Origin of the sequence: Paenibacillus sp. GCM10027630 (genome assembly GCF_042676305.1) — a bacterium.
Taxonomy (GTDB): Bacteria; Bacillota; Bacilli; order Paenibacillales; family NBRC-103111; genus Paenibacillus_S.
Map to the genome: position 1 here is coordinate 1 of NZ_JBHTGY010000010.1, position 230,686 is coordinate 230,686.

The following is a 230,686-nucleotide window of genomic DNA, read 5'->3' on the forward strand; positions in this document are numbered from 1 at the left end:
GGCAATGAGCGGTACAGGCTGGACGTGTGATACAGACACGCTGACATGTACGCGCAGCGATGCGCTGGCAGCAGGTCAAAGCTACGATGCGATCACGTTGACGGTGAATGTCGCGGCAACTGCTGCAGCTTCGCTAACCAGCAGTGTAACGGTGGCTGGTGGTAATGATACGAACACCGGCAATAACACGGCAAGCGATCTGACAACGGTGGCGCTGGCTGCGGACTTGATTGTAGCCCAAAGCCAAAGCGGCGCCTTTGTACAAGTGCAGAAGGGAGCCACGTACACGATCACGGTTACCAACAATAAGGGAGCGGGAACGACGAGCGGTGCTGTGACCGTAACGGATATACTGCCGATGGGCTTAATAGCCACGGCGATGGACGGAATGGGCTGGACGTGTAATGCGGGCACCTTAACTTGTACACGCAGCGATGCGTTGGCGGCAGATCAGAGCTATCCGGCAATTACATTGACGGTAGACGTTGCATCGGATGCCCCAGCTACTTTGACAAACAAAGTAGAGGTATCTGGGGGTGGGGAGCTTAATGTTTCCAACAATATCGATACGGGTGTAAATAGCGTTTATCATCGTCCTGAGTTAATAGCATTAACTCTATCATCAGGTACGATCGCGTTAAGTTCGGCGTTTAGGCCAGAAACTTTCAATTATAATGCAAATGTTGGTAACTTGGTAGAATCTACGACCGTAACCGCTACGACATACGATGATAGTACTTCAAGACTTGAAATAACCTTGAATGGAAAGTCGTATGCATCAGGTGATTCGATTCCAATTCATGCAGGGCAGAATGAGATCTTATTGAAAGTCACATCGACGATAAACAATACAACGAGCCAAACATACACGATCAATGTAACACGAGCAAGCAGCAGCAACGCGGAATTAAGCGATTTGAGGCTATCAAGCGATAATGTTTCATCATTTATCTCAATATCGCCAATGTTTAGTCCAACTCAAGTGAATTATCAAGCGAGCGTGACGGACAGTGTGTATCAGGTATATGTTTATGCGACTCCGAATGATGCTTATAGCAGCATAACTGTGAGCGGAGCTACATACGGTGCTTCCTTAAGCGGTGGCATACCGGTAAGGCTGTCCCTAGACTCAGAAACTCTTATTACAATCGAGGTTACGGCGCAAGACAGGTCCAAAACAGAGACGTATACAATTAAGGTTCTAAGAGCGGCCATTATCGGGAGCGGAAACGGAAACGAAATTCGTGTTACTTTTAGTGATGCAATCCGCCCAGCAGGGATTAACCTAGAAAAATTCAAAGTTAATATTAACAATCAAACGGTCAGTGTCAGTCAGGCTGTGTATGATTACTCTGATAGATTAGGAAGAACAGTCGTTCTTAAGCTCGAACGGGAAATCCGTTACGGTGAATCTATTTCTCTTGAGATTGCAGATGGAGCTGTTAAGTACTTGAACAACACTGATAGCTCAAAAACCAGTGTACAGGTGACTAACAGCGTAATTCTATCTATGCAAATCCGACGTGAACTAGCTGCGTTGGATGCAGAGCATGACGGTATTGGTATTAATGAAATATTGAAGTGGATAAACAACAATAAGTATGATTTAACAGGCGATGGCAAGTTCGACTCAAAAGATGTGATGTTGCTGCTGCAGCAAATTGACCGAGTTAGACACTAATCATTGGTTTAGCTAGAAAATAAAAATCCCTTTTATGGCCCTGCAACGAGGATGAATCCTATAGGACAGACATAGATCAAGCTTGATCGTCTGTTTTAGGGGATAGTCTCAGCAGGGTCTCTTTGTACATTTGTGTTTATTAAATCGACTGTAATTAATGACATGATAAATTATCTGATTATTCAGAAAATTTATCAACGCTTATTGAAGCTTGCAACTTGGAAGCCTAATTCCCAATGAAAATGCTTATGGAGCTTCACTATTTCCACGCTCTGCAACAATGTTTAATCCGTGCAAAAAAGTCCAAACCCCATTTTTCCGCTATCAAAAAAGTGCGATTGCCGCTTGATGAACAATTGGTTAAGGTGAGGTCATAAACAGTCGTTATATCGAGGAGGCAGCACTATGAATTGGCAACAATTTGAAGATCCTTCAGCAGCATTCCGGCTCCAACCATTCTGGTTTTGGAATGGTGAAATGGAAGACGAGCAAATGAAAAGGCAAATCGAAGAGATGGCACATAAAGGAGTGGGAGGATTTTTTATTTGCCCGCGCCAAGGTTTGAAAATACCTTATTTATCGGAAGCCTGGTTTGAGAAAGTTCGTACGGCAGTCGAAATCGCCAAGCAGCATGAGCTGGAGGTTTGGCTGTATGATGAGTACCCGTATCCTAGCGGCATTGCCGGAGGAGAAGTCGTGTTGGAGCATCCGGAGGCCAAACACTATTCGTTAGTTCATAGGACGGAACGAGTGTCAGGGGGAACGAAGCTTACGTTGGAGCTTCCTTGGGCACGGATATTAAGTGCCAAGGCAGTACCGGTATCAGCATCGGGTAAGAAGCTTTGGGATCAGGCAATTGACGTGCGCCATACGATCGGGAATTATCAGGCGGACCCGATTTTCCAGAAATCCGGTCTTACTGCTTATAACCAGAAGCGCTTTTTTACGTATCGAACCATTTACACAATGATGTGGGATGTCCCGCCGGGCGAGTGGGAGGTCATTATATTCCTTGAAGAGGAGATTGAAGATTTTAAGTACTATGGAACCTTTGTTGATCCGTGTAACCATGAAGCTATGGAAACATTCATCCGTATGACCCATGACAAGTATGCCTATTATGTAGGAGAGTATTTTGGCAAGACGATTAAAGGGATGTTTACCGATGAAATCGGATTGTTGGGTGAGACGCCATGGTCGAAGCAGCTGCCTGATTATTTCAAGGAGCGGACCGGTCTCGATATGAAGGATAGTCTGGAGGCTCTCGTCTATCCCGACAGTCCGGATGCAGCCAAATTTCGCTATGAATATTATCAGTCCATCCATCTGCTTCTAAGGGAGAGTTACCATAAGCAAGTCTTTGATTGGTGTGAACGCTATGGGCTGCAGTATGTTACAGAGGTTCCGTCCGTAAGGATGACTACGCAGCTGCACAGCCATATGCCTGGAGGAGATTCAGCGCATGAGAAGCTTGGGAGGTCATTGGAATGGATTCTAAATAAATACACCGGGAAATTTCGAAATGGTCCGAAAATGGTTAGCTCCCTGGCGCGGCAGCTGGGACGTGAGCGCAACTTAATAGAGTGCTTTCACAGCGTAGGCTGGTCGATGACACTTCAGGATGCTAAATGGATGATTGATAATATGGCTGCGTTAGGGACTAACTTTTATAATTTCCATGCATTTTTTTATACAGTGGATGGTTTGGCGCAGCATGATGCGCCGCCATCACAATTTTTACAAAATCCTTATTGGGAGCATTTTCGTCAGCTCGGAGATTATACCGGCCGAATTAGCTGGTTCATGAGCCAAGGGAAAGCAGATATAAGAATCGCTGTGCTTGATCCGACTACAACGCTGTGGGCACATATGGGGAACCCATTTCAAAGCTTTAATATTGGTGCGGAGGGTGTGGATAAAGAGCGGCTGGAGCGGCTGAGGCAGGACTGGCGTGCGTTGGGCGTGCAATTGCTGCTGAATCGCAGAGATTTTGACCATCTAGATCCAGAGCTCTTAGCGGATGCGGATGTGTCAGATGGGACCATTAGTTTGGGCTATGCTAACTATGAAGTATTAATTATTCCACCTGTCACGAATCTGGAGGCGGGAGCTTGGCATAAGATCCAAGCATTCGCAAATAATGGCGGAATCGTTATAGCGCTGGGCCTTCTTCCGCATGATCAGATTGAGGATGAAAGTCCTACAGAGCAGGAAGCCGCAGCATTGTTCGGGGTTTCTGGGTCACCGCAAGAGAAATACTGGGGCCGCACAGAGGCAGCGCAGCTTTCGAATCAGGAATCGTGGACGAAAGGGGAGCATAATGCCTTCTTCATATCATGCGCGGGCAATCAACCGTTCACTCAGACGATGCAATCACTTCTCGCATTGTTGGATCATGTCTCTCCAGCAGCCGTTCGCCTGACTACGCAAGGAAAGGATCAGCCGTTTCTTATGCAGGTCCGTGAGTTGTCCAAGCACAGCGGAGCCGCGTTCATCACTAATCAGGAGGGAAGCTTCCAAGCAACAGAATTGCTCATTGATATGAATCAACTGGGATGGCTTGATACAGGAACAGTGGAGACTGCCGCGGACTTCGAATTCAGGCTGCTCGATTTGGAAACGGGCAAATCGCATCCGATTGCCGCTGAGCTTCATGATGGGGAGTGGAAGCTTTCATTGTCGTTCGAGCCATTTGAATCGCGTTTAGTAGAATGGACTGAAGCAGCAAATAGGCAGCCTACAGCTTCGAATAACCAGTTGCTTACATCTGCTGAACCAACCAAGCTATTAATTCCACTGGAAGGGCCATGGGAGGTAGAAGCTTTTGCCGACAATGAAATTCGATTCGATACATTTCGCTTAACAATGGGTACTGAGAGCGATAGCAATTCGTTGCCTGGCTATGTGGTGCAAGCCAAAACCTTTATCGATCAATGCGATGATTTGGCGAAGGAAAGGGAATTTCCCATCGCTTTCGGGTCCATGTTTGGTACGCCGCTCAAGCTGAGTATGGCATATCCAATCGCATGTTCTTACAGTGCAGTATTTCAAGTGGAACAAATGCCGCAGGCATGCCAGCTTTTTATGGACGAATCGGCGATTTCCGGTAACTGGACTCTGTTAATTAATGGCCATTCCATGACAAGGACGCAATTTACACATCATGAAATATACGATCATCAAAATATTGAATGTGATATTCTAGCTTATTTGCAGCAGGGGTTCAATGAGATTGTTGTGAACCTGCAGGTACAGCATGACTGGGATGGTATTGTCGATGCTCTATATATTAGAGGGCCGTTCGGAGTTGGCTTTGATCAAAACGGAAGCCCTTTAATGCTCGCTGCACCGTCAGAGATATCCGTATTGCCAGAAGCCTATTGCCCTGGATATCCGTATTATGCCGGCACGCTTGCTTATAAGCGGAAATTGGAATTCAGTGAAGTACCTTCCGGGACTGAGGTTGAGCTTAATATCGGCAGCTGGGAACAGCATGATACGGTTGAATTGTTTGTCAATGGGCAGAGCCTTGGGGTTCGGCCGTGGTCACCGTATACATGGAGCTGCCCTTCTTCGATATTGAGTCTCACTGGTAATGAGATAGAGCTTCGTGTAACCGGTACTTTAATCGGATTGCTGGAAGGTAAATATTTTAACTATAAGACGCATTCGCTCGAATCAGTGGCAAGCTTGCCCAAAAGCTCGTCCACAGGCTCGCCTCCGCGCTGAAATTGAATAAGGAGTTGGCTCTATGAATCAAATACACACAGAAAAGGTAGCACGGATTGCTGGACCATCTGCACAAACGAGATTATGGAAGGATTTCAAACGGGATAAATATTTATATTTGCTTGCGCTGCCCGGTTTGTTGTTTTTCCTGATTTTCAAATATGTACCGATGGCAGAAGTTGTTATTGCTTTCCAAAATTATTCGCCCATCGCGGGAATATGGAACAGTAAATGGGTTGGATTTATGCACTTTCAAAGGTTTTTTTCCAACCCGGACTTCATACTTCTGTTTCGGAACACAATGGGAATCAGCCTGTTGAATCTGGTTTTCTTTTTCCCGATGCCGATTCTTCTCTCCTTGATGCTTAACGAGGTGAAGAATGCCATTTATAAGCGGCTGATCCAGTCGGTTATTTACCTGCCGCATTTTTTATCATGGGTTATTATTGCAGGTCTGACGTTTCTGTTATTTGCAAAAGGAGAGGGCGTTGTCAATAAAGTGATAGAAGCCTTCGGCATGGAGCGCATTGGGTTCCTGACCAGTCCGAAGCTGTTTTGGATCATGGTGACAGTGCAATCGGCATGGAAGGAAGCAGGATGGGGCACCATCGTATTCTTGGCAGCTATGGCCGGCATTGATCCTCAACTGTATGAAGCAGCCAGAATGGATGGAGCGGGAAGGTTCCGCCAAATGTGGCACATCACGGTGCCTGCCATTCGCAGTGTTATTGTCATCTTGTTAATCCTGCGTCTGGGTCATATTATGGATGTCGGCTTCGAACAAATATTTCTGATGTATAATGGAGCGGTTTCCCAGGTTGCCGAAGTGTTCGATACGTATGTGTATCGGGTCGGTATACAGCAAGCGCAATTCAGCTATAGTACGGCTGTGGGGCTGTTTAAATCGGTTGTAGGCCTGGCATTGGTTGTACTGTCTAACAAGGTAGCAAAAAAATTCGGCGAAGAAGGCGTATTCTAAGGGGGTAATGGAATGAAGGAAAATATCGGAGACCGTATGATCAATGTCACGAATCTTATCTTGCTTGCCATTATTGCAGCCGTGGCCTTTTTCCCGCTATATTATGTAATTGTCGTTTCATTTACAGAGCCGTCTGAGTTTCTGCAAAAGCCGTTTGTGCTGTTTCCGCACGATTGGTCGATGGCTTCGTACAACTACATGCTGTCCTCCAAAGCGTTCATGCGCTCTCTTGGCAACAGCGGCTTTCTAGCAACCGTAGGTACGGCTTGCAGTCTTGTAGTTACCGCAGGACTGGCTTATGCATTGTCCCGGAAGCGTCTGAGAGGCCGTCGGTTGTTTATGTTTCTGATCACACTGACTATTTTATTCAGTCCCGGAATTATTCCGAATTATATGGTTGTCCGGCAGTTGAGCTTAATCAACAGCTTATGGTCCCTGATTATTCCGGCTTTGGCAAGCGGTTGGAACGTGATTCTGATGAAAAGCTTTTTTGACAGCATTCCAGTGGAGTTGGAGGAATCGGCAGCAATTGACGGGAGCAGCGATCTTTCAACCTGGTTTCGTATCATTCTGCCTTTGTCATTGCCTTCTATTGCCGCATTCGGACTTTTTTACGCGGTGGGCTATTGGAATCAGTATTTCACGGCGCTGCTCTATTTGAACGATGCGTCCAAATGGCCGATTCAAGTGCTGCTGCAAAATATGCTGCTGAGTGCCAACAACAGCGATTTGATGGTTTCCAGCACCGCTTCACAGGCTCCACCTTCAACCACGCTGCAAATGGCCGCAGTTATTGTGGCAACCGTACCGATTCTGCTCGTTTATCCGTTTCTGCAAAAGCATTTTGCCAAGGGAGGCATGGTCGGATCGGTTAAAGGATAATCTCATTAAAGGAGTTCACCGCACCACCGTTGAAGATAACAGGTACAACAATGTTTTTAGAAAGGTGCCCGTATGTCTCAAAATCCGAAATTGAATTGGCTGAAAGCAGGAATTAGGGGTCAAGGCTATAAGCGCAGCTTTTATCAAAAAATCTTGATGATGATTGTATTGATTGCTTGTATTCCTGGATTAATAACAGGAGTAGGCATCTATTGGCTTACTACCGGAAATATCGAAAGCGAGCTGCAAAGGCTGCACCAAAACCAAATCAAGCAGCGTGCTGAAAATGTCGATGATCAGCTTGCATTCTTGGAGCTAACTTTTTCCCATTGGTCCTTTGATCCTAAGTTTGACCAAAAGCTGAAGGATATTGATTTTGTATATAAATTTGAGCAGGTGCAGGAGTTATACCGTACGATGATCGTGATAGAGGGGTCGCATCCGCTTATTGAAAAGGCCGAGTTTTTTTTGAATAAACCAAGGCCCCTCATGATGAACAAGGAGAAGTATGTCTATTTAGAAAACAAGGAAGAAATCGAAACCTATAATTCTTACTTGAAGCAGAAAAAAACAATCTTTTGGACGAATGGCATTCCAAGCGTTGGAACAGAAAACGACAGCAAATCGAAGCTGATGCTCGTGACCAAGTTCCCTGGCGGGAGCTTGGAGCCGTTCGGAGTGCTAATTGCCTCCCTTGATGAGAGTAAATTAAGCAAGATGCTGAGAACACTTACCCCATACGATGAAGGTGCCTCCATTATGATGGCGGGCAATTGGGTTGTGACTGGAAACAGCAGACCTTCTGAGTTGGATGAAGCTTTGAGAATCGAGTACCAGAAGCGTGAGGGAAAAGAAAGCTCTTTTCTTTTTACCCATAATAAAACAACCTATTCGGTCTCCTCAGGCTCATTCACGCGTCTTGGCAACACGTGGACTTATTTGTCGGCGGCACCGCTTAATGCGATTACGTCTCCCGTGCGGTTTATATCCCAATTCATCATAATCATAAGCTTGGGCGGGCTCATATTAGCCTTCTTGTTCTCCTGGTTGGGGACTTACCGTTTATATACGCCGATCAAGCGGCTGCTTGAGTTGTTGTCAGGGGATAAAGAAAGCCCGTCCCGTCCTAGAAATAAAGATGAGTTTGATTTAATCGAAAACCATTGGTTAACGCTTGCCAGCGAAAGCCAGTCGCTCCGTAATATCCTTAACCAGCAAATGCCGCTAGTGAGGGAGGGGTACATGCTTCAGCTTGTCCAGGGCTACTTATTTTCCTATTCCGAACATGACATTCGCGAGCGTCTGCTTCATTTTGGAAAAGATACGGATGACAAATCCTTTGTTGCTATAATGCTGCAAATCAGAGGGCTTACCGAATTGGAAGGCCGCTTTTCTTCGGGAGATGAGGAGCTCGTTACCTTCGCAGTAGCCAATATAGTCGGGGAGCTTTCACAAAATCAGGGGCTGGAGTGCGAGATTGTGAACTTTCACGATTTGACGATAGGTGTTTGGCTGCTGCTGCCAACAGACGAATCTCCGAAACGGCTGCGTACCGAGCTTCATGATTATTGTCAGGAGCTCATTCAGGTCATTCATCGAACGCTGAAGGTACAGATCACAGCTTCAATTAGCAAACAGACGATGCAAATCAAGCAGATTCCTTATATGTTCGAAGAGGCGCGTCATGCGCTCAGCTATCGGGAGATGCTGGATGTCAGCCAGATTATTGATTTGGATAAGCTTAACAAATCCGATTCGCAGCGGAAATTCAGCTATCCGTTTACATTGGAGAAAGAAATCATTCATTCGATCCGGATGGGCTCTGAAGATGAGGCTGCCGCATTAATTGAGCAATTTTTAGCGGAAATATCGCAGGAAGGCTCCACCGAAATGATCGCCCGACAGGGGATGCTTCAGCTGCTCGGCAGTGTGTTGAACGCGATGGTGCAGTCGGGGATGAACCCGGTTCATATGTTCGAGGGAGCTAATTTATTCGACCATTTAAGTATGCAGAACGGACCGGATGAAATGCTCAAATGGTTCAAGCATAAAGTCGTGGGCACCTTCGTCCAAGAGTTGATCAGCAAGCAAGACTTTCATTTGAAGCAAATGGTGGAGCAGGTTATTCTCTATTTGAATGAACGGTATATGACTGATTTATCACTAGATTCTTGCGCTGAATATTTCGGGACGAGCCCTTATACGCTGAGCCGGGCTTTTAAACAAATATCAGGAATTAACTTTATAGACTATTTGACTAATATTCGTCTTGCTACGGCCAAACAGCTGCTTCGGGAGAGCGAGCTCAAAATTACGGAGGTTGCCGAAAGGGTAGGTTACCAGCAGAGCTATTTCAATCGCATTTTCAAAAAATACGAGGGTGTAACTCCAAGTCATTATAGAGAAATGATCCGGGAGCATTAAGCGGAAATTCGCTGTAAATGGGCTTTTTTACGCTCTCGACAGTGTTGCTTCAATTACTACTGGTTGTGCAATAAAGTCCAATCGCTCCAATTGGGTGTTTGCAAGAAAGTGCGATTGTCTGAAGATGCGAATTAGCATACGGTTAAGTTGCAACTAAGAAAGGCATTCAATTTTAGACATTACAAGGAGGAGTCACAGGATGATAAAGAAAAAGAAGATCGCGTTCAGCTTGGCGTCGGTCTTGATGTTAGGCGGTTTATTATCGGCATGTGGTGGAGGCTCGGATCAGGCGTCAAACGGAGGAACAGGAGCACAGGATGGTAAAGCGGAGGGGCCGCTTAATCTTAGCATTATGACCGTCTTATATTCTACAACTCCTGCCGCTGATGACAATCCAATTAAAAAGGCGATCGAAAAAGCAACCAACTCGAAGATGAATATTCAATGGGTGTCTGCGAACAGCTATCAGGACAAATTGAATGTAACCCTTGCTTCGGGTGATATTGCGGATTTAATCTATATTAATGATCCGTTCTCTTCCGTATTCCGTTCGATGGTGCAGCAGGGTGCTTTCTGGGATATTACGAATTACGTGAAGGACTACCCGAACCTATCCAGCAAGATCTCCAAAACAGCATGGGATTTGACAAAAATGGAGGATGGAAAGAACTACTCTATCCCACGTCCGCGACCATCGGAAGCTGACACTTTCTTTATTCTAAGGAAGGATTGGCTGGACGCAGTCGGCATGAAGCCTCCAACAACCACCGATGAATTGTATCAGGTATTGAAGGCGTTTGCAGAAAACGATCCGGATAAAAATGGCAAGAAGGATACCATTCCTTTTGCAGCTAACGTTGACCCTAACGATACGATTGCACCTATGGGTGCGCTTGCTCAGATTGAGAATTCATTTACTGGCGCTTATGGAAACTGGAAATTCATGGATGGCAAAATGGTGTTTACCGCATTTTTACCAGAGCAAAGACAAGCGATTGAATACATGACTAAGCTTGTCTCAGAGAAGCTGATTCCCGAGGACTTTGCGTCGATGAAGCTGACTCAGCTTAAAGAGTTGTTCAAGGCGGGTAAAGCAGGAATGATAGTGAATAAGGCAGGGACGTTGCATGATTACTATGCAGATGTGAAGAAAGTAACTCCTACATTTAAGGAAACCGACTTCTATCCGCTTACGTCCGTGAATAATTATAATCCGAAGGGACCGGGCTTCGCGGGTACTTTGGCTATCCCAAAAAGCGTTCCTGAAGCAAAAATGAAACGTATTTTGAAGCTGGTTGATACTTGGATGAATGAAGAAGTGTTCGATATCCAAACTTATGGAATGGAAGGTATCGATCATACTGTTAAAGACGGTGTGAAGGTTGTGGATTCAGCCAAGCTTGGCGAGCATAACGGCCCGGATTTCAACCAAATCGTATATGTTGCCGATCCTTATGCAAGCTCAACCAAGCTCTTCTTCACTAAGGAAGCGAATGAGCTGTTCAAAAAAGTTCAGGATGATCGGGCGAAGAACAGTGTAGCGGATATCAGTACCGGTCTGTATTCGCCGACAATGCAGCAGTTTTTACCGGAGTTTATGAAAAACCTGACAAATTTGAAAACCAAAATATTGCTTGGCGCTGCACCGATTTCGGCATGGGATGACTATATCAATAAGATGAAAACAGATCCGAATGTAGTCAAAATGAGCCAAGAGATGACCGATGCTTATAAAAAGCGGACGGGGAAGTAAGCAGCACTAAACTCCTAGCATCATAGAGCAGCATCTTTCAGCGCAATCTGGTTGAAGGATGCTGCTTTACTTTAATGGAGGGGAAATCTTATAAAGGAGCTGAACTGAATGAGAGAGCATCACAGCAGATCGATTGCCAACTTAGTCGAGGTTTTACAAAAAGACCCGAAGGTTCTCGCGCTTATAATCGCAGGCTCTATCGCCAAAGGAATCGAGAGGGAGGATTCAGATATTGATGTATATCTTGTCGTTACGGACGAGGAGTTTGCTGAAAGAGAGGCTCGAAATGATTTGTTCTACTTTAATAAAGAAGTATGCGACTACTCTGGAGGTTATATCGATGGCAAGGTTATTCCATACAGCTTCTTGGAAAAGGCGGTTATACGTGGAAGCGAACCGACTAGAGCTTCCTTTCTCGGGTCTTATGCGGCTTTTTCCAGAATAGAGGGGCTGGATGCACTACTTCAACAAATCCCTGTATATCCCGAGTCCAATCGTGAGAAGAACATGACTGACTTTTATGCGCAGGTGTCCTTGTATGGAAATTATTTTGCCAAAAAAGCGATCGAACAAAACAACCCTTATTTATTGAGCCATTCGGTCAGTAATATTGTTTTGTTCGCCGGAAGGATGATTCTTGCCTATAACAGAGTGCTGTTTCCGTGCCACAAATCCTTCATGCGAGTGGTGGAGAAGGCTGCTGATAAGCCGGATAATTTCGTTGCGTTAGCTAATGAACTTTTACAGCAGCCGACTTTGGAACGCATCACTGCTTTTGTTGAGCTTATAAGCGGGTATCAGGATTGGGGTGTATCCCGTCATCAAGCTGTCAGTATCTTTGTGACGAACAATGAATGGAATTGGTTGGAGACGGAGCCGCCGCTGCAGGACAGATAATTTTAAACGGCCGTACGGGAGGATTTACTCATTTAAAGTCGAATAGTTAGTTCATCCACAAAATGTACGCGTGTTCACAAAGAGATGAAAGGTGATAAGAATGTCTAACCCTATAAATCGTTTCCCTAATCCTGTACTTCCGGGAGACCATCCTGACCCTTCTGTGGTTCGGGTTGGCTCTGATTACTACGTCGTCACTTCTACGTTTCAGTACTTTCCTGGTGTGATGATACACCATTCATACGATTTGGTCCACTGGCAGCCGATCGGTCACGTCATTACCCGCCGCAGCCAGCTTGACCTGACCGGAGTACCCGACTCGCATGGCGTATTCGCTCCCGATATTTCTTATTATGATGGGAAGTTTTGGGTGGTTGTGCCATATTTTCATGGTCAGCCTCGTTGTACGAATGTGTTATATGTTGCTGACCGTCCGGAAGGTCCATACAGTGATGGCATTGTGCTGAATCATCATTTCATTGATCCATCGATCTTCAACGATGACGACGGCAGGCGCTACCTCGCTTTTGGCGGAGGTTGGCTACAAGAACTTGCCGGTGACGGCTCCCGACTGGTAGGTGAGCCGAAACAGGTGTGGTCTGGCACTGGGGGGAGCACGCCTGAGGCGCCTCATATTTTGAAGCACAGCGGCTGGTATTACTTGCTGTTGGCGGAGGGTGGCACGGCCTTCGGACATAAAGAAACGATAGCCCGCAGCCGTTCGGTGTGGGGGCCTTATGAACCGTGCCCGTTAAATCCGGTTTTAACTCAGCGGGATCCGAACAAACCGCTGCAAAAAGCCGGGCACGGCAAGCTGGTGGATGATCCGCATGGAAACTGGTGGATGCTCCACTTGGGCGGCCGCCCACTGACGCCGAACGGCAGTACGCCGCTGGGCCGTGAAACCTTCCTCGAGCCGGTCCACTGGACAGATGACGGCTGGCTGGAGGTAGGCGACAGTGGTGAACCGGCGGAGTGGATCGAGCTTCCCGCAGGAATGGAGCGGTTGCCTGGCCAGCACTCATACGCCGTGGAAGCCGTCAACGCCTTAGGTGAAACGGATCGGTTCACCGAGCCGCAGCTCTCCCCGGTCTGGGAATGGGTGCGGCATCCGCTGCAGGACAGCTTCAGGCTCATCGGGGAAGGGCTGGAAGTGGACTGCGTGCCTTACTCGCTGTACGTTCCAGGGGAGACGCTTCTGTTGACACGCCGCTGGGAGCATTTCGCCTTCGAAGCGGAGGTACGCCTCTCCTTCGAACCGCAAACGTTAGGCGAAGAAGCCGGATTGCTGCTGTACAGAGACATGGATGGAATGCTGCTGGTCAGCATCCGTAACGGAATAGGGCAAACGGCCGGACAAAAGCTCGATGTCAGCAGGCTGCATGAGAAGCAGGAGCATGACGGACTATATTTGCAAATAGATCGCTCGGAGAAGTGCTTCCGCAACCAGCTGTACCAGCAAAAGCTCGAGGTGACGGTTGGGACGGACATCTGGCTAAAGACAAGCCTGGATGCCATCAACAGGAGGTTTACGTTTACCTTCTCGACAGATGGCGTCAAGTATGAGCCGATTGACCTCACGGTGCAGGCGGACTTCCTGTATCCGGAAAATTTTGCGAGGTACAAGTGCTATACGGCGCCACGGGTTGGTCTGTTTGCTCTTGGGGTCATGTACCAGCCGCAAGGCAAAGCGTTATTCAAGCAATTTACATACCGGGGACAGACCGATTAAGTCGGGTGCCATCAAGACTGTACATTCCGGGAAAAGCAGGTAAGTGGGGGATACACTATGAAATTAATTCCGCAAAGCTTGAAGGTGTATAAACAAAAAAGTATTTTTGTGAAAATGTTGTTTCTGTTTAACATCTTCATTCTGGTCGCCATTCTTACATTCGGTTATGTTTCGTATACCCAATCCTCTTCCCTGCTCGTTGAAGAAGTCGTGAAATCGAATAATAAATATATCGAGCAGGCAAGGGATAATATCGATAAGACACTAACATCTATGGACAATTTATCCTTTCAGATATCTTTGCAATCCCAAGTCCGCAGAGCTCTTTATTTGTCGGAAACAACGTGGGATCTCGATCAATTGCTGTTTCTCGATATTATAAAGTATCTAAAAAGCGTACAACTATCCAACACTCTTATTTCCGATATTTGGATCCAGTTCTACCGGTATCCTATCGTTGTGAATCATGAATCCAAGTACAACAACGATTACTATTATCAAAATATTTACAAGACGGAGCCAAAAGCCAATTGGCATGATAGTAGTCAAAGTCATTACGGATTTACTCCAATTGGCAGATTTAATACATCTTCGTACGGTGTAAGCTCATCTGCCGTTACATTTGCGCGGACGGTTCCGCTAAGCGAAGTAAAACCGATGGGAGTTTTATATCTTAATATAAAAACCGATGATTTCTCCAACATGGTTCAAAGGGTCATCGATCCTTACCCAGCCTTCATTTATACAGTGGACGCCAAGGGAGAGGTGCTTTTTAACAGCAAAGTACGCAGCGACCAAGATGAGCTCATCAACTCCGTCAAAGAGACTATTACTGAGAAAGTGAAGAGGATAGAAGCTCAAGAGGGGTATTTGAAAGAAATGATAGACGGTAGATCCTACCAAATTGTGTTCACTTCATCCAATGTAAACAACTGGAAGTATATTAGCGTAGTTCCAACGGCCTTTATCACGGAAAAAGCAAGCAAAATCCGGGAATTCACGTTTGTGGTAGCGATGATTTGTCTCGCGGGCGGGTTGATTATGTCCTATTTTTTAACGAACCGGATTTACCGTCCGATCAATAAAATTGTAGGCTATATCAGCTTACTTGGGCGCAAGCATTCGGACGGACAAGATCATTTGAAAGAAGATGAACTGGGATTTATCGATCGCATTATTAATTATGTTTATTACGAGAACCAAAGCTTAAGGGATTCTTTTGAAAAAAATCTTCCTGCTCTTCGGCAAAAGTTTCTCTATGATCTCATTGAGGGCAGAGTCTCGTCAGCTAACATGCAAGAGCTTACTGAAGAAATCCAAATGGAATTCAACTACGATTCGTTCCAAATTATTGTGTTTGAAACCGTCGATTTTTCTTTGGAGGATAAGATAAGCCCGCGTTACCATGATATTTTGGAAATCATTGACGGGATGGTTGCTGAAGCGGACAACGCTCATGTGGTTGTGAAATCAATACGCAAGCGAAATGACAAAGTTATAACCTTATTGAACTTGAGTCACCACAGTCCGAAGCCTGAAATAATTTATGATTTTATCCAAAAAGTTACGTCCTATTTCGAGCGGGAGCATTCCCGGACATTTACAGTGGGCATAGGTAACATTTATAGATCGGCAGAGGAAGTGCCATTATCTTATGTTGAAGCATTATCGGCATTACAGTATAAGATTGTCAAGGGAGAAGGCAGCGTTATCTTTGTTGACGAAGTTGGCAAAATGTCCGAGCGCTCTTTGATTTACTCGATTGAAACAGAGAAGCATATTATCAATTGTGTAAAAACTGGAAATATGACAGCTTTGCAACATCACTTATTAGCATTATGGGGCGAAAATTTGAAAGAAGGCGATTTCACGCCGGAAATTATTACCAACTTGTTCCAAGCTCTTGTAGGCACTGCTATTCGGACCATTTATGAAGTCCAGTCCACTGCTGAGGAAATATTCGGGGATTCATTCGACCTGTACAAAGAAGTAAACCTCCATTCCCGCTTGCAGGATAAGAAGCAGTTCATTGAAAGGATATTCCGGAACATCAGTGAATGGATTCAACAAAAACAGCAAGGACAGCACACCAAACTGTTTAACCAAATCAAAGAGTATGTGGAAAATAATTACCATATTGACTTATCACTTACTATTTTGGGTGAAAACATCGGCCTGTCGCCTTCCTATTTGAGCAGTATTTTTAAAGAAATAACGGGAATGAATTTCGTTGATTATATTAATACAAGACGGGTAGAGCAAGCGAAACTCATGCTGCGGCAAACGAATGAAACGGTGGTCGAAATTTCGGATAAGGTTGGATTCACCAATTCCAATACGTTTATTCGTGTATTCAAACGGCATGAAGGGATCACACCGGGACAATTCAGGCAAATGCAAATGAAAGAAGACAGCTAGAGGAGTCTGTTCGACGATTAGAGATCCTCGTGAATAATTATTCATGTGGTGTATGTGAAACCTCCGTCTGGTGGCGCCTGCCGGGCGGTTTTTTGTGTTGGACAAGCCTTATCGAAAGAAAAGCCGATCCATCCAAAGAATTCAAGCTCGCAAAACTCGAAAAAAGATGATACTTCAAAAGAATGCTCGATATACGAAACAGATGTAAACGGATACATTAAGAAGGCGGGTTATCGACGCACTACCAAAACATGAAAGGAGAGTCAGATCCATTGTCTAAGGATACTGTGTTAGCCGCAAAGCCATCGACCGTCATGGGGGTTCAGAAATCAACAAGCAGACGGAATGCTTTGAAAAAAGCAATGCCGTACTATCTTATGTTTTTACTTCCGCTGCTTTATTATCTTATTTTCAGATATGTTCCTGTGATTATGGCCGTTGTCATTTCTTTGACGGATTACAATATTTACAAGGGAATTCTTGCGAGTGAATGGGCCGGGTTCAAGCATTTTATCGATTTCTTCAATTCGGTTTATTTTGGCAGATTGCTCCGGAACACACTGATGATTAATTTGTTGAATCTGGTTTTTGTATTTCCAGCACCGATCATCTTTGCACTCTTATTAAATGAAGTCCGCAATACGGTTATTAAACGTACGGTTCAGACTGTGAGCTATTTGCCCCACTTCGTATCGACCGTTATTGTGGCAAGTATGGCCGTAACCTTTCTTTCCCCGAGCATTGGGTTAATTAACAATGTTTTAGTGAAGTTCGGGATGGAACGCACGAATTTCTTGCTCGACCCGAACTATTTCTGGGGGATTTACACCTTCCTGGATCTGTGGAAAACAATCGGATGGTCGGCGATTCTGTATTTTGCCACTTTAACCGGCATTAATACGGAACTGTACGAAGCGGCCAGAGTTGACGGCGCAAACCGGTGGAAGCAAACCTGGCACATTACACTTCCCGGTATCGCCCCTACTATTATTATCCTGCTGTTGCTGAAAATCGGCGACATGCTTGAGGTCGGCTATGAACTGATAGTGCTCTTGTACAATCCGAACACCTATCTAACTGCAGATGTAATAGGAACTTATGTATACCGCAGAGGAATATTGGATGCTAATTACAGCTTTGCTTCCGCTGTCGGACTGTTTCAATCGGTAATGGGGCTCGTTCTGATCATAATAGCCAATAAACTAGCCAGAAAATACTCGGAAACGAGTCTTTGGTAGAAGGAGGTAAAGTACATGGCTTTCCAGCGCATGACGCTAGGAGGACTGGCGTTCGCAGTTATCAACACAATAGTTTTGGGCTTAGTCATGGTCATGACGTTGTACCCGTTTCTGTATGTCGTGTCCGCCTCATTGAGCGACCAGCTCTTTATCCAGCAAGGGAGAGTCGGGATCATCCCGATGGGCTTCCAATTGGAAGCCTACAGAAGGGTGCTTGAGTTTCCTATGCTTGGACGGTCATATTTGAATACCGTGATCTATACAGCGCTTGGTACAGCAATAAGCTTGGTATTAACCGTATTTGCAGCTTATCCATTGTCGAGAAGGGATTTGCCCGGACGTAAGCTCATGACCGGTATTGTGCTGCTTCCGATGCTATTTGGTGGAGGACTGATACCTACCTTTCTCGTAGTTAATGCCCTCGGCATGAGAGATTCGATATGGGCTATCGTCATTCCAGCGGCTATTACTTCCTTTTATGTATTTATCCAAAGGACCTTTTTTGAGCAAATTCCTCTGGAGGTGGAAGATGCCGCCAAAATTGACGGCTGTTCCATGGTTCAAACCTTAATCAAAATTATTTTGCCGCTGTCAGTTCCGTCTTTGGTGACGATTGGGTTATTTTATGCCGTTAATCAATGGAACAGCTTTTTCCCGGCGATGATTTATTTGAATGATGAGAATTTGTTTCCGGTGCAAATATTGCTGCGGGCTATCGTCATACAGAACCAGACCGATCAAGTTATGGTGGATGTGTTTGACGACAAAAACCTGATAAGCGAATCGATCAAGTATGCGACTCTGGTCGTAGCAACGCTGCCGATTCTCATGGTTTACCCCTTCATTCAGAAATATTTCGTCCAAGGGTCGATGATGGGGTCTATTAAAGGCTAAGAGCTTCGTGAAATTCCAGGGAAATCCAGGGAAAACAATCCCTTGATTGAATAAACCAAATAAAAAAGGAGGCGTCAACACGGTGAAATCACAATGGATGAAAGGTATGACAGGAGCAATAATAGTATCGGTTGCCTTAACCGGGTGCCAATCAGGCGGGAAAGAGCAGGCTGCAGGAACTCCTGAGGCAAAGGCCGGTGAACAGGGGAACAAGCAAGTGAGTGCCGATGGCAAGGTACTGGATAAGCAGATCGAGGTCAGCGTCTTTATGAGGCCGAGGCCCGAATCGGTTGAGTCCAATGAATTGCTTTGGATGAAGCCAATTTCTGAAAAAACAAATGTTAATTTCAAATGGCTGAAGGCACCCACCGACACTAACGATTACATTGAAAAGTTTAATTTGACGCTCGCGGGCGGAAGTCTGCCGGATCTTATGGAAGCTACGCCGGATTTACTGAATAAAGGCGGGGAGAACGGAGTATTTGAACCGTTGAACAAGCTGATCGACCAATACATGCCTAATTTCAAAAAAATAGTAGAGCAAAATCCTGCCATCTTGAAAGATATCAAATCGGATGATGGAAACATTTACTTTTTCCCGCAAATTTCAGCTGTCAAAACGATTAACCTGCAAATTTACCGTCAGGACTGGTTGGAGAAGCTCGGCTTGAAGGAGCCGAAGACAACTGAAGAGATTTATCAGGTGTTAAAAGCTTTTAAAGAAAAGGATCCGAACGGCAACGGCAAAAACGATGAAATTCCGTTCACCACACGAAACAAAATCAAAGGATTATTGCCGTTTGTCGAGCCGTTTGGCGTTTCGTTCGAAGAGGACTTTTATGTGGAGAACGGTCAGGTTAAATACACCTATACCGATCCAAGGTTAAAGGATGCACTTGCTTTTACAGCCAAGCTTTATAGCGAAGGTCTGATTGATAAAGAATATATAACGAATGATCAAAAGATATGGGAATCGAGATTTACGAATGAAGTATCCGGCGCCACCTTCGACTCGTTCCCGCGCGTTGATTATCTCGAGAAGCTGGTTGCTAAAGCCAATCCTAAGGTGAATATGACCGGATTAACACCACCGCAGGGGCCAACGGGCATTGCTCCCTACACCAAAAGCCAGCAGACCCTGATCAAGAACGGCTTTGGCATCAGCTCGAAATCGAAATTTAAGGTGGAGCTTGCTAAAGTGCATGATTGGTTCTACAGTCCGGAAGGGCAGCTTGCAATGAACTTCGGCAAGCTTGGCGAAACGTATACGATGGAAAATAACGAGCCCAAATATACGGACCTTGTCATGAAAGACAAGAACAACTCCCCATTAATCAAAATGTATGAGTTGGGACACCGCGAGTTTGCTTACGCTTGGGACATCCGCTACGAAAACGCGATGGTTCCGCCTAAATTAGCCAAAATCCGCGATTCCGTCACACCGTTTATTAAAGATAAATATCCGGTTACTCTTTCGTTCAAGCAGCCGGAGCGTGATGTTTTGAACTCCAAATTTACGGAGATTTCAACTTATAAGGACGAAATGATCAACAAGTTCATTATGGGCTCTGAGCCGCTTAGCAAGTTCGACGATTATGTGAAGCAAATTGATAAAATGAACATAGATGCTGTATTGAAAATTCAACAAGCTTCTTACGACAGATATTTAAAAAGATAATAAGAATGATGCACTGCATCAACACAAAAGGCTATCTTATATGCGGCTGCTACAGCCGCAAATGAGATAGCCTTGTTGTACTTAGCGCTCCTAGCCAAGCTAGGCACAACTAATTGATCAAAGTTCAATTGGGGTAAGAGTCAAACCGCCTCGCATCTTACATTAATTGTTTGAAAAGGGAATTTCTGCCGAACGTGCTCGTTTTTTAGAGCTAAGAACCTTTTGAATAGACTAGTATACGGTATAGTTGCCCTTGTACAAGTTAGAAGAACCATCTGATCTCGTGTTGCCTTTAACTTTAGCCGAGCCGCCTACGGCATTAACGATATATCCGACTCCGTCCAGATTGACGTTATTGTCTCTAAAGTCATTGTTGGTACCGGTTGGGTAGCTTGAACCATGGGTGCGATTCTGGAATGCATCGACCACATTGCTGTTGCCGTTACGGCTGCCGGTATTATTGTAAATTTTGGAGTTAACGCCTTTCACATCAATAAAGCTGTCCGCCGAGTTAGCACCGCTTATTCCCGTCCCGTTGAAGGAGCAATATTCCACCAGCGTTCCGTCTGCACCTTCTTTAATATCGATGTGCTCAGCTGTAATACCGGGCCCGAAAGTTGTATAACGAATTACGTTGCCTACCACCGTATGCTCATAAGCAGCGCTCTCATCTGATCCTACGTAAGCACCTTCGCCGTAACCGGCTTGATATTTTCCAGTATCATGAATGTTGGAGCTATCCAGTGTATTGTAGGAGCTTCCATCGCGGAAATGAACGCCTTCGTCACCGATATTGTAGATTTCCGCTTTGTAGATCAAGTTGTTATTCCCGTTGTCTATCATAATGCCCTTCTGTGCTCTTGTAACTTTAATGTCGCGAATTTCCCAGTAATCTCCGGTTAAATGAATGCCGTAAGACCCGTCATTTGTAGCGGGACCTTGCAATACCGGAGGATTGGCAGGATCACAGCCTTTAATCACGATGTGATTGCTGGAAGTGCCGCTTGCGCCGGAATAGAAGACTCCAGTTGGAACACCGCTTCCATCCACCTTAGGGTCGCCGCTTGTAGCCCGGACACCTGAATAAGTTCCAGGTGCTATCTTAATTATCGTTCCAGCGATTGCATTTTTCATCGCATCCTGAATGGCCGAAGCAGAGCTCAAAGCGTCCGTACATCCGGTCGTACCGCCAGATTGTGTGGTTGCGCTCGCGGTGTTGCTCGCTGCAGATTGGTTGCCTGCCGCATCTTTGGCTTTCACATAATAGCTGTAAGTGGTGGACGCACTCAAACCGGTATCGCTAGTGGAAGCTGCTGTTACCGATTTCAAGAAGCTGCCTCCGCGGTATACATCATATCCTGTTACTCCAACATTGTCTGTAGAAGCAGTCCAGCTCAAATTGATTTGGCTGCTTGAAGCTGCCGAAGCTCCCAGATTAGTTGGTACTGTCGGTGCTGTTGTATCTCCACCTCCCGTACCGGAGACAACAACCAGCTGCGGTTTATTGGAGGCATTCTCATTGCTATAGATTTCAGTATACTTTCCGGCGGTTTCCGATAAAACGAAGGAAGCAATACCGTCGCCGCTCGCTTGGGCTTGAACGTAGGCCGTTACATCAATTTCAACATATTGGAAGGCTGCTGTTAGGGGTGCGCTGTTGATAGCGCTGCCTGTTGCCGGCTTGGTGTTCCATGTGATTGCGCCTTGTGTCCAGCTGTCTGTCGTTTGAGAAGCAGTTAAGGTCGATGCTGCAGATGCTTTGGCAAATAATCGGAGCTTCGCGCTGGTTACACCCGAAAGACCGCTCAAACTGAATTTAAGAAACGCGAGCCGATCTGTTCCGCTTGAGCTTTTTACGAACATCGAAGTATCAGTACCGAAGTTTGTAGTTGCATTGCTTTGATACACATAGGAATCATCGGTAGGATTTAATGTGGAGGTGGCGCCAAATACTACACCCACATTCAGTATGGATACGAATAAAAGAATACTCATTAGCCAACCAGTTAATTGGATAGACCTATTCATGGCTTCAGCTCCTTAATAATGGACTTCCTGACGGGATTAACCGATTAATTCGTAACGACCAGCTGTGGCTTGTTGGACGCATTCTTACTAGTGTTGAGCGTGGAGCTTCCAGCCATTTACTAAAATCAAACATTCTAAGTCCTCCTTTAAATATTGGTTTCTTTCAAGTTCAGCATGGCTGAAGCAGGATGCAGGTAGGGCTTCACCGCCTTTCTTTCTATTAACATAATATGGGAATAGAGGAATCACCATACATCAAGCATATCAAAATGTAAGCGCTGCATATTTCAATTCATTGCTTGAAAATGATATTTTATTGTTGTTTTTTTGCTATAATATATAAAAACGCTTTCATTCTGGATTTCACCTTTTTGGAGGGATCGCATGAAGCTTAGCACGAACGTGAACTTAATTAAGGAGCCTTTTCACCTAAACTATCTCAAAACTAGCAATCAACACAGCTGGGAGGTCTTTCATGCCCACCAAAGCATGGAGTTTCTGTACGTGTATGAAGGCGAAGGCACTGCCTACATCCATGGTTACAAGTTTCCGATCGTGCCGGGAACGCTTCTGCTGTTCCAGCCCTTTCAGCTGCATCGTCTGGAGGTTAGTCAGCTTTTTATTCGGACCGTGTTTATGTTCGATCCTTTTCCGGTGGATTCGGTACTCGTTGCCTTTCCATCCCTTCACAAGTTTTTTACCATCCTATGGAAATCCGCGCTATCTCACCCGGTTTTGTATTTGTCACCCGCCCACAATGAGTTCCTAATTCTGTATGAAATGTTGAATCAAAGGTTGAAAAATGTCTCCACTGCCAAATGGAATGAGGAGTTTCTTTTGTTCGTTATTTCCATTCTGCAGCATCTTCGCCATTACGAGAAAAAGCTGGCCCCCATGAAGAAATCAGCTCTCGAGCCGAAATCCTCCTTAACGATCAAGCTTATTATAGAGTGGGTGGACGCGAATTTTAGAGATAAATTTATGCTGGAAAAGCTGTCGGAGGAGCTTCACTTGTCTACCTTTTATTTATCCCATACATTCAGCGAAAAGACCGGCAGCAGCTTGACGAAGTTTATAAGCTCCCGCAGACTGAGGGAGGCATGCCTTCTGCTGGAGACTACGTCCAAAAGCGTAAGCGTGATTGCAAGCGAGGCTGGATTCCAGAATGCATCTTATTTCTGCAGAGTATTTAAAGGAGCCTTGGGGGTAACCCCCAAGAGGTATCGAACCGAGGTATTGGGTGAAACGAAGCTGTGAGGAGAAGGTCGTTATTTCATTAAATTGTGATTTCAATAAAAATAGCTATCTTATATACGGGTCAATGCGACCGTGAATAAGATAGCTATTTATTTTGCTTATCTGGAGTTGGACATGAGTCAGCTGGTTGCTTCGCAAGTACTCTTACAAGCGGGTAGACAGTGAATCCCTGCCAGCTGATATGGAGCTCACCAAATGATACTGTCCCGAGGAAATGCTGAAGCGTGCACTGCCGTCTTCGAAGCTTGCAGCTTCAATTCCTTGAGCCTGAGCTTGAGTCATCTCTAAGGGCTTCCCATTGACCGTAATATGGTTTAAAGCCTGGGCGGGTATATAAATGTCACCTACACAGTTGGCAGGAAGCTCCACATCGAGAGTAAATTGATTATCATTGCCGCGCTTCCAGGATACTCGTACCTTTCCAACAGGAAGGATATGCTCGGCTGTTACAGCTTCCAAGTCGCCTGGCAATGCCGGTTGAATCGTTATTTTGTAGGTGTCGAGTGAAGGCTCATACACATAATCTATCCCGGCCAAATACCGGTAAAGCCACTCCTCCAAATGCCCCAGCATAAAATGGTTCTGCGATTTGCCGACAGTCGGACCATCCCAGGCTTCTGTCAAAGTGGTGGCTCCGTGAGCAATTTGATATCCGTAGCTTGGATAATCCGTTTGCCGCGCCATTTTATAAATGATATCAGAATGCCCGCTCTCAGCGAGAGCGAGAAGCACATAGCGATGCCCGACATCTCCGGCCGTCGTATGATACCCGTGCAGCTGGATATTGTTTATCAAGTGGGAGAGCACCTTTTCCCTATGAGGCTCATCCACCAGTCCTAATACTAATGGCATCGCATTCGAGGTCTGGCTGCCGGTAGCATATTGGCTTGTTTCCGGGTTGAAAAATGCTTCGTTAAACGCTAGCTTAATCTCATCGCGAAGCTTGGCATATCGCCGCGTTTCTTCCGTTTTACTCAAGAAGCTTGAAATTTGCGTAAACACATCAACCATGTGATAGTACATCGCGGTTTCAGTATGGGAGACAGGCGTGTTTTTAGCAAATCCGGGCCCATCATCGTTCACATCGTACCAGTCGCCAAGCCCGTTAGTAACAATAAGCTGCGCGGAGGTTGAGGTTACGTAATCAACATAAGCCCTCATTCCATCATAATGCTCGGTTAAAATGCGGGTGTTGCCATATAAGCGCAGCAAATTCCAGCCCGTAAGCACATAGGCGGCTCCCCACGAAACCGAGTCGCGGAAGCAGTGCCATGGCTCGGAAAATACGACATATTCCGGTGCTGTAGTCGGCACCATGCCATTAGGCAGCTGAGCATCCCGCATATCCTCCATAGTTTTGGTTAGCAGCGCTTCAATCTGATTATTGTAAGCAACCGAAGGGCCCATCAGATGGATTTGCTCCAGCCAACCGAGCTTTTCACGATGAGGGCAGTCCGTGAAGATGCTTTTCATATTGCTTAACACAGCCCAGTTAATGATTTCATGAGTGCGGTTCAATGTCATATCCGAGCTTACGAAGCTTCCGGTGCTTTTTGTGTCCGGATAAATCATTTGACCCTCAATTCTAACGAGAACAGGACTGTCCTCTACAGCATTCTCATTTGCTTTTGCAGGAATGGCTCCTTCTATTTGCACATAACGAAAGCCGGAATAGCTGAAGCGCGGAGACCAGATCTCCAGACCGCTGCCGCTTGTTATATAATTAAAACGGTAAGGGGAACCTGTCCATTTTTGATTCACATAGCCGTTTTCCTTCAATAATTCCCCAGGAGACAAGGTGATTTGCGCGCCTTTGGGGCCGATGACGGAAATTTCAACCCAACCGGAGAAATTTTGTCCGAAATCGGCGATATATATCCCGGGAGCGAGCTGGGTTATGCTTATTGGCTTGAGGGTTTGCATAATCTTTAAAGGGTGCAGTGATTGCGACTTTAATTGGCCGGCAGGAGACTCGGCGATAGCGGCTTGCTTCCAAGCGCTGCTCTCCAAGAAATCGGGCTGATCCCAGCCTATTGGCTCGCGGCAGGCATCATAATCCTCACCGCCGTAAATACATGCAAAGGTGATTGGCCCAGCTGCGGTACGCCAATCCTGGCTGCTGGCAATTGTGACAGTCGAACCGTCGGAATAAGTAACCTCCAATTGAACAAGACATCTCAGAGAGCCGAAGGAGCCCTTGAATTTCTTGTACCGTCCGCCCGTAACATTGAAAAATCCATTCCCAAGCATCACCCCAATGGCATTAGCGCCTTCCCTAATTTCATTGGTCACATCATAGGTGGAATACAGGCAGGTTTTATCATAATTCGTCCAGCCGGGATCCAGCACATAGTCTCCAACTTTGCCCCCATTCAGGCGGAGCTCATATTGTCCCAAGCCGCAGATGTAAGCTCTAGCTTTGACGACAGGCTTATCTAGCTCAAATTCATATCTGAATATCGGAAGCGCCTTATTAGATGGTTCTTCATCTGCTGCACCGATCCATTGAGCCGACCAATCCTTTTCCGTTAGCAATCCCATTTCCCAAAAAGCTACAGAGCTTTCGGTCATTTGGCCGGCTGAATCCCATACCTGCACCTGCCAATAATATCGTTTTCGAGAGCTTAACGCAGGGCCATCATATATAATATGCACATTCCTTCTGCTGATGACCTTGCCGCTATCCCACACATCGCCCAAACCGTGCTGGAGGCTTTCCTCCACATCAGACACCATAATCCTGTAGGCAGACTGGCTTTCCGAGCGAGCGGATGAAGCTTTGTAGCTCCAGCCAAGCGCAGGTCGTGTGACATCAATACCGATAGGGCATTGCTTACTTTCCACAAACAGTTCATCAACCCACATCTTCTTCAGAGCTCCTTTGTAACCGATAGGGCTGTAAAAATGTCTTGTGAAGCAGCCACACTGATCGTACGGAATTCTTTGCCATAATTAATAGTTCGGTCTCCATCCCTATAAAGTCTGCATGAGCAATAGAAGTGGTAGAGCACCCCGTTATGAGTGATGACGGATGGCTTGTGAGCAAAAATAGAATCGATGCTGCCTTCTTCCCCAACACAGACGATCGGATCAGGGTATTTTTCCCAGTTCAAAAGATCCTTGGACAGCGCAATTCCTTCTTGAGCCTGCTTGTAATTATAACCGAAGAAATACATGATCCATTCGTCATTATGCCGCAAAATACAAGGATCGCTAACAAAGCCGCTGTCCCATCGATCAGGTGAAACCTTCAGTACCGGGTTATGCTCATTTCGCTGCCATTGCATCAAATCGGTGGAGAACGCTACTCCCGTTTGCTCAATCCATCTGCCTTTATTTTTGTTTTTGGCGTTATAAAACAAATAAAAGCTGCCATCTGACTCAATGAGGCATTCCTTGTACAATCCGCCCTTCTCCCAATCGGCGCCTTCCTCTGGAGTTAGAATCGGCTCAGGTAACCGGTTCCATTCGAGCAGGCTTTCATCCTCTGTCCAGGCAATACCTATCTTTGCAGAGCCCTCTTCGTAGCCGAATTCGGGATAGGCGTGGTAGACCAGCCAGTATTTGTTGTTCCATTTCTTGAGGACGGGTGGAGCATCCAACCGATTTTCCTTCAAAATCCAGGTGCCGGCTATATTTTTGGAATCCCATCCGGAGCCTTCGTTCCGACGTAAAATGACGCTGAGATGCTCCCATTGCAGCAAATCGCTGCTTGTAGCTAATGCCGTTTGGTAACCCGTATCGTCAAAGCCTACATACATCATGTAAAATTGGTCGTTATGCTGGAATACAAACGGACAATCAACAGCGCGTTCATCAAAATGGCCCGGTATTCCTGATCCAACCAGAACCGGTTTACCTAATTTATATGGAGTTAAATAGGGTTCTATATTCATGAGGACAGCCCCTTACAATTTCGATTTTAAATAGATTACTACAATAGATGTGCAGGTTGTGGGGGCGATTGCATCTGAATTATGGGCTGATTGTACTCTGGCTTTTATAACGGAACCAAGCAGGATTAAATAAGTCGGATACACCTAATTCATGAGGGAATGAGTGGATTGACTACCCTTACGGGCTGGATTATTATGATGCAGCATGGTGGCGTTTTCACCAAAATGCCGCTCGATGATTTTATAAGCTATGTGTTTAAAAAGTCTGTTCTTAAGACCATTAAAGTATATAAGGAGAGATCACATGTTTAAACCATCCGGTATTATTCCAGCACTTATTACCCCTTTTGACGCCAAGCAAAATATAGACGAACCCGCCTTGAGGCAATTGGTTCGCAGGCAGATTGAGGCCAAGGTTCACGGATTATTTTGTTTGGGGACTAACGGAGAATTTTTTTCATTAACTGAGGATGAGAAGCTTCGTGTAGCGGAGATCGTAATTGAAGAAGCGAGAGGCAAGCTTCCTGTATATGTTGGGGCAGGCTGCATCACAACTCAAGAGACTGTGTCGCTTGCTGTGCGCTTGGAGCAGATGGGAGCGGACGCTTTATCGGTCATCACGCCCTACTTCTTAACATTCACTCAGCAGGAGCTTATCGCCCATTATCGTACGGTTGCAGAAGCAACAAGACTGCCGATTATTTTGTACAATATTCCAGCGCGCACGGGGAATTCCCTTCATCCAAAAACGGTGGAGGAGCTTAGCAAAGTTCCAAACATTGTCGGGATAAAAGATAGCAGCGGCAGCTTCGATACCATTTTGCAATTTATTGAGCTGGGCGGTCCCGATTTTGCTGTATTGGCAGGGGCCGATTCGCTTATTTTGGCTACGCTAATGGCCGGAGGTCATGGTGCTATTGCATCGACTGCCAACGTATTCCCTGAGATTGTCGGATCCATCTATGACCTGTGGAAGCAAGGCGAGCTTGAACAAGCGGAGCTGTCTCAGCGTAAATTAAGAGCACTGCGCAACTCATTCGCACTAGGCACATTGCCAAGCGTGTTGAAGGAGGTCATGAACGAGATGGGGCTCCCGGCAGGGGAATCGAGATTGCCCGTTCAGCCGCTGGCTGCGTCAGCGAAAGCTGAAGTGCGAAGCATGGTAGAGCGCTATAAGGAGGAGGGAGTGGTGAAATGATGCCATTCAAGCCTAAGGATAGAATCGTATTTATCGGGGACAGCATTACAGACAAAGGGAGAAAGAAGGATCCCCTGAAGCTGGGCAATGGCTACGTTAGAATGCTGCACGACTATTTATCGGTGGAATTGCCGAAGCATTCGCTGAAAATAATTAATGAAGGTGTCTCGGGGAACCGTGTCATTGATCTGGAGAAAAGATGGCGGATGGATGTGCTGGACCATCATCCCCAATGGATCTCAATATCCATAGGCATCAATGATGTATGGCGTCAACTGGATTCGCCTGAGGCAGATCAGGTCTACCCTGAGCGATTCGAGGCGGTTTATCGAAAGCTGCTGGAGCAAACGAAGCAATTGCCTGATTGCCGATTGATTCTTATGCAGCCGACGGTCATTAAAGAGTACACGGATTCAACGGGAAACAGCTTGTTAAAGCCGTATGTTACTATTGTTAACCGGTTGGCTGATGAATTCAATGCTGTTCTGGTACCGACACATCAAGCATTTATTGAGTTCATTGAGTGTGAAACAGGGAAGGATCTAACAACCGACGGCGTGCATATGACAACCTTGGGGGATTCCCTGATGGCGGCGGCTTGGATTAAAGCGCTAAGCCATGTTAACCAGCAGTAGATGCTAACGTTAGCGGCCTAGAGCTTGAGCGTCTTACTTAAAGGCTTCCTCCAGCTCATTGGTTAGACTAGATGCTGTTGAAGCGAATTTTTCTTCGTCAATAACTGTTTGGCGAGATCAGCTTGTACACGATTAATGGTTTTGATTTCTTCGTTCAGCTTATTTATTCGCGTCATTTTGCTGCTTAAATCGCTGTGAGATTGACTTAATTTCATATCTCTTTGCAATTGATTAATTTTCGATTGAGCCTTATCTTTTTTGTTCTTCTCGTTCATGCTTTTGCTTTCTATTTCAGCAATTTCTCGTTGTAATCGATTGACAATTGCCTTGGTGAAATTAATGGACATTCAACACACCCCATAATCATTTAGTGTAGCTAAGATACCATTCTACTTGAAAAAATAAGGTTAAGCGAGCAGCGGAAGAAGATTTGTCAATTCCGGCTTTAATTTGGGTTTGAAAAAAGCAAGGACTTTATGCTATCATAAACCATATATTGCGATGAAGAGAAAAAAAGTATGAAGGCTCTTATGTCCAGAGAGCAGAGGAAACGCTGAAACCTTTGCCATAATCCCTTTGTATGATGTCGTCTCTGAGCTTTTGATCGAAAGCCGAACCCAGCAGGGGTTAGATGAGTAGACTCAAACGGAATGGCACACGTTATCGTGCTGTAGGTAAGGGAAACCTTACCTCATGAGGCTGGAATCGCAAGATTTCAGTAAATCAGGGTGGTACCACGAAAATTTACCCCTTTCGTCCCTAAGGTCAGGCAGTTTTTCTGTCGCCTTGGGATGGAAGGGGTTTGTTGTTTTTTTAAATGTAAAAGCGATGAAGAGAATAAAATACGAAGGCTCTTATGTCCAGAGAGCAGAGGAAACGCTGAAACCTTTGCCATAATCCCTGTGTATGATGTCGTCTCGGAGCTTTTGATCGAAAGCCGAACCCAGCAGGGGCTAGATGAGTAGACTCAAACGGAATGGCACACGTTATCGTGCTGCAGGTAAGGGAAACCTTACCTCATGAGGCTGGAATCGCAAGATTTCAGTAAATCAGGGTGGTACCACGAAAATTTACCCCTTTCGTCCCTAAGGCTAGGCAGTTTTTCTGTCGCCTTGGGATGGAAGGGGTTTGTTGTTATTTAAAAAATGTAAAAGCGATGAAGAGAATAAAATACGAAGGCTCTTATGTCCAGAGAGCAGAGGAAACGCTGAAACCTTTGCCATAATCCCTTTGTATGATGTCGTCTCTGAGCTTTTGATCGAAAACCGAAACCCAGCAGGGGCTAGATGAGTAGACTCAAACGGAATGGCACACGTTATCGTGCTGCAGGTAAGGGAAACCTTACCTCATGAGGCTGGAATCGCAAGGTTTCAGTAAATCAGGGTGGTACCACGAAAATTTACCCCTTTCGTCCCTATAGGCTCGACAGCTGCTTTCTGTCGCCTTGGGATGACAGGGGTTATTTTATATTTAAGGAGGCATTCAAATGGAAAAAGTATGTATGTCCACAAACGACTCTCAGTCACATTCTCGGGATTTAATAACTGGATCGGAGGTCCTTTTACGCGGTTTGCTAATGGAAGGTGTTGAATGTGTATTCGGGTATCCGGGAGGAAATGTCCTTTACATCTATGATGCAATGGTCGGTAATCCAAACTTTAAACACATTTTGACCCGACACGAGCAAGGGGCTATACACGCGGCAGACGGCTATGCACGCTCGACAGGAAAAGTAGGCGTGTGCATCGCCACCTCGGGTCCGGGGGCGACTAACTTGGTGACCGGAATTGCAACAGCGTATATAGATTCGGTACCTCTAGTAGTTATTACTGGCAATGTCCCAACAACGGTTATGGGTACGGATGCATTTCAGGAAGCGGATATCGTTAGTATTTCAATGCCAATAACGAAGCATAGCTACCTGGTGCGTGACGTAAATGACCTTCCGCGCATCATTCAGGAAGCCTTTCATATTGCAAACACTGGAAGGAAAGGTCCTGTATTGATCGACATCCCAAAGGATGTATCCAATCAGGAATTGCTTTTTCACCCACCCGGGCCTATAAATTTACGTGGTTACAATGAGATTGTAAGTCCTGTTCAGGCGGAGATAGATAAATTAATTCAAGCTATTGCAGAATCCGAAAGGCCGATCATTATTGCTGGGGGAGGGGTGGTGTATTCCAATGCATCAAATGAGCTGCTGGAGTTCGTGAATATAACGAAAATTCCTGTGACAACCACCTTGCTTGGATTGGGCGGTTTTCCAAGTGCTCACGACCTATGGTTGGGAATGCCGGGTCATCATGGTACCTATACGGCGAATAATGCAGTACAAAATGCCGATTTGATTATTTCTATTGGTTCAAGGTTTGACGACCGGGTCACGATGAAGGTGGATGGTTTTGCTCCTTATGCCAAGCAGATTGCCCATATCGATATTGATCCCGCTGAAATTGGCAAAAACATCAAAACGGATATCGCTTGTGTCGGCGATATTAAGGCTGTATTAAAATATGCCAATACGAAAGCTGTCCCCTCCCAATCAAGCAGTTGGATCCATGAGGTTCACGAAAATAAAGCAAAGTATCCGCTGCGTTACAAAGATTCCGATACGGAGCTCAAACCACAGTTTGTTCTGGAAATGATTAATGAGACAACTGAGGGGGATGCGATTATTACCACTGACGTAGGCCAGCACCAAATGTGGGTAGCCCAATTTTATAAATTTAAACATCCACGCTCCCTCATAACATCAGGAGGTCTTGGAACGATGGGATTCGGATTCCCGTCGGCAATAGGTGCTCAGACAGGAAATCCAAACCGGCTTGTCATTTCTGTGAATGGGGACGGGGGCATGCAGATGTGCGCACAAGAGATGGCTATTTGTGCCATTAACCGTATTCCTGTCAAAATTGTCGTAATCAACAATCAAGTGTTGGGTATGGTTAAGCAACAGCAGGAAATTATTCACGAAAAGCGATACAGCCACATCGATCTTGCCGGTAGCCCTGATTTCGTAAAACTGGCTGAAGCTTACGGAATTAAGGGATTGAGAGCAAGCACTAAAGAAGAAGCTTCCCGTATATGGCAAGAGGCTTTGGAGACAACGGGACCTGTACTTGTTGAGTTTATAGTGCCTGCAGAAGAAAATGTATATCCCATGGTTCTTAGTGGAACGACGTTAGACCAAATGATAATGGGGGAATTCGAATGATGATTAAGAAGCATACAATGGCTATCCTGGTTAATGATCAACCGGGGGTGCTGCAAAGAGTGTCCGGATTATTCGGTCGTCGTGGCTTCAATATCGATAGCATCACGGTTGGGGGCAGTGAAGAGGCTGGATTATCACGGATGATTATTGTAACTACGGGTGATGAACGAACTATTGAGCAGATAGAAAAACAGCTTAACAAGCTCATTGATGTGAATCAAGTACTTCACTTAAGTTCCGGGCCGATGGTGTCAAGAGAACTGGCCTTGATCAAAGTGAAGGCGGAGCCATCCGAACGTCCGGAAATTCTAGGAGTGGTTGATACCTTCCGAGCTTCTGTGGTTGATATTGGACCGAATAGCTTGATCATTCAGATGGTTGGAGAGCTTGGTAAAATACAAGCGATGATCGAGCTTTTGCACCCATACGAAATATTGGAGCTGAGCCGGACGGGTACAACTGCCATGATGCGGGACAGAAAATGAGTTATCGACCTCCTCATATATTGTTACTTTACCCATAAGTTTGCCGCTTTGGCAAGCTTATGCTTCCAAAACAAAGGAGTCCTTTATATTCAAGGACTCCTTCGTTTCTAACTTCAGAGGAGACCAAGCATCACGATATCATTAACTTGCAGATCAGCAAGTTCATTCGCTGATGGGGTGAGAACCGATGGGCTTTATTTGAACGCCATGCTCATCCACTATGTCAAACACACCAGCAAAAAGTTCGTTGGTCGACTTTAGTTAGACCAACTGAAGAGCGATGATGCCCCCGTTAGCACCCTTGTATTTCGAAGGGATAGAAGCGAGCATCTCTTCTACACTCTGACCCGGTTTGGTTTTGTACTCAACGGATAAGGTTATGGGTTTTTAATTTCATGATCTGCACGACAGGCTGACGATTCGGTGCCGACACACTTGAAAAGTCAGTCTTTTTATTGATTTACCTTGTTGAATTAACCGGCACGTTATCATAATCCCCAAATCGCATCTCGTCAAGAGATAATGTGAGAATAAGCGACATAGCGGGGGATACCCCCTTATGCTTTCTAAATAGGAACGAATTTCAGAGTATGCAGGGCAATATCGCTTTTTCCAAATTATCCGGTGTCACGTAAAATATTCTTCAGATCGATGAGGAATAAGGAAAGGAGATCTGCATGAACAGCGTGGACAAAATCAGATTTTTGCTCTTTTACGGCGAAGCGCCCGAGGCAACTTGTTACGGGTATATGGAGCTGAATCGGGATGGCAATATGATCGCGCTCTACAATAGTTGCGGTGAGGAGATCGACATGTTTAGCGGTCATGAATTTGTCAGGGTACGGGCGCTTGGCAAATTCGATGATGAAGACCGCGATAATTTTTACTCCTTGTTAGAAAGTGATGGTGTAGGATAACCTGCACGACAGACAGGTGAAGATTTGGTGTCAATTCACTACGTGGAACGCAATGAATATTCTCTGGAGGTAGAAGATGAACAAACGGGTTCAAGAGGCAAGGGGAAAGAAGAGAGGGCCGATGTTAGCCGCGCTACTCATAGGTGCATTTGTTGCGTTTCTTAGCGAAAATTTACTTGTTAATGCATTTCCTAGATTGATACGGGAATTCAACGTTGCTGCTTCGACCATTCAATGGTTATCGACGGGTTATATGCTCGTGATCGGCGTACTGGTGCCGGTGACCGCATTGCTGCAGCAATGGTTCACGACTCGCCAGATGTTTATGTCTGCGATGGCCTTATTTTTAGCCGGTACCTGCTTGTGTGCAGTATCCCCTGGATTCGAAATCTTGCTGATGAGCAGGGTTGTTCAGGCTTGCGGGACAGGATTGTTGATACCGTTGATGATGAATACGATTCTCGCCCTTTATCCTCTAGAGCGCCGGGGTGCGGCCATGGGTCTCATGGGTCTGGTCATTATGGTCGCCCCTATCATCGGGCCAGCTTTGTCGGGTCTGGTCATCGATACCTTACACTGGCGATGGCTATTCTATATGATGATTCCTGTCGCATTGTTTTCGATTATTTATGCATTCATGTACTTAAAGAATGTGACAGAACTAACCAAGCCAAGGGTCGATCTTTTATCCATTGCGATGTCAACCATCGGTTTCGGTAGCGTCATCTACGGCTTCAGCCGGGCAAATGTCTGGACTGAGCCTGAGGGTTACAGTTTGATTGCCATAGGCAGCCTCTTCTTGCTCTTGCTTGTATGGCGGCAGTTCAAGATCAGAGAGCCTTTGATTGATCTTTCCGTATTCCGGCATCCCACTTTTTCTTTGGTTGCGGCATTGGTAGTCATCCTGATGATGGTTCTATTCGCCACCACGACATTGCTGCCGATCTATATGCAGGATGTGATGCAGTTGACAGCATTCGCGACAGGTTTACTTCTGATGCCAGGCTGCATTTTAAACGCAATGATGATGCCTGTGACGGGAAAATTATTCGATAAATTCGGGCCGAGATTCGTCATAATGCCCGGACTGGTCATGTTCGCCCTATCGCTGTGGCTGTTTGCCGGTATCGACAGCGATACAACCCGAGGCTCCGTTCTGTTCAATCATGTCCTCTTATTCTTAGGCATATCGTTTGTCGTCATGCCGGCTCAGACAACGGGATTGAATCAACTTCCGTGTCATCTAGTCGCCCATGGCACAGCCATATACAATACGCTCCAACAGATTGCTGGGGGAATGGGCATCGCTTTGTTCGTTGGCGTCATGTCATCCGGAGCCAATCGTTATCTTCATCATTCGCTCGATGCCACTTCAATGCATGAGAAATCACAGAGCATCCTTACCGGTCTACAAACGGTTTTTTGGATTGAATTTATTCTCGCCATACTTGTTTTGGTGCTGGGTTGGTTTATAAAAAAGCCATCTGTGCATAGTGAGATTGATTCCTTAAATGCACAGAATGAGAGCTGACCCTATCAACCCAAAATAAACGGAATCCTATTCCTTCTCCGCGATAAGAACGAGGGATACAGCAGTTATTGGACCACAATTGAGAAGCATCCAAATCACCTCGGATTCTGGTTTATAAAACGCCAGTGCATTGGCAATATTGGAGGAAAGTAGACCGGCCAGTAAAACACCAGCAAACCAAAAATTCCCACTCAATAGAACAGATAACATTGTGAGGAAGTGCGGGATTGCACCGCATCCGATAAGTTGGCAAACTAATAAGTAAACAAAAACATATTTTTGTACAAAAAAACAAGAGTAAAGCAGATATAGCAAAGCAACCTCAAATTTTTCCTGACTCCCAAAAACCGGTACCCTTATTTATGATAAGGTTCAGCTTAACGATGCTATCGGCGAAAAATGCGAAAGGAACAGCTGCTGCGTGGTGATCTGCTTGTTTCGTTCGGGGGTATTTACAGCAACCTTATAATGGTAAAATATAGATAAGAAATATTGGAGGTGAAGTGTGTATGGCTGATTACAAAGATAATAAGAAGTTGAACTTTTTATTACGGCACCTAGACTATCATAACACCTACATAAAAACGTTCAATAATGAGGGAGAAAAAGGGAGGAGACTCCTCCGTATTATAGTTGATCGTCCCGACCGCGCTGCAGGGAATCCCCCTCCGCCGCTCAGGGTGCGAGTATCTTCCTCGGGAGGGCGATACCAATGAAGGATGCTGCAGAGGGTCAGCAGAAGCACGGGCAGCAAGAACATGTCGAGACACTGCCGCTGTTCTCCACCACGGATAAGAACGGACGGATGACTATGCTCCGGCCAGGACGTCGCGTCGGACGCGCGGCTCCGCTGATGCCGTGGCTGCTCACAGCCGCTGCACTGTGGGCGCTGACAGGCTCCATGCCGTTCGGCGCACTGCTCGGCATGGCGCCGACACCGACGATCAGCATGCTCCTCGGTCATCCGGTCACAGTGGGCGTCGCCGGTTTGCTGCTGTTCGTAGCGATCGGTACGACCGGCGGAGTGTACTCGCGAGCGGTCGAGCAGTTCGGACAGACCAGGGTTGCCGGCCTGTTCGCGGCGCTAGCGATAGCAGGAGGACTCACAGCAGTCGCGGGAGTCCTCCTGCTCTGGACGCTGACAAGCGATCCGTCGCGCCCCTTTGACCTCATGGCCATAGCCACATCGCCGACGATCCCGCCAGAGCTCGGAGCCGTCGTTGGAGCTAGCTTCGGCCTCTGGGCCGGCATCACGCTCCTGCGGTTGCCCGGCTCTATCGCCCACGCCCGGCGGCGTCAAGCGGACATCGAGCGACTCCGCGTGGAGGGTTCATCTTGCACCGGGACGTTGACCGCCGTGAACTTTACTAACAGCTGGCTCTTTAATTTCCCGATGTTCACGGTTGAGGTAAATTACATCGTCGCCGGTGCTCCTCGTGTCGTCTCAGCGCACATGCGCACCAGCGCCGACCGTGTTCCCGTCGTCGGGTCGCGAATGATCGTGCTGATCGACGACCGCGGAACCACCCACGTGGAGCTGGACCTGGCGAATGGAGCGGCATTCGAGCCGGACGTGGGGAAGTACGCCCCGTCGGACGGTTGATTTTGCGACTAGAACTAGTCTCCCTCTATTAGGGAGAGTAATGTGGTATCCAGCAACATAGTCCGACTTATTTTAGCCTTAAGATAATAACGGAGCTCGGGGTCACGACATTACAAGAAACATCCTTTCATCCCCTCCTGGAGATCAAGACTTTGTAGATGTTCTTTAATCAGCTTGGTCAGCCGTGGATTATCGTTTTTCAGTCCCCATTCTCCCAGCTTGTCCTTGTATGCCTGCCCAATTCTCATCCCTACATTAAAATTTTCGCCGTCACTTATGATAAGGTTCAACCCGCTGTCTGTAACGGCAAGTTTTGTCGGTGAAGGGAGGATTTCCACAATTTGTGACGAATACCTATAAATAGCTTTCACTATTCAATTGAGGTGCTTATAAATGATTGAGGAACGTGAAATTACTCAAGATGAAATTAATCAGCTACTAGCAAAAAAGGAAAACCATCGGCTTGATTTCAAAAGCATGGATATTTCCCCGAATAAATTACAAAATACTTTTGTAGCATTTGCAAATGCTGATGGTGGAGACCTTTATATTGGAATCGAAGATAATGCAGTTAAAGACCGACTAAAAGGTTTTAATGAACCTGAGCATGCAAATGATATTATTAAACATCTAATCATGGAAACAAACCCAACAGTTGAAGGAGTAGAAATAGAACTACTGAAATATAAAAAATACTATTTTGTTCATTTCATTATTCCCAAAAGTGAGAAAGTGCACTACACTGCATCCGGTGATTGCTATCAAAGAATAAACGCAGCTTCAACCAAAATAAAAGGTGACCAAGTGACTCAACTTGGCTATTCAAAAGGTTTTTATAAATTTGAGGAACAACGGTCGAAGCTTCTGAACTCGACGATATTCTTGACGCTCCTTTTCTAAATAACTATCTTGAGAGAATTGGTAGTAATCAGGAACCCATACGATTTCTTAGAAGAAATAGACTTACTATTGAGAAGGAAGCGAAAGTAAAGCCTACTGTAGCATGTGTACTTCTTTATGATGAAGAACCACAAGAAGTCCTACAATCTAAAGCAAGTGTTAAAATCATCCGGATGAAGACATTATCGAGTGATTATAAACGTGAACAACTGGCTAAAAATATTGTTTTATCTGGCCCCCTTGAAAAATTAGCTCGCACCGCCGAAGAAACAATATTTAAAATAATAGATGAGGAATCTACTAATATGGGTGGGATAAAATTAGATGTATCTTATCCGATCGAAGCAGTACACGAGATTCTCGTGAATGCATTCCTACATCGGGATTATAGCATTGCCGATGATATTCATATTACAATCTTTGATAACAGAATTGAAATTAAGTCACCTGGACGTCTTCCCGGCAATGTAACAAAAGAGAATATCTTGAACGCACACTTCGCCCGAAATCCAAATCTAGTTCGTATTATTAATAAACTGCCTGATCCCATGAATCATGATTTAGGAGAAGGGCTGAACACTGCTTATAATGCGATGCGAAAAGCCGGGCTAGTATCGCCTGAAATCGATGAAATTGATAATAATGTTATAGTTACTTTACACCATAGGAAATTAGCTTCGTACGAAGATCAAATCATTGATTATTTAAAAATAAACGAATGGATCACAAATAAAATTGCTCGCCAAATAACTGGTGAGGATTCAGAAAATAAGGTTAAAAAATCCTTGCAAAAACTACGTAAAGCTGGTCGCATTATACCTGAAGACCCAAAAGCCAATCGTTTTAAATTTAGATATAAATTAAAAAAATAATTAACAAATACTAACCCTTACTAGTCAGCCCCAATTTAAATTAGATTGGGGCTCTTTGAGTTCCCAAAAACTTGCCGTCACTTGGTATGGCCCCCCGCGCTTGATCTGAAACTAAACTGCCCTCAACACACGGTATTCATCGGTAAGAAACTACAGCTCCATTGGTCTTTCAATACAAAAAAGCTTACCCGACTAATGACAAGCTTTTGATTTTCGAATAATACTTGTGGCAAACATAGGGGTATTCTGTTTCGTTAACGATGATAATTTTAACTAAATACCTGTTATTTTTGGCAATTATATGGTTCAAGATTAGTGAAGATTATGGGTAAAGTCACTTATATGTTGCTATAATGAATGTAAAATAGGGTGATCAAGCATTGAGCTAATATAAATCTAGTGGGAAACCGGAGGGAGGGGAGGGGGAGTATGCTCCAAAGTCGGCGATTCAGATTCAGTATGCTATTTGTCATCCTGCTGGCATTAGTCTCCTTATTGGCAATGACTTTCATTGGCCCTTCCTCCGGTAAGATAGGCCCTCGAGCGAAGGAGGGCATGCTTGACTTGCGCGATTGGAGCTTGGACCGGGATGGGACGGTTCGGCTTAACGGTACATGGTCTTTCCAATGGGATCAGCTGCTGACAACTGCAGATATAAGCGTCGGGAATTCGCTAAATTCGGGTTCATACGCGGAAGTTCCCGGGGTATGGACGCGTTATGGAAAACCTGGTCAAGGCTATGCGACCTACAGGCTTAAGGTTCTAACGCAGGGGGAAACTGGCTCGCTCGGTTTGCAAATTCCAGCAATAGCACCAGCCTACAAAATTATTGTAGACGGTCGAGTCATTGCAGAGGCTGGGAAAGTAGCAGAGGAGAGTTCAGCTGTACAGCCTGTTTATTTCCCGCAAACTGTCATTTTCGATCCTCCCGCCGGAGAGTTTGATCTGCTCGTGCAGATCGCTAATAATCTCTATCCGCAAGGGGGCATCTGGTATAGTCTAGCTTTGGGTTCCGAGCGAAACATGCTGGACATGAAGGAGCGCAATTGGATTCTCGACATGGCGGTATTTGGCGGCTGTGCGCTGCTCGGCTTGTATCAAATTGCGGTTTATTTGCTGCGCCACGAGGAACGGTCGACTTTGTATTTCGGCATTTGCTGCCTATTGGGAGCAATCCGTCAATGGGTTGTGGGTGGTATCTACCTGGTCCATGTCTACCCTGCCGCAGAAATCAGGCTCATTATTCTGTTGGAGTATCTCACCTACTACGGCGGGGTTACAATGGCATTGTTGTTCGTGAGGCAGTTATATCCGAAGGATTTTAAAAGCAGCTTTATTAAGCCGCTAGTCTGGATTGGCAGTGGTTTTATAGGAACTGTACTGCTTCTACCAACCGAATTGTATACCAGCTTAATCGGGTATTTCAAAGTCGTTTCGTTGTTCAGTTTGGGTTACATTCTTTACGGATTTTCTGTGGCCTTATGGCGCGGAAGAAGCGGGGCGCTGCTTCAGCTGACCGGTTGGCTTGTATTCGTTACCACGGCCGTTCACGATATTCTATACAGTGATGGCCGAATTATTTGGATCGATATGCAGCTCGTATCCTACGGTTTTATTCTTCTTGTCTTTATTGAAGCGTTGGAGCTTGCCCGACGGTTCACCAATGCCTATCATACCATTGGAATAATGTCGGGCGAATTGATAGCCATGAATCGAATGAAAGACGAATTTCTAGCCAATACCTCGCATGAGCTGAAGACGCCGCTGCACGGTATTCTGAATCTTACCTTGGCTTTGTCCGAAGGAAAGGCAGGTTCGCTGAATGAAGTCCAGAAGGAGCAGCTGGAGGTTGTTACGTCGGTGGCCCGCCGCATGTCTAACTTGATCAACGATATTCTGGACTTGTCCCGTTTGAAGAACAGAGGCATTCAACTGCAATTGAAGCCTGTTGATATCCGCTCGCTCGTGTCAGCTCAGCAGGAGGTGTTCCGGCACTATATCGGGGAGAAGCCCGTGATGCTTCGGCTGGATTGGCCGGAAAAGTTACCATACGCGCTTGCAGACGAGAGCCGTTTGCTTCAGATTATGTATAACCTTATCGGCAACGCTATCAAATTTACACCTGAAGGCCAAGTCACTGTATCGGCTAAGGCAGAAGCGGGTATGCTGCATATTGCCGTTGCCGATACAGGTATTGGGATTTCAGCGGATAAACTGGACATAATCTTTCAAGCGTTCGAGCAAGCAGGTACTTCCGTAGCCAGGGAATATGGAGGAGCAGGGCTTGGACTTGGGATTACAAGGTACCTGGTTGAGCTTCATGGAGGACAAATCTCAGTTTCGTCGGAAGTTGGCAATGGTTCCGTCTTTACGTTTACGATTCCCATTAGTGATGGGAGAGGATGGAAGGGAGCTGAACTCCGGCAGACTGTAGCTGTGGACGTATCCACGGAAGTACGTCTTCCGACTGGTCTACAAGAAGCTGTCGCAGCATTTCCTCCTGCCGGTGGCGGCAAGCCAGGGCAAGCAATCCTGGCCATTGATGACGATCCGGTTAATCTGCGGGTGGTTAAAGCGGCATTGGCAGATGAGCCTTACGAGGTGCTCATTGCGGCTAGCGGCAAGGAAGCGCTGGACATGTTGGATAACGGTCGCAGCCGGATCGGGCTCGTCATACTGGATGTCATGATGCCTGGACTTTCGGGCTACGAGACTTGCAGATGTATTCGTGAAAAATATGCACTCTCCGAGCTGCCTGTACTGGTACGGCTGCACTCCAAGATGATCGCTCTGCTGCTGCTTATGAACAGGGAAGCGGACGCATATTCCTACCACGAGCTAGCGCTGGAACTGCTTGATCATGCGGATGTATCTTCGGATTTGAACTTCTCCCGCCTGTCCGCAAACCCGTACTCCATGTTTGAATGATATTAGTGCTTGGATAGACGATGTCTGACTTTTCCATTTATGGAGGGGTCGGGCTTTTTTTTGTATGCAAAATTATTATTGGCTTGCGACATGTCAGAAATATATAGGGACGTTTACATTATCTTAATCATGCAGCATCTTTGTTTTTACAATTGGTCGTTATACTAAACTAGTATTCTTGGAAGAGTAAACGGGAGGGACATCTATGTTTAGACTAAAAGCAGGATCAAGCAAAGCTTCATCATTATTGGGAAGATTGAATGTCATTTTTTACTTTTTGTTAATTTGCTGTGTAATAATGCTCTTTTCAAGCAGCCGGACGGTGCAGGCCCACGCATACAGCGCGAGCTACACGACTTTAAATTTTACAAAATCTCAAACGGAAATGATTTATGTAATCGATGAACTGTCGGTTATCGAGTTAACTGACGGCGATGCTAATAGAAACGGAATGCTGGAGGCTGAAGAATTTAACGCGGTAAAGAACCGGATTGAATCGGTAATTAAAGAGAACGTTACTTTAAAAATAAATGGTGAGCCTCAGACATGGTTGAAAGTGAATAATATAACGCTTAATCGTCAAGGGGAAGGAACACAGGTTACACTAAGTGTCGTCTATCCAGCTGTATCGGCTTCACAGGGGATATCTCTTACTGATCAATTATATGCAAACGACTTAAAAACCAATTACGTTAATCTGCTAACTATTAATTATGGAGCGCAGAAAAGTACTTCGGCCTTATCCGGTAAAAACCGATCTTGGTCCATGATGATGTCAGAAAGCGCGTATGCCGGGTTGTCTCAAGATAGCCTTAAGACACAGGTAAATACTAATGCTGAAACTGATCAGCAGGATGCGGCAGCGAATACAACCAATATGACCGCAGGCTGGCTATCGTTTTTTGAGCTTGGCATCAATCACATTTTGACAGGCTATGACCATTTATTATTTTTGCTAGCGCTGCTTATCGCCAGACAAAGCTTCAAGAAATTTGCAGGAATTATAACCGCCTTTACTGTAGCTCATAGTTTGACGTTGACATTATCCGTTGTAGGCTGGCTTAATGTGTCTCCCCAGTTTGTGGAGCCTGCGATTGCGTTCAGCATATGCTACGTCGCTGTCGAAAACATTTTCCGCAAAAACATTAATAACCGGTGGGTGCTGACATTCCTGTTCGGTTTGATTCACGGGATGGGCTTTGCCGATATTCTCAAGGAGATGGATATTCCTACCAACCAGCTGGCAGTCGATTTATTCAGCTTCAACATCGGGATCGAAGCCGTGCAGCTTTTGATAGTCGTAGTATGCTTACCTATACTTGCCCGTATCCAACATTGGAGGCATTCCCGGGGAGTTGTTATCGCATTATCCTCAGTTGCCTTTATTTTAGGCGGAATTTGGTTGGCTGAAAGAATAATAACATAGAAGAAGGCGAACACCTTGCGAAGCACAACAGCAAAGAATATACCTGTAAAATCGAACAGCAATCTGTTGGTAGTTATATGTTTAATTATTGTGTTGATGTTGTACCTGTTTTCAGCCAAAGATTTAGGGTTTGTACTAAGTAATCCCAAGCTGCAAGTGTTTAAAATGATGCTGATCAGTATTATTATCGAGGCCATGCCTTTTATTTTAATCGGAGTATTTGTTTCGGCTCTGCTTCAGGTATTTGTATCGGAACAAACCATCAGGAGATTGATTCCCAGAAACCCGTTTCTAGGGATTGTAACTGCAGGTATGCTGGGGATTATTTTTCCTATTTGTGAATGCGGCATGGTTCCTGCGATTCGTAATCTAATTAAAAAAGGGATGCCGCTATACGTTGCGTCCACCTTTATATTGGTAGGGCCGATTTTAAACCCCATCGTTTTTTTGTCGACCTTAACAGCTTTTCGCAATCAGCCGGTAGTTGCTTACAGCCGTATGGGGGTAGCAATTGTTGTAGCATTAGTCGTTGGCCTTATTATTTATCGGTTTGTAAATCCGAATCAATTGAAGGAAACGCTGCATAAGAATTCTGGACAAGACGGGGGAAATAGCAGCAGCGGGCATTCCGTGCATCAACATACCCATGAGATACACAGCCATTCGTCAGGTAATAAGCTTTTAGAGGTTATGAGCCATTCCATAAGCGAATTTTTTCAGATGGGCAAATATTTAGTATTCGGTTCCATATTAGTTGGGCTGCTGCAAATATTCATTTCACAAAATGGACTGGCATCAATGGGAAATAACGTGGCAAGCTCCAATTTAATAATGATGGGACTCGGGTTTATTTTATCGCTTTGTTCGACAGCGGACGCTTTCGTTGCGCAATCATTCCAGACGACATTTTCCAACAGCTCTCTGGTCGGATTTATGGTGTTCGGCCCCATGCTTAATTTGAAAAGCCTTCTTATGATGCTGGCGGTTTTTAGAACAAAATTCGTGGTCATACTCTTCGCTCTTGTATTTGTATTGGTTTTTGCAAGTACATTAGCGCTTCATTGGATGTTGAATTAAAGGCTTATAAGCCATACAAGGGAAGGTGAATTTGTGAACGTAAAAATCAGCTCTGCCAATGTTCATTATTTTTTAAGAGCGGCGATTTTGACAGGTTTTGCAGTTTATATCGCCTATTTATTAATTTCGGGTGATATTCTTCAGTTTATCGTTCCGCAGCTTGTCATTTATGTGAAATTAGCGGATGCGGCACTTTTTATTACTGCTGGTTTTCAATTTTATATTGCCTTCCTTTCTCTGAAACAGCAAGCTATCCCCTGTTCATGCGGTCACGATCATCAGGTGCCGGACGATTCTCAGGAGCTTGCTTTCGGGCATCATCATGCTCATGGAATGGATGGATCCTTATGGAAAAATGTTGTTATCTACGGGTTATTTATCATTCCGCTTGTGCTTGGGTCATGCTTGCCCAATAAAGCGACAGCCAGCTCCTTGGTCGATAAAAAGGGAATGAATTTAGGCGGCTATGCCGTTCGGACCATCCAAGCATCAGGAGAACTCGTTGAGCTGGGCGGTAATGAAGATCCTGCATTGAAGCAGTTATTTAAAGCTAATGTATACGATCGGGATTATGCCAGATTAGGCATGATGCTGTACAAGCAGCAATCGATTGAAATGAAGGATGAGTGGTTTATTGAAAAGCTCCATGCATTAAATTCCTTTGCTGACAACTTTCAGAATAAAGAGATTCTAATAAAAGGTTTTGTATATCGGGAAGCTGGATTACCTGGCAATCAATTTATTGTAGGCAGAATGGGCATGACTCATTGTATAGCCGATATATCCCCATATGGAATTATAGCGGAGTCGTCCGACTCGAATGCTCTAGCTAATGATTCATGGGTCACTATTACTGGAAAAATAGGAAAAACCGTATACAACGGACAGCCTGTAATAAAACTCATAGTCGAAAAAGTCCAACCCGCAGCTGAACCGAGTGTTCCTTACGTTTACCCCGACTGGAATTTTGCTTCAAAACTATAACGTTCGCGTAACGAATAAAGAGGTGTTTGCCATGCTGCTTAGCATCGGAAGCTTATTGATCGTTCTTCTTATCACCGGATATTTCATTGCTCGTATTCATCGTTACAAGGGATTGATTGCAGGCTCAGCCGGAAAGCTGAGTTCAATGGCGATGGTTGCCGTCTCCAGTGCTTTTCTTGGTATCCTGACTGTTCAAACGCTAGAATATCAGATCACCTTAAGTGTTGTTATTAGTGGTTTGTTTGCCCTTACGATTGGATTTCTTGCAGGTAAACCGTTCCATATGCTTGATGTGATCAACGGGATATTGTCAGGATTTTTGGGTACACTCATCGGCATTGTTCTTGGCAGTATGATATTCATATCAGGCAACGTCATTATTATTACTGATCTGGGATATATCGTTTGTATTTACTTGCTGTTAAGAGTATTTGATTACCAAATAAATAAGGGGCAGCTCAAGAAAGCTCCTCCTACGCCTGCTGTCAAACGATATCCCTATATTCAAACCATTCTTCTTGCTTCAGTAGTTTTCGTGATGGTTGGGGGCGTCCTATTGAATAAAAGCAAAATCGCAATGGGGCAAATAGGCCAAATACAAAGCCAAGTTACCTCAATGGACGAGGAAAACGATCTTCAAGTAGCGACAATCGATGTGACAGCTTCTGGTTTCAATCCTAAAAATATTGATTTTAAAGCAAATACAATGATCAAGGTCATTTTTAATGTAAGCTCAAACGCAGGTAACGGCTTTAAGCTGGTTTCTAAGGATTTAAAAATTGATGCGCCATTAAAGGAAGGAAAAAATTCATTTCTTCTGGATAATCCACAGCCTGGAAAATATGAATTTATGCTGGGTACAGGAGATTTCAAAGGAAGCTTTACCGTTACAAAAAAGAAGTAATTGAAAAGTGGTTTATTAAAGAAAACTTAACTTTGTGAAAACATTCTATTTACAAAAGGCTGTTATAGTTGTCAAGCAGTCATTGTCATTACTTTATAGAAAGGGAACAGCAGCAGAATTGACATCAGGACAGGCTTAGAAGTCTAGGGGGGAAATCGTGGCTTATATTCAATAGAACGAATGAAGTATACAAATAAGTTGTTGGACGTTGTTAACAGGGTTTGGATTCAAATGGATGGAATGATTGCATCCTTTTTTTTTTTTATGCTAACAGGAGGTGTGCGCAGAATGTTTGGTCTTATTAATAAAAATAAAAGATGGTATAGTCTTGCGTTGATTGTAATGATGTTGGTAACGATGATTTTACCGAATGCTGGAGTTCAAAAGGTATTTGCTGCTCCAGAGATTGTTGCGGGGTGGACCTTTTCAGCAGCAGCTACGAACCCTGTGGCAATCGCTGCGACCAGCGGAACCAATGCTAACTTAACGAATGCATTGTTTACGGTAAGCGGGGCGCGGGGAGTTAGTTACACGGCTTCGGACGCAACAGTTTACACTAGCGGCTGGCAAACAGTCGGAGGCTATTGGCAAGCGCAGCTCAGTACTAAGGGTTACTCCGAGCTAACTCTGACCTCCAAGCATTATGGCACTGGAACAGCTCCGAAGGATTTTAAAATTCAATACAGTACAGATGGTACTACATTCTATGATGTTCCTAACGGGTCGTATGTAAATACAGCTACGATTACAGCGGGTCCGGACAATCTTGCATTGCCTATTGAAGTGAATGATAAGCCCACTGTCTTTATTCGCTGGCTAAATTATACAACTAATCCTATTAGCAGCGGTACCGCAACTGGGAGTGGAGGCAACAGCAGAATCGCCGGCATCGTTATTAATGGCGTGAAATTGGGCCAAAGCCAAAGTGCTGCCCCTAATGCGAATAAAATCTCTTTTAATACGTTGACGAACGTTTCGAGCGTTAGTGGAGCTGTTTATGGCGGAGCTAATGTGAAGGTTTATCTTGCCGATAATTCCGTAGCAGGTACCGGAGCAGCAGACACAAACGGTGCTTTTAATATCACAATTAATAATCCCAATTCAGAGCGTAAAGTTTATATAACTTCTCTGGAGAGCGGGAAAACCGAAAGCAGTAAAGTATCTGTTGATTTTGGAGCGATTCCAAAAACGAATAATCCAGATGCAAGCAAAATTACTTTATTTGATGACTACACGACGCTAAAAGGTGCTGCGGGAGCCGTATATGGGCTTGCTGCTGTTAAAGTTTATTTACCGGACAATACGCTTGCAGGAACAACGAATGCACTGAGTGACGGTTCATTCAATTTGACGATCGGCAATACGGCTCACAGCACATCCGTATTAGTATCAGCGACGGCAAGCGGCAATGACGAAAGCGATAAAGTGACTGTATCCATTCAAAAAACATTGAAGCCGGATGCAAGCAAAATCGCATTTACAAAATCAACATCGGTGACTGGGTCCGCCGGAGCTGCTGCGAATAATGCCCAGATTAGCGTTTATTTCGATGACAATACAGTGGCCGGCACGACGGCTGCGACTGCGAACGGCTCGTTTAATCTAACCATTACGAACCCTGGAGGCAAAAATGCCGTATACGTAACCTCCAAGGAAACCGGTAAAATAGAAAGCGATAAAACAACGGTTAATGTATCCATTCCCGGCGCATCTTATTCCCCGGGAGACGTTGTAATAAGCCAGCTTTATGTTAATGGTGGCAATGGCGGCGCATTCTACAAAACGAAGTTTTTTGAGCTGTACAATACAACAAATCAGGATATTAATTTTAACAATGAATGGGCTCTCATTTATACCTCAGCAACTGGAACGAACTTTGGAGCAGGTAGTAAACTGAATGGTACGATCAAGGCTCATGGATATTTTCTTGTAGCAGGAAGTACGGGGGGAACAGGTGCAAATCTTCCCGTAACAGCGGATCTAACGACCACTATTAATCCGAGTGGTTCTACGGGAGGCATTTTTGCCCTTGCTAATTCTATTACCGGTTTAAGCAGCCAAGATGATTCCAAAGCGATTGATATTGTGGCTTTTGGTAATGGGACTAACACCAGCTTCGCCACGAAAACAGATCACTGGGGCACTCCATTTTTTAACACGGGCATCGGAGGCGGGACCCTGCTGCGTAGAACCAATACAGGCTCCGATCCAAGAATTGCGTTTGGTTTAGGCAACGGATGGTTTACGAAAGACCCGTCCAAGGATTTCGTAATGAATGCTCCTTCCAGCCCATCCCAGCCGGATGAAGTTATTATTCATAACTCTAAATTCATGACTTCACCGGATTCAACCTTAATTACCTTTACACAAGCTAGTGGGACCGCGTCCGTCTCAGGCGCAGCGAATGCCGTTCCGGCATCTGCTACAGTAAAAGTGTATTTGTATAATGGGGAAACCGTTTCATCCGTTCAACAAGCTACGGCAGCTGCCAACGGATCGTTCTCATTGAGTTTCTCTAATCCCGGCAACAATCAGTCGATTTATGTAACTCATACGGATTCGACTGAGCCGACCCCTGTTGAAAGCAAATATTCCCGAGTCAATGTAACGGGATATCCAAACGGGGTTACACCTATTGATCAATTACGCATCAATGATGTGAACGGCTTTCCATTAAATCTGGGCTATGCTGCGACCATTGAAGGAGTTGCGACTTCGAACAATAACGCACTTGGAGCCGAGAAGACCCATTTCTATATTCAAGACGCAACCGGCGGTATCAACATTATTGACGGTAAAGCTCCAGTGACCGCTATTCAGGCTGGCAACAAATTTAAAATTGACGGGCATGTTGTATTTACTGCCGGGACAACCCGATTTGTTCCGACAACAATTACTCATGTAGGTCCGGATCAAACTCCTGCTCCTCAATTAATCAGCTTGAATTCGATGAATAGCTATGCAACAGCAGAACCATTGGAAGGCAAGCTGGTCACGATCTCAGGAACAGTAACGAATATACCTTCATCCGGTCCGGATTATGACATTTCCATCACCGATGATGCAGGAAATTTATCCATTGTACGTATATTAGGGACTTCCGGCATTGATGTAAGTAATGGAGCAATTGAACAAGGAGGAACCTATGCCTTTACAGGTATCGTGGGTCAATCCAAAAACAGTTCTCCTTTTAAAAGTGGATATTATGTGCTTCCAAGGTCGGCTTCCGATGTAAAAGGGGAGCTGCAGTTCACACATACTCCGCTAGTCAAAGCTTATATCGGAATAGATGTTTCCTTTACTGCCGCTGCTAAAAATGCGGATTCCGTTACATTGTATTATAAAGGGACGGCAGACTCGACTTTTAACCCGATTATTATGAGCTCGGCAGACGGTAAGAGCTACAATGGTAAAATACCGCAAGCAAGTGTGCCAGCTGGTAAATTGTTATATTACATCGAAGCAAAGGGGAACGGAAAGACACTATCTTCCGGTGACTTTAACAATCCGATCAGCATTGATGTTGTAGAAGACAAAGACGGTCCTGCATATACGAATGCATCACCTGCAAATGGTGAAAGCGTTGATACAGGCCACCCTGTTATTTCTATAGCTTTAGATGATCCTAACGGGGTAAACACGTCATCAGTCAGCATAAAAATCGATGGCAATGATTTCACTTCAAAAGCGGCCATATCTGAAAAAGATATCAAGTTAGCTTTGACCTCAGACAATGATCTATCTGTAGGCGTTCATACAGTTGCTGTCTCAGCTAAAGATAAGCTTGGTAATTTATCCGCTTATTCCTGGAGCTTTGAAGTACTGCAAAGATTTATCGGAGGCAATCATTACAGGGGAACGACCCATAATCATACTAATATTTCGCATGATGCGGATGGTGCACCTGAAGACGCCTTAAAGGCAGCGGAGAAATATCAATATGACTGGTTTGCCTTTTCCGACCATTCCCATGACATTGATTCAAGTCTTGTAGGTAAAGATTCCGTAGATCATAACGGAATGAAAGAGCGTTCAGGCGGAGCGAATTGGCAGCTAACTAAAGATTTGGCCAATCGCTATACGAAAAACGGAAGCTTTGTAGTCTTTCCGGCATTTGAAATGACTTCAACAACATGGGGCCATTCCAATGTGTTTGGAACAAGTAATTTTATTGATCGCGTAGAAGAAGGCGGAACCTACCAGGATCTCAAAAATTATTACAGCTGGGTTTTGACATATGACAACATCGTTGCTCAATTCAATCATCCTGCGATGTCTGCAAATGCATTTGCAAACTTTATTCCCTACGATAAAAAAGTGGACAAGCTGTTCACAATGCTTGAAGTAGGTAATGGTTCAGGCAAATACTCGTATGCGAATGCTCAGGATAAGTTTTTTAATGCGCTTGACTTAGGCTGGCACGTTGCTCCTACTTACGGCGAGGACAACCATGATGCAACCTGGGGACAAACCAAAAATCGTACTGTGATTGTAGCTAATGACCTTAGTCAGGAATCCCTTCTTGATGCAATGAGAAAAATGCGTGTATACATGTCCGAAGATCCTAATTTCAAGCTGGATGTTTTGGCAAGCGGCTATTATATGGGTTCAACGGTGGATACCAAAACATTGGAGTTTAATATAACCGGCAGTGACCCTGTATTGGAAGCTTCCTCAGATCCCAAATACAGCTATCTGAAAACAACCTCCAATGATAATATCTCGAAGGTTGAGTTGATCACGAATGGTGGAAGAGTCGTAGACAGCTATATTCCAACCTCCGATTCTACATCGTTTAATTGGAAACCGAGCTTTACCGTTTTGGGCGGTCAGCAATGGTTTGTTGTTAGAGTTACACAAAAAGACGGAGATCGCATCTATTCTTCACCAATCTGGTCTCCAAACCAAGATCTAGCTGTACAAGTAAGCAATGTTGATGCAACCGAAGGAGCCATTATTGGTGGACTTCCTGCCGACTTAAAAGCAGGAATCAGTAATCAAGGAAGCATTAATGTAAGTAATCTAGTTGCTCATTTTTATTACGACAGCATCGATTCCCAGCATTTCATAGGAGATGCAACGATTGATTCGCTTCCGGCCAACACTTCTGGCTCAGCGAGTGTGAAGTGGTCAAATCCGGTCGTTGGAGACCATAAAGTTATTATCGTGCTTGAGGCCAAAGACGGGCATGATCTTGGGAACAATAAATTTGAACAGCAATTTACGATTAAAGCGCCACTAGGTAAAATCATACTAATCGACGCTACCCATCAAAATGAGAATACTACATTAGATGCCGGTTCGTATAAAGATAATTTGAAATTATTTACGGTTATGATGAGAAAGCAAGGGTATACAGTACTTGAAAATACGGCACCGATCACGGATCAAGTATTAAGCAACGTGAACGTATTGATGGTTACTCATCCTGCTTCTGCCTACACGACGAATGAAGTTTCAACAATTAATAAGTTTATCTCTAACGGCGGGTCGCTATTGCTGACTGAAAAAAGTAATTTTGGCGGCTCCAATCAAAATGCAAACAGTCTATTGTCTGGAATAGGCTCCAGTATTCAAGTAAATAATGACGGCGTATTTGATGAAACAAAGGAAGGAAACTTCTGGGGCACTCCTTTGACATCTAATTTCTCCGTGCGGCTGCATCCGACACCGGTAAATAACAATTTAACGGATTTTGTTCCAACGATTGAATATTACAGCGGAGCAAGCTTGGCCGGAACTGGCGGGGCAGGAAATAAAGTTGCACTTAAGGACAGCAGCTCCGTAACGGTTCTCGTAAGAGGGAACGAATCTACATTCCAGGATACGCCAAGTGTTAAGTCCGATGCGGTTCCTTACAATGTATTTACGGCTAATGGGAAAAACGGTCCGCCCCTGGATTCAATAACCGGTGGAACGGCAATACCATTAATCGCTTCAGAAACAATTGGGAATAGTCGGATAATCGTTACAGGGATGAATATTTTCAATGATAAACAAATGGATCAAACGTACAATCCGAAGGGGAACGATCCTTTTGCACTTAACGCAATCAATTGGCTAGCTCACCTTGAATCCAAGGTGCTCCCTATTGGCGAGGCTCGTACAAAGCCTGAGGGTACGGAAGCAATAATTCAAGGTAAAGTAACGACCACAGCGTTCTATGACGCCGTTTATGTTCAGGATGAAACTGGCGGTATCATGGCATTTAACGAAGTGCCGGCTGGAAGTCTTGAAGTTGGAGACAGCGTTCGGGTATACGGGCATATTAAAATATTCGAGAATAATACAGAGCTGGAGTTTGATAAGTTTGCAAACAGTATTGTTAAACTCAACACATCTCCTGGTGCTCCAATTGTCCCTAAAGCCGTCAGCACACTAGAGGCATATGCTGAAGCTAATCAGGGCCAATTAGTTAAAGTGACAGGTAAGGTCACAGAGATACCGGATGGTAACTCTTATATTATTAACGATGGTTCAGGAGCTGCCCTGGTTTATGCGGACGGATATATTATCAATCAAACCGGACCTATTCCGAAGCTCCAAAAGGGAGATACGCTTGAAGCGGTTGGTCTTACTGGTAAATATGCCGATGGCAAACGTGTTCGGGTGAGAGATACGAGGGAGCTAAAAGCATTATCGCTCGCTGGCCGAACAGCAGCAGAAGTAGCGGCAGAGATCACAGTTGTAGCTGCACCGGCGAAAGACGCGACAAGCATAACGCTGCCAAGCGTACCGACGGGCTATACAATTGCGATCCAAACATCGAGTCGTCCGGAAGTGATAGCAACGAATGGTACTATTGTGCCGCAATTGACAGAGACGAGCGTAAACCTCGTGTTTACAATCACGAGAACTTCGGACAACACGACAGCGGACACAGCCAGTCTTACAGTTATCGTACCGGCGAAAACACCAACTGCGCGAACAGCAGCAGAAGTAGCGGCAGAGATCACAGCTGTAGTAGCACCGGCGAAAGACGCGACAAGCATAACGCTGCCAAGCGTACCGGCGGGCTATACAATTGCGATCCAAACATCGAGCCATCCGGAAGTGATAGCAACGAATGGAACTATTGTGCCGCAAGGGACGGAGACGAGCGTAAACCTCGTGTTTACAATTACGAGAAGCTCGGACAACACAACAGCGGACACGGCCAGTCTTGCAGTGATCGTACCGGCGAAAACACCAACTGCGCGAACAGCAGCAGAAGTAGCGGCAGAGATCACAGCCGTAGCAGCACCGGCGAAAGACGCGACAAGCATAACGCTGCCAAGCGTACCGACGGGCTATACAATTGCAATCAAAACATCGAGCCATCCAGAAGTGATAGCAACGAATGGTACTATTGTGCCGCAATTGACAGAGACGAGCGTAAACCTCGTGTTTACAATCACGAGAATCTCGGATAACACAACAGCGGACACGGCCAGTCTTGCAGTTATCGTACCGGCGAAAACACCAACTGCGCGAACAGCAGCAGAGGTAGCGGCAGAGATCACAGCCGTAGCAGCACCGGCGAAAGACGCGACAAGCATAACGCTGCCAAGCGTACCGACGGGCTATACAATTGCGATCCAAACATCGAGCCATCCGGAAGTGATAGCAACGAATGGTACTATTGTGCCGCAAGTGACCGAAACGAGCGTAAACCTCGTGTTTACAATCACGAGAACCTCGGACAACACGACAGCGGACACAGCCAGTCTTGCAGTCATTGTACCGGCGACTACAAACGTTAACTTAAAGTCGCTGCAATTAAGCGGTGCAACGATTAATTTTTCAAAGGATAAATCGGAATATACGCTGAGTGTGGGAAATAACGTAAGCAGCGTAACCGTTACGGCAGCCGCAGACGATTCAACCGCAATCCTGGAAATTAACGGGTATAAGGCGAGCAGTAAAGAAATCAATCTGTCTGAAGGCTTAAACACAATTACGGTAAAAGTAACAGCAAAAGACGGAACAGCACGAAAAATGTACACCTTGCTGATTACAAGAGCGGTTTCTATAACAGTAACCAATACGCCAGTGCAAGTAACAACAGAGCCAGTAAGTTTAATCATTCCATCAGGGGTGACTAATGCCAAAGTACAAGTCACACCTACTACAGTAGGAGATACTAAACAAGCTACTATGCCTTTGGTGGAAGCGAAGGAAACAACTTCAATAGGCGAGGTTAGCGTCTCCCTGCCTTCCGGAGTAACTATTTCCGCTCCTGCCGCTTGGGATGGAACAATTAAGCTGCCAGAGGTTCTGTCAAACAATAGTGTTGCAGCAACCAACGGAATTGTAAGTGCGGTAATCGAGGTCGGTGTACCGGAGCTAACATTAACTTTTGACAAAGCTGTAAGGCTGTCAATACCTAACCAAGCAGGAAAATTAGCTGGATTTGTTAGAGACGGAGTCATCGCACCAATTACTAACACGCTAACAGCGGATACTCAAGAAGAGGCTGACAGTAAACTTTCGGCTGGTGGAGAGGCGAAAATCGATGTAGGCAACGACCTGGTAATTTGGACGAAGCATTTCACCAAATTTGTTAGTTATACCGAGTCTCAACCGACTTCAAGCAGCGGCTCACATCGTGGGGGAGCATCGGCTGCCAACACGGATATGATTTCTGCAGCTGTTGGCGGAACCATTATTAATAATGGTGTTAAGATCGTCATTCCGGCAGATGCAATCAATTCCGACATTAAAGTGACCGTAGAGAAAGTAACTAATACGGCCGACCTAGCTACAGATGCAACCCTCAAGCTGGTGAGTGATATCTTTGAAATTAAGAAGGACAAAGAGAATCCATTTACCAAAGCTATTTCGATCAGCTTGCCTTTCGATAAGACGAAGGTTGACACTGAAAAGTCAAAATTGTCAATTTATTGGTTCAATGAAACAGAACGGAAATGGACTTCATTGGATAGTCCGCAAGTGGATATCGTGAATGCTGTCATAACCGGTTCTGTAAATCATTTTACAAAATTCGCTGTTTTCTCAACTAACATTCAAGACGCTTCAACATCAACACCAACTATACCTGCTTCTTTGGATCTAACGGATATTAAAGGCCATTGGGCAGAGAATAGTATTCTTGAACTAATTAAGGCAGGCGCAATTGATGGATATCCTAACGGAACGTTCGGACCTGAAAGAAATATCACCCGTGCCGAATTTGCAGCAGCAATGGTAAAGGCTTTAGGCCTTAAGGAAAAGAGTGGGAAGATATTCGCGGATACCGCTAATCATTGGGCTAAAAAGTCAATTGAAACCGCCGCGGCCTATGAAATCATCTCGGGCTTTAGTGATAATTCTTTTGGACCAGATGATTTGATTACCCGTGAACAGATGGCTGCAATGGTTGTCCGCGCGGCTAAGCTGCCAATGATAACGAGCGGAACCAAATTTACAGACAGCTCGGACATTTCAGAGTGGGCCAAACTGGAAGTGGACGCTGCAGCAGCCAATGGTACTGTGAATGGGTACGCAAATGGAACATTCAAACCAAAAGCAAATGCAACACGCGCTGAAGCTGTAACCGTCATTTTAAAAGCAATAAAGAAATAAACAGATTTCATAAGTTGATAGCTGCCACAAAAGAATAGATTCAGACAATCTAAAAGTTCCACAAATTGTAAAAAAAGAACCTTAATCACCATTGTAAAACGGGGATTAAGGTTCTTTTTTTGGCTAAACAGGTCTGGGTTTTACATGGATGCTGTTTTGTTAGGGGTCATGTTTTGATCTTTGGCTTCACTGACATTCCTTAACACGTTAATGGTAAACAGGACTACAGCAATAGCGGTCAAAGTCCCACCCATCGCAACTACAGGCTCCGCGGCGTCCACTCCATTAAGAAGGAACACAAGCCCGATCATCATTATCGGCAATCCGATATTGTGCAGCCAGAAATGGATTTTCCCCAGTATGGAAGTGGCAGCCTTCGGGAATACATGGTACACAAATCCCGCTAATGCAAGTGAAACCCAGCCAACCAAATTGATATGGGCATGTACAGAAGCGAATTGAAATTGGTGCGTGATGGACATAAACATGCCAAAAAACACACCTACAACAAAATAAACAGAAGCAATTTTTATTAACTTCGCACCCATAAGACAACTCCTCTTCAAGTATTTAACAAAATTCGATCCAGATTAGAGAACCCCTCAGCCCTCTTAATTATGGGCAATAGCCTAGTGGAACCAAAAGAGTCTTAGCTCCTGCATTTTACATGACCAAGTAATGAACATCTATGACCGGGTCATCTTGGGTTGTGCTTATCCGCTTCAACAATTGAGTAAGGGCTCAATATCACCATTCGTTATTTCACTAAAAATGCAAGTGTCGCCTATAGAAAGGATAAATTCGACCTATAAACGATATGCAAACTTCCTTTAAACTTGTACCCATGAGTAGTGAAATGGATTTATAAAGGAGCATATTCGAATGACATTTGAGGTTGAGCCGACGGAAGGAAATAGTGAATGGTTTACTAATGACCGTTTCGGTTTGTTTATCCATTGGGGACTATATTCATTGGCTGCCAGACATGAATGGCTGCAGTCACGGGAGAAATTAAGCGGGGAGAAGTATAGCAGCAAATATTTCAACCGGTTTGATCCGGATTTATATGACCCTGAGCTGTGGGCGCAGCTAGCGGCCGATGCAGGCATGAAATATTTCGTGGTAACGACCAAACATCATGAAGGCTTTTGCTTGTGGGATAGCAAGCTTACCGATTACAAAGCGAGCAAGTCGCCTGCTGGGCGCGACGTTCTGAGACCGATGATTGATGCATTTAGAAGCAGGGATATGAAGGTCGGATTGTACTATTCCTTGATTGACTGGCATCATCCGCACTATACCGTTGATACCAAGCATCCGCTCCGTCTTGATCCGGAATTTATAGCTGCAAGCAAAGAACTGGATTTCTCAATTTATCGCGATTATTTATACGGTCAAACGAAAGAGCTAATGACGGAGTTTGGCAAAATAGACCTGATGTTTTATGATTTTTCATTCCCTTCGGAGAATGGATTGCCTGGTAAAGGCAAGGAGGATTGGGGCAGTGAAGAATTAATTCGTTTGATCCGTTCTAGGCAGCCGGGCATTTTACTGAATGATCGCCTCCAGGTAGGGGGAGATATAACAACGCCGGAGCAGTACATGCCTACCAAGTGGGTTCAGGTGAACGGCAAGCGCGTCGTATGGGAAACCTGTCATACCTTCAGCGGTTCATGGGGCTACCATCGAGAAGAGGAAACATGGAAAAGCGTGGACGTCTTAGTCAAAATGCTGATAGATGCTGTGAGCCGCGGGGGGAATCTGCTGTTGAACGTTGGTCCTACCGGTCGTGGTGAGTTTGATGAACGGGCCATAGACAGGTTAAAAGGGATAGGCGAATGGATGAAACGGCATAGCCGCTCGATTTATGGATGCACGCAGGCGCCTGATGCCTTGGAATGCCCTCAAGATTGCCGTTTGACGTATAATCCGCAAACAAATCGTATGTACGTGCATGTGTACAGCTGGCCATTCAAAAATATTCAGCTTCACGGCTTGGCGGGCAAGGTCGAATATGCCCAGTTGCTGAACGATGCTTCCGAAATCAGGTTCAAGCAAGGATTTGTGGCAAGTGGTATAGATAACGGAGCCTTCAAGGAAGGCAGGGATGAGAATACACTTGTTTTGTCTTTGCCTGTTAAGAAGCCGAATGTGACCGTTCCGGTAATTGAATTGTTTTTAAAATAAATGAACTTAAGAGTCTATGGGACGATAGATTTTCGTGAATATTTATTCATATGGTTATGGAGGGATAAGGGAATGGTACGGAAAGTTTACGGCCGCCTTTGAAATTAAGTTGTTACCGCAAGCTATATTATAGACAACTTAAATTTCCCGGGGTCCCCGCAAAGTATTCGGAATCCTCTCCAACGCATAATCTTCACTTTGTGGGGTAGAGTAGCGGTGGAGTAGCATCCCTTTTCTGTAATAACCAATATGATGGATAGATATTCACGAGCTTGCTTTCATCTGAATAGACTCCTAAATCTGGTCAGGAGGATTATGCAATTATGAAAAGCATTACACTTGCTTATGATCACAATCCCGCCCCGCGGGTGAATATGGGAATCCAGCTGCTCAAACAAGCACTGCAGGATTCTGGATACGATGTATTCGAAGAAGCGGTATCCTGGACATGGGATAGCTATCGGTCGATAGCTGGAAGAAAGCTGTTTGTCGGGAACCGCAGTGAATCTCAATTTCTTCAGCAATTGGAAGAACGTGATGTTCTGCTGTACCACACGGAAACCCCGGAGGGTGAAGGCTTCTATGCAGTCTCGTGCCCAGGAAATATGGTTGCTGTTTCCGGCGGTAACGACTCGGGGGTATTATACGGCTGTTTGGAACTTGCTGAGCGTATTCGCACTGCGGGGCTGCTGCCGGAGGATATCGCTTATGGGGATGCGCCACGATTTGCCCTGAGGGGGCCGGCAATTGGCCTGCAGAAAACAACAGTTGAGCCGCCGCGCCAAACCTATGAGTACCCGTTGACGCCTGGCCGATTTCCATGGTTTTATGATCGTGGCTTATGGCTGGATTTCCTTGATATGATGTTGGAGCAGCGCTGCAATATTTTTTATTTATGGACCGGTCATCCGTTCTCTTCTTTGGTTCGATTGGAGGATTATCCCGAAGCGCTCGAGGTTACGGAAGAGGAGTTTGCTCTGAATGTGGAGACCTTCCGCTGGTTGACGGAAGAGGCGGATAAACGCGGCATATGGGTTGTGCTCAAATTTTATAACATTCATATTCCTCTGCCGTTTGCGGAGAAACATGGCTTGAAGCTGCATCAACCTAAGCCGCTGCCATTAACCAGCGATTATTATAAGAAGTCCATTTCCGCATTTGTCCAATCGTTTCCGAACGTAGGGCTCATGGTGTGCCTTGGGGAAGCGCTGCAAGGGCAAATTTACGGCGTGGAATGGTTTAACGAAACGATTATAGCCGGTGTGCTCGAAGGGCTGAAGGATCTGAACGTTAAAGAGAAGCCGCCAATTATTTTACGCTCCCACGCCATTGAACCGCAAAAGGTTATCGAAGCGGCGCTGCCGCTTTATCCCAACTTATTTACGGAAGCCAAATATAACGGTGAATCACTGACGACCTACACGCCGCGGGGCAAATGGAAGGACATTCATAATCGCCTTGGCTCCATGAAAACTGTACATATCGTCAATGTGCACATCCTTGCTAACCTGGAGCCCTTTCGTTATGGGTCGCCATCCTTTATCCAGAAAAGCATGCAGGCTGCCAAATACCGGCTCAAAGCAAACGGGCTGCACCTGTACCCGCTCTTTTTCTGGGATTGGCCCTTTGCACCCGATAAAGTTGAGCCAAGACTGAGACAATTGGACCGTGACTGGATTTGGTTCGCCTCCTGGTTTCGATATGCCTGGAATCCCGATCGTGATCCGCAAGCAGAAAGACAATACTGGATTGGAGTACTGGGGCAAAGATACGGCAGTCTTGAGGCGGGCGAAGCTATACTTGATGCGTATGATGCCTCAGGGGAATGTGCACCTAAGCTGCTGCGCAGATTTGGCATTACGGAGGGCAACCGCCAGACGATGAGCCTGGGAATGACGATGAGTCAGCTGACGAACCCTGACCGTCATATGCCATGGGCGGATTTATGGGAATCGCAGGCGCCTCAGGGCGAACGTTTGGAGGACTATATAACAAGAGAGCTGGCGGGCGAAGCACATATCGGAGAAACACCGCCGGAAATTATAGCGGATGCAAAGCGTCATGCAGCGGATGCTGTACGGGCAATTGAACGTGCGCAATGTTCGGTAACAAGCAATCTGGACGAATTTCAGCGTTTGGCGAGCGATATGTATGCACTCCAGCATATGGTCGAGGTGTATGTGCAGAAGGTTCAGGCCGCTATGCTCATATTGACCTATAAGCATACGGTCCATGGGGAGTTTTTCAATGGGCTTGACTTGCTGGAGCAAGCAGCCATGCATTTGGAAACTGGCTTGGAAAGCTATCGGGAGCTGACCCGTATAACCGAGCAGACCTATCTGTTCGCTAATAGCATGCAGACCCCTCAACGAAAGGTTCCTGTTCGCAACGGTCTTGAATTCGGACATTGGAAGCAATGCTTGCCGATCTATGAAACGGAGCTAAACCAATTCAAGCTGCATCTGGAGGAATTGAAAGCAGGTACACTGCCGGAGGCACTCCAGAACTTGAAGGAACCAATTGTTCCTTACCGGGAAGTACATTTTAAGCTGCTGTCTGACGATGCAGAGCTGTTCCGTGTGGAGAAAGGGACTCATGTATTCACGGACGGAGACATTCATATCGTCAGCTGTGCGGAAGAACTGAATGGTTTGACGGGAATCCGCTTTGGACAAATGGAAGCAGGGTTGAAAGGGATCGCACTTGATATTGAGCTGGAGCAGCCTTCACAAGTACTGATTGGGTATTTCAATAATAAAGATCAGCAGTGGCTTCAAGCTCCAAGCCTGGAAGAAAATACGCATGCGGACGATATGGGCGGATACGCTCCGGTTCTGCGTAAGGGACTCCGCTTGTATGCTTATCCTTCTGTAAATGTGCACGCTTTTAATTATGAAGCGGGACGCCATACGTTAGACTTTGGCAGAGGAGCCTACTTGATTCTCGGCATAGTCCCTATAGATCAAGTTATGCGGCCGCGTGATGTGGAGCATAAGAACGATGGCGTCGATACTTTGGATTGGTTGTACGAATAGCGCAATAATCAGCAGCAAAGGTAAACGAGGAGGGGGAGTTTATGCCCGGCAAGAAACTGACACTTTGGTACAAACAGCCTGCTCGCAGCTGGTTTGAAGCTCTTCCTGTCGGCAACGGCCGGTTAGGGGGGATGGTGTATGGGGGAGCAGACCGTGAACGTATCGTTTTGAACGAAGATACACTCTGGTCGGGGGAACCCCGGGAAACCATTCGTTTCGATGCGGAACGTCATTTAGACTCTGCGCGCGAATTCATATTTTCGAGAAAGTATACGGAAGCGGAAGCCATCATTGAACAATACATGGAAGGACCTGATATTGAATCCTACATGCCGCTAGGCGATGTAGAGCTTATTTTCGATACGGCTGGCGAGATATCTGAATACCGAAGGGAACTGGATTTGGATGAAGGTATGGTGCGGGTGAGCTACCGTATGGATGGTGAGTTATGTACGAGAGAAATATTCGTCTCTGCAGTAGATCAAGTTATGGTCATACGTTTGAATAGCGAAAACAAGACCAGCTTTACCGCTATACTGCATAGTCCGCTGCAATATTCGGTTCGCCGTTTGTCAGGAAACTCTATAACACTTGGTGGCCGAGCGCCTGCTCATGTTCTTCCCAATACGGTGAAATCCTCGGAGCCTGTGCAATATGGGGATGGAACAGGAATGAGCTTTGAAATTCAATTGCAGGCATCGGCTAATCATGGCAAGGTAGAGGTCAACGGAGGACGTATAACGGTCAGCGGCAAGGGTGAGGTCACCTTGATCTTAAGCGCAGCAACTAGCTACAACGGGTTCGATAAAAATCCGGCCACATCGGGTAAAAATCCATCCGAGCTGTGCAGCACATGGCTTAGGGCAGCAAATCAGCAAGGATACGAACGGTTGAAGGAACGCCACAAGGACGATTATTCGGCTCTATTCGGTAGAGTCGAGCTTGAGTTGGGCGGTGAGGATAAGAGCAGTCTCCCTACGGATGAGCGAATCAAAGCTGTTCGAAACGGAGACAGTGATTATGGATTATCTGTATTATTTTTCCAGTATGCGAGATATTTACTCATTTCCAGCTCCCGCCCCGGTTCGCAGCCGGCGAATCTACAGGGGATATGGAACGACAAGATGCAGCCTCCATGGTGCAGCAGTTGGACGACCAACATTAATATCGAGATGAACTATTGGCCTGCGGAGGCGGGCAATCTTGCTGAATGCCACGAGCCGCTGTTTGAGCTGATCGAGGGATTAAGAATCACTGGGCGGAAGGTGGCGGCAGTCCATTATCGGTGCCGGGGCTGGACCGCGCATCACAATATCGACATATGGCGTACGGCAACGCCCGTTGGAGGCTCGCCCAGCTGGGCATTCTGGCCGATGGCGGGAGCATGGCTATGCCAGCATTTGTGGGAGCATTATGCTTTCAGCCAGGATGAAGCGTTTCTTAGGCGAGCGTTTCCAGCCATTAAGGAAGCTGCCCTTTTCTGCATCGACTGGCTCGTCGAGGGCCCGGATGGCCATCTAGTTACATGCCCGTCCACCTCGCCGGAAAATTTCTTTATCACACCGGATGGACAGTCTAGCAGCGTGACGAAAGCTTCGACAATGGATTTGTTGCTGATCAGGGATTTATTTACACACTGCATAGAAGCAGGTCAGCTTTTACAGCTGGACTCTGCATTAAGAGAGCAGCTCCAGAATGCTCTTCTGCGACTTCCCCCTTTGCGTATAGGCTCCTTCGGACAGCTGCAGGAATGGGATGAGGATTTTGAAGAGCAGGAACCGGGTCATCGTCACATCGGGCATTTGATCGCACTTCATCCGTTGGATCACGTAACATTGCACGGAGAGCCGGGGCTGGCGCAAGCATGCAGGTCAACGCTTGAACGGCGTTTAGCCCATGGGGGTGCGCATACAGGCTGGAGCTGCGCCTGGACCGTGAACTTCTGGGCAAGGCTGGGCGAGCCCGAGGAAGCAAGCCGCTTCCTGCATGCTTTGCTGGCAGGGCTTCATCCGAACATGATGAATGCTCACCGGCATCCGAAGGTAAAGCAGAATATTTTCCAAATAGATGGAAATTTTGGCGGGATGTCGGGCATGGTTGAGATGCTTTTGCAAAGCCATGCAGGCATAATTCGACTCTTGCCGGCGCTGCCTTCCGAGTGGAGCCATGGAGCTGTTAAGGGACTTAGAGCCCGTGGAGGCTTTGAGGTAGATATGGCTTGGGACAATGGGATGCTGTCACGAGCTTTCATTAGGTCGAATGCCGGCAAGATATGCAGTCTATGGTCAGAACAGCCTATACAAGTGCTGCTGGATGGGCATATTATTCTTCCGGCTGCGGAGGGACGGAGGTTTATTACATTTGAAACCCGTGCCGGACAATGTTTCGAAATCATCTCTTTACCGGAGTTCAAAGATTGCTATGAAGCTGAAGAGAGATTACGATTGCAGGCTTCATCACAAACGCAAGGAGAACATTAAGAATGAACTATATTCATGCTGTAAGTGAATTCATATTCGAGGAAGAGAGGCCGTTTCTCAGCTGTCATGCCTCCACATTGGAGCTTCTTCCAGGGGGAGAAGTTATTGCAGCGTGGTTCGGCGGGACGAAGGAGAAGGCTGGAGATGTTGCCATCTGGATTTCGCACAGAGGGAATGATGGATGGTCTAAGCCCATTAAGGTAGCCGATCAAGAGAATGTACCTCATTGGAATCCGGTTCTATTCAGGAGACCTGATGGCATCCTCTTCTTATATTACAAGGTTGGAAATGATATTGAGAATTGGGAAACGCTGGTCATTCAATCCGCGGACAACGGGCGTTCATGGACAGTCCCGGCACCGTTAGTGGAAGGGGATCGAGGCGGCAGAGGTCCCGTGAAAAATAAACCGATAGTTCTGCATAACGGAACCATCGCTGCTCCGGCCTCCCTGGAACCTGCGTGGGATGCGTTTGTTGACCTTTCATCGGATGGAGGAGCAACCTGGACCCGCAGTGAAACAGTTCCCATAGACCGCAGCAGCTTGAAGGGCTTAAAGGGCCAGGGGATTATTCAGCCGACCCTATGGGAATCGGAGCCAGGCATATTGCATATGCTCCTCCGGAGTACGGAAGGGTTCATTTACCGCAGCGATTCTGTAGATGGGGGGAAAAAATGGTGTTCAGCCTATCCCACTGAATTGCCTAATAATAATAGCGGTATTGACCTCGTGAAGCTGGGTGACGGGATGCTTGCTCTGGTCTATAACCCTACACAATTGGAGGAAGGGAAGCATAAGGGGCCGAGAACTCCTCTTGTGATCCGATTTTCTAATGACAACGGCTTTACCTGGGAAAATGAAATACTGCTGGATCAAGGCGAAAAGCAATATTCGTATCCGGCCATAATAGCGGATGGGGATGATTTATATATTACGTATACTTGGAAAAGGGAACGGATAGCCTTCCATAAACTAACCAAATGGTTTGGGTATGATCGCCCTATACAATGAGTTGATAAACACCCACAATTTTACAATGCAGTGTTGTATAATACGTCTGAAGGTTATATACACCACCATACGAAGCCGAGATGGAGGGTAAATCATGCTAGTTGATAGTCGATTAGATGATGAATTACGAGCGGGAAGAAAGATGCTGCGCACCAAGCCTGGAGCTTTTTTGCTCGGTTCTACAGGTGCTCGATTGTGGGCCGATTATCTGGACCCTGAGCCGGGTTTTTCCGGTCGGTTTGATTTTATACATAAAGTTAATATTCCACTCTTGTTTAAAATAACGGCCAATCTGGTGCGAAGCTTTGAACCGTGCAGGACCGAATGGTGTCCAAGTCACCTGCTCATGGAATATAAGGACAGGCGGGTATCTTTAGTTGAAAAGAAGTTCATCGCATGGAATGATTGCGCGGTTTCTTGCCAAACCTGGGTGAATCATAGCGATAAAGAGTTAGTGCTGACATTGGAAACGTATGAGGATTTATTCTCGGAGCGTAACGGAAATCAACTGCACGGCTGCTTTGAAATCGAACATTACAGCTTTGATGTTGAGGGTGTGGTCGCTGCTAGTGATCCTGCTTTATTTACGGGGATGCGGTTGCAGCCTGGTGAATCCAAACAGATTATTATATCTGCTGCGTATGGAATTAACGAACTGGATAGCCGGGAGCTGTTATCGGAACGGGCTTGCTCTTATGTTGAAAGCGGTTTAACTGTAGATCAAGTGCTGGAAGTCCAGCAAAATGAGTATCAAAGCTGGTTTGATAAAGCGCCTAAATTTGATAGCAGTGATCCTGTATTGAATAAAACATGGCTCTACCGCTGGTTTTTATTAAGGCATAATGCGGCAGATCCACAGTATGGATATTTGTCTCAGCCCCTTTTCTATGAAGGAAGATCTCATAAAAAAAGCAAGAAGCCCTTCAGCAAGGGAGGGTGGGAATTCAGCAAGCTGATTAATCTTTCCGTTCCGCTGCATATTATGGATGCCAGATGGCATCATGATCCGAAATTTTGCGAAGGCGCTCTGCACAATATGAAGGAAGCCCTTGGTGAGGATGGTATGTTCCGCTGCTTGACCGTGGATACCATTATGCATTCCTTCGCCAACTTCTCCTGCTGGGCAGCCTATCAGTTATATTTGGTGCATCGCAACGTTCAATTCGCAGCAGAATTACTTCCCTTTATGAAACAGAATGTTGCCGCATGGACTCAGGTTCACGGTAATGAATCCGATCACTTAATGATCGAGCATAAGCACACTCGGACGGGAAAGGAATATCAGCCTAGCTACTGGTACTTCCATGATTTCCCGAGAAATCCGAAGGATAAGCAAACCTATACCCATCTAAAAAGGGTTGATCGTGCTGTCTACCACTACTTGAACACATTGGCTATAGCCAAATTAGGTGAAGCTGCAGGGGATCCGGAAGCGGATACATACTATCAGCAGGCTGATCAAATAAAGCAGGATATTCTTGAAAAAATGTGGGATGAATCCTCACAATATTTTTACGATCTGCATTATCAAACCGATGAAAAAGCATTCGTTAAAAACATAGTCGGGATCTATCCAGGTTGGGCAGAGATTATAGATGATCGTTTTAATGGAATGATTGAGCATCTGTTGAATGAACAGGAATTCAATACGAAGAGCCCATTCCCATCGGTTTCTATAGATTGTCCGGCTTATTCCAAGGATGGAGGCTGGATGGGCCACTTTGTTAAAGGCCGTAATGGCTGCGTATGGGACGGCCCGACTTGGCCTTATACGAATTCGATTGCTCTTGATTCGCTTGCAAGGGAAAGCAAACGGAGAGATCACCAATTCGACAGCCAATTCGCTCATTTTTTACGGGAATATTCCTTCCTTCATTTTTTTAACAGAGATTTATCGCAGCCTGGTCTCGTAGAGCATTATAACAGTGAAACGGGAGAGCCCTTAAGTGATGAACAGGAATACAACCACTCTTATTATATAGATCTGATAATTTCCCATGTGGCTGGTTTGTCCATTGAGAAGGATTACATTGTTTTGGATCCGATCGATTTAGGGCTAGATTATTTTTGCTTGGATCGCATAAACGTGCAAGGTGCAGAGCTTCGAATCACTTACAGAAATCCCACCCAGTCAACTGATAACATCGGTTTGGAAGCAGGCTACTGCTTATATGTGCAGGGTAAGCTTGCTTATCAGAATGAAAAGTTATGCAGAACTGAAATACCTTGGGCGCAATTGCGTTCCAACTGACAATAATTTTGCTGGGTAAAGATCAGGAGGGGAACTAATGAGTCGTTTTAATGGAATCGTCTCGCAATCAGAGATGAATCCGAATATAAGGGAAGCATTTCTCCCTATACTTCATCCGAATGACAGTCATGCGGCTAATTTATTGGAGCTCGACAATGGAGATTTGTTGTGCGTCTGGTTTACGGGCAGCGGAGAGGGGAATCCCGACACGAATGTAGTAATGTCCCGATTGGCTGCCGGCTCGGAGCAATGGAGTATTCCAGTGCAGCTGTCTAATGATCCGGAACGATCGGAACAAAATCCGTTGTTATTCCAAGCAGCAGACGGCAAACTATGGTTGTTTCACACATCCAATGAGCCTCATAATCAGAAAACCTCGCGGGTTGTTGTCCGTATTTCTGAAGATCGCGGGTTGACTTGGGGGCCATCCGAGGTGCTGTTCGACGGAACGGGAATCTTTCTCAGACAGCCTCTGCTCGTGCTGGGAAACGGTCATTGGGTGCTTCCGGCGTACTATTGCAAACTGGATGGACATTACAGCGTTGTGCAAATCAGCGAGGACGAAGGCAAGTCGTGGAAGCAATACGAAGTACAGGATAGTATTCACAGGGTTCAAATGAGCGTTGTGGAACGGAGCGATGGTACGCTATTTGCGGTATTTCGCAGCCGGCAGGCCGATCGGGTCTATACAAGCGTTTCCGATGATAACGGTAAAACCTGGACCGTGCCTGTGAGAAGTGAATTGCCGAATAACAATTCCTCGATTCAGATGACCAAGCTTCACAATGGCCATTTGGCCTTGGTATATAACAATTCCTCTTTAGAAAGAGACCAGTTCCGCTGGGTTCAGCGGAAGGGCGAATTTCGCAAGAAAACGCTGCGTACGCCGCTCACGCTAGCTATTTCTGAAGATGAAGGACGTACTTGGCCTTATTACAGAAACGTTCAAATGGCAGATTTGGAATATAAGGATAGCGAGATCGGCTATTCGTACCCTTCCATTATTTCAACAAGTGATGGTAAGCTGCATATCGCCTTTTCGTATCTGCGCAAAGCAATCAAATATGTTTGCATTACGGAAGAAGGCTGGGTTAGGGAGTATTAAAAAGCAATTCGTCTAAGGGGGCTTTCAGGCTGCAAGGTTCTTGGATCCTGGCTCCCTCTTTGGCGAAGCACTAGAATTATAAGTGAGGTGATGGTCTTGCGTGACAGAATTAAACATTTAAGTGGTGAATTATTCTTTGATGAGAATATGAATATATTCTTAAATCGCGAATTGGAATCGTTTACAACAGCTCAGCATACTCATGATTTCATTGAAATCAATTATGTGGGTGAGGGCTGCGGATATCACTACATTGAAGATCAAGTGATTCCGATTAAACAGGGTGATCTGTTTGTGATTCCGATAGGAACATCACATGTTTATCGGCCGTCATCTCCCAAGCAGGATAAAACACTCGTTATATACAACTGCATCTTTCGTATGGAGCTTCTGGATGATTGGAAGCATCTGCTGCAGAAAGATTCTCACACCTATAATATCATTTATAATCCGGCCCAATGCTCGGAGCGATGGCTCCATTTTCAAGATAAACACGATACGTTTTCCGTAATGATCCTGAATATGTACAGTGAATACTTGAAGCGAAATGTCGGATTCGAAACCTTGTTGATAGCTATGGTTGTCCAAACCATGGTGCTGCTGCAGCGTTTTGAATTGAAGAATGAGGCGGAGCCTGCTGTTTTTAGTAAGCTCGATGAGGTTGTACATTATATCAAATATAATTACACGCAGAATATTACCGTCCAGCATGTAGCTGATTATTTTTACTTAAGCGCGAGTCACTTCCAACGTCTGTTTAAGAAGACAACCGGCCTGACCTTCACCCAGTATTTACAGAACGTACGGATTCAAAAATGCTGCGAGCTTTTAAAATCTACCGATATTCCTATTTATCAAATTGCTAATCAAGTAGGGTATTTGGATATGAAATTTTTTCATGCGCTGTTTCGTAAAAAGACGGGAATAACGCCTCGGCAATATCGGCAAAATTTTCAGGAGTTTGAAGATAAAGCCACTTCATTCTGATCTCAAGGAGCTGATCATCTGTATCGGACAGCTCTTTTTTGTTTGGTTGTACATTAAGGAGGTTGATAGGATGTGGTGTCCGGATGATTACTTAGACCATTTATATGATAGTTTAGATGAACATTACGCCCAAGCGCCTTCGATTCCCTGGAATGAAAGGAAAATCGGAGTGCGAACCAAGCTGCTGGAAAGCTTGGGGCCGTTCCCGGAGCAAGCAGTCGATTTGAGGCCAACTCTGCTCCACAGGATAGAGAGGGATACCTACATCGAGGAGCGCGTTGAATATTCAACAGTTGACAAGCTCCGGGTTCCGGCCTATGTGCTTATTCCTAAGCAGCTCAAGGGAAGGGCTCCGGCTGTACTTGCCTGGCATGGACATGGATACGGAAGCAGAGAAATTGCAGGCTTACAGCCGGATGGAACGATCGATGACGCACAGCCGGGGATCCATCAGCATTTTGCCGTACAGCTTGTGCAAAGAGGCATGATAGCTATCGCACCGGAAATCCTTGGCTTTGGCGACCGAAGAATGTTGGCAGATAGCGCCAAGGATCCGAGAAAATCAAGCTCATGCTCTTCATTATCCTCCAGACTTCTGCTATATGGCAGAACAGTGGCTGGGCTGCGACTTTTCGAAGCTGGAAGGGCACTGGACTATTTGGCGACTCGGGAGGATGTAGATACGGATCGTATAGGCAGCATGGGCTTTTCGGGAGGCGGATTACTGGCTTCTCTGGGCTCGGCGTTGGATGAGCGTATCCAGGCTGCTGTTATTTGTGCGTATACAAGCACTTTTAGAGGAAGCTTGCTTTCGATGAATCATTGCATTGATAATTATTTGCCGTCCATTCTACCGGAAGCTGATCTTCCGGAGCTAATCGGGCTTATCGCTCCAAGAGGGCTTTTTGTGGAGTCGGGTATCCATGACCCTCTATTCCCCATTCAATCTGTAAGGGAAGCTGTCCGCGTGCTTAATGAAATATATGAAGCTGAGGATGCTATTGAGCGGTTTGAAGTGGATCTTTTTCCGGGGAAACATGAGGTTTCAGGACGCAGGTCATACGATTGGTTAGCGAATAAGCTGAAAGTATGATTACCCTATAGAGTAAGTAAACATCACCTATAATCTATTATGTGCGGGGATGTATAATGAGACAAAGCCAAGCGAATTCGGATAAATAGCTAGTTCCGGAGGCAGTTTGCATCATTAGCGGCTTTTAAATGAAACCGTTCTCATGATGGATCAATATGTATTTAAATATGGAGGTGCCATAATGGGGCGCATTCTTTTGAATCACGTAGAAAAGCGTTACGGTAAAGAAAAGGGGTACGTTGTAAAGGATTTTCATCTTGAGATTTTTGATGGAGAGTTCCTCGTCATGGTAGGTCCATCCGGCTGTGGAAAATCGACTACACTTCGAATGATAGCAGGGCTGGAGGATATTACTTCGGGAGAGCTTTATATTGGAGATAAGCTGGTCAATCATTTGCCGCCTAAGGATCGGGATATCGCAATGGTGTTTCAGAACTATGCGTTATACCCGAACATGAGTGTCTATGAGAATATTGCGTTCGGCTTGAGGCTTCGTAAAATCCCTAAACATGAAATCGATCAGGCTGTCAAAAAAACTTCCCGCACATTGGAAATTGAGCCGTATCTCGAAAGAAAGCCGAAGCAGCTCTCCGGCGGTCAAAGGCAGCGTGTTGCCCTCGGTCGTGCTATTGTCCGGAACCCTTCCGTCTTCCTGATGGATGAGCCCTTATCCAATCTGGATGCGAAGCTGAGAGTGCAGATGAGGACAGAGATTATTAAGCTGCATAAGCAGCTTGGAGTAACTATGGTTTATGTGACGCATGATCAGGTTGAAGCCATGACAATGGGGCATCGCATCGTTGTTATGAAGGACGGCATCATTCAACAGGTGGATACGCCCCGGATGATTTATAACAATCCCAGAAATATGTTTGTCGCAGGCTTTATTGGTGCTCCTCCAATTAATTTATTGGAAGGAAAGCTGCTGGAAGGCTCAGGCGGGCTGCTGGAATTCCATACTAACCGTTATTACTTAACCATTCCAGAGAACCAGTCGAAGATTTTGACGGAGAAGAAAAAGATCAATCGAACTGTCGTGTTAGGCATACGCAGTGAGAACATTCATCTGGACCCAACCGTTTATCAGGAGAAGCGTCATACGCAAATAGAAGGAACTCAGAGGATAGGCGAATTGATGGGCGCGGACATGTATTTGTATATGGATATCGGGGCACCTAATTTATTTATTGTTCGGGCCCGCTCGGATCATCAGTTTGTTGATGATGAGAAGCTGACGCTTACCATCGATATGCACAAAGCGCTCTTTTTCGATAAAGACACAAAAGAGAATCTTTTGTATTAATTGTATAGCGGAGGGATGGAGTTGAAGGCGTTATTGCGAACTAGGGTATGGATGGCTTCCATACTGGCACTCGTCTTCGTACTTAGCCCCGCTTTTCCTGGTTTAGCGGCAGACAAAAGCAGTTCGTCGGATGCAAACACCAAGTCAGCGGGTACAGGTAACGAGGTGAATGTGTCCAAATCTTCGGATCCCTATTATGTTGAGGTAATGGAACAATGGAAGCAGCAGGGGGTTGTGTCTGCACATACAGGCAAGATTACAATTCCAGGCTCGAAGACTGCTGGAAGGTCGGCGGATGCGAATATTTCCACAGGGTCGTACAAAGGGAAAGACAATGTACTGATCTGGGGAGCTGTAAGAGATGAATGGATTGAATACGAGGTGGATGTCGCACAAGGCGGCTTATACAGCATTGAAATGTCGTATCATCCCTTTACGGGTACGAAAAGCAGGAAGCCAATCGCGCTTAATCTTTCTATCGATGGCACGAATGCTTTCCTGGAGTCCAAGTCTATAGAGCTGTACAGGCATTGGAAGGACATTTTCCCCATTCGCAAGGATGACAGAGGCGATGAAATTCGCCCGATGTCCGAGGATATATCGGGATGGCTGTCATGGGAGCTTCGGGATTTGTCAGGCGCCTACATAGATCCACTGCTATGGTATTTAACCCCGGGAAGGCATAAGCTCCGTTTGGCAGGAAGCGATCCGATGGCTATCGAATCGATCACGTTCAAAGCACCTGCTGTAACGGAGGATTATAAGACGGTAAGAAGCCGTCAGCCTTCAGGAGCCGCCCCTATTCAGGCAGAACCTATCACAATCGAAGCCGAGCAGGTGCAGTGGAAGAGTGATTCATCCATACAGCTGGCTTATGATAATGATATTGCTACGAAGCCGTATGAGCTTGGCAAAATTACTTATAACACGTTGGAAGGCGAGCGCTGGTCATCGGGCAACCAGGAGGTCAGCTGGAGCTTCGAGGCGCCGGAGAGCGGCTACTATAAAATTGCGATGCGGTCGCAGCAAGCGTTCACGTCTAATCGCTCCTCCTTTCGGACCATTATGATCAATGGAAAGGTCCCCTTTGCCGAACTGAAGCAGTACCGTTTTTTATATGCGACAGGCTGGAAAGGGATTACACTGGTTGACGATCAGAATAAGCCGTACGAGTTTTATTTGCAAAAGGGTACGAATACCCTGTCGATGCGAGTCACGCAGGCACCTATGAAACCGATTTCGTTGAAATTGGAAAACATAGTGGATGGACTGTTCAAGCTGTCAGGGGAATTGAAGACGATGACCGGCGGTGTGGATGATAAGAATAGGACCTGGAATCTTAATAAGGATCTCCCCGGTTTTACCGATAAGTTAAAAGCTGTCAGGGATAAGCTGGATTCAACCCGGGTAAGCCTTGAAGAAGTAAACGGGCGTCCGGATGCAGTTTCCCAAGGTATGGTAACGATTGGAAAGGATATCGAAAGCTTATTAAAGGATCCCGATGAAATTCCATATCAGGCTAGTCGGTTGTTTACACTTCAAGGCAAGGTGGCCGATTTGAACAAGCAGCTCAGCTTTCAGCCTCTTCAATTGGATCAAATTTATGTAGCGCCAATTGATAAAGCTTTTCCCAAGATGGAAGCAACGCTGTTCGAGAAATTCAAAGGCTCCATTGTAACCTTTTTCAACTCCTTCAAGTCCAAAGAAAGACTGAGCCAAATGGACGACAAGGTGCTTAATGTTTGGATGTACAGAGGGCGGGATTATGTCAATTTGCTGCAGAGCTTAACGGATGAGAGCTTCACCTCCCAAACTGGAATTAAGGTAAAAATTAATCTTTTGCCGGATGATAAGCTGCTCTTATTGATGAACGCTGCAGGTATTGCCCCGGACGTTGCATTGGGCTTACCGCAGGATCTGCCATTTGATTACGCGATCCGTAACGGCATTTATGATTTGAAGCAATTTTCTGATTTCGACACCTTTTTTAAACGCTTCGCTCCGGGCTCGTGGACTCCTTTCTACTATAATGGGGGTTATTACGGGGTACCGGAAACGCAATCGTATCAAGTCCTCTATTACCGTAAAGATATTTTGCAAAGCCTGGGTTTGCAGGTTCCCGATACCTGGGATGATTTATACCGGATGCTTCCTGTACTTCAGCAAAATGGGATGAACTTTTCTACTATTGAGCATAATGCGTTCTTCCAGCAAAATGGTGCGGACTATATAGTGAAGGACGGCTCGAAATCAGGGCTGGGCTCTGAAAAGGGATTTGACGCATTTAAAAAATGGACCGATTTGCAAAATAAATACGCCATTGACCAGCGGGTAGAAAACTTCTTCCAGCATTTCCGTGACGGGACTATTCCGATTGGTGTAGCTGATTTGAACACGTATCTCCAGCTGACAGTGGCAGCTCCTGAATTGAACGGCTGGTGGGGTGTGGCTCCTGTTCCAGGCGTTAAGCAGGAGGATGGGACGGTTGCGCGTTGGATTGGCGGAGGCATGCAATCTTCAGCTATTTTTAAACAAACCAAGAAAGCCAATGAGAGCTGGGAGTTTCTGAAATGGTGGACTTCCGCTGAAACACAGGAGCGGTACGGCACCGATTTGGAAACGCTCAATGGTTTGACGTTCCGTTGGAACACGGCCAATATCGAAGCATTTGTAAAGCTTCCATGGAAAAACGATGATTTAAAAGCCATCCTGGAGCAATGGAGATGGTTCAGAGAAATTCCGAATGTGCCGGGAAGCTACTATATGGAACGCGAAATACTCAATGCCTGGAATCGGACTGTAGTCGATGGTATGAATTACCGAACCTCGCTTGAGATGGCAATAACGGAAATTGACCGGGAAGTTAAAAGGAAAATGCAAGAATTCCGATTTGTCGATGGTGATGGCAATGTTGTCCGGTCGCTGAATCTGCCGACTATAACGAAGCCTTGGGAAGGGGTGGATAAGTATGTTAAACAATGAGGTGCACGCGCTTCGCAGAGCACATACTTCCACGAGTAAGTCAAGAAGTAAAGTAAGCGATTTTTTTCTGAAGCTTTGGGCTTTTCGCGCTTCCTATTTGTTTATAGCGCCTTTTATGATCTGTTTCATTGTATTTATATTGATTCCTGTTCTTTGCGCTATTGTTCTTAGCTTTATGTATTATAATGCGCTTGAAGCTCCTCGTTTTATTGGCTGGGATAATTTCCGTTATATGTTGTCCCAGGATTTGATACTCATTAAATACGCGCTTCCGAATACGATTTCCTTTGCGTTAATTATCGGTCCGGGTGGCTACATTTGCGCGTTTATGCTGGCTTGGCTCATCTCGATCCTGCCTGGCATTTACCGTAAATGGTTTACACTTGCTTTATACACCCCATCGCTGGCCGGGCTGGTTGCCATGAGTATTATTTGGACACCGCTGCTCTCCAGTGACAGGCTTGGTTATTTAAACAGCTTTTTGCTAAACCTTGGATTGATCAGCGAACCGGTATTATGGGCTACCAGCAAAGAGCATTTGATGAATTCGATGATTGTCGTCACGCTGTGGAAAAGTATGGGTATTGGTTTTCTTGCTATGCTCGCAGGTATTCTGAATGTCAATCCTGAGCTGTATGAAGCAGGAAGGCTGGATGGTATTCGGAGCCGGCTGGAGGAAATCTGGTATATTACTATCCCTTCAACAAAGCCGCAAATGCTGTTTGGCGCTGTTATGGCAATTGTCGGAGCGATCCAATCCAGTGGGATTGGGGCGGCGTTATCCGGAATGAATCCAACTCCGCAGTATGCGGGTCATATGATTGTAAGCCAGATTGACGACTATGGCTTTAAGCGGTTTGAGCTAGGGTATGCAACCGCGTTATCCGTCATCCTCCTGTTGATTGTTTTCTTTGCCAACAAGTTTGCCAATAAGCTGTTTGGCACTAAGGAGGGCGAATAAATGACTATGGCAGGGACGATTCGAAAGGTCACTCTGTGGCGGAAACGCTCAAGGTTAAGACGTTTAAGTACCTTTGAGAAGGTTTCGGCGGTGCTTCTTATTGCGCTCAGTATTTTTATGCTTCTGCCGATCGTTTATATTTTAAACCATGCATTCAAGCCGTATCAGGAGCTGTTCGTGTATCCGCCGAATATTTTTGTAAGGCATCCCTCCATTCAAAACTTTCTGGAACTGCTCGCTATTACAAAAGGTACGGCGATTCCGGTTACACGTTATATGTTCAACAGTATAGTTGTGACCGGGCTGGGTGTGTTCCTTATCACGATTGTTAGCGCGATGTGTGCTTACCCGATTTCGAAGCATAAATTTCCGGGGCATAAGCTTTTGTTCGCAACAATTCTTTTGACGCTGGTTTTTGTACCGGAAACCGTAGACATACCGCGTTATTTAGTCGTCAGTAAGCTGGGCATTATGAACACTTACTTCGGACATGTTTTACCCCTAGTCGCCGTACCGACTGGTGTGTTTCTTATGAAGCAATTTATCGATCAGCTTCCTGATGAATTACTGGATTCGGCTAAAATGGACGGTGCCAGGGAGCATACGCTGTTTCTAAGAATCGTAATTCCTATGATTATGCCGGCTATAGCAACCATCGCTATTATTGCTTTCCAGGGTGCATGGACGAATACGGAAACCTCCACCTTGTTTATGCAGGATGAGGAAATGAAGACGTTCCCGTTCTATATACATACTTTAACATCCGGTATGGCCAATAACGTAGCGCGTCAAGGTGCAGCAGCAGCTGCGGCAATGCTCCTGTTTCTGCCCAATATGATCATGTTCCTCATGTTTCAGAGCAAAGTTATAGCTACGATGGCGCATTCGGGAATCAAATAACGACAGCTTCGTTGTAAAGGAGTGAGAAGCGTAGCCGTGACTATGAAATACAACGGGCGCAAGGTGGAAAGATGGGGTAGGTTTGAGCTTGTTTTGAAGGGACCCTCTGAGGGGAATCCCTTCCAAGACACGCGGCTCACCGCCCATTTTCAATATAAGAACAGAATGGTCAAGGTGAACGGTTTTTACGATGGGGAGGGCATCTATCGGTTGAGATTTATGCCTGACCAGTTGGGAGCCTGGCGTTATACAACTGAGAGCAGCTGCCAGGAGATGGATGGTCATACAGGTGAATTCGTCTGTATAGAGCCGACTGCGGATAATCACGGTCCTGTGAGGGTCAAGGATGATTATGGATTCGCCTACGAAGACGGCAAGCCGTATATCCCATTCGGTACGACCTGCTATCATTGGACTCACAATGAAGATGAGAGTCTTGAGGAGCTGACCCTGAAGACGCTCAAGCAGGCCCCCTTCAACAAAATCAGAATGTGTTTGCTGCCCACTCATGATATGAATCCCCCGGCATTAGTATTTGCGGGAACCTGCCCGGAGGATGTGGACAAATCTAGATTTAATCCTTCCTTCTTCAGGCATTTGGAGAGAAGGCTGGATGATTTGATGCAGCTGGGCATTGAGGCGGACATCGTGCTGTTTCATCCTTATGACAAAGGCTATTGGGGTTTCGACAGCATGGACTTTGAGACGGATTGTTATTATCTGCAATATGTCATCGCGAGGCTTGGCTCCTATAGACATGTATGGTGGTCGCTTTCCAATGAATTCGATTTTAATAAATACAAAACAGTTGACGATTGGGACAGGCTGCTTCAATTTGTACAACGTATTGACCCTTACCAGCATCTTCGCTCCATACATAACGGAACCAAGATGTACAAATCTTCGTCGCTATACGATTTCTCAAAGCCATGGATCACTCATCAGAGCATCCAGCATTGGGATGCTGAGCTGACATCAAGCTGGCGGGAAACATGCCGGAAGCCTGTTGTGATAGATGAAATTTCCTATGAAGGTAATAGCTCCAGACGATGGGGCAATATTTCCGGCGAGGAGATGACACACCGTTTCTGGGAAGCTATGTCCCGAGGAGGAAGCGTAGGACACGGTGAATCCTTTATCGACCGTGAGACGCGGGCCTGGATATCTACCGGAGGCAGATTGTATGGAGAATGTATCGATAGAATTGCTTTTTTGCGTAAAATCATGGAAGAAGGTCCAGCGGACTGGATAAGGGCTAGTCAGGATGGAAGCTATTGGCTGTACTATTTCGGCCGTCATCAGCATGCCTATAAATATTTGGAGCTACCTGAAAATAGTTCGTATCGGATTGAGCTTATAGATACCTGGAACATGGCAATTACTCCTCTGGAAAATGTAACTGGCGGATTAATTAAGGTGCAGCTTCCGGGAAAACCTTATATGGCATTACGTATTGTGAAGGCATGAACATCAACATTTGCTCTAGAAGGAGGAGATGGAGCTGAACTTAACCAACAAGGTCGAACGTTGGGGCATCTACGAATTAATGCTGAATGCGGATGAATCCTGTGCGGAAAATTCTTTTTCCGACATCCAGCTTTCCGCCCAATTTGAACATCAGCTGCACACAGCTGAAGCGGAAGGCTTTTACGATGGAAATGGGCAGTTCTGCATCAGGTATATGCCAGGGCATGAAGGCGTTTGGAAATATAGAACATCAAGCAATCATTCGAAACTGGATGGACTCATAGGAGAATTTATATGTACAGAGGCTTCTCCTGATAATCATGGGCCTATTGAGATAAAAGATCATACACATTTTCAATATGTGGACGGGACACCTTACATTCCGATCGGTACGAACTGTTATAACTGGCATCAGCAAAGCGAACAGGTACAGGAGCTAACGCTTTGTTCACTTGGCAACTCCCCGTTCAATAAAGTCCGTATGAACGTTAGTCCAACGGCGGATTTACTTAATAGGACTTACTTCTCACATCTGGAAGAGAGAATACAGGAGCTCGCAGTCTTAGGTATTCAAGCTGAGCTTATGCTGTTTCATTCCGAGGATGGAGGAATGGAAGGTATCAATAGGCTTTCTCCCGAAGAGGAGGAGCGATACCTGCGTTATGTTATTGCACGGCTTGGGGCTTATCGCAATATTTGGTGGTCGTTCGTTAATGAGCCCGACGAGAATCAGCATAATGGGTCAAAAAAGGACTGGAACCGATTAGCCCGAATAATTAAAGAATACGATTATGGCTCTCATTTACTTACTATTCTTAGCCCGCATAGAGGCTATGACTTCGGAGCCCCGTGGATAACTCATGTAAGCATTAAACATACGGATGTAAGAGTTGCCTCGGACTATACTAAGCAATATGCCAAGCCTGTTATTGTCGAAGAATGCGGCTGCGAAGGAAATCTGGATACCCGCTTAGGCAGCTTGACTCCGGAGGAGCTTGTGTGCCGAATATGGGAGGGGCATCTGCGGGGCGGCTATGTGACCCATGGAGAAACCTATTTGGGGGATGATGAGCTGCTATGGCAATTGCATGGCGGCGAGCTTCGAGGACAAAGCGTCCAGCGGATTGAATTTATGCAGAGTATTCTGGAGGATGCTCCGCATCATATGACCTACAGCAGCGACAGGCTTGATGCCGCTACCCTGGAAGTTAGAGGGGAATACTATTTGCAGTATTTTGGCCCTCATCGGTTTGCATTTCGCGAATTTGCGTTACCGGAAGGAAAATATCAAGCAGATGTGATTGACACCTGGAACATGACGATTGCCCCTTTAACACAATTGTTGGAGGGACGGTTTCGAATCAATCTTCCAGGAAAGCTTTATCATGCGTTAAGAATTCGAAAGGTGTCAGGCTGCTCATAAAAAATAGCTGAATCAAGGGAGAGATCTTTCATGGAGCAAGTGCGTAAATCAATTGGAAGCTCAAAGTTATGGTACGAGAAGCCTGCGAGATCGTGGACGGAAGCTATGCCAATCGGTAATGGACGGTTGGGCGCGATGGTTTTCGGGAAAGTAAACACGGAAAGAATACAACTGAACGAAGATTCCGTATGGTATGGCGGACCTGTTGACGGGGACAATCCGGATGGAGCCAAATATTTTCAGGAAGTACGTCATTTGCTAATGAAGGGCAAGCAGATTGAAGCCGAAGAGCTGGCACAAATGGGTTTAATGTCGATACCTAAATCATTGCATCCGTATCAACCACTCGGTGAAATGCATTTATACCATGATGGCGAGAAAAAGATGATTTCCAACTATTACAGAGACTTGGACATTCAAGAGGGCATTGCCCATGTCAGCTACTGCCTTAACGATATTTTGCATGAAAGGGAAGTATTCAGCAGTGCGGTTGATCAGGTCATTGTAGTTCGCCTTACATGCGATCGTCCGGCGAAATTAAATATTCGATTAAATTTGAGCCGGAGGCCATTTGACGAAGGGACGAAGAAGATTTCATCAGATACAGTGGCCATGAGCGGGGAATGCGGTAAAAATGGCGTTACGTTCTGCACGGCGGTAAAGGCCGTTTCAGAGGGCGGTTCGGTCAGTGTTATCGGTGATTTTCTGACCATTCGTCAAGCGGAAGCGATCACTCTCTATCTTTCTGCGGCGACAACCTTCCGGCATTCGGATCCGCAAGCGGAATGTATCAGGCAGTTGAATTATGCTGCAAGCAAAGGGTATGAGCGGGTTAAGCAGGATCATGTGTCGGATCATCGGAGCAAGTTTCAACGAGTGAAGCTGGAATTGGCTAAAGATGATGGTGAAACCGCTTACCCGGCCACAGACGTTCGGCTTCAGCGCTTCAAGGATGGCGAGGCTGATCCAAAGCTGGTCGCTTTATATTTCCAGTATGGACGTTATCTGCTAATGGCAAGCTCACGTCCAGGTTCGAATCCCGCCAATTTGCAGGGGATCTGGAATGAGAGCTTCACCCCTCCGTGGGAATCCAAATATACGATCAACATTAATACCGAGATGAATTATTGGCACGCAGAAGTATGCAATTTGCCCGAATGCCATGAACCGCTATTTGATTTGATAGAGCGTATGAGGCCGAATGGCAGAAAAACGGCACAAAGGGTGTATGGGTGTGGAGGATTTGTCGCCCATCACAATACCGACATGTGGGGAGCGACCCAGATTGAAGGGAACTTTATGCCGGGATCGATATGGCCGATGGGGGCTGCCTGGTTGTCTTTGCACTTATGGGAGCATTACCGGTTTGGATTGGATGAAAAATTTCTGCGGGATAAAGCTTATCCTGTGATGAAGGAAGCGGCGGAATTTTTCTTGGACTACTTGTTCGAGGATAAGCAGGGGCGTCTTATTACAGGTCCATCCCCTTCTCCGGAAAATAAATTTATCGGCCCGGATGGCAGCGTGGGTTGTCTGAGCATTGGGGCTTCAATGGATACGCAAATCGTATACACGCTTATGCGGGCTTGCATGGATGCATCCGAGATTTTGTATAAGGATGAGCCTTTGCGTGAGAAATGGGAGCATGTTCTGAAGAAGCTGCCTAAACCACAAATCGGGAAGCACGGGCAGCTGCAGGAGTGGGTGGAGGATTGGGATGAGGTTCATCCGGGTCATCGCCACATTTCTCACTTGTTCGCCCTCCATCCGGGGGAAATCATTCATGTGCGCCACACTCCGGAATGGGCCGAGGCGGCCAAGCGGACGTTAGAGCGCAGGCTGGAGAATGGAGGCGGGCATACGGGCTGGAGCCGTGCCTGGATTATTAATTTCTTCGCGCGTCTGGAGGAAGGAGAGCATGCTTACGAGCATCTTCGATTGCTGCTGACGCTCTCAACACTGCCCAATTTATTTGACAATCATCCCCCGTTTCAGATTGATGGAAACTTCGGAGGAACAGCAGGTATTGCAGAGATGCTGCTCCAGTCGCACCGTGGAGAGCTCACCTTGCTTCCAGCTTTGCCAAGGGAATGGAAAACAGGCAAATTCAGCGGGTTTCGCGCCCGTGGAGGGTATGAGGTCGATATGGAGTGGGAGGAAGGACAACTGCTCCGTTGTGTCATCCGAGCTACCAAAACCCAGCTATGCCGTGTGTCTTGCAGGCAGCCTCAGCTCCCTCTCTATGTGGAGTCGGACGGGAAACAAGTCGAAACTTCAGCTGCCGGTTATTTGACCGAGTTTGAAGTTATTGAAGGCCATACCTATGTGCTTCAGGCTAACAAGGTATCACAAAGCGCAGATACAAAAATGGCTGAAACAATCTAAATAGTACACTGGAAGCAGCGAACAGGCCATCGGAAACGATGGCCTGTTCGCTGCTTCCGCAATGTGGTTCAATAATCCCTTAAAAAAGCATGAACAACCTATACATGATTTTTTGTGCTGGTGTAATCTAGAAATCAGAGAGGTGAGAATATGGAATTTATTAGACCTGAACATTATTTGCCGAGAAAACAGCACATCAGTGATGTGAACAAATATGGAATCGGTATGATTGGCTGCGGAAGCATAGCCAATACTGCACATCTACCTGCTTATACGAAATACGGATTAAAAATTGCTGCTTGCTGCGATGTTAGCGAGGAGGCGGCGCGTGCTACAGCGGAAAGATTCAATATTCCGTTTTGGACAACGGATGTTAATGAGCTGCTCGAGAGAGAGGATGTCGCGGTTATCGATTTGGCTATCCATCCCGAGCCAAGGCTGGAAGTACTCAAGCTGATCGGCAAAGCACCACGGCCGGTTTTATGCCAGAAGCCGCTCGCGCTTAGTCTGGATCACGCCAAGCTGCTAGGATCTGAGGCGAATCGGCTTGGCATTACGCTTGGAGTGAACCAGCAGGCCCGTTGGGCTCCTGCGCATAAAGCGCTAAAGCTGGTGCTGGAGCAGGATCTGATCGGCGACATCTACAGCATTCACCATGATATGCGTTCATTTCAGGATCAAGCGGGCCGATGGTGGACGAATATGAAAAACTTTAACATCGTGGATCACGGTATTCATTATGTGGACTTATGCCGTTACTTTAACCCTAATCCGCAGCAGGAATGGTCCAGGGTACATTGCACAACTGCCCAGCTGCCTCAGCAAAATGCGATAGATCCGCTGATCTACTCAGCGAACGTTGAGTTTGGCCCGAAGGGCGGGCGCAATCCATTGATGGCAAGCCTGCATTTCAATAATATTGCCAAAGCAAACCGCTCTCACAGCAACACCTGGTGGGTGGATGGCACAGAAGGAAGCGTGTGGTGCACACAGGATACACTGTATATGGCATTAAACAAGCATAAAAATGTCGTACATGAGATTCAGCTCAAGGGAAGCTGGTTTCCCGATGCATTCGCGGGCTCGATGCTGGCGTTCATTACTTCTATTGACCAAGGCACACTCCCGCCGGTTACGCCTGAAGATAACCTGCAAACCATAGCAATGACTGCAGCCATGGTCTCATCAAGTGAAGAAGGCTGCGTGGTGGAGAGAGCAGATGTGCTGAAAGGATGCGATAAGTAATGAATAAGCTTGGATTTATGAGCTACGTATATATGGGCTGGTCTGCTGAGGATATAGCCGAAAACGCTTGCAAGCACGGTCTGACGTATATGCAGTTGGATCCGAAGCAAAAGTTTCAGATCATGGATGATGAACCCTTTTCACCGGTTCGTATTGAGAAGCTTCGTACTATTTTCGAAAATAAGGGCATTTCTATTATAGGTTTATCCGGGTATACGAACCTGCTGAATCCCAATCTCGCTAAACGGGAAGATAAGCTTGCGCAGCTTGAGAAGATGATAGACCTATGTTCGGCTTACGGAACAAGGTATATCGCTACGGAAACGGGCAGCCTTCACCCGACCAATGCCTGGCGCGACTATGAAGGAAACCGCTCTCCTGAAGCATGGGAGCAGCTGCTCTCCATCGTTGACCGGTTGCGCAACCGTGCGGTAAAGAACGGAGCCGTTCTTCTGGTGGAAGGCTTCGCCCTCAATGTACTTGCAACTGTGGAGCAAGCGGCTAGTCTCATCGAGCAGCTTGGCAGCGAAGGCTTGGGAATCATCATGGACCCGTTCAATTACTTCACGCCAGAGGATCTAAGTAAGCAGGAAGAAGCCATGGCTCATGTTTTTAAGCATATAGGTCCATATAGTCCGATTGCGCATGCAAAGGATTCTCTATACAACGAGGAGGGCTTTACAACCCCGCGAGTGGGAGCAGGACAGGCCAATTGGGATGTATACGCAGCCTATCTTGCCAGCTGTATGCCGGAGGTGCCGTTAATTCTGGAGCATGCCAAGCCGGAGGAAATAACGGATTGTGTAGAGCTGATTCAGCAAGCGTTTGAGAACGCAAAGACAGGCAGGGAAGTGAAGGACAGTTATGGCGCATAAACCTAGATTAGGCATTCAGGGGCCAGTCGTTGCCTGGCAGGATTCATGGGCAGGGGATGCTTCAGACCTCGTAATGCGTACAGGAACAGGAAGTGTTTGTCCTTCCCAGGACCCGAAGCCTGAACCGGCTGCTTTTCTCAACATATTGAAGGAGCTAAACGCAGACTTTTACGTGCACCATGTGATTCCAGGACTCGAAGGGGATTCATCGGTATTGGAAGACGTTGCTCGTGCAGGATTGGATATTTGTCTGGGCAATGAATATGGCAATATAAACGGGCCTTGGGTGGAAGGAACGAACCGTTATGACGTGCCAGATGAAATGATCGTCGAGGCTGGACACATCGGACGCTGTATCGGTTTGTTGTACGACGAGCCCGAGCATTTGCAAATTAATGCCGGGCAATATCGCAAAGACGGATGGTTTCCCCATTGGGGGAGCACAGAAGGGCTTCGATTGGAAGCAGCGCGCAATAAGGTAGAGCAAGCGGTTCATTTACGCGTTGAACATGTTCGAAGCGTCTTAATGAAGGCTGAATTAAACAATGTGTCCATACCTTTGATTTCGGAGCAAGTGTTTCCGACCCAGTTCCATACTTTGGCCAAAGCAGGTATGGACCTGTGTCCGAAAATTATGAAGGAATCATTCCAATCGCTGCAGCTATCTACCGCATTGGGCGCAGCTAAGCAGTATGGAAGAGCGATGTGGGTATGCGCTGATTTGTGGGGACCCGATACCGGAGAATGGTTTACAAGGTTCCACGGATTTCCAGGTCACTCTCCGCAAGAATTTGAATCAGCCTTGAAGCTCGGTTATTTGATGGGGCCAACCCATTTGTTTACCGAAAATATCGATGTTCTTCTGAAGCATACGGGCAGCGGATTCGAAAAAACGGAATTCGGAGAGGTATGGAGACAGTTTACGGGCCAATTTGTACCCGAGCATCCATTGACCTGGGACCATTCACAGGCTGATCCGGACATTGTGATCATTCATTCGGACGACAGCAACTACGGGCAGAATGAAAGACTATTTGGCAGCTCGGAGCTGGTCGGTTCAGCCGCTTCACAAAGCGTTTTTCAAATTTGGCATCTTCTCAGTCGAGGAACGATACCTGCCCATGGCAGTTGCATGCATATACCGGGCTATAGCTTCCCAAGACATGAATTGAAGCGGGAAGTACCGCTTGAACAATTTCCTCTGGCAAACGGCTATCCTTGTAAGGATGAGAATCGAATACATCCTTTGTTTTATCCCGTTAATAATGTTCTCGTATATGACGAGCAAGTCAGTGCGGAACAACTGGGCCAGCCCAAATTAATTGTGGCGGGGGGATCCACTCTTTCATCAGATACGTTAGCGGCGGTCATTCAAAGAGCAAATGATGGAAGTGTAGTTGTAATCGCTGATTGGCTGCTGCCTGCAAGCCTTCCGAAGGAATGGCTATCGAGTGGAAAAAGGGGCCGTGGCCTGTGGATCGTGACTCATGACTTTTTGGAGGATCGGGTCAGGGAGGCTGTGGAGCCATTCTTGGGAAAAGACAGCTGCTGGATGCAGCGTTTCGGCACAACAGAAGTAAGAATGTCACCCAAGGACAGTCGAGGCTTCACCCTTGAGTTTGAACTTTATGGTACAGGAGGGCATTTAATTGGAGCAAACTAGGCATCAAGATCCGTTCGCGGAAATCGCGTTTCGTGAGCATCCGGGAAATAAAGACGAACTGCGAGAGATTCCTCCTGCAGCTTACGATAAACAATATTTTACTCCGGGATCGGAAAAAGCGGGTAATGCCGCACTGCTTCCATACGAGGCACAAATGGCCCTTTTTCACGAAGATCTGGCGCTGCTGCGTGAGAAATACCGCCCGTTCATGGCTAATTTAACGCCTGCTCCTGCTTTGAGCCGCAAGCGGCAGCATTGCAAGCAATTTCAATTCCGCTATCATTCCCAAGAGGATGCCAATTTTACACGTGTATTGGAAGGGGAGGGTGATTGGGAATCGGTAACCGTACCTGATTTTCGGGGACCAACGGGTGAGAATGGGAAATGGACCGGATTTTACCGGAACGAATTCACCTATGCCTCCATTCCAGATGGAAAGAGAGTATACCTCGTATTTAAAGGGGTCGATTACAAAGCTAGCGTATATTTAAATCGCAAGTGTATCGGCAGTCATGAAGGGTTCTTTGCTCCGTTTGAATTCGATGTTACTGATTTTTTACAGGAGAATAACACGCTTGTCATAGAAGTCAGCAATGATTACTCGATGATGGGGGTAGGCGGCACCAAGCTGGATGGGGATAAAATGTATGCGGCTACAGGTCCCGGCTGGGATGATCCCTACAGCGGCTGGAATCATTGCCCACCGGGAGCCGGCATCTATAACAGTGTCTATTTGGAAGAGCGGCAGCCCTTATTTATTCAGGATGTGTTCGTTCGGCCGAACATTGATGAAGACTTCGTAGAAGTATGGGTCGATGTGGTCAATACAACAAACCGGCTGCTGGAGAATTTCGAGCTCAATCTCGAAGTCATGCCGAGGAATTTTATTGGGCCAGGAATTCGACCCATGTCGTTCCATGTGTCCTATGCCGGACCGGGAGTCAATTATTATCGCTATAAGGTTGATTTTCCGGAGTTCAAGCTGTGGGAACCGGAAGCGCCTTTCTTATATGTGGCACGTGTAGGCGTAAATAATTTGTCAGAATGCCTGGATATTGTGGATCGCAATTTCGGTATGAGAAAGTTTCATATGGATGAGGAGAATACGCCAAAAGGTACGCTTTATCTCAATAATGAGCCGATTATTTTACGGGGCGCCAATGAGATGGGGCATTTGCAGCAATGTGTAATGAGGAATGACTTTGACCAGCTGATCGATGACATTTTGATAGCGAAGCTGGCTCACATGAATTTTTATCGGATTACTCAACGGCCTGTTCAAGAGGAGATATACGATTATTTCGATATGCTGGGCATGATGCATCAATGTGATCTGCCCACATTCGGATTCATCCGTCGCAATCAATTCATTGAAGGAATCAAGCAGGCTGGGGACATGGAGCGACTGATTCGCAGTCATCCATCCTCGGTAATTGTTTCTCTGATTAATGAACCGTCGCGAACGGAGAAACGGCGCAAGGGACACAGACATTTACACCGTAACGAGCTAGAAGCTTTTTTTGTCGCAGCGAGACAGGCGATTTTTGTCGAAAATCCAGATCGGGTAGTCAAAAATGCAGATGGGGATTACAATCCGCCGACACGCGAAGGGCTGCCTGATTTTCATTGCTATAACATGTGGTATACGAACAATGGCATATCGGTTGGAAAAATGTACAAAGGCTTTCTTCCTCCGATCAGGGAGGAGTGGAAGGCCGGTTGCGGTGAATACGGAACGGAAGGCTTGGACAACTACGAGCTGATGATAAGCCGCTATCCTGGGGAGTGGCTTCCGGACAATGAATCGGATGCATGGATGCCAAACCGCATCAACGGAGCGCAAACCTATGCTCACCATGGGGATTGGTACACCGAGCAGCAAACGATTCACAGCTGGATTGAAGCCAGTCAGAAGCATCAATGCTTGGCGACCAAGCTGATGACCGATGCTTGGCGCAGAAGGGCGGATCGGGTAGTTTCCACAGCTATTCATCTCCTGATTGATGCATGGCCCTCCGGCTGGATGAAGGCTCTCGTCGGGGCTGACCGGATACCGAAGCCAGCTTACTTTACCTATAAGCATTGTTTGGAGCCGGTTCGCATTCATTTAAGAGGGGACAGGTGGAAAGTATATGTCGGGGAAACGATGGAGATAGAAGCTTGGCTGCTGAATGATACGGCTAAGGAATATGAGAATTGCCGTGTTGTCGCCACGCTTCGTGATGATAATCGGGATTACGGCAATTTTGAAATTACCGGTTCGCTTTCGGCGGCAACCTCGCGGTATGCGGGGACGATCCGTTTCTCCGTACCTATGGTTCAGGATAGACAGAGCCTGCATGTGGATGCCTGCTTATTGAATGAAGCTGGAGAGGTTATAAGCACGGAACGATTTACTTTCGAAACATTTGTTAAGGCAAATAATGAGAAACCGGATAAAGTTATCTACATGGATGCGGAATCCGAGCTGCTTGGTTCGCTTCTGGAAGTGGACGGAGAGCCTTACGACGAATCAATGAAGCAGGCCGGGACGCTAGTTGTTTCATCCAGAGAATTATTTATTCGTCATCGAACCTCTACTCTTGAAAAGATACGCAACGGTGCTACCGCTTTATTTATTCTAAATCGTTTCGATTCGGAGCCGTGGGATATTGGGGAAACAACGGTTCAGACGTCCAAGCTGCGTGAGATTTACACGCTTGCTGTGGACACGGATAATCCGCTGCTAAGCTGGATGAAGCCGGATGATCTATCTTATTTATATCACTTGCCCAATGACCGAATAGAGGGCATTTCCAACTGCCATTTGCAAGGTAATGGAATCGAGCCAATTGCATTTGCCTATCACGCGAATGGTGAGCTGAACGGGAAGCGCAAGCTGCCTTTGGTAGGCTCGAAAAAGCTTGGAAAGGGTCGGATCTTCTTCTCCTGCCTGCCTCTATCAGGCAGATTGGGCTTTAATCCTACATTGGATCGTTTCTTGATCTCGATACTAGGGGAAAAAGGAGGCGACAATGAATGCACTTGTACGCCATTGCTAGCAGAACCAAGCAACAACGCGCTGAGTTAAAGGTTAGTGACGCGGGACTCCAACTGGCGCTACTCAGTGAAGGCAAGGAAACTCCCTATTATTCGGGGGTTTTGAATGATATGTTGGTTTATTCCTCCGGAAAGTCTTGGCGTTCCGATCTTGCGGGACTTCAGAATGTGCAAGTTTCTTCCCCGGATGATGGAGGGGTTAATAACGATACGAACCATACGAGTAACAGGATGATTCAAATCAGCGGAACTCTTGGAGCGCTGAGCTTCTCAATGGAGCTGTTATTCGATGAACAGGATGCGCTCAAATTGCATGTTGCTTGGACAAACACGACGGATCAGACCTTGCATGATGTCGCAGCTGGAATACAATTCAGCTTGCCTAAGCGGGAGAAGGAAATCATAACGATTCCCGGTGTGATTTATAATAACAATCCTTCCTCCGACCCGCAGCGTCTTGTTCCAAGGCTTGGCACAGGCGAGCATAAAGGGGTTATCGTCGAAGAGCATCGGCTCCCGATTCCTTGCGTGAATATAGAGTGGAAGGAGGCCGGTGAGTCCCGATATTTATCTTTGTTTTCGATACCTGCTTATGTGGAAGGTTTGGATGGAACCGTTCATTATGGTTCTCTCGGAGCGATTCAGGAGGATAACGGATCCGTACTTGCGGTTATGAGCGGAGTGTTGATGTTTAATGGCGACAAGGATATTTGCTATATGGGAAAAAGTAAATCAGAGCCGTATAGCGGCGGGTATTTAGACTTTATGCCCGGATTCACATTGGCAAAGGAATACACGCTGGACTGGGGGACGATTTCCACTCCGGGCAGAGGCTTCCGCGAAATCGTTCGCAAAGGATTGGACCTATTCCAACTGGAGGGCTCCAAGCCGCTTTCCCTGGAAGAAATCATTAAGCTCAAAACAAACGCGATGGATGACCGATGGAGGACGAATGAAGAGGGAGCAGCCGGATATGTAAAATTCAGCGATTCCAATTCATTCGGCAATGCGTCCAAGCGTCCGCTCCATTATATGTATGGATGGACGGGACAATGCTTGAAGCTGGCCTGGTGTGATGCCCGTCAAGGGTTTACTCAAGGGGAAGAGGAGAGAATTTCCCGCTGCAAGCAGGCTGTTGACTTCTATTTGGGGGCGAGCCGTACGGATCTTCCAGGTATACGACGGAGCTCTTACCGTATCGAAGATGGACAATGGGATGACTTCAGCTTGAATAAGCAGTCTGTCATTGCGAGCAGGGCTATCGGAGAGACGATAGCTGATTTAGCTGAAATTGTACTTTTATTCCGGGATCAGGGCAGAGATATTCCTGCCTCCTGGATCGAAGCCATTCGCGAGTCCGCCGATTTCTATGTGTCGGGCGTCTTGTCTTCTGGCATCTTTCCGGCAGCATGGCTAATGGACGGCACTCCGGCTGACGAGATGATTACTGCAGCGGGGGTTCCGTGCTTAATTGCTCTTGTTAAAGCTTACCGGGTGCTGGGAGATGAATTGTATTTGGCAGCGGCTGAAGCTGCGATGCAGCGTTACTATGAGCTGCATGCCGAGACGTTCGAACGGCCATTTGCCCGTTCTACGCTGGATGCCAAATGCGAGGATAAGGAAGCGGGGATGTATTTCTTCCTGGCGGCATATGAGCTGTTTATATTGACAAGTAAACAGCAGTATGGGGAATGGGCTGAGCTATCGGCAGACTGGCTGCTTACCTTTGTATATATGTGGAAGCCTGCTTATGATAAGGGCTCGAAGTTCGAGGAAGTCGATTTTAACGCTATAGGATGGCCCACGGTCAGTGTGCAGAACCATCATTTGGATGTGTTCTTCCCGACTTATGAGTTATGGAAGTTCGGCAGGTTAGCGGGCAAGCGGCAATATGAGCGTATAGGCCAACTATCATTCGATGCTATGGGGCAGGGAATATGCAGGGAGCCGGGCGATTGGAGCTTCACCGTTGTTGGTGAGCAGGGAGAAGGCTTCTTTCAAACCCGGTGGCATCACCGAGGGCATAGCAACAAGTGGAATCCGTCTTGGGTTATAGCCACTATTTTGCATAATGCCCTGCGCTTTCAGGAGGAAATAGAATGATGGATCAAGAGGGGGGGACAAACCACGTGAACAGCAGGACAATTCCGGATTGGGAAAATATAGAGGTATTAGGACGGCATACAGAGCCGCCGCATGCCGGATTTATTTCGTATGAGGATATGGAGACGGCTCTGGACAATGAAAGGGCAGCATCCCCTTTTTTCCAGTCGTTGAACGGCAATTGGAAATTTTGTTACGCGGATAGCCCTGATAAGGCTCCTGCGAATTTTTATGAAGCTTCTTATGCGGTAAACGACTGGAATACGATACCGGTTCCCGGCAATTGGCAGATGCACGGATATGGCCGCCCTCATTATTCCAGCAGCTATTATCCTTTTCCCATTGATCCGCCTTATGTACCTAATGATAATCCGGTAGGCTGCTATCGTAGAAGCTTTGGCCTGCCTCATTCCTGGGATAACCGCCAAGTGTTTCTTGTATTTGAAGGGGTCGACTCGGCTTTTCACGTTTGGATTAACGGGCAATTTGCAGGGTACGGACAGGGCAGTCATCTGCATTCTGAATTCAGAGTGACCTCGCTGCTGCAGCCTGGAGAGAATACGATTGCTGTTCAAGTATACCAATGGAGCGATGGAACCTATCTGGAGGATCAGGATAAATGGCGGTTAAGCGGCATATTTAAGGATGTTTATGTGAAAGCAACGCCGGATGTCCATATTCGGGATATTGCGGTACAAACACGGTTTAGCGAAGATCATCAGGATGCCGAGCTTGGGGTCAAGATTCATGTGCGAAACTATGCTGATTCTGCTCAAGCTCGGCCGCATCTAGTAAAGCTGATGTTACTGGATGATGAGCGGCAAACGGTTTATGAAAGCGCAGTCGGAAGGGGCATTCAGCTTAATTCCAATGAGGAACAGACGCTAAGTATGGATATTCCCGTTATGAATCCACGTCAATGGTCGGCCGAGGAGCCTAATTTATATGCGCTCGTTGTAAGCCTTGAGGATGAGCAAGGGAATGTGCTTGAGGTTGGAAGTGTGACGGTAGGCTTTCGGGATATCGCGATCCGGGATGGGCAGCTTTTTGTCAACGGAAAATCCGTTATCTTGAAGGGAGTTAACCGCAATGAGTTCCATCCGGAGCTCGGGTTTACGACACCTTACGAGTCGATGGTCGAGGATGTTCTTTTGATGAAGCAGCACAATATGAATACTGTACGCTTATCCCATTATCCGAATGATACACGTTGGCTCGATTTATGCGATCGGTATGGATTGTATGTTATTGATGAAGCGGATTTGGAAACCCACGGCTGCCATTTTATCGAAAATGAGAGCTATCTGGCTGAGCAGCCCGAGTGGAGGCAGGCATTCCTTGACCGTGCGGTTCGCATGGTGGAAAGGGATAAGAACCACCCATCCGTCATTATTTGGTCACTCGGAAATGAATCGGGCTATGGGCCTAATCATGATGCGATGGCTGAATGGGTGCGCAAGGCCGACCCAACTCGTCCGATCCATTATGAACGCGCTAAAGACGCACCGGTCGTTGATGTCGTCAGTTCGATGTATCCGTCCCTGGAAGCCTTGATCGAAGAAGGGGAGAAGGCTGATCCCCGGCCCTACCTGATGTGCGAATTCGGGCATGCTATGGGAAATTCCGTAGGCAATCTGAAGGATTACTGGGATGCTATTTATAAATATAAGCGGCTGCTGGGTGGTTTGATCTGGGAGTGGACGGATCACGGTATTGTGCAGAAGCTGGAGTCAGGCGAGGAATGGTATGCCTATGGAGGGGATTTCAACGATCATCCGAATAGCGGACATTTCTGCATAGATGGATTGCTGTTCCCGGACCGTACAGTTAAAGCTTCGATTATGGAGTTAAAAAAGGTCATTCAACCGGTCGTAATAGAGCTTAACGATATACAGTCCGGGGCTGTGACCATTTGTAACCGCTATGATTTCAGAACCTTGAAGCATTTGGAAGCTTCTTGGTCGCTTATATGCGATGGGGAGATTGTAGAGCAAGGGATACTGCCTGAGCTGGATGTGCCGGCTGGTGATCGTGCTGTTGTTACGATTCCTTGGACGAAGGAATTAGCCCGACTTCAAGGAGAGTGCTGGCTGCATATCCGTTTCACCTTACGTGAAGCGGTAAGCTGGGCTCCGCGAGGCTTTGAGATTGCTTGGGCCGACCTGCCGCTGGCTGTTGCGGAACGGAAGATTGCCGGGAGAGCTGTAAGTCTGGATTCTATGCCCAGGATCCAAACTGTTGAAACGAATACAGGGGTTCACCTTTACGGAAATGATTTCTCTATTAGCTTTGATAAAAGCAGAGGGGTTATGACCTCTTTCGATTATAACGGCGTACCGCTTTTGGCTAGTGGCCCTAAGGTTCAGCTGTGGCGGGCAACGATCGATAATGACAATCGCCAATCCAAGGAATGGAAGACGTTTGGTTATGACCGGCTGAATCATCGCATGCATCAATTTTCAGTCCATCCTTATCATCGTTCTGCTGTCCAAGTGCTGATCAAGTCAACAATTGGAGCAGCTGCCTTGGGGAATGCCTTTACAACCTGGATGACCTATACGGTTTATGGCTCCGGTGATGTTCTTATCACCACTCGTGTTGTACCGAGAGAGGGCTTGCCTCCGCTGCCTCGGCTGGGCTTGCAGATGACGATGCCTGGTGGATTCGATCAATTCTCATGGTTCGGGTTAGGGCCTCACGAATGTTACATCGACCGGAAAGAGAGCGGGCGGCTCGGGGTATACAGCGGTTCCGTGCAGGACCAATTCGTTCCGTATATTATGCCGCAGGAAAATGGCAATAAGACGGATACCCGTTGGGCATCTGTGACTAATAAGCTCGGAACAGGATTATTCATTGGCGGTATGCCAAGGCTGGATGTAGGTGTGAGCCATTATTCGACTGAAAATTTAACGAAAGCGAAGCATACGTACGATTTGCAGCGGCAGGCTGAAACCTTCATAAATATGGATTACGCCCAAGCTCCAATAGGAAATTATAGCTGTGGGGAAGCTCCACCACTTGATAAATATTTGTTGAATCCGCAAGATACTACGTTTTCACTGCGGTTGAAGCCATTCTCTACAAGGGATAATTCGCCTATGAAATTAAGCAGACAGCAGCTGGAGACAATTGCTGAGGCTTCGAATGTAAATGAGCCGGTGCTGAAGACTTCAATAAGGAAGCAGGAGGTAGGCATATGATCAGCCGTAAATTTCCAAAGATGATGTTCGGCGGCGATTATAATCCGGAGCAGTTTCCTAAGGACATTTGGAATGAAGACATGCGGCTGTTTCAGCTGGGTGGAATTGACATAGCTACTATTAATGTGTTCGCTTGGGCCTTGAATCAGCCGGATGAAGATACCTATAACTTCGAATGGCTCGATGAAGTGATGAACAAGCTTCAGGAGAATGGTGTACGCGTATGCATGGGCACCAGCACTGCAGCACATCCGGCATGGATGGCAAGGAAATATCCGGATGTACTAACCGTGACCTCGGACGGGAAGAGGAGGAAATTCGGACGGAGGCATAACTCCTGTCCGAACAGTCCTACCTTTCGCCACTATGGCGGATTAATGGCCAGAAAGCTTGCGGAGCGCTATAAGGATCATCCTGCTTTGCTGCTCTGGCACGTTAACAATGAGATAGGAAACCGCTGCTTTTGCGATAATTGCGAGAGAGCATTTCGGGATTGGCTAAGAAAGCGGTACGGCACGATAGAACAGCTGAACCAGGCTTGGTACACCAAGTTTTGGGGTCACACCTTCTATGACTGGGAAGAAATCGTTCTGCCAAGTGCGCTAACTGAAGGCTTATCTGGCGGCAACTCCGATCAGACCGCTTTTCAAGGAATTACGCTTGATTTCTTCCGGTTTAATTCCGACAGCTGGCTGGACAGCTATCTAATTGAATACAATGCGATAAAACAGATCATACCGGATGCAATCGTAACGACCAATTTTCAAGGCAATGGGACCTACAAGCCGCTTGATTATTTCAAATGGGCGCCTTACCTGGACATTGCGGCACTTGATATTTATATCGAGAATCATACCCCGGAAAGCTATATGGCCATGAGATATGATCTGATGCGCAGCTTGAAGAACGGAGCTCCTTTCATGCTGATGGAGCAAAGTCCAGGCGTTATTAACTGGAAAACGGTTAACCCTACGAAGCGCCCCGGTGTGATGAGGCTTAGAAGCTATCAAGCGATAGCCCGCGGTGCAGAATCGGTTATGTTCTTTCAGCTTCGTCGCTCGCTCGGCGCTTATGAGAAATTCCATGGAGCCGTTATCGACCATGCGGGTCACGAGCATACGCGAGTGTTCAGGGAATGCGCAGAGCTCGGCAAGGAGCTGCAGCAGCTAGGTGATCAAATGCTGGATTCGCGTGTAGCAAGCAAGGTTGGCATTTTGTTTGACTGGGACAATTGGTGGGCAGTCGAGCTCGGTGGAGGGCCTTCGGTTCATTTTAAATATTTGGATCAAATTCAAAGCTATTATGACGCCTTGTATGACAACCAGATCCAGGTCGATCTGATCCATGTGGATACGGACTTAAGCTCCTATGATTTGGTACTGGCGCCTTTCTTGTATATGACCAAGCCCGGACACGCCGAGAAGCTGGAACGTTACGTGGAGAGTGGCGGCACGTTCGTGACCGGTTTTTACAGCGGGATTGTAGATACGAACGATAAGGTTATTCCGGGCGGCTATCCAGGAGAGCTTCGCAGGCTTCTCGGGATCTGGGTGGAAGAGATCGATGCCATGTTTCCGAATCAGACGAACCAAATGATCATGCAGCAGCCATTAGGGCAATTACAGGAACAAGAATTCTGCGAATGCAGGCTGGCCTGCGAGGTTGTTCATCTGGAGGGAGCAGAAGCCGTAGCTGTATTTGGCAGCGATTATTACAGCGGGGCTCCTGCTTTGACACGCCACAGGTACGGTAAGGGGGAAGCTTGGTATGCAGCCACCGATCCCAGCGCTGAATTTAAACGGCATTGGCTGAAGGCGTTATGCAATCACGCAGGCATCTATCCGTTGATGAAGGCTCCAGCTGGAGTGGAGGTAACCCAACGTGAGAAAGATGGTGTTCGCTTCACCTTCTTGCTGAATCACAGCGATCAGGTTCAAACGCTACCTGTTGGCGAGCACAAGCAGTTGGAGCTTCTAAGCGGTGCTAACGTACAAGGCGAAATAGAGCTCCAGCCGAAGCAGGTCATGATTCTTAAGAAGTAAATATAAGAGAACCGGCAGATGTTGTCAGGCAGGTTCTCAGAAGGAGGCGATTGCTCATGAGCGGAAGCGAGCAGCTGCGCAGTAAATTCGAACAGCCATCGGTTGAATATAGGTCGGCTCCATTCTGGGCATGGAATGATGACCTGCAAGAGGAAGAGCTGGTGCGGCAAATCGAACAGATGAAGGAGCAGGGAATGGGCGGTTTTTTCATCCATTCCCGAGACGGTTTGGAAACCGATTACATGGGCCGAGAATGGATGGATTACGTTCGGACAGCTGTACAAACCGCTGAACGGCTTGGTATGCAGGCATGGCTGTATGATGAGGACCGCTGGCCGTCCGGCTTTGCAGGAGGGCTCGTGCAGGCTAGTGGCGGGGATGCCAATAGAGCCAAAGGGTTGACGATGGAGGTATGCCATCCAGGGGATTCGTGGAATATAGCGGATGCTGCTGCTTTGTTTAAGGCAATCATCGATGAGAGAAGTCTGATTCGCTGTGAACGTCTGCCAATTAACGAAGCCCCTAAGTTGGAAAAAGATGAAGTACTGCTCGTTTTTCGAGTGGAGGTGTCGGAATACAGCGAATGGTTTAACAACGAAGCACCGCCAGATAATTTGAATCCGGATACGGTGCGGACGTTTATCGATACCACCTATGAAGCCTACAAGCAAGAGGTTGGAGAGCAGTTTGGCACAACTATCCGTGGTGTGTTCACTGATGAACCGAGCATTCATGACCGTCATTGCAGGTTTACAGAAGGACGGGGCTGGATTCCATGGACATGGACATTCCCGTCGTTTTTCCAAGAAAGAAGGGGCTACGATCTTCTGGATATCGTCCCCTACATGTACTTCAATGGGGAGTACTCCTCACAAGCCCGCCATGATTACTGGAGGACGATCACGGAAAGATTCAGTGAAGCGTACTCCAAGCAGCTCGGCGATTGGTGCGATGACAACGGAATCGCTTTTACAGGCCATTACTTATGGGAAAACAATATGGGCACAGCTACCCGCGTATGTGGGGCTGTTATGCCCAATTATCGTTTTCAGCAGGTTCCCGGTATCGATATGCTGAATGAGCAAACAAATGAATATATCACGGTGAAGCAATGCACAAGCGTAGCGAATCAATACGGAAGAAAGTTCGTGCTTACGGAAACGTACGGCTGTACGGGCTGGGGCTTTACGTTCGAAGGGCAAAGATGGATTGGCGATTTCCAATATGTACTCGGAGTTAATATGAGATCGCAGCATCTAGCGCTCTACTCGATTAAAGGATGCCGGAAGCGGGATTACCCTCCTGTGTTCAGCTACAATACAAGCTGGTGGAAATACAATTATGTAGTTGAAGATTATTTTGCCAGACTATCGGCCGTCTTGACGGAGGGAACCCCGGTCCGGGATATTCTCGTGCTGCACCCCTCCTCCACAGCGTGGAGTATGGTCGGTACAGGACCTTATGGCTTTCCGGCCAGGGGCAAGGACAGGGATGTCTCGGCTACGAATACATTCGGACATGAATTCAACGCTTTTCTCGGCGAGCTGCTTAAGGGACATTACGATTATGATCTCGGCGATGAGACGATCATGGCGGAAACGGGAGCGATACAGGGAAGTAAGCTGGCTGTAAACCTCGTTGCATATAGTGTCGTAGTGATTCCGCCAATTAAGACGATGCTGCATAGCACCTATCGGCTGCTGCTCGATTTCCTGGATGCAGGAGGGAAAATAATCGCCGTTGGAGAGAGAGCATCCATGCTTGAAGGCAGGCCGACAGATCTGCTATCTCGGCTCTATGAGCATCCTAACCTTACACAAGCTCAAGACGCTCAAGAAACGATAGGGGCTTTGCTTCATATATCGCCTCGGAGAGTTAGTGTAACCCATGCCGGCTCTAAGGAGGAAGCTCCCGAGTTTCTATATATGCTTAGGGAGATGGACGATTGCCGTACGTTATTTGTCGTAAACAATGATCGTAAAGGCTCGCATCGGGTTCAAATAAAGATGGAAGGCAGCGGATGCCTGGAAGAGTGGGCAGCGCTGACTGGCAGTACGCAGCCAGTTGCAGCAGCCGTAAACGATGGTTATGTACACTTCGCTGCAGAATTTGGACCGGCAGAATCGAGATTATACATACTGGATAAGAATAAAGCTTCGATATGCGAGAACGATTCGATGACCGGATCAATCGAGATTATCGAAGGAATCGGTCCAAATACTGTTGAAGACTGCGAGTCCATGCTGGAGTTGGAAACGGTCAGCGGATTTACCCGCACTATGCCCAATGTGCTGACTCTTGACACCTGCTCTTATCGGCTTAATGAGCAGGACTGGTCTGAAGAAGTTGATGTGTGGCTGGCACAAAAAGAGATTCGAGATGTTCTGGGTATGAGACAGGTGTATGGAAACGGTCTTGAGCAGCGATACAAGTGGATTAACAAGCCGCATCCGGGGAATGGCGCTCCTGTGCAGCTGAAATTCTCTTTCCATATTGCTGCATTGCCACAGGAGCAGGTTCATCTGGTAGTGGAATCTGCAGAATACTATGAAATAACAATGAATGGTGCTGCTGTACTTAATCAACCGGATGGATGGTTTCTCGACCGGTCGTTCGATAAAATTCCGCTCCCTGGATTAATGGAAGGACGTAATGAACTGGTTTTATCCTGCAGCTACCATAATCGAATGGAAGTAGAGGATATATATATCATTGGTGACTTCGGGGTGGATCTCGACAGGAAGATTGTAGCGGAGCAAGAGACGCTGGAATTAGGCGATTGGTGTACGCAAGGTTATTTCCATTATTGCGGCAGCATGATTTACCATTTCAACCTGCCGGGGCAGAACGCAGCTGAAGCGAAAACTCGGACTTTACTGGAGCTTCAAGGCTATTCTGCGGTTATGGTGGAAGTCAAGGTTAACGGCCATCTGGCAGGGCATGTGCCTTGGAGGGCTGCTAATCTCCTTGATCTGGCAGAGCATCTTCAAGATGGAGAGAATCGGATAGATATCGAAGTGATGGGAAGCCCTCGTAATATGCTGGGTCCGTTCCATCATCGGTCCGGTGAGCCTTCAACAACAAGCTGGGCATCGTTCCGCAAAACGGGCAGCGATTACACACCGGAGTATCGATTGCTTCCATACGGATTGTTCGACCCAATCAAATTGTACCGATTGAATGTAGAAACGGAGGTTCGAGCATGAAAATAAGATACGGGTGGAAGCAGTTCCTTGCTTTGCTCATCTTGTGTACTGCACTGCTGCTGCCTGGAACTGTTGACGCTGCAGTTAAATATTCTACTTTTACCAAAGACAGCTATGGCAACCTGATTTGGCTTCAACCGGCTTATTATCCGATCGGTGTTATTGGTCAGGATTTATATGTACCGGATCCGGCTAAACCCCAAGTGAAAATGAAATCATCCATGAAAAATCCGAAGGATATATTCGTGGATAAGAACAATGAGATTTATATTGCCGATTCAGGTAATAACCGGATTGTCCATATGAATGAAAAAGGCAAGCTGCTTAGGTATATTACGTTACCGGAAAGCCCGCTTTCCAAGCCAGAAGGCGTCTTTGTGACCAAGGACGGAGATATTTATATTGCGGACACAGGCAACAAGCGAGTGCTCCAGTTGGATAAAAACGGCAAGCTGCTAAAGGAGTTTAAGCGGCCGGAGTCTCGATTTATCGCCGATACATTCGTTTTCGAGCCAGGCAAAGTGATGGTGGATGAGCGCGACTTCCTGTACATCGCGATCCGCGGCGGATACGAGGGATTGATGCTGCTTGACCCGAACGGCAAGTTTCAGGGCTTCTTCGGGGCTAACAAAACGGCGCTTTCTCCGCTGGATGCATTAAAACGAGGATTATACACGAAGGAAATGTATGCCAATGAAGTAGCAAAAAGACCGGAAACGATAAACAGTGTCGCCACGGATAAAAATGGTTATATTTACACGGTCACTGGCGGAACGGCCAAGATTGACCAACTAAAGAAGTTGAATATTAAGGGGGATAATCTGCTTCGCAGCTCCCAGAAATCATTCGGCGAATACCGTGCTATCGATGCTCAGCCGGGTCTTAGTAAAACCGGTGCAAGTATTCCTCAGCTGATCGATATAGCGGTTGACCAGAACGGTAATATGATCGTGGTGGACCAGCAGTTTAAATATATTAGCAATTATGATGCTTCAGGCAATCTTTTATATTTCTGGGGAGGTCCCTCAGCCGTAGGCTCCTCACAGGTTGGCTTGCTGAAAAGCCCGGTCGCCCTGGATGTGAACTCAAGGAATGAATTATTCGTTCTTGACGATCAGGAAAATATTGTCCAAGTATTCCGCTTATCGGAGTTTGGGCAAAAGGTGGATCAAGCGAATCAGCAAACCCTTGCCGGTTATTATGAGGCTGGGGAAAAGCCTTGGCAGGATGTACTTCGCATGAATGCGCAGTTCACGCCCGCTATTCTTGGTTTAGCCAAATCAGCTTTCAAAAAAGAGCAGTATGAGGACGCTAGAAGGTTGTTTAAAGAAGCGGGGGATCAGCAAGGCTATTCCAACGCCTATTGGCAAATCCGGATGCAATGGTTCCAAATGAATTTCTCCTGGATAGCGAGCATCCTTTTATTCGGAGGAATTTTATGGTTTGTGCTTGATAAGCTGACTAGCAAGAGCGCGTTTCGCAGTCGCCTGCGCAATCGGAATCAAAAGTCAAAAGCTCAGTTTATAGCTAATTTCCGGCATGCTATTTACACTTTGAAGCATCCGCTGGATGGGTTTGTGGCGGTACGCTATGAGGGTAAAGGAAGCTACCTTAGTGCCGTGCTCATTTTGCTTGCCGTATATGGAGCTTTATTGGTTAAGGATATCGTCACTAGTTTTTCTTTTAATGCAGCGACCTCCATCGATATTTACTCGATCTTCACGCAGTTTTTCATTGTATGGCTTGCCTGGATCATTTCCAACTACCTGGTGAGCTCGATCTATCGTGGTGAGGGACGGTTTAGAGATATTTTTATCGGCAGCGCTTATGCATTGGTTCCTTATATAGTCGTTGGCATTCCGTTAGCTGTTATTTCTAACTTCATGACGTTAAACGAGTCATCCATGTACAGCTTTGTGGCCAATGGAATGATGGTTTGGATTGGCTTGCTTATGTTCTGGAAAATTCAATGCATTCATAATTACAGCGTAGGCGAGACCGCATTGAACATTCTTCTTACCTTGTGCACGATGCTCGTCATCGGTGTACTAATCTTTGTTACGGCCGGTTTGACTAACGATTTGATATCCTTATTTTATGAAATGGGCCAGGAGTTGATTTTAAGATGATATGGATAAACAAGCTGAATAAACCTGTAACCTACGTTACCGTCTTACTCTTGGCCGTTGTCCTGCTATTCGTCACCCAAGCGAAGTTCGAATTCAAGGCGGATCAAAAGGAACGTACCTTCGCACCGGCACAGAATGATTCAGGAGCCGCGAAAGGCGTTCCAGCTCAGTTGCCTCAAGAGAGCGATTTTAAAAAAGTGGCGGAAAGCGATGCTCTCCGATTAAATATGGATGAGAAAACAGGACATTTTATTGTGGAAGATAAAAGGAATGGCAACGTGTACCGTTCGTACCCGAATCCGCAATATTGGAGCCAGGAAACGATTTCGGAGAATTGGAAGAAGCATTTGAGCTCACCGCTCATGGTTCAGTATGTAGATTTTTCGAAAACGATTCTGCAAGCGAAGGAAACGAACTTTGCCGCAGAAGGCGGGCGCGTGAAGGATGTTCAAATGATTCCCGGAGGATTCTCTCTAATCTATGAGCTGCCTGCATCCGGATTTACGATTCCCGTACAGGTTAAAGTAGAGAATAATTATGTTGAGACCAAAATCGTGCGCGAGGGCATTAAAGAATCCAACATGGGACTTATATGGGTGAGGCTGTTTCCATTCCTCGGGGCGGATTATTCTGCTGGGCAGGATGGGTATATGCTCATACCGGATGGGGCCGGGGCGTTGATACGGTTCAAAGAAAACCAGTTGAATGTGAACAAGCTGTATGATGAAAGCGTGTATGGACAGGATAATGCCTTCGGAGGCATGAACAACAACCGGAACCGCATTATGATGCCGGTATTCGGTATGAAGGCGGACTCCAAGGCTTTCGTGGCCGTGCTGGATAAAGGTGAGGAGTATGCTGAAATCGTCGCCTCTCCTTCAGGAGTCCTGAGCAACTATAACTGGGTCACCGCACAAATGAATTTCCGCGCGAGCTTTCTTCAGTTTACAAGCCGGAATTCTCCGGATGAATGGGGATTTGTCGCCTATAACAAGGATGAGCTGTTCGGCAGCGACCGTGTTGTGCGCTACTATCTTTTGGATAATAAGAAAGCGGATTATGTAGGAATGGCTCAAACTTATCGGGATTACTTAATGAGTGAGAAGGGGTTAAAGCAGCTGCCTGCTGCCGAGCCGAACCTGCCTATGCATGTTGATATTATTGGCGGAGATCAGGAGAAGGGGGTAGTAAGCGACCGCTATTTAAACTTAACGAACACAAGCGATGCCACGCAAATGATTACTTCTCTGGAGAACAAAGGGGTAAAAAATATGTCGCTCACTTATATGGGTTGGCAGGATGGCGGCTACAGCTCCTTTGGTAAGACATTGCCCGTTGATTCAAGCATCGGTGGAAACAGCGGGATGAAAGCGTTCATTGATCATGCGCATCGCTCGAAGTTCCGCGTCTATTTGGACACGGAGTATGCAGCGAACAACACAGGGGGCGGCGGCTTCGACGGGAAGTTTCATGCAATGACCAATTTGGCAGGACGCAATATAACCCTTGGCTTGCTGTACAACAATTCAAGGGTACCGATGGTTAGCGAGAAATTTAACGAAGCATCGGTGAAGAAGGATTTAAAGTTGTATAAAGAAATGGGTGTTGACGGACTGGCCGTTAACCGGACGGGACAGCGGTTGTTCAGCGACTATAACACGAGCTATGGCTCTCCTAGAAATGAAGCGAGAAATACGCAGGAACGAATATTGAAAAATATTAAGGAAGAGCTCGGCGGTGTACAAGGGAAAAGCTCTAATTTCTACGCTTTGCCTTATATTAATCACATTCAAACGATGATTTATGATCATTCCTATGATCTGTTCACGGATGAAGCAGTGCCGTTCGCCCAGATCGCAGCCCATGGCTTAATCACTTATTCCTCTGAATATGCGAACAATCGGCAGGAGGATGTGAAGGACTTTTTACGCGATATCGAATACGGCGCTGTTCCCTCGTTCATATTCACCAGGGCCGAAACCAAAGATTATGTGAATGCCTATGGAATTCGCTATTATAATACTTACTTTCCGAATTGGGTATCATTCGCGGCAGAACAGTATAAGCAATATAACGATGCGCTCGGCGATGTGCAAAGCCAATTCATCAGCAATCATAAAACGTTGGCGGATAATGTAAAGGAAACGACCTATGCCAATGGAAAGCGCATTGTAGTCAATTATAATCTGGAGCCGTACCGTGACGAGGGTCTGGATGTGCCTGCACAAAGCTTCATTGTTATCCAGGGAGGAGCGGCTAAATGATGAAAAGAAATATAAGGCTTCGTTCGTCCTTCTCCGAGTACCTCGAAGGAATGATTTTCATAGCGCCATGGTTTATTGGATTTCTCATATTCATGGCCTTCCCTATAGGCTATTCCTTGTTTATGAGCTTTCAGAAGGTAACCATTACGGCAACAAGAACGACGACTCAATATGTGGGATGGACTCATTACCAATATATCCTGTTTGAAAATGGAAGCATTTTGTACAATGATTTATTACCATTTCTAAGGCAGGCTTTGTTTATGATTCCGATTATCGTGCTTTTTGCATTGATGATTGCGATTATACTGAATCAAAATTTTGCTGGCCGTACCTTTTTTCGCGCCGTATTCTTTCTTCCCGTCATTCTTTCGACCGGTGAGGTTGTTAAGGAATTTTTGACACAGGGGGAAGGCGATCTCGGGTTTATGTCCAAATACAATGTTTCGGGGCTTATTAAGGCCAATCTCTCGGCGACTTGGTCCGGACCGTTGGTTGGGATTCTCGACTCCTTCGTATTGATCCTTTGGTATTCCGGGGTACAAATCTTAATCTTCCTCGGCGGAAGACAGACGATATCGAATTCAGCTTATGAGGCGGCGCGGATCGATGGTGCAGGACCGTGGGAAACCTTTTGGAAAATTACGCTTCCGGCCATGACTCCGTTTATTTTCCTGAACTTAATTTATACGGTAGTCGATCTGTTCACTTTTCCGACAAATCCTATTTTGCAAAGGGTCAGAGACAGCGAGTATGGACAGTACAGTGCGCTAATCTGGATCTATTTTCTCATTATCAGCTTCTTCCTGGCCATCATCTTCATTGTTTTCCATAGAGCTACCAGATCGCAAAGACAAACCAGCTAATAGGCAGAAGCATATGTTTGACAGGTTGGAAATAAGACATAACTTTTTGTAGGGGTGAAGCTATGATTGGTTTGAAATTGAAAGACAAGCAGGAGCTTTCGATCCTGCTCTGGCTCAAGAAGGCGAGATTTCTCATCTTAGGTCGCGAAGCGGATAAAGGTTTGCTGTTCAAATTGTTTATTTACTTGATTTTGCTTGATACCGCCTATATTTATTTGAAGCCAGTGCTGCATATGGTGACTACTATGGTCAAAAATTCCAGCGATTTGCTCGATCCATCCGTTAACTGGTTTCCGAGAGTTGTCTACTTCGGTAACCTCCAGGAGGCGTGGGAATGGCTGAAATATCCGAAGGCGCTAAGCCTAACCTTCATAATGGCCTTATCTGTCGCTACATTGCAGACTCTTTCCTGCGCTGTGACCGGCTATGCTTTTGCCAGGCTGAAAATTCCTTTCAAAGGACTGCTGTTCTTTTTCCTGCTGCTGACATTCATTGTCCCGATGCAGGTTACGATTTTGCCGAACATTATTTACGCACGGGAGCTGGGGCTGTTAAATACGATTTACCCGATCATTGTTCCGGCATTTTTTGGTCTCGGCTTGAAGGGAGCTCTGTTCGTTATTATTTATCGGCAATTTTTCTCCACACAGCCTAAGGAGCTTGAGGAGGCAGCCCGAATTGATGGGGCCAATGTGTTCAAAATCTTTTATAAAGTCATGATGCCGCTTGCTAAACCAGCTATTCTCGTGGTGTTCTTGTTCTCCTTCGTCTGGACCTGGAATGATTTCTATTTGCCAAGCATGTATTTGGCTGATATCGAAACCGCTCCATTGTCCATGGGGATCTCACGAATCGCTACGGCGTTGAGACAGCAGGCTGAGCAGTTCGGGCCGTCTGTCACGGACGAAGCAATTCGCATGGCGACAACATTTTTAATGATTATCCCGCCTATGCTGTTGTATACGTTCACGCAGCGCTGGTTCATTGAAGGTGTTGAAAGAACGGGCTTGGTGGAGTAGGAGAGTGTAAGGCGTTTGTCCGATGAATGATGAATTTGCTTTCATCGGTCAGATTCCTTGAATCGATGCAAAAAGAATGGAGGCTCCTTACAATGAGACGATTACTGGGTCTTATGGCGGTAATGGTGATGATAATATCCATCATGGGATGTTCGTCATCTACAAGTGGAAGCGTTGCTTCGGATGGATATTCGGAGGCCAACGCCAAGAAGGTTATGTTAATCAGAAAGAAAGAGGGCAGCGGAGATCCGTTTATTATCAGCCATTTGAAGAAGCTCGGCTACCAGGTTATGGATATTGTAGACAGCGACTTTACCGTTGAGAAAGCTAAAGGCTATGGGGTGATTTATGTGAGCGAGTCCGTCAACTCCTCCAAAATCGATCCTAAATTGAAGAGCTCTACCATACCCGTTGTGTATGCCAAAACGCAAGCAGCAAGCGATGCCGAGTTGGTGGGTGTTCAGAAATTCGGGCAGGATGATGGGGTGAAAACCGTTCGAATTATAGATAGCAAGCATCCGATTGCCGCCGGGTTAAAAGATACGGTTGCTCTCTATAAAGAAGATGGCCGAGTAGGTTACGGGCTTTATCCGGCTAAGGAAGCTTCGATCATCGCTCAAATTCCTGCAAGCGGCGACAATAAGAAGGCGGCTATTTTTGCCTATGAGAAGGGCGCCAAAAATATGTCCAACACTGCTGTGCCTGCACGCCAAGTATTTTTCTCCATGCCAAGCGGCGAAGAAATCAAGCTTACCGATAATGGCTGGAAGCTGTTCGATGCTGCAATTGAATGGGCTTCGCTTAGTGGTAAAAAGTAAGGAGTTAAACTAATTTTAGGAGGGATTATTTCAATGAAACGATTGCTGAGTTTGACAGTGACCGCAATGATGATTTTCACCCTTATGGCTTGCAGTACAGTGCCTGCGAATGTAGAAAAGCTTGCGAATCAACCGGCTTCGAATACTTCCAAAACCCAAAGCAATGGAAAAAAGGTTCTTTTCGTTGGAAAAGACAGTGGCGGAGACGCGCTTGTTATTAAGCGTTTAAAGGAGAAGCATGGCATGGAGGTTACCGTTATCGCCGATAAGGAGCTTAAAACGGAGAGCGCCAACGGTCATACTTTAATTTTTGTAAGTGAGTCTGTGAATTCCGGTAAAATAGGCGACAAATTTGTAAAAACACCGATACCTGTTATTTATGCGGAGCCTCAATCCACCAGTGATACAGGAATGACCGATGTTGATTCCTTTGGAGCTTTTGTTGGAGCTAATACAGTGAAGACCATTCAGATTAAGGACAGTCAACACCCGCTCGCAGCAGGGCTGTCAGGCGCTGTTGACGTATACAAGGAGAACGGGAAGATGGGCTTTGCCATCCCAGGCAAAGAAGCTATCGTCATAGCTACGGTGCCCAAAGAGGATCAGAAGGCGACTATTTTTGCCTATGAGAAGGGCGTTAAGAATGTAAAAGGCGATCCGGTTGCGGCCCGTGAGCTGTATTTCTATATGTTCAACGGAGAAGAAATCAATCAGAGCGATGATGGCTGGAAGCTGTTTGATGCAGCTGTTCAGTGGACCACCGGGAAAAATTAACTCTCGAAATAAGGAGAGGTGAGCGACATGGTTCGTATGGCAAGTTTTCTGCTTGCAGTTCTGCTGCTGATTTCCTTAACCGCATGTTCGTCAACAAATAGTGTACCGAATGAGAGCAGAAAAGCACTTTTTGTCGGCAGGGAAAATGGCGGAGATGGTATTGTTATCAAGCATATAAAAGCACTGGGATTCCAGGTTGATGTATCGTCGGACAAAGATCTGACAGCTGAGAAAGCTGTGGGTCACACCTTCGTATTCGTAAGCTCGACTGTGAACTCGAATAAAGTGGGCAATAAATTAAAAGCATCCCCGGTGCCTGTTATTTATGCGGAATCGCAAAACATGGGAGACCTGAATTTATCGGGCAAAGAAACAGATACGGATAATGGAGATTTTGCAGGAAAATCGATAGCGATAAAAGCCGCCAACCACCCTATCGCAGCGGGTTTACAGGGAAGCGTGGAGGTTTACCAGCAGGAGGGCAAGATTGGCTTCATCGTTCCCGGCAGCGAAGGGGTCATTGTTGCTTCTTCCCCGGATAATGAACAAAGGGCGGTGATTTGTGCTTTCGAAAAGGGAGCCAAAACTATGAATAACGAGCCGCTTCCCGCCCGTCAGGTGTACTTTTATATAGTTGGAGGCGAAGAGATTAACCAGACAGACAATGGCTGGAAGCTGTTCAGCTCTGCTGTTCAATGGGTGACTGGAGCTAAATAGCAACCTTTAAGGGAATCTGTTTTCAATAAAGGAAAGATGCAATTAACAACCTATAAAAGTGGAATAGTCCCCCAATGAATATAACCGAGGTTCGTATTAAAGTAGAACTATGATCTTGTAAGTTTGAATAACTAGCCTTGGACAATCAAATTTCACTTTTGTCATCAATTACAAGCGCTTACATACAAAGTGCTTTTGGGAGATGCAGAAGCTTGTATTGCGTATAGGTTGGTTAACTATTAAGGGAGGTTTCAAACCGAATATGAAAAAAATGGTCAAAACATCAATGGTGGTCGCATTGGCATGCTCCGTTATGGTAGGCTGTACGGCCGACCCTGTTGCAACGGACAAAAATCCAGATCCCGGTAAAACGACTAAAGCTCCGGATAATGAAATATTTATTTACACCTCTTACCCTGCTTTTTACGCTAAAGAAGAAAATTGGGAGAAGCAAGTCGGCCAGTATTTAAAAAAGAAGTTTCCGGATCTCACTATTAAGCATGTCCATTGGGATAAAGGAAGAGAATATAAGGATTTAATTGCAGCCGGTACGATTCCCGACATTATTATTGATAATGCCCGGATGAACTATGAAAGATATATTTTGAAAAATGATCTTCAATATGATATGACTGAGCTAATTAAAAAGTTTAATTTCGATACGAGTAAATTGAATCCTGCTGCGATGGCACAGATGAAAAATATGACGCCTGAAGGTAAAATTTATGGCTTGCCTTTCCAATTAAGCGATTTCGTGCTTTTTTATAACAAAGACATCTTTGATAAATTTGGCGTCGATTATCCGAAGGATGGCATGACCTATGATGAGATTTATGAACTGGCCAAGAAGTTGACTCGTGTGGAAGGCGAGAACACATATAAAGGTTATCAGCAGCATCCAGGTTTGTACATGACGTATAATCAGCTTTCATTGCCGCCACTCAGCCTGACGGAGGATAAAGCACAATTAAGCACAGACGGTTGGAAAAAAGAAGTGGATAACCTGAGACGCTTCTATGAAATTCCGGCCAATCAGTTTACTTCCGTTGATGATTTCCCTAAGGGAAAAATGGCGATGAGTGTGCATGTGTCCGAAAAAATTATTCAATGGTATGAGCAAAATAAAAACTTGAATTTCGATATCGCCGCAATGCCATCCTTCGCCGATGTTCCCAAGACGAAAGCCCAGCCTAACATGTACGCGGCGTACATTGCACAGCAATCGACCAAGAAGGATAAGGCGTTTCAGGTCATAGCTTATCTTCTATCGGAAGAGATGCAAATAAACTTCTCCAAGGAAGGCATCATCGGACCTTTAGAAAGCCAGAAGGTGCAAGAGGCGTTCGGTAAAAACTTGCCGCAAATGCAGGGTAAGCATACGGAATCGATTTTCTACAGTAAAAATGCAATGCCTCCGGCAGCTCGTGCTAATGGCCTGACCCATGTTGATGTACCTTTGCATAATGTATTTGCTCCATTAATTTTTGGAGAATCCAAAGATTCGGCAACGGCTCTAAGAATGATTGAGGAACAAACGAACAAAGGTATCTTAACGGAAAAAGCCGCTAAATCGAAATAAGATTTACTGTAAGAATGAATAAACAAACCTCCAGAAGCGCCATACAAGTGGTGCTGGAGGTTTGTTTTATCAGATTTTAGAATGAAATCGCTAGATGACAGGGGGAATTAGTTCGATGAAACGTTTGCTCATGCTGCTCTTTGCGGCTTTTATGGCAATATCCATCATTGGCTGCTCAGCAGCAACAGATAAGCCTGCTCCAAATGCAACTTCCAAGGCTCCTGAAGTGACAACGCCTCCGAAGCAAGCTGAGGCACCTAAGGCTGCGGAGCCGAAAGCACCAGCGGAAGCACCGAAGGCCGAGGATCCGAAGGCTCCGGCGGAAGCACCGAAGGCTGGGGAGACGAAGCCGGCCGAAGCGCCGAAGGCCGAGGAGACGAAAGCACCAGCGGAGGCGTCCAAAGCTCCGGCCGAAGCGCCTAAAGCAGCTGAGGCGAAAGCTCCGGCGGAAGCGCCGAAAGCCGCCGAACCGGCAGCCCCGGCTCCGGCGCCTGCTCCTGCATCTGCACCAAAGCAGGAGGAAATTTCCGCCAAAGGGAAAAAGGTTCTTCTTGTCGGCAGGGAGAAGGCTGGAGAGGATGTAGTTGTCTCAAATCGTTTGAAGGCGCTTGGTTTCACAGTTACCATTATGCCTGATAAGAACTTCACCGCTGATAAAACGAATGGTTATGATCTTATTTATATTAGTCAAACGTTGAACTCCAAGATGGTTAAGGATGGGGTCATGAAGGATGTAGCCATACCGACTGTGTATGTGAAAAATCACGGAATGTACTATCTCGGATTGTCGTCTATTGAAGAAAACGCCAATATTTTTAATGTCAAATCGATTGATATTGTAGACAGCAACCATAAGGTGGCTGGCGGTTTATCCGGTACTGTCGACATTTACAAAGAAACCGGTCCTAAAATGGGGATCGGTTATGGGCTGCCTGGCAAGGAAGCCAAAATCATTGCAACAGGTCCAGGGGATAAAAGCAAAGCAACCATCTACTATTACGACAAAGGCACGAAAGCGGATGATGGATATGCAGTAAAGGCGCGTATATCGTTTTTCTATTTGAATAATCAAATGGAAGAAAATACAACGGCTGATGGTTGGAAGCTGTTAGATAACCTGGTTCTATGGACTTTACAAAACGGCTAATTTCAACACGATAATAAGTGGAGGTTTGAAATGAGCTTACAATTAAGAAAATACGCTTTAGCCGCTTTTTCGCTCCTTTTGCTGGCGGGCTGCGAGCAGGGACTTGTGTCAAATCCTGTTGCTTCGGTCGAAAAGAAATCGGTTGATCCATCGCCTGAAAATGAAATATTCATATACACGGTCAACCCGCCTTTTTACGCAAAAGAGGAATATTTTGATAAGCAAATCGGTCAATTCATTCGTAAAAAGTTTCCGAATACGACCATCAAGCATGTTCACTGGGATAATCCCGGCAGGCAATATCAGGATTTGATCGCAGCAGGTACGATTCCCGATATTATCATCGACAACACTCGGATGAATGTACAGAGGTGGATCATCGATAATGATCTGCAGTATGACATTCGGGATTTGATCAAGAAGTACAACTTTGACACAAGCAAGCTGAATCCGGCTTTGATGGCGCAGATGGGAAATCTGACTAAGGAAGGGAAGATATATGGACTTCCTTTCAATAATAACGATTTCGTGCTCTTTTATAACAAGGATATTTTTGATAAATTTGGTGTCGAGTATCCGAAGGATGGCATGACGTATGATGAGGCCTATGAGAAGGCTAAGAAGCTGACTCGCGTAGAAGGTGAAATTACGTACAAGGGATACTCTCAAAACCCTGGTCACTATATGAACTATAACCAACTGTCGCTCTCACCGCTTAGCCAGACAGAAGATAAAGCAAGCATGAACAACCCGGAATGGAGGAAAGCCGTAGACAACTTAAGGCGTTTTTATGATATTCCTGCCAACCAATTCGATACGGTTGAAACCTTCGCTTCGAAAGGCAATATCGCGATGGCTGTTGCAACGGTTGACCATCTTGTATCTTTCCAGGAGCAGAATAAAAGCCTGAACTTCGATATTGTGCCGGTTCCTTCTTTCAGTGATGTGCCAGATACAAGATATCAACCTAATGTATATTCGATGTATATCACGAAGCAATCCAAGAAGAAGGATATGGCTTTTCAGGTAATGGCGGCGCTGCTTTCAGAGGAGCATCAGGTTGAGCTGGCTAAAGAAGGTGTAATTGTGCCGATGGAGTCGGGTGCGGTCGTGCAGGCATTCGGACAGAACCTTCCGCATATGAGAGGCAAAAATACGAAAGCCATCTTCCATGGCAAGACGGCTATGCCTCCTGCAGCCAGAGCCGACGGCTTGCTCTGGTATGACGTACCTATGCAAAATGTATTCGCACCGCTTATATTCAAAGAATCTAAGGATTCCGCAACAGCGCTGCGTATGATTGAGGAGCAATCGACCAAAGGAATAGAAACAAAGAAAGCTTCGATAGTTCAGCTTGATAAGGCTGCAAAAAAGTAAACGAACCAGCACTTATAAAATACTAAATTTAGGAAGGTGCATAGAATGAAAAAAATACTATCGTCCCTATTATGCTTTCTGCTGTTAACCCTGACTGTTCTTCCATTTGCTTTTGCAGCGACAACGACACCGGAAACTCCAGCGGTAAAAAGTGTAGCTGATTTTAAAGATTTGAAGGATCTCCCGCAAGATGAGAAAGCCAAATTCGATGAATTGATTCGTGGCGGCGTGTTTAGCGGATTGTCGGAGGATACATTTGGTTTGGATGCCAAAATGGATCGTGCCCAGTTTGCGAAGGTGGCGGCGATTATTTTTGCCTTGCCCCTGGATAAAACGCTGGCCAAAGCATCGTTTACAGATGTTAACACTGATCATTGGTCATTTGTTTATGTTGAAGCTCTTAAAAAAGCAGGGCTTACCAACGGATATGATTCCGAAGGAAAAACGTATAACCCGTCCGGAGTGGTTTCACGTCAAGAGCTTGCTGCCTTCCTTGTTCGGGGACTTGGGTTGGATGATGCTGCGAAAAAAGCTGCTCCGGCGACAGATGCTACGGTAGATGATTGGGCGAAGGGTTACGTGTCGCTTACACTCGATAAGAAAATTTTGACAAAACAGGATGATGGTACCTTTGGCGGTGTGGCGTCGGCTACGCGGAAAATGCTCGCTAATGCAAGTTATGAGGCGAAGAAAATTTTCGGTTCGGCGGGCAAGACAGATCCGGCAGCTCCTACGACTCCGGCTACGCCAGGGACGACAACACCGTCGACACCAGGAACGACGACTCCTGCGACGGGAACAACGCCAGCAACACCATCACCAACGACTCCGGCGAAAACGGACTCCCAGTGGCAAGTATCTGCTAAAGGGAAGAAGGTGCTTATTACTAGTGATCAAAAGAAAGCTAGCTCTCCTGAGTTAAGCGATGATGAAAAACCGGCAGTGGCCCGTTTGCAAGCATTGGGTTTCGAAGTTACTCGTATTTCTAGTACTAAAATCGATGCCAGCATTACTGCTGGATACGATCTCATCGTTATCGGAGCTTCAACCAACTCTAAGTATGTTAAGAAGAAGCTGAAAACAATCGATATACCGGTTCTATACATCAAATCAATTTCATTTGGAGATGCAGACTTTTCAACCGTTGCAGAAAAAACTGACATTCCTAAGCAAACCAAGGTGACAATACAAAAAAGTGATCATCCGATTGCTTCGGGATTTAAAGGAGATGTTGAAGTCTTTTTAGATCCAACATATGTTTCATTTGGCATTCCGAGCAGTGATGGTGTTATAGTTGCCTCAGCGTTTGGGGATCCAAGTAAAGGGGTTATCATTACTTATGAGAAAGGCACAAAGAATGTTTTAGGTGAAACGATAACGGCTCGTACTGCATTATATGGTGTGAGAACTATAACCGATATAAAAAATTCCGGCACAGATGAATTTTGGAAATTAATGGATTCGACAGCGATGTGGCTTATTCAAAAGCCAGGTAGCTAATCGATCGAGTATAAACAATAAAACATCCATCCTGATCAGCAGGATGGATGTTTTTATGCTGAGCATCCAACAATTACATAGTTTCTTTGTTAAGCAAGTTAATAATGAAGCAAACAACCTATAAAGTTGAAATAAAAGCCCTAAACGATAACAGCGTTTTCATAGTAGAGTTATTAATATAATGCATAGAGAACTCTGAGTATGCTTTCAAAATTAGTTTTGCAAAAGCAATGCTCATCTTAAGCTTACGAAGCAAGTTTTCCTTTTGGAAAACCGTTAGGAGTGTGAAACCTTTGACGAATCTGAATCAGCCGTCCCCTAACGAGCCTTTGGTAAGAGCAGTAGGGATTACAAGGGTGTTCGGACGAGGTACTGCTGCTGTACATGCGCTAAAAGGCGCTGACCTCTCCATCTCAACGAACCGGCTTGTGGCCCTAAAAGGGAGATCAGGCTCAGGAAAAACAACGCTGCTGAATATTCTGGGTGCACTGGATAAGCCTACTGAAGGCAAAGTTTTTTTCAATCGAGAGGAAATTAGCAATTATTCGGAAAAGAAGCGCAATGAATTGAGGCGTATACATATGGGTCTAATTTTTCAATCCTTTGCACTAGTCCCACTGATGACCGCATACGAGAATGTGGAATTTGGTTTGCGTATTGCTGGCGTTCAACCAATGCTTCATAAGGAATATGCGGAAAGAGCCTTGGATTTGGTGGGCTTGAAGTCAAGGATGAAGCATCATCCCTTCGAAATGTCAGGGGGCGAGCAGCAGCGGGTTGCCATTGCAAGGGCAATTGCCCATAAGCCTTCTTTAATATTGGCAGATGAGCCAACGGCTGAGCTCGATAGCAAGATGGGGATGCAAGTTATGAAAGTGTTCAAGGATCTCGTTCATCGTGAGGGTATGACCATTATGCTAACAACACATGATCCTGCGATTATGAGTGTAGTCGATCAGGTATACGCATTGGAGGATGGTCAAATTGTCGAGTAAGCTTTCGCGCAAGCTGTTGTTGCTAGCTGCAGTTGGTATCGTCACGGGTACTTTATCCGGCTGTTCCTTGCTGCCAGTTGAAGAAGAGGATCTGCAGCCGCCACTTGTTCAGCCAGTCAAGGAAACACTAAATGTTGTCGAAGCAAAACGTTCTACAATAGCCAAGCAAATTACAGGTGTGGCTACATTTGTTTCGGATAAAACGAACTACCTGTACTATAAGACGCCTGCTGGCAAGCTAATATCTATTGATGTCAAATTGGGAGATAAGGTTAAGGCTGGAGATGTAGTTGCATCAACAGAAACAAGTGAGCTGGAAACGAAAATTCGACTTCAGGAAATTGCTATAGAAAAGGTCAAAATTTCGTTTATGCAAGAAATAGCCGATAAGGGTGCGGAAGATCCAGCTGTACGCTTGAAAGTATTGGATATGGAAAGTGCTCAGCTCCAATTGAAAGCGCTACAAACACAAGTAGCCAATTCCAGACTCGTTGCCCAATCCGACGGCATTGTGACGTTCGTAGAACCTCTGAAGTCTGGAGAAGAGGTATCTGCTTATAAACAAATTGTAACCCTATCCGATCCCAGCCAAATAAAGCTGGTCTATACGGCCTCAAGCCAGAATGATCTGGCTGGGGTGGAAGTGAATATGGATGTCGCTGTGAAAATAAAGGATAAGATGTACAGTGGAAAGGTAGTTCAAACCCCAATTACCGCTGCTCCGAGCGACAATAAAACCATACAAGATAAAAACAACAAGTCATTAGTCATAGATGTTAAGGATGCGCCCCCTGATGCAACCATTGGATCTCAGGCGGATATTACTGTAGTTACGGAAAAACGGGACAATGTAGTTGTGATCCCAAGGGCAGGCTTGAGAAGTTATATGGGACGTGACTACGTGCAAGTGCTTGATGGGGAAAGCCGCAAGGAGATAGATGTGGAGAAAGGAATTGTTGCAGCAACTGAAGTTGAAATACGCAAGGGCATAAGTGACGGACAGAAAATAATTATGAACAACTAGGAGGCCTAGACATTGGCATTATTTATCATGATCCTGCGCAAGATGATCAATAATAAATGGCTGGAGCTTAGCCTTCTATTCGGTCTGGTCCTATCCGTTGCACTCACGAGCAGTATGCCTATTTACACAAACGCTATTTTACAGAGATTACTGGTGCAGGAGCTTCAAGCGCTGCAAACGAGCAGCAGTCAATATCCAGGTATTTATTGGTTATCCGTCAATTTAAATCCAGATGATAAAGAGAAAAAAACTAAAGTTAACGAAACCGATGAATTCTTGAAGAAGACGGGGAAGCGATTTGGAGTTCCGGTGCAATATTACGTTAGGGAAAGATCGACTCAAAGATACGGTCTTAGTCCTGCAGAGCCAGATAAAGTGGATATTAACAGACAGAGGTCTGCTGATATAACGGCTTTGGAAGACTTCGAGGAACACATCCGCCTCATTGATGGTCGTATGCCTGCTAAATCACCTGTTAATGGGATTTACGAAGCACTCGTAGTCCCCGAAGCCCTGACAGAACTAGGTATGGTCATTGATACTGTGTTCGTCATTCGAGACGAGATTAACAAGGAAACCATTCAAATTAAGCCGGTAGGCGTATTTGACCGCAGTGACTATACGGATGTTTATTGGTATAACATTCCAAGCAGCTATAAAAATAGCTTCCTCGTAGATTTTGCTTTGTTTGAAAAAGAGTTCATCAACGATGCCAAATTAAATGTTCAATCGAGCTATTGGTATCTGGCGCTGGACTATTCCAAGATGACTTTAATGACCATAAACTCTTTCATCTCTACCCACTTTATGGTTAATGAGCATATGGACGAACGCTATGAAAACCACAATTATAATGCTCCTGCCTTGCAAACGCTCGGTGCTTATTATGTAAAAGAAGCCAATCTGAAGATCATGCTCTGGTCGTTGAATGTACCTGTAGTATTGATGCTCGGCTTTTATTTGTATATGGTAGCTAATCTCATTACCGAACGTCAAAAGACAGAGATAGCAGTATTGCGAAGCAGAGGCGCAAGCCGAATGCAAATTATTTTAGGATATGTGGCAGAGGGTTTAGTGCTTGGAGTCATCGCTTTTTTTGTGGGGCCATACTTAGGGATGCATTTGACTAGCGTGTTGGGAGCCTCCAGTGGGTTCCTTGAATTTGTACAGAGGGCTAAGCTGGATGTTTCTCTGAATCAGGATGCTTTCCTGTATGCGCTGATTGCAGTTGCAAGTTCTCTGGTAATGACACTCATTCCTGTATTTCTTGCGACCAAGGTAACCATAATCGGGCATAAGCAGCAATCCGCCAGGCAGTCCAAAAGCTCATTTTGGCATAAGTATTTTATCGATGTTATTTTGGTCGGGATAGCTATGTACGGGCTGTATAACTATAAAACACGGATCAAAGATTTGCTATCGTTAGGTCTTAAATCTGGAGATTTACGAGTAGACCCGCTTTTATTTTTGATACCTGCTCTTTTTATTTTGGGCATGGGGCTGCTTGTGCTTCGTCTATATCCTTTGTTCATGAGATTGGTTTATAAAACGGGCAGACGGTGGTGGTCCCCTGCCCTGTATTTCACATTAATTCAAGTCAGTCGTTCTACTATCCAATACCAATTTATTATGGTGTTTCTAATTATTACTATTGCCACTGGATTATTCAGCGCTAGTGCTACGCGTACAATTAACAAGAATACAAGTGATAAAATCCGTTATTCGGCTGGGGCCGATATTACGATGCAAATTCGTTGGGAGAATGATGCTCCGCCCGCTATTTTAACGGGGCTGACTGGCGATGACGGTTTAGAAATTCAGGAGGAGCAAGCCGATAGTACAGAAGCCAAACATAAAACCCAATATACAGAGCCGTCTTTTCTCCCCTTTACTCAGCTGCCCGGGGTAGAGCATGCGGCCAAAGTTTTTATAAAAAAAGACGCTACCTTTAAAAAAGGCAAGACCGAAGATAAGGTTGAGCTGATGGGAATCGACACTAAGGAATTCGGGCAGACCGGATGGATGAGGCCTGGATTAATGGGACATCATTTTTTTGATTACTTAAATTTGATCGCATCTAATCCGTCGGCTGTTCTAATATCCAGATCGTTGGCCGATGAGTATAGCTTGAAATCAGGAGATACCATTACTGTAGGCTGGTCAGGTATTGAAGGTACCCGCTTTACTGTATTCGGTATTATTGATTACTGGCCGTCTTGGAATCCTAACCCGGGTACGGGTGACAAAGTGACGGTTACTTCAAAGCAGGGAACGACAACTAAAATTAATAAACCAAAATTAATTGTGGGCCACCTGCCGTATATCCAAAATAATATGGCGTTAGAACCTTATGAGGTATGGCTGAAGCTTAAACCGGATGCAAGCAGTCAGTTGGTATATAAGGCTGTCGCTGAACACGGCTATGATATTGAGGATTTAAGAGATGCCAAGCAAGAGCAGATCAAGGCGATAAAGGATCCCTTCCAGATGGCGATTAATGGTGTAATGACATTAGGTTTCCTTATATCCGTCTTTATATGTTTTTTTGGATTTCTGCTCTATTGGATTTTATCGCTCTCCGCTCGTACACTGCAGTTCGGTATCTTGCGTGCAATGGGGATTTCCTTCTTCCAGCTTCTTCTTATGCTGATAGGCGAGCAGGTTCTAATCTCCGGTGCAGCGATATTTATCGGAATTGGAACGGGCAGTATTACTAGCCAATTGTTTGTGCCCTTATTTGAAATGTCCTTCGACCCGAAAACACAGGTGCCGCCTTTTAAAGTGACTTTCGATGCCCGTGATCAAGAGCGGCTTTACTGGATTGTCACTATGATGATTTCGGTAGGTTTGGTAATTCTCGGCTATATCGTATCGCGTATCCGTATTCATCAGGCTGTCAAGCTCGGGGAGGATTAAGATGATCCATTGCGACAATTTGGTAAAGATTTATAAAATTGCCGACCTGGAGGTTGTTGCCCTTCAAGGCTTGGACCTGCATGTGGAGTCAGGCGAACTGATGGCTATTATAGGCAACAGCGGCAGCGGGAAGTCGACCCTACTTAATATGCTGGGCGGGCTGGATCGACCATCGGCCGGGAAATTATCCGTGGATGGCAAAGATTTACTAAATCTTTCGGAAAAAGAACTAGTGAAATACAAGCGTGAAACGGTCGGCTTCGTTTGGCAAAATAACGGCCGAAATTTAATTCCTTATTTGACGGCTTTAGAAAATGTTGAATTGCCAATCTTACTGAAAGGCCAGCGCAAGCGGGAACGAGCAATGGAGCTGCTGGAGGCTGTTGGCCTCAGTCATCGCCTCAAGAATCGTTTAAACCAGCTGTCAGGAGGTGAGCAGCAGCGTGTGGCCATAGCTATAGCACTGGCCAATCACCCTAAGCTTCTGCTTGCGGATGAGCCGACGGGTTCTGTTGATACGAAAATGGCCAATCAAATACTCGATCTGTTTCGCCAGCTGACAAAGAGCCTGGGGATAACTATCGTGATTGTAACGCATGATCCACTGCTGGCTAAGAAGGTAGATCGTGTGGTCGCTATCAGGGATGGGAAGACCTCGTCAGAAATATTGCGGCGGAAATCTTATGACCAAGAATTGCTTGAAATAAACACATTTGTTGAAGAGCAGGAAGAAGATTCTCATGTAGAATATGCCGTAATTGACCAAGCGGGCAGGCTGCAAATACCTGCCAACTATTTAGAGACGATTGGTATGAAGGATTCCAACAAAATCCAAGTTACGCTGGAGGATGGCAAAATTGTGCTGCTACCTCCTCCCGAGCTGAACACTAAGTAAAAGGAGACTATAAACAATGAATGAGACTAACACAAAACAAATTCCAGATACATTACTTTTAGAGGAACGAGCAGGGCATGTTCTCGATGCTATTATAGGAATGGCTGATGAGGATCATGGATATATTCCATTTTTCGGAGCCAATTTGATGGAGCAGCCTGCATACCTTACACATGGGGATTGGGATTATGGTTCCAGCCATGGCCGCTTAATCGATGCTTTGATATTGGCAAGACACATGACCGGTGAAGAAAAAGGCAGAGATATTGAGGCTAAATATCGGGAGAATTTTCTGGGCTTCTTTAAGGAGGACGGACTCAGCTATCGTTTGAAAAATCCAAAGGCACCCTGGGAGCCGACAGCCAATTTAATTGACCAGCGTGCAGTTATTTTAGCTCTTACCTCTTGGTACATGTCTACTGGAGATAGGAAAATCAAACATGTTGCGGACAAACACGTTGCTGCTTTAAAAAGGATCGCGATCAAAGAACGGGATGTATGGTACTACCCTGCATCTGAATACACAGTAAACGGTTGGCCGTCCGCTAATGCGGTTCAATTGAGGCTTGCACCGGATCCAGCTGCATTCAGCGGACGTTTGATTATGCCGCTATTGAAATATTATGAGCTGACTGGAAATTCAGATGCCTTTGAATTATGTCAATATTTCGCATCCATGATTGTCCATCGCAGTGGTGTATTTAACCCAGATGGCAGCTTTAATGATGCGCTTGCCTACCGAAGCGGACATTTTCATACAAGAATCGGAACCCTTGATGCACTAGCCCGTTATGCTATATTTACTAGGGATGCATCTATTACTCATTTTGTTAAAAAAAGCTATGACTGGGCCTTAACCTGGTGCACCTCGTTCGGCTGGACTCCTGGAGATATTCATGACCAAGCGTTCGAGCATGAGACGTGCTCTTTAGTCGATCTTATATCTACAGGAATCACATTGGCACAAAGTGGATACACCGAATACTGGAGTGTCGTTGAGAGATTTTTGCGCAACCACTTAACCGAGTCTCAATTGCTTAATCTGGACTGGGTTGTTGATTCAGACAGCAAGGACAAGGATGATGTCGGCCTGAAATCCTTCTTCAAGGTGGCTCAAAGGACTCGGGGGGCATTTGCGGGGTATTCGGCGCCTAACGACTTTTGCTGCGATGTCAACGGGGGCAGAGGACATACCAGCGATTTGCAAACCTGCTGCATTGGATCGGGTACGCGTGGACTATTTATGGGCTGGAGCAACACGATTACGGAAGAACATGGTACAATTAGTGTTAATTTTTTATTAAATCGTGGTTCCCGTTGGCTGGATGTTAGCAGTCACCTTCCTCATGAGGGACGAGTGGAGCTGGACATACATCAGAACCTTCCAAAACTGTTGATCCGCATTCCTGACTGGGCTGGGTATGCCAAAGTGTTGGTTAAACGCGAGCATGGGGGTACAGTCACTACACAGGCCGGAAGTGATCCAAGTATTTGGGTGAAGCAGCGTTTTCTCGTGCTGGGAGAAGCTCGGGAGGGCGAGAAAATCACCATAACATTCCCGCTTAGCCATCGTCAAACGGTCGAAAAAGCTATGGGAGAAGAATTTATCACGAAGTGGCGTGGAGATGATGTTATTCATTTAAGTCCCGAGGGAATTCATCATCCGTTTTACAATAACCGACAAATTTTTGATAAAGCTCCATTGAGGGATGGACAATATCGCAGGCTGGATAAAGAGTTTTATTGGTAAATAATAGGGAGGGCTGTCGTTTAAGCATTATGGGACGGCAGCTTTTCCTTACTAAGGTACACGAAAGGGGATTTGTGCCTATAAATCTGCAATAAATCCCCTATATTTTGTTCATCATTTCGTAATATTTTAGATATATAGAGGGAAGCTCTGAGGCAGAGGGGGATGTAGGGCTCAACCATAAATAAAGCAGAAGCGGGTCAGTAAGTAAGCAAAGTAAAAAGTAAGCGTTTTATTACTCTAATCCAAAGAAGGTGTCTCTAATGAAAAAATGTATCTCGATGTTTCTATCATTCGTTCTGCTATCAGCTGTAATGGTTCCATTTGCTCATGCCGAAGAAGTTAATGCGGACAAGCAGTTGGGAGCTCCAAGCACGGAAGCGGCTGCGGAGAAGAAGCAGGAGGCTGCACCAAGCACGAGCACAGATGAAGCAAATAATTCTACAGATAAGAAATCTGAGACAAGCAGTTCTGATGGAACAGCTGATAAGAAGTCTGAAACCCCAAGCCCTGAAGCTAAAGTGGTTAAGACATCAGAAGCTTATGATGATCTAAAAGCACTTCCTCCAGACTTGCAGGAAAAATTTAATTTCTTTATTAAAGCAGGGGCGCTTAGACCAGAGAAGGATGGCTGGTTTGGTGCGAATAGCCCAACCACGCGTGATGAATTCGTTCAAGTCGCCAAGGCTGCTTTATCACAAGCATCAGGTGAAGCGCTTACAGTTCCGGCATATATAGAGGCGTTCGAGTCATTGGGACTTACAAATACAGATGGTATGGCTATGGACTCGACTAATACAGTGTCGAGGCAGGATCTTGCCAAATTTATGATTTATGGACTAGGCAAGGCGAATGATGCAAGAAAGGTTACCCCTATCACGGATCAAAGCTACATGAATTTGGACAATGTACAAAAGGGAGCATCTAGATTCGTTACGCTTGCATTGCAGTTGAAGTTGGTCAAAAAAATTGCCGAAGATGGATATTACCATGGAGATAGTCTTGCTACTCGCAGGATGCTAGTCGAGTCCGCATACGAAGCTAAGAAAATCAATGCAGAAATTAAGGATAATAGTAAAATTTCCATTGTAGAGGCCAAAGCTGCTGGCGCTAGAAAAGCTAGCGTTACTATCAATAAAATGATTGATTCAGTAAAGTCCAACCAGATTAAACTAGTATTGAAGAGAGATGGCGGCGTTATCGATGGAGTTACAGAATGGTCGGCGGATAATAAAACAGCCACGATTACAACTCAACTAAAGTTGAAAAAAGGGAACTACACCATTGAGTTATCAGGGTTGGATGACGATAGCTTTGAAAAGAAGACAGCAGAGTTTGCAGCAGAGGATGAGCAGTTCAAAACAATAGAGTTTGTTAATAGCACAAACGTGCTTCCACAATCCAAGGTAACCGTTTACTTTAAACAGTTGAATCAGTACGGGGAAGAAACAGATCTAACTAGCCATAACTTCCAGGTTTCGAGCGGCTCTAGAACTACCCCGCAAAATGTTCCTGGTAAGCAAGCATTCAAATTGGATTTGAGTAAAGAAAAAAGAGACATGCCGGTCAACATTTCCATCTTTGATAGAACGAATAATTTGACGGTAAACAAGACATTTACAGTTGGAGATCCTGTAGTTGTTTCTAAGATTGAGATGGGCGATTTGAAGTTTAAAAATGAAAATAAATACTTTATGCCTGGAGATGTAGGCTATCTGGCATTCGCAGCATACGATCAATATGGCAATCGCATGGATGATATTGATGAATTGAACAGAGGAATGGTATTCCTGTACGATGGAGAGCAGTTGTTCGAAAAGAATAAAAATTATGTGTTCGTCGATTATGATGACGATGGTTTTATCGATCTGGAATTGAAGGCTTACCCCGATATAAAGAAAGATACGGCTTCTATATTTAAAATAATGGCGATAGGCTCTGGAGAGTCAGCTACGAAACCGATTACTGTTTTTACACCTAAACAACCTGCGAGTGTTACCATTAAAGAATATACCAATACACTAGCACGGAGTGATAAGAATAAAGTCATCGAATTGGAAGTCAGAGATTCAGATGGAATTCTCTTATCTGATGATCGCAAGTTGGAGTTATTTAAAGCGGGATTGCTAAAAGCGCGCAGCCACGGAGCCCTAAAGCTGGGGTCATCGGTTTCGGGCGAGTTAGGGGAATACCTGGAAAGCGGGCCTTCCAAAGGCAACATTGGAATATTGGAGGTAACAGGAACAGGGAAGGCGTCTGTTGAGGTTACTATTACAGATGTAAACAAAACTACTAGAGCTGATTATGAGCTTAAGGAAGAACGGGTACCACAAAAGCTAGACAAATTAGCTAACGATCCTGCATTTATATACACGCTCGTTCAAAAGAATAATGTGACACCCACATTCATGATAAAAGATCAATACGACGAAGAATACGTCATCGCAGATAGTCCCAAATATCAGGTGAGATATGAACTCAAGAGAACTGACGGCGATTTAGGGGCATTTACAGGAGTACATTCTCAAACCGCGTCACTAGTTAACTTAACTGACGCTACTCCTTCAAAACGTGTTAAAGTTTCAGACGTTTTCAGCAAGGGGATAAAGATAACTGCAACTGATAAAAAGCTGGGAAGCTATCAGTTGACAACTACACTGTTGAAAGTAGTGCCGGATTCTACTCAAGCCGATTATTCGAAATGGGCAATTGAAAGTGAAATGAATTCTATTACGCATAGATTTAAGTCTTACACGATGGCAGATCTTGATGAGGATTTGACATACGCTATTGATGGAGATACAAGCTTATTTGCCGTAGGTGCATATTTAGTTAAACAGGGTCTAAAGGTGAACAAGAAAACTGCTCCAAATAGCAAGATGGCAGATCAAGAAGATGCGGCAGACATCTTTGCTAATAGAGATGCACTCACTAAGACTATGGGTATTAAGGCTTACAACAAAGATGGCGTAGAAACTTCCGTGTCGGGTGTGTCGATTCTAAGTATGCAGATAGCTGACCCGAATATTGTAGCACTAAGTAAAACTTCGACAACTAAACTAGTAGGATTAAATCCGGGAACCACCACGGGTATCATTACTTTTAGTACCCCAAAGGGGGCGAAGGCTCTAAAAACAAGCTTTACTGTATGGACGTCTGATTTATCTTTTGGCGGAGAGCTAAAGGTGCCGACAGACAAGAAGAACACGAATATTGCAGCAAGCGACATTAATGGTAAATACATTTGGGATAGTAAACTTCTTCAAAGCATCTCGGTTAATGATGACCTTCTAAATGCTTTCGTTAACAAGGCAACAGGGAGTGTCAGTGATGGTACATTTAAAAATAGTGAAAACTTAACACCATTCATGGGCCAATTAACAACACAGTTTCAAATTACCAATATTACCTATAAAGCGGGGACATTAGAGGCGAATAAGGATACCTTATATATGGATGATAGCTACAAGCTTGTCTTCAAACCCAAAAGCGGTAGTGATGCAAATCTGAGTAAAGTTAATATCTCAAGCTTTACGATTACAGTGACGGCAGGGAATAAAACCGCTGTTAGCACGTTCACTATAAATAAATAGTCTCTCCACACTGTTGGGAGGGCACTGAAAAAGGTCCCTTGATACTAAAAAGGTACAGTTCCTCAAGAAAAGTTGAGGAAGCTGTACCTTTTTTCTGTATTATAAGACATCACATCACGAATCGGCAGAATCAACCTATAATCAGATCGTATTAACTAATTCCCTGCATCCAACCTCTTTGTATACTTAATATAAGATTGGAGGGCTGCATTTTGGCTAGAAAAAAATACGTTATATGTGGAGTCAGCACGCGAGCCAATGGCATGTTCATCAAGCCGATGCTGGAAACATTCCAAGCTCACTGTGAGGTTGTAGGACTGCTGGATGCGGACCCGAGCCGTTTTGCCAATTGTTTCAAAAAGTTTCCCGTATTAAACGGGTTGCCTGTATATATGCCGGATCAATTCGAACAGATGATTCGGGAAACGAAGCCGGATGCCGTTATTGTAGCTGGGGCGGATCATACTCATGCTGACTACATTGTAAAAGCACTGGAACACAACCTTGACGTTATATCGGAAAAGCCGATGGTAACGACCGGGGCTGATTGCAAAAGAGTGCTGGATGCTCAGAACAGCAGCAGCGGTACGTTATATGTTGCATTTAATTACCGCTATGCGCCTGTACATACGAGGATTAAAGAATTGATTCTTGAAGGCCGGATCGGAAGGGTAACTTCTGTTGATTTAAACTGGTATCTCGATACTTACCACGGCGCAAGTTATTTCAAGCGATGGAATCGAAAAAGAAGCCAATCCGGAGGCTTGTCCGTTCATAAAAGCACACATCATATCGATCTAGTTAATTGGTGGATTGATCAAAAACCCGTTGAAGCTTTTGCATATGGGGCACTTAATTATTTTGGCCCTGAGGGTGAGCTCAACCCGCTCAAGGAAGATGGCAGATACTGCGGTACCTGTCGCGTCAAGCAGGATTGCAGCTATTTTATGAGATGGTCTACAAGAAGCAAAGAAACCATGCCTGATGACGATCATTTGACGGGAATAGAGATCAGGCCGAGCGCATACACCGGATATAGAGCGGATGCCTGTATCTTCGATTCGGAGATTGATATTGAGGATACCTACTCGGCGGTAGTGAAATACGACAAAGGTGCGATGATGAGTTACTCGGTTAATTTTTCGTTACCTTATGAAGGCTATAGGCTGGCGATTAACGGTACCAAAGGGCGAATTGAAACTAAGGAAGTATTATCCAAGCGAGTTTCTCAGCAAGTCACCGAGCAGACGATACAATATTTTCCTTTATTCGGTGGTAAAGAAACGATCCATGTAGTACCGCGACCCGGTGGGCATGGGGGTGGAGATCCGCTTCTGCTTGAGGATTTGTTCCTCGGAGCGGACCCTAGACGAGCATACAGCATTCTGGCAGGGGCTGAAGCCGGCGCATGTTCTGTGTTGACAGGAGAAGCAATCTGGAAGTCTGTGCAGAGCAACCAACCTATTCGTATCCATGACCTGTTAGTCTCAGCGAATGCTAATGTGTCTCAATGAATCAAAGGAGGAAATTAATAGAGTGTACGATAAATTTGAAAATGTAGGCATTGCCCACTTTGACGTAAAAAGCCAACTACCAAGGTGGGTTTATGAATCGGCTATGCGTGCAGCTGATAAAGGTGAGCAGGCACGTTCGGCTATTATGAATATCGAAGGCCTTAAGCAGAGGCAGCGGGAAATCCGTGAAGGAATTGAGAACTGTATTGGTGGTGTGCCGTCTTCGAGCACACCTATGAATCCGGTTATAACAGGAACGGTAACAGGCAACGGCTTTCGCGTAGAGAAGATTGTTTTTGAGCCGAGACCGCAGGTTTATGCTACAGCCAATCTATATATTCCTGATGGAGTCGTAAGCAATCCACGCGGGGCTGTTCTGTTGTTATGCGGGCACCGGGAACAAGCAAAGCATTGTGATGAATATCAGACCGTATGTCATTATATGGTACACAGCGGGCTGATAGTCTTGTCTTTAGATCCGGTAGGCCAAGGCGAGCGTTTCGGGTTCTATGATCCGGCAACGAAAGAAGCCCCTATGACTAGCGTTACTGAGCATGAAAATGTTGGCCGCCAATGTATGCCGCTAGGAGATAGCTTAGCACGTTATATGCTTCATGATGCGGTAAGGGCGATTGATTATTTATGCACTCGCCCTGAGGTTGATCCTGAGAAAATCGGAGTATGCGGTCATTCCGGCGGAGGCACTCAGACGTCGCTTGTTATGATGTACGATCAACGGATTGCAGCCGCAGCACCAGGCGGATTCATTATGAATCGGCCTTACTTCCTTCTTACAGGAAAGGCGCAGGATGCCGAGCAGAAATGGCCGGGTTTCTCGGAGCTTGGTTTTGACCACGAAGATATTGTAATGGCCATGGCTCCGCGTCCGGTAAGGGTTCTTGCTACCACCTATGATTCCGTTCCTATCGAAGCTCCCAGACATACGGTTTCTGTAAATCGCCGGTTTTGGGAGATGTACGACAGAGGAGTGGATTTGGACATTTTCGAGGATGAAAATGTACATCGCTTCTCAGTGCCATTAGCTCGGGCTGCCGCTGCATTTTTCGCGAAGCATTTGTTAGGCTGCACCCAAGCACCTGCGGTTTTGGACACAGATATTAAGCTGATTCCTGCCGAGCAGCTAAAGTGTACAGCAAGCGGGCAAGTTATAGGAGAATTACCTCATGCCAAAAATACGCACATGGAAAATGTCGAGCGGTTGGCCGAGTTTGAGAAGCTGCGACAAGCTGTGCCGGACAACGAACGGAAGCGTAAGGCCATAGATTGGCTGTGTAAACAAGTGGTTGCTAGCAGACAAGTATGTGACTTAAATCCTCGCCCTTCCGGCGGTGGAGAAATTAACAATCTATGGATTATCCGCAACATTTGGTGGAGCCAGCCGGGACTTTTAAATCATTGCCTGCAGTTTGTCGATTCCAAGCTTTGGGGTCAAAAGCTGCCGGTAACGATAGCCGTGTGGGATGGGGGCTCCAGTCAGCTAGACATTCACGCAAAATGGATTGAGGAAACATGTGCCTCCGGCCGAATTGCCATGGTCCTGAATCCTACAGGAATTGGTCCGCTTTTGCCGCATTTAAATGCTCCTACAGATAAACCGTTCAAACGATTCGGGATGATGGATAGGCATTCGGATGAATTGATGTGGCTGGGTGACAGTATGGCTGCGGTAAGAACGTATGATGTATTGCGTGCCATTGAGCTCGCGTCGAATATGAAAACTATCGATGCATCCGATATCAAGCTGTACGGAAGCGGTAGATATGCGGTATACGCGGGATTAGCGGCTCTGCTCGATAACCGGATTCAAAATATTCGTATGGACAATCGTATGAGCAGCATCGCCGAGTGGATCAAGGAGCCATTTTATGATGAAACGGACTCTTTAAGCTTTATCATTCCGGGAATGCTTCGGTATTTTGATCTGACAGATGCAGACAAATGGCTTGTCGAAGAAGGCAAGATGCAAGAGACAGTTGCGATGAAAAGTGATTATGCAGGGTGAAAAATGTTGAAATGAAGCAGAGATCTTGCATACGATGCCAGTGTTTTGCTGAAGCGAGAATCAGAAAACGCCCACGAAGCTAGCTTTTATAAGGTAAGGAAAGCTCTATGGTTAATGCTGAGAATGTGTAAGTTTCGCTAAAGCTAAGCTCAGATGCTTACGCCGCGCAAGTTTTCCTAAAGAAAACTTTAAGGAGGATACAAAAGATGACTACTGTTGTAGCTATTTATACGGGGCAAGGGCTCTCGGAGCGGATTCAACCGATATTTCGTGAGGAGCTTCCGGGCTGCCGACTGGTAACCATTATTGATGACAGCCTGATAGCTGATGTAATTGGAGCGGGCAAGGTCACACCCGACGTAATGCGTCGCCTTGTTCAATACTATCGCCATGCTGAAGAAATAGGAGCGGATGTTATTCTTAATACTTGCTCCTCGGTAGGGGAAGTAGCGGATTGGGCCATGCCTATGTTCAGAACGCCGATTATTAAAATCGATGAAGCGATGGCGCAGCTCGCAACCAAGAGGTTTGACAGGATCGGTGTGCTGGCGACACTTCCAACTACTTTGGAGCCAACTCGACGTTTGCTGCAAAAAGAAGGTGAGCAGCAGGGGCGCAAGGTGGAGGTTTTGGATGCTTTAGCAGTTGGGGCTTATCAAGCTCTGGTAGCCGGCCATCCTGAGGAGCATGACCGCCTTATTCTGGAAGCGGCCAAGTCCATTGCGGCCCAAGCTGATGTGCTTGTACTGGCGCAAGGATCGATGGTCAGGATGGAGGAAGCATTAAAGCAGGCTGCAGGACTTCCTGTGTACTCCAGCCCTCGTCTCGGAGTACTTGCTGTGAAAGCGGCATTGGAGCAGCTAGGGAAGTAAGGATGTTCACAACTTAGGTCTAAGTAATGGAGATGAGTACTGGATGAAGGATCAAGTAGTTGCAACCTATTGGCTCGAAACGGCATTCTCGTTGGAAAAAGCTAGTGAAATCATTGTAAGCGAGCAATCTACAGGAACATTTATGCCACTGCCAAATGAGACGGAAAGCTTGAAGCAGAGGCATCGGGCAAAAATTGTATCCATCGAGCCCCGGGAGGTATCCCCTTTTCCGGCGCTTCCAGGAGCCAAGGTTCCAGCAGGAAATAAAGGCGAATACAAGCGCGGCATCGTTAAAATAGCTTTTCCATATGAAAATATAGGGCCATCCATTCCTAATTTGCTGGCAACGGTGGCGGGCAATTTATTCGAGCTGGAGGAGCTATCAGGACTCCGGCTGTTGGATTTGGAGCTCCCTCCTCAATTTCAAGAACGTTATGAGGGGCCCAGGTTCGGAATTTCCGGCACACGTGAGCTAACAGGAGTGTATAACCGTCCAATAATAGGCACCATTATTAAACCGAATATTGGCTTGAGCACCGATGAATTAAGATTGATAGTAAGGGAACTGGCTACGTCAGGTATTGATTTTATCAAGGATGATGAGGTTAATGGCAATGCTCCCTATGCTCCTATAGCTGAGCGAATCAAGGCAGCTATGGAGGAAATCGAAAGGGCTGCAGATCGTACAGGTAAAAAAACGATGTACGCCTTCAACATTACAGATGATATCGATCCTATGCTGCGTCATCTTGAAACCGTCATCAAGCATGGCGGAAATTGCGTAATGGTTAGCATAAACAGCATCGGCTTTGCCGGGCTGGCTCATTTAAGGAAGCAAGCTCCGGTATGTATCCATGGGCATCGCAACCAATGGGGAATGATGTCCCGCTATCCGTACCTGGGAATGTCATTCACTGCATACCAGAAACTGTGCCGCCTGAGCGGTGTGGATCATATGCATGTCAACGGTCTAAATAATAAGTTTCACGAGAGCAACGCTTCAGTTATTTCAGGGGTACGGGAATGTTTGACTCCCATCTTTAAAGAAGCGGATACCGTTGTTCCTGTGTTATCCTCCAAGCAATGGGCTGGGGCTGCTCCGGATACATATCGAACGCTGCAAACCATGGACTTGATGAATATTGCAGGCGGTGGCATTCACGGACATCCAGGTGGACCGGGGGCTGGCTTTCGAAGTCTTGTACAAGGCTGGGAGGCTGCGATGACTGGAATTCCATTAGATGAGTACGCTCTTTCGCGCGTTGAATTGAAGCAGGCTTTGGATACGTTCAGTTAAGTATAAATATAAGCTGCAAGCAGGGAAGAGACCAGCAGCTTACGGAGGAAAACACGAATGCGTATCTGTTATTATGGAGACGATTTTACAGGCTCAACGGATGTTCTTGAGGCGCTGACGACAGGTGGTCTTCGTATTATTTTATTTATGGAGGTCCCTGATCCGGCGATGTGGCATGAGAAGTTTGCCCATTATGACGGCTTTGGTGTTGCAGGCGTGAGCCGAACTCTGGGACCAGAGGAAATGGACCGTAAGCTGCGGCCACAGCTTCAGGCACTTCGTGAATTCAAGGCTGACATTACCCATTATAAAGTATGCTCCACCTTCGATTCTTCCCCAATAACGGGCAGCATCGGTAAAGTGATCGACATAGGCTCGGAGCTGTTTCAAGAGCAGCGGTACACTCCTGTTGTGGCAGGATGTCCTTTACTGAAGCGTTATACGGTGTTTGGAAATCATTTTACGGCAATGGGTGGGGACGGAGGCACCGTTCGATTGGATCGGCATCCTAATATGAGCAAGCATCCTATTACTCCTATGAATGAAGCAGATCTAAAGGTTCATCTTGCGAAACAAACCAACAAATCTATCGGGCTTATCAATGTGCTAGATTTGGATTTAAACCCCTTGTTATTGCAGCAGAGGTATAAGGAGCTAATCGAGAGTAAACCGGATATTTTGCTATTCGATGTATTGACCCCAAACCACCTCACTCAAATCGGAAGCTTGCTAATGCAAGAAAGTGATGCCAGCCAATTGTTTGTAGTCGGCTCATCAGGCGTGGAGTATGCACTTGTCTCTTATTGGCAGCAAAATGGATTGCTTCCAACACAGCTGCCTAATATGATGGCAGAGGCGGTTGATCGTATTCTCGTAGTGTCCGGCAGCTGTTCTCCAGTAACACAAGCTCAGATCGAATGGTCGCTGGCTCATGGCTATGCGGGAATTCGGATATCCGAGGAGTTCTTGTTTGATGAGGAGATTGAGGGGATTTCGGCTTTGCTGGAGCAAGCGGAAAAGCTGCTTCGTGCTGGAAAAAATGTAATTCTATATACAGCCTTAGGGCCAAATGATACGTCGATTGGACATGTACAGCAGAGATTGAATGATGAAGAGCGTGAAACAGCTGCAAGCGGACAAATGATTGGCGAGCGATTAGGTGAGATGACCAAGCAGTTGATTTTGAAGACAGGCCTAAAGCGTGTTGTTTTCGCAGGGGGAGATACGTCTGGCTTTGCAATAAGCAAGCTGGATAGCTACGCCTTGGAGATGATCGCTCCGATTGTTCCTGGAGGGCCTCTTTGCAGGATGTTCTCGAAGGATGAACGGTTGGATGGCTTGGAGATTGTGTTAAAAGGCGGCCAGGTTGGACCGTCACATTTTTTTGAGCAGGTGCGGACAGGGAGGGCTTGAGTTTCAAGGATACAAGATGATGGGTGCAGTCTTCGATTGATTTGGAAGGGAAAGGCGATAACGAAAATGAACATACACCAATTGAAAAAAAGTTTCGCTCAAGCGAATCCGCGTTTTGGGCCGGTCCCCTTCTGGTGGTGGAGTGCCGAGGAAGTGACGGAAGAACGGATTCGTTGGCAAATGCAAAAATTCCGTGACGGCGGCTTACGCAACATTGGTATTATCAATTTGGCACCTACGGGTCCCCAGTACGGTTCTGTGAGTGACCGTCCTGTGTATGCCAGCGATGATTGGTGGTGCATGTTCGAGGTTGCTTTACGTGAAGCAGAGCGGCTCGGCATGTATCTTTGGTTTTATGACCAAATTGGGTTCTCCGGATCGAATATGCCTGCTCGTATCGTCACGGAGTCCCCGGATATGGCCGGTTACCAGCTTCGCAGATTTTTACCGGAGGAAGAGCTTCCGGAGTCATCAGTGGTCCTCTTTGCAACAAACGAGCATACATACGCTTCCGTACGGCAGGGCTTCAATTGGCTGGATCCCCGTGCCACAGGGCAGCTGCTTGACCGGGTTCATGGTGAAATAGAGCGGCGCTTTCCTCACGATCTAGGCAAAACAATAGCAGGAAGCTTTCAAGATGAGCTTCCACCGCTTCCCTTATGGACCCCTGAATTGTCCGCTCAATATAGGGAGCGCTTTCAGGAGGAGCTGGCTCCACATCTGCCAGCATTGTTCGATCCATTGCCCGGTTCGGAGCAGGTGCGGCGCCGGGTATACCGACTCGCGGCTGAGCTTGCCGAGCAATCTTTTTTTATACCGCTTGGCAAATGGCATCGCGAGCGGGGAATGCTTATTTGCTGTGATCAGGCTGGACCAGCGAGAAGAGCCGATCCTAATGGGGCGCAGAGGATCTATTTGGATTATTTCAGGACTCATCGCTGGTATAATGCTCCAGGAACCGATATGGATGGGGAGATCAAGCCCCACTCTTCGATGGTTCATCTGCACGGGGGCTCGCGGGTATTTTTGGAATCATTCCATTCCAGCGGTTGGGGTGGGACATTGGAAGAAACGATGCATTGGCTGCTTCCCTGGTTTCAAGCGGGCGCTACGGTATACAGTCCGCACGCTGTTTATTACAGCACAAGAGGAGGCTGGTGGGAATGGGCACCGCCGGATACGGGATGGCGTCAGCCTTATTTTGAGCATTACCCGGTTTTTGCGGATACGATTAGCCGGGCCTGCTTTTTGCTGAGCGAGGGATCTCATGTATGCGATGTAGCCGTCCATTACCCTTCGTATGCAGTATGCGGATATTTGTCTTTGTCCGATGGCAAAGTTAACGAGCATCCAATGGGTGTAGCGAATCGGGAATCACATGAGCGAGTAACGCATATTCAAAGCGTTTACCGTAACATTACCGGCAGCTCGAATCGGCGCTCGCAAAAACAGCTTGGCGTGCTTCGGCAGGCCCAGATTGATTTTGATATAACAGATGACAGCGCTTTGCATAAATCGGAACTGGAAGGTTCTAAGCTAAAAATCGCAGATGAGCGCTTCTCAGTGCTGCTTTTATGTGGAACGACGGTCATGGATGAAGAGGCTCGAACGCGTATTGAAGCTTGGCTAAACCAGGGTGGTTCTGTTATTGCCGTTAATGTGCCGGAAGAGGAGCGGGACTTAGCCCACGCCATTTACGTGGATACCGCAGAGGAGGCGGCTGCATGGATCGAAGCTCGGATCCCCAAAAGAGTGGACGGACCGGGCGAGTCACTGTGCCGAAAAACGGAGGATACCGATGTTTTCCTGCTGCTTCCTGCGAAGGGCACTTTATTATCGATGCATCAACCAGCGACTCCAAAAACCATTTTACCAGCCTCAGCTGTATACCGTTTAAGAACAGCTCGCACCCCCCAATATTGGGATCCGGTACATGGAAACACGGAGCCTATCACATATAAGCGTGAAGGCGAGTGGATAGAGGTTGAGGTACCTTTTGCATCGTGGCCTGCGGCTTTGATCGTCTGTGTGGATGAAGATGACCTTGGAGGAGCAGAGAAAGTAATAGCCAAACTCGAAGACCAGCCTGCTCGCTTGTTTCCGGCAGTAGTCCGTCAATCCGGTACGGAGGGCGACTCTGAGCAAACGATAGTACTTCCCGAAAAAGGTTGGCGAATCCGCGCAGAATCTACATTGGACAATCGGTATGGGGACTTTGATTTACATGGAGATACAAGTCAGTTTATGCCGATAGAACGCCGCAGTATGAGTGTCCGTATGGAAAGTGAGCTTACCGACGGAGAAAAGGAAGGCTGGCATAAGCCGGAAATTGACGAATCTGAATGGCTAACAAGATTATGGAGCGAATCGACCTATTGGCAAATTTGCGATGGAGAACAATACGAAGAATCCCGTTCCAATCCCAAAGTTTACAGCAACGTATTCGGGGATCTTACTATGCGTTCCTGGGCAGGACGAATGGGACGCGTTCCTCGCAGGTTTCTCAATCTCGGCAGCTTTAAAAAGAGGGAGCTTGTATGGGCAAAAACTTACGTATCTGCCCCCAAGGGAGGAAGCTATTGGATCCGGACTGAAAGCAACGCCAATGTTACCGGATCGATAAACGGTCAGGAGATTGAATGGATTGGGGGGCCGGAGGAGCGTACAGCTTGGATTGAATTGTGGGAAGGGAGCAATGAGCTGCTGTTAAGGTTTGAGGCTATTGGCAATGGCTTAATGCGAGCAGGCGTTGAAGTGAATAGCTTGGCGCATCCACAGCTTCCCAAATGGCTCTTTACCCGTCAACCGAATCCGCAATCAAGCTTGAGCAAGCCTATCAATTGTCCTTCTGAGCAGCCATACAAGAGGGTTCGAATTGTGTTTGCCGCCCGTGGTCGGGCTATCCTATACGTGAACGGAATCAAGGTAACGGAGCACGGTGACTTCAACCCGTATATCCGGCAGGGGCAGGAAGAAGTGGACATTACGGCTATGTGGCGGTATGGCGTTAACGAAATCAGATTTGTACTGCCGGAGGGCAAGGGGGAGGTATTTGCAGACGGACTGATTGAGCTGCTTAATGGGCAGTCCATTTCCTTCTGCACAGGAAGTGACTGGTCGGATGAGCAGGGAGGTATTCCTGGAATTCATCATTTTTCCATCCTTCAATTTGCTGAGACCGAGTCGCTATGGATTTCTGCCAGACCACATCCACTTCCGCAGGTAGGTTGGTTGATGCCGGATTCTGTGCCTGATCCATTGCCGCTGTCATTTTCGGCTGAACCTGCCTCTCTCGGCAGACCAGTCTGGCTCCGTTTTCCGATGCCTGTTGGTTCTACGAGGCTGCATATTCAATGCGCAGGTGAGATGCGTGTCTGGATCAATGGCTCTGAAGTAGCAGCCAAAGGAGGCAGCGCCGAATTTGCTCCACAACCGGCTGGAGCCATAGCGGCTGTAAGAATAGTGCCGAACGGGCCCTATTCGGAAGCGGCAGTTCTGCTCGCACCGATCCGCTTCGAGACGGTTCCGGCAGAAGGGGCATTAGGCGATTGGCGGACAGCTCTATGTTTGCCACACCATGGCGGAGCCGTCGAATATGAGACGGACTTCGAGGTATCAGCATCGACCGGGTCTGGCGCCGAGCTTGAATTGGGTCATGTGCGTGGGACCGCAGAAGCATGGATTGATGCTAAGCCGTTAGGCGTCAGGCTGTGGAGACCCTACCGTTTCGCACTCCCTGACTTGCCGGAAGGGATGCACCGGCTTCGAATTCGCGTGACTAATACATTAGGCACATACTATGAAGTCGGCAGACCCACTAGTCTTGTTGGCGGCAATACGGATGTGACCTACTGGAACCAAGGGCGACATGAGGAGGAACAAAACTGGGAGCAATGGTTCCCAAGCGGAGGTTTGTACGGGCCTGTTCGCATTGTGGCTGGTAGTCAGGATTAAATCGGCTGAATATTGGAATCAGTCGGTAGTTTTTAGTGCTAGCCTTCTGCTTAAAAGCTGATCCCAATTATATAGCAGCAGATGGCAGCACGAACTGGAAAACATCCCGCTAATTTTGTCTTCAGTACCATTTAGGAGCATCTTACTGGAAAAACTACCTCTAATTAGTGTGAAAACACCTCTTAGTGGTGAAAGCTGCCAAGTTAGCTCCGGAAAATCCATCTATATGCGACTGGTGGGTAAAACTAATCAGATTAGCGGGAGGTTTTCCAGTTAGTTCCAACCCATGTGCCATCATATGTGATCCTTGTACATGCGTTAATGGCTGCATGTGCCAGATCACTTTTATCCTAATCTGTAGGAGGCTTGAAATGAGCATTTTACTTCGCGGCATCACATGGAATCACACAAGGGGATATCTTCCCATGGTAGCCACATCGCAGCGGTACTCGGAGCTGTTCCCGAACGTGACGATTCAGTGGGATAAACGATCCTTGCAGGAATTCGCGGATTTACCGATTCAAGCACTAATTGATCAATATGATTTACTTGTCATTGATCATCCTTGGGCGGGCTATGCAGCAGATTCGCGTGTGCTTCTACCGTTAAATGAGTACTTGCCTGAGGATTACATGCGCGATCAGGCTGCAAATTCCGTCGGACAATCTCATGCGAGCTATCAATTCGACGGCAGTCAAACTGCGCTCGCCATTGACGCTGCAACGCCGGTTGCTTCATGGCGGGACGATCTTTTTCAGCAGCAAGGGCTGGAGCTTCCTGCGAATTGGGATCAACTGCTTCAGCTGGCTGGTAAAGGAGTCGTAGCATTCCCGGCTATTCCGATTGACAGCCTTATGAATTTTTATATGTTCTCCTTAGCCAATGGGGAAGCACCATTCACAAGTGGAGAAGAGGTAGTTTCGAGCGAAATCGGGTATGCTGCATTGGAAGCGCTGCGGGAGCTGGCGTCACTTTGCAGTACGGATATTTTCAGATGGAATCCAATTGCCGTATATGAAGTCATGGCGCAGCAGGAACATGTAGCCTATTGTCCCTTTGCCTATGGGTATTCCAACTATGGACGTGCGGGTTATGGCAAGCATAGACTGTCCTTTGGCGGGTTGGTTGCATATAAGGATAATGGCCCTCTGCGCTCAACGCTTGGAGGTACAGGCCTTGCTGTATCAGCATCCAGTAAGTACAAATCGGAGGCACTGGGCTATGCCAAGTTTGCTGCATCCCCTGAGATTCAGCAAACCCTGTATACAGCAAGCGGAGGCCAGCCGGGGCATAGAAAAGCATGGACGGATGAAGACAATAATCGCCAATCCGGGCAGTATTTTGCGAATACACTATCGACTCTGGACCAAGCTTATGTAAGACCAAGGTATAACGGCTATTTGCATTTTCAGGATCATGCAGGGGATTACGTACGCGACTATATGATGCACGGTGGCGATCACAAGCTTATTCTGGAGCAGATGAACAGCTTGTATCGGGAGTCCTTAAATAGAACCAAATAGAATCAAATAGAATCAAATAGAATTCACAAAGGAGCGACACCTATGACAGCAGCGGGCTTCAGACCTTTAGAGGGCTTGCTTGTGCTTGATTTTGCCCAATTTTTATCAGGCCCTTCCGCGGCATTAAGGCTGGCGGATCTCGGAGCAAGAGTTATCAAGGTAGAACGACCAGATGGCGGTGACCTATGCCGGAGCTTGTATATTTCCAACATGGAGCTGGATGGGGATAGCACCTTGTTCCACTCCATCAATCGGAATAAAGAGAGTGTTTCAGCCAATTTGAAAAATCCTGAGGATCTTAAGCTGATCCGCGCTTTGATAGAAAAAGCCGACGTGATGATCCAAAATTTCCGTCCAGGCGTGATCGAAAGGATGGGGCTGCATTATGAAGCCGTTCGTGAATGGAATCCGCGTCTTGTCTATGGGGAAATTACGGGTTATGGGAAAACAGGTCCATGGAACGGCAAGCCCGGACAGGATTTATTGGTCCAATCGCTCTCGGGATTAACTTGGCTTAATGGAGATGCGAATCAGCCGCCTGTTCCTTTCGGGCTATCTATTGCGGATATGTTTGCAGGCGCTCATTTGGTGCAGGGCATTCTTGCTTGCCTAGTAAGGCGTGGGGTGAAGGGAATCGGTGGGCATGTAGAGGTAAGCCTGTTGGAATCCATTCTCGATTTTCAATTCGAGGTACTTACCACTCATATGAACGATGGTGGCAAGCTGCCTGAGCGAAGCACGGTAAACAATGCCAACGCCTATTTAGGGGCACCGTATGGTATTTATCAAACTGCTGACGGTTATCTCGCTTTGGCGATGGGATCTGTCATCAAACTGGGACAATTGCTGGAATGCGCCGCACTGGGTACTTTTCATGAGCCTTCCACATGGTTCTCGCACAGAGATGAGATTAAGGGGATTCTAAGAGATCATCTAAAAAGCCAGTCGACAGCCTATTGGATAGCCCGGCTGGAGCCTGCTGATTATTGGTGTGCAGAAGTTCTGGATTGGAAGCAGCTATTGGAACATGAGGCATTCCGGGCTCTGAACATGACTCAGCAAACGGTGAACGGCAGTGGGGCCGCGCTTACAACGACACGCTGTCCTATACGTATTGATGGCGGCTTGCTTACTTCTGCTGTAGGAGCGCCAAAAATCGGGGAGCACAATGATAAAATCAAGGCGGAGGTATTAAACGCATGATTCGATCGCAGTTTTTTGAGCAATATGAGCTTGAGTCTGCTCGGGAGTCTTTTGGCCGAACCATAACAGAAACAGACATCGTGATGCATGCGGGGCAGACGGGTGACTTTTATCCGCATCATATGGATGCAGAGTGGTGCAAGGAGCAGGACTTTGGCCAGCGTATTGCACATGGCACGTTGATTTTTAGCGTAGCAGTTGGGATGACGGCGGCAGAGGTGAATCCCGAGGCATTTTCGTACGGTTATGACCGATTGAGATTCGTAAAGCCCGTCTTTATCGGGGATACAATCAAAGTCCGTGCGACTATTCATGAAAAGAAGGATCATCCTAAAAGGCAGGAATTCGGTATCGTAAGCGAGCGATGTGAAGCATTTAATCAACGTGGTGAAACCGTATTGGTGTGTGACCATTTACTAATGGTAAGAAAACAACAGCAGACCTAAAGTTAGTGGGCCGGAGGCGGAATGAATGGAGACAATAGATGCGAATAGTCACAAACTGAAGCTGATTTCACGGGAGTTTGCCGGGTTTGAAGCTTCTTTCGGGGTTCAGGCAAGCTACTTCAAAAATCTAACCGGATGGGATATTGAGCGGGAGTTTGAGGAAATTCACCGTTTATATGATCGCATGATTGCAGGGAAGGAAGCACTTTCCGATTCGCATGATTTATTTCTGTGCGTCACAGATTGGCTGCCGGAAGCGATACAGCAAGGACTGTTGGTTCCGCTGAATGAGTTTCTTCACGCAGATCCACCTGAAGGGTGGCCTCTGGCCTGGGCTTCCAGTATGCGAGGGCTGCAAACGGATAAAGACGGCAGCATTTATGGTATAGCGTACCATGATGGTCCGGAGATGTTTATTTACCGGAGTGATTTATTTAACGATCAGGTGGAGAAGGAAGCTTTTTATAAAGAATATGGATATCCGCTGGAAGTGCCTGAGACTTGGAGTCAGTTCGTAGATGCAGCGAGATTTTTCACCAGACCGGAAGAGGGAATGCATGGTGCATTAACAGCGTCCTATCCCGATGGTCATAATAATGTGTACGATTTTCTAATCCAGCTCTGGAGCCGTGGCGGTGAGTTGGTTTCGAGTGATTGGCAGCCGGTTTTTCATCAGAGTATCGGTCAGGAGGCTTTGCAATTTTTGGTTGATTTGATTCATAAACATGGAGTTGTGCCTAAGGAAGCTTTGGGAATGGATAGTGTTAAGAGTGGTAATTATTTTGCTCAAGGAAGCGTAGCTATGATGTGGAACTGGGCAGGCTTCGCTGCCGTTGCAGAAATGCCGAGCATGTCCAGAATTGCTGGGAAAGTAGGCACAGGCTTAATTCCAAAAGGTGATGGGCCGGATGGACGCCACATGTCGCTCAATATTTATTGGATACTTGGTATCCCGGCAGGCAGCACGCATCAAGCTATGGCTTACCAATTCATTAAAGAAACGGCATCTGCCGCGATGGATAAGGCGACTTCGATGTGCGGAGGTAACGGGACACGTTTATCCACATGGAGAGACGATGAGGTGCGCAAGCAATTTCCATATTACAGAAATATAGAGACTGTGCATCAAAATGTCAACAGTCCGCTGCCGATTCCCGAATATCCTGCGATAAACGAAGTGCTGTCACAGATGGTAGATGATGCTTTGAATCTTCGATGCACCGTAGCTGAGGCGCTGGGCAGGGCTGCCGGACAAGTGCACAATATTTTGAAAAAAGGCGGCTACTGATGACGGATGACTGGATAGTTGAAAATGAATAAGTGGCTGGGGGATGCGAATGGAAGCATGAACATAGGGACACATGTAAGGAAAATGGCTTGAATAGAAACATGAGTCAATATACGGAGCGATGATTGGTGCATAAAAGGACATCACGCGGGTAGACTTTTGGACCGTAATATGACTTTTGAGTTTAATGGAGGAGATACTAATGAGCCTAGTTCATGATGGTGATAGATTTATCAACCTGGACTATAAACCACAGATGCCTCAGGATAAATCAAAAGGGATTGCAATCGTTGGCGCCGGCGAGATAGTTGTTCACGCACATTTGCCTGCATATCGGATGGCTGGATTTCGTGTCATTGGTATTTACGATCTGGACAGAACCAAAGCAGAAGCAGCCGCTCAGGAATATCCTTCCATGGTGGTATTTGCTTCATTGCAAGCTCTGCTGCAGCATCCTGAGGTTGAAATCGTTGATATAGCGGTTCCGGCTAAATATCAGCCAGAAGTCGCTAAGCAAGCAGCGGCACAAGGCAAGCATATCTTATGCCAGAAGCCGTTAGCTGAAACTTATGGTGAAGCGAAGGCTTTGGTGGAAGCCTGTGCTGCTTATGGCATTAAGGCCGCCGTCAATCAGCAGATGCGCTGGTCTCCCGGCATTCAAGCAAGCCGCTCTATAGTTAAGAATGGTTGGCTTGGAGCACCGCTGCAAGCTTCGATCCAAGTCAATGTTCATACGCAATGGGAAAATTGGCCATGGCTTGTACAGATCCCTACGCTTGAAGTGATGTATCACAGCATCCATTATATAGATTCAGTCCGCTACGTGCTGGGGCTGAGCCCTGAGTACGTATACGCGGATGGATCCAAGTTTCCTGGTCAGCCTTATAAAGGCGAAACCCGTACGATGATCCATATGAAATTTCCGGGTGAAGCCCGCGGTCTTATCCATGATAATCATAACAATCATATGCCCCAGGATGACTGGTATGCTACGTTCCGCTTCGAAGGGACCGAAGGCAACATCAGCGGGACTAACGGAGCGCTCTATAATTATCCGACTGGGCAAGAGGATACGATAAGCTTTTACAGCAATCGCTTGGAAGCGGGGCGACTCTACTCGCCTTCATTGGAAGGTAGATGGTTCCCTCATGCTTTCATGGGGACGATGGGTGAGTTGATGCGGGCTGTTGAAGAGAATCGTGAGCCGGAGAACAGCATTTTGGATAATTTGACTACTTTACAGACTGTTTTTGCTGCGTATCGCTCGATGACGGAGAATCGTCCGGTTTATTTGGAGGAAGTGGATATTTAATGGGAATGCGGCTGGTAGGGATACCGGCCGTTTTTGTGTGTCATTAATTACAAAGCATGAACGAGCGTCTTGTCGTGATTCTGATTCTGCATGAGTGGTTTTTTACGTGGAAATGGATTGAATAACCTATAAATTAGAAGGGATCAACCTATGATGCGGGGATTTTTTTGTAATATAGTCAACATAAGATCGGGAATTTTATTTAGTTAAGTATATGTAAACCAAAATTTGGAAGCGGTTGCACGTTGTAAGTGCTAATTAATACTTAGTCCTAGGGAGTATACTGAAATACAGATTAAATGAGAGCGATTACATGTTGTGTAAGAATAACGCACTAAAGTTCTCTATTGAAAGGGGTGATAGAAGATTAAGATTCAGCATCGGGGAAGATGGAAAGGTTGTGAAAATTTAATCTAAAGTGATAATTCATCTAACATCAGGTCCAATCGATCGCTTTGCTGATACATAGGTCAAGCCTTTTTGCTCCATTAGGATCAAGCGCCAGAAATTTATTTCATGCAACCTATTTTTTCTTTGGAGGTGCCTTTTATTTTGCGTAATCAAATTGCACGTGTTTTATGTTTTATGCTTTTGTTGAATGCCCTTTTTGGGGGCGGGATGTGGGTAACACCTGCATCGGCTGCAGATATTGGATCTTTATCATCAGTTGCAGATAGTGTTTATGATCCTGTAACGGTTTTTAACAAAGATTTTACTCAAGCCTTTGATGGACAATCAGCCTCGCAACTCGGATTCGATTATTCAACTCTTTCGGCAGGTGAGGGATCTGCTAATGTGGAAGTTGATCCAGTTACAAATGAAAAAGCACTTCATCTTAGTGTTAAAGGAGCTGGAAGCGGTGTTGAATTCCAAATCAGCAAGACCTTTAGTGAAACTTTGACAGGTACTATTTCAACAGAGATCACTTTCATGCAAAAAGGAACCACTAAGATGAAAGACAGGATACTTTTGTTCAGTCCTCCTGGGGGTGGAGCAACGAATCTGATTAATGCAGGATTGGATACATCGAAAGGTATTGTGTATTTTCCAGATACGGCTCCGACAGATCTAGCTACCCCTTATAATCTGAATCAATGGTATACCATGAGAATAGAGCTTAACACAGTAACTAAAAAATTCAGTATATGGCTGGACGGTAAATTAATTAAGGCTAGGCAAAATACTAATAACGTCTATGATCTAAAAAAAATATCAATCGCTACCCCAGCTGCAAATGGCGATTTGTATGTACGTGGAATAAAAGTTACACGTATTCCATTTAATCCATACCCTAAAGCTCCTCTTGTTATCAGTGTTGTAGGGAGAAACACAAAGATCGCATTTTTCTCTGAGTCCTATACTTGGGCTTCAAAATATCGCTGGAGGATAAAGGAAAAGGGACAAGCGGATTGGTATAATTTCTCTGCAACAGCAAACTTCACAGAGAACGCATTTACTAGCAACAATATTCCTGGTCCTAGTGCTTCCAGTTATTATGACCCCATACAGAAAAAATCAGTTCCCTTAACAAATGGTAAGACTTATGTCATAGGTTTCTCTGTAGTAACTAGGGATGAGTTAAATAAAATAGACTACGAAGGTGAGATATTCGAATTTGAAGGTACTCCTTATGCAAGCACACCGATCCAAACACCAGCTAGTAGTGTGATTGGAACTGTCACCGCATATAGTAACTACAATGCAAACCAATGGTCTATTAATTCAGGGATGAATGTTGGCGATTTGACATTTGCAGATAAAACTATCAGGTTTACATCTATTCCAGCTAAATATACGAGTATGGACTGGATTAGAACAACACAAGCCGATACAATGACATATCCTAATGCAGCTGACGGTACTGCTTTCCCAGATATTGCAGATTTCACTGTTAAAGACGATGCTACTGTGTATGTGGCAGTAGATATACTTGAAACAACGCTTCCTCTGTTTTTGTCAGACTGGACTGACACAGGAGACACAATACAAATGAGCGATGCGGCGACTGCGTACTTATTTAAAATTTACAAAAAAGATTTTGCTTCAGGCAAGAAAGTGACCATGGGGTATAACAACTATAATGACTTTAAAGCAGGTAAAAACGCAGGATATTTCGTAATGGTTAAGCGTACCGCGATTGGTTTGACTTTGGACCCTATAAAAGAATGGGTTAATTCTCCTTCGTATTCTTTAACAGGTTCAATAAGTGATAATGTGTATTCTAAAAATGTTACATTGTCTGTTTATCAGAACCAAAGTGCCGTCTCGTTGTACAAGGAATTTCTGCCAAATAATAAATTTAAGGTAAATTTGAACTTGCTGCCAGGAGCCAACCTTATCGAAGTTTACGCTGCTCGAGATAATTCTACACTTTCAGAGAAGTCAACGGTAGTCATTAATTATGATTTAATTTCACCGGAAATTCGCATTTCAACACCTCCAGCTGCAGTTAAAGATGCTGTCTATATTATTCAAGGTTCTGTAAGCAAGGCAGCTAAACTGACTGTAAAACACAATGGTATAAAAATAGCAGATTCTGTTGTAAAAGCTGCGTATGAGCCTTTTTCATATCCGCTAAACTTAGCGGAAGGATCTAACCAGGTTGAAATTTCATCTGCAGATCTTGCTGGAAATGTTAGAGCAGTTAATTATTTAATCAACTATATATTTTGGGCAGGGCAAGCGGCAACTTATGATCTAAATGGAAATCTTTCTAATGCATTATCACCATCGAAGGATATTCTGGCACAAAGAAAAGTGACTAATTCATCAGCGTCAACCAAACAAATTACGCTATGGTTTGTTTTGTACGATGGAAACAATTCCATGCTTAACTATTCCAGTGTTATTGCTGATTTTGAACCAGGAGAAACAAAGACACTAATAACAGGATTTACTCTACCGAGCAATGTAACCGGCTATCATATGAAGGCGTTTATTTGGGACAGCCTGAATGGAATGAAGCCATTATCGGATGAAGTCCAACTGCAATAATATATGGTTAAGGAGGTTATGAAATGAAAAAAGCCCTGCATATAGGGATGTGCTTACTGCTTGGTCTAAATATCTTTTTATTTGATTTACAAAGTGCTGGAGCAGCGACAACTGCCCAAACATCCTCCATATTAGCAAGTCCATTAGAATTAAAAGCTGTTTCTGGTAATGCTGCCGTTGATTTATCTTGGAATCCAGTAATAGGTGCCGCATCATACAATGTGAAACGCAGCACTGTTAACGGCGGACCTTATAGCACCATTAATACTAGTAATATTGTGAGCCCAAGTTATACGGATAATTCTGTTGTTAATGGCACCATGTATTACTATGTGGTCACAGCTGTTGGCTCAGCAACAGAGAGTATCATTTCGAATCAAATTAAGGCAACTCCATATTTATCGACCGCAGGGGCTCCCTTGGCTCCAGCAGATTTCTCAGCGGTTGCAAATGACGGCAGCGTCGAACTATCATGGTCGGCGGCACTAAATGCAACATCTTACACAGTACTTAGAAGTGAAGCAAGCGGTGGTCCATACTCCCCAGTCGGAAGTAATCTGACTGCTACTGTGTATAAAGATGCATCAGTCACCAACGGGAAGCAATATTATTATGTAGTATCAGCTTTGAATTTAAGTGGTCTCAGCCAAAATTCAGAAGAAATTATAGTTGTGCCTGCCACAGTGATTACTGTATCTAAGGACGGTAGCGGAGATTACTCTAATATTACCGATGCGCTTGCAACAATTCCCTCTACTAATGCGAGCCGCAAAGTTATTTACATCAAACCAGGCACCTATCAGGAAAAAATAACTATTAAAGCTCCTTTTGTAAGCTTAGTGGGGGCTGGTAGAGATAAAACAAAGATCATTTATAATGATTCAGAAAAAACGGTGAATCCAATCAATAAAAGTACTCTGTTACAACCGCTCGAGACTGCGACTCTATCCGTAGGTGATCCTAAGATCAGCACGGCAAATCAATTTAGCGCTGAGAACCTGACAATTGAAAACAATTCCAAAGCAGAGAATGGTCGAGCACTTGCTGTGCTAGTTGCTTCAGATCAAGTAGTTTTTGATAATGTGAGAATTGTAGGCTATCAGGATACCCTTTACGCAGGAGTTTCTTACGATACTAAAGAAAGCAGACAATACTATCATAACAGTGAAATCAAGGGCCGTACTGATTTTATTTATGGTCCTGCGACTGCTGCTATATTCGATCATGTGGATGCTATTAGCGTCAACTCATCCGATTCCTCGGACATGGGAGGGTATGTGACTGCAGCTGCTACAAAAAATCCGAACGGGGACGTTCCCGGACTAGTTTTTATTAATTCTCGCCTTATGAAAGATAATTCTACGAAAGGCAAACATTACTTGGGTCGTCCATGGCAGGATCAGCCAACTGTGCGATATATCAATACTTGGATGGATGATCATATTCATGTGGATGGCTGGACTCCGATGACCGAAGGACTAAGCACTTATTACTTGTCTGAATATAACAGTATGGGACCTGGTGCAAGTCCAACAACTCGCAAGATGTCTTCACAGATGTCAGCGCAAGAAGCGAGTAATTTGACAATCCCACGAATATTTGAAGGATGGGATCCATCAAGAAAAATTGTTATTCCGAAGATTTTTCCAGAAGTAACCTCCAAGGTGGCTCCAGCTCTTCCAGATGGACAATTAGGTTCTTATACTAAGCCAGTTATAATTTACATGGAAGTTAACGGGGAACTTCCGGAGGAAAATCGAGTTCAGTATAGGATCAATAGTGGTCCATGGACTACTTATGCTGCAGAATTTCAAGTAAGTCAACCGGGTACAAGTAACATACAATACCGTTATGTCAATAACTCAGAAATCGCTACAACCGCTCAAACAGTGACGATTAAAATTGATCCAAATGAGCAGCCTAGAGTACCTGCATTTCCTGGTGCAGAGGGGGCGGGCATGTACACAAAGGGTGGACGGGGAGCTGAAGTTTATGTAGTAGATAATTTGAATGATTATGATACTACTAAAGGTGAAGCAGTTATTCCGGGAACAATTCGTGATGCCATCAGCTCAGGAAATAGGACGATTATATTTAAAACCTCGGGTACTATCAATTTGAAGAGAGGTTTGGATATTACAAATTCTAATATAACTATTGCTGGTCAAACTGCACCTGGTGATGGTATTGCTATCAGTGGTTATATGGTTAAGTTTGGAAACAACGACACAGGTAAAGATATTATTGTCAGGTATATCCGATTTAGAAACGGAATTGAAGTATTAAGTGATACAGCTGATATTTCGGGAAATAATGTAATTATTGATCATTGCTCCTTTAGTTGGAGTACGGATGAGACTTTTTCAGTAAAGAATCGTAAAAATTTTACAGTACAATGGAGCATTATTAGTGATAGCTTGAATCAGTCTATCCATGATAAGGGAGCGCATGGCTATGGAGGAATATGGGGAGGTACGAACGCTACCTATCACCATAATCTCATTGTGAATCATAATAGCCGAAATCCGCGTTTCGATCGACAAACTGATTTTGATAACTTCCCTACTAAAATTGATTATCGCAATAACGTCATTTATAACTGGGGAGGAAACTCTGCATACGGTGGGGAACAGGCCGTTGGAATCAATATGATCAACAACTATTATAAGCCAGGACCTAGCACTTTTGATGGGGTCAAGAGCCGGATTATTAATCCCTCAGATATAGGAGGAGGAGGAGGAGCTTTTTATATCGACGGCAATTTCATGGAAGGCGCGGCCGATGTTACAGCTGACAACTGGGTTAAAAATTCCAGCGGGGGCTTTAAAGCGATTTCTCCAGATGGCACATTTATCCGTAAGCTTAAGCCTATGATTATACCAGATGCATTAGATCCTATCGGTGGACCAGTTAATACGGACACGGCAACAGTAGCTTACGAAAAAGTGCTTCAAAGTGCGGGGGCATCTCTTCCGAAACGTGATTCTCTGGATCAGAAGATTATGAATGATGTTAAATTAGGTAAGGGCAGACTTATTAACACTATTGCAAGTGATGGTGGGTTACCTGAGTTAAATTCTGCAGTAGCTCCTAACGATAGCGATGGGGATGGCATTCCAGACTCTTGGGAAATAGCTCACGGCTTAAATCCGAACTTAAAGACAGATGGTGCTTTAATTAGCAGTAACGGTTATACGAATCTTGAAAATTATATCAATTCATTGGTTGTTGCAGTACCGCTAAATCCTAATATAGCCATTGTTAGCCCATCGATGCATCAAGCTTTTACAGTAAATGATTCGATAAAGATTACCACGAATGCATCCTCAGATGCTACAAATGGCAGCATCGCCAAGGTAGTATTTTACGACGGTGATCAAAAAATTGGGGAAAAGGCGGCTGCGCCTTATGAGTTTACATGGTCTAATGCTCCAGAAGGAGAGCACTATGTATATGCCAAGGCGGTGGACAATAACGGTGTAATGACATTATCTTCAGTGGTTATTATTTATGTAAATGGTCCTAATAATGTTACTCCTTGGATTTCCAAAGATATTGGTCAAGTGAGTATCCCGGGAACAGCAAGTCTAAATGGGACGAGATATATGGTTAAAGGATCTGGAGATATTCGAAATAAGGCGGATTCTTTTCAATATGTATATCAACCGGTTCAAGGTAATTTTGAAATGATCGCAAATGTTGGCTTTGCTTCTGAAATTGATGAGAGGACTAAAGCAGGGCTAATGATTCGAGACAGCCTTGATCCCGATGCTAAGACAACAGCACTTTTTCTAACCCCTGATGGTACTAGTGACAAGGCAGTAGAAACAAGCGGCAGAAAGATTTCTTTATTGCATCGAGATGTTAAGGGAGGAGACTATAGTGAGGATTTAGTAAGAAGTTCCTCACTTAAGGCCCCTTTCTGGTTGAAGATAGTAAGAGACCAAAATACAGTTTACGGTTATTTATCAAATAATAGTGTCACTTGGACTCTGGTTGGATCCAAAAAAATCGATATGGGAGATACGGTATATGTAGGTATGGCAGTGGATGCTCCTAAATTGACAAGCAACTCGGACTATTTAACTGCGGCTTCCTTTAGCGATGTGAAATTCACTCGTTCCGCACTCTTCTCTATAAGTAACCCCTTAAGTGAGGCAGTGGATATTCCCGATTACTCAATAAAAGGAAGTGTAGCAGACAGAACACAATTAACTGTAACTAACAATGGGGTTACCGTTGTTGATTCTGTATATGCAGAAGCAGGAGCATCATTTTCATATAAACTTAATTTGAATGAAGGGATGAACACGATCATCATCTCTGCAAAGAATAGTGAGCTTTATGGAAATGTAGTTAATTCTAAAACTCTGCAGGTTACCTATAATAAATCAGCAGTTCTCTTTACACCCGCATCACCAATACCTACTTCAGTTAATGTGTCGGCTTTTAATTTAGCAGGGAAGATCAGCAGAACTGCTGCGGTCACTGTCAAATTGAATGGAGTAACAGTGAGTAACAATCTCAACATATCGGCAGATACTCTATTTAATGTACCGTTAACTTTGCAGGAGGGGATAAATGAGATCGTAATATCAGGAATCGATGCGTATGGAAATACAGGTTCGAAGACTTATCAAATTACCTACAATAAAAATTGGGGCGCTGCAGTGTTTACAGTTAAAAATATTACTCTAAAAGATCTCAGTGGCAACGTACTAACTGGACTAAGTAATTCAACAACTGTAGTTACAGATGTGACCGTCCAGAATAATTCTTTAGTCAATCAGAGTGGTGTTCTAGTTGTAGCAATGTTTAATCAGCAGGACCAAATGGTTCGGTATTCTTTATTAGATCAATCCATCTCTGCAGGTACGAACAAACAAATAAAAGCCATTTTAAAATCACCGGATTATATAATGGGCTACACCATTAAAGCTTTTGTATGGAACAACATAACAAATAAGACAGTGATTTCGAATGTAGTCACTGTACAGTAATTTAGCTGTTCAATTGAAAGGGACACGAGGGTCGGCATTATTGCTGTTCCTCTCGTGTACATACCCTAGGGAGGAATATGCTTGAGAAGATGGACTGTAATCCTACTATCGTTCTTGCTTTGCTTCGGATCGATGCTTCCTGTGGCAACTGCTGCCACAGCACCGACAACAGTAAACGCAACTTACGACAGTATCACTGGGAAAGTGGTGGTTTCAGGGAATTTTGGTTCTACACCTGGAAAAATCGTGACGCTGCAAGTTAGGAACCCTAATAATCAAATGCAACAGTTGGATCAAGGGTTAAGCGCAGCAAACGGAGCTTATCAATTTACTTTTATAATAAATAATAAAGTAAATGGAACCTATATTGTAAATGTTGGTGGAGATGGTGCGGCGGTTGCGGCTACTACATTTCAAGTGGCTTCTACTCAAAATGTTACTGTCAACGCATCCGTCAGCGGTACAACAATCAACATTTCCGGCAACATGGGCAGCACAGAAGGAAACACAGTCAACGTCGAGGTTCGAAACCCTTTGAATGAGGCTATCTACACGGATAAAGGGAAAAGCGGAGCAAACGGAGCATATCAGTTCAGCTATACAATGAGTCAAAGGTGGAGCGGAGTTTACACTGTGAAAGTTTGGGGCATTGAAGGTGATGCCGTTAAAATTACAACATTTAGTATCCAGAGTGATTCGAGTAGTTCCACATCACCTACTTCAGGCTCAGGTGGAGGCGCACCTTCCCCAACTGTACCAATTAGTCAAGTGGGAACACAGATTGAGCTAACTGCAAAGCTGGATCCATCGACCGGCGTTGCCACTGCAGCTCTGGATGCTGCCCAGTATACAAGTGCTTTGCAGCAGGCTCAGGCGGAAGGTCTGAAAAACATCACAGTAACTATTTCTGATGTTGAAGGAGCCAAGCAGTACGCTTTAAAAGCGACGGCAGACTTCTTTTCATCCACTTCATCGAATGTAAACTTAATGATAGCTACTGACATTGGTACTGTTGTTATACAACCCAATATATTGAAAAATATAGATCTGTCAGCAGCTAAAGAGATTACATTAACTATCGGACTAAAAGACAAAAATGATTTACCAACCGCCCTTAAAAGCCAGATCGGCAATCGACCAGTCATCGACTTAACTATCAGCGTTGACGGCAAGGTCATACCGTTCAATAATCCAAACACTTCGGTTACGGTATCTGTTCCTTACCAGCCGACAGCTGAAGAATTGCAAAATCCGGAGCACATTGTTGTATGGTACATTGACCAGCAGGGCAGCGCTCAGGCTGTTCCAACCGGAAGGTACGATGCCGCAAGCGGGATGGTGACATTCAAGACGTCCCATTTCAGCAGTTACGCTATTGTCTATGATCTGAAAAGCTTCCAAGATCTAAGTTCTGTTTCCTGGGCAAAGAAATCAATTGAGGTTATGGCTTCCAAAGGGATTATTTCAGGAGTTTCAGATACATCCTTTAATCCCGGAGCTAATATTACCCGGGCTGATTTCATGATTTTGTTGACCAAATCGCTGGGGCTGGAGGCATCAATTAGTTCAAACTTTAACGATGTAGCACCTGCCGATTATTATTACAAGGCTGTAGGTGTTGCCAAGCAATTAGGTTTAGCTGAGGGGCAAGGGGATAATCAATTTAACCCCCGAGAGCAAATTTCGAGGCAGGATATGATTGTTCTTATATCCAGAGCTTTGAAGCAGGCGGGCAAATGGAGCTCGTCAGGTACAGCGGATGATCTGGCTTCATTCACAGATAAGTCGGAGGTTGCCGCTTATGCAGCCAATGATATTGCAGCTATGGTAAGCGCTGGTGTGGTAGAAGGCAGCGGAAACCTGCTGAACCCAACAGGAAATGCTACTAGAGCGGAAGCAGCGGTTCTATTTCACAGGATTTACAATAAATACTGATAGAGTAGGGTTTTAATAGCTAAATAAAAAAACGCCTTTTTCGTTCGGAATTGAACGAGGAAGGCGTTTTTACTTATGCCACAAGCTTGCTGTACTGCACTAAACCGCCTCTTCCGCCATTCCACGGCGCTGCTTCAGCTTGCGCCACACCACTCCATGGCTTGGGGAGAACAGCAGCGCGATGATGAACAGCACGCCTGCTACGGTGATCATGCAGCCTGCGATGGATGCATCCAGCAGCACGGACATATAATAGCCGGCTGTAGAGCTGATCACACCGATGATCATGCTGTAGGCGATCATAACGCCGAGGCGCTCCGTTAACAAGTAGGCGGTTGCAGCTGGGACGACCAGCATACCAACTACGAGGATTGCACCCACGCTTTCAAACGATGCCACAGTTGTAACAGAAACGAGTCCCATCAGAACGTAGTGGAACAGTACAACCGGAATGCCAACGGCTGCAGCCATGGCTGGATCGAATGAGCAAATCTTGAATTGCTTATAAAATAAGCCGATTACCGCGGCGCTTAGCAGCAGCACCAATCCGAGTGCCCATACAGCTTTGGGGCCGATATCCATTCCGGCAAATGTGAGGGTGTCCCATGGTACGCGTATGATTTCACCGTACAGCACACAATCAAGGTCCAGATCGACCTGGCGTGTATATAAGCTAACCAACACCACCCCGATGGAGAATAATGCCGTAAACACTACCCCAATAGAAGCATCGGCCTGAACACCGCCCTGTTGAAACAATTGGATCAGAAAGACCGTAATAAGTCCCAGCACGGATGCTCCAAGCAGCATCCAGAAGGAATCCCGTGACCCGCTCAGCAAGAAGGCAATGACAATACCCGGCAGCACAGAATGGCTGATCGCATCGCCGATCATGGCCATCTTGCGCAGGATGAGAAAACAACCGAGCAGGCTGCAGGAGCAGGCGACCAGCGCCGCTGTCAGCAATATCCAAAAGTCATTCATGATTGTGCCTCCTTGCTCGAAGTTACTGCTGAAGTCGTTACAACCATGACAGTATCCCGTTGTTCCTGCAGCACCGCTTTCTTAACTTTTAGCCTTACTAGCACTTTGGATAGTACCCCACGGCGCGGTGCGAATATAACCGAGATCAGAAATAAAGAGGTTGCTGCAAGCACACTCAGCGGACCTGTAGGTAAATTATTGGCTGTCGTACTGATCAATGTACCGACAAAGCCGCTAACGGCTCCGAAGAAGCCGGCTAGAACGACCATTACACCGAGCCGCTCCGTCCAATAGCGGGCTGAAACAGCAGGCGTGATTAGCAGAGCGGACATCAACACGACACCTACCGCTTGAATGCCAACTACGACAGCAACAACGATCAGAAACATGAGCAGCTGATCGAGAAAAGCAACCGGATAGCCCAGTCCTTTGGCAAAGCCGGAATCGAAGCTGAGCAGCTTGAACTCTTTAAACAGGAGGGTGCAAGCCAGCACTAGAACGAGCGCCACAATCGTCATAACAATGACATCGGATTGAACCATGGAGGCCGCCTGCCCGAATAGAAATTTATCCAATCCGCTCTGGTTGCCACTATCGCTATGTTGAATTTGGGTAAGCAGGACAATGCCTAGACCGAAGAAGACGGACAGCACAATGCCGAGTGCGGAATCTTGTTTAATCCGTGAATTCCTTGTTACGAACCCGACTCCGAAGGTTGCAATCAAACCGGCTACAGCAGCCCCGATCAGAAAGAAGAAAATTGATTTCGAGCCGGTAAGCATAAAAGCAATACATATACCGGGAAGCGCAGCATGAGCCAGCGCATCGCCCATTAAGCTTTGCTTGCGCAAATAAGCGAAGCTGCCGAGGACGCCGCTGCTCAAGCCGAGCAGCACACTACCAAGTAGAATCCATTGAGTATTGGGATCGAGAAACAGCTCTAACCAATTGATATCGAACATGGGGCTCACCTCGTGCTGACGATGATAGCATCATCGTCCCGGGATAGAAGGGTCAAGCGACCTCCATAGGTTTGCTGTAAATTTTCTTTGGTGAAAATTTGGGAAGTGGGTCCGATCCCCATTAATTGTACATTCAGCAGCATAACCCAGTCGAAATATTCCCTCACGGTTGCCAGATCGTGATGCACAACCAAGACGGTCTTGCCTTGCTTTTTCAACTCATTCAGCAGAGTTATGATTGCTTTCTCCGTTGCGGCATCAACGCCAACGAACGGTTCATCCATGAAATAGAGCATAGCGTCTTGGGCAAGCGCTCTGGCAAGAAAAATCCGCTGCTGCTGGCCGCCTGATAGCTGGCTGATTTGCCTGCCGGCGAAGTCCGTCATGCCGACTTTCTCCAGAGATTCCATGGCGATATTCCGTTCCTTCGCTCCAGGCCGTTTAAACCAGCCCAAGTGGCCGTACCGCCCCATCATGACAACATCTAACGCGCTGATGGGAAAGTCCCAATCCACAGATTCGCGCTGCGGCACGTAGCCGACCAGCTTACGCTGCCCCGTGTACGGCTTGCCATAAATGGACACGCTGCCGGTTACCCGGGGAATAAGGCCAAGAGCTGCCTTGATGAGCGTCGATTTGCCAGCTCCGTTAGGACCGACAATGCCAATCAGCTTGCCTTCGGGAATTTCAAAGCCGATATCCCGTAGTACTGGTTTATTTTGATAAGCTACGGTCAAATTATCTATGGTCAATGGGGCTTGCTTCGTAGACTTCATGAGGCACATCTCCTTTGTAATTGATATGTGGTTGCATGGGGGCTGTTAACTTCATTCCTGATGTTTTTCTGGGCTCTCGGTAAGTTATCTTATTTCAAAGCACCCACAATGGTGTCAACATTATGCCGGACCATTCCGATGTAAGTCCCTTCGGTCGTGCCGTCTTTACCCATAGCATCGGAAAACAGCTCTCCGCCAATCTTGATTTCATGGCCCTGCTTCTTGGCTCCTTGTATAACGGCCTCGATCGATTTCTTAGGCACACTGGACTCAACGAACACAGCCTTGATTTTATTGCTTACGAGAAATTCCCGCAGATCCGTTACATCCTTCGAGCCGTATTCTGATGCTGTGCTTATCCCTTGAAGCCCCATTACTTTGATTCCGTAAGCATCACCGAAATATCCGAAAGCATCGTGAGCTGTTACAAGCACCCGCTGGTTCTCAGGAATGGAGGCAATCTGCTTCGCCGCATATTGGTCCAGCTCCTCCAGCTGTTTCATATACGCTGCCGCATTGTTCTTGTAGCTGGCCGCATTGGCTGGGTCCACTTTGCTTAATTCGTCACGTATGACCTCCGTTGCGGAAATCCAATGCTTCACATTAAACCAAATATGCGGGTCATGTGAGGCCTCGCCGCCCTCCCAGCCGCGAAGTTGTTTCTCCGGAAGGTTACGCGATACAGCTACGGTTGGTTTTTCGCTGCCCATTTTCTCAAAGATTTCGACCATTTTACCTTCCAGATGCAGGCCGTTGTAGAAAATAATCTGAGCTTGCTCCAGCTTCTTCACATCCCCTTGGGATGCTTTGTATAAATGGGGGTCCACCCCCGACTTCATTAGACCGGTTACTGCCACATGATCGCCGCCCACCTGCTTCACAACATCTGCTATCATGCCTATCGTCGTTGTTACCTTTAATTTTCCATCCATTTCACCGCTTGTTTGTGTGGAGCATGCAGTAGTCAGCAGCAGCAGGGACAAAAACGCGAGTGTGATAAAAAATCTTGTAAAAGCAGGCTTGACCTTGTAATTCATGAAATTATACACCCCTTAGTCATTGTCATTAGTAATGAAGCCTCTCTTGTAGAACATCTATCCATAGTATTTGAAAATATGCCTTACGAAAGTTGTCTCATGCCTAAATATTTGTGATAAGCAATAAAAATTTCCCTCGCACCTTTATTTTAATTATATACAAATTTGTTTCCTTTGTGCAACATTTTTTGCAAAAAAAATTAAGGGGCAGCGGAGCCTTTACTTATCCAGAAAGTAACTCGGCTTCCTTTGGCTGCCTCTTCATGGGGCATAGGCTCTTGTTTGAACACAGTCCCTGCGGCTAAAGGGTTCGTCTCTATATAAAATGTATAGCGGAGTCCGTAGGCCAAAGCCTGTTTTTCCGCATCTTCTCTGGTTAAGCCGGTAAGGACGGGTACGACGACATTGCTCCCGTTTTCTGGTACCACGGGTTCTTTGGTGTTTTTAATTTCTACTGGTTGGGGCTTATTAACAACGGACGGGGGTGTCTGCTGTTGATTGCCCGTGGAACTGGCTAAAGTGGATTTAGAGTTAGATTCCTTATGTCCGGTAGTTTCGATCAAATAAGCGAACACGCCAATAAATACTACTGCACTAAGCAGAGCCAAAGAAAGGGTTAAAGAAATGCGTTTCCACACCAGCTTGCGAAAAAAAACATGCTTGAGCGTCGTAAACAAAGTACCAAGAACCATGACTTTAGGGGATTGGCTTGGAGCCAGGTCATAATCATCAGGATCTTCGATACTTTCCTGTTCATTGGGCGCATGAAACAGTTCTTTGAGATTTTGAATAAAGGAAAGGGCAGAGATTCGCTCCTCATATGCGTGGATGATGGCAGTGACCACTGCTTTTTTCTGTGATAGAGACAGTTCCTCCAGCAGCTGTGAGTTTTGCAGGCCGTGTCTCAGAGCTTCCGTATCGGCAGGCAGCTTGTCGGTTTGAGTTACGAGACAGTAAAGTACACCACTGAGCTCCTTAGACAAGCGATGCTTGTGATGGGATTGGTCCCAGGTATTGATTAATGAAATTTGTAATTCATCGCTTACCCACAGGTTGTTAGGGCTTATAGAAAAGTTCAACGGACGGTCCTCCGCGATTTCCATCAAGGTTTGACCCATGCCAGTAACGAAGGCTGCCGCCTCCTGAAAGGTGAAGGTATGATTAAGCATGACCTGCTGCAGCGGGTTTCCTTTTATATATTTCATAATAATATAGATATGGCTCTGATCCATTTCCACATCAAATACATGCATGTAGGGTGCGCTATTCGTGATTTGAACAGAGTTTCCTATTTGATGAATGTAGGCTTGGGCATCGGGTTGACCTTGATGGGGGACGGCATAAATGAAAACAATCCTTTGCAGCGATAAATCTTTACCTCTATATAAAAGGCCGTTGTCCAGAGGAATAATGAGTTCCTCCCGTGTATACCGGTTGGAGACAGGCTTCATACGAATCACTCCTTAATACTTACTTAACCATATTATTCGTAAGGAGTATCAATTTTGGGATGATGGGGGCGAATTTTTTCATGTAAACTGCTTTTCCATTGAAATATAGGAATGTTTTCTAAGAGGATACCTGACTTCTCCAACTTTTTCATATCCATTTTTTTCATAAAGGGCGACGGCTGCCGCATTAGTTTGGTAGACATCAATCCGTACACTTGTATATCCTTGATTGTGAGCCAGATGTTCAGCATAGTGCAGCAATTTCTTGCCAAGGCCCCGGCCTTGTTGTTTGGGATGAACGGCAAGTCTATGAATGCAGCAAGCTTTTCCTTCATTGTCTTTCCAGCTTAAGGTTTTATACTTTTCACTTTGCAAATCATCGAGCGTAATCGCTGCTACATAACTATTGTTTTCTTTGATTCCGTACATAGTTCCATTCTTGATATCTGTTTTATGAGTAGAACGATTGGGATAGAGCCACTTCCATTGATCGTTGCGCTGCTTGTTTAATTCAGCCTTAACCTCCTTGAAAAGGGTGATTATGGCCGAATAGTCTTCTATGCTTACTTTTTGAATTTCCATAAAACTCTCCCTAGTTATTAATATTGATTAAGAGATACTTCCATGAAAAGTTAAGGCTTGCTGATTTTACGCTTGCTGATTTCTTCGGTGACGACAAAAGCCAGCTCTTCATTGCCGAATAACGACAACACGCCGAGTAATGTTTCATCCGGTACTTCTCCCGACTCATCCTTAGGAACGGTTAAATCTATGGCGCGCTGCAGCGCTTCCCCTATCGTTTGTTCCGGATAAGCCCGCAAATACAGCTCTGACGGATCTATGTCATGGTTAACGCACCACTGGGCAAACACGAGAATCATCATTTCTTGATCTCGTTGATAGTTACGGATAACCTCTTCTTCGTACTCTTTTTGATTCATTGAAAAATCCCCTTTTAGACGGTAATATCAAACATAGGCTGTAATAACATTATATCGAAAGAACAGGTGTGTTCACAATGATAATGAATGAAAAGATTAAATCATCAGAAGTTCTGCTGACCGGTATAAACGGCGAGGATCTGGGCATTGTTGCGACCTCTGAGGCACTGTTGATGGCCCGAAAGCTCAAGGTGGACTTGGTATGTACGTCTCTGATGAGCAGTCCTCCGCCATGCAAGCTCATCGGAGCGGGGGCAGCCAAGCAGGAGGCTTTAGCGGAACGCAAGAAGGAGCATAAGCCTAAGCTGAAGGAAATTCGACTGACGCCGCAAATTGAGGATCATGATTATGAGACGAAAAAGCAACAAGCGGAACGGATTCTAAAGTCCGGTGATGCTGTCTTGCTCGTAGTAAGCATTCGCGGCAAAGAGGGAGACAGGGCCAAGGAGCTGCTGGAAGCACTGTTAAAAGATTTAAACGAGGTGGGACGCAAGAAAACAGGCATTCAGCTAAGCGGCAAGCAAGCGATGGTTCAAATAGACCCAGTGTAAGGGAAGGTTTCATTGAAGGGCTCGCATGAGGTGCGGGTCCTTTCTCTTTGCTTAATTATAGGAAAAAAAGAGACCCACAAGCAACGGGCTGTGGGTCTTTCAAATATATATATCAAAAAAGGGGGTCGAATATTAGTATAGCCCAGTTTCATTAAAGGAAGATGAATATTGTATTTCAGTTATATTACAATTTCTGTTGGATATGCACATCCAAGACAAGATTGTTATAATAGGTGAAACGGAACGTAACGTTATTTTTTCCTCAGGTTGCTGATTATAGGGTTTGGTTCATGCAGGAAGGAGTAATGGGAAATGTTTTATTTTATCGTAGTACTGGTTACTATCATTGATCAAGGCTTTAAATTATGGGTCCGAATGAATATGGATGTAGGTGAGTCCATCGTTATATGGAATCATATTCTGAACTTTACCCATTACCAGAACAGCGGAGCTGCAGGCAGCACCTTTCAGGGCTATGGCCGTTATTTTGTAATTCCTGCGGTTATCTTTATCGGATACATCCTGTATTCCCGCCGGAAGGGAAATCTCAAGGGTGGACTTGTTGAAGTGGGGACTGCGTTTTTTGTAGGCGGAGCGTTAGGAAATGCAATAGATAGATTATTGTTCGGAAAGGTAACGGATTTCATTGATTTTCACATGGGTCATGGAATTCTGAACATTGCTGATAATGCCATCAATATTGGCGTGGTCGCGCTGCTGCTCGATGCATTGATAAGTGTAGTTAGGAGCAGGCGAAGGGCTAGTGTCTGAAGCTTGTTCGGGAGCATCGGGGTTGAATAAGGTTGAAATATAGGTACAAAAGAGCACTTCGCATCACTGAAATTAGTGGTGAGAAGTGCTCTTTTTATCACTCAACAGGTGCAAGCAGAATTCCAGATCCGCCTGCAGATGCTGCTGCATGAGCAGCTCAGCGGTTTGTCCGTCCCTTGCATGAATGGCGTCATAAATTCTTTCGTGCTCATCGATCAAGAACGGCCGGTTATAGTAAACGACAGTACGCCGAAATAAATAAATGATGGATTGCATACGATCAATCATTTCTATCATCACTGCATTATTGCTGGCCTGCACGATAATTTCATGAAAGCTCTCATTGGCTCGCATAATTTCATCAATAGTTCCAGTCCTTCCAACCCTTACACATTCCTTAAGTAAAGCAAGCTCATTTTCATGTAAATAAGTGGCCGCGCAGCGTGCAGAATAGCCTTCCAACAGGATGCGAACCTGGAATGTATTCCGGAGGTCCTTCTCTGATGGATTCACAACTTTTTTATTAGCAATGAGACCTTCCTGCTCTAATTTTCGAATAGATTCACGAATAGGAGTACGGCTAACCCCTAATTCGGAGGCTAGTTTTTCTTCGACAATTTTGGTTCCGCGAGGAAGGGCTCCGCTTATTATCATTTCACGAATAATTTCATAAGATTGGCGGTAAGCCGGTCGGGATTTTTCATAGCTTTGTGACAAAAGGGTGCACCTCTTTGATCCAAAATCTTATCGCAATTCAAAGGATAATTATAAACTTATGTTTAACAAAAGTATAGATAACAAGTATTTCGCCCTAATCGTATCCGATTTCAATAAAATTGTATACAAAATTAATATTGACTGTATACAAAACTTTAGTTATTGTATCTGTGTATTCTTTGATTATGGAAACGTGGAGGGATGGAAAATGAAAAGAAATATCGGGTTTATCGGCTTGGGAATTATGGGCAAACCTATGACATTAAATTTGATCAAAGCTGGTTATAAGTTAACGGTATACGATATAAATCAGGAAGCTGTAAATGATTTGACGCTTTCTGGTGCAGCAGCAGCGGCCTCACCGAAGGAAGTGGGAGCAAATAGCGATATTATTTTTACAATGGTACCTAATTCCGAGCATGTTAAGGATGTTGTGTTAGGCGAGAATGGGATTGTTAAAGGGGCCAGGCCAGGCGCAATCATTGTTGATATGAGCTCGATTACACCAGTGGCATCCAAGGCAATTGCAAGTGAAGCTGCGAAAAGCGGTATTGAAATGCTGGATGCTCCTGTAAGCGGGGGAGAGCCTAAAGCGATAGACGGTACTTTAGCAATCATGGTAGGCGGTAAGGAAGAAATTTTTGAAGGCGTCAAACCTATTCTTTACTGTATGGGAAAAGATGTAACCTTGGTGGGCGGTAACGGTTGCGGGACAACGGCCAAATTAGCTAATCAGATCATTGTAAATTTAAATATTGCCGCTATGTCTGAAGCGCTTGTTTTAGCAGCCAAAGCTGGTATTGACATAGATAAGATGTACCAAGCTATAAGAGGTGGGCTTGCCGGAAGTGCTGTGCTTGATGCCAAGGTTCCTTTGATTCTTGAAAGAAATTTTGTGGCTGGCGGAAGAATCGATATCAACCTTAAGGATATTACGAATGTTATGGAAACAGCTCATGAAATCGGTGTACCGCTGCCGCTGTCCAGTCAGCTGCTTGAAATTATGCATGCCTTGAAAGTAGACGGTAAAGCAAGTCAAGATCATGGCGGCATTGTCCAATACTATGAGAAGCTTGCGAATACGGAAGTTAAAAGAGCTGAGGTGTAATAAGTGTCGATCCATAGCGGAAAGCTGTCTTTTTCTTCCATCCAACCCCAATTGCCGGCGGAATGGAAGGAAGTGAACCTACGACCCTTAATCAAGCAGATGAATGAAGCGCTCCATAGGAAAATTATTGTGCTGGATGATGATCCAACCGGCGTACAAACCGTACATGACATCGATGTCCTGACTCAATGGGACAAGGAGCTGCTGCGGGATGCGTTTGAAAAGCAGGAGACCGTGTTTTATATTCTGACTAATACGCGAGGACTTGATGCAGCCGCAGCAGAACGCATAAACCGCGAAATTGCAGAGAATGTGCAAGCAGTGGCAGATGAAACGGGCATGAAGTTTGTTTTCGTCAGCCGCAGTGACTCTACATTACGAGGGTACTACCCACTCGAGACAGACACTTTATCAGAAACGATGAACCGCTTAACGGGAAAAGAGTATGACGGTCATTTGATTATTCCGGCTTTTTTTGAAGGAGGACGAGTGACCTATGAGAATACACATTATATCCTCGATGGCGATACTATGCTTCCGGCCCATGAGTCGGAATTTGCGAAGGATAAAGTATTTGGCTATCAGCAAGGCGATCTGACTCAATGGGTCGCAGAAAAAACGGATGGCCGGATCCAGCCGGAGGACTGTTTTGTTGTCACATTAGATCAATTACGCAGTGGACCGGAAGCTGTCGAAGAGGTTTTAATGAAGGTCCAAGGAAATAAACCGGTCATTGTAAATGCGCTGTCTTATTCGGATCTGGATGTGCTGTCACTTGCGTTATTGCGAGCTGAGTCCAAAGGTAAATCATTTATTTTTCGTACGGCAGCCTCTTTTGTTAAGTCTTACGGAGGGATAAATAATCTGGATTATTTACCCAAAGAGAAGCTGATAGCCAAAGGACAAGAAGCTCATGGCGGGCTCATCGTTGTTGGGTCCTATGTTCAGAAAACAACACGCCAATTGGAGCAATTACTGAATAACTCGGACATTGTTCCTTTACAATTAGAGGTTGAAAAGATTCTGGATCCAGCTGAACGGCTGAGCGAATTGAAGCGGCTTGCTAACGAAGTTAATGAACTGCTTGCCCAAGGGAAAAATGTCGTGGTCTACAGCAGCCGCAAGCTTGTAGCCGTGGATAACAAATCAGAGAATTTGCAAATTAGCCACACGGTTTCGACTGCCCTGGTACGAATTGTTCAATCGTTGAGAGCCGTTCCTAAATTTATTATCGCCAAAGGTGGAATTACCTCTAGTGATATTGCTACTAAAGGATTGAATATTCGCAAAGCAAGAGTGCTGGGACAAGTATCGGCAGGTGTGCCTGTATGGCTGACCGGAGACGAAGCCAAATTCTCAGGAATCCCTTATATCGTTTTTCCTGGTAATGTCGGTACAGATGAGACCCTATTGGATACGGTTCTGAAAATTGAAAGTTAAATTTGAAGTGAGCTTAATCTACAGGTTAAAGGCTCATAGCTTACCCTGAAGTTACTAAATATCATTAAAATCAGTCCTTAAACTATTCTTTCTTTTTCTGTATGATATGAATGCAGCGCTAGGCTTGTAAAAGAATTCTAGGGAGGAAATAACATGGATTATCGTTTTATGGGGAAAACGGGGCTTCGGGTTAGCGAGCTTTGCTTGGGCGCAATGACATTTGGACGGGAAGCAACCGAGCAGGAAAGCTTTAACATTATGGATCATTTCGTCCATGCAGGCGGAAATTTTATCGATACAGCGGATGTTTACAGTCTTGGATTATCTGAAGAAATAGTCGGCCGCTGGCTAAAACAAAGAAACCGGGACGATCTGGTCATTGCTACGAAAGTACGCTTTGGCATGGGCAGCGGCCCTAATGATGTGGGATTGAGCCGTAAGCATATTATGGCAGGTGTAGAGGCCAGCCTTCGCCGACTTGGTGCCGATTACATCGACCTTTATCAAGTTCATGCATGGGATCCCAAAACTCCGTTGGAGGAAACATTAAGTACATTGAACGAATTAGTAAAACGCGGCTGGGTTCGTTATATCGGGGCAAGTAATTTTCGCGGCTGGCAGTTGCAAAAAGCCGTTGATCTCAGCAGACAGAATGGCTGGGAGCCGTTTGCATGTCTACAGCCTCAATACAATCTGTTATGCCGTGCGACAGAATATGAGATTCTCCCGGTCTGCGTGAGCGAAGGTATCGGCGTCATTCCTTGGAGCCCGCTCAGAGGCGGATGGTTAAGCGGTAAGTTTCACAGGGGCATGAATATTCCTCCTGAAGATTCCAGAGTGGCACAAGCGGATGCCAAGGGCTGGAGCGAATCATGGAAAAACTATAACAATGAATATACATGGAAGGTGCTCGATGCTCTCTATGCAGTGGCCGAAGAGGCCGGCAAAACACCTGCACAAACCGCGATCAACTGGTTATTGCAGCGCGAAGGCGTGACTGCACCGATTATTGGAGCAAGGACGATCGAGCAATTGGCAAGCAATCTCAGCGCTTCAGGCTGGTCCTTAAGCGTTGATCACATGAATCGTTTAAATGAAGCTACTGAGCTCCATGTGACTTATCCGTATGATAGCGGTGCGAACAGACAGCAGAGGGCGGGAAGAGAATAAGTTATCCTTGGTCAAATACCTATACACTCTGGGAGGAATTATTGGATGGCAACCACCTTTGGAATTATCGGGAGCGGCTGGAGAACTGACTTTTACATGCGAATTATGGAGGCATTGCCTGAAAAATTTCGTGTAAGCGGTGTGGTAGTGCGAGGCGTTGAGAAAGGCAAAGCATTTGAACAGCGCTGGGGAGTCCCAACCTTCCGAACTCTTGAGGAGATGTTAAGCCAGACTGCTCCATCATTTGTCGTTCTTTCCGTGCCATGGGCGATGACACCTGATTTAATCAAAGAAATGGCGGATAGAGGCATCCCCGTATTATCGGAAACACCACCCGCACCCGATGTGGATCATCTGAACAAGCTGTATCATGAAATAAGCAAGGATGCCAGAGTGCAAGTAGCGGAGCAGTTTGCCTTTCAACCGCAGCACGCAGCACGAATTGCGATTGTGAAATCAGGTGTATTGGGTACGGTTACCCAGGCGCAAGTTTCAGCCGCACATGGCTATCATGGAATGAGTATTATGCGCAGCTTGCTGGATCTTGGTTTTGCGGATGCGAAAATTCGCGGCTATAATTTTGCCTCACAGATTGTAAGCGGTCCGAACCGTGAGGGTGACCCCGTTGAAGAGAAGATGGCTATGTCCAATCAAGTGTATGCGATTCTGGAATTTGATAATAAATTGGGCATTTTTGATTTTACAGGAGATCAATATTTTTCATGGATTCGGTCCTCACGATTGCTTGTACGCGGTGACAGAGGTGAATTGATGAATGATCAGCTGAAATATTTAAAGGATTATCAAACTCCTGTCGAAATGAATTTGAAACGGTTGAACGCTGGGGAGAACGGCAATCTGGAAGGCTATTACCATAAAGGAATTTTGGCTGGAGATCAGTGGGTGTACCGCAACCCGTTTATGCCGGGGCGGCTAACGGATGAAGAAATCGCCATTGCTACTTGCCTTCAAAAAATGGGTGAATACGTCGAGGGCGGACCCAGCTTTTACAGCTTGGCTGAAGCGGCGCAGGATCACTACCTCGGCATCAAGATCAAAGAAGCAGTGGATTCGGGTGAAACGGTCCAGACAACCAAGCAATCCTGGGCGCAGTAAAACGCCAGCTCCTATCCGATTGCGTTTGATACATAGGGGGTTCCGTGTGAACCCCTTCTATGGTGATGATACATGCGTGTCGATTTGGTGGAGACGGTATGCTTTTGCGTAGGCAGCAGGTTGATCAAAACCATTTATGAAAGCGCTTTAATAACGAGTGCGCGGATAACTCCTTATTTTTGTCCAAATGTATATTTGAATCGTATATTTTCATCGTACCGTTTGTTCCGGATAATAGGATGTAGAGCGAATAAGGAGGTAATAACAGTAAATGACAACTCAATTGCGGTTTAGACAAGTACATTTGGATTTTCATACCAGCCCGGATATTCCGGCAATTGGTGCGGATTTCCATGCAGAAGAGTTTGCAGCATCACTGGAACAAGCCAGAGTGGACTCGATTACGTGTTTTGCTCGATGCCATCATGGCATGCTTTATTATGACTCACAGGTGAATCCGGAGCGAATTCATCCAGATCTCAGCAATAAGAACTTACTAAAGGAACAGATTGAAGCTTGCCATAAACGCAACATTCGTGTGCCTATTTACATAACGGTACAGTGGGATCATTTTACAGCCGAGCAGCATCCGGAATGGATTGGCTTAGACGAGAAGGGCCACACCATCGGCACGCCTGTTTATGAAGCTGGTTTTTACCGTCATCTTTGTGTAAACACTCCATATCGGGAATTTCTGAAGCAGCATACGATAGAAATCCTCGAAATGTTCGGTGCTGAGGTTGATGGACTTTTTTATGACATTGTAAAAACAGTTGATTGCTCTTGTAAATATTGTCGGGATGGCATGGAGAAAGCGGGATATGACCCGACGCAAGCCGCGGACCGACTTAGCTATGCAACAGAAATGATGGATGATTTCAAACGCGAGATGAGTGCTTTAATAAGAGAAAGAAATAAAGATTGCACGATCTTCTACAATAAAGGCCATATAGGTATTGCCGATAAAGCGACGGCTGGTGCCTTCAGTCATTTTGAGCTGGAATCTTTGCCGAGCGGCGGCTGGGGGTATATGCATTTTCCTTTGGCGGTGCGCTATGCGCGTACTTTGGGGCTCGATAATCTGGGGATGACCGGAAAATTCCACACATCATGGGGCGACTTTCATTCCTTCAAAAATCAGGCGGCATTGGAGTTTGAATGCTTCAACATGCTTTCCTTGAATGCCAAATGCAGCATTGGCGACCAGCTTGATCCGAATGGCAGAATCTCGGCTCCGGTATATGAGCTGATCGGTGCTGTGTACAGCCAGGTTGAGCGGAAGGAGCCTTGGTGCGAATACGCCACAGCGGTTACCGATATAGCTGTATTAACGCCTGAGGAGTTTAGTGTTAAGGAGCTTAGAATGCCTCCGGCGGCAATGGGGGTTACTCGTATGCTGCAGGAAAGCGGGCATCAATTTGATATTATTGATAGCGACAGCGATTTCTCCCGCTACAAGGTTTTAATTATGCCTGATAATATCCCGGTTTCCGCACAATTTGGGAACAAGCTTGATGATTATGTCAATGGTGGGGGAGCAGTGATTGCTTCTTTTGAGTCCGGGTTAAATGCGCAGGGAAGTGAAATTGGCTGGAGTAAGCTTGGAGTGAAGCTGAAAGAGCAGCAGACCCGTGATGAGGACGGAAATTTGGTTCGTGGCAAGCGCTACTCCAAAAATGATTATGTCGATTATATTTTGCCGCAGGGTGATATCGGAGCAGGTCTGCCGCAAACCGAACACGCGATGTATCTTAAGGGCGTTGAAGTGGAAGCGCTGCCGGGAAGCGAGCTGTTGTCTCCGGTTATCCAATCGTATTTCAACCGTTCCTACAAGCATTTCTGCTCCCATCGCCAGTCGCCTTCATCGGGTGAAGTGGAATATGCGGGTATTGTGAGAAATGGCAATGTGATTTACTTCGCCCATCCGATATTCAACCAGTACCAGCAAAATGCACCGCGTTGGTGCAAGCAATTGTTCTTGAACGCCTTGAACATGCTGCTGCCTGAACCGGTTCTCAAGCATAACGGGCCAAGCACTATTCTGGCAACCGTGAATGAGCAATCGGCCCAAGACCGTTGGGTTGTTCACTTGCTTCATTATATTCCGGAGCGCAGAAGCGCCGACATCGATATCATCGAAGATGTCATCCCGGTTTATGATGTGCGGGTCCGTGTTCGAACAACTGAGAAGGTGAAAGCGGTAACTTGCGTGCCGGAACAGCAGCCCCTGTCCTTTACATTCGCAGATGGATATACGGACTTTGTGCTTCCGAAGTTGAATGGGCATCAAATGATCTCGATTCAATATTAAAAGGAATTGATCGTATTAAGAAGGGCCGTCCGGAACATCGGACGGTCCTCTTATATGTTCGACCCGCCTACCTTTGTATGCGTGAAAGGGGGAACGAATTTGCGGCATGAGGCACGGATGTGTTTGCCGCCGTCATGCAATTAGCCCCGCGCGCTGGGAGCTGCGCTCGGGGCGAATAGCTGTTTGGCAAATTTGGCGGTTAGGACATGCTGGTCGCATCCCCCGGGCAGTCACCCGGGGTGTCAATAAAGGGCGGGCGCTCACACACTCGGCACTCCGCTCCGCACTCCGACCCCCTCACCTATGTTCTTTGTTCTACTCTGAGCTAAGTTCGTTTACTTCCTGACCGAGTTGCTGGTTGGGATTCATTCCTTATGAATCCCTTCAACCTTTTGTGCAACAAAGACAGTTTCTCCGATGAGGAGCGAACAGCATTTAACCCTTTCATCGATAGTGATGCTTTCTAAGAGATTGGCTTCTGAGAGATTGGCTTCTGAGAGATCGCTTTAGATCGCCCCATTCGCTGAGGAAACTTGATTCCTTCAATTGACTCACTCCCTTCGAACTTCACAAAAGCACTTGCTCGCTGGATCTCGCTCTTGCGGAACTAGGATGCTCTAATTAGTCTAGCCCCCCAAAATTCATGAGGCACTCGGAACTACGATGCGTTATTTCCTCTTGAAACTGCCGAAATGCCCCCATTTCCAGCAAATAAGGGATCGTACTTCCGTTTCACATGAATGTTCACGTGTGCAAGGAGAAATAGCGAATCCTAGTTCCTCTTCCTCCACTCTCTTGACAGTTGGTCGATACTGAAGCTTTTCGAAGATAACCTCTTTCTCCATTATCCATTGCCCGTCATTCGGTTAACCCCTGTTCAGTCATTTTCGAAAAATACTGAAAAATTTTACCCAGACTTATTTTAGTAGGAGCAGAGAGCTTCTCCTGCCTCAAATTCCACAAACTCGGGCTGCATCAGCATCCGGCTTTTTTGGAATAAAGGAAACAATTGCCTATTCCATGCGTCTATATATTCAACAAGACAATTGAACTAAAAGCAAGGAGTGAACGGATTGAGAAAACTTTGGATAACAGCAGTTATCTCGCTTCAAATGCTGTGGTGGATGCCAGCCGAGCAGGCTAATGCAATCGTCCAGAAGCCGGAGCCCCTTCGAATCCCTCCGGTCATACTGCTGCTGGAGGATACACCTTATTACGATAATATAGAGAAGGATTATCCCGAGCATCCGGTAGGAATCCTTGCGCCGCAAGATGTTCAAGTGCTTGAAGGGCAGAATGGATGGATCAATGAACGCAACCGATGGAAAATCAAGACGTTATCCGGGGAAAAATGGATAGTGACGGAGCCAGGAACGTTCGACGTACCACCTCCAGATACCATCACACTGCTAGAGGAAACATCAATTTATGGGTCAAAAAGCGAAAAGGGGGAACCGAATGCGGTTCTTTCCCCACAAAATGTTCGAGTCGTCGGAGCAGATAAGCTATGGTTCCAAACAAAAGCCAAGGATGACAACGGTCGTGTATGGCTCAAAATTAGTACGACATGGCTCGGGGACCAGTGGATACACATCCCCATTGGTTCTGTCGGTTACACGCGGCAGGTTGACCGCAAGGAATATCTGATGAGCGCTGATGTATATGATAATCCGCCGATCCATTACTTGGAGGCTAAGCAGGTTGGAGAAGTGCGCGACCGTTACGTTCACGTCAATGGGGAGTTCGTTACGGCGTTCGGAAAAGCCTACCGCATCCAAACTGACATTGGGGACAAGTGGGTAAACACCCAAGGCACGGAAATAACGGCTGCGAACGAGGAGGTAGAACTAAGAACAGAGACACCGTTGTTTTCTACGTTTTTGGACATCGGAGGGCAGCTTGCCATTTTACAGCCTCAGATTGTAACTGCTTTTGAGAAAATTATGGCCGATCCTGAAGGTCAGAAGGTTTGGTATCATGTCCGTACAGCGCAAGGGGAAGGCTGGGTCAATCGCTCGTTAAGTGCACCTGAGAATGAAGTGCCGATTAATATTGATATTCGGCTTCACACTCAGATCACTTTATACCAGTATCCGAATGGCCAGATGGTTAAGCGTTATGATCCACTCTCAGCACAGACGGTACACGCGAAAGCTTATTGGAATGACGAGTACGGCCAGACATGGTTCCGAATCGATTCTTATGCCGGCAAGGCGTGGATACGGACAGATCCGCGTCTCGATAAATTTCTTGAGCCCGATGGGAATTCCCGGCTGCAGATCACATTCAACTTTCCGCGTATGCTGCCGTATGTTCAATCCGAAAATAGGCTCCACGACTTTAATGAAGCTGACGTTGGATTTGTCAAAGAGGGCATTTCCTATCTCGCTGTCTCGCAAATAGCGAAATCGTTCAACTATAAATTGAGCGGCGCCAGTACGGATGGGTATATCACTTTAACTCCCGAGACGAGGTATGCCTTCAAAATCAAAGAAGGCGATACTAACGCGATAACGATGTGGAATGGCCGCAAGGAAAGCACAGTATCATTGAAGGCTGCTCCTCAGCTTGTTAACGGCGAGCTATATTTGCAGGTTGCCGATGCTCAAACGTTATTCGGAGCCTATGTCATTCAAAGCGAAGGCATACCTGTGTATTATTTGGCTGAAAAGGAATATACGGTGGAAGCGCCGGAATGGCCGACTTCAACAAAGACGGCCCCATTCCAGGTCAAAGCTTATTTGTATGATCAGCCGGAGAAAAGCGATGCTCCAATGCCGATGCTATACGTTTATGGGCAGGGAGGCCCTGGTGATCCCCGTCAATATCAACCATCATCGCTAGCCGAAACGGGAATTAAGCTCGACCAAATGAAGTTATTTGAGCTTTCCGTATCCCCTAAGCTGCAATCGGGAATGAATGATCTTACAGTCATTCTCAAAGTAGGAGAACGAATTGTATGGAAGTATGAGCCTTCGATACAATCAAACGAGTAACTAAAGAGAAAAGGAAGGGGCATTACCGATGAATCCCGTTTTCTTTGCAACACCACCACAGTTCCGCGCATGGCTTGAAGCTAATCATGATCAAACCCAGGAATTATGGGTTGGCTATTACAAGAAAGGAACAGGCAAGCCAAGCCTAACTTGGCCGGAGTCGGTTGATGAAGCGCTATGTTATGGCTGGATTGACGGTCTGCGTAAAGGGATTGACGACATCAGCTATATGATTAGGTTTACACCGCGGAAGAAAAGCAGTATTTGGAGTGCTGTAAACCTTGAGCGGGTGAAGGAGCTCTCCAGTCTTGGACTTATGCGTCCGGAGGGGCTTCGTGCATTCGAAGCGCGAAAGCAGGATAAATCTGTTATATACTCCTATGAGCAAAAGGAGGATGCCAAGCTGGGCGATGCTTATGAACAGCAGTTTCGTGCCAACAAGCAGGCATGGGATTTCTTTCAGTCTCAGGCACCTTCGTACCGCAAGACCGCGATATGGAAAATTATTAGCGCAAAGAAGGAAGAGACGAAACTCAGACGGCTTGCTGAGCTCATCCAATATTCAGAGCAAGGGCAGGCTATACCGTCGTTGATCTGGCAGAAAAAGAAGGAGTAATCTCTCAAACTTAAGCGGGTTATTATCCAGAGAAAATGATAAGGATGGTGCAATTCAAGCAGTCAATCGATTGAAGCTGAATTAGTGAAGGAACCATTAACCTCTGCTGGGGAGGATTAATGGTTTTTTTGCTGTACATGTAATTAAGCTTGCTTGGCAGGGATCATGATGAGGAAAAATTAGTCTTTTTAATTCCAGAAGATTCTAGTAAGATTAGCTTGAATCCTAAATCACACGGTAGCCCAATCAGAGCATCAGCGTTGCGGGCAAGCAGGGGGAAATCGGCATGCTGTTTATGAATAAGTACGTTAGTAAGTATTGGAAATTATTTTGTTTAGCTTTCCTGTGTTTGACGGCTGAGGCACTATGTGATCTGCTGCAACCGGCCATTATGGCCAAAATTATAGATATCGGAGTTGCCAACCAGAAGATGGACTATGTATGGCAAATGGGAGGCTTGATGCTTTTTATTACAGCAATGGGAGCATTGGCGGCTTCGGCGCGTAATGTGGTTGCCACTCAAGTATCGCAAAGGTTTGGTGCCGAACTCAGATCAGACCTGTTCAGAAAAATACAAACGCTTTCTTTTCAAAATATCGATCAATTCGACCGTGCTTCACTTGTAACCCGACTAACGAATGATGTAACTCAGGTGCAAAATTTTGTGAACGGTCTTATGCGTATTTTCGTTAAAGCACCACTGCTATGTATCGGAGCTTTGATTATGGCAGCGCGGCTGGATTCGCATCTGGCTATGATACTCGTCATTGTTGTTCCGATTGTTGGCGTGCTAATTGCTTTGAATATGAAGGTAGGCTTTCCTTTTTTTATGAAGGTGCAAAAGGCTCTCGATCGGGTGAACAGCGTAATGCGCGAATATTTGTCCGGGGTGCGGGTAGTCAGGGCATTTAACCGATTCGATTACGAAGTCAATAAGTTTAATGACGCCAACCAGGAGTACCAAACCAGATCGAGAACGGCGATGCGTGCTATGGCTATTTTTAGCCCCGGGATAACCTTGACAGTGAACTTGGGGATTATCGCGGTCCTTTGGCTGGGGGGGCTTCGGGTCGATAACGGGCAGATGCAGGTCGGCACTACGATTGCTTTTGTTAACTATATGACACAGATTTTATTCGCACTTATGACTATTTCAATGGTCTTCAATATGTTTGTAAGGGCTAAGGCGTCAACAGGACGGATCGGTGAAGTGTTTGCGCAGGAGAACAGCATGGTATGGAATGAAGTTCCTGTACATCCTTTGCCTATAAAAGGAAGAGTTGATTTTGAACAGGTAAGCTTTCTGTACGAAGGCACGATGGAGCCTGTGATCAAAAATGTAACCTTTAGCTGCTTGCCGGGTGAGACCGTCGGAATTATAGGTTCAACAGGTTCGGGGAAAAGCAGTCTGGTCAGTCTGATTCCACGTTTCTATGATCCTAATTCGGGTTCTGTAAAAGTAAATGGGATTGATGTCAGAGAAATGGATCCCACAAAGCTGAGAGATAAAATCGCCGTCGTTCCTCAGAAAACCGTGCTTTTTACAGGGACCGTTCTAGAGAACATACGGATTGGCAAGGAAGATGCCACGCTGGAAGAAGTGGAGCAAGCGGCGCGGATGGCCGATGCCCATGGATTTGTTTCCTCCTTTCCTGAGGGCTACAATACGGTACTTGGGCAGCAAGGAGTCAATTTCTCCGGTGGTCAGAAGCAAAGAGTGTCGATAGCAAGGGCGTTGGTGCGAAAGCCGGAAATTCTTATTTTGGACGATTGCACGAGCGCGGTTGATGTAACAACAGAGGCTAATATTAAGGAAGCGCTAAAGAAATACGCGAAGGGCCTCACCTGCCTCATTATTGCTCAACGAATAACTTCCGTTATGGATGCGGATAAAATCATCGTGCTGGATCATGGGCAAATTGTTGGCATAGGCAAGCATGATGAGCTTATAAGGGATTGCGATGTTTATCAGGAAATTTTCCAATCACAGGTGGGTAAGGAGATGCAGAAAAATGGCTGAGCCGCATGAGCAATCGAAGGAACGCAAAGATCAGCCCGATATTCCGATGATGGGTCCGGGAAGGCCAGGCGCAGGCTTTGGCAATCGAGCCAGAGGAGTGGTCGTTAAGCCCAAAAACTTTAAGGGTACATTAAAACGATTATGGTTTTACATGGGGAAGGAAAGAAAATGGCTGTCCATTGTCTTCCTGTTTATATTAATCAACTCGGCGATTACTCTGTCAGCGCCTTATCTTATTGGTGTTTCCGTTGATGCGATGGCTGAGTCCAGCGGAGTCAATTTCAAGCTGCTTGAGATCATGATTATTGCGCTTGTGGTTGCCTACATTGCGGATGGTCTGCTTACCTTCCTGCAGGGCTGGCTGATGGCTGGTGTATCTCAGCGGATTGTTATGCATTTGCGGCGGGCGCTGTTTGAAAAGCTGCAAAAGTTGCCCTTGTCCTATTTCGATTCTCGCAGGCACGGCGAGATTATGAGCCGCTTATCCAATGATATCGATAATGTAAGCAACACATTGTCTCAGTCAATTGCCCAGCTGATGTCGGGATCGATAGCTATTGTTGGTTCGTTGATCATGATGCTCGTGCTTAGTCCCACGCTTACTTTAGCAAGCTTGATCACAGTGCCGTTGGTTTACTTGCTTGCCCGAACGATAACGAAAAGAACGAGTGTGCTGTTTAAGGAACAGCAGGTGCAGCTAGGCAAGCTTAATGGACATGTTGAGGAAACGATCTCAGGTATTCATGTTGTTAAAGCATTTAACCATGAGGATAAAGCGATTAAGGAGTTTGATGAGGTCAACGCCAGACTGTGCGAAGTCGGAGTGAAAGCGCAAATATGGTCAGGCTTTCTTATGCCGCTGCTCGCAGTCATCAACAATATTGGATTTACAGCGGTTGCAGTGGTAGGCGGTGTTTTGGCCGTAAAAAGCCTCATTACTGTCGGCATTATAGCCAGCTTCCTGAGTTATTCCAGACAATTCGTCAGGCCCTTGAATGAGATTGCTAATATTTTCAATATTTTGCAATCCGGTGTGGCCGGTGCAGAGCGGGTGTTTGAGGTGCTTGATGAACAGGAGGAGGCTGAGGATTCACCGGAAGCTATTGTGCTGGACAATCCCAAAGGGCAGGTAGTGTTCGAAAATGTCAGCTTCGGCTACAGACCCGATGTTCCCATATTGAAAAATGTGAGCTTTGTGTCCGATGAAGGCAGCAGTACAGCGCTGGTCGGACCTACAGGCGCAGGCAAGACGACTATCGTAAATTTGGTTACACGATTCTATGATGTTACGGGCGGGAGAATTCTCATCGACGGCGTTGATATAAAGCAATATACGCGAGATAGCTTAAGAAAAGCTTTCGGTATCGTGCTTCAGGATACGTATTTATTCTCGGGAACGATCAAGGAGAATATCAAGTACGGCAAATCCGATGCCACGGATGAGGAGATCGAAGCAGCGGCGGCTATGGCTAATGCGGATGCTTTTATAAAAAGGCTGCCTAATCAGTATGATACGATGCTATCGGAGAACGGCGGGAATCTCAGTCAAGGACAGCGGCAGCTGCTTGCTATCGCAAGGGTCATACTGGCTAAGCCGTCCATCCTTATACTTGATGAAGCAACGAGCAGCATCGATACTCGGACAGAGCTGCACATCCAGGACGCCCTGCTGAACATTATGAATGGGCGTACCAGCTTTATCATCGCACATAGGCTCAACACAATCCGCGATGCCGATACGATTATGGTAATTGACCGTGGTGCCATTGTGGAGAAGGGTGCACATGATCCGTTAATCAGGGAACAAGGAACGTATTACCGGATGTTTTTTAACCAGTTTAAAAATATTGAAGGTGCGCTGGATTAAGACCTGTTTTCAAAAGAGATATAAACAAATACTGTCGAGGTGACTATGAATAAGCATACCCACTTAGGTGTCTATGGTGTACTGGTGAAGGATAACAGGATGCTGCTAATTAAGAAGGCCAGAGGTCCGCATACAGGGAAATGGGATTTGCCCGGTGGCTCGGTTGAATTCGGTGAGGAGCCTTACCGGACCTTGCAAAGAGAATTTCTTGAAGAAACAGGTATTTCTGAGCTGAGAGGTACTATTAGAACGGCAGTTTCGTATACTCTTATTTATCCGTACAAGCAAGATGAGCTGGAGGAACTGCACCATATCGGAATTATTTATGACGTTGAGTTAATAGATGATAATTTCGTTCTGAAAACAGATGGCGATGATCAAGATTCCTTGGGCGCAAGGTGGGTGGATATAGAAATGGTTGAAGCTGCTGTGTGTGGAGAGCCCGATGATTCAACAGTTGATCCAACGGGTTGTGGCAGCTTCCGAGTCACTCCTTTTGTTAAGGAGGTCATTCGTGCAAGCCAATAATCGAATCGAAACCATTAGAGACGGTGAGCGAAAATATCATGAGGCCTGCTATGACAATTACAAGTTGTTCGAAGCGGGCTCCTGGCTGCATAAGCCGGTTAAGACTGTTATGGAGACACTCAAGCAATTTGAGGATTATGGTGAATTAACCGTGCTGGACCTTGGCTGCGGCGTAGGTAGAAACAGCATACCGTTAGCTGAAAGCATCAAATCGCGAAGCGGTGTAGGTAGAAACAGCATACCGTTAGCTGAAAGTATCAAATCGCGAAGCGGTGTAGTAGTCTGCGTGGACCTTCTAGAATCTGCGTTAAGCAAGCTGAAGAGCTACAGCAGGGAGTATGGGGTTAGCGATAATATAGAATCGGCTTTATCCGACATTGGTAACTATGAAATTGCTGCTAACCAATATGACTATATTGTGGCTGTATCGGCTTTGGAGCATGTTGCATCCGAGCAGCAGCTGGTTCAAGTGCTGGGAAGAATGGTAAGCGGGACAAAGGCGAATGGAATTAACTGTATCATTATGAGTACAAATATCGAAGAAATTGAGATGGATTCAGGAATCCAATTAGAGCCGCTTATGGAGCTGAATATGACAACAGGAAAAGCGGAGGAGCTGCTGGCCCGCGCTTATAAAGGATGGAAGGTTTTATACACGACGGTAAAGCCTTTGCAATTCAACATAGAGCGGGATGGAAGCAGCGTAATTCTCAAAAGCGACTGCGTGACCTATGTAGTTCAAGAGGCTTGATTGATTTTTTTCAACGGATAATGGTGCTTAAGGTAAGGTGCTTAGCGTGGATTAGCTCGAAGGGTAAAAAAGACGTTCGTCCGGAATAATTAATTCCAGACGGACGTCTTCTTGTGTTTGGGGATACGTTTAAGCTTCAAACAGCAGCAGCTCTTGCGCTGCAACTAAAGCTTGCGTACGGGAAGAGACGCCGAGCTTGCTATAAATACGGGAAAGGTACACCTTTACGGTGCCTTCCGTTAATGCCAATGCTTCGGCAATTTGCCGATTCGAAGCTCCTTGTCTGAGCAGCTTAAGAATGAATAGCTCTTGCTGGCTGAGTGGTTCTATCAGGACGGTGTCTTTCTGATCTTGAACTTGTGGAAATAACGCGAGCAGCCTTTGCACGTATTCAACTGTGACTCCTTGCCATTCAGCGCTTTGAACATCCGTTTCTCGTTGATATACATAGGTCTGCAGCAGCTTGGCCATAGACTTGCCTTCGTCCAGGAAGGTACGGATGTAACCGTTCGTCTCTCCAATAACGAGCGCCTCATGCAAATAATGCAGCGCTGCGAGTCGCTGCCCTCTTTGGAGCTCGACGAGTGCCTGCAGGCAGCTAATTTCCGCCATACTAAGCTGGCACTGCTCTTTTGAAGCCTGCAGCATCAATTGCTCCAGCAATCTTGTTGCCTCAGCTTCTTTAGCTTGTGCGATCAGAAAACGGGAGAGTGTAACATATTCAAACATCCGGTTGGAAGCATGCCTGTCGCTAGCTGCCAGATGGAGTCCGGCCATCTCCCTTTTAGCAGGGGCCATTTGCGTTTCCTGCAAATAAAGGCGTACCCGGAAGGCGCGCAAAGGGTGAAGCCAGTAATATTCAGAGATCCGACCTATAGTGTGAATCGCTTCATCTATAGTTTCGTGAGCGAGGCGGTAATTCCCTTTTGAGGCTTGAATGCGGGCAAGTGTTATGCGGTTAGGAACGAATAGGCCGGGTATTTGTTCGAAACGGTCCGATCGTTCCACTTGACGCACAAGCTTTAGGCATTCATCCAGGCGATTCCATTCATAATAGCCTTCGCAGAGCGATTGGACTACATATAAATTAATAAGCGAATTGTTCCAGCCATGAGATTCCAGAACCGCTGTAAATCTCGCTGCAATTGCTTCTGTATCAGAGGAAAGGCTCCCTTTTAGCCCAAAAGCTGTACGCCTTACTAAAGGTTCGGTCATATTGTAATTAAAATTATAGAAAAGGGGGTTTTCTGGTAACTCCCCATCTAATTTTTCCGCAGCAAACTCATACCATTGGTCATAATTACCGCTGTAAAAAACAAGGTTTGATTTGACGAACAGCAAGCCGCTTAAGATTTGTTTACGTTGATCAGTGTCCAGATCTGCTGATTGCTGCTCGATCTTATCCAGAAGGACCGCCGCCCGGTCGCCCTGTCCCGTCATCACAAGCAAAAAGGTATGAAGCAGCGACATATCAGCAGAAAGCTCCGTATGAGGGGAAATAGCTTCTATCCAGTGTAATAAGGTGGAAAGCTCCCCACGTTTCAGAACTTCTGCTGCATAGGAGTTCAACAAACGGGCAGCAGATATATAATGCTCTCCGAGGATGGCATGCTCAATAGCTCTATCCAGTAATCCACGTGCCGCGAAATGACGGCTGGCCGATTGGTTGCTTTTCAGCCACAGGCCTGTATCGCTGCGCTTCAATCGATTCCGCAGAAAATCCGAGAACAAGTGGTGATAGCGAAACCAGGTATTATGTTCATCGAGCGGGATTACGAACAGATTTAAGGCTAGCAGCCTTTCAAGCATTTCCCTGCTTCCTGCTTGGTCAGTAACAGCTTCGCATGCTGCCGCATCCATTCGTTCGAGCACACAGGTTTGCAGCAGGAAAGCATGGATAGGAGAAGGAAGCTTGGCCAGAACCTCTTGAAATAAATAATCAGCAACATTTCGGTGATATCCATTAAAGCTGTCGATATATTGATCGTAATTAGTATTGGAGCGAAGGGATATTGAGGCCAATTGAAGCCCGGTTATCCAGCCTTCTGTCTGTTGAAACAGCTTTTGTATGTGCTCGGAAGTCAGCGGCAGGGGAACAACTTCTTGATAGAAGGATTTCGTCTCCTCCACCGTAAACTGAAGCTGGAGAATATCGATATGATTAAGCTCTCCACGAGCAAGCCATTTGGATGCAGAGAAAGGAATCTCGCTGCGGCTGGCAATTATGACATGGAGATGCTGCGGCAAGTAATCGATAAAATAGGAGAGGCTGTCATGAATGGGCTGCCGGGAAATTTCGTGGTAATCATCGAGAACCAGCACTATCGGACTGGAAACGGTGCAAAGCTCATTAATCAAAGCATCAATGAAGGTGTTCTCCGATAAGCTTGGAAGCAGCGGAGTAAGGTATGATAGGCGTACTCCTAACTCCGAATCATTAATCGCGGTTAAAGCTTCCATAATATAACGCCAAAAACGAATAAGATCATTATCAGTCTCATCCAAAGAAACCCAAGCGGTTGAGTGCTCGCATTGATGAATCCATTGGCTTACAAGGGTCGATTTGCCGAAGCCTGCCGGTGCGCAAACTGTAGTCAGGCGGCCCTGCAAGCCTTGCGTAATTGTACGGATTAAACGTTTTCGAACCAGCAGATTTTCCCTGAACGCGGGAAGGCTTATTTTTGTTTTTAGTAATATTTGATTGGAAAATGAAGCCATTAGTCCTCCTTGGAGTTTTGCCGAAGCAAAGCTTGTATCGCATGTATGGACAAAGATTTCGTAAAGAAAGCTTGTCTAGTCTATCATTTTTCCTTTTTATTCTATGATTCTATGTTAATTATACTGTATTTTCGACAGGAAGATGTTGTAAATTAGCTTTTAGTAATCCTCCAAATCATTGCTTGACTCTCTCCTCATCATCACCCCACATAAAATCCTGCGAATATGCAGTTATTTTCTAACGAAATTGTCTATATAAGGAATAAAACTGCGAAAGTACATCCATTTTAATGCAATGTGGTTAGTTCTACACCAAGAATGAGAAAAAAGATGCACATTTGCATGAATTCCAAAAGACTGCCGATAAGAGGGCCAAAAGGATGTATAGAATGCAGGTTTTTGGCGGAGGTAAGGAAGGTAGGCAATAGCTTCGAATCGAAAATCACCTAAAGGACGAGTTTTATTTTCAACGATTTGTTCCGGATCAAGCTTAATAAATCCATGATACAATGGGGAAATAAATGTCATATGGAGTTGATAAGGTTATGGAACAGCAGGTAGATAGGCTTTTTGGAGAATCTGTATTGTGGGAAGCGGCGGAGAAATTCGGGTTGAATCGGGAACATGCCAAGAAACTGGGCGATTTTGAAAACTATGTCTATGAAATGCATAACCAGCAGGGGGAGGCTGTCATCATGAGGCTAACCCACAGCAGTCACCGATCGGAATCAATGATTGCCGCAGAGCTGGACTGGATTTACTTTCTAATAAGTAAAGGTGTGAGCATTCCCCGCTGCTATGAGTCGTTGCTTGGTAAGAGAACAGAAAAGATAATAGTTGAAGATTCCTATTTTACAGCTGCCGTTTTTCAGAAAGCAGAAGGCAAGCGAGCCGACTTTCATAATCCAGCAGAGTGGAATCAGCAGTTGTTTGGGGAGTGGGGACGACTAACCGGTCAAATGCATCGTGCAACAATCGGTTATCAGGTCACCAATCTTGATGGTGTATCCAAGCGGCCGGAGTGGTATGAAGACGATCTGCTGCAAGAAGCCCGGCAGTCTGTGAGTGAAGGGGAAGAATATGTACTGCAGAACCTGGAGGAAGTACTGAAGCATTTGCAAAAGCTTCCGCAGGATAATCGTAGTTATGGCTTGATCCATACGGATATGCACCAGGGTAATTTCTTTGTGGCGGATGGGCGTATTAGCGTGTTTGACTTCGATGATTGCGTCTATAATTGGTTCATTCATGACATTGCGATTCCCTTATATTATTCTTTAAGTTTGGCTGTTCCAGCTGCTTATGAAGGAGACAGGAATGCATTTGCTGCTGAATTTTTCAAGGCGTTCTGGAATGGCTACCAAGAGGAGTATAGTTTGGATGCCGCATGGCTGCAAGAGCTGCCTTATTTTCTAAGGCTTCGGGATATTACTCTTTATTTGGTTATTCATAAAAAGGTAGAACCGCATACGATGGATAGCAAGATGAGAAGCTGGATGGATGAAATTAAAGGCCGTCTGAAGCAAAATGTCCCTATAGTTGAACTGGATTGCTTAATATAGAAGCATGGTCGTAACAAGCAAATAAAAGCCTGTACACAGGAAAAAAGTACATAATAATACAATAATGGGTTCAGCCTCAATTAGACATGGAAACAGATATGTGTACAAAATTATTGAAGAAAGAAAGAGCTTCTCTTGAGGATAAAAAAGGGTTATAGTCAAGCTGTAGCCTGACTAGCTTGCGCGTGTCTATCTGTCGGTTTCGTACTAGAAAATCTCTGAGGAGGAACAACATGTCCACTGTCCAAATTCAACAAACGGTCCCTGATTTCAACCTGCCGGCTTCGAACGGAAAGGATGTATCGCTAAGTGATTTTCGGGGTAAAAAGGTCGTCATTTATTTTTATCCCAGAGACATGACTCCGGGTTGTACGAAAGAATCATGCGAATTCAGAGATTACAACGGCCAATTTGCAAGTCTGAATACAGAAGTAATTGGAATCAGTCCAGACGATATTGCCTCACATGATAACTTTATAGCGGAATACCAGCTTCCGTTCCTGCTGCTTTCCGACGTTGACCAGAAGGTATGCAATGAATTCGGAGTTTGGAAGCTGAGGGAAAGAGATGGACAGCAGTTTTACGGTGTGGAAAGGTCTACATTTCTTATTGATGAACAGGGTGTATTAGTGAGAGAATGGCGCATAGTTCAGGTGGATGGCCATGTGGCAGAAGTACTGGAAGCTGTTAAACAGGAATCCATGCAGTAGACTGCTGTAAGGGCAGCCTTTAATCATTCAATTAAATAATTCAAGAAACTGCTTCAGCGTCTTCCTGTGTTAAGGAGGACGCTGTTTTTGTGCCATGCTTTAACGTCGCAAGATACGGCTGGCATTGTATCCGCCTTGCATATTTGTTCCGGCATTCAGCCATAACTTCAAGCCTTGGCGAGCACTTGCTCCGCCATACGGTCGGCAGCCAAAGAAGTACATATTCCTCCAGTTTCGGACATATGGAATACGCTCATGATTGTACTATATATGCGTTCTACCCGCCTCTTGGCATAGGGGGCATCAAAGCCTCCTAAATCTACTGCCGTTGTGATCAAGCCTCCGGCATTGATAACATAATCGGGTGCATAGAGAATGCCTGCGCTATGCAGAGCTTCTCCATGTCTATCTTCAGCGAGCTGGTTATTGGCTCCTCCTGCGACGATTTTACACTTTAGCCGGGGCAGTGTCTGATCGTTAAGAATACCTCCAAGTGCACAAGGGGCAAATACATCGCAAGCTTCACTGAATATATCATCAACGGGAACAGACCGGGCTCCAAAAGCACTCACAGCTTTTTTCACGCGGTCTGGATTAATATCGGTAACGACTAATTGAACACCAGCTTCGTGCAAATATCGGCACAGAAAGTAGCCTACTTTTCCAAGTCCTTGCACAGCAACGGTTTTATCCTTCAGCAGCTCCGAGCCATAGACCTTCCCAACAGAAGCTTTAATCCCAAGAAAAACTCCGTATGCCGTCATTTCAGCAGTGAACTCGCCGAATGCACCCAGAGAACCTGTTACATCTGTCACATACTCGGACTCTATATTTACCCAATCCATATCTTGAACGGTTGTTCCCAAATCAATTCCTGTAATATAACGGCCTTGCAGCTTTTGAATGAACTGGCCCAAGGAGCGAAATTTGGCCATAGATTTATCCTTGTTCGGATTCCCGATAATGACGGCTTTTCCACCGCCGAATTGAAGTCCGGATACAGCAGCTTTGTAAGTCATTCCTTTAGCCAGTCTGAGAGCGTCGGTTACAGCCTCTTCTTCCGTTGCATATTTCCACATCCGGCATCCGCCCAAAGCAGGCCCGAGCTTTGTATTATGAATCGCGATGATTGCCCTGAGCCCGCTGCTGGGATCCTGACAAAACACCAGCTGTTCGCATTGAAATTTTTCCATTTCGTCTAATATAGACATTTAGAATCTCCCCCTTTTGATTACAAAGAATCTGGGAAGCTTACTCGATATCGAATCTTGTCTTCACCTTTAAACTCTCACTTATACTAATATTCAAGTTACTCCTTGTCTGTTACAGCGGTCCAATTTGAAAAAAGACAAATGTATCTTCGTGGAATGGGCATCGAATAGAAGATTCTCAAATATACTATATTATTCAAAAAGTAACGGATTAAAAGGAAGGGGGTGCTGGGAGATGCTTCATATAGTTGCCTGTATTAAGCAGGTACCGGATACGAAGATCATCAAGATGAACCCGAAGACCAATACGATGGATCGTTCTAGTGCACCAGCGATTTTGAATCCTTATGACGCTCATGCGGTTGAGGAAGCGGTTCGACTCAAAAACAGGTATGGCGGCACTGTATCTGTACTCACCATGGGGCCGCCGCCAGCGGTAAAAGCGATCAAAAAATGCATTGAAATCGGTGCAGATGAGGGCTACATGATCTCTGACCGGGCTTTTGCCGGAGCGGATACGCTTGCAACCAGCTATGCATTGACCAAAGCCATTGACAAAATTGCTACCATCCTGCCGGTTGACCTTATCATTTGCGGAAAAATGACTATTGACGGAGATACCGGCCAAGTAGGTCCTGGTATAGCCCGAAGACTAGATATTCCTCCGCTTACATCGGTCAAGAAGGTCGCCGAGATTAATAAGGAGCATGGGTACGTTATTGTTCACCGCAAGCTGGAAGACGGCTATGAAATCATTCAATCTACATTGCCCTGCTTGTTTTCGGTTGAAAAGGAAATTAATGAAGTGCCCTATTCCTCGATGCCCAACATGATCAAAGCGGCTTACTATCAACCTCATATTTGGTCGGTCAATGATTTGGAAGATGTGGACAGGACTCAGCTTGGGCTAAAAGGATCGCCTACGATTGTGTCATCAGTGTGGGCGCCGCAGAAGCCGCAGGGGGGAAGCAAGCTGGAAGGCGCTGCGAATGAACAGGTTGCACAACTGCTTGGCATTTTAATGGAAAAGAAAGAATTGTTTCAGGCTAGGGGTGATATTCAATGAACTTCGAGGATTACCGGGGAGTCTGGGTATTTATTGAGGAGAAGGAAGGGCGTATTGCACCGGTTTCCCTGGAATTGCTTGGGGCGGGGCGGCGGCTTGCTGACAAGAGAGGGGACGAACTGGCGGGGATTTTAATCGGTGATCAGATTACGGCTCTAGCGGATACTGTGTTTGAGTACGGAGCGGATACCGTTTATACCTATGACAGCCCTATTTTTAAACATTACCGTACCGAGACGTTCATGAAAGCACTGCTAAGCTGTACGGAGAAATACAAGCCGGAGATCATCCTTTACGGGGCCACTTCAACAGGGAAGGATTTGGCAAGCGCTGTGGCAACCGATCTTCCCACCGGCTTAACGGCTGACACGACTATATTGGATGTGGAAGAGGACACCGGATTGCTGCTGGCTAGCCGACCTGCCTTCGGGGGCAATATTATGGCGACGATTCTTTGTAAAAAGTACCGTCCCCAAATGGCAACTGTCCGCCCCAAGGTGATGAAGGCATTGCCTCCTGAACCGGGACGAAGAGGGAAGCTGATTGAAGAATCGATTCCATTGAAAGAGGAGGAGGTTCGCACCAAAGTACTGGAAATTGTGCGGGATACAGTCAAGCAGGTTCGTATCGATGAAGCGGATATTATTGTAGCCGGAGGAAAGGGGCTTGGAAGCCCAAGCGGGTTTCAACTTATTCATCAGCTGGCTGATGTATTAGGTGCTGCTGTAGGAGGCAGCCGGGATGTTGTCGAAGCAGGATGGATCGAGCATCATCATCAGGTTGGTCAGACAGGGGTTACGGTAACCCCAAAAATATATTTTGCGATTGGCATTTCAGGAGCGATTCAGCATATTGTCGGCATGCAAAATTCCGGACTCATTATTGCCATTAATAAAGACCCGGATGCAGCTATATTCCAGGCTTGTCATTACGGTATTGTCGGGGATGCATTCGAGATTGTACCTATGTTGATTGAGCAATTTAACTACGCATGGAATGGAAAGGAAGATGGGCATGCCTGATCAATTTGAATGTATTGTCGTTGGGGCAGGGCCCGCGGGCATTGCCTGCGCGTATGAGCTCGCCAAAGCAGGAGTAAAGGTGCTGCTGCTGGAACGAGGGGAGTATCCGGGCTCCAAGAACGTGATGGGCGGCGTGCTTTATCGGCAAATGATGGAGGAGATTATCCCCGATTTTTACAAGGAGGCCCCTCTGGAGCGGCCCATTGTGGAGCAGCGGTTCATGATGCTGGATAAGGAATCGGCGTTAACCTTCGGCTATAAAGGTTTGGAATGGGGACAAGAGCCTTATAACAATTTTACTGTGCTTAGAGCTAAGTTTGATCAGTGGTTTGCACAAAAGGCTGTGGAACAGGGTGCATTACTGGTAAACGAAACGGTCGTGCTGGAGTGTATTCAGGAAAACGGTCGGGTTGTTGGGGTGCGGACGGATCGACCGGATGGGGATCTGTATGCCAATGTTGTTGTGCTGGCAGATGGAGTCAATTCGCTGCTTGCCAAATCGCTTGGTTTCCACAAAGAGTTTAAGCCGGATGAGGTTGCATTGGCCACAATGGAGATTTTAAAGCTGGATAGGAAAGTCATTGAAGACCGCTTTGGCCTGGAGGAAAATCAGGGCTGTACGATTGAACTGTTCGGAGATGCGACCAAGGGGATTCTGGGAACGGGTTTTCTGTACACCAATAAAGATACGTTAAGCATAGGCGTTGGTACCTTACTTTCGGGCCTTATCAAGCATAAGCTAAAACCATACGAGCTGCTGGAATATGTCAAAAAGCATCCGATGGTTCGTCCTTACCTTCAAGGGAGCGAGTCTCAGGAATATTTGGCCCATTTGATCCCAGAGGGTGGCTATTATTCGATGCCTAAGGTGGCGGCCCCCGGGGTGCTTGTGGTTGGCGATGCTGCACAGCTTGTGAATGCGATTCATCGCGAAGGATCTAACATGGCTATGACATCTGGACGTATTGCTGCCGAAACGATTGTGATGGCCAAGCAAGCAGGAGATTATTCCGAGCCTATGCTGGACCATTACCGGAAGCGGTTGATGGAAAGCTTCGTCGGTCAGGATTTGAAAAAGTATAAGGATTCGACCCATCATTTTGATAAATTTCCACAGTACTTCGATCAATATATCCCGATGATGAATCGTGCGGCAAGCCAGATGTTTACCGTTGACGGCACGTCGAAGAGAGAGAAACAGAAGAAAATATGGCGAGATATCGGATCGTTTAAGGAGAAGCTGAGAATAGCCCGTGACATGTACCGGGCTTGGAAGGTGATGAAGTAATGAGCGACGAGACGAAAGGCCAGTCGATTGAGGAGAAGCAATATTTACTGCGCTTTAATGCAGACACCAAGTCCCATCTGACGGTATTGGATGCGGATATATGCGCGACCAAATGTCCTGATAAAATATGTACGATTTTTTGTCCGGCGGAAGTATACAAATGGGAGAACATCCGCATGCATGTTGGCTATGAGGGCTGCCATGAATGTGGAAGCTGCCGCATAGGCTGTCCTCATCAAAATATTAAATGGGAATACCCAAAAGGTGGTCATGGAATCGTCTTTAGATTGGGGTGATCCGCATGTTGAAAGTCGGGGATTGTGTTATTTTTTCGCCGGATGGGACGAGAGGCATTATTCTTGAAATTGCTGATAGCGTTTACCATATCGTATGGGAGGATCATTTTGTAAGCTGGGAAAAGGGTGAGCTGCTGGAGAAATCGTCGGAGTAGTCATCAACTCAGGCATTTTATACTATAACGCCGCGTACGCAGAGCTTTATTGTACCGGCGTTTTTAGCATGTCCGGACGTTCGCATACGATTTGAAGCTCTCCCCTAAAAATCCTTCGTTAGCGCTCAGATTAAGTGAAATATGTACAAGCAGCGAGTGACATGTCATAGATGTTCGTTACCCGGTCAGTCCAAATGCAGGAGCTAAGCCTCTATTCGCTGCCTTCGGCTATTGCCGATAATGATAGGGGACTGAGGGATTCTCATTGAAATAAGCAGAGGAGGAAGAACGAGCATGAGTCAATCAGCTGCAAGCACGCATCTTGCTGAAGGTGCAGCAAAAATTGCTCTTATCACTGGCGGCAATAAGGGAATCGGTCTGGAAACAGCCCGGCAGCTAGGCGCCAGGGGCTTCGCCGTTGTGCTCGGTGCCAGAAATCGGACGAAGGGAGAAGAAGCGGCATCGGCGCTTAGAAAGGAGGGAATAGAGGCGTATTCCACCCAGTTGGACGTAACCCACTCGGGTACAATTGCCCGAGCTGTCAGGCAGATCGAGGAGCAGTTCACCAAGCTGGATGTATTGGTGAACAACGCGGGCGTATTTCTGGACAATGCCCCGCCCAGCCAGTTGGACAGCTCACTGCTGCGGCAAACATTCGAAACGAATTTCTTTGGAATGTTTGCCGTAACGCAGGGGATGCTGCCGTTGCTTCGTAAATCCGAAGCCGGGCGGATCGTTAACATGTCCAGCGGTTTGGGCTCGCTAACGCAGAACTGCGACCCCGAATATGAATTCGCCAAGTTCAAAATCATTGGCTACAATTCATCGAAAACGGCTGTTAATGCGCTCACGATTCAATTTGCCTATGAGCTGAAGGACACAGCGATCAAAATCAATGCTGCCGATCCCGGCTATACGGCCACCGATATGAATGATCATCAAGGGGATCGCACGGTTCAACAGGCAGCGGTTGTTGTTGTCCGCTTGGCTACGCTGCCTGACGATGGACCAACAGGAGGCTTTTTTGATGAGAATGGCGTCATACCATGGTAAGCCATGTGCAGTTGGTATGATCCGTTGTTTAGGGAAATGACCAGGCTTTGACGCATATGGATAAGGCGGTTTGAGAGGATGAGCCGTTTTTTCCATAAAAAGCCAAAATAGGAGCAGTGATGAAATTATTTAAGGAGGTTCTTATGGTGAAACAAACAATATTCAAAAGGGCTGCCGTTAGCTTGAAATTGGCTATGGCGTTCGCTTTGGTCGGTTCAGGCTTGGCTGTGGACTTAGGACGGCTGCCAGCGGCAGAAGCTGCCGGTTCGCCAGCGAAATTGACGGTTTATGATGATAAGCTTAACAGCTCTTTCTCTGATTACAGTTGGGCCAATCATACTTTATCGGAGGCAAAGACTGTTCACACGGGAAGCAAATCGATCCGCATGAAGCCTAATAATGACGACGGGCTGTATTTATACAAGGACCGCATTGTCAAGGTGTCCGACTACCCAACGTTGGAGCTATGGCTGAACGGCGGTAAGGGCAGCGCCCAGAAGCTAGAGGTTGTCCTGCAGGCAGGTGGACAGCCTGTCGCCTCGAGTCCCATAAACGGTTCGTTGTTTGGGACTGAAACGTGGCAGAAGGCAAGTATCGATCTAAGCAAGCTGAACATTCCTGGAGGGTTATTCGACGGTATTCTGATTCGAGGTACGACATCCGGTCAGCAGCCGGACGTATACCTCGATGATATTGTCTTGACTAACGGAGGGATAACGGCGGAGAAGAAGCTGACCGGAATCTCGCTGTCTCCGGCTGCGCTGCAGCTGAAGACGGGACAGAATAGTGCGATAACGGCGGTAGGTGCTTATTCCGACGGTTCAAACTCGCCATTGACGCAAGGCGTTGCATGGACCACAAGTGATCCGGCGGTCGCCCAAGTGTCGTCAGCGGGTCAAGTCAGCGCGGGAAAGGCTGGAAGCGCTGTGGTCACAGCCCAAAGCGGCGGCTTCTCGGCAACAGCTTCCGTCTCGGTGACTGAGGATGCAGTGGTGCTCACCGGCATTTCTGTAGTGCCGTCACGTCTTGATTTGCTAGTTGGTAAAACGGGTACAGCGACAGCTACCGCAGCCTATTCCAATGGGACTTCCGCTCCACTGACGCAAGGTGTTGTCTGGAGCTCGTCCGATCCGACAGTGGCATCGGTGGTTAACGGTACGGTTAACGGGCTTAAAGTAGGGTCCTCGGTGCTGTCTGCAGTGTATGGGACGGCACATGCCGAAGCGAAAGTATTTGTTACTGAGGCTGCGCCTCCTCCGGTCGATGACGGCCAGGCAGGTCTGAACATATATGAGGATGCACTTAGCACGGTGTTTAAGGATAACAGCTGGGCACCGCATAATCTGGGCGATACTTCGGTCGTACACACCGGAACGAAGGCTGTTTCTTTCAATCCAAGCGGTAATGGCGGCTTCTATCTATACAAGGATAGCGGAGTGCTTCAGGTGAAGGATTACGATCGGCTTGAGTTCTGGATTAATGGCGGAGAATCAGGTGGACAGCAGTTGGAGCTGGTGTTTAACGCTGGTGGCCAGGCTGGGGGAAGTGTGAATATTGGCAGTCTGTTAGAGGGCGGAAAAATTCCGGCCAATAGCTGGACGAAGGTACTTCTTCAGCTTCCGGAGCTGAAAATCAAAGATAATATTTTCGACGGTTTGCTCTTCCGCGGTATGACAGACGGGGCACAGGGTACCGTATATCTCGATGATATCCGACTGCTGGAGAAATATGTAGCGCCTCCTACTTTGGTCGAAGGTGTACTGTCTCAATATGGGATGGTGCTTGCCCCTGGCGACAACGCCAAGCTGACCTTCGAGGCACGCTACTCCAACAGCACAAGCGCTGATGTTAGCGCCAAAACAGTGTGGACCACAAGCGATCCAGACATTATCACTGTGAATAAAGGCGAATTGAAGGCTATTGGAAACGGCTTGGCGAAAATTACGGCCGTCTATGGCACAGCTACTGCTTCGATGTACGTGCAGGTCGTTTCTTACACTCCAGAAGCTGTCTATACCGATGGATTGGCAGCGGGCTACGACAACTGGAGCTGGGGAACTCAAAATTTCGACAACGCGAAGCCTACAGCTTCGGGCACGAAGTCGATTTCCTTCGTCGCCAAAGGTTATGAAGGAATATGGATGCATCGCAATACGAAGATGGATCTGGAACATGTATATGGCTTGTCTTTAAAAATTCACGGCGGTACAACCGGGGGGCAAAAGCTCCGCGTGAATCTGATGGACAACAGAGCGTTTGTCGGAGAGCTTGATCCGGAGCTGGTACTTCCAAACGGTATTCCGGCGAATCAATGGGTGGAGGTTAAGCTGAAATTTGCTGACCTTGGTGTGAGCGCTTTGACGTTTGATGGAATTGTTGTATCGGCCTGGGGCGAGAAGGATCAGGGCACCGTTTACTTTGACGACATCAATCTGTTGAAGACGACATCGGTTGTTAAATTGCCGGCTCCTGAGCTTCCAACAGTTCAAGTTACAATCGATTCGACTAAAGGCCGCAGAACATTAAGCCCAGGCATCTTCGGCGTTAACTTCGAGGATAATCCGTCTCAAGGACATTCCACGATGAATGTTCCAATTAAACGCTGGGGTGGCAATGCGATGACCCGTTACAATTGGGAAATCGATACGACCAACCGCGGTGGGGACTGGTATTTCCTGAATATTGCAAATGATAACTCGGACCCGTCGAAGCTGCCTAACGGCTCTTTGTCGGACCAATTCATTCAAAATTCCAAAAACACGGGCACAGAGGTTCTGCTTCAGGTGCCGACAATCGGCTGGACGCCGAAAGATCGCAAAACGAGCTGGAGCTTTTCCATTGAGAAATATGGGAAGCAGCAAGGCAACGAATGCGATTGGAAAGAAGCCTGGTGCCGCAAGGATGCTGGAAACGGCAAGCTCAAGGATGGTACCTACCTGACCGGGAACAACCCGGAGGACACTTCCAAGAAGGTCAGCTACGATTTCGTGAGCAGATGGGTTGAGCATATTAAGCAGCGCTTTGGTTCTTATGTCCACAACTATGCACTCGATAATGAGCCGATGTTATGGCCGCATTCCCACTGGGATGTTCACCCGCAAATGACGACCTACGATGAGGTTTGGAATTATACGGTAGGCTATGCGGAGGCGATCAAGAAAGCTGATCCGCAAGCAAATATCTTTGGTCCGGTACCTTGGGGCTGGTGCGAATATTTCTATTCCGCGAAGGATGGCTGCTCCCCAGGCAAGGATATGGAGACACATGACAACAAGCCATATTTGGAATGGTTCCTGGGCAAAGTGGAGAATTACCGCCAGCAAACCGGCAAGCGTTTGGTTGACACCCTGGATATTCACTATTATCCGGCCGAAAATAACGTTGCTTTCTCAAGCGATGAGTCAACCGCGATGACGAAGCGCCGCTTCAACTCTTTGAAATCACTGTACGATCCGAACTTTACGGATCCGTCCTCATGGATTCAGGAGCCGGTGAAGCTGATACCACGTATGCATGATATTATCGCCCGCAACTCGCCGGGCATGAAGCTGTCCATCTCCGAGTATAACTTTGGAGACGGCACTGGAATTGGGAGCGGATTGGCACAAGCCGAGGCTCTTGCATTGTTCGCCCGGGAAGGCGTGGACTATGCAATGCGTTGGGGCGGGCTGCTCGGTGATACGCCGCTTGAGGATGCGTTCAAGCTGTTCTTGAACTATGACGGAAAAGGAAGCCGCATTGAAGGCGACGTTGTCAGCGCATCAAGCTCCAATCTGGATGCGGTAGGTGCTTATACAATTGTATCGGCACAGGGCAAGAAATACGTTCTGCTGTTCAATAAGGATACAGCGCCTCGCGAAGCCAAGATCCAATCGGATTTACCGCTGAATGCAGCTGCATCCGTATATCGCTTCGAAGCGCAGAAACGCCTTGCTCCAGCGGGTACTGTACAAGGGACTGACCAAGGCATCTCGCTGACATTGCCTGCGAAGTCGGCAACGCTAATCGTTATGCCTTAATAAAGTGAGGCCATCTCCAGACAGCTGTAAAAAGAACCTTCAAACCCACTATTAAAAGTGGGAATGGAGGTTCTTTTTTTTGCAGGCAAGACAATGACCGGTCATCTTATATTATGACCAAGTCATTTCGCAAAGTAGGGAGATATCCTCTTTTCTAACCCTTCACCCGATTACCATAATGAGAAGATAGAGGCAACGGGCAAAGTGAGCTGGTAAGCAGCAGAAGTATATCTGGCTGTTCTGCAATATTTTAAATGATGGATGGGCACATTACTGCTTTTTTTCATGGATGAAGGCGCTTGAGCTTGTATTATAAGCAAGACAAATTGTATTGTTGCTGCCTGGGAATCGGGGTTATAATGAGGGAAAATACCAGAGCGGACTTAAAGAGAGAAGGATGATGATCTTTGATACGCGTTTTAATTGTGGATGATATGGCCTTGATGCGCGATGGGCTGCAAACCATTCTTGGGCTTGAGGAGGATTTCCAGGTAGTCGGAACGGCCCGCTCGGGGGAGGATGCTTTGGAACAAGCACTGCTTCTGGAGCCGGATATTGTGCTGATGGATATTCAGATGCCGGGCATGGGCGGAATTGCCGCTATCCGTGCAATGAGGGAGAAGGGAGTGAAAGCGGTTGTACTGATTCTGACAACCTTCTCTGACATCGATTATATTGTTGACGGATTGAGCAGCGGGGCGGCGGGTTTTCTTATGAAGGATATGCCAGGAGATCAGCTGATCCAATCGATCCGTGAGGCAGTCCATGGCAACTTCATGCTGCCGTCTGTCGTTGCCAGGAAGCTTGCCGAGCGCATCAGTGCGCTGGATTCCAGTCATCTGCCGGGCATTAACGCTATTCGCAAAAAGGCGGAAAGCGCACTTCTGTCCGAGAGAGAGCGGGGAGTCGCCCGCTTGCTTCTGGAAGGCAGAACGAACCGTGAAATAGCCGGATTGATGTTTATGAGTGAAGGTACCGTGAAAAATTATGTCAGCTCCATTTACAGTAAAATCGGCACGAACGACCGGACACTTGCTATCGCAGCTCTTCGCGACCTGCTGAAGAATTAAAAAGCGCAAGGCTGTTACTTTTTGTTCAAGGGAAGTGGAAGCCGTTTATGCGGAAATTATCTGGAAAGCAGTTGGGCATCATCCTGCTCTATGTACTGGGGGTGCTCTTATGTGCGCTGGCACCATTGGCTTTGTTCTGGGACAGCCCCTCAGTGATCAATATTTCAGGATCGGAGCATTGGGCGCTGGAGGTGAGGGAGGCAGAAACCGAGGCATCCTCAGGTAAGACATCTGCCGACCGATATCGGATCAGAACTATTTTGCCATCGACGACTGGAACTGACTTGGTTCTGCAAGTGAAGGAGAAGCGTGATTATACATTATACGTAGGCGGAATACAGCTGTACGCTTACCATTATGATCCTCGGAATGGAGCCCGTGAAGCTTTCGTAGGCTCTTTCATCAAGCTCAGTCCGGATGCGTACGGCCAGACGCTTGAGGTGGAACTGGAGCATAAACACGGCCAACCGCAGATTGGTAGTTACCTGCTTGGCACGATGGATGCTTTGCAGGCAGACTTATTGAAGCGGGATGCGTTGAAACTGACGTTGACGGTGTTGTTCACGGCATTTTGTTTGATGGCTCTAGGTTTATACGCGGCCAATCGCCAGGAGCATGCCTATGGATACTTCAGTCTGCTCTCCTGTACATTGGGTTATGCGACATGGGTACGAAGCAATCTGTCCCATCTGGCTACAGACTTATGGTGGTTGGATAGTATTCATGACTTATCGCTGCCTGTCGGTATCTTCGCTTGGGTAGGCTTTATCGAGACCATGGTTAGGAAGGATTCGCTGCAGTACCGTTATATCCGGTGGATGCGTCATGCGGCGGGATGCGTAATCATCCTCTGTGTGCTCGCTGCTGTGACGAGTCGAGTTTTATATGATTTTCTGTTGATTACGTTGGTTCCCTGTGTGCTCGCTTTAACCTTTATAGCCAGCTTCATGTCGATACAGCAGGGGATGGCTTCCATTTCTCCGCTTCAGCGGAGAGAAGCAGGGGTGCTGCGTTTTAGCTGTGTAAATTTGCTGATTGTTGTTGGACTACATATATTGGTTAATTATCCGAATTCAGCTGGCGATATGCTGCGGGAGCATATTCCGCTGCTTTTCAACTATTGGAGTTATGATCAGATTTTCGTTAGCATTTTTTTGTTTGATTTATGCTTGGGTTATATTTTGGTTGTACGGGTTATGATGACCTACCGTCAGGTTCATGCGTATGCGCTGGAGTTGTCGAGCTTGACTCGGTCCTTGGAGGATCGTGTATCGGAACGAACCAAGCAGCTTGAGATTACGATGCGTGAAGCTCTTGAGGCGTTGGAGCAGATTGCACTGTTAGAGGAACGCAACCGGATCGCACAGGAAATTCACGATACGTTAGGGCATCACCTGGTTGGCACAATCACCCAATTGGAGGCGGCCAAACGGTTGTTGAGCAAGAAGCCTGATCTAGTCTTGGATAAGCTGAATCTCGCTCAGAGAGCAGTACGACAAGGATTGGATGAGGTTCGCACCGTTATTCATGCAATGAATGACTCTCTTGTTGAGGTGGATTTGCGTGTGGTGCTGAACGACCTGCTGGTACAAACATCAAGCATGATGGAAGTGCAGGTTGAAAGCAGGATCGGGGAGTTGCCGCCGCTTGATGCGCTGCAGAAGCGTATGCTTTACCGTGCGCTGCAGGAAGGATTGACCAATGGCATCAAACACGGGCTATGCCATCGATTCGATTTTCAGCTGGATGTGCAAGACATCGGGCTGAACTTTCTGCTTCGCAACGACGGAGAGCCCTATAGGCCGACATTGCCTGGTATGGGTCTTGCTGCTATGCGCGACCGGATCGGGCTGCTGGGTGGTGAGGTTAGTATCCTCACAGCTCAGGATGGGTGGACGGAGCTCCGTCTGTACATTCCGTTGCATCAGCCTTTCATCGAAATCGCCAAACGGGCGTAGCTAGAAGATAGGAATATTCATATTCAGGGTCATCTTAAGTTTTCCACAAGCCGGATTAACTTATACGACAAAGAAAAAGCCTCCAGAACCGCTGATAGCGGTTGGAGGCTTTCTCTCATAGGCATTTATTCATTATTTGGCAAAAATATGGTTGCCGATTTGTACGGTTTGCGGCCGTGACCAAATCCATTTACTTGTAGCGGTATCCGGATTGAAGTAATAAAGTGAACCGTAGGTAGGATCCCATCCGCGTACAGCATCCTCAGCAGCTAAATAAGCTGATGCATTTGGAGTCAACCAATATTGTCCATCTGCTACTGCTGTGAATGCTCCGGGTTGAAATACAACATCTTCAATGTTATTTGGGAATATCCCCGACTGAATACGATTCATAATAACAGCTCCAACGGCCACTTGTCCTTCGTAGGACTCGCCGCGTGCCTCGCTATATATTGTTTTTGCCATTATATCTAATTCAGCACGGTTTAACGTGTATTTTTTCAATGCAGCCCAAGTTTTATCACCGGCATAACCGTCAACGGTTAATCCGTAATTTTTTTGGAACTTGCTGACTGCTGTCAATGTATTGTAGCCGAAATTGCCGTCCATTGACTGCGGATAATAACCTAATAGTTTAAGTCGAAATTGCAAATCCCAAACATCGCCGTTCGAGCTTCCCGGTTTTAATAACGCGGCTGCTCGTGCCGGCTCATTAGCTATGCCTATGCTTCCTATGCCCAAAAGGCTAAATACAATAACGAAGGTTGTTATTCTCCAATACTTCCTCATAACTGTAATTCCCCCTTTGTCTATTGAATTATAGGGGGAGCAGCAGAAGGGTTCAACCCGCACATATTGGAAAGAGGCCGCTAATGGACGGAATCCACTGCAGCCTCGGCGGTAATTATCAAGCTTTTTTATGCTTCGTCTATACGAATTACACCTGTTTCATCGATCTGCGCCTTGAGCTTCAATATATCGCTGAAGAAGGTAAAGGGCACGAAGGTAACTTCGTCTTTAAGCTCGGGTGCAGCTCCTAATTGGACGGGTGCCATTTTTCCGAAAGAGAAGTTGTCTTTACCAATGTAGATGCCGCTCCAAACAGCACCTTTAGTTAAGTCTACGCTTTGCGTATCGGCATTCCATGTTATTGTATAACCAAGCGCTTCACTAACTGCCCGAAGTGGAACCATCAGCTGATCGCCTTTGATGTAGGCTGCCTTGCTGCCAACTCCAAGTGATTTACCTCCTGCTACAAGCACGTAGTGCATGCCGCCGAAGGAGTCTTGCGGTTTGGTTTGACGTGTTTGACCAATTACATTTCCGTTAGCGTCATGAACGTCTTGAACCGGTAATTTTTCAGTGACCAATTGTAAGCTGGTTGTTTGAGCAATGACATTACCGTCAGCGTCCTTTATTTGAATGGGTGTATAGTTTACTTCTTCCGGTTTCGTTTCTGCAAAAGCAGCTGTCGCGGATAGAGTCAAGCTAAGTATAACAGTTGCGGCGATCAAAGACTTTTTCATATTAGTAATATCTCCTCTATGTCTATTATCTAGTTGTACATTCCCCAGGAAATTTTGTCGACATCACCATAGACGGAGCGTACTTGAAAAATGTTGCAAATAAAAAAATCCGCAGCTCTGCTGAGTGATGCTGGATTTTATTTACTTAAATATCCTTCTATGCTACTATCGTTTCCGTGAGTAATCCGCCAATTAAAGGAGATATTATGAATATGGATATAAGACAATACATACAGCATACTCGCAAAATTATTGGAGTGGGCCCTAATTTCAAAGCTTTTCGAGCGGAAAAAGGAATCACTCACACAGAGGATCCTTTCTTATTTTTCAAGTCTCCCGAGAGCTTGACGACAGAAGAGAATATTTATCTTTCCCCATTGCTGACCGAGTTTATTTGTGAGGTTGAGATGGCAGTTGTAATAGGAAAAGAAGCCAAAAATATATCTGAGCACGAGGTTCCATCCATTGTTGCAGGCTATGCCATTGTGAATGATATGACAGCAAGCGCTCATTTTGACACGGGAAGATTTAAGATGTTCGACCAGCTCACTCCTATCGGGGAGCTAGCGAATGTGGAAAATCCTGCTAACGTTGATCTGGAAATGTGGGTGAACGGAGAGATGATCCAGAAGGATAATACTCAAAACATGCTGTTCTCAGCCCATTGGATTGTTGCTCATATCTCTCGCATGGCCACATTATGCAAAGGGGATATTATTTTGACCGGTACGCCGGCTAATCCTTTAAATTGCCGGATCGGTGATGTGGTAGAGCTGAGAAGCCCGCAGCTGGGAAATAGGAAACATACAATACATCAGGGACTATGACTTGGTCATAGCCCCTTTTTTGATGGAAAAAGCGAATACTTTGACAGCCATTTGAAGCTGGAACCGTATATCGGGATCTTTCAAATCGACATTTAATAAAGCTTGAATACGTTCCAGTCGATAGACAATTGAGTTGTAATGGCAGAATAGAGCTTTTGCCGTCTCTTTAATATTGCCTCCGCAATTCAAATAGGCTATCAACGTTTCAATCAGCTTGGATTGATTTTTGAAGTCGTATTGATGAAGTGGCTCGATGTATTGAAACAGCTGCTTTTTTATCGATTCCTGATCCGAGAGCAGGTGGTAGATCGGATATAGACCAAGCCTGTCATAATAGCAAAAAGTTTCTCCCGGTTGGATGACCTCCCATAGCTCAAGTGCGCTCATTGCTTGATTGTAGCCTTCGTGAACGTTCGGGAGCTGTTTGATGCCGCTGATACCTAGCCGGATTACGGGCATTCTCAGAGATTTTCTAAGCTCGGCTTGGAGCTTGCTATAGAAATCGGTTTGACTTGCAAGCTGCTGTGGAATAAGCAGAATCCATTCATTACCTGTATGGAGTAGTATAATCCCCTGCAAAATGCAATACGTTTTCACCTTCATAAGCTCTCTTGGCGAGTAAGGACTTAAGATGGAGGTTAGGCACACGCTGTATTCCGATTGCAGCTGAAGTCCGGCGGAGGCAGCCTGCAGTGCTATCGTTTGCGGGTCCGAGATCTCACCGAGTATCCATGTTTTAAGAAAAAGGTCTTTTCGGTTATCCTCCAGGCTGCTAAGTGAATGCTGCTTACTTAATTGTAAGGTTAGCAGGTTGACCGTATGCTGCAGCAGGAGTTGCAGCGGTTCCCAATCCCCATCCTCCCTCCCCCAGCAAATAAAATAAGCCATCGTCTCGTTGTTCTTCTCAATCGGCATATACAGCTTGCTTGAATGCTCGCCTAGCCAATAGCAGGGGAACTCTCCGCCTTGAGGATTCAATTGGGCTTTTCGAAGATCATTCGACTCCGGCCAATCATTGGTCATGGATGCGTCGGTAGCAAAAAACTCAGATTGATAGGTCAGTAATGCAGCCTGCAGCCCTGTACATTTAGCGAAGGTTTCGATAAAGGTCCGACTGTTTTCCCCCATTATTAATGTGTTTGTCAGCAGTTGTATTTTTTGATGCTGTTCTATAAGCCACCTCGACTTCTGACTCAGCACTTCCTCCAGCACATCCGTCAACGTCTGAGAATATCCGATCTGATAAGCAAGCTCAAGAATAGGTAGCCGGTATTGATTGGATAAAGCGATCATGTCTTTGGGGACCTTGTCGAGGTATCTTTTGGTTTTAATGCCAATAGCGGCTATCCCGGTTTCAGAAAGCTTAGGGATTAATTCATTCTGAGCTTCCGGGTTATCTTTAATTGAATAAGCGGTTGTGAGCAGTAAATCTCCTTGTCGAACCCAATTGAATACATCAGGTACCTCCATCACATTTACGTTAGTAATTCGGCGGTGAAGTCCTTCAGCCCCACTAATAACAGGATCGGGACCAAATAAATAAGGCTTGTTATCAAGTAGCTGCTGTACACTAATGCCGCTCATATAGATTCCTCCCGTATATGTATGTTACTAAAACTAACATAAAATTCAAACTTATTAAAGAGCTATTTAGAAAAAGATACGAGTCTGAAATCGCTAACTACAGCGTAAAATGGGGATTACAGCCTATAATATAGCTCGCACAGACATATAAGACTTGTGAACAGTCACCAAATGGACAGATGAATTTTGTAGACAAAAGCCAATGCAAATGACAAGTTTGTGATATATAATCTAACGTATAAAGGAATTTAAGATAACGAGGAGCTGGGGAGTATGAAGAAGTTAAAAATAACAAGTATCCTTATGGTGATTGCAGCACTATGGTTTGTAACGGCATGCGGGTCCAAGCCAGCCGCAACGGAAACTTCGGTTAAGCCGTCTGAGAAGCCCGCGGCAGCCTCGGCAGCTGCGCCTGCAGCGACTGCTAGTACAGCAAAGTCGGCTACTGTAGAAGAGATCAAGAAAAAAGGTAAGCTGATCATTGCGACAAGCGGTAACTTTCGTCCGATCACGTTTATGAATGAACAAAGTCAAATAGCTGGATTGGATATTGATATCGGCAACATGATCGCGGAGAAGCTTGGAGTCAAAGCGGAGTTTGTTCCGGGTAACATTGCTGGATTGATACCGGGACTTATTGCAGGAAAGTTTGATTTGGTCATGTCGGGTCTTACCGCTACAGATGAAAGAAAGAAAATCATTGATTTCTCAGTTCCTTACGGTAAAGACGGCACCATTGCTGCTACTTTGCAGGACAATAGCAAGGTTGAAGACGCCACGAAGCTTGGCGGGCTTGTAGTTGGAGTTATCGGTGGATCTGGAACCCATTCCGTCATCAAGGAAATCGGCGGCTATAAAGAGTTGAAGGAATATCCGGGTAATGCGGAAGCCTTCACGGATTTAAAAGCCGGTAGAATCGATACCTATGCAGTGGGTAATATCGCCGCGAAAGATTATATCAAGAACGATAAGAGTGATAAAGCATTGAAACTTGTGGGTGCTGTAACAGCCATTAAACCAATGGGTGTAGGTATTAGAAAAGGCGAGGATGAATTGAAAGGCATTATTGATACGCTTATTGAAGAAAAGCTGAAGGATGGAACAATTGATAAATTGGCAACAAAATGGGTCGGAGCTCCGCTTCCGAAGTAATGAAAAATTTTGCAGAAAATGAGTGATCCATATGGACTGGGGTATTGTATCCAATTATTTCACCCTCTATCTGGAGGGGGCGCTGACGACTTTTCGAATATCCATACTTGCTATCCTGTGTTCGACTGTGCTTGGGTACTTTATCGCTTTGATGAGACTCTCCAGTGTTAGTGCAGTTCGTGGTGTTGCATTCGTCTATGTATGGGTGCTGCGGGGGACGCCGCTTATGTTAACCTTGTTCTGGCTTTATTATGCGACGCCATTCGGACTTACATTGACGGCTTTCACGGCAGGGTTAGCTGCAATGACTATTAATTCAGCCTCCTTCAAGTCGGAGATTATCCGGGCGGGTCTGATGTCGGTAGACAAAGGGCAGCTGGAAGCTGCTGATTCGGTAGGGATGAATCCTTTGCAAAAGATGTTTCGAGTCACGATTCCTCAATCCGTCCGTTTGGTTACGCCCCCTTACATTAACAACTGTGTCATTATGCTGAAGGAATCGGCTCAAGTATCGATTATTACAGTACCGGATCTGATGCTGGCAGCCCAAAGAGCTTACAATAGTACGTATAGTGTGGCGGAAACGCTCGGAGTGGCCGGCGCGATTTATTTAACCATGACAAGCGGCATCATGCTGTTTCAGTACTTCATTGAAAAAAAGCTAAGAATGGTGAAAAAGTAGGAGGGCTACTATGATAAAAATCCGTCAACTGAGCAAAGTGTTCCATAACAAAACGGTGTTGGACCAAATCAATCTCGATATACGTGAAGGGGAGGTTGTGTCCATCATTGGTCCTAGCGGTGCGGGAAAAAGCACATTGCTCCGCTGCCTTAACATGCTGGAAGTACCCTCTTCAGGTGAAATTACAGTCAATGCAAAGCAAGTTCAATACAAAACTAACTCCCGTGGAAGGTTGACCTTTTTATCACAAATGAAACTGACCTGGCTCCGGTCCGAGGTGAGTATGGTTTTCCAGCAATTCAATTTATGGCCTAACAAAACGGTGCTGCAAAATGTGACGGAAGGTCCGTGTACCGTCAAGAAAGTGCCTCGTCAGGAAGCAGAGGCCAAAGCTAAGAAGTTGCTTGCAAAAGTCGGTTTGCTGGAGAAAATTAACGAATATCCGGCTAACCTGTCCGGCGGCCAGCAGCAGCGCGTTGCCATAGCCCGAGCGTTAGCGATGGAGCCTAAGGTAATCTTATTCGATGAGCCTACATCGGCGCTGGACCCTGAGCTTGTCCATGAGGTGCTGGATATTATGGTTAAGCTTGCCGGCGAAGGTATGACGATGGTGGTTGTTACTCATGAGATGAATTTTGCCCGCAATGTATCGGATCGTGTGCTTTTTATGGAGGATGGCAAAATTACAAAAAGCGGGAAACCTGAAGAAGTGTTTTGTACAACCAATCCAAGAATGAATCAATTTCTTCGTAATATTAATCATACGGTCGAACTGAGAGGAGTCAACTAAGATGAAAGTCGCAAGCAGCCAGTACCGTGCCAGAAAACTGAAGTCTATCCAGGATTTCGAGGCTCATGTAAGATGGCATGTGCAATCTGCCAAAGAGCAAGGAGCAGAAGTGCTGCTGCTTCCGGAATTTTTTGCCATCGAGCTTATAACCCTGCACGACTTTGAAATTAGAAATGCTGCAGATATTACGAAAATTTTCGAATGGTTTGGCAAAGAATATACAAACTACCTAAAGCAATTATGCGGAAGCTTAGCTAGAGAGTATCAAATTACGCTGGCGGCCGGTACGCACTTTTCGTATCATGTTGAGGATAGCTGCTACTATAATACGGCGTTCCTGTTTGCACCGGACGGAACTGTCTTTGAGCAAAATAAAATTCATCCATCTTATGAAATGGTGTATAACAAGGAATTGACGACACCGGGGAAAAAACTCGATATTTTTGAGATCAACGGAGTTAAATACGGAATAGCGATTTGTTATGACAATTCATTTCCCGAAGTTGCTCGTATTTTAAGCCAGATGGGCGCGGATGTTATTCTTGCTCCAACTGCGTGCTTGGATGAATGGGGGCAAAGCCGTAACATTTTATTTGCTCAAGCGCGTGCATCCGAGAACCAGGTGTATGTGATCAACAGCCATTTGGTAGGCTCAATCCCTTTCCCGAACCATATTCCTTATGGATTTACTTTTACAGGGAAAAGCGGGATTTATTCACCCATACAGCCAATGATTGGTACAGCTAATGCTATTGTGAGCCAAGGGGAAGCGAATGTGGAAATGGTTGTGATCGGAGACATTGACCTTGATTATTTGAAATTCATCCGTGAAAATGGGCATAACCGCAACCGTACCGATATGAGAACGTCCTTCTATCAGCAATACGCATATCAAACGACCTAACAAGAAAGAAGCTGGAGAAAGTGGCCATTCTATCAACGATGCTGCTCATGGGAATGATCCTGGGCTTTGCTGGAACCGGAGGATCAGGATTTATAATCGGAATTTTAGTGGCTGTGTTCCATATACCGGTGCATACCGCATTGGGTACCTCTATAGCAGCTATGGTGTTCACGACGTTGTCAGGCACCGTCAGTCACTTTAAAGAAGGGAACGCGCAGCTGCGCTCCGGACTCATTATCGGAGCTTTCGGAGCGGGCGGCGCTTATGCGGGAACCTTCGTTGCCCAAATGATTGCCGCTGAGCAGCTTGTATGGTTAACTAGCGGCATGCTGTTTTTGTCAGGACTGCTCATTTGGTTTCGCACAAGCAGGCTCTTTCCTGCAAACCGTGAAGCTGCGGCAGGGGGAGGGGATGTGTCAGGCGATTCCTCCTTCTGGATAAAAGCTTGCTTGACCGGTCTGATCACCGGCTCACTCTCCGGAATTTTCGGAATCGGGTCAACGCCCTTTATTCAATTGGCCTTGCTCATTTGGTTTGGCTTTCCTCTACGGCAAGCGGTCGGCACTACCATGGTGGTCATATTGCCTATAGCACTGTTTGGCTCCATCGGTTTTTTTCAGGCGGGTTACTTGGATTTTGTCTTACTAGCTCAAGTAGTAGCAGGTACAATGATCGGTTCCTATATTGGCGCAAAGTTTACCAAGCGTGCGCCGCAGCTGCTACTGCGGAGTGCGATGATTGTAACTCCAATGGTAGGGGCTCTGCTGATGCTTATTAAAATATAAGGGCTGGAGGAGTAGTAAAGCCTATGCTTATCGGTGATTTCAAGAGATGGGAGTCGGATCAATACTTGTTGTCTACGAAGCTCGTGGAAATGTTGGACTACCTCCGTTCCCTTTCCTTTGAGCAAGTGGATGATGGTGTATATCCGGTTGGTGAGGATGGCATATATCTTATTGTAAAGACAGCGGAAACCTTCCCTTTTGAGGAAATGCGACCTGAGCATCATGAGCGATATATCGATATTCACTATATGATTTCCGGTACGGAGAAAATAGGCTTCGCCAGGGCTAACGAGAGCAATAGGCCCGTGGAAGTAGTGCCTCTTGTAGAGGATCACACGTTTTTTGACTCCGTGGAACAAGAGATAGAGCTGCTCTTGTATCCCGGCCAGTACGCTGTGTTTATGCCGTCCGACCTTCATCGTCCCTGGTGCAGCGCATATGGAACGCGTTCTGTAAGAAAAGCGCTGTTGAAGGTCCCTGTGAGTGCAATAGAAAGGTAATGGGGCTGTCCCAAAAGTCATTTTGAGGACAACTCCTCCACCATTTTATCCTGAATAGATGGTAGCAAAAACAGTCTGGCACACTCCGTGCAATTATCAGGAAAATGTCAAGTTAGTTACTCCGAAAATAGCGTTCCAAGCCTTATAGCTGGAATTCCTCATGCTAATTCTACGTATTTTGGCTGATATCCACCATTTCATCTATATTAGAGTTAGTTTTTCCAGTTAGATTGATTTCAAGCGATATCCACGCTAGATTAGCGTTACAATTTCCATCTATTTTCTTTCCTTCCGCAGCGGCCCGACAAATCATGGTCTCCTCTAGATTGAAAGCAGCCTTGAACATCGCTTCTCGCCCCATCACTTAAGTAACATCCAAAAAGCGGCCGGATTCATTTTTGGATTTTCGAACCCCCCACTCTGATGGGAATTTCCCTACAAAAAAGACGCTTCCATTTCCGCTTACATGGTGGTTTTGGAGGCGTCTTTGTACATAGTTTGGGCTGATTCATTCACAGATACCCTTTTGGGACAGCCTCTTTGTCGATTTTGACATTAGGCTGCTTTTGTGTTGGTAGGTGAAATCTGCGCAATTAACCGAAGCGTCTGATGGTGAGTTAATCTTCACCATTGTATCCATTCAGCAGATCGGTTCCATGGAAAATCTCGGTTGGCGGTGCGGCTGGATCAACTGGGGTGCCTTCCTCAGCAACCAGGCTGTCCGCCTGAAATTGTTCCCCTTCGGCCAAAGTATCATTATGGAATGGGTAATCATCTTCAAAATCATCCGTCAAACTGTCCGGGTCACTTGCAGAAGCTTGCCCATACACCATTTGCATGGATCGTGTTGCCTCATCCTTGGGTGACAATTCTTGAAGTTCCTCGGAGTGGCTTTCGCTGGATTTATTCAGGCCATTATTTTCCTTGGACATATGAAATACCTCCCTTAGTCTTCATCTTCCTGAAAAGCATATTGAACGTTATCGACAATTTCACTAACAGCCTCGCTGATCATATCTGTAGGCGCATGCTCCTCTTGTTCAGTGGATTCAGGAATCCCTGCGGCGGTATTGGCAGCTTCGGCGTAATGAGCATCATTATCGTTTTTCAATGAAATCATCTCCTTATTGATTATTAACCAGTTTTATCCTGTACCAACACACTTTTAATTATTCCGGCTTGATGAATTGTTTATAGATTTAGTTATTTTTTCATGTTAAAATGGAAAGCTCCTGTTCGTGACAGGTGGAAAAGGAAGGTTTGTTATGCAGAAGTCGAAAATTTTTATCCACATGGTTATACACAGTATTAACATCTGTTCACACCAAACTGTGCATATATCTGGAATATTTACTAACATATCCACAGGAGTATTTATCCACAGGTGAAATAGCATTTTTTATCCACTTGTGTACAACTAAAACAGTGAGTTGTCTTCAATGCGCTCATCCGAGCCTGGAATATAAGAAAAGCTTCTATTCGAAGCCCTATCGATGAAGATACATTCGTGTCTTAAAGGTAGCTTTTCTTGCAATATCAGACTTCTTCAGCTCCGCTGAAAACATATAAAGTCTGATATTATAAGAAAAGCTTCTGATCGAAGCCCTTTCGAGGAAGATACATTCGTGACTAAGTTGTAGCTTTTCTTGCAATATCAGACTTGTTCAGCTCTGCTGAAAACTTATAAGTCTGATATTATAAGAAAAGCTTCTGATCGAAGCCCTTTCGAGGAAGATACATTCGTGACTAAGTTGTAGCTTTTCTTGCAATATCAGACTTGTTCAGCTCTGCTGAAAACTTATAAGTCTGATATTATAAGAAAAGCTTCTGATCGAAGCCCTTTCAAGGAAGATACATTCGTGACTAAGTTGTAGCTTTTCTTGCAATATCAGACTTGTTCAGCTCTGCTGAAAACTTATAAAGTCTGGCGTGTAATATAATCCACTAAAGAAGGGAAATCCCCAGCAACTATCGAAGATACGAAGCACCTGACAAAGAGCTTCAATCTATACCTACCCTACCACAGGAGGTTGAAGTCGCATGGGGAAATCCTCAAATATTCAAGGCTTAAAGGGAACAAAGTTCAGTCAACTACTACGGGGTGTTAACCTGGAACAAGTCCTCATCGTAGCAATCGATGCGGCCAAGCTTCACCAAAAAGCCCTGATCTGCAATTATTTCGGTGACATCATTGAGAAACCCTTCTTTTTCTCGGTAAGTGATGCCGGAATGAAGCTGCTGTATCGCAGAATTGAACAGGCCATCACCTTTACCGGAGCTGTTCGTTTGCTTCTTGGCATCGAAGCTACTGGCCATTACTATGAGGATATCGTCAGACAGATGGCACTACATGGGTACCATGTGCAAATCCTCAATGCCTACACCACCTTTGAAGAGCGTTCAAGTGCCCTGAGTTGGTGCAAGACAGACGACCTGGATTTGGTGTCCATTGCCCACGCTCTCAAGAACAACAAGGCGACAGAATCTCGCTTGGTTGAAGGCGTTCAGCGGCATCTTCGCGTACTAACTCGAGCACGTCGCTCAGAGATCCGCAAACGTTCTACACTGCGAATCGAGATACGTACGCTCATGGATATGATCTGGCGCGAATTTCAATGCTATGCTAAGCATCAGGATGGGCGAGCTCACAAAGTGAAAGTTTTCAGCAACTTTTGGGGCAAAACTTCTCTCTTTTTCATGGAGCATTTTCCACATCCTTCAGCAGTTCGTCATCTTGGTGAACTAGGACTTCGAAAGCTATCTATTCAGCACAATTTGAAGTTGAGGGCATCCACCATTCACAAGTTGTTATATGTTGCCGAGCAATCTCTGGCGCCTGACGAACAGAAATTGAAACCCGAGCTTCTGCTGTTGCGAATGAAGCTCCAAGACCTTCGTGCGTTTGACTCGAAAGTAGATACCCTCGATCATGAGATCGAAAGTCTGCTGCTCCAAACCGATGGACGACTTCTACTCACGGTGCCAGGAGTTGGTGTGTCAACAGCAGCAGAGCTCTACGCAGAAATTGGGGATGTCACCCACTATACCCATGCCGGACAATTGGTCAAGAAGGCTGGGACAAATCCTATTGTAAAGCAAACAGGAGGGGGCCCCAGTTCTTACGGCAAGATCTCCAAGCAGGGCAACCATCACTTTCGTTATGTGACCTACTTGGTCGGTCGAAATCTATGTCTGCATAACCACGATCTCAAACCGTTCTATGAACGTCTCAAGAACCGTGGCAAGCACCAGCGCTCTATTTTTGTCGCTATGGGCAACAAGATGCTCAAGATCGCTTTTGCCATGCTAAGAGATCGTCTACCTTTCACATCGTCTAAGCCAGCTTATTATGTTGCGGTCGAGGTAAACAAGAAGCTCCGTTTCAATTGCTTCCTTCCTCTCCGAGCGGTTTAGCTTAAGCACAAACGGCTTAACCGGCATATCTGGGACTGAGAGAAGATCCGATCAAATTCTAGAGGCCAGACCTCGTAATTTAGCCTTATCCACCTCGTCCTGTTAATGCGAATTGTACGTTAGACCATGATCTGCACTCAGCCAGATTGCATAACAGGATTGAAAAACGGGGCTATTTCCTTTCAAGTTCGAGATATGACGGTTAAGTCCACTACTCTTCGTCAGTTGCTAACTAATTTTTAAAAATTTTTAAGGTTAGGTGTGTTCGAGTTGCTCAAAAGTCAGTTTAAAGCTTATTGACATAGTACGCTGATATTATAAAAAGACGGCTCAATTAAATGAGCCGCGTCTTTGTCTACTTGGATTCTGTTATCTTAAAGATACCTGTTCCCTTGCTTATATGGTTACCTTCAAGCCAATCCACCTCTACAGAAATGGGCGTGTTGACTGGCAAGGTTAAATCAGATAACGATATTTTTTCATTAGGATCCAATTTGGAAACTACAGTTTTAGAATCAGCTTTTACCGTACTACCCGATAGCTTTTCCTTGGTATCTATTCTATAATACACCGTTACATCTTTGACTGAAGCATCCCCGGAATTTTGAAATTCAATATCGTATCCCTGTTGTCCCAGCGTATTAACCTTCGGCACCATCCGTAATTTCCAGTGGTCTAAACCATCTTGTTTCGTTAGTTCCGTTGTAACGACAGAGCGTACCTCGGTATGCGTACTATCTGTGCTTTTAGAGCAACCTGTGAACATGGCTATTAGACAAACCAGCAATAAAGACATTTTTTGCAATTCGCTATCACCTCCTATTTCTTATACAAATAAAAGAAGAAAATGTTTCATTTAAGAACATGCTATACTAAAACAAAGCATTCGAGCTATTTCGTATGAAAGCTATTTGTAAAATGGCAGAGCCTCTTGGATAACTAAGTGAAGAAGAGGTGTTCTAGGTGGATGGAAAAATGTATTTGGCACAAGTGCTTCAATGGTCTACTGCAGCTAAGGTGGAGCTTGTTGAACTCATTTCTTCAGGAATGGCTATGGCCGGGCCTATCTTGGTCTTCGCCGCAATTGGTCACCTTCCACTTGGTTTGGCCGCATCAGTTGGTGGGTTGGCAGTCAGTGGAGTGAAAGCTGGATCGAGCACCAAAAATCAGGCCAAAGAATTGGCTTCAGCGCTGATACCGGTCATCTTAGCTGCTGTTGCTGCCATCCTTTTACTCGGTTATGGTTGGATGTCCGACATTGCTGTAGTCGTGCTAGCCAGCCTTGCAGCGATAATTGGGGGATATAGTCGTGCCTTTGTTGTCGCAACAACACGTTTTATCCTATTTCTGGCCATCACCATCAACGTGATAGGTACGGCGCCGAATCGGACACAATTATTTTATTTGATCGTTGCAGGGGCTATTTGGAGCACCTGTCTGAGTTTGATGCTGGGGGCGTTAGTACGGACAAGACGTAGTATCGATTCATCGGAGGATGAAGCTTCGACTTTCACAATATCGCAAAAAATCAATCGCTGGAGGAAGTCGCTGACGCACCTATCCGGTTGGCAATATACACTCAGGCTTGCATTATGTCTGTGCATAGCTGAGGGATTTCGATGGTTCTGGCCCGGCCACCATTTGTATTGGATCGTACTTACTGTTGCGATCCTGATTGAACGAAAAGTGGAGCCATTTCCGATCAAAACAACACAACGAGCACTCGGCACCGTACTCGGAGTGATCGCGGCCAGTCTATTCCTTGTAGTTAGTCTGCCGGCTTGGGGAATGATCATGAGCATAGGGCTTCTCGCGGCTGTGAGACCGCTGCTCAAGGTTCGAAATTATTTCGCATACTCCGCATCCATGACTCCTCTCATTATGCTGATTATGAACGCTGGTCAATCGATTGAGCTTGGTGTTCTGTTCGATCGGCTGATCGCAACCCTCATTGGCGTTGGCCTTGTGATTTTGGTCAACCTGATTTTCAGCAGGGTTATGTCTAAGCCAGCATGAGAGTTACCATGAAAAGCTTGCTCATTTTAGCTGAAGATGCCGTATAACACAAAAGGCTGAGGGGTAATTCATATGGTTGATTTTGAATGGTACAGAACCTTTATTACTATTTATAAACATAACTCGGTTTCCGAAGCGGCCAAAACACGTATGATGACACAGCCGGCAATGAGTCAGCATCTAGCTTCATTAGAAGCGGAGGTTGGTGAGCCGCTATTTACAAGGGCAGCTAGAAAGATGATGCCGACAGAAAGGGGCAAAGAGCTCTATTCACAGCTGGCTCCGCTTATAGAATCACTTGAGGAAACAACGATGAGTTTCAAAGCGGCATCCTTACCTACTTTTAAAGTGGTCCGTATTGGTACGGCGCACGAGTTGTTCAGTGAGAAAATATTGCCGCAGCTTCATAAATACACAACATGTACGGTTTCCTACTTTGGAACCGCCGATCATTTGTTAGAGCTATTAAAGGATGACAAGGTAGATATTATTATTACATCCAAAAAGTTTCTCGTTCCTGGAATTGAGTATGAGAGTTTATTTGTTGAAGAGTTTGTTGTTGTTGCCCCTGAACAAATGGAAATTATGGACACAGATAATATGAAGTTAAGAGAACAGTGGCTATCTTCTCAAAATTGGTTAAGCTACGGATTAGAATTGCCCATCATCAGAAGATTTTGGAGAGAGCACTTTAAGAAGCGTCCTCTTATCAAGCCAATTCATGTGATTCCTAATCTACATATGATTTTAAAAGCGATTGAGAACGGCGCAGGTTTAAGCCTGCTTCCTACCTATATATTGGAATCATCGGCGATGGTGCGAGCGAAGCTGATTTATACGGATTTAACGGTGAAAAATGAGCTGTTTATTGCATACAAAATGAAGCATAAACATCTGTTTGGAATGAATGAGATAACAAGGATCCTAAGAGAAAATAAGGAATGATCAGCCATTTGACAGTGGTTGGTCTTTTTTGTATATCCCTGAGCCCAATCGATAAATATATTTATGTATCAACAACTATTTCATAATTTGTTTTATATATAATTTGAGCTTAGAATAATTGAAGTATCCAAATACGAATAACTGGAGGGAACCTTCTTGAATTCAAATAGTATGGCCAATCATTCCTCAATAACCTCAAGTAAAGGTTCAACTCTGGCTTTATATGCACTGACTCTGGGTGCGTTTGCCATTGGGATGACTGAATTTATTATTATGGGCTTGCTTCCGGATGTCGCCTCGAACCTTCATGTCTCCATTCCATCGGCTGGCCTGCTCATTACTGGCTATGCGCTGGGAGTTGCGGTTGGGGCTCCGTTTATTACGATAGCCACACACAGGATGCAGCGCAAAACACTCTTAATCCTGTTGATGCTCATTTTTATCACAGGGAATGTACTGGCCGCACTCGCACCGAACTACGAAATATTGATGGTAGCTCGGATCGTAGCTGCTTTGACGCACGGTTCCTTTTTTGGTGTCGGTTCTGTCGTTGCGGCAGAATTGGTTCCCAAAGAAAAACGCGCCGGCGCTATTGCCATTATGTTTACTGGTCTGACATTGGCGAACATTCTGGGTGTTCCCATAGGAACCTTCCTGGGTCAGTCGTTTGGCTGGCGGTCAACGTTCTGGGTCATTTCAGTTGTAGGGCTCATAGCCTTACTTGGCGTTATGCTGCTCGTTCCAAAGGTCAAAGCGGCTCAGTCGAGTTTGCGGCAGGAGCTTGGTGTGTTAAAGCGCCCGACCGTTCATGTTGCACTGTTAATGACGGTGTTTGGTTTCGGGGGTGTTTTCACAGCCTTCACTTACATTACACCGATTTTGGTTGATATTACGGGCTTCTCGCCAGGTTCTGTTTCCTACATCCTTGTGTTATTTGGAATTGGGATTACTATCGGCAATATATATGGCGGGAAATTAGCAGACAGAAGGCTGCTGCCCTCGCTTACGTGGATACTTGTTTCGCTGGCGATCATTCTGGCACTGTTCAGTCTAACGGATCAGAACAAAATTCTGGCCTTAATCACAGTGTTTATTTTAGGCATAGCAGCATTCGGTACCGTACCAGGGCTACAACTGCATATGTTGAACACGGCTAAGGAAGCTCCTACTTTGGCATCAACATTAAACATCGCGGCCTTTAACCTCGGAAATGCATTGGGTGCGTATCTTGGGGGTGTAGTGATCGACTTGAACATTGGTGGAGGACTTCATGCTGTACCTTGGGTCGCATCTCTTGTGACGGTTGCTGGAATTCTGTTTACTCTGTGGGGGATGCAGCAAAATAAAAAGAAGTCCATTTGAATCAGTGGTACCTCGTCTACTCAAGCTTCGAGAACAATAGTGAAATTATGAAGAACGGGGCGCTGCGGTGAGCGCTGGAGGATTTTGGCGGAACAAAGAGTTCCGTTATTCCATCATCCTGCTCTAATCTAGGGAGATAGCGGAAGTGGAAATTCCGTTATGTTGGTCTAATTGGGCATTTATGCATAAAAACAGAGGGATAACGGAACGAGCGCTTCCGTTATCCCTCTGTTTTTTGGGCTTTCAGACTGATAAAGGAAAAATAACTTCCGCAATGCCCTTCACTTCCGTATCCATGGATTCAGCTCTGGCAGGTTGTTTTGGGTCAAGTGCAGCGTACAAACCTATAATTGTACACCAAGGACGGCAAAAGGGGTTTTTCTCAAACTATATTTACATACATACTGTATGTATGTTAAAATACAAAAGTAAATTACTTCCAAAGGAGATGTTCTCTTATGCAATTAAACAGTTTTTACCCGGTTATTCTTACGGAGAAGGTCGCACTGAGTGCAAAGTTTTACACGGCTTATTTTGGGTTTGAGACCGTATATGAAGCAGATTGGTACGTAAGTCTGAAGCTGTCCAGAGGTAAAGTAACTTATGAACTGGCTCTTTTGGATGCTTCACACCCCACCATACCGACTGTATACCGAACAAAGGTGAAGGGGTTAATACTCAATTTGGAAGTGGAAAATGTGGATGATGAGTATAAAAGGCTTATTCAGGAGGAGAAGCTTTCGATAGAGCTTGATATTCGGGATGAAGAATTCGGCCAACGACATTTTATCATTTCGGATCCTAACGGTGTTTTGATCGATGTCATCCAAATCATCCCTCCTTCAGAAGCGGAAAGCGCTCAATATGTCGAGAAGATATGGTCAAACGATAAAGGCGACGGTGATGCATGAGCGATGCCGTAGCTTTGAAGCATTATTTTGCGGTAGAATTAGCTCATCATCTTTCCGAGTTGATCAGACCTCATTATCCGGAATTTCCCGCCCAATCTTTTGTGGACTCCATTGCCGAGCAGGTGGGACCTCATGAATTAAAGGGAAGAGTAGCTATCATTGCTGATGAATTAAACAAAGCTTTGCCTCCCGATTATCCGGATTCTTTGGCCATTCTGTTAAACATTCTTGGTCCGGAAAATGAAACAGAGGAAGGGATGTTCACCAACGGTTATTTTCTGATGCCTGTTGCCCATTTTGTGGAGAAATACGGGTTACAGCATTTTACTCTTTCTATGCATGCACTACGTGAAATAACTAAGCGACATACATCGGAATATGCGATACGCCCTTATCTGGCTGTTTATCCAGACGACAGTATCAAGCTATTAAGCAGCTGGTCTCATGACCCTAACCTTCATGTTCGGCGTTTAGTAAGTGAAGGGACCCGTCCACGGCTGCCATGGGCTAAGAGGATAAAGGTCATTCATGAAGACCCTGCACATAATCTCGCTTTGCTTGATCCTTTATGGGATGATCCTTCTTTTTATGTCAGAAAATCGGTTGCCAATCATTTGAATGATTTAACGAAGGACCATAAGGATATTACGGTTAATTGGCTGCGTGAGCGGTTGGATGGTGGCGAGAAGCATACCTCATGGATGATTAGACATTCTTTAAGATCACTGGCCAAAAGCATGGATGAAGAGGCGTTAGCAATATTGGAAAAACTTTGAGGCTCTGTGTAGTAAGAAGTAAGGGAGCAAGGACAGGGGATTATAGCCGATTATGAAAAGAAATAAAGAAGAAACTACCGAAACGATTAATAAGATTATTGATGTCGCCAGAAGTTATTTCACTAAACACGGTTATGCAGATTCAACTTTGGAGGATATCGCTAATGAGGCTGAATTAACACGCGGGAGCATATATCATCATTTCAGAAATAAAAAAGGTCTTTTCCACGTTGTGCTGGAGTCGGTTCAGAAAGAAGTTGCGGAACGGATTGAAACAGAGGCGGCAAAAAGTGATGACGTTTGGGAGCAATTGCTTTTGGGCTGCCGCGCATTTGTTGCAGCAGCAGTTGAACCACAGAACAAGCGAGTCATGCTCATAGACGGTCCGGCAGTCTTGGGATGGGAGACTTGGCGAATTATGGACGAGCACAACTCGATGCGGCTGCTTCGGGGACAGCTTCAAATTATGGAGCAGCAAGGATGTTTGAAGCCTGTGTCCATTGATGCAATGACCCATTGTCTTTCAGGCTCATTGAACGAATCAGCGCTCTGGATTACACAAATGCCGGATTACCAGCAATCACTAGAGGCTACAATGAGAGTCATTTCCCATATGCTAACAGGATTCAAGAGTGAAACCGTTATAGAGGAATAAAGCGAATGCTTAGATGAATTTGAGCATGAACACACCCGATACCAGCAATCTGTGCGACTTGCCATAGTTATCAAATGCTCGCTTTATGCTCCGAAAGTGACCAGTGAGCTGGGGGAGCCAATGGCGGCGGCAGCTTTGTGCGGACATCCCCTTTCGCTGCGTTGAGCTGGGCTTGGGTGAGAAAAATACTATCGGTGAGGTCGGCACCCCTGAGATCAGCGTCTCGGAAATCAGCACCGATAAGGTCAGCCCCTCTCAAGTCGGCGTCTCTGAGGTCAGCGGCAATGAGGTAGGCCCCTCTCAAGTTGGCGCCTCTCAGGTCGGCACCTCTCAGCTTCGCACCGATAAGGTCAGCCCCGCGGGTGAAGGCCTTTAGACGGCTTGAGGAGCCCTTCAGTGAACGAAGCGCTTCGGCTCGCGCAAGCTCACTGGCTCGTAGGAGCAGAGCATTGATATCTGCCCGATGTGCTGCCACATTAAGCTTCAGGATTGAGCCGGCATCGAGATGAGTGAGGCGTTCCGTCTCCTCGAGGGCCAATCTGAGCTCATTATGAATCGAGCTTGCAGCTTGCAGCGTCAGCGCCTCGGTCAAATACCAGAGGAGCTCGTGCAGCTGTCGCATAATTGGAAATACATTAAACATTTGCTCCGCGGATTCCGGGACTTGCTGCCAGTCGTGGCCGCCGAAAGTATCTCGGGAGACCTTTTGCCCAGCGCCGAAGCAGTCATAAACCGTGCAGCCTCTAAAGCCCAGCTGCCTGAGGTTGTTGTGAACGCCGCAGCGGAAGTCCGATTGCAGGTTGTGGCAGGGCTGCCCGGCGTCTTTGTCGATGGCGAAGTCTATCGAAGCTGCGAAGGGCAGCGCAGCACAGCATAAGCCGAAGCAGCTCTCGCAGTCAGCTTGAAGACGGAGGCGGCTGCTGTCGAGGGAAGCTCCTGAAGTTTCGCGATTCTCGGACATGGCATAGCCTCCTTGGCTTCATCGTATTTGCATAATTGCGTAATCTAATCTACAACAAGATGTAGTATGAGAACAGATAATTTTCTTGTATAAATGATTTTTTACAATGTTAACCGGACAACCGGCCGCTACGTTTGGGGCGCAGACGAATCAACGCTTCGATGAAGAGCAGGTTCGGAATCCAGCATAGCCAAGCCACGACTTGATAGGCTTGAATAAAGTTGCCATGATAAATGACGATCAGCAAGGGCAGCCATATCCTTAGTGTGACGGCTGCGAAGGTTAGTGCATAGCTGCGCAGCATCCATTCCTTGTGGGCTTGAGCATTATTGCCTAAAATCTTGAATACGCTGATCCACGTGGCTCCAACCCACACGATATCCAGCAGCAAAAAGCCGAGCGCGGAAACCCAGCCGCCTGTAGCTTGCAGGGACAAATAAAGATTGACGAGCCCGCTGATTGTAATGGACCCAACATAGACGAAGCCAAGCAATCGGTGGCGACTAAGCCGCTTGGTGCTCCTTGGTTTCAAAAAAAGTTGGAACGGACCGATAACCAGCGCCAGTACAGCCGTCACAATGTGGGTATAAAGGGCATAGATCCAAGGATTCAAGTGAAAATCCGGGTTCCTTAGCTTGGTCGAAACGAGTCCGGCTTTTTGAGGTTCGTACAACCCGTACTGTATCAATGCGTAAGCGCTTATCGCTAGGGCCAATACAATAACGAGCGCTCTTATCATGCTCTTACCCATCTGTGTTCCCTCCTCATCATTTTTCATACTTAGACGTTGGCGTGCTTGCTCCTCCCTTCAAAAAAGAATGAAGCTGTTGAATAATAGTATTACACCCTGGCCTTGAGTAACTAAGTACAAGGCTGTTTGGCATGTTCGGGGGTTGTACATAAATTATTATTTTATAAGTCAGGTTAACATTCCAATAACAATTGTCTGTTAAGTTAATAAAGCGCAGGCAATGAAATGAAATTATTAAAAGGAGTGGAACAGGACTATGAAGCAGAATTTGCACAATTATTGGGGAACTAGAAAAATCATTCCTGCCGTGAGGAAGCCAGAGGATTTGCAGGCGGCATGCCGTGGTGACTGGCCGGCCGTATTTTTACTGATCGGTGATTTATTTACTGTGGAGGATTATGTAAGCCGAGCACTTCGGGCCGGCAAGAATGTGTTCTTGCACGTAGATTTTATAACGGGACTGGGCGGAGATCCGATTGTTATGAAGTATATTGCCGAGCGGGTACGCCCTACAGGTATTATTTCAACCAAGAGCCATTTTATAAAGCATGCTAAAAAAAATGGGCTTTTGGCGATTCAGAGGTTATTTCTGATTGACACTTCAGCATTGGAGCATGGGATTCATAATATTGAGCAGAGCGAGCCGGATGCGGTTGAGATTATGCCGGGACTTATCCCGAGTGTTATTACGAGACTTAAGGATACCATTTCACTGCCTATTATAGCAGGGGGATTAATTCAGGAGCCATCTGAAATTGAAATCGCGTTGCAGGCAGGGGCCAGCGCTGTATCCATGGGAAGCAAGCGGCTCTGGACGTAGGTTGCAATGAAGGAGAGAATAGTTTTACAATTTTTTCATATGTGGTTGATGTTCCGATAACAAAACGCTGATAAAGTAACAGTAGTAGGTGACAAATGAATAGACGAGGGTACGAGTCGAGGAGAAAACCCTTTTATGCAGCAGATGGAATAGCCCTGTTGGGCGCGAGATTTCCGTTTGATGGATAGAAGGGTTTTTTGTGTTTCCTTGCTACCGAACTTGAGGGGGGATGGTGGATTTTATATATCCGGGATTAATAAATAAGCATGTTGCATGAATCATACATAACCCTATGGAAGGAATGAATGGACAACCATGAAAAAAAGGATCGCAAAGCTTTTACAAATGACAACCATAGCCGCTTTGATCAGCAGTTTGTTTCAACCGGCAGCCTACCTGCCACAAGCTCATGCGGCCGATGCGGGGAGGAAATCGCTGGAAGTTAACAAAACATTAACGGCACCCGTAATTGACGGCAAGCTGGATGAATCCCTCTGGAAGATTGACCAGCCGTTAACTGCCAAGGTTGGTCAAGGAACCTTCAAGGATTCCAAATTCGGCCTGCTGTGGGATAACCAATACTTGTATATCGGTGTAAAAGCGGACGATGATAATCTGATCTCCGGCGCTTCCGGCAATTGGTTTGAACAAGATAACATCAACCTATTTTTCGATCCTACGCAGCATCAATCAGGACCTTTTGCTAAAGACGATATGCAAATAGGTTTTGTGTACCAGCCGAATACAACTACGCCGGAATTCCATTTTGGTGCTGCATTAAACAATCATAGCGGCAAGGACGAGAAGAAGATTCTTAGAGCCATTAGCAAGACAGCTACGGGCTGGGCGTCCGAAATAGCGGTACCCTGGGATATGTTGAATTTCAACCCGCAGCTTAAGAAGCAGCTGGGGCTCGAAATTAGTACAACAGACCGGTATGGAGCAGATGCAGCTGAGCAGAGAACAAGCTACTGGAGCGCCTACAACTCCATGTCGTTCTGGAATGATACATCAGGATATGGAAGCCTTACTCTGGTAGACAGCAATCCGGTTAGCGGTTCTGTAAATCCTGTACTGCTGGAGGATAACTTCGACGGCTACGCAGCAGGTACGCTACCTCCTAACTGGATATCCGATGTGAATGCGGGAAGTGATCCTTTTACCGTTGTTAAGGATACTTATGGTAATGGTCGGATGTCCTTTAGCGGGAATGCTGCTAATAAGCAAAGCCGAATTACAGCTCCTGTGCAGTGGGACAACTATGTGATCGAAGCCGATTTGAGGTTCGAAGGTGTATTGAATGATGCGAGATGGGCTTCCATTATGTTCCGGGGGGCCTCTAACGGAAAAAATCCGTACAATCAAATGGCCGTCCGCCGGAATGGTACTTATGAGCTCGCTTATCGGATGGCTGACAACAATTGGGCTAGCCCGACACCTGTGAGTGGAACGTGGCAGCAGCTAACTATGAACACGGATTACTCGTTGAAGGTCAGAGTATTCGATAATAATGTCAAAGAGTACATTAAAGCCAAGTCATCTCCAACCTACACTAAGCTTATGGATCAAAATTTCAATGCCAATTTGCTTGAAAGAGGTAAGGTTGGCTTTCAGGTGGATCAGAGCAAAGCTTCATTTGATAATTTGAAGGTAACAAGAATTACGGCTGACCGGCTGGATGTGACAATGCCTGCTACTCTCGAAGCATTAAGCGGAGAGACGAGCGTAACAAGCAGCGTGTACTTCTCTGATGGGATTACCGAGGCTCCGCCAGCGGATCGGGTGAAGCTGTATTCGATGGATGAGAGCATAATCAAGATCAGCAATAATAAGCTTTATCCGCTTAAGTCAGGTAAAGTAACGATCAAGGCTGTGTACGCAAATGCAGACACGTCAAAAGAAATTACCGTGACACCATCCTTGTCAGGGGTTAAGGCAGTATCGCTTAAGCATGATGAGGGATATATATTGGCTGTCACAGACCAAGCAATCAATCCTAATACGATCACACTAAAAGCTGAATTTAACGACTTGTCCACGGGGACGGTTACCGGCGACCAAGTGGCCTGGACCTCGACAAGCTCAGACATCGTGATTACTGGCGGACAAATAGTCGTGAAGAAAAAAGGCATCTATACCATCACCGGAACAAAGGATAGTGCAACAGTGTCGATAATGGTTGTTGCTAAAGACGCTGGAGATGCAGAGTATGTGCTGTATGAGGAGAACTTTGATAATCTGGCGGCAGGTACACTGCCAGCAGGCTGGACAAGAAAGGAAGGAACAACCGCCTCCGCGGCTGTTGTGAAATCAGGCGCGTTCGAGATAAATGCCAGTGCATCCCCCGATAATCCTTCCCGGGTGCTGCTTCCTTCCTACTTGGGCAGCTTCGGCAATTATAAGATTGAAGCCGATGTGACTCATTTGTCAGCCAATGATACTGCAAGATGGCACTCTATCATGTACCGGATTCAGAATCATGATTTCCCGTATTACCAAATGGCTGTTAGGCAGGACGCAACAGCGGTTAACGGAATCGAGTTTGCAGAGCGAACTCCTGCCAATGCCTGGAACGTTATAGATCGAGGTTCGAATACAGAAGCTATTGATCCGGCCAAAATGTATCATTATACCGTGAAGGTCCACGGAAATCGGGTTCAGGAATCGATCAACAACCGTATCATCGTTGATACGGATGCGGCTACAGCCTACACGAAAGGCGAAATCGGATTGCAATCCAACGGAAGTAAAATGAAAGTGGACAATATCCGTGTCACGCTGCAGCAGGACGCATTGCCTCCAATACCAAACGGCCGTTTCGTTACGGTAGCGGAGCCGGATACACGCATTGCTGCGGCAGCTTCGATTGTGACTGAGCTGCAAAGCGCTGGAGATTTAGCAAAACTGAGCGGTTCTTCACTTCCTTCAACTGTCATCCTACATGTAGCCCCAGGGTTAAAGGTGACCGATTCTACAGGCAAAACGGAAATCGGAAGTCTGGAATCGCTGCTCGGTTCGATTGAAGGGCGCATCATCCCAACTTTTTACGTAAAGGACGAGTCAACGGTAGACCAGTTAGTGGAGTATTTGAAAACAAACAATTGGGAGGATGCCGCAGTTGTTTCAGATAATGGAGAGTTAATCAAGCGTGCGAGAACAGCGTACCCGGTTATCCGCGGTATTGTGGATTTTAGTGCGGCATCAGACCTATCCAAGGATAAACTGTTGGAGGTCCGCAGAAAAACGGCGGCGAGCCTTGCAAGAATCGCAATTTTACCGCAGAGTGTTTCCACTAGAGACAATGTTTCTTATTTGCAGGCACGTATGATTATGGTATGGACGAAGGATGTGTCCAGTCAAGCGGATAAAAACATCAACATGCATCAACTGATTACAACAGGCGTGAACGGAATTGTTACGGACGCACCAGCTACGGCGTTAAATGCCTTGAAGGTGTATTCCAATAATACTACGCTTATCCGCAAACCTTATATTATTGCACACAGGGGGATGCCATCTACTTCTCCTGAGAACACGATAGAAAGCAATAGATTGGGCTTGGAGGCGGGTGCTGAATTTATCGAGAATGATATGTACCTTACCAAAGACGGACGTATCGCTATTCTTCATGATGGTTCCTTGGAAAGAACAACGAACGGAACCGGCAACATAGAAAATTACACAATGGAAGAATTAAAGAAGCTCAATGCTAACAAGCCTTTTCCGACGGGCTTCCCTGATGTGAAGATTCCTACTTTGGATGAACAGATCGACCTGGCCAGAGAAAAAGGCGCAATGGTTATGGCAGAAATCAAGACCTCAACGCCTGCTGCAGTAGACGCTTATGTCAAACTCATCAAGGATATGAATGCCGAGGCGCTTGTGGATACAATGTCATTTGACATGAACCAGCTAAAGCGAATGGCGGAGCTGATGCCTGAGATGCCATTAGGCTTACTAACTGGAGGCTATGCGAGTGAAACGAATGTTAATAAGTCATTGCGGGAGACCCTAAAGCTTCTTCAAAGCTTGAATGCCTCGTATAACACCAGCTATAGCGGTTTAGGTAAAAATTTCATGGAGGCGGCGAAACACCGAGGAATTATTATCTCTCCATGGACTTTTAATAATAAAAATGATTTTATGAGCTATATGAAGCTTGGCGTCTTCGGTATTACAACCGATTATGCTTTCTGGGCTTCAGATTGGGCGGCTTCCATTAAGCCGGAGAAGGATCAGTATGACCTGGCTAAAGATGAGAGCCTCTCCTTAAAAGCAGTTGTTAAGTCCTATGAGGGAAAAGAAAAAACTATCGATCCGGATGTTATTGTATTGGATGGACAAGATGTAATCGAACTGAACGGAAGCAGCATCACTCCAAAGAAGGCTGGAGTTGCGCATGTGTTGCTACGATATACTTCCTCAATGGAAGCGAACAACACTTACGATATTTACACTCAGCCTGTCACATTGAAAGTGGCTGGAACGATTCCAGCAGCTCCAACAGGATTGACGGCAACAGCAGGCAACACTCAAGTAACGTTGAACTGGAGCAGTGTAACGGAAGCAACCTATTATACTGTGAAACGCGGTACAACAAGCGGTGGTCCATATACTGTAGTAGCAAGCAGTGTGAGCAGCCCGACTTATACAGATACTGGCTTATCGAATGGAACGACTTATTACTATGTGGTGACAGCAGGGAATGCAGCTGGGCAAAGTGCGAACGCAACACAAGTAAGCGCAACACCAGCAGTACTAGTCACGATTCCAGCAGCTCCAACGGGATTGACGGCAACAGGAGGCAACGCTCAAGTAATGTTGAACTGGAGCAGTGTAACGGAAGCAACCTATTATACTGTGAAACGCGGTACAACGAGCGGTGGTCCATATACTGTAGTAGCAAGCAGTGTGAGCAATCCGACTTATACAGATACTGGCTTAACGAATGGAACGACTTACTACTATGTCGTGACAGCAGGTAATGCAGCAGGTCAAAGTGTGAACGCAACACAAGTAAGCGCAACACCAGCAGCAGTGATCACGATTCCAGCAGCTCCAACGGGATTGACGGCAACAGGAGGCAACACTCGAGTAACGTTGAGTTGGAGCAGTGTAACAGAAGCAACCTACTATACTGTGAAACGCGGTACAACGAGCGGTGGCCCATATACTGTAGTAGCAAATAATGTGAGCAATCCGACATACACAGACACAGGCTTAACGAATGGGACGACTTATTACTATGTGGTGACAGCAGGGAATGCAGCTGGGCAAAGCGCCGATGCAACGCAGGTGAGCGCAATACCAGCAGCAGTGATCACGATTCCAGCAGCTCCAACGGGATTGACGGCAACAGCAGGCAACACTCAAGTAACGTTGAACTGGAGCAGTGTAACGGAAGCAACCTATTATGCTGTGAAACGCGGTACAACGAGCGGTGGTCCATATACTGTAGTAGCAAGCAGTGTGAGCAGCCCGACTTATACAGATACTGGCTTAACGAATGGAACGACTTATTACTATGTGGTGACAGCAGGGAATGCAGCTGGGCAAAGTGCGAACGCAACACAAGTAAGCGCAACACCAGCAGCAGTGATCACGATTCCAGTAGCTCCAACGGGATTGACGGCAACAGCAGGCAACACTCAAGTAACGTTGAACTGGAGCAGTGTAACGGAAGCAACCTATTATACTGTGAAACGCGGTACAACGAGCGGTGGTCCATATACTGTAGTAGCAAGCAGTGTGAGCAATCCGACATACACAGACACAGGCTTAACGAATGGAACGACTTACTACTATGTCGTGACAGCAGGGAATGCAGCTGGGCAAAGTGTGAACGCAACACAAGTAAGTGCAACACCTACTGCAGGAAATAGTGGGAATCACAGCAGGGGCGGCGGTTCGAGTTCAACGGGTACGGATGTTAACCAACCAGGCGCTACCAATCAATCGACAGATTTAATTGAAGCCAAAGAGGGTACGGTTGATCTTTCCAAGCTTAAGGAATCATTAAACAACTATTCCAAAGTACAGGTGAAATTAACCGGGGATAAGCTGATGGTTCCTGCAGCGAGTCTTGCCGAAGCCAGCAAGGATGCAGGCAAGCTGCTGGTTGTTACAAGTGATAACGCGACCTATACGATGCCGTTATCTATATTGAAGCTTGAGACTTTGGCGCAGCAGCTGGGAGTGAGTGTGGATGATTTGTCCATCCAATTCACACTTCAAAAGCTGAGCGGAAGCGAAGCAGCCGCAGTTCAAGATGCTATAGCCGCAACAGGAGGCAAGCAAGCTGCCGATGCCGTGCATTTTGAAGTGGAGGCCATTAACAAAGCTGGGCAAACGGTACGTATTACTTTAGGCGCTACGTATGTATCTAGAGAAATTGCTGTAAATAAGGCGATTGATCCTAAGAAAGCGACGGGCGTACGGATGATGCCTGGCTCGAATCAGCTTAGATTCGTACCATCCCTCTTCTTTACAAAGGACGGGATTACGACAGCTATAATGAAGCGTAATGGAAACAGTGTGTATACCGTAGTTGAAAATAACAAAACCTTCGCTGATCTGGCGAATCACTGGGCCAAGGAAGATATTGAGCTGTTAGCGAATAAGCTTGTCGTTGATGGAGTGAGCGACAGCCGCTTCGAAGCGGACCGCTCTATCACTCGGGCAGAATTTGCAGCCCTTCTGGTCCGTTCCTTAGCAATGGATCCTGCGGCTATTAAAGCAAGCTTCAGCGATGTAAAAGATGCTGACTGGTATGCTGAAGCGGTAGCAACAGCTGTGTCCGCAGGCATTATAAGCGGTTATGAAGACGGTACATTCCGTCCGAATAAGGAAATCACGCGTGAGGAACAGGCGGCGATGATCATTCGCGCAATGACTTATGCGGGTGTTGATGCAGGTATGATCCAAGCCCAAAATAAGCTTGGGGATATTCTGGCACCTTTCAAGGATGCAGGCAAAATCGTTTGGGCGAAAACCGAGATAGCTGCAGCGATTCAGTCAGGACTGATGAACGGAATGACAGTTGATACCTTGGAATCAGGCAGCCACGCGACTCGTGCACAATCTGCCGTATTGTTGAAACGGTTTTTAAGCAAAGTAAACTTTATTAATTAGCAGCTGTATGCTCTAATAAAAAATTGCCTGGCTCTCTGTATGTACATTGAGAGCCAGGCAGTTTTTTTAGGTGGGATCATTATGAACTTTAACGAATCCAATTAATGAAACTTAACAGGTTACCTCTGGAACATTTACAAAATATTCACGCGTAGTTGATCGTAAGATAACATTCGGTTGTTATAGTAATGGAGTAAGTAACAATTGGATAACAAGGGTACGAGATGAGGAGAAAACCCTTTTATGCAGCAGACGGACAGCCTGTTTAGGCGAGTGCATCCGTTTGATGGATAGAGGGTTTTTTGTGCTGTTATTCAGTTGGTACAAGTTTTGCAGCTAGATGTTTTGTAGCATAGAGTCGAACGATACGGTCCGTTAAGGACAGGTAAGCCGAATATTCTTGTTTACAGGAGGGGCACAGACATTGCCGGATGTGATCGATTTTGAGGGCTATTTTTTTGACTTGGACGGAACGGTTCTGCTGGAAGAGCAACTGCTTCCGGGTGTTCTGGAAACTCTTGAGGTATTGCGTCAAGCAGACAAGAAGATCCTGTTCCTCACCAATACAACAACACGAACGAGAAGAGAATGCCAGACTCGTCTGCAGAAGCTTGGCCTGGAGGTGCATCTGGAGGAGATCATTACGGCGGCATTCACCTCGGCGCTTTACTTGCGAGAAAGCCACCAAGAGCCTGTTGTGTTCGTGGTCGGAGAGCTGGCGCTAGTCCACGAACTCGAGGAGCAAGAGCTTCAGCATACGACGGATCCGCTGGCAGCTACCCATGTGCTTGTTGGCATGGACATGAGCTTCCACTACGACAAGCTGCATCAAGCGATGAAGGCCGTGCGCAATGGAGCGGCTCTGATAGCAGCTAATCCTGACCCGAATTGCCCCGTCGTCGGCGATCTCATCCCTGACACCTGGTCGATGGTTAAAGCGATTGAAACAGCGAGCTGTGTTACTGCGACAGCGGTTATCGGCAAGCCATCGAAGTACTACGGTACGAAGGTGCTGGAGAGAAGCGGGCTTCCTGGCGAGCGTTGTTTGATGGTAGGCGACAGGCTGGAGACCGACATTTTGTTCGGTGCCAACAACGGTCTTCGTACAGCTTTAGTGCTTACAGGAGTCACCTCTGAGCACGATGTGAAGCTATCTCCCATTAAACCGGATTATGTATGGGCTTCGTTGAATGATTTCGTGCTGATGTACCAAGCAAACTGACGATTTATTTATACTTGCTTCACACTGCTGTAATCGCCGCTTTACATTCATCTGTTAGAGTGGAATTGCAAGCAGTGGAGCAAGACTGCATACCAAACTACTTTTAAAGGAGAGAATTCCATGCGTTCCCTTACATCCAAAATGATTAGTATCGCATTATGCTGCACCACACTTGCGGCTTGCGGCAAAACGGCTTCCGTCCCTAACACGGCTGCACCGGCAGCAGCTCCTGCAGAAACCAAGGCAGAAGAGAAAATCGAGCTGACCTTCTATTACCCAATTGCAGTTGGAGGCCCTTTGACATCTACTATTGAGCTTATGGCCAAAGATTTTACGGCGCAGAACCCCAATATTACCGTTAAGCCTGTTTACACAGGCAGCTACGCAGATACCGCTGTGAAGACGCAAGCTGGAGTACAAAGCAAGCAGCCCCCTGATGTGGCTGTACTGCAATCGACAGAGCTGTTCAGCTTACTGGATATGAATGCCATTATTCCTTTAAATGATTTTATCGCTAAAGAGGGCGGAGATAAGTACCTTTCTGATTTTTACCCGGCGTTTATGTCCAACTCTCAAACCGGGGGCAATACATACAGCATTCCTTTCCAACGAAGCACTATCGTTCTTTATTATAACAAAGCACTGTTCAAGGAAGCGGGATTGGACCCGGAAAAAGCGCCGCAAACCTGGGCAGAAATGAAGGATTACGCCAAGAAACTGACCAAGAACGGCACTTGGGGTCTGGAGATCCCTGTAACGGGCTACGGATACTGGATGCTGCAAACCTTTGCTCTGCAAAACGGTAAAAACCTGATGACTGAGGATGGCAAAAAGGTCATGTTCAACACACCTGAAAATGTAGAGGGCATGCAATATTGGAGCGACTTGTCCAAGAAGGACAAATCGATGCCTGAGGGAGTTACGGATTGGGGAACCGTGCCGTCCGACTTCCTGGAAGGTAAAACAGCGATGATGTACCATACGACCGGAAACCTGTCTAATGTTAAGAAGAATGCCAAATTCGACTTTGGCGTAGGCTTCCTTCCCAAAAATAAAAACTTTGGCAGCCCGACAGGTGGAGGCAACTTCTATATCTTTAAGGATATTGACAAGAAGAAGCAGGAAGCGGCTTGGAAGTTTGTGAAGTTCATGACTGAAACGGAACGCGCAGCGCAATGGAGTATCGATACAGGCTATGTAGCTGTGAAGAAATCGGCTTATGAAACCGACCGCATGAAGAAATATGCCGCTGATTTTCCGGCAGCTCTTGTGGCCCGCGATCAGCTTCAATACGCATCGGCTGAGCTATCCACCCATAATAACGGTAAAGTTATGAAAACATTGAATGACCAGGTACAGGCTGTACTGACAGGCACATTGACTCCTGCCGAGGCTTTGCAAAAAGCACAGGAAGAAGCGGATAAAGCTTTGGCTCCATTTAATAAATAATTATTTTTGATGAATTGGGGGAGCACGGCGGATAGGTGTGGCTGAAGCTTGATTAAATGCCATTTGTAACACCAGCCCGGGATGTGCTCCTCTTTTTTTCTTAACGGGATCGATACTTTTGATAGTGGGATTAAGACATTCATGTAAGAAGGAGGCTCCCCCTTGGGCGTCACAAAATTAAATCTTTGGAAAACGAACGTTTTTGCATGGCTGCTGCTGCTGCCTTCGTTAATTTTTTTATTCCTGTTCACCTTTTACCCGATTGCCAAGACGATCCGCTTAAGTCTCTACCAAGCTGATTTGGCCACTCAGGTGCCGCTGTTCATAGGCTTGGACAATTACTCCAACCTGATGGATGACGCGATCTTTTGGAAGGTCATGTACAACAATTTCTGGTTTGCGCTCGGAACGGTGCCAACCTCGATAGCGCTTGCCATACTGATGGCGATTTTCGCCAACAAAGCGCTTAGGGGGACTGGTATGGTACGTACTGCCTTTTTCTACCCTACTATGATACCTATGATTGCTGTTGCAAATATTTGGCTGTTTATTTATACACCCCAGTATGGATTGCTGAGCAGAGTGATGAAAAGCTTCAGTGCAGGCGATATCAACTGGCTCGGATCACCTCAGATGGTTATGTGGGCTATGGTCTTTATGGTGATATGGAAGGAAGCCGGCTATTTCATGATATTTTACTTGGCAGGGCTGCAAAATATTTCTCCTGATTTATACGAATCGGCACATGTGGACGGCGTAGGCCGCTGGACGGTTTTTCGCAAAATTACGTTTCCGCTGCTGATGCCTACTACCTTGTTTGTAACTATTGTGGCATTGACCAACTCGTTCAAGCTGGTAGATCATTTGATGATCATGACCAAAGGCGGGCCGAACAATGCGAGTAATCTGCTGCTTTATTATATTTATGAAACGGCCTTCAGCTTCTGGGATCAGGGCGTAGCCTCTACCTTGACTGTGGTGATGATAGCGGTTCTGCTGCTGTTCGCCGCTTTGAATTTCTTCGGTTTGGATAAAAAAATTCATTATCATTAAGAAAGGCGATTCTTATGCTGCTATCGAAATTGAACATTAGCCGCTGGCTCCTATATATATTCGCTGCATTATGGCTTGTGCCGCTGCTTTGGATGACGGTGACGGCATTCCGTCCCAAGCAGATCGCGCTTTCGCCATCGTTCTCGCTGGAGTTCACACTCCAAAATTTTGCTACCGTGTGGTCTGCTGCGCCATTCGCCCAATACTACATCAATACCATCATTATCGTAGTCTGTATCTTTGGTATGCAAATGCTTACTGCTACAATGGCTGCTTTTGCTTTTGCCCGGGTTAAATTTTATGCCAAAAGCTTGGTGTTTCTGCTGTTTCTCGTGCAAATTATGGTGCCGGCGGATGTGCTCATTTTTCCGAATTACACGGTGCTGAAGGAATTGTCGCTGCTCGACACGAAGCTTGGCATTATGATACCTTATTTCGCTTCGGCTTTTGGCATTTTCCTGCTGCGTCAAATGTTCATGACAATCCCGCCGGAGCTGGACGAAGCCGCCATGATAGAGGGCTACTCCAAGTGGCAAATTCTTTGGAAAATTTATTTTCCATTGTCCCGCCCCTCCTATATTGCGTTTGGACTCATCTCGGTCAGTACTCATTGGAACAACTTTTTGTGGCCTCTTATCGTTACGAACTCTGTTGAAAACAGGCCTTTGACCGTGGGACTCGCGATATTCGCTCAGTCCTATGAGATTGGCGCCCAGTGGACGGAGGTCAGTGCAGCTACACTGCTGGTTATTGCCCCGCTAATGGTCGGATTTCTGTTGTTCCAGCGCCAGTTTATGAACAGCTTCATTCATTCGGGAATTAAGTAAATGTTAGAGAAGGCTGGAGTTTGAGTTAGCAAGCCATCATATGGTACTATTTGAATAACCGCAATTGAATATTTACTGAACACTAGGGGTGCTGTTTAAGCTGAGAGAGACGACCTAAAGTCTTAACCCTTCAACACCTGATCCGGATAATGCCGGCGAAGGGAAGTGGCTTAACTTGTATGGGGAATGTCTGTGCAGTTAGCCGCTTTCATTCGGAAGCGGTTTATTTGCCGTTGTGCGTGTACTAACGTAAGCATTCAACGAACGCTCAGAGTAATCGCTTTTGTATAGCAAAGCATTGAGAGAGGGGAACATGGTATGAATGAGAAGCTGGACCTGTTGATCCGTCAAGTGGATGCTTGTCAAGATGAGCTGATCGGTCTGCTAGAGCGCCTGATTCAATTCCGTACACCGGCGCCGCCTGCACGAAATACGGAGGAAGCCCAGCAGTTTATCGCCTCTTTTTTACAAGAGAAGGGCTTTGCTATAGATAAATGGGATGTGTATCCGGGAGATCCTAATGTCGTTGGCGTCTTAAAGGGGCAGGCAGGGGATGCTTATAAAAGTCTTATTATTAACGGCCATGTGGATGTAGCGGAGGTTAATGAGGATGAGCCTTGGGAAAAGGAGCCGTTCACGCCGATAGTAAGAGACGGGGTTATCATCGGGCGCGGCGCTTCGGATATGAAAGGTGGTCTGGCTGGTGCGTTGTTTGCTATTCAACTGCTGCATGAAGCCGGTATCGAGCTGCCGGGAGACCTCACATTTCAATCCGTAATTGGTGAGGAAGTAGGAGAAGCAGGAACGCTGGAATGCTGCAAACGCGGCTATAGCGCGGATTTTGCAGTTGTGGTCGATACGAGTGACTTGCATATTCAAGGTCAGGGCGGCGTTATAACCGGTTGGATTACTGTCAAAAGCAAGCAGACCTTCCATGATGCCACCAGAAAAAGCATGATTCATCCGGGAGGCAAGCTGTTTGGCGCAAGTGCGATTGAGAAAATGATGAAAATCATTCAGGGGCTTCAGGAATTGGAAAGGCACTGGGCGGTCATGAAAAGCTACCCGGGGTATGCCCCAGGAACCAATACGATCAATCCTGCTGTCATTGAGGGAGGAAGGCATGCTGCTTTTATTGCCGATGAATGCCGGCTGTGGATTACCGTCCATTTTTACCCGAATGAAACCTATGAGCAGGTCGCGAAGGAAATTGAAGCGCATCTTCTACAGGTGGCCCAAGGTGATATATGGCTAAGAGAAAATCCGCCGCAGTTTGAATGGGGAGGCTCTTCGATGATTGAGGACCGTGGTGAAATCTTCCCTTCGCTGGAAGTAGACTCGAATCATCCCGCTGTGCTTGTATTAATGAGCTCACATGAAAGCATAATTCGTGAACAAGCGATTGTCGATGTATCGCCCACTGTAACGGATGGAGGCTGGTTCGGAGATGCAGGCATCCCAGCGGCCATATATGGGCCTGGAGATTTACGAAATGCGCATTCAGTCAATGAGCAGGTTTCCATTGAGCAGCTGGTGAATTACACCAAGGTCATTCTGAAGTTTATTTATGAGTGGGGTCATACGAGCAAATAATCAGCTGCACAGCTACGTTTAACAGTGAAAAATGAAAATGAATTTGGAGGAAGCAGCATGAAATTTACCGAGCATTTATTGGAGAAGTTCCACCTGGAATGGCGTCAAACCTACGAGCATCCTTTTGTACAGGAGCTGGGTAAAGGGACTTTGGATAAGGAAAAATTCCGTTTTTACATGATCCAGGACTATTTGTATTTAATTGATTATGCTAAGCTGTTTGCATTAGGGGCGATAAAAGCGGATGACCTCGAAACGATGGGGAAATTTGCTGCACTTTTGGACTCCACGCTGAATGAAGAAATGTCCCTTCACCGCGCCTATGCCGCTAAATTCGATATTTCGAAGGAAGAGCTGGAGCAGGCTAAACCTTCTCCTATTACATTGGCTTATTCCCACTATATGCTTCATGTTGCACAGAATGGTTCGCTCGCCGACCTGACTGCAGCGTTGCTTCCATGCATGTGGAGCTATTGGGAGATCGGCAAAGAGCTGAATCAAATACCAGGCTCCTCCGAGCATGAATTTTATGGAGAATGGATCAGCATGTACAGCTCGGACGAATTCGGTTCCTTGGCCCGTTGGTGCATAGGTCTGATGGATCGATTAGCAGAAGGAAAATCCGAAGCTGAGCTAGCCAAGCTGGAGGAAATTTTCCAGAATACGACTCGTTATGAATATATGTTTTGGGATATGTCCTATAATCGTCAAATGTGGCCAACCCACGTAAAGTAAAGGAGCGCTGCCTATGTCGAACGTATTTTTGATTTCAGATCATCATTTTGGTCATGCTTCTATTATTGATTTTGAATCGAGACCATTCTCCAGCGCAGAAGAGATGACCGAAACGATGATTGAGAAATGGAATGCCGTCGTGCGCCAAGAGGATAAAGTATATCATCTGGGTGATTTCTCCTTTTTGAACAAGGAAAAGACCGCCGGCATTGTGACGAGGCTTAACGGCTATAAAAGCTTAATTATGGGCAATCATGACAGGGGTAGAACGAGACGTTGGTGGCTTGAGGCAGGGTTTGATGAAGTGAGCGAGCATGCAATTGTATATGGAGGCTTCTTCTTCCTGTCTCACGAGCCTATGTATATGAACAAGCATATGCCTTATGTTAATATCCATGGTCACATTCACGGGCAGAAATATGAAGGCAGTCAATACATCAACGTTTGTGTGGAGCATTGGGATTATACGCCTATTTCCTTTGAAGCCATCAAAGCGATGGTCGTTCCGAATGAGGAGCAGTAGTTGTAAGCCCGAACCGTTCCAGGTGGGTCCAAAGCTGTTCCTTTTGTAAAATTTCTATTTGCTTTAAGCCCATAAGATCAAAGTGGGGGAACGGAGGACGCTGATGGATATATGCAGGATTGAGTCCATTAGCGGCACACCACTCCGATAAAATATGCAGATTAGAGCATCCCACTTTGGTTACGGTTTTCATGTCTGGAAAACGTGGATCGATCCAATAATGGGTAATAAAAGCAAGCTCTCCCCGTGTCACGGCATCTTTCCACTGCTGCAGCTCTTTTCTAGAAATTCCGAATGCCACTTTTGGCGAACCCCCTTTAATGAGCGAAAGTGTTAGGACTGTAGGATTGATTATAGCATGTGCAGGATCAAACCTTGAAATTATGGACTATGATGTCCCATCTGTAGTACCTCGTCTTACTGCAAGTCGAAGGTAAACCAAGAGCACCGTTACTCCCCCTCCACCATTCGGGAAATTCCAACAAATACACCACTTTTCCGGAACTGCTGTTTTCCAGATTAGGTATAAAGCCACCTTGACGTGATACATTTCGTATCTTATATTGAGGTCGAAGTATACGATTTGTACCAAAATTTAACAGAGAAAGGATTCGATCATCTTTTTATTTTATTTGTATGAGAGGAATGAAAATCAAATGGATGCCAAGTATGTCCAAATTCGAAATTGGAAAAAAACAGGCTTATTCCGAAATTCAAGCATCGTGATTTTAATCATCATGTTTCTGCAATACAGCGTTCCGTGGGCATCCGATCAAGTGCATGCGTCCAACTACTGGGAAGGCCTTGGTACAGGTGTCGAAGGAAGAGTTGACGATATAGCGGTTTCCGGCAGCAGCATCTATATTGGTGGACATTTCGTTCCCAATGGGGACATGCAGACGAAGTTTATCGCCAAGTGGGATGGCACTGCCTGGAGCAGTCTGGGCGGCGGTGTAGATGGAGCGGTTCATGCCGTTGCCGTATCCGGAAGCGACGTATACGCCGGAGGATTGTTCGTGAATGCGGGAGGAAGCCCGGCAAGCCATATTGCCAAATGGAATGGATCAACCTGGCAAAGCCTTAGCAGTGGCCTGTACCTCAATCCGGGCAGCAGTACCGCTGGAACCGTTGAAGCTATCGCGGTATCCGGAACCGATGTATACGCAGGCGGAACCTTCACTGCAGCGGGAGGAAGTACGGCTAACTATATCGCCAAATGGAATGGATCAGCTTGGCAAAGCTTGGGCAGCGGCCTCAATGGCGAGGTTCGTGCGATCGCGGTATCCGGAAGTGATGTATACGTCGGTGGGTTCTTCACTACCGCAGGTGGAAGTCCGGCCAAGTACATTGCCAGATGGGATGGCTCAAGCTGGCATAACGTTGGCTCCGGATTCAATGATGGACCCAACGTTCGTGTGGAAACGATCAAGATATCCGGAACCGATATATACGTCGGCGGTAATTTTACTGGAGCAGGAGACGTGCCCTTAAGCCACATTGCCAAATGGGACGGATCGACCTGGAAAGGTCTGGGGACCGGTCTAAGTGACACGGTTTGGGACCTTGCAGTGTCTGGCAAGGATGTGTATGCCGGAGGAGTCTTTATGAATGCGGGGCCGCTTCGTGTGAAAAGTGTTGCCAAATGGAACGGATCAACCGCTGCATGGGAAAGTATAGGCGGCCTTGGTACGGATGTGGAGGCAGGATTCGCATACGCTGTGACCAAATCCGCGACAGGTATT

At 46.1% G+C, this 230,686-nt stretch carries 156 protein-coding genes and 1 riboswitch (1 of these 157 cut by a window edge); of the genes, 131 read left to right on the top strand and 25 right to left on the bottom strand.

Annotated elements, in window-relative coordinates:
• From ACFQ0C_RS05120 to ACFQ0C_RS05175, 12 genes are all read left to right on the top strand, one after another.
• Positions 1–1,681, top strand: a 1,681-nt coding sequence (locus ACFQ0C_RS05120; RefSeq protein ID WP_379364580.1) for a cadherin-like beta sandwich domain-containing protein, incomplete at its 5' end; no start/stop codon positions are given.
• A gap of 405 nt (positions 1,682–2,086) precedes the next feature.
• Positions 2,087–5,410, top strand: coding sequence for a glycosyl hydrolase (locus tag ACFQ0C_RS05125; RefSeq protein ID WP_379364582.1), 3,324 nt, complete (start codon positions 2,087–2,089; stop codon positions 5,408–5,410).
• Between the two features lie 22 nt (positions 5,411–5,432).
• Positions 5,433–6,389: an ABC transporter permease gene (locus ACFQ0C_RS05130; protein WP_379364585.1), complete on the top strand. Its 957-nt coding sequence runs from the start codon at positions 5,433–5,435 to the stop codon at positions 6,387–6,389.
• A gap of 12 nt (positions 6,390–6,401) precedes the next feature.
• Complete coding sequence (locus ACFQ0C_RS05135) at positions 6,402–7,271, top strand: carbohydrate ABC transporter permease (RefSeq protein WP_379364587.1); 870 nt, start codon at positions 6,402–6,404, stop codon at positions 7,269–7,271.
• A gap of 72 nt (positions 7,272–7,343) precedes the next feature.
• A complete protein-coding gene (locus ACFQ0C_RS05140) occupies positions 7,344–9,695 on the top strand; it encodes a helix-turn-helix domain-containing protein (protein WP_379364589.1) in 2,352 nt (783 codons plus the stop codon).
• A 199-nt stretch (positions 9,696–9,894) separates the two neighbouring features.
• Positions 9,895–11,448 carry a type 2 periplasmic-binding domain-containing protein gene (locus ACFQ0C_RS05145; protein ID WP_379364591.1) on the top strand — a complete coding sequence of 518 codons (1,554 nt, stop codon included), beginning with the start codon at positions 9,895–9,897 and terminating at the stop codon, positions 11,446–11,448.
• 108 nt (positions 11,449–11,556) lie between these two features.
• On the top strand, positions 11,557–12,345 hold the full coding sequence (locus ACFQ0C_RS05150) for a nucleotidyltransferase domain-containing protein (RefSeq protein ID WP_379364593.1): 789 nt from the start codon (positions 11,557–11,559) through the stop codon (positions 12,343–12,345).
• 100 nt (positions 12,346–12,445) lie between these two features.
• The gene (locus ACFQ0C_RS05155; RefSeq protein ID WP_379364595.1) at positions 12,446–14,077 is read left to right on the top strand and encodes a glycoside hydrolase family 43 protein; all 1,632 of its coding nucleotides are present in this window, start codon (positions 12,446–12,448) and stop codon (positions 14,075–14,077) included.
• Between the two features lie 57 nt (positions 14,078–14,134).
• Positions 14,135–16,495 carry a helix-turn-helix domain-containing protein gene (locus ACFQ0C_RS05160; RefSeq protein WP_379364597.1) on the top strand — a complete coding sequence of 787 codons (2,361 nt, stop codon included), beginning with the start codon at positions 14,135–14,137 and terminating at the stop codon, positions 16,493–16,495.
• Between the two features lie 314 nt (positions 16,496–16,809).
• Positions 16,810–17,733, top strand: coding sequence for an ABC transporter permease (locus ACFQ0C_RS05165; RefSeq protein ID WP_379364973.1), 924 nt, complete (start codon positions 16,810–16,812; stop codon positions 17,731–17,733).
• 15 nt (positions 17,734–17,748) lie between these two features.
• Positions 17,749–18,627 carry a carbohydrate ABC transporter permease gene (locus ACFQ0C_RS05170; protein WP_379364599.1) on the top strand — a complete coding sequence of 293 codons (879 nt, stop codon included), beginning with the start codon at positions 17,749–17,751 and terminating at the stop codon, positions 18,625–18,627.
• 82 nt (positions 18,628–18,709) lie between these two features.
• Positions 18,710–20,305, top strand: coding sequence for an extracellular solute-binding protein (locus tag ACFQ0C_RS05175; RefSeq protein ID WP_379364601.1), 1,596 nt, complete (start codon positions 18,710–18,712; stop codon positions 20,303–20,305).
• A gap of 231 nt (positions 20,306–20,536) precedes the next feature.
• Here the strand turns inward: ACFQ0C_RS05175 and ACFQ0C_RS05180 are convergent, their stop codons facing one another.
• The gene (locus ACFQ0C_RS05180; RefSeq protein WP_379364603.1) at positions 20,537–22,333 is read right to left on the bottom strand and encodes a CBM96 family carbohydrate-binding protein; all 1,797 of its coding nucleotides are present in this window, start codon (positions 22,331–22,333) and stop codon (positions 20,537–20,539) included.
• Positions 22,334–22,717: 384 nt separating this feature from the next.
• Here ACFQ0C_RS05180 and ACFQ0C_RS05185 point away from each other — a divergent pair, with 384 nt between their 5' ends.
• On the top strand, positions 22,718–23,590 hold the full coding sequence (locus ACFQ0C_RS05185; protein WP_379364605.1) for a helix-turn-helix transcriptional regulator: 873 nt from the start codon (positions 22,718–22,720) through the stop codon (positions 23,588–23,590).
• Between the two features lie 144 nt (positions 23,591–23,734).
• On the opposite strand, the gene ACFQ0C_RS05190 is transcribed toward ACFQ0C_RS05185, so the two are convergent.
• Both ACFQ0C_RS05190 and ACFQ0C_RS05195 read right to left on the bottom strand, forming a co-directional pair.
• Positions 23,735–26,455 carry an alpha-L-rhamnosidase gene (locus ACFQ0C_RS05190; protein ID WP_379364607.1) on the bottom strand — a complete coding sequence of 907 codons (2,721 nt, stop codon included), beginning with the start codon at positions 26,453–26,455 and terminating at the stop codon, positions 23,735–23,737.
• Positions 26,456–26,460: 5 nt separating this feature from the next.
• Positions 26,461–27,486: a glycoside hydrolase family protein gene (locus ACFQ0C_RS05195; RefSeq protein WP_379364609.1), complete on the bottom strand. Its 1,026-nt coding sequence runs from the start codon at positions 27,484–27,486 to the stop codon at positions 26,461–26,463.
• A 168-nt stretch (positions 27,487–27,654) separates the two neighbouring features.
• Here ACFQ0C_RS05195 and ACFQ0C_RS05200 point away from each other — a divergent pair, with 168 nt between their 5' ends.
• Genes ACFQ0C_RS05200 through ACFQ0C_RS05210 form a run of 3 tightly spaced genes read left to right on the top strand, consistent with a single transcriptional unit; the run spans position 27,655 to position 29,319 of the window.
• Positions 27,655–27,798 (top strand): hypothetical protein, encoded by a 144-nt coding sequence (locus tag ACFQ0C_RS05200; protein WP_379364611.1) that lies wholly within the window; start codon positions 27,655–27,657, stop codon positions 27,796–27,798.
• On the top strand, positions 27,791–28,684 hold the full coding sequence (dapA, locus tag ACFQ0C_RS05205; protein WP_379364613.1) for a 4-hydroxy-tetrahydrodipicolinate synthase: 894 nt from the start codon (positions 27,791–27,793) through the stop codon (positions 28,682–28,684). The genes ACFQ0C_RS05200 and dapA overlap by 8 nt, the downstream gene beginning before the upstream one ends.
• On the top strand, positions 28,684–29,319 hold the full coding sequence (locus ACFQ0C_RS05210; RefSeq protein WP_379364975.1) for an SGNH/GDSL hydrolase family protein: 636 nt from the start codon (positions 28,684–28,686) through the stop codon (positions 29,317–29,319). The genes dapA and ACFQ0C_RS05210 overlap by 1 nt, the downstream gene beginning before the upstream one ends.
• Positions 29,320–29,381: 62 nt before the next feature.
• Here ACFQ0C_RS05210 and ACFQ0C_RS05215 read toward each other — a convergent pair whose 3' ends face one another.
• Positions 29,382–29,666, bottom strand: a complete 285-nt coding sequence (locus tag ACFQ0C_RS05215; protein ID WP_379364615.1) for a hypothetical protein — start codon at positions 29,664–29,666, stop codon at positions 29,382–29,384.
• A gap of 1,139 nt (positions 29,667–30,805) precedes the next feature.
• Between ACFQ0C_RS05215 and ilvB the strand changes: the two genes are divergently transcribed.
• The 13 genes from ilvB to ACFQ0C_RS05280 all read left to right on the top strand — a co-directional run bounded on the left by ilvB (position 30,806) and on the right by ACFQ0C_RS05280 (position 55,727).
• Positions 30,806–32,536 (top strand): biosynthetic-type acetolactate synthase large subunit, encoded by a 1,731-nt coding sequence (gene ilvB / locus ACFQ0C_RS05220; RefSeq protein ID WP_379364617.1) that lies wholly within the window; start codon positions 30,806–30,808, stop codon positions 32,534–32,536.
• Complete coding sequence (gene ilvN / locus ACFQ0C_RS05225; RefSeq protein WP_379364977.1) at positions 32,536–33,021, top strand: acetolactate synthase small subunit; 486 nt, start codon at positions 32,536–32,538, stop codon at positions 33,019–33,021. The genes ilvB and ilvN overlap by 1 nt, the downstream gene beginning before the upstream one ends.
• Positions 33,022–33,698: 677 nt before the next feature.
• On the top strand, positions 33,699–33,938 hold the full coding sequence (locus tag ACFQ0C_RS05230) for a hypothetical protein (protein WP_379364619.1): 240 nt from the start codon (positions 33,699–33,701) through the stop codon (positions 33,936–33,938).
• A gap of 76 nt (positions 33,939–34,014) precedes the next feature.
• A complete protein-coding gene (locus ACFQ0C_RS05235) occupies positions 34,015–35,469 on the top strand; it encodes an MDR family MFS transporter (protein WP_379364621.1) in 1,455 nt (484 codons plus the stop codon).
• A gap of 712 nt (positions 35,470–36,181) precedes the next feature.
• Positions 36,182–37,072 carry a hypothetical protein gene (locus ACFQ0C_RS05240; protein WP_379364623.1) on the top strand — a complete coding sequence of 297 codons (891 nt, stop codon included), beginning with the start codon at positions 36,182–36,184 and terminating at the stop codon, positions 37,070–37,072.
• 393 nt (positions 37,073–37,465) lie between these two features.
• Positions 37,466–37,972: an AlbA family DNA-binding domain-containing protein gene (locus ACFQ0C_RS05245; protein WP_379364625.1), complete on the top strand. Its 507-nt coding sequence runs from the start codon at positions 37,466–37,468 to the stop codon at positions 37,970–37,972.
• A 173-nt stretch (positions 37,973–38,145) separates the two neighbouring features.
• Positions 38,146–38,844 (top strand): ATP-binding protein, encoded by a 699-nt coding sequence (locus tag ACFQ0C_RS05250; RefSeq protein ID WP_379364627.1) that lies wholly within the window; start codon positions 38,146–38,148, stop codon positions 38,842–38,844.
• Positions 38,845–39,273: 429 nt separating this feature from the next.
• Complete coding sequence (locus ACFQ0C_RS05255; RefSeq protein WP_379364629.1) at positions 39,274–41,772, top strand: ATP-binding response regulator; 2,499 nt, start codon at positions 39,274–39,276, stop codon at positions 41,770–41,772.
• A gap of 205 nt (positions 41,773–41,977) precedes the next feature.
• Positions 41,978–43,198: a HupE/UreJ family protein gene (locus ACFQ0C_RS05260; protein ID WP_379364631.1), complete on the top strand. Its 1,221-nt coding sequence runs from the start codon at positions 41,978–41,980 to the stop codon at positions 43,196–43,198.
• 15 nt (positions 43,199–43,213) lie between these two features.
• The gene (locus ACFQ0C_RS05265) at positions 43,214–44,275 is read left to right on the top strand and encodes a permease (protein WP_379364633.1); all 1,062 of its coding nucleotides are present in this window, start codon (positions 43,214–43,216) and stop codon (positions 44,273–44,275) included.
• Positions 44,276–44,308: 33 nt separating this feature from the next.
• Complete coding sequence (locus tag ACFQ0C_RS05270; RefSeq protein ID WP_379364635.1) at positions 44,309–45,259, top strand: TIGR03943 family putative permease subunit; 951 nt, start codon at positions 44,309–44,311, stop codon at positions 45,257–45,259.
• Between the two features lie 31 nt (positions 45,260–45,290).
• On the top strand, positions 45,291–46,163 hold the full coding sequence (locus ACFQ0C_RS05275) for a cupredoxin domain-containing protein (RefSeq protein ID WP_379364637.1): 873 nt from the start codon (positions 45,291–45,293) through the stop codon (positions 46,161–46,163).
• Positions 46,164–46,451: 288 nt separating this feature from the next.
• Positions 46,452–55,727 (top strand): S-layer homology domain-containing protein, encoded by a 9,276-nt coding sequence (locus ACFQ0C_RS05280; protein WP_379364639.1) that lies wholly within the window; start codon positions 46,452–46,454, stop codon positions 55,725–55,727.
• 140 nt (positions 55,728–55,867) lie between these two features.
• Here the strand turns inward: ACFQ0C_RS05280 and ACFQ0C_RS05285 are convergent, their stop codons facing one another.
• Positions 55,868–56,275, bottom strand: coding sequence for a cytochrome-c oxidase (locus ACFQ0C_RS05285; RefSeq protein WP_379364641.1), 408 nt, complete (start codon positions 56,273–56,275; stop codon positions 55,868–55,870).
• Between the two features lie 334 nt (positions 56,276–56,609).
• Here ACFQ0C_RS05285 and ACFQ0C_RS05290 point away from each other — a divergent pair, with 334 nt between their 5' ends.
• The 54 genes from ACFQ0C_RS05290 (at position 56,610) to ACFQ0C_RS05555 (ending at position 150,809) form a co-directional block, all read left to right on the top strand.
• A complete protein-coding gene (locus ACFQ0C_RS05290) occupies positions 56,610–57,914 on the top strand; it encodes an alpha-L-fucosidase (protein ID WP_379364643.1) in 1,305 nt (434 codons plus the stop codon).
• Positions 57,915–58,237: 323 nt separating this feature from the next.
• On the top strand, positions 58,238–60,949 hold the full coding sequence (locus ACFQ0C_RS05295; RefSeq protein ID WP_379364645.1) for a hypothetical protein: 2,712 nt from the start codon (positions 58,238–58,240) through the stop codon (positions 60,947–60,949).
• A 41-nt stretch (positions 60,950–60,990) separates the two neighbouring features.
• Positions 60,991–63,429, top strand: a complete 2,439-nt coding sequence (locus ACFQ0C_RS05300; protein ID WP_379364647.1) for a glycoside hydrolase family 95 protein — start codon at positions 60,991–60,993, stop codon at positions 63,427–63,429.
• A gap of 2 nt (positions 63,430–63,431) precedes the next feature.
• Positions 63,432–64,439 (top strand): sialidase family protein, encoded by a 1,008-nt coding sequence (locus ACFQ0C_RS05305; protein WP_379364649.1) that lies wholly within the window; start codon positions 63,432–63,434, stop codon positions 64,437–64,439.
• Between the two features lie 94 nt (positions 64,440–64,533).
• Positions 64,534–66,690, top strand: a complete 2,157-nt coding sequence (locus tag ACFQ0C_RS05310) for an MGH1-like glycoside hydrolase domain-containing protein (protein WP_379364651.1) — start codon at positions 64,534–64,536, stop codon at positions 66,688–66,690.
• Between the two features lie 37 nt (positions 66,691–66,727).
• On the top strand, positions 66,728–67,795 hold the full coding sequence (locus ACFQ0C_RS05315) for a sialidase family protein (protein ID WP_379364653.1): 1,068 nt from the start codon (positions 66,728–66,730) through the stop codon (positions 67,793–67,795).
• Between the two features lie 90 nt (positions 67,796–67,885).
• The gene (locus ACFQ0C_RS05320; protein ID WP_379364979.1) at positions 67,886–68,782 is read left to right on the top strand and encodes an AraC family transcriptional regulator; all 897 of its coding nucleotides are present in this window, start codon (positions 67,886–67,888) and stop codon (positions 68,780–68,782) included.
• Positions 68,783–68,852: 70 nt separating this feature from the next.
• Entirely contained in the window at positions 68,853–69,875 is a 1,023-nt protein-coding gene (locus ACFQ0C_RS05325) for a dienelactone hydrolase family protein (RefSeq protein ID WP_379364655.1), read from the top strand.
• Between the two features lie 181 nt (positions 69,876–70,056).
• Positions 70,057–71,178: an ABC transporter ATP-binding protein gene (locus ACFQ0C_RS05330; RefSeq protein WP_379364657.1), complete on the top strand. Its 1,122-nt coding sequence runs from the start codon at positions 70,057–70,059 to the stop codon at positions 71,176–71,178.
• A gap of 15 nt (positions 71,179–71,193) precedes the next feature.
• Positions 71,194–74,160, top strand: a complete 2,967-nt coding sequence (locus ACFQ0C_RS05335) for an extracellular solute-binding protein (RefSeq protein ID WP_379364659.1) — start codon at positions 71,194–71,196, stop codon at positions 74,158–74,160.
• The gene (locus ACFQ0C_RS05340) at positions 74,147–75,121 is read left to right on the top strand and encodes a carbohydrate ABC transporter permease (protein ID WP_258212850.1); all 975 of its coding nucleotides are present in this window, start codon (positions 74,147–74,149) and stop codon (positions 75,119–75,121) included. The genes ACFQ0C_RS05335 and ACFQ0C_RS05340 overlap by 14 nt, the downstream gene beginning before the upstream one ends.
• A 6-nt stretch (positions 75,122–75,127) precedes the next feature.
• On the top strand, positions 75,128–76,021 hold the full coding sequence (locus tag ACFQ0C_RS05345; RefSeq protein ID WP_379364981.1) for a carbohydrate ABC transporter permease: 894 nt from the start codon (positions 75,128–75,130) through the stop codon (positions 76,019–76,021).
• A gap of 42 nt (positions 76,022–76,063) precedes the next feature.
• Positions 76,064–77,488, top strand: a complete 1,425-nt coding sequence (locus ACFQ0C_RS05350; protein WP_379364983.1) for a DUF5060 domain-containing protein — start codon at positions 76,064–76,066, stop codon at positions 77,486–77,488.
• A 28-nt stretch (positions 77,489–77,516) separates the two neighbouring features.
• On the top strand, positions 77,517–78,911 hold the full coding sequence (locus tag ACFQ0C_RS05355) for a DUF5605 domain-containing protein (protein ID WP_379364662.1): 1,395 nt from the start codon (positions 77,517–77,519) through the stop codon (positions 78,909–78,911).
• Positions 78,912–78,941: 30 nt separating this feature from the next.
• Positions 78,942–81,296 (top strand): glycoside hydrolase family 95 protein, encoded by a 2,355-nt coding sequence (locus ACFQ0C_RS05360; protein ID WP_379364664.1) that lies wholly within the window; start codon positions 78,942–78,944, stop codon positions 81,294–81,296.
• Between the two features lie 150 nt (positions 81,297–81,446).
• Positions 81,447–82,541, top strand: coding sequence for a Gfo/Idh/MocA family protein (locus tag ACFQ0C_RS05365; protein WP_379364666.1), 1,095 nt, complete (start codon positions 81,447–81,449; stop codon positions 82,539–82,541).
• Positions 82,541–83,416 (top strand): sugar phosphate isomerase/epimerase family protein, encoded by an 876-nt coding sequence (locus ACFQ0C_RS05370; RefSeq protein ID WP_379364668.1) that lies wholly within the window; start codon positions 82,541–82,543, stop codon positions 83,414–83,416. Before ACFQ0C_RS05365 ends, ACFQ0C_RS05370 begins: the two co-directional genes overlap by 1 nt.
• The gene (locus tag ACFQ0C_RS05375; protein WP_379364670.1) at positions 83,406–85,079 is read left to right on the top strand and encodes a hypothetical protein; all 1,674 of its coding nucleotides are present in this window, start codon (positions 83,406–83,408) and stop codon (positions 85,077–85,079) included. Before ACFQ0C_RS05370 ends, ACFQ0C_RS05375 begins: the two co-directional genes overlap by 11 nt.
• Positions 85,066–88,149 (top strand): glycoside hydrolase family 2 protein, encoded by a 3,084-nt coding sequence (locus tag ACFQ0C_RS05380; protein WP_379364672.1) that lies wholly within the window; start codon positions 85,066–85,068, stop codon positions 88,147–88,149. The genes ACFQ0C_RS05375 and ACFQ0C_RS05380 overlap by 14 nt, the downstream gene beginning before the upstream one ends.
• The gene (locus ACFQ0C_RS05385) at positions 88,098–90,221 is read left to right on the top strand and encodes a hypothetical protein (RefSeq protein WP_379364674.1); all 2,124 of its coding nucleotides are present in this window, start codon (positions 88,098–88,100) and stop codon (positions 90,219–90,221) included. The genes ACFQ0C_RS05380 and ACFQ0C_RS05385 overlap by 52 nt, the downstream gene beginning before the upstream one ends.
• Complete coding sequence (gene lacZ / locus ACFQ0C_RS05390) at positions 90,218–93,424, top strand: beta-galactosidase, LacZ type (protein ID WP_379364676.1); 3,207 nt, start codon at positions 90,218–90,220, stop codon at positions 93,422–93,424. The genes ACFQ0C_RS05385 and lacZ overlap by 4 nt, the downstream gene beginning before the upstream one ends.
• Positions 93,421–95,466, top strand: a complete 2,046-nt coding sequence (locus tag ACFQ0C_RS05395) for a beta-galactosidase (protein ID WP_379364678.1) — start codon at positions 93,421–93,423, stop codon at positions 95,464–95,466. Before lacZ ends, ACFQ0C_RS05395 begins: the two co-directional genes overlap by 4 nt.
• Positions 95,467–95,522: 56 nt before the next feature.
• Complete coding sequence (locus ACFQ0C_RS05400; protein ID WP_379364680.1) at positions 95,523–98,672, top strand: glycosyl hydrolase; 3,150 nt, start codon at positions 95,523–95,525, stop codon at positions 98,670–98,672.
• Positions 98,669–100,801 carry a YIP1 family protein gene (locus ACFQ0C_RS05405; protein ID WP_379364682.1) on the top strand — a complete coding sequence of 711 codons (2,133 nt, stop codon included), beginning with the start codon at positions 98,669–98,671 and terminating at the stop codon, positions 100,799–100,801. Before ACFQ0C_RS05400 ends, ACFQ0C_RS05405 begins: the two co-directional genes overlap by 4 nt.
• The gene (locus ACFQ0C_RS05410; RefSeq protein ID WP_379364684.1) at positions 100,798–103,065 is read left to right on the top strand and encodes a DUF5696 domain-containing protein; all 2,268 of its coding nucleotides are present in this window, start codon (positions 100,798–100,800) and stop codon (positions 103,063–103,065) included. The genes ACFQ0C_RS05405 and ACFQ0C_RS05410 overlap by 4 nt, the downstream gene beginning before the upstream one ends.
• A complete protein-coding gene (locus ACFQ0C_RS05415; RefSeq protein WP_258213010.1) occupies positions 103,065–103,931 on the top strand; it encodes a carbohydrate ABC transporter permease in 867 nt (288 codons plus the stop codon). Before ACFQ0C_RS05410 ends, ACFQ0C_RS05415 begins: the two co-directional genes overlap by 1 nt.
• Before the next feature lie 62 nt (positions 103,932–103,993).
• Entirely contained in the window at positions 103,994–104,950 is a 957-nt protein-coding gene (locus ACFQ0C_RS05420; protein WP_379364686.1) for a carbohydrate ABC transporter permease, read from the top strand.
• A gap of 92 nt (positions 104,951–105,042) precedes the next feature.
• The gene (locus ACFQ0C_RS05425) at positions 105,043–105,768 is read left to right on the top strand and encodes a hypothetical protein (RefSeq protein ID WP_379364688.1); all 726 of its coding nucleotides are present in this window, start codon (positions 105,043–105,045) and stop codon (positions 105,766–105,768) included.
• Positions 105,769–105,801: 33 nt separating this feature from the next.
• On the top strand, positions 105,802–106,542 hold the full coding sequence (locus tag ACFQ0C_RS05430) for a hypothetical protein (RefSeq protein WP_379364690.1): 741 nt from the start codon (positions 105,802–105,804) through the stop codon (positions 106,540–106,542).
• A gap of 27 nt (positions 106,543–106,569) precedes the next feature.
• Positions 106,570–107,259 carry a hypothetical protein gene (locus ACFQ0C_RS05435; RefSeq protein WP_379364692.1) on the top strand — a complete coding sequence of 230 codons (690 nt, stop codon included), beginning with the start codon at positions 106,570–106,572 and terminating at the stop codon, positions 107,257–107,259.
• 262 nt (positions 107,260–107,521) lie between these two features.
• Positions 107,522–108,838, top strand: a complete 1,317-nt coding sequence (locus ACFQ0C_RS05440; RefSeq protein WP_379364694.1) for an ABC transporter substrate-binding protein — start codon at positions 107,522–107,524, stop codon at positions 108,836–108,838.
• 115 nt (positions 108,839–108,953) lie between these two features.
• Positions 108,954–109,985, top strand: a complete 1,032-nt coding sequence (locus ACFQ0C_RS05445) for a hypothetical protein (protein WP_379364696.1) — start codon at positions 108,954–108,956, stop codon at positions 109,983–109,985.
• Between the two features lie 30 nt (positions 109,986–110,015).
• The gene (locus tag ACFQ0C_RS05450; RefSeq protein WP_379364698.1) at positions 110,016–111,362 is read left to right on the top strand and encodes an ABC transporter substrate-binding protein; all 1,347 of its coding nucleotides are present in this window, start codon (positions 110,016–110,018) and stop codon (positions 111,360–111,362) included.
• A gap of 45 nt (positions 111,363–111,407) precedes the next feature.
• Positions 111,408–112,862 carry an S-layer homology domain-containing protein gene (locus tag ACFQ0C_RS05455; protein WP_379364700.1) on the top strand — a complete coding sequence of 485 codons (1,455 nt, stop codon included), beginning with the start codon at positions 111,408–111,410 and terminating at the stop codon, positions 112,860–112,862.
• Between the two features lie 293 nt (positions 112,863–113,155).
• On the top strand, positions 113,156–113,857 hold the full coding sequence (locus tag ACFQ0C_RS05460; RefSeq protein ID WP_379364702.1) for an ABC transporter ATP-binding protein: 702 nt from the start codon (positions 113,156–113,158) through the stop codon (positions 113,855–113,857).
• On the top strand, positions 113,838–114,881 hold the full coding sequence (locus ACFQ0C_RS05465; protein WP_379364704.1) for an efflux RND transporter periplasmic adaptor subunit: 1,044 nt from the start codon (positions 113,838–113,840) through the stop codon (positions 114,879–114,881). The genes ACFQ0C_RS05460 and ACFQ0C_RS05465 overlap by 20 nt, the downstream gene beginning before the upstream one ends.
• A gap of 12 nt (positions 114,882–114,893) precedes the next feature.
• Positions 114,894–117,797 carry an ABC transporter permease gene (locus tag ACFQ0C_RS05470; RefSeq protein ID WP_379364706.1) on the top strand — a complete coding sequence of 968 codons (2,904 nt, stop codon included), beginning with the start codon at positions 114,894–114,896 and terminating at the stop codon, positions 117,795–117,797.
• Between the two features lies 1 nt (position 117,798).
• Positions 117,799–118,692 carry an ABC transporter ATP-binding protein gene (locus tag ACFQ0C_RS05475; RefSeq protein WP_379364708.1) on the top strand — a complete coding sequence of 298 codons (894 nt, stop codon included), beginning with the start codon at positions 117,799–117,801 and terminating at the stop codon, positions 118,690–118,692.
• A gap of 16 nt (positions 118,693–118,708) precedes the next feature.
• Entirely contained in the window at positions 118,709–120,442 is a 1,734-nt protein-coding gene (locus tag ACFQ0C_RS05480; RefSeq protein WP_379364710.1) for a glycoside hydrolase family protein, read from the top strand.
• A 263-nt stretch (positions 120,443–120,705) separates the two neighbouring features.
• Positions 120,706–124,035, top strand: a complete 3,330-nt coding sequence (locus tag ACFQ0C_RS05485; RefSeq protein WP_379364712.1) for a hypothetical protein — start codon at positions 120,706–120,708, stop codon at positions 124,033–124,035.
• Between the two features lie 212 nt (positions 124,036–124,247).
• Entirely contained in the window at positions 124,248–125,549 is a 1,302-nt protein-coding gene (locus tag ACFQ0C_RS05490; RefSeq protein WP_379364714.1) for a Gfo/Idh/MocA family oxidoreductase, read from the top strand.
• A 22-nt stretch (positions 125,550–125,571) separates the two neighbouring features.
• Entirely contained in the window at positions 125,572–127,572 is a 2,001-nt protein-coding gene (locus ACFQ0C_RS05495) for an alpha/beta hydrolase family protein (protein WP_379364716.1), read from the top strand.
• A 206-nt stretch (positions 127,573–127,778) separates the two neighbouring features.
• The gene (locus ACFQ0C_RS05500; RefSeq protein WP_379364718.1) at positions 127,779–128,444 is read left to right on the top strand and encodes an aspartate/glutamate racemase family protein; all 666 of its coding nucleotides are present in this window, start codon (positions 127,779–127,781) and stop codon (positions 128,442–128,444) included.
• Between the two features lie 43 nt (positions 128,445–128,487).
• Complete coding sequence (locus ACFQ0C_RS05505; protein ID WP_379364720.1) at positions 128,488–129,741, top strand: ribulose-bisphosphate carboxylase large subunit family protein; 1,254 nt, start codon at positions 128,488–128,490, stop codon at positions 129,739–129,741.
• 57 nt (positions 129,742–129,798) lie between these two features.
• Complete coding sequence (locus ACFQ0C_RS05510) at positions 129,799–131,154, top strand: four-carbon acid sugar kinase family protein (protein ID WP_379364722.1); 1,356 nt, start codon at positions 129,799–129,801, stop codon at positions 131,152–131,154.
• 66 nt (positions 131,155–131,220) lie between these two features.
• On the top strand, positions 131,221–135,108 hold the full coding sequence (locus ACFQ0C_RS05515) for a hypothetical protein (RefSeq protein ID WP_379364724.1): 3,888 nt from the start codon (positions 131,221–131,223) through the stop codon (positions 135,106–135,108).
• A gap of 371 nt (positions 135,109–135,479) precedes the next feature.
• A complete protein-coding gene (locus ACFQ0C_RS05520; protein WP_379364726.1) occupies positions 135,480–136,631 on the top strand; it encodes an ABC transporter substrate-binding protein in 1,152 nt (383 codons plus the stop codon).
• Between the two features lie 42 nt (positions 136,632–136,673).
• A complete protein-coding gene (locus ACFQ0C_RS05525) occupies positions 136,674–137,834 on the top strand; it encodes a CaiB/BaiF CoA transferase family protein (protein WP_379364728.1) in 1,161 nt (386 codons plus the stop codon).
• A complete protein-coding gene (locus tag ACFQ0C_RS05530; RefSeq protein ID WP_258212886.1) occupies positions 137,831–138,280 on the top strand; it encodes a MaoC/PaaZ C-terminal domain-containing protein in 450 nt (149 codons plus the stop codon). Before ACFQ0C_RS05525 ends, ACFQ0C_RS05530 begins: the two co-directional genes overlap by 4 nt.
• A gap of 25 nt (positions 138,281–138,305) precedes the next feature.
• The gene (locus ACFQ0C_RS05535; RefSeq protein WP_379364731.1) at positions 138,306–139,568 is read left to right on the top strand and encodes an extracellular solute-binding protein; all 1,263 of its coding nucleotides are present in this window, start codon (positions 138,306–138,308) and stop codon (positions 139,566–139,568) included.
• Between the two features lie 202 nt (positions 139,569–139,770).
• Positions 139,771–140,880: a Gfo/Idh/MocA family protein gene (locus ACFQ0C_RS05540; protein WP_379364733.1), complete on the top strand. Its 1,110-nt coding sequence runs from the start codon at positions 139,771–139,773 to the stop codon at positions 140,878–140,880.
• A gap of 552 nt (positions 140,881–141,432) precedes the next feature.
• Positions 141,433–143,874, top strand: coding sequence for a hypothetical protein (locus tag ACFQ0C_RS05545; protein WP_379364735.1), 2,442 nt, complete (start codon positions 141,433–141,435; stop codon positions 143,872–143,874).
• Between the two features lie 23 nt (positions 143,875–143,897).
• Positions 143,898–148,874 (top strand): pectinesterase family protein, encoded by a 4,977-nt coding sequence (locus ACFQ0C_RS05550; protein WP_379364738.1) that lies wholly within the window; start codon positions 143,898–143,900, stop codon positions 148,872–148,874.
• A gap of 81 nt (positions 148,875–148,955) precedes the next feature.
• Positions 148,956–150,809, top strand: a complete 1,854-nt coding sequence (locus ACFQ0C_RS05555; RefSeq protein ID WP_379364740.1) for an S-layer homology domain-containing protein — start codon at positions 148,956–148,958, stop codon at positions 150,807–150,809.
• Positions 150,810–150,908: 99 nt separating this feature from the next.
• Here ACFQ0C_RS05555 and ACFQ0C_RS05560 read toward each other — a convergent pair whose 3' ends face one another.
• The 7 genes from ACFQ0C_RS05560 to ACFQ0C_RS05590 all read right to left on the bottom strand — a co-directional run bounded on the left by ACFQ0C_RS05560 (position 150,909) and on the right by ACFQ0C_RS05590 (position 156,960).
• Entirely contained in the window at positions 150,909–151,793 is an 885-nt protein-coding gene (locus ACFQ0C_RS05560) for a metal ABC transporter permease (protein WP_258212892.1), read from the bottom strand.
• The gene (locus tag ACFQ0C_RS05565; RefSeq protein ID WP_379364742.1) at positions 151,790–152,755 is read right to left on the bottom strand and encodes a metal ABC transporter permease; all 966 of its coding nucleotides are present in this window, start codon (positions 152,753–152,755) and stop codon (positions 151,790–151,792) included. The genes ACFQ0C_RS05560 and ACFQ0C_RS05565 overlap by 4 nt, the downstream gene beginning before the upstream one ends.
• A 5-nt stretch (positions 152,756–152,760) precedes the next feature.
• Positions 152,761–153,531 carry a metal ABC transporter ATP-binding protein gene (locus tag ACFQ0C_RS05570; protein ID WP_379364744.1) on the bottom strand — a complete coding sequence of 257 codons (771 nt, stop codon included), beginning with the start codon at positions 153,529–153,531 and terminating at the stop codon, positions 152,761–152,763.
• A gap of 89 nt (positions 153,532–153,620) precedes the next feature.
• Positions 153,621–154,568 (bottom strand): metal ABC transporter solute-binding protein, Zn/Mn family, encoded by a 948-nt coding sequence (locus ACFQ0C_RS05575; RefSeq protein ID WP_379364746.1) that lies wholly within the window; start codon positions 154,566–154,568, stop codon positions 153,621–153,623.
• Between the two features lie 200 nt (positions 154,569–154,768).
• On the bottom strand, positions 154,769–156,019 hold the full coding sequence (locus ACFQ0C_RS05580) for a PASTA domain-containing protein (protein ID WP_379364748.1): 1,251 nt from the start codon (positions 156,017–156,019) through the stop codon (positions 154,769–154,771).
• A 78-nt stretch (positions 156,020–156,097) separates the two neighbouring features.
• On the bottom strand, positions 156,098–156,601 hold the full coding sequence (locus ACFQ0C_RS05585; protein WP_379364750.1) for a GNAT family N-acetyltransferase: 504 nt from the start codon (positions 156,599–156,601) through the stop codon (positions 156,098–156,100).
• A 50-nt stretch (positions 156,602–156,651) separates the two neighbouring features.
• A complete protein-coding gene (locus tag ACFQ0C_RS05590; protein ID WP_379364752.1) occupies positions 156,652–156,960 on the bottom strand; it encodes a hypothetical protein in 309 nt (102 codons plus the stop codon).
• Between the two features lie 77 nt (positions 156,961–157,037).
• On the opposite strand from ACFQ0C_RS05590, the gene infC reads away from it, so the two are divergent.
• Together infC and lspA are read left to right on the top strand one after the other, a co-directional pair.
• Positions 157,038–157,511, top strand: coding sequence for a translation initiation factor IF-3 (infC, locus tag ACFQ0C_RS05595; RefSeq protein WP_379364754.1), 474 nt, complete (start codon positions 157,038–157,040; stop codon positions 157,509–157,511).
• 312 nt (positions 157,512–157,823) lie between these two features.
• Entirely contained in the window at positions 157,824–158,282 is a 459-nt protein-coding gene (gene lspA, locus ACFQ0C_RS05600) for a signal peptidase II (RefSeq protein WP_379364756.1), read from the top strand.
• A 72-nt stretch (positions 158,283–158,354) separates the two neighbouring features.
• On the opposite strand, the gene ACFQ0C_RS05605 is transcribed toward lspA, so the two are convergent.
• Positions 158,355–158,999, bottom strand: coding sequence for a GntR family transcriptional regulator (locus tag ACFQ0C_RS05605; RefSeq protein ID WP_258212901.1), 645 nt, complete (start codon positions 158,997–158,999; stop codon positions 158,355–158,357).
• Positions 159,000–159,207: 208 nt separating this feature from the next.
• Between ACFQ0C_RS05605 and garR the strand changes: the two genes are divergently transcribed.
• The 11 genes from garR to ACFQ0C_RS05660 all read left to right on the top strand — a co-directional run bounded on the left by garR (position 159,208) and on the right by ACFQ0C_RS05660 (position 174,922).
• On the top strand, positions 159,208–160,107 hold the full coding sequence (gene garR / locus ACFQ0C_RS05610) for a 2-hydroxy-3-oxopropionate reductase (protein ID WP_379364759.1): 900 nt from the start codon (positions 159,208–159,210) through the stop codon (positions 160,105–160,107).
• 3 nt (positions 160,108–160,110) lie between these two features.
• On the top strand, positions 160,111–161,547 hold the full coding sequence (locus ACFQ0C_RS05615; RefSeq protein WP_379364761.1) for a four-carbon acid sugar kinase family protein: 1,437 nt from the start codon (positions 160,111–160,113) through the stop codon (positions 161,545–161,547).
• Positions 161,548–161,700: 153 nt separating this feature from the next.
• Positions 161,701–162,717 (top strand): aldo/keto reductase, encoded by a 1,017-nt coding sequence (locus ACFQ0C_RS05620; protein WP_379364763.1) that lies wholly within the window; start codon positions 161,701–161,703, stop codon positions 162,715–162,717.
• Between the two features lie 45 nt (positions 162,718–162,762).
• A complete protein-coding gene (locus ACFQ0C_RS05625) occupies positions 162,763–163,833 on the top strand; it encodes a Gfo/Idh/MocA family protein (RefSeq protein WP_379364765.1) in 1,071 nt (356 codons plus the stop codon).
• A 271-nt stretch (positions 163,834–164,104) separates the two neighbouring features.
• Complete coding sequence (locus ACFQ0C_RS05630; RefSeq protein ID WP_379364767.1) at positions 164,105–166,144, top strand: alpha-amylase family protein; 2,040 nt, start codon at positions 164,105–164,107, stop codon at positions 166,142–166,144.
• A gap of 1,073 nt (positions 166,145–167,217) precedes the next feature.
• Positions 167,218–169,140: a hypothetical protein gene (locus tag ACFQ0C_RS05635; protein WP_379364769.1), complete on the top strand. Its 1,923-nt coding sequence runs from the start codon at positions 167,218–167,220 to the stop codon at positions 169,138–169,140.
• Positions 169,141–169,168: 28 nt separating this feature from the next.
• Positions 169,169–169,756 carry a YdeI/OmpD-associated family protein gene (locus tag ACFQ0C_RS05640; protein ID WP_379364771.1) on the top strand — a complete coding sequence of 196 codons (588 nt, stop codon included), beginning with the start codon at positions 169,169–169,171 and terminating at the stop codon, positions 169,754–169,756.
• Between the two features lie 286 nt (positions 169,757–170,042).
• A complete protein-coding gene (locus tag ACFQ0C_RS05645; protein WP_379364773.1) occupies positions 170,043–171,776 on the top strand; it encodes an ABC transporter ATP-binding protein in 1,734 nt (577 codons plus the stop codon).
• A 46-nt stretch (positions 171,777–171,822) separates the two neighbouring features.
• Positions 171,823–173,643 carry an ABC transporter ATP-binding protein gene (locus tag ACFQ0C_RS05650; RefSeq protein ID WP_379364986.1) on the top strand — a complete coding sequence of 607 codons (1,821 nt, stop codon included), beginning with the start codon at positions 171,823–171,825 and terminating at the stop codon, positions 173,641–173,643.
• Positions 173,644–173,688: 45 nt separating this feature from the next.
• On the top strand, positions 173,689–174,171 hold the full coding sequence (locus tag ACFQ0C_RS05655) for an NUDIX hydrolase (protein ID WP_379364775.1): 483 nt from the start codon (positions 173,689–173,691) through the stop codon (positions 174,169–174,171).
• Positions 174,158–174,922 (top strand): class I SAM-dependent methyltransferase, encoded by a 765-nt coding sequence (locus ACFQ0C_RS05660; RefSeq protein ID WP_379364777.1) that lies wholly within the window; start codon positions 174,158–174,160, stop codon positions 174,920–174,922. Before ACFQ0C_RS05655 ends, ACFQ0C_RS05660 begins: the two co-directional genes overlap by 14 nt.
• Positions 174,923–175,051: 129 nt before the next feature.
• Here the strand turns inward: ACFQ0C_RS05660 and ACFQ0C_RS05665 are convergent, their stop codons facing one another.
• Entirely contained in the window at positions 175,052–177,640 is a 2,589-nt protein-coding gene (locus ACFQ0C_RS05665) for a winged helix-turn-helix domain-containing protein (protein ID WP_379364779.1), read from the bottom strand.
• A gap of 521 nt (positions 177,641–178,161) precedes the next feature.
• Between ACFQ0C_RS05665 and ACFQ0C_RS05670 the strand changes: the two genes are divergently transcribed.
• Positions 178,162–179,202 carry a phosphotransferase enzyme family protein gene (locus ACFQ0C_RS05670; RefSeq protein ID WP_379364781.1) on the top strand — a complete coding sequence of 347 codons (1,041 nt, stop codon included), beginning with the start codon at positions 178,162–178,164 and terminating at the stop codon, positions 179,200–179,202.
• Positions 179,203–179,435: 233 nt separating this feature from the next.
• Entirely contained in the window at positions 179,436–179,912 is a 477-nt protein-coding gene (gene bcp / locus ACFQ0C_RS05675; protein ID WP_379364783.1) for a thioredoxin-dependent thiol peroxidase, read from the top strand.
• Between the two features lie 167 nt (positions 179,913–180,079).
• On the opposite strand, the gene ACFQ0C_RS05680 is transcribed toward bcp, so the two are convergent.
• Positions 180,080–181,123: a Leu/Phe/Val dehydrogenase gene (locus ACFQ0C_RS05680; RefSeq protein WP_379364785.1), complete on the bottom strand. Its 1,044-nt coding sequence runs from the start codon at positions 181,121–181,123 to the stop codon at positions 180,080–180,082.
• Between the two features lie 235 nt (positions 181,124–181,358).
• Here ACFQ0C_RS05680 and ACFQ0C_RS05685 point away from each other — a divergent pair, with 235 nt between their 5' ends.
• The 9 genes from ACFQ0C_RS05685 (at position 181,359) to ACFQ0C_RS05725 (ending at position 193,050) form a co-directional block, all read left to right on the top strand.
• Positions 181,359–182,189, top strand: a complete 831-nt coding sequence (locus ACFQ0C_RS05685) for an electron transfer flavoprotein subunit beta/FixA family protein (RefSeq protein WP_379364787.1) — start codon at positions 181,359–181,361, stop codon at positions 182,187–182,189.
• Positions 182,186–183,211: an electron transfer flavoprotein subunit alpha/FixB family protein gene (locus ACFQ0C_RS05690; protein ID WP_379364789.1), complete on the top strand. Its 1,026-nt coding sequence runs from the start codon at positions 182,186–182,188 to the stop codon at positions 183,209–183,211. Before ACFQ0C_RS05685 ends, ACFQ0C_RS05690 begins: the two co-directional genes overlap by 4 nt.
• Positions 183,204–184,499 carry an FAD-dependent oxidoreductase gene (locus tag ACFQ0C_RS05695; protein WP_258212919.1) on the top strand — a complete coding sequence of 432 codons (1,296 nt, stop codon included), beginning with the start codon at positions 183,204–183,206 and terminating at the stop codon, positions 184,497–184,499. Before ACFQ0C_RS05690 ends, ACFQ0C_RS05695 begins: the two co-directional genes overlap by 8 nt.
• Complete coding sequence (locus ACFQ0C_RS05700) at positions 184,499–184,795, top strand: ferredoxin family protein (protein ID WP_258212920.1); 297 nt, start codon at positions 184,499–184,501, stop codon at positions 184,793–184,795. The genes ACFQ0C_RS05695 and ACFQ0C_RS05700 overlap by 1 nt, the downstream gene beginning before the upstream one ends.
• Positions 184,796–184,800: 5 nt before the next feature.
• On the top strand, positions 184,801–184,950 hold the full coding sequence (locus ACFQ0C_RS05705) for a hypothetical protein (RefSeq protein WP_258212921.1): 150 nt from the start codon (positions 184,801–184,803) through the stop codon (positions 184,948–184,950).
• A 294-nt stretch (positions 184,951–185,244) separates the two neighbouring features.
• Complete coding sequence (locus ACFQ0C_RS05710) at positions 185,245–186,003, top strand: SDR family oxidoreductase (RefSeq protein ID WP_258212922.1); 759 nt, start codon at positions 185,245–185,247, stop codon at positions 186,001–186,003.
• 143 nt (positions 186,004–186,146) lie between these two features.
• Complete coding sequence (locus ACFQ0C_RS05715; RefSeq protein ID WP_379364793.1) at positions 186,147–190,022, top strand: glycoside hydrolase family 44 protein; 3,876 nt, start codon at positions 186,147–186,149, stop codon at positions 190,020–190,022.
• Between the two features lie 407 nt (positions 190,023–190,429).
• A complete protein-coding gene (locus tag ACFQ0C_RS05720) occupies positions 190,430–191,092 on the top strand; it encodes a response regulator (RefSeq protein WP_258212924.1) in 663 nt (220 codons plus the stop codon).
• 47 nt (positions 191,093–191,139) lie between these two features.
• Positions 191,140–193,050 carry a sensor histidine kinase gene (locus ACFQ0C_RS05725; protein ID WP_379364796.1) on the top strand — a complete coding sequence of 637 codons (1,911 nt, stop codon included), beginning with the start codon at positions 191,140–191,142 and terminating at the stop codon, positions 193,048–193,050.
• Positions 193,051–193,182: 132 nt separating this feature from the next.
• On the opposite strand, the gene sleB is transcribed toward ACFQ0C_RS05725, so the two are convergent.
• Together sleB and ACFQ0C_RS05735 are read right to left on the bottom strand one after the other, a co-directional pair.
• Entirely contained in the window at positions 193,183–193,839 is a 657-nt protein-coding gene (gene sleB / locus ACFQ0C_RS05730) for a spore cortex-lytic enzyme (protein WP_258212926.1), read from the bottom strand.
• Between the two features lie 128 nt (positions 193,840–193,967).
• Positions 193,968–194,576, bottom strand: a complete 609-nt coding sequence (locus ACFQ0C_RS05735) for a copper amine oxidase N-terminal domain-containing protein (RefSeq protein WP_379364799.1) — start codon at positions 194,574–194,576, stop codon at positions 193,968–193,970.
• 212 nt (positions 194,577–194,788) lie between these two features.
• Between ACFQ0C_RS05735 and ACFQ0C_RS05740 the strand changes: the two genes are divergently transcribed.
• Positions 194,789–195,403, top strand: a complete 615-nt coding sequence (locus ACFQ0C_RS05740) for a fumarylacetoacetate hydrolase family protein (RefSeq protein ID WP_379364801.1) — start codon at positions 194,789–194,791, stop codon at positions 195,401–195,403.
• On the opposite strand, the gene ACFQ0C_RS05745 is transcribed toward ACFQ0C_RS05740, so the two are convergent.
• Positions 195,398–196,987, bottom strand: a complete 1,590-nt coding sequence (locus ACFQ0C_RS05745) for a PucR family transcriptional regulator (protein ID WP_379364803.1) — start codon at positions 196,985–196,987, stop codon at positions 195,398–195,400. The two genes, ACFQ0C_RS05740 and ACFQ0C_RS05745, sit on opposite strands and share 6 nt — an antisense overlap.
• A gap of 273 nt (positions 196,988–197,260) precedes the next feature.
• Between ACFQ0C_RS05745 and ACFQ0C_RS05750 the strand changes: the two genes are divergently transcribed.
• From ACFQ0C_RS05750 to ACFQ0C_RS05775, 6 genes are read left to right on the top strand one after another with little or no spacing between them, the layout of a single operon-like run.
• Positions 197,261–198,139 carry a substrate-binding periplasmic protein gene (locus tag ACFQ0C_RS05750; protein ID WP_379364805.1) on the top strand — a complete coding sequence of 293 codons (879 nt, stop codon included), beginning with the start codon at positions 197,261–197,263 and terminating at the stop codon, positions 198,137–198,139.
• Between the two features lie 31 nt (positions 198,140–198,170).
• Positions 198,171–198,821, top strand: a complete 651-nt coding sequence (locus ACFQ0C_RS05755) for an amino acid ABC transporter permease (RefSeq protein ID WP_258212931.1) — start codon at positions 198,171–198,173, stop codon at positions 198,819–198,821.
• A 10-nt stretch (positions 198,822–198,831) separates the two neighbouring features.
• On the top strand, positions 198,832–199,611 hold the full coding sequence (locus ACFQ0C_RS05760) for an amino acid ABC transporter ATP-binding protein (RefSeq protein ID WP_379364808.1): 780 nt from the start codon (positions 198,832–198,834) through the stop codon (positions 199,609–199,611).
• Position 199,612: 1 nt separating this feature from the next.
• Positions 199,613–200,515: a nitrilase-related carbon-nitrogen hydrolase gene (locus ACFQ0C_RS05765; RefSeq protein ID WP_379364810.1), complete on the top strand. Its 903-nt coding sequence runs from the start codon at positions 199,613–199,615 to the stop codon at positions 200,513–200,515.
• Positions 200,516–200,535: 20 nt separating this feature from the next.
• Entirely contained in the window at positions 200,536–201,300 is a 765-nt protein-coding gene (locus ACFQ0C_RS05770; RefSeq protein WP_379364812.1) for a sulfite exporter TauE/SafE family protein, read from the top strand.
• Between the two features lie 23 nt (positions 201,301–201,323).
• Entirely contained in the window at positions 201,324–201,800 is a 477-nt protein-coding gene (locus ACFQ0C_RS05775) for a NanQ anomerase/TabA/YiaL family protein (RefSeq protein WP_379364814.1), read from the top strand.
• A 169-nt stretch (positions 201,801–201,969) separates the two neighbouring features.
• On the opposite strand, the gene ACFQ0C_RS05780 is transcribed toward ACFQ0C_RS05775, so the two are convergent.
• From ACFQ0C_RS05780 to ACFQ0C_RS05790, 3 genes are all read right to left on the bottom strand, one after another.
• Positions 201,970–202,164, bottom strand: coding sequence for a hypothetical protein (locus ACFQ0C_RS05780; protein WP_379364816.1), 195 nt, complete (start codon positions 202,162–202,164; stop codon positions 201,970–201,972).
• Positions 202,165–202,417: 253 nt separating this feature from the next.
• On the bottom strand, positions 202,418–202,732 hold the full coding sequence (locus tag ACFQ0C_RS05785) for a hypothetical protein (protein WP_379364818.1): 315 nt from the start codon (positions 202,730–202,732) through the stop codon (positions 202,418–202,420).
• A 14-nt stretch (positions 202,733–202,746) separates the two neighbouring features.
• On the bottom strand, positions 202,747–202,911 hold the full coding sequence (locus ACFQ0C_RS05790; protein WP_379364820.1) for a hypothetical protein: 165 nt from the start codon (positions 202,909–202,911) through the stop codon (positions 202,747–202,749).
• 929 nt (positions 202,912–203,840) lie between these two features.
• Here ACFQ0C_RS05790 and ACFQ0C_RS05795 point away from each other — a divergent pair.
• Positions 203,841–205,214, top strand: a complete 1,374-nt coding sequence (locus tag ACFQ0C_RS05795; protein WP_379364822.1) for an IS110 family RNA-guided transposase — start codon at positions 203,841–203,843, stop codon at positions 205,212–205,214.
• A gap of 355 nt (positions 205,215–205,569) precedes the next feature.
• Here ACFQ0C_RS05795 and ACFQ0C_RS05800 read toward each other — a convergent pair whose 3' ends face one another.
• Positions 205,570–206,019 carry a hypothetical protein gene (locus tag ACFQ0C_RS05800; protein ID WP_379364824.1) on the bottom strand — a complete coding sequence of 150 codons (450 nt, stop codon included), beginning with the start codon at positions 206,017–206,019 and terminating at the stop codon, positions 205,570–205,572.
• Between the two features lie 158 nt (positions 206,020–206,177).
• On the opposite strand from ACFQ0C_RS05800, the gene ACFQ0C_RS05805 reads away from it, so the two are divergent.
• The 6 genes from ACFQ0C_RS05805 to ACFQ0C_RS05830 all read left to right on the top strand — a co-directional run bounded on the left by ACFQ0C_RS05805 (position 206,178) and on the right by ACFQ0C_RS05830 (position 211,879).
• Positions 206,178–207,230, top strand: coding sequence for an FUSC family protein (locus ACFQ0C_RS05805; protein ID WP_379364826.1), 1,053 nt, complete (start codon positions 206,178–206,180; stop codon positions 207,228–207,230).
• 72 nt (positions 207,231–207,302) lie between these two features.
• Positions 207,303–208,175, top strand: coding sequence for a LysR family transcriptional regulator (locus ACFQ0C_RS05810; protein ID WP_379364828.1), 873 nt, complete (start codon positions 207,303–207,305; stop codon positions 208,173–208,175).
• Positions 208,176–208,346: 171 nt separating this feature from the next.
• Positions 208,347–209,537: an MFS transporter gene (locus tag ACFQ0C_RS05815; RefSeq protein ID WP_379364988.1), complete on the top strand. Its 1,191-nt coding sequence runs from the start codon at positions 208,347–208,349 to the stop codon at positions 209,535–209,537.
• A gap of 458 nt (positions 209,538–209,995) precedes the next feature.
• A complete protein-coding gene (locus ACFQ0C_RS05820; RefSeq protein ID WP_379364830.1) occupies positions 209,996–210,448 on the top strand; it encodes a VOC family protein in 453 nt (150 codons plus the stop codon).
• On the top strand, positions 210,445–211,224 hold the full coding sequence (locus ACFQ0C_RS05825) for a DNA alkylation repair protein (RefSeq protein ID WP_379364832.1): 780 nt from the start codon (positions 210,445–210,447) through the stop codon (positions 211,222–211,224). Before ACFQ0C_RS05820 ends, ACFQ0C_RS05825 begins: the two co-directional genes overlap by 4 nt.
• 52 nt (positions 211,225–211,276) lie before the next feature.
• Positions 211,277–211,879, top strand: a complete 603-nt coding sequence (locus tag ACFQ0C_RS05830) for a TetR/AcrR family transcriptional regulator (RefSeq protein ID WP_379364834.1) — start codon at positions 211,277–211,279, stop codon at positions 211,877–211,879.
• A 70-nt stretch (positions 211,880–211,949) separates the two neighbouring features.
• Here ACFQ0C_RS05830 and ACFQ0C_RS05835 read toward each other — a convergent pair whose 3' ends face one another.
• Both ACFQ0C_RS05835 and ACFQ0C_RS05840 read right to left on the bottom strand, forming a co-directional pair.
• Complete coding sequence (locus ACFQ0C_RS05835; RefSeq protein WP_379364836.1) at positions 211,950–212,840, bottom strand: pentapeptide repeat-containing protein; 891 nt, start codon at positions 212,838–212,840, stop codon at positions 211,950–211,952.
• Positions 212,841–212,949: 109 nt separating this feature from the next.
• Entirely contained in the window at positions 212,950–213,591 is a 642-nt protein-coding gene (locus ACFQ0C_RS05840) for a DUF2306 domain-containing protein (protein WP_379364838.1), read from the bottom strand.
• Between the two features lie 256 nt (positions 213,592–213,847).
• Between ACFQ0C_RS05840 and ACFQ0C_RS05845 the strand changes: the two genes are divergently transcribed.
• The 9 genes from ACFQ0C_RS05845 to ACFQ0C_RS05885 all read left to right on the top strand — a co-directional run bounded on the left by ACFQ0C_RS05845 (position 213,848) and on the right by ACFQ0C_RS05885 (position 228,944).
• Positions 213,848–214,411 (top strand): glycerol-3-phosphate responsive antiterminator, encoded by a 564-nt coding sequence (locus ACFQ0C_RS05845; RefSeq protein WP_379364840.1) that lies wholly within the window; start codon positions 213,848–213,850, stop codon positions 214,409–214,411.
• A 315-nt stretch (positions 214,412–214,726) separates the two neighbouring features.
• Positions 214,727–221,542, top strand: coding sequence for a glycerophosphodiester phosphodiesterase family protein (locus ACFQ0C_RS05850; RefSeq protein WP_379364841.1), 6,816 nt, complete (start codon positions 214,727–214,729; stop codon positions 221,540–221,542).
• A gap of 433 nt (positions 221,543–221,975) precedes the next feature.
• On the top strand, positions 221,976–222,764 hold the full coding sequence (locus tag ACFQ0C_RS05855) for an HAD-IIA family hydrolase (RefSeq protein WP_379364990.1): 789 nt from the start codon (positions 221,976–221,978) through the stop codon (positions 222,762–222,764).
• Between the two features lie 120 nt (positions 222,765–222,884).
• Positions 222,885–224,213 (top strand): ABC transporter substrate-binding protein, encoded by a 1,329-nt coding sequence (locus tag ACFQ0C_RS05860; RefSeq protein WP_379364843.1) that lies wholly within the window; start codon positions 222,885–222,887, stop codon positions 224,211–224,213.
• Positions 224,214–224,375: 162 nt separating this feature from the next.
• Positions 224,376–225,266 carry a carbohydrate ABC transporter permease gene (locus ACFQ0C_RS05865; RefSeq protein WP_379364845.1) on the top strand — a complete coding sequence of 297 codons (891 nt, stop codon included), beginning with the start codon at positions 224,376–224,378 and terminating at the stop codon, positions 225,264–225,266.
• 14 nt (positions 225,267–225,280) lie between these two features.
• Positions 225,281–226,093 carry a carbohydrate ABC transporter permease gene (locus tag ACFQ0C_RS05870; RefSeq protein ID WP_258212951.1) on the top strand — a complete coding sequence of 271 codons (813 nt, stop codon included), beginning with the start codon at positions 225,281–225,283 and terminating at the stop codon, positions 226,091–226,093.
• 74 nt (positions 226,094–226,167) lie between these two features.
• A riboswitch (TPP riboswitch) is annotated at positions 226,168–226,274 on the top strand.
• Between the two features lie 137 nt (positions 226,275–226,411).
• Positions 226,412–227,686: an acetylornithine deacetylase gene (locus ACFQ0C_RS05875; protein WP_379364848.1), complete on the top strand. Its 1,275-nt coding sequence runs from the start codon at positions 226,412–226,414 to the stop codon at positions 227,684–227,686.
• A gap of 57 nt (positions 227,687–227,743) precedes the next feature.
• On the top strand, positions 227,744–228,421 hold the full coding sequence (tenA, locus tag ACFQ0C_RS05880; RefSeq protein ID WP_379364850.1) for a thiaminase II: 678 nt from the start codon (positions 227,744–227,746) through the stop codon (positions 228,419–228,421).
• Positions 228,422–228,434: 13 nt separating this feature from the next.
• A complete protein-coding gene (locus ACFQ0C_RS05885) occupies positions 228,435–228,944 on the top strand; it encodes a phosphoesterase (protein WP_379364852.1) in 510 nt (169 codons plus the stop codon).
• Here ACFQ0C_RS05885 and ACFQ0C_RS05890 read toward each other — a convergent pair.
• Positions 228,910–229,245: a hypothetical protein gene (locus ACFQ0C_RS05890; protein ID WP_379364854.1), complete on the bottom strand. Its 336-nt coding sequence runs from the start codon at positions 229,243–229,245 to the stop codon at positions 228,910–228,912. The two genes, ACFQ0C_RS05885 and ACFQ0C_RS05890, sit on opposite strands and share 35 nt — an antisense overlap.
• A gap of 355 nt (positions 229,246–229,600) precedes the next feature.
• Here ACFQ0C_RS05890 and ACFQ0C_RS05895 point away from each other — a divergent pair, with 355 nt between their 5' ends.
• On the top strand, positions 229,601–230,686 hold the beginning of the coding sequence (locus ACFQ0C_RS05895) for a fibronectin type III domain-containing protein (protein WP_379364857.1). It continues 1,770 nt past the right edge of the window; the window shows 1,086 of its 2,856 coding nt (coding positions 1–1,086); it begins with the start codon at positions 229,601–229,603; its stop codon lies off the right edge, out of view.

Coding starts and splice junctions, on each gene's coding strand:
- ACFQ0C_RS05655 (WP_379364775.1), top strand. CDS start 173,689: ATGAATAAGCATACCCACTTAGGTGTCTATGGTGTACTGGTGAAGGAT.
- ACFQ0C_RS05250 (WP_379364627.1), top strand. CDS start 38,146: ATGAAGACATTATCGAGTGATTATAAACGTGAACAACTGGCTAAAAAT.
- ACFQ0C_RS05395 (WP_379364678.1), top strand. CDS start 93,421: ATGATCAGCCGTAAATTTCCAAAGATGATGTTCGGCGGCGATTATAAT.
- ACFQ0C_RS05160 (WP_379364597.1), top strand. CDS start 14,135: ATGAAATTAATTCCGCAAAGCTTGAAGGTGTATAAACAAAAAAGTATT.
- ACFQ0C_RS05630 (WP_379364767.1), top strand. CDS start 164,105: ATGACAACTCAATTGCGGTTTAGACAAGTACATTTGGATTTTCATACC.
- ACFQ0C_RS05775 (WP_379364814.1), top strand. CDS start 201,324: ATGCTTATCGGTGATTTCAAGAGATGGGAGTCGGATCAATACTTGTTG.
- ACFQ0C_RS05210 (WP_379364975.1), top strand. CDS start 28,684: ATGCCATTCAAGCCTAAGGATAGAATCGTATTTATCGGGGACAGCATT.
- ACFQ0C_RS05885 (WP_379364852.1), top strand. CDS start 228,435: ATGTCGAACGTATTTTTGATTTCAGATCATCATTTTGGTCATGCTTCT.
- ACFQ0C_RS05740 (WP_379364801.1), top strand. CDS start 194,789: ATGGATATAAGACAATACATACAGCATACTCGCAAAATTATTGGAGTG.
- ACFQ0C_RS05190 (WP_379364607.1), bottom strand. CDS start 26,455: ATGTGGGTTGATGAACTGTTTGTGGAAAGTAAGCAATGCCCTATCGGT.
- ACFQ0C_RS05375 (WP_379364670.1), top strand. CDS start 83,406: ATGGCGCATAAACCTAGATTAGGCATTCAGGGGCCAGTCGTTGCCTGG.
- ACFQ0C_RS05145 (WP_379364591.1), top strand. CDS start 9,895: ATGATAAAGAAAAAGAAGATCGCGTTCAGCTTGGCGTCGGTCTTGATG.
- ACFQ0C_RS05430 (WP_379364690.1), top strand. CDS start 105,802: ATGAAACGATTGCTGAGTTTGACAGTGACCGCAATGATGATTTTCACC.
- ACFQ0C_RS05290 (WP_379364643.1), top strand. CDS start 56,610: ATGACATTTGAGGTTGAGCCGACGGAAGGAAATAGTGAATGGTTTACT.
- ACFQ0C_RS05325 (WP_379364655.1), top strand. CDS start 68,853: ATGTGGTGTCCGGATGATTACTTAGACCATTTATATGATAGTTTAGAT.
- ACFQ0C_RS05450 (WP_379364698.1), top strand. CDS start 110,016: ATGAGCTTACAATTAAGAAAATACGCTTTAGCCGCTTTTTCGCTCCTT.
- ACFQ0C_RS05300 (WP_379364647.1), top strand. CDS start 60,991: ATGCCCGGCAAGAAACTGACACTTTGGTACAAACAGCCTGCTCGCAGC.
- ACFQ0C_RS05280 (WP_379364639.1), top strand. CDS start 46,452: ATGTTTGGTCTTATTAATAAAAATAAAAGATGGTATAGTCTTGCGTTG.
- dapA (WP_379364613.1), top strand. CDS start 27,791: ATGTTTAAACCATCCGGTATTATTCCAGCACTTATTACCCCTTTTGAC.
- ACFQ0C_RS05540 (WP_379364733.1), top strand. CDS start 139,771: ATGAGCCTAGTTCATGATGGTGATAGATTTATCAACCTGGACTATAAA.
- ACFQ0C_RS05570 (WP_379364744.1), bottom strand. CDS start 153,531: ATGAAGTCTACGAAGCAAGCCCCATTGACCATAGATAATTTGACCGTA.
- ACFQ0C_RS05765 (WP_379364810.1), top strand. CDS start 199,613: ATGAAAGTCGCAAGCAGCCAGTACCGTGCCAGAAAACTGAAGTCTATC.
- ACFQ0C_RS05870 (WP_258212951.1), top strand. CDS start 225,281: ATGCTGCTATCGAAATTGAACATTAGCCGCTGGCTCCTATATATATTC.
- ACFQ0C_RS05425 (WP_379364688.1), top strand. CDS start 105,043: ATGAGACGATTACTGGGTCTTATGGCGGTAATGGTGATGATAATATCC.
- lspA (WP_379364756.1), top strand. CDS start 157,824: ATGTTTTATTTTATCGTAGTACTGGTTACTATCATTGATCAAGGCTTT.
- ACFQ0C_RS05650 (WP_379364986.1), top strand. CDS start 171,823: ATGATGGGTCCGGGAAGGCCAGGCGCAGGCTTTGGCAATCGAGCCAGA.
- ACFQ0C_RS05350 (WP_379364983.1), top strand. CDS start 76,064: ATGAAATACAACGGGCGCAAGGTGGAAAGATGGGGTAGGTTTGAGCTT.
- ACFQ0C_RS05340 (WP_258212850.1), top strand. CDS start 74,147: ATGTTAAACAATGAGGTGCACGCGCTTCGCAGAGCACATACTTCCACG.
- ACFQ0C_RS05420 (WP_379364686.1), top strand. CDS start 103,994: ATGATTGGTTTGAAATTGAAAGACAAGCAGGAGCTTTCGATCCTGCTC.
- ACFQ0C_RS05370 (WP_379364668.1), top strand. CDS start 82,541: ATGAATAAGCTTGGATTTATGAGCTACGTATATATGGGCTGGTCTGCT.
- ilvN (WP_379364977.1), top strand. CDS start 32,536: ATGATTAAGAAGCATACAATGGCTATCCTGGTTAATGATCAACCGGGG.
- ACFQ0C_RS05315 (WP_379364653.1), top strand. CDS start 66,728: ATGAGTCGTTTTAATGGAATCGTCTCGCAATCAGAGATGAATCCGAAT.
- ACFQ0C_RS05745 (WP_379364803.1), bottom strand. CDS start 196,987: ATGAGCGGCATTAGTGTACAGCAGCTACTTGATAACAAGCCTTATTTA.
- ACFQ0C_RS05690 (WP_379364789.1), top strand. CDS start 182,186: ATGAACTTCGAGGATTACCGGGGAGTCTGGGTATTTATTGAGGAGAAG.
- ACFQ0C_RS05695 (WP_258212919.1), top strand. CDS start 183,204: ATGCCTGATCAATTTGAATGTATTGTCGTTGGGGCAGGGCCCGCGGGC.
- ACFQ0C_RS05150 (WP_379364593.1), top strand. CDS start 11,557: ATGAGAGAGCATCACAGCAGATCGATTGCCAACTTAGTCGAGGTTTTA.
- ACFQ0C_RS05215 (WP_379364615.1), bottom strand. CDS start 29,666: ATGTCCATTAATTTCACCAAGGCAATTGTCAATCGATTACAACGAGAA.
- ACFQ0C_RS05525 (WP_379364728.1), top strand. CDS start 136,674: ATGACAGCAGCGGGCTTCAGACCTTTAGAGGGCTTGCTTGTGCTTGAT.
- ACFQ0C_RS05405 (WP_379364682.1), top strand. CDS start 98,669: ATGAAAATAAGATACGGGTGGAAGCAGTTCCTTGCTTTGCTCATCTTG.
- ACFQ0C_RS05750 (WP_379364805.1), top strand. CDS start 197,261: ATGAAGAAGTTAAAAATAACAAGTATCCTTATGGTGATTGCAGCACTA.
- ACFQ0C_RS05485 (WP_379364712.1), top strand. CDS start 120,706: ATGAAAAAATGTATCTCGATGTTTCTATCATTCGTTCTGCTATCAGCT.
- ACFQ0C_RS05665 (WP_379364779.1), bottom strand. CDS start 177,640: ATGGCTTCATTTTCCAATCAAATATTACTAAAAACAAAAATAAGCCTT.
- ACFQ0C_RS05590 (WP_379364752.1), bottom strand. CDS start 156,960: ATGAATCAAAAAGAGTACGAAGAAGAGGTTATCCGTAACTATCAACGA.
- ACFQ0C_RS05875 (WP_379364848.1), top strand. CDS start 226,412: ATGAATGAGAAGCTGGACCTGTTGATCCGTCAAGTGGATGCTTGTCAA.
- ACFQ0C_RS05575 (WP_379364746.1), bottom strand. CDS start 154,568: ATGAATTACAAGGTCAAGCCTGCTTTTACAAGATTTTTTATCACACTC.
- ACFQ0C_RS05440 (WP_379364694.1), top strand. CDS start 107,522: ATGAAAAAAATGGTCAAAACATCAATGGTGGTCGCATTGGCATGCTCC.
- ACFQ0C_RS05195 (WP_379364609.1), bottom strand. CDS start 27,486: ATGAATATAGAACCCTATTTAACTCCATATAAATTAGGTAAACCGGTT.
- ACFQ0C_RS05170 (WP_379364599.1), top strand. CDS start 17,749: ATGGCTTTCCAGCGCATGACGCTAGGAGGACTGGCGTTCGCAGTTATC.
- ACFQ0C_RS05670 (WP_379364781.1), top strand. CDS start 178,162: ATGTCATATGGAGTTGATAAGGTTATGGAACAGCAGGTAGATAGGCTT.
- ACFQ0C_RS05560 (WP_258212892.1), bottom strand. CDS start 151,793: ATGAATGACTTTTGGATATTGCTGACAGCGGCGCTGGTCGCCTGCTCC.
- ACFQ0C_RS05245 (WP_379364625.1), top strand. CDS start 37,466: ATGATTGAGGAACGTGAAATTACTCAAGATGAAATTAATCAGCTACTA.
- ACFQ0C_RS05625 (WP_379364765.1), top strand. CDS start 162,763: ATGGCAACCACCTTTGGAATTATCGGGAGCGGCTGGAGAACTGACTTT.
- ACFQ0C_RS05700 (WP_258212920.1), top strand. CDS start 184,499: ATGAGCGACGAGACGAAAGGCCAGTCGATTGAGGAGAAGCAATATTTA.
- ACFQ0C_RS05445 (WP_379364696.1), top strand. CDS start 108,954: ATGAAACGTTTGCTCATGCTGCTCTTTGCGGCTTTTATGGCAATATCC.
- ACFQ0C_RS05685 (WP_379364787.1), top strand. CDS start 181,359: ATGCTTCATATAGTTGCCTGTATTAAGCAGGTACCGGATACGAAGATC.
- ACFQ0C_RS05550 (WP_379364738.1), top strand. CDS start 143,898: ATGAAAAAAGCCCTGCATATAGGGATGTGCTTACTGCTTGGTCTAAAT.
- ACFQ0C_RS05680 (WP_379364785.1), bottom strand. CDS start 181,123: ATGTCTATATTAGACGAAATGGAAAAATTTCAATGCGAACAGCTGGTG.
- ACFQ0C_RS05330 (WP_379364657.1), top strand. CDS start 70,057: ATGGGGCGCATTCTTTTGAATCACGTAGAAAAGCGTTACGGTAAAGAA.
- ACFQ0C_RS05845 (WP_379364840.1), top strand. CDS start 213,848: ATGAAGCAGAATTTGCACAATTATTGGGGAACTAGAAAAATCATTCCT.
- ACFQ0C_RS05535 (WP_379364731.1), top strand. CDS start 138,306: ATGGAGACAATAGATGCGAATAGTCACAAACTGAAGCTGATTTCACGG.
- ACFQ0C_RS05465 (WP_379364704.1), top strand. CDS start 113,838: ATGGTCAAATTGTCGAGTAAGCTTTCGCGCAAGCTGTTGTTGCTAGCT.
- ACFQ0C_RS05520 (WP_379364726.1), top strand. CDS start 135,480: ATGAGCATTTTACTTCGCGGCATCACATGGAATCACACAAGGGGATAT.
- ACFQ0C_RS05510 (WP_379364722.1), top strand. CDS start 129,799: ATGCGTATCTGTTATTATGGAGACGATTTTACAGGCTCAACGGATGTT.
- ACFQ0C_RS05155 (WP_379364595.1), top strand. CDS start 12,446: ATGTCTAACCCTATAAATCGTTTCCCTAATCCTGTACTTCCGGGAGAC.
- ACFQ0C_RS05125 (WP_379364582.1), top strand. CDS start 2,087: ATGAATTGGCAACAATTTGAAGATCCTTCAGCAGCATTCCGGCTCCAA.
- ACFQ0C_RS05140 (WP_379364589.1), top strand. CDS start 7,344: ATGTCTCAAAATCCGAAATTGAATTGGCTGAAAGCAGGAATTAGGGGT.
- ACFQ0C_RS05815 (WP_379364988.1), top strand. CDS start 208,347: ATGGCCAATCATTCCTCAATAACCTCAAGTAAAGGTTCAACTCTGGCT.
- sleB (WP_258212926.1), bottom strand. CDS start 193,839: ATGAGGAAGTATTGGAGAATAACAACCTTCGTTATTGTATTTAGCCTT.
- ACFQ0C_RS05410 (WP_379364684.1), top strand. CDS start 100,798: ATGATATGGATAAACAAGCTGAATAAACCTGTAACCTACGTTACCGTC.
- ACFQ0C_RS05260 (WP_379364631.1), top strand. CDS start 41,978: ATGTTTAGACTAAAAGCAGGATCAAGCAAAGCTTCATCATTATTGGGA.
- ACFQ0C_RS05705 (WP_258212921.1), top strand. CDS start 184,801: ATGTTGAAAGTCGGGGATTGTGTTATTTTTTCGCCGGATGGGACGAGA.
- ACFQ0C_RS05755 (WP_258212931.1), top strand. CDS start 198,171: ATGGACTGGGGTATTGTATCCAATTATTTCACCCTCTATCTGGAGGGG.
- ACFQ0C_RS05735 (WP_379364799.1), bottom strand. CDS start 194,576: ATGAAAAAGTCTTTGATCGCCGCAACTGTTATACTTAGCTTGACTCTA.
- ACFQ0C_RS05230 (WP_379364619.1), top strand. CDS start 33,699: ATGAACAGCGTGGACAAAATCAGATTTTTGCTCTTTTACGGCGAAGCG.
- ACFQ0C_RS05515 (WP_379364724.1), top strand. CDS start 131,221: ATGAACATACACCAATTGAAAAAAAGTTTCGCTCAAGCGAATCCGCGT.
- ACFQ0C_RS05795 (WP_379364822.1), top strand. CDS start 203,841: ATGGGGAAATCCTCAAATATTCAAGGCTTAAAGGGAACAAAGTTCAGT.
- ACFQ0C_RS05310 (WP_379364651.1), top strand. CDS start 64,534: ATGCTAGTTGATAGTCGATTAGATGATGAATTACGAGCGGGAAGAAAG.
- ACFQ0C_RS05840 (WP_379364838.1), bottom strand. CDS start 213,591: ATGGGTAAGAGCATGATAAGAGCGCTCGTTATTGTATTGGCCCTAGCG.
- ACFQ0C_RS05165 (WP_379364973.1), top strand. CDS start 16,810: ATGGGGGTTCAGAAATCAACAAGCAGACGGAATGCTTTGAAAAAAGCA.
- ACFQ0C_RS05130 (WP_379364585.1), top strand. CDS start 5,433: ATGAATCAAATACACACAGAAAAGGTAGCACGGATTGCTGGACCATCT.
- ACFQ0C_RS05620 (WP_379364763.1), top strand. CDS start 161,701: ATGGATTATCGTTTTATGGGGAAAACGGGGCTTCGGGTTAGCGAGCTT.
- ACFQ0C_RS05580 (WP_379364748.1), bottom strand. CDS start 156,019: ATGAAGCCTGTCTCCAACCGGTATACACGGGAGGAACTCATTATTCCT.
- ACFQ0C_RS05860 (WP_379364843.1), top strand. CDS start 222,885: ATGCGTTCCCTTACATCCAAAATGATTAGTATCGCATTATGCTGCACC.
- ACFQ0C_RS05345 (WP_379364981.1), top strand. CDS start 75,128: ATGGCAGGGACGATTCGAAAGGTCACTCTGTGGCGGAAACGCTCAAGG.
- tenA (WP_379364850.1), top strand. CDS start 227,744: ATGAAATTTACCGAGCATTTATTGGAGAAGTTCCACCTGGAATGGCGT.
- ACFQ0C_RS05305 (WP_379364649.1), top strand. CDS start 63,432: ATGAACTATATTCATGCTGTAAGTGAATTCATATTCGAGGAAGAGAGG.
- ACFQ0C_RS05505 (WP_379364720.1), top strand. CDS start 128,488: ATGAAGGATCAAGTAGTTGCAACCTATTGGCTCGAAACGGCATTCTCG.
- ACFQ0C_RS05850 (WP_379364841.1), top strand. CDS start 214,727: ATGAAAAAAAGGATCGCAAAGCTTTTACAAATGACAACCATAGCCGCT.
- ACFQ0C_RS05810 (WP_379364828.1), top strand. CDS start 207,303: ATGGTTGATTTTGAATGGTACAGAACCTTTATTACTATTTATAAACAT.
- ACFQ0C_RS05320 (WP_379364979.1), top strand. CDS start 67,886: ATGGTCTTGCGTGACAGAATTAAACATTTAAGTGGTGAATTATTCTTT.
- ACFQ0C_RS05715 (WP_379364793.1), top strand. CDS start 186,147: ATGGTGAAACAAACAATATTCAAAAGGGCTGCCGTTAGCTTGAAATTG.
- ACFQ0C_RS05185 (WP_379364605.1), top strand. CDS start 22,718: ATGAAGCTTAGCACGAACGTGAACTTAATTAAGGAGCCTTTTCACCTA.
- ACFQ0C_RS05785 (WP_379364818.1), bottom strand. CDS start 202,732: ATGTCCAAGGAAAATAATGGCCTGAATAAATCCAGCGAAAGCCACTCC.
- ACFQ0C_RS05565 (WP_379364742.1), bottom strand. CDS start 152,755: ATGTTCGATATCAATTGGTTAGAGCTGTTTCTCGATCCCAATACTCAA.
- infC (WP_379364754.1), top strand. CDS start 157,038: ATGATAATGAATGAAAAGATTAAATCATCAGAAGTTCTGCTGACCGGT.
- ACFQ0C_RS05725 (WP_379364796.1), top strand. CDS start 191,140: ATGCGGAAATTATCTGGAAAGCAGTTGGGCATCATCCTGCTCTATGTA.
- ACFQ0C_RS05235 (WP_379364621.1), top strand. CDS start 34,015: ATGAACAAACGGGTTCAAGAGGCAAGGGGAAAGAAGAGAGGGCCGATG.
- ACFQ0C_RS05365 (WP_379364666.1), top strand. CDS start 81,447: ATGGAATTTATTAGACCTGAACATTATTTGCCGAGAAAACAGCACATC.
- ACFQ0C_RS05830 (WP_379364834.1), top strand. CDS start 211,277: ATGAAAAGAAATAAAGAAGAAACTACCGAAACGATTAATAAGATTATT.
- ACFQ0C_RS05455 (WP_379364700.1), top strand. CDS start 111,408: ATGAAAAAAATACTATCGTCCCTATTATGCTTTCTGCTGTTAACCCTG.
- garR (WP_379364759.1), top strand. CDS start 159,208: ATGAAAAGAAATATCGGGTTTATCGGCTTGGGAATTATGGGCAAACCT.
- ACFQ0C_RS05825 (WP_379364832.1), top strand. CDS start 210,445: ATGAGCGATGCCGTAGCTTTGAAGCATTATTTTGCGGTAGAATTAGCT.
- ACFQ0C_RS05360 (WP_379364664.1), top strand. CDS start 78,942: ATGGAGCAAGTGCGTAAATCAATTGGAAGCTCAAAGTTATGGTACGAG.
- ACFQ0C_RS05415 (WP_258213010.1), top strand. CDS start 103,065: ATGAAAAGAAATATAAGGCTTCGTTCGTCCTTCTCCGAGTACCTCGAA.
- lacZ (WP_379364676.1), top strand. CDS start 90,218: ATGATGGATCAAGAGGGGGGGACAAACCACGTGAACAGCAGGACAATT.
- ACFQ0C_RS05355 (WP_379364662.1), top strand. CDS start 77,517: ATGGAGCTGAACTTAACCAACAAGGTCGAACGTTGGGGCATCTACGAA.
- ACFQ0C_RS05180 (WP_379364603.1), bottom strand. CDS start 22,333: ATGAATAGGTCTATCCAATTAACTGGTTGGCTAATGAGTATTCTTTTA.
- ACFQ0C_RS05530 (WP_258212886.1), top strand. CDS start 137,831: ATGATTCGATCGCAGTTTTTTGAGCAATATGAGCTTGAGTCTGCTCGG.
- ilvB (WP_379364617.1), top strand. CDS start 30,806: ATGGAAAAAGTATGTATGTCCACAAACGACTCTCAGTCACATTCTCGG.
- ACFQ0C_RS05135 (WP_379364587.1), top strand. CDS start 6,402: ATGAAGGAAAATATCGGAGACCGTATGATCAATGTCACGAATCTTATC.
- ACFQ0C_RS05255 (WP_379364629.1), top strand. CDS start 39,274: ATGCTCCAAAGTCGGCGATTCAGATTCAGTATGCTATTTGTCATCCTG.
- ACFQ0C_RS05585 (WP_379364750.1), bottom strand. CDS start 156,601: ATGGAAATTCAAAAAGTAAGCATAGAAGACTATTCGGCCATAATCACC.
- ACFQ0C_RS05760 (WP_379364808.1), top strand. CDS start 198,832: ATGATAAAAATCCGTCAACTGAGCAAAGTGTTCCATAACAAAACGGTG.
- ACFQ0C_RS05400 (WP_379364680.1), top strand. CDS start 95,523: ATGAGCGGAAGCGAGCAGCTGCGCAGTAAATTCGAACAGCCATCGGTT.
- bcp (WP_379364783.1), top strand. CDS start 179,436: ATGTCCACTGTCCAAATTCAACAAACGGTCCCTGATTTCAACCTGCCG.
- ACFQ0C_RS05385 (WP_379364674.1), top strand. CDS start 88,098: ATGCACTTGTACGCCATTGCTAGCAGAACCAAGCAACAACGCGCTGAG.
- ACFQ0C_RS05295 (WP_379364645.1), top strand. CDS start 58,238: ATGAAAAGCATTACACTTGCTTATGATCACAATCCCGCCCCGCGGGTG.
- ACFQ0C_RS05475 (WP_379364708.1), top strand. CDS start 117,799: ATGATCCATTGCGACAATTTGGTAAAGATTTATAAAATTGCCGACCTG.
- ACFQ0C_RS05275 (WP_379364637.1), top strand. CDS start 45,291: ATGCTGCTTAGCATCGGAAGCTTATTGATCGTTCTTCTTATCACCGGA.
- ACFQ0C_RS05500 (WP_379364718.1), top strand. CDS start 127,779: ATGACTACTGTTGTAGCTATTTATACGGGGCAAGGGCTCTCGGAGCGG.
- ACFQ0C_RS05710 (WP_258212922.1), top strand. CDS start 185,245: ATGAGTCAATCAGCTGCAAGCACGCATCTTGCTGAAGGTGCAGCAAAA.
- ACFQ0C_RS05645 (WP_379364773.1), top strand. CDS start 170,043: ATGCTGTTTATGAATAAGTACGTTAGTAAGTATTGGAAATTATTTTGT.
- ACFQ0C_RS05480 (WP_379364710.1), top strand. CDS start 118,709: ATGAATGAGACTAACACAAAACAAATTCCAGATACATTACTTTTAGAG.
- ACFQ0C_RS05640 (WP_379364771.1), top strand. CDS start 169,169: ATGAATCCCGTTTTCTTTGCAACACCACCACAGTTCCGCGCATGGCTT.
- ACFQ0C_RS05285 (WP_379364641.1), bottom strand. CDS start 56,275: ATGGGTGCGAAGTTAATAAAAATTGCTTCTGTTTATTTTGTTGTAGGT.
- ACFQ0C_RS05820 (WP_379364830.1), top strand. CDS start 209,996: ATGCAATTAAACAGTTTTTACCCGGTTATTCTTACGGAGAAGGTCGCA.
- ACFQ0C_RS05240 (WP_379364623.1), top strand. CDS start 36,182: ATGAAGGATGCTGCAGAGGGTCAGCAGAAGCACGGGCAGCAAGAACAT.
- ACFQ0C_RS05835 (WP_379364836.1), bottom strand. CDS start 212,840: ATGTCCGAGAATCGCGAAACTTCAGGAGCTTCCCTCGACAGCAGCCGC.
- ACFQ0C_RS05335 (WP_379364659.1), top strand. CDS start 71,194: ATGGAGTTGAAGGCGTTATTGCGAACTAGGGTATGGATGGCTTCCATA.
- ACFQ0C_RS05435 (WP_379364692.1), top strand. CDS start 106,570: ATGGTTCGTATGGCAAGTTTTCTGCTTGCAGTTCTGCTGCTGATTTCC.